The following is a 230,686-nucleotide window of genomic DNA, read 5'->3' as shown; positions in this document are numbered from 1 at the left end:
ACCAACCCCTGCACGACGCCGAATTCGTTGGACACCATCACCATGCTGCCTTTCGCCCGGCGCAACTCCTCCAGCAGCTTTAGCACATCCAGGGTTTCCGGTACCACAATTGCCGGGTTGGCGGCCGCGTAAGCTTTGACCTGCTCGCCGTTATCCACCGCCGCCATCAAGTCCTTGGCGCGCACGATGCCGATAAGCTGATCCAGCTCGCCGTTACAGACCGGAAACATATTGTGCGGCGTCTCCATTAACGTCGCGCGCAACTCCGCAACCGGCCGCTGGCAGTCCAGCCAGGTAATTCCGTTGCGGTGGGTCATGACGCTGCGCAAGGTCCGCGAGGCCAGCGACAGCACGCCGGTAATCATGTGGCGCTCTTCTTCGGCGAAATGCGCCTGTTTAAAGGCTCTAGCCGAATCGTCCTCGCCGGTTTCACGCTGCGCCCTGCCCCCCATCAGCCGCATAATCGCTTCCGCGGTGCGCTCGCGCATCGGTTTGGCGGACTGATTTTTGATAAAATTGCGCAGCGCTATTTGGTTAAACATTTCAATAAGGATCGAGAAACCAATGGCGGCGTATAGGTAGCCTTTCGGGATATGAAAGCCAAACCCTTCAGCAATCAGGCTGAGGCCTATCATCAGCAAGAAGCTGAGACACAGTACCACCACGGTTTGATGACGGTTAACGAAACGGGTCAATGGACGGGACGCCAGCAGCATAATCGCCATGGCGATGATAACCGCGGTCATCATTACCGGCAGATTGTTGACCATCCCTACCGCCGTAATCACCGCATCTAGGGAGAACACTGCGTCGAGGATGACAATTTGCACCACCACCGCCCAAAAGCTGGCATAACCACGGCCGGCACTGCTGTCGTGTTCTTTATTTTCCAGGCGTTCATGCAGTTCCGTAGTGGCTTTGAACAACAGGAAAATACCGCCAAGCAGTAAGATAAGGCCGCGGCCGGAAAAGGAAAAGTCTCCCAGGGTAAACAGCGGCCGCGTCAGCGTGACTATCCACGATATCAGCGACAAAAGGCCCAGACGCATGATAAGCGCCAGCGAAAGACCCACTACCCGCGCACGATCGCGCTTTTTGGGCGGCAGTTTGTCCGCCAGGATCGCAATAAAGACCACGTTGTCTATGCCGAGAACGATCTCCAATACGACTAAGGTCAGCAATCCCACCCAAATTGAGGGGTCCATTAAGAATTCCATCACAGGCTCCGTAAGGTATTCAGGCTGTAGTTATAACAGGGTTAAACCGCATCTTTGCCGGCAAACGCGCAGGGGCAAGCCGCCAAGAGGCAAACGTTCTTGGGAGCGGGATCAAACATGACGAAAGAAGATCCAGCGCGAGGCGCCAGTGAGAGAAGACGAATGGCCGCGCAGGCGGACAAAAGTTGATGAAACAGCTTCGGTGACAGTCCATCGGAGGGCTGTTTGCTCCTTTTATAATTTAAACGCTTTACTGTATCAGGGATTCCCCGTCCGGCACAAAGCTTTTTCACTTCATGCCGTGGCCGTTTGTTCATTTCCAGCTACACTCTTTTGTGCGCTTCTACCGATTCTGGTAGCCAAATAACTGAGCGCCGTCACAATTTTTATTTTTTTACACACTAAAATAAATCGCGATTTACTTATGATCGTCCGAACCAATAACTGAAGCAGATCAATCTGTAGAACGAACATCCGTCAGGGCAGGCATCGTTCCTGACGTTGCAGTTATACCACCAAAGAGTTAGGGCCTTAGACACACCTTTCGTGCGGGGCGCATAACCCATTTTGTCAATAGAGGAGGTATCCAGTGAGTATTGCTATTGTTATTGGCACTCACGGGTCAGCGGCCGAGCAATTACTGAAAACGGCTGAAATGATTTTAGGCGCACAAGACAACGTCGCCTGGATCGATTTCGTCCCAGGCGAAAACGCTGAAACATTGATTGAAAAATATACCGCCCGTCTGGCGGAACTTGATACCACAGCAGGCGTGTTATTTCTGGTCGATACCTGGGGAGGCAGCCCGTTTAATGCCGCCAGCCGGATTGTCATCGATAAAGAAAATTACGAAGTGGTCACCGGCGTCAATATCCCCATGCTGGCCGAAACCTTCATGGCGCGTGACGACAATCCCGCTTTCCAGGAGCTGGTCTGGATCGCGGTGGAAACCGGACGTATCGGCGTGAAGGCGCTGAAAACCCCGGAACCGGCCGCGCCTGCTGCCGTGGCCGCACCCGCCGCCGCGCCGGTCGCGAAAGCCGCACCGGTGGCTGACGGTCAGGGCGGTCATATGACTATCGGTTTGGCTAGGATCGACGACCGTTTGATCCATGGCCAGGTGGCTACTCGCTGGACCAAAGAAACCGACGTTAAACGCATCATCGTGGTCAGCGACGAAGTGGCCGCGGATACGGTGCGTAAAACCCTGCTCACCCAGGTGGCACCTCCTGGCGTTACGGCTCACGTGGTTGATGTGGCAAAAGCTATCCGCGTTTACGACAAACCGAAATATGCCAACGATCGCGTCATGTTGTTATTTACCAACCACACCGATGTGGTGCGTCTGGTCGAGGGCGGCGTTGCCATTACCACGGTCAATATTGGTGGGATGGCCTTCCGCCAGGGCAAAACCCAGGTCAATAATGCCGTATCGGTGGACGAAAAAGACATCGAGGCATTCAACAAACTCAACGATCGCGGGATTGAACTGGAAGTGCTAAAGTGTCCAGCGATTCCCTGTTGAAGATGATGGATTTAATTAAAAAACTCGGCAATTAAGCCCTACGACGCATTATCACACTTAAGAGCGTAAGTTTGCCTGGAAACGGATTCATCGCTCTATTACGCAAGGTAAGAGGAGAAGTACAATGGAGATCACCACGCTTCAAATTGTACTGATATTTGTCGTCGCCTGTATCGCAGGCATGGGATCGATTCTCGACGAATTTCAGTTCCACCGCCCGCTGGTGGCCTGTACCTTAATTGGTCTGGTCCTGGGCGACATGAAAACCGGTATCATCATCGGCGGGACGTTGGAAATGATCGCACTGGGCTGGATGAATATCGGCGCCGCGGTGGCGCCCGATGCCGCGCTGGCGTCCATCATCTCCACCATTTCTGGTCATTGCCGGTAACCAAAGCGTCGGCGCCGGTATCGCGCTGGCAATTCCGCTGGCCGCCGCCGGACAGGTGCTGACTATCATCGTACGTACCATTACCGTCGCCTTCCAGCATGCCGCAGACAGCGCCGCCGAACGTGGCAACCTGACGGCGCTAAGTTGGATCCATGTCTAGGCGCTAGTGCTGCAGGCCATGCGTATCGCCATTCCGGTGGTCATCGTCGGCGTGTCGGTCGGTACCGACGCGGTGCACACCATGCTCAGCTCGATCCCGGAAGTCGTCACCAACGGTTTGAACATCGCCGGCGGCATGATTGTGGTGGTCGGTTATGCGATGGTCATCAACATGATGCGCGCAGGCTATCTGATGCCGTTCTTCTATCTCGGCTTCGTCACCGCGGCTTTCACCAGCTTCAACCTGGTGGCGCTGGGGGTCATCGGCGTGGTTATGGCCATACTCTACATCCAACTCAGCCCGCGCTATAACCGGGTCGCAGGACAGGCCGCACCGGCGCAAGGTGCTAACGATCTCGATAATGAACTGGATTAATAGGTGAGAGAAATGGTCGATACTACAGCTACAGGTCAAAAGAAACTGACGCCCGGCGATGTACGCGGCGTATTTATCCGCTCCAACCTTTTCCAGGGATCTTGGAACTTTGAACGTATGCAGGCGCTCGGTTTTTGTTTCTCCATGGTACCGGTGATTCGTCGCCTCTACCCGGAAAACAACGACGATCGCAAGCAAGCGATCAAACGCCATCTGGAGTTTTTTAATACCCATCCCTATGTGGCCGCGCCGGTATTGGGCGTGACCATGGCCATGGAAGAACAGCGTTCCAACGGTGCCCCCATCGACGATGCCGCTGTCAACGGCCTGAAAGTCGGCCTGATGGGACCGCTGGCCGGCGTCGGCGACCCGATATTCTGGGGTACGGTGCGGCCGGTATTTGCCGCTCTCGGCGCCGGTATCGCCATGAGCGGCAGTTTACTGGGTCCGCTGCTGTTTTTCATTTTGTTCAACCTGGTGCGTCTGGTCACCCGCTATTACGGCGTGGCGTACGGCTACCGGAAAGGGGTCAATATCGTTAACGATATGGGCGGCGGCTTCCTGCAAAAAATGACGGAAGGGGCGTCCATTCTTGGCCTGTTTGTCATGGGCGCGCTGGTCAATAAATGGACCCACGTCAATATTCCCTTTGTGGTGTCACGTATTACCAACACTGAGGGGCAAACCACCGTCACCACCGTCCAGACGATTCTGGATCAGTTGATGCCGGGGCTGGCGCCGCTGTTGCTCACCTTTGGCTGTATGTGGCTGTTGCGCCGCAAGGTGAACGCGCTTTGGATTATTATGGGCTTTTTCGTTATCGGTATTTTCGGTTACTGGGTCGGTCTGCTGGGCCTGTAAGCGTATTGTTGCCAAACCGGGGGACGTTACCCCGGTTTTTTTTGCTTGCTGGGAGGAAGCATGACCCTTACCGATATCGGCCTGGCGCTTATGACAGCCGCCGCGCTGCTGTTTGCCCTCTTCGATGAATTCATTGTGGATTATGTCCTACGCGGTAAAACGCGGCTACGGGTGCCGCTGCGCCGTCAGGGCCGCCTGGACGGGCTGATTTTTATCGTCTTGCTGCTTATCCTGCTGTACAAAAACATTACCACCGGCGGCACGGTGCTCACCTCCACGCTGATTTTAATGCTGGGGATGATGGTGGTGTATCTGGCTTATATTCGCCGTCCTCTCATGCTGTTTAAAACGGAATTTTTACGGTAATATCTTTATTCGTTATTCCCGCATCAAAAATATGAATTTATCTGAAGATGGTTATCTGGTCATTGATCTAGAAAAACGACGTTTGCTGATCCAGGTCAACAAATTAGATGATCTGCAGGCAATCTACCATTTACTTATTGAAATACAATGATTTATAATTATTTATAGCCTTAGCTAAATAAATTAGTCATCGCCATAAAAAATACCCTTATCGTTAATTACGCCGTTGCTGACTGACATTATCCTGACAAATCCCTCTCGCCGTGTTCATTTAATCAACAGCAAGCCTGAGGGTATTTATCCCTGTTATTTTTGTAATTGTTATTGTGGGAATTAATATGTTAAGGTTGCGCCGTCATTAGGGAGTAGCCTGTTTTCGACGCCTTGCGGAAATGCACGTGTAAACATACTCGTTTCTTTGGTAAACGTGGTGCGGGCGGCCTTCATCGGCTGGCGAGACTATAGACATGCGGACCTGTCGATAAGGTTGGGGGGACGTGAAAGCGTGGATATGGGCGCCCAGCCGAGGCACAGTAATGAACCTTTCCGCCACACTGATTCTTGCCTTTGGTATGTCAATGGACGCCTTCGCGTCCTCCATCGGCAAAGGCGCCACGCTGCACAAACCCGCGCTGCGTGAAGCGCTGCGCACCGGGCTTATTTTCAGCATCATAGAAGCCATTACCCCGCTTATCGGCTGGGGGTTGGGTCTGCTGGCCAGCCAGTATATTATGCGTTGGGATCACTGGGTGGCGTTTGCTCTGCTGGCGTTTCTTGGCGGCCTGATGGTGCTGGCGGGCTGGAAACAACACCCGGCCGAGACACCGCTGGTCGGCAAGCATAGCCTGGGCGTGTTGATCACCACCGCCATCGCCACCAGCCTTGATGCGCTGGCCATCGGCGTCGGTCTGGCGATGCTGCAGGTCAATATCCTTCATACCGCGCTGCTTATCGGTCTTGCGACCTTGATTATGTCCACCACCGGCATGCTGCTGGGACGTTTTGTCGGCCCCTGTCTGGGCAATAAAGCGGAAATCATCGGCGGCGTGATCCTCAGCGGCATCGGCTGCAACATCCTCTATAGCCATATCGGCGAGGCTATGCTCGCTTATCTGCCCGGTTAATCCCCCTCACCTCGCTGCACCGCTCAGGCATCAGGCACGCCGCCACAGCCGCACGGTAAAATCCGTTTCACAGTCAAACTGCGCCATGGCCGACAACCGCTCCAGTACCAGAGGGGTGGCGCGCCAGGCGAAGGGCGTCATGCGCAGTAGCGCCACCCCCTCCTCGCCGGTCAATTGCAGCGGATAGCCAAGCGATAGGTCCTGCAACAAGGTAAAGCCGGCAACGTTTTCTTCCTTAGGCGCGTGCAGTTGCACATCGCGGTAAATCAGCGCTTTAAGCTGATAGAGATGGCGCGGGCCGGGGGTCACCGTCAGCAGCACGCCGCCCGGACGCAACGTGCGACTCAGCTCGGCGGGGTTGCTTGGCGCATAAATGCGCATGATACCGTCCAGTGAGGCATCGACAAACGGCAACCGCTGGCTGGAAGCCACGCAGAACCTGACCTGCCTGTAGCGCTTAGCGGCACTACGCACCGCATTCTTGGCAATATCCATACCGTAGATAACCGCCTGGGATTGGTGACACCTGAGCTGGTCCGCCAACGCGGCGGTGTAATACCCTTCGCCGCAGCCGATATCCAGCCAGCGAAGGCCGGGTTCAGGGGTAAGTGCTGCGATAGATGCCATAATGCTGTCACGCAGCAGCTGATAATGGCCGGCATCCAGAAAGGCGCGCCGCGCCGCCATCATCATGGGCGCATCGCCCGGATCTTTGCTGTGCTTGAACTGCACCGGCAGCAGATTAACATACCCTTCTTTGGCGAGGTCAAAGCTATGCTGCCCGGCGCAACGATAGCAGGTGCCATGCAGCGCAAGCGGCTGGTGGCAAAGCGGACATTGAAAACAAGACATGGCCATTCCGATCGGAAAACGTCGTAGGGCGCAGTGTAACGTAAAATAACCCCTCTGGCGGCAGAAAAACGCGCTACACTGGGCGCATCTTTCACATGCTTCCCACAACGACAATGAACGCTTATTCATCCCTGCTGTCCCCAATCCCCAGGGTGGTGCACGGCTTTGGCGACAAGGCGTCGCTGATGCCTGAGAGGCTTCAGTCCTGGCAGATGACGCTGCCGGACAAGAAGCAAGTGCATGGTACCGCCATCGGCTGGGTACGCCGGCCAGGCGAGGCGCCTGGCGAGCTTGACGGCGTTATTACCGATGTTCCCGGTATACTGTTGACGGTGCTGACCGCCGATTGTTTGCCGGTACTGTTCTGCCGCCGCGACGGCCGGCGTATTGGCGCCGTGCACGCGGGATGGCGCGGTTTGCTGGCGGGGATCCTCGGGCAATTTGCCGCCACGCTTGACGCGGTAGGCGACAAGCCATCGCAGTGGGTCGCAGCGATAGGCCCCGCGGCCGGGCCGTGCTGTTATGAAGTCAGTCAGGCGCTGGTGGATGAATTCAGGCAGCAATTGCCGCTATCCGCCGCGGTTATCGCGCCACGTCCGCGCCATCTGGATTTGGCGGCTATTGCCCGGCTGCAGTTACTGACGCTCGGATTCGTCGCGGTCGACACCATCGGCCATTGCACCCTCTGCTGCCCGGCACCTGGGCCGGCGGAATGCCTGCGTTATACCAGTTTTCGCCGCAATAGCCAGCAGCGCGAGCGGGATCCCGCCCATCCTTCCATCAGTGGACGCAATCAGCACAGCGGGCTTATCATGCTGCCGGACGACGCAGCGGAGTGCAACGCCGGCGTGGATGTTATGGGAAAGTAAAGTGAGGCGGAACAAACGACGCGTCAGCCAACCGCGGCAATGCCGGGACAGACCTGATAGGTTGCCGGCCAAAAGTTAAATCCCCCCGCTGACGCGAAGCCAGCAGGGGGACTTAGATGTCATCCGTCAGTCAAATGACCGACCGTTGCCGCAGCAACCTGGATTACAGGGCAGTTACGTTAACTGCTGAAGGGCCTTTCTGGCCATCCTGGATCTCGAATTCTACGTTTTGGCCTTCGGCCAGCGTTTTGAAACCGTTACCCTGAATAGCGGAGAAGTGAACAAACACGTCTTTGCTGCCATCGGCCGGAGTGATGAAACCAAAACCTTTAGACTCATTGAACCACTTCACTTGACCTTTAATCTTTGCCATCTTGCATATTTCCTTTGGAGTGTTTAAATCGCCCTTTGGCGATGTAGAGACAAACTGGAGTCGTTACTGCTTGAGGCACTAAGATAAGGATCGGCAGAGAAGCGGTATGCAACGAAATCGTCTACACGCAAAACTTCTTTACTGAAAATGCCACTCATATACAGAACTGTACCTCGTTTTACCCAATTGCGTTATCACATACTCTGTAAATAATGGCAAGCCATTTTTAATCAGGGCCGGATATGTCGCGCATTATCAAGACACTGGACTACCCACCTGGCATCAATAAGGTGCGTGAGACCCTCACTTCATGCTGGGTTATAGCACTACGGCCTGCCGTTATCGGATAAGGATAACATTAGCGCAAACCCCTGCTGGCGTCCAATGCATTATTCAGAAATAACTATTCATTCATCATAGTAAGAAATCAAGAGGCCCAGTTCACAATTTTCACTCCTGGTCTTATAACCTCTTTTTCTAACATAGTAAAAGAATGTGCTAAACCTTTATGATCGAGGCATTATGCCATGCCCGCCCCCTATGCTTTCGCACAGGATAACACCCGCTTATGACCAACCGCTACCGCCCCAGTACGGTGCCGGAGTTGCGCTATAAAGGATCACCAAAGTTGTGCAATCTTTGCGCGTGCATGAGATGCTAATATGCCAATTAATAAATTTAAAAATAACCTAAACGCCGTTAATGCACCCAAACGAACAAAAAAGACACATAATGTTCATTTATTACCTGCTGCGTTTGGGCTGGTTTGTTATTAACGCGCTATTTACGGTGAATATTAAAGCAATATGACAGTCGGAAAAGGAAACCGACCGTGAATGAAATTGAGGGTATTTGTCACACCGCTTCGTTTAATTACCCCTCTTTGCTGACCGGAGCTTAGCGACAATATTCAATTTGAGACGCTGGCGCCCATGAAACTCGGCGGCAGCGGCATGGGCGGATGGCGAATCAGGTGCCGGCGACGGGCTGTTCCGCCTTAGTCCAAAACTCGGCAACGCTCACAGCGCCAGACCGTTTAACAACACGCTCTAGCAATCCCGGGTTCACCGCTGCACCAACCACCACACCACAGGGTATGCCCCCAACCGGCACCTCGTTCAATGCCCGCGAGTCCCTCAGGCCCTGGACACCCCTGCGCGAGCCCATCCGCGTGAAGAGACTTCGCCCGCGAGTCTAGCGCTGCATACACAGCGGCCGAATACAGAAATTAGAGGCTCAGTTTACCGCCAATTTTCAGCGCGGTGAAATCAGCACTGTCTATACTCGCCGCTCGCTGGGCACGCAGTAACTCGCGCGGCGGTTCGTCCAGTGATTCATCCGCCAGCTCGAACACGCCCCAATGAATCGGGATCGTCCGGGGCTTTTGCAGCTCTTGATACAAACGCACCGCCTCGGTCGGACTCATATGACTTTCCGCCATGAACCATTCTGGTGCATAGGCGCCGATAGGCAGCGCAGCTGCATCGAACGGCCCCAATCGCTGACCTACCTCCGCCAGTCGCGGGGTGTAGCCGCTATCGCCGGCAAAAAAGAACCGCCATTGCGATGTCGACACCACCCAGCCGCACCACAAACTCTGGTTGCGGTCCCATAGCGTGCGCATACTCCAGTGACGGGCCGGCGTGCAGTGCAGCGAAAATTCCGTAAGCGTAAGCGCGTCCCACCAGTCACATTCGTCGACGTGTTTGACGCCGTGCCGGCGCGACCAGTCCCCCATGCCCAAAGGCGCAGCAACCCGTAACGCGGGAAATCGCTTTAACAGCCGCCGCAGGGTGCCGCGATCAAGGTGATCATAATGATTATGGGAATATAAAACCCAATCGATGGCGGGCAATTCAGCGAGAGTTGCCGCAAGCGGCGTTTTGCGCAATGGCCCGGCAAACGGCAGCGGGGAGGCGCGGTTGCCCAGCGCTGGATCGATAAGGATATGCCGCCCAGCTACCCCGCAGTAGCAGGCAGGCGTGGCCAATCCACCATACGGCGTCTTCCTGACCGCTGAAGTCGGCTTTTTGCCACCATTGGCGAATAAAGCCTTCATAACCCTCCCCAGGCGGCCGCGGCAATCCTTGCGCCTTGCGCTCTTCCCGCCAGCGTTTAAGCGCCCCCGGATCGCGCAAGGAGACGTCAGGGTTGGTGAAGCCGGTCGGCGTATGGTGGAGTCTGTCGGGATCATACCAGCGGTTGCGCTTGCTCATGGTTTTGCACTCTCCCTGTTAAGGACGGACAACGCAAAGGGATAGCCCACCGTCCCTATGCCGGCCAGGGGGGGTAACGTGCGTTGGGGTATTATCTCGTTCAGCGATAAAATCTTTAAACATGACGGGCTCACCGGGGACGGTAGGCACGGCCGGGTTCGGCCCTTCTCCCCGCGTGAGCTTCGCCAGCAGCGCGGTTTGCTGTTTTTGCTGCTCCAGAAGCTCGGTAAGCAAAGCTATCTGCTCGTTCGCTTTGACGCTGGCGCGGTTAAGGAAAAACCACACCGCCAGCACAATAACGAATACCGCGACGGACGCCACGGCGACGGCAATATTCAGGCTGCTATCTCCCAACTCATTCATGAACTGACCTGCCACTCATTAAACCAGTGGCTATCTTATCACTCCATGGCCGACTTAGTACCCTGCTGACAAAATTTGCCTGTTAACAGACGTTACCAAGGCATCCATTTGGTGACCAGACATAGGCCGCTGAAAAAATCCCCTCCCTGGTCACAAAAGCTATTCAGCGCCGACAGCCAAAGAGCCAGGCAGAGCAGCAGAATCGCGATTAATTTAACCGTTGTGCTTCTTTTCAAAACCCTATTCCTGAAATGCCTAATGCACTAATGTTATCTACTAAAACTTAAACCGTAGATAACAGCACCTTAATTAGTTTTCAATGAAATGATTTTTAAGTAAGAAAACGCACTGGTAAATCGAGACGGTCGCATTCATTGGCTGAAGGCGACCGGTAGACCGCGATTAATGCGGGGTGGAACGATCAAACTTCATGTCGATAATGGCGATAGCTTTCTCAATCGCGCGCCGGGTGAGGGGATCACGCGCGGCCGGATGGGTGCCAAAATCGATGTTTTTCAGTTGCGCGGACATTTTATTACGTACCTCCGCCGGCGCGATGATATCGATAACGTCCAAAATCTGTTTTATCACCAGCTGGCAGGCGACCAGATCGGACACCAGTTCCTGGTTTTCAGTAAAGGGTTGTGTCATGTCTTTTCCTTTATGCGTAAGCATCCGAACCGGGTGAGATAACCCGGTTCGGTCAACGGGGCGTTAAAACGGATAGTCGCGGTAGCCTATTTGGCGGGAGATCGTGCGCGCCGCGTCGTGCAGCATTTTGACATAATCGTTTTTGGCGTCTTCCGAGAAACGAATGGTGGGAAACGAAATGCTCAGGCCGGCAATGACGACGCCAAAACGGTCAAATATCGGCACCGCGATGCAGCGCAGCCCTTCTTCCTGTTCCTCGTTATCCTCGCCGAAGCCTTGGGCGCGTACTTGCTCCAGTTCCGGCAGTAACGCCTCACGACTGCCGGCGGTGCGCGAGGTGCTGCGGGTAAAGACCACATCGGCCAAAATATCGCGCGCCTCAGAGGGCTCGCGCCAGGCTAGCAGCACTTTGCCGATAGCGGTGCTGTAAAGCGGATTGCGGCGGCCAACGCGGGAATACATGCGTAAATTGTACAATGAGTCAATCTTGTGGATATAGACAATGCTGTCTTCATCCAGGGCGCCGAGATGAATGGTTTCACGCGTCAAGTTGGACAACACACGCATCTGGATATCGGCGATACGTATCAAATCGACGTTTTGCAGCGCTTTCGCGCCTAGCTCAAATAATTTAAGCGTTAATGAATATTTTTCCGATTCCCCCTCCTGCGCGACATAACCCAGGGATTTCATCGTTTGCAGGAAGCGGCATACCGTACTTTTGGACATCATTACCCGCTGCGATAGTTCGGTAATACCAATTTCACGCTCTTCCCCCAGCGCCTGGAGGATGCCGAACACTTTTAATACCGACGACACCGAATCAGGTTGCCGGTCGACTTCTGCTATCGCCATGTTAATAGGTATCCTGTACAGGGAGTTATTTGTTTTAAAAAATAGAACATGATTTTTAGTATAATGGCAAGGCCGTCGCCAGCGCAATGAGGGTTCGCCCGACAGGGGCCGTTGTTAGTTAGTATTTATTACATTTCCCGCGCGAAACGCAGCTCGCCGATTGCAACAAAAGTGTTACAGTAAAGGCTTTTACGGATGAACGAACCTTAATGACCCACATCGACCATGACGGCCTTCCCCTGCCGCAGCGCTACGGAGCCATTCTAACGATTGTGTTGAGCGTCTCCATTGCGGTCCTGGATGGTGCCATCGCCAACGTCTCCTTGCCCACTATCGCCCGGGAACTTCACGCCAGTCCGGCGGCTTCAATTTGGGTCGTCAATGCCTATCAATTGGCGATAATCGTTTCACTGCTGTTCCTTCGCCAGCCTCGGCAATATCTACGGCTACCGTCGCGTTTATCAGTGTGGTCTGGCGGTGTTCAGCGTGATGTCTTTACTTTGCGCATTATCAGATAGCCTATGGATGCTGATTGGCGCCCGCATGCTACAGGGGTTGGGCGCGCGGCGGTGATGAGTATCAATGGCGCATTGATCCGGATTATTTACCCGCAGCGTATTCTCGGCCGCGGCATGGCCATTAATACGCTGATGGTAGCCGTTTCCACCGCTGCCTGGCCTACGGTGGCGGCCGGTGTACTGTCGGTGGCCAGTTGGCAGTGGCTATTTGCGATCAATGTGCCTATTGGCCTGTTCGCCCTTTGGTTGGGACACCGCTACCTGCCTGTCAACCCGCAGAAAAACAGCGGCCAGCGTTTTAATGCCGCCAGAGCGCTGATGAATGCCCTGACCTTCGGCCTGCTGCTTTGTGCGCTGAGCGGCTTCGCCCAACAGGTCAACGGCCGCTGGATAGCCATTGAGCTCTGTCTGGCCCTGGCTGTGGGAACCTTGTTTGTCCGTCAGCAGTTACGCCAGCGCTGGCCGCTGCTGCCGGTGGATTTGCTGCGCATTCCCCTGTTCTCCCTGTCCATGTGTACCTCCATCTGCTCTTTTAGCGCACAAATGTTGGCAATGGTATCGCTGCCCTTCTATCTGCAAACCGTGTTGGGCCGTACAGAGGTTGCCACCGGTATGCTGCTGACGCCCTGGCCGCTGGCGACCATGGTCTTTGCCCCGCTGGCCGGCGCCCTTATCGGCCGGGTGCACGCAGGGCTATTGGGGGGCATCGGCATGTGTTTGTTTGCCCTGGGACTATTTTCGCTGGCCTGGCTGCCGGCGGCGCCGAGCGACGGCGAGATTATCTGGCGCATGATGCTGTGCGGCGCTGGTTTCGGCCTGTTTCAGTCGCCTAACAACCATACCATTATCACCTCTGCACCGCGTAATCGCAGCGGCGGCGCCAGCGGCATGTTAGGTACCGCCCGCCTGTTTGGTCAAACCAGCGGTGCCGCCCTGGTCGCGCTGATGTTTAATATGTTTGGCGACAGCGGCACCCACGCCTCGCTGGTGCTGGCGGGTATTTTCGCCGCCGGCGCCGCGCTGGTCAGTCCGCTGCGTATGACGCAAGCTAACCCGCAGCAAGCGGTGGGAAAATAAGCGCAGCGCCGATGGCACAGGGTAAGATGGCGGCGTCGGGCAAAAAAGACCCCTTTGCTACGGGTGGGGTTCTCTGGCTGCCCGCCACGCCAGGGAGTCGCTGCAGCGTTTAGCGGCCGGCGCCAGAGTTTTTGAGGCCACCACCGAGAGACGCCAGAGTATCAATGTCACTACCGCCCGGCACCAGAGTCCCAAAGTCACCACCGAGAGGCGCCAGAGTATTAAGGCCACCGCCGACAGGCGAAAGAATATTACGGGCATTACCGGCCGGCACCAAAGTCCCAAGGCCACCGCCGGCCGGCGCGAGGGCGTCGGACCGACGGCGCCCTTATTGCAGATATGCGCCGGAACGCAGCGCTTCAATCCGTTTATCCAGCGGCGGGTGCGACATGAACAATTCGCTAAAAGTCTTGTTGCGGCCGTTAATGCACAAGGCCATCATGCTGCTGGCTTCCTGGGGTTCATAGCTGGTTTTCAGCCGCTGCAGCGCCGCAATCATTTCCTCGCGCCCCACCAATCTGGCCGAGCCGGCGTCGGCGTGGAATTCGCGGTGGCGTGAGAACCACAGGGTAATAATGCTCGCCAATACGCCAAACACCAGCTCCAGCACCATGGAAGCGGCGAAATACACCAGCGGGTTGCCGTTACCGCTTTCCCCCTCGTCACGGTTCGACGACATAAAGCCCGCCGCCAGCTGCGCCAGAATACGCGAGACAAAAATGACGAAGGTGTTCACCACGCCCTGAATAAGGGTCATGGTCACCATATCGCCATTGGCGATATGGCTGATTTCGTGCGCGATAACCGCTTCGGCCTCGTCGCGGTTCATACTTTGTAGCAGACCGGTGCTGACGGCCACCAGCGACGCATCGCGCCGGGCGCCGGTGGCGAACGCGTTGATATCGGGGGCGTGATACAAGGCTACCTGCGGCATGGCGATGTTCGCCTGCTGCGCCTGCTGGCGCACGGTATTGAGCAGCCAGCGTTCGGTTTCATTGCGCGGCTGCTCAATCACTTCGCCGCCGACCGAGCGCAGCGCCATAGATTTTGACATTAACAGCGAAACGAAAGCTCCGCCGAAACCGAATAGCCCGGCCATAATCATTAATCCGGCTGCACTGGAGGACTGGATCCCGGTGAGGCTCAGTACAATACCGAACACCGCCATTACCGCCAGGTTAGTGAGCAAGAAAAGAGCGATACGCATCATAAAATGTCAGGTTCCTTAGAAATGATCACGCTTATTGCGTAACGTTAATCTAGGGTCTTACCGGCGATTTTCAAGCATTGCGCGTCGATGAGTCGCTAAAAATACATAACTTTACATTTTGTTAAACTTTTTGCTCCCTTCCCTGACACACGGCTCACCAGGGCGCCGGTGTCGGCGCCCTGGTGAGCCGTTTACCCCGCCGGGGGAGCGGCGGGTTGGCTGGCCTCGGCATGTGAGAGGTCCAGCGCAATCTGCACCGTTTCATCCAGATAGGGATCCGGTTCTTTAAAATCCTTAGGGATCGCCTCCAGATTCTCCACCGGTTTGCTACCCTGACGGATAAGCCTCTCATTAGTGCGCTGCAGACGGATAGCGTCATCCTCATGGTTCTCCCGTTGGGCGAAGTTGAGAGATACCCAGTTACGCTTATCTTTCATGGCGTGGTAACGCGCGATATCCTGCTGTATGTACTGGAATTCAGGATCCTTGGCGATGCGCGCCTGATGCGCTTTCAGCAATTGTGCGGCAAACGGCTTCAAATCGCCAGCCTTGGTATAGGTGGCCGCGTTAATACTGTCCCAAGGGAGCGCATTATCTTCAAATTTTTCGCCAGTTTCGACCGTCTCGGTGCCGGTTGGCATGATGATATCCGGCACCACGCCTTTACATTGCGTGCTGCCACCGTTGACGCGATAGAATTTCTGAATGGTGTATTGGATAGACCCCAACGCAGGCCATTCCGGGCGCAACATTTGATCGTAGATACGGTTCAGCGAGCGGTATTGCTGCACGGTACCTTTACCGAAGGTCGGCTCGCCGACCACCAGCGCCCGGCCATAATCCTGCATTGCCGCGGCGAAAATCTCCGATGCGGAGGCGCTGAACCGATCGACCAGCACCACCAGCGGGCCTTTATAATAGACAATGCCTTCGGTGTCGCTATCTTCGCGTATTTTACCGTTGTTATCGCGCACCTGCACCACCGGACCGCTGGGAATAAACAACCCCGACAGCGACACGGCCTCGGTCAAGGCGCCGCCGCCGTTGGCGCGCAAATCGATGATGATGCTCTGCACGTTCTGTTTTTCCAGCTTCTGCAGCTGTACCTTGACATCATCGGTCAGGCCCACGTAGAACCCTGGAATGTCCAGCACGCCCACTTTTTCCTTGCCGATGGTTTTCACCGACATTTTCACCGCCCGATCCTCGAGCCGGATACGCTCGCGGGTGACGGTGACGATACGGGTTTTGGTGCCTTTGCCGGCGGGCAGGATTTCCAACCGCACCTTGCTGCCCTTCGGCCCTTTTATCAGCGACACGACGTCATCCAGCCGCCAGCCGATGACATCAACCATCGGTTTGCCGGTCTGGCCAACGCCCACCACCCGGTCGCCCACGGTAATGGCTTTACTTTTCGCCGCCGGGCCACCTGGCACCAGCGAGTTTATTACCGTGTAATCATCATCCATCTGCAATACCGCGCCGATGCCTTCCAGCGACAGGCTCATTTCGGTGTTAAACTGCTCGGTGTTGCGCGGAGAAAGGTAATTGGTGTGCGGATCGATTTCATGGGCGAAGGCGTTCATGATGAGCTGGAATACGTCTTCACTGTTGCTTTGCGCCAGCCGCCGGATGGCAAACTGATAACGCTTGGTTAATATATCGCGGATCTCTTTCTCATCTTTGCCGGTGAGCTTGAGGTTCAGCGCGTCATACTTCACCTTGGCATCCCAAAGCGCGTCCAGTTCGGCCGTGGTTTTGGGCCAGGGAGCTTTGCTGCGGTCGATTTCGATGGCCCCGTTACCGTTAAAGTCCATCGGTTTGCCAAACTGCGCTAGGGCATACTGATAGCGCTCGAACCGGCGCTTTTCCGCCAGATTGTACATCGCATACGGCAGGTCCAGTTTACCGCTCTTCAGCTCATCGGCCAGCTGCGATTTTTGGGCGGCGAACTGGGCAATATCCGAGGCCAGCAACACATTGTGGCTATAGTCGAGCATGTTCAGGTAACGGTCGAAAATTTTACCGGCGAAAGACGCGTCCAGATCAAACTGACGATAATGCGAACGCGTAAACCGCGCGCTGACGCGCTGGCTTACCGTATTCTGCTGTGCTGATTCTTTTAACGCCGGTATCTGATCGGCGCGGGTGATGTCGTCTTTCGCCATCGCTCCGCCCGCCAGTAGCGCCCCCGCCATGATGGCGACTCTGACAAATGTGTTCATGCCCTGGTTGGCCTCCGTATCAGAACTGCATGTGTTCTGCGCGTACTATCAAAGCCATCCCGGAAGAGAGCTGCACACGTACCCCTTCTTTGGCGATTTCCATGACGGTTGCGTCCATGGGACTTTTACCCACTTTGACTTTAATAGCCTGGCCGATGTGTAAAGCAGAAATATCGGTGACAGGCACGGTTTTGACGACCGGCGCCGTTTGCCTGGGGGCCGGCGCGGGACGTTGTTGTTTGGGACGCGGTTTGCTGGGTATGACGTTGTCACTCTTGGCGGGCCGCTTGCCCGCAGCGGGTCGACGCGGCCCCGTGGCCTCGCCGTTTTCGCGTTTTTTCGCCTGCTGAGCGGCCCGCTGAAGCTGAACGCGGGCCTTGGCTTCCTCTAGCTGCTTAAGTGCATGTTCAACATGCTGCGCTTCCAACTCGCCGCAGGGATTGCCGTCGAGATCAACGCGCTGGGCGCCGAGCTTTATCCCGTAGAGGTAACGCCAGCTTGAGGTATAAAGGCGCAACGCGGAGCGCAGTTGCGTCTTGCTAATATTCTCTTCGCCCCGAACCCGTGCCACGAGGTCCTGAAAGATGCCGATCTTAAGCGGCCTGGCTTCGCCTTCTGCCGTGAAACAGAGCGGAAATCGCTCCGCCAGAAAGGCAATGACTTCTTTATTGCTGTTCAACTTAGGTTGATTTTCCATGAATTTTCCTGATTACAACGGGCTTGCCAACCAGCGCAGGCATGAACAGGCGTCATTATAATGACGCCATTGGCAAATGCCACGTTATCCGTATATCATTATCAAGTATTAGTGATAAATTTGCGCATATTGGTGGTTCCCAAATTCCGGCAGAGGTAATCCGCCACTGCCTTCAGTCCATCTTCATCATCCTGATCGAAGCGTTGATAAATTGTGCTATCGATGTCCAATACCCACGCCACACGACCGTCTAGCGTGATAGGCAATACGATTTCCGCATTACTGGCGGCATCACAGGCGATATGGCCCGGGAAAGCATGCACATCGCCGATACGCTGAATCCGGTTTTCCGCCGCTGCACTGCCGCACACCCCTTTACCGAGCGGGATGCGCGCGCAGGCGACTTTACCTTGAAAAGGCCCGAGAACGAGTATATCACCGTCGAGTAAATAAAAACCGGCCCAGTTCACCCCTTCCAGACGCTCATAAAGCAAAGCGCTGGCGTTGGCCAGCGCGGCGATAAAATGCGTTTCGCCTTCAAGGAGTGCCGACAGATCCTGCAATAATTCGGCGTAAAATTGTTGTTTTTTCATAATAAACCATTAAATGAGCTAATCTTTGTTGTAGCAGACGGCACACCAGTCTCTATAAAATAAGCAATAAATGCCCAAAGCCACAAGATTAATCCGTTATGACTTCACAAAGTGTTCGCGCGCGGGTATGTTTGCCCGGCCAGGCAGGCGGTTCGCCGGGGGTTAATTATAACCCGACAACGGCGGCATGGAGGGTAAAAAATTGAGGTGTGGGGGAGGCGTAAACGCCGCGCGATGAAAATAACCGCTATTCATGATGCCTTTCCGTCCGGCCAATATCAACGCTGTCCGGAATGCGATGTTTTATTTATCCTGCCGCCCCTGAGCGATAATCAGGATGCCTGCTGCCCGCGCTGCCGGGCGAAGGTGGTGCGCGGGCGGGACTGGAGAATGACCCGCCTAACGGCGACGGCGATGCTACTGCTGATGCCCTTTGCTTTTACCGAACCCTTGATAAGCATCCGGCTGCTGGGCACGCCCATTAGCGCCAGCTTGCTGCAGGGCATTTGGCAAATGGCACTGCAGGGCAATATCATCACCGCCAGCATGGTGGCGTTTTGCACCATAGGGGCGCCCGCAACACTGGTCTTTTCTCTGTTATATTTGTATTTCGGCCAGCGGCTGGGCCTGAATTTACGCCCCGTGCTGCTGATGCTGCATCGGTTAAAAGAATGGGTGATGCTCGATATTTATTTGGTCGGTATGGCCGTGGCGTCAATCAAAGTAAAGGATTACGCCGACGTCACCTCCGGCCTGGGATTAACCGCCTACGTTATTTTGACGCTGCTCAGTCTCCTGACACTCATCAAACTCAATACCGGCCAACTGTGACACACCTATTTCCCACAGGCGGTGCCGCGCCCCGGGCTGCCAATGACCGGCGCGCTGCGGGTCTGCCTTGGCTGCCGCTTCACCGGCCTGCCGGACGCCCGTGGACGCTGCCCGCGCTGCCATACGCCGCTGCGCCGCCGCCGGCGCCACAGTCTGCAAAAGGCCTGGGCGGCGCTCATCGCCGCGATTATCATGCTGATCCCGGCCAATGTGCTGACGATATCCATCATCTACCTCAACGGGAGCCGTAACGAGGATACGATTATGTCCGGCATTCTGTCCCTGGCGCAGGGCAATGTGGCGGTGGCGGCCGTGGTCTTTATCGCCAGCATTTTGGTGCCGTTTATCAAAATCATTGTGCTATTTACGCTTTTGCTGAGCATCCATTTCAATGTTCGTCACGGCATGAAGACGCGCGTGCGGCTGTTGCGATTCGTCATCTGGATTGGACGCTGGTCGATGCTCGATCTGTTTGTCATTGCCATTACCCTATCGCTGGTCGACCTGGATCAACTGCTTGCCTTTACGCTGGGACCGGCCGGCTTTTATTTTTGCTCCGCCGTGATTTTGACAATTCTCGCTGTCGAGTGGTTGGACAGCCGTTTGCTATGGGACGCACATGCCACACACGCCGACTACACCGATTAATGCCACCGTCCGCACCAAACGCCGGATATCGCCTTTCTGGTTGCTGCCGTTTATCGCTCTGCTCATTGCCGGCTGGCTGGTCTATAGCACCCTGCAAGAGCGCGGTACCACGGTGACGATTGATTTTGTCTCCGCCGATGGCATCGTCGCCGGGCGCACGCCGGTGCGTTATCAGGGCGTGGAGGTCGGCACCGTACAGAATATCAAGCTCAGCGATGACCTGCGCACTATCAAGGTCGAGGCCAGCATCAAAAGCGATATGCGCGACGCGCTGCGCGAAGGGACGCAGTTCTGGCTGGTGACGCCCAAGGCATCGCTGGCCGGCATTTCCGGCCTGGACGCCCTGGTCGGCGGGAACTATATCGGTATGATGCCGGGTAAGGGCAACGAACAGACCCACTTCACCGCCCTGGATACCCAGCCCAAATATCGCGTCAATACCGGCGAGCTGCTGGTGCATTTGCAGGCGGACAATCTAGGCTCGCTCAGTACCGGTTCGCTGGTGTATTTCCGCAAGCTGCCGGTCGGCAAAGTCTACGATTTCGACATCGCCCGCAACCGTAAAGGGGTGACCATTGACGTGCTGATCGATCGCCGCTTCACTCATCTGGTGAAAAAGGACAGCCGCTTTTGGAATGTCTCCGGTCTGAAGGTCAATGTCGATCTTCACGGCGCGCGGATAGAAATGGAAAGCGTGTCGGCGCTCGTTAACGGCGCCATCGCGTTCGACTCGCCGGCCGCTAGCGCCCAGGCCAGCACTGACGACAATTATCGGCTTTACCCCGATTTGGCCCATAGCCAGCGCGGCGTCATCATTACCCTCGATCTGCCCGACGGCAGCCATCTTAGCGCCGGCCATACGCCTTTGCTGTATCAGGGCTTGGAAGTCGGCATGCTAACGAAAATCACCCTGGGAAAAGACAAACATGTCACCGGCGAATTGACGCTTAATCCGTCGGTAGCGGATTTGATGCGCAGCGGTACCCGTATCGAAATGACCACGCCGCAGCTATCGCTCACCCAGCCCGATATCAGCGGTTTATTGGCCGGCACCACGCTGGAGCTGATTCCCGGAGACGGGGAACCGCAGCAGCGTTTCACGGTGCCCGACAGCAACCGTAGTTTACTGCAGTTGCCGGGGGTGAAAATCTTTACTCTGAGCGCGCCGCAAACCTACGGTATCGACGCCGGTCAGCCGCTGACGATGAAAGGGATACAGGTGGGCAAGATTACCGCACGCCAGCTTACGGGCGAGCAGGTCGTGTTCAGCGCCGCCGTTAAACCGGAGTACGCCGGCCTCATCCATCAAGACACCAAGTTTGTCGTCAACAGCCGGGTCGATGTCAAATTCGGTCTGGACGGGGTACGGGTATTGGGTACCAGCGCGCAGGAATGGCTGGACGGCGGCGTGGAAGTCATACCGGGCGCGCAAGGGCCGGCGCAGAGCCATTATCCCCTGTACGGCAATCGCGAGATGGCCGAACAAGGCATACAGGGGGACAGCCCCTCCGCCACCCTGACGCTGACCGCGACCGACTTGCCCGATATTCAGACCGGTTCGATAGTGCTTTACCGCAAATTCCAGGTGGGTGAGATTGTGGATGTGCGGCCTACGCCGCAGGACTTTAAAGTCGATGTTTACATCCAGCCGAAATACCGTAATTTGTTGAGCGACAGAAGCGTGTTTTGGGCCGAAGGTGGCGCGCGGGTACAAATTAACGGCAGCGGCCTGACGGTACATGCTTCACCGCTGAACCGCGCGTTGAAAGGCGCCGTCAGTTTTGACAATCTGGCGGGCGTCGCGGTGACCAAAGGCGCGCCGCGTAAGCTCTACGGCTCGGAAAACGCCGCACGGGCGGTGGGCAGCCAGATCGTGCTACGTACCTAAGACGCCAGTAAGCTTTCTCCCGGTATGCCTATCCGCTATCTGGGGATTGACGTCGGCCAGATCGAGACGATGAAGCTTTCCCCCGGCAATAATATGGTGCTGGCGCAGGCGGTATTGTATCCCGAATACGTGCAGACTTTTGCCCGCAACGGTACGCGCTTTTCGGTCGTAACGCCGGAAATTTCCGCCGCCGGGGTCAATCATCTGGAAACGCTGCTGCAGCCGTATATCAACGTCGAACCGGGCAAAGGCGGCGTCGCGCGCGAATTTGAACTGCAGCAGACCACCATCACCGATTCCCGTTATCTCAATGGGCTGAATATTGTGGTAGACACGCCGGAAGCCGGCAGCCTGCAGGTCGGCACGCCGGTACTGTATCGCGGCATCGAGGTGGGAACGGTCACCAGGCTTGCTCTTGGCACGCTGGCTGACCGGGTTTACGTGGCGCTGCGCATCAGCCGTCAATACCAGCACCTGGTGCGCACCAACTCCTTGTTCTGGCTGGCCTCGGGCTACGATATCAAATTCGGCCTAACCGGCGGCAGCGTAAAGAGCGGCACCTTCCAGCAATTCGTCCGCGGCGGCATCGCATTTGCCACCCCGCCGACGACGCCGCTGGCGCCAAAAGCCACCGACGGCAAGCATTTCCTGCTTCACGGTGAGGAACAACAGGAGTGGAAAACCTGGGGTACCGCCGTATCGCCGAACTGATGGGCGCGACGGCCTGGCAACAGCGGCTTTATCCCCCGGCAATAGGCGTGGGAGCACCGGCAACGGGCGGAAAGAACGCCAGCACCGGAGAATTTAGCTTTTCGTGCTGCTTGCGCTATACTGCAATAACTCTTTGCCACAGGAGTACGCCTTTCTCACGTCACAGCATAAGGGGCCCATTCATGACCAAGACAACAGTGCAAATCGGCAGTTTTGCCGTTGATGATGCCACCCTTTCCAGCGGCGGTGATCAACGGGTCCAGAATATCGTCAGCATCCCCTGTAAATCCGATCCTGATCTGTGCCTGCAGCTAGATGGCTGGGATGAACAGACCGGCATCCCGGCGTTTCTGAACGGAAAGGAGCACATCTTGTTCCGTCAGCATTACGACCACGATAATGATGCCTGGATCATGCGCCTCGAATAACCCCGTCTCCTCCCGTCGCCGCGGGAGGCTATCGTATTACCGTCCATTTTCCTGGCAACAACGTGGCAAGCTCAGCGCCAGCGCGGCTTTTGCCGGGTGTCGGTTGGCCCGCGCTCTCCAGCGGTCCTCTGCACTGCTACGGGATGTTCAGGTAAGATGACGGCTACTGTTGCTGATATTGGCTGCAGGCGCGGGGCAAAAAAAATCAGCCCGCAGGCTGAGAAGAGTAAGTAAATAAGTATGAATACGAATGAGGGTGCAAAGATGATAATGCCCCTGCGGCGTTGGTGCGACCTATCGCTGCAATAGGATACCTCGCGCTAGCGCCCGCCTCCGCCGCGTTGCGCCTGCTAAACTTACCCCTATGGATAAGGCCACAGGATTGCCTCAGTTTATGATAGAAACCCGTCAACAACTCGATGAAGCCCGTGAAGCGTGCCGCAAAATGGTAACCAAACGCGCCGCGCTGTCGGCGGGGTCCTCCGTCATTCCGCTGCCCGGCCTGGATATCGGTACCGATGTATCGATTCTGCTGGCGCTGCTGCCGGCTATCAATGAGCGATTCGGCCTGAGTGAGCAGCAGTTGGCGCAGCTTCATCCCAATCGCAAGAAGTATAACTTTATCGCCATTACCGGCGTCGGCAGTCGTCTTATTGGCAAAACCCTCACCCGTGAAGCCGTCACCCACGCGCTGAAACGCGTCGGTGTCCGCGTGGCGACCAAGTCGGTGGCGCGCTATATCCCTTTTTTGGGCCAGGCGCTGGCGGCAGGCTTGAGCTTCAGCGCGATGAAAATGCTGTGGAATAGCCATATCGACAATTGTTATCGCGTAGTCAGCGAGGTGCTAAGTCAAACGACCACGGCGGACACCACTGCGCCACGGCAACCGCCGATGATGTCCTAGCGCCCCGATACATCAAAATCTTTTGGGGTGGGCAATCGAAATATTTGCTATTCATCCGCCGGGCGCTGGATAAGAATAGACTTTTCACCCACACAGGATGACAGCAGGATGCCCGCCCACGTCATTCATGACCAACTGTCGACGCGACTGCGCGCGCTACAGCCCTCGGTAACGTTGGTCATCTCCCAGCTTGCCCGCAAACTGACCGCAGAAGGTCGCGATATCATCAACATGAGTTCCGGCGAGCTCGATTTTGACACGCATGAGCCTATCGTACGCTCGGCCATTGCCGCCTTGCACGATGGACAAACCCGTTATACGGATGTCGGCGGCACCCCGGCGCTTAAGGCGGCCATCATCGCTAAATTCAAGCGTGAAAATCAGCTCACGTTTACCCCACGGCAAATTATCGCCAGTACTGGCGCCAAGCAAATTATTTTCAATGCGCTGTTAGCCACGCTTGAGCCGGAAGATGAAGTGACTATCCCAGCCCCTTATTGGGTGTCTTACCCTGAAATGGTGCGGCTGACCGGCGCCGTGCCGCGTTATGTCGAGCCGGGCGACCAGGACGATTTTAAATTGACGCCCGCCCGTCTTGAGGCCGCGTTGAACGCCAACAGCCGCTGGCTGCTAATAAATTCTCCCGGCAATCCCTCCGGTGCGCTTTATAACGCGCAGGAGCTGCGTGCGCTGGGCGAGGTCCTGGCGACTTACCCGCGGGTGCTGGTGATATCTGACGATATCTATGAACACATCGTCTACGAAGGGGCGTTTGTCTCTTTCGCCACCGCCGTGCCGTCACTGGCAGCACGCACCCTGACCGTCAACGGCGTGTCGAAAGCCTATGCCATGACGGGCTGGCGTCTTGGTTACGCCGGCGGCCCGGAATGGCTGATTGACGGACTGTCGCTGCTGCAATCGCAAAGTACCTCCTGCCCCAGCGCTATCGGTCAGGCCGGCGCACTGGCCGCGCTCAATGGACCGCAAGCTCTGCTGCCCGAATGGTGCGGTCGCCTGCGCCAACGCCGTGATGTGGCGCTGTCGCTTTTGCGCCAGGCGCCGGAACTGAAGGTGGCGACGCCCCCCGCCGCGTTTTACCTGTTCGTTGATTGCCGCGACCTTATCGGTAAACGCAGCCGTCAGGCGAAACAGTGCATGATGACGTGGCGCTGGCCGCCTATCTGCTAGATCCCGCCGAGGTTGCGGTGGTACCGGGCTCCGCGTTTGGCATCGCCAACCATTTCCGCATCGCCTATAGCATCGCCGACGATCGGGTGGCGCTGGCCTGTGAGCGCATCGTCGCGGCCTGCGGGGCACTGGGGTGACGATTGCCCGCCTATTATATCGCGCTGGCGCAGCGATTATTCACGGAGCTTCATGGGTTAAGCTTTGACGGTAGCGGCATTTGCCGCGACAGCTACGGCGAAGGGGAGCAGCGGGCGCATGACCTGCTGCGCCACACCGCTGAGGCGCTCGTGCTGCGCGTCGCCACCAATGCCGCGCTCAATCTGTATATGACGCTGCCCGGCCGCCTGCCCGCGGCGCCGGCGGTTATCACCGGTTCACATCTGGATTCGGTACCCTGCGGCGGCAATTTCGACGGCGCCGCCGGCGTGCTGGCCGGCATGGCCGTGCTGGCGGGCTGGGTGGCGACAGGTTTTCAGCCGCAGCGGGATGTCACGGTCATGGCCATCCGCGCGGAGGAAAGCGCCTGGTTTCCGATTTCCTATCTCGGCAGCAAGGCGGCCTTCGGTCTGCTGCCCCCTGCGGCAATGGAGACCCCACGGGCCGATAACGGCCGCACTCTGGCGCAGCATTTCGCGGATAACGGGGCTGACGCGGCGCGGTTGCTGGCGGCGCCACCTTGGCTCAGCGCTGCGGCGGTCGCCTGTTTTATTGAACTGCACATTGAACAGGGACCGGTATTGTTGGATTGCGGCCTCCCGCTCGGCCTGGTCAGCGGAATTTGCGGCAGTCTGCGCTATCGTGCGGCACGCTGTCTCGGCCGCTATGCCCATTCGGGCGCCACGCCGCGGGGCCACCGCCAGGATGCGGGTGGCGACAGCGGAACTGATGAGCGGGCTGCATCGGCTCTAGTGCGCGCTGGAGCAGGAAGGGCATGAACTGACGGTGACCGCCGGCCAGTTCGCGACCCATCCTCAGCAGGCGGATTTTAGTAAAGTCAGCGGCGAGGTGGCCTTTTGCCTGGATTTCCGTTCGCGCAGTACGTCAACGCTGGCGCTGATGGATACCGAGCTGCGGCGGCTGATAGACGAAATAGTCCACCGGCACGGGGTAAGTTTTGACCTCGGCGAGCAGACCAGCAGCGCCCCGGCGCAGATGAGTCCTGTGCTGTTGACCGCGCTGCGCCACGCAGCCGAAACACAGCGGGTGCCAAATATGATCATGCCCAGCGGCGCCGGTCATGATGCGGCGTTGTTCGCCGCCCAGGGCGTGCCCACCGCGATGCTGTTTGTGCGCAACGCCAACGGCAGCCACAATCCTTTGGAAAGCATGACGCTTGAGGATTTCGCCACTACCACCGGCGTGCTGGCGGCGGTGCTCGCCAGCCGCAGCGGGATGGGCCCCGATGCGCGTTAAGCGGCCAGAGGCGGACGATAATTGTCCGCCCCCTTCCCTGGCGCCGCGCTGGTGCACGGTTGCCGTAAGCAAATCTGGCTTAAGCGTCTGACGATGCTGTCGCGCACGGTATCGCCATGGCTGGCGACGCGCTGGTGCGCGGTTGCCGCAATCAAATCTAACTTAAGCGTCTGACGATGCTGTCGCGCACATTATCGATATGGCTGGCGACGGCCGCACGGGCACCCTCTGCGTCCTGTGAACGCAGGGCGGCGATGATCGCCAGATGTTCCTGATGGCCATTATTGAAGCGTTCAGGCACCTGCCGCATGTTGAACATGCGCGTTTTGAGGCGCAGCTTTCATGTAGTGCATCAGTAGTGCGTTGCCGCTGTAGTGGGCCAGCGCCTGATGCAATTGGCTGTCTATCTGCCAATCCTGCTGGGGTCTGGGATCCGCCGCCGCCAGCAGTGCCCTTATGCCGTATTCGAGCGCGTCAAGCACCGCCACCGGCACCCGGCCCGCGGCCAAGCGGGCGGCTTCCGCTTCCAGCGTGCGCCGGACGTGCAGCGTCTAGATAAGCTCACGGATGGAGAACTCCTTAACCACCAGCGTTCTGCGGCCGATGAAGCCCTCATTCTCCAACTTATTTAGTGCGTCGCGTACCGGCGTGCGTGAAATCGTGAGCATATCTGCCAGCCGGCGCTCTTGCAGGACGCTATTGACCGGGAGTTCACGATTAATCAGCATATTCAGTAACACATCATAGGCTTTGGCGCTGAGATTCTGTTCCCGTTCAGCCATTATGTCACCCGTTGTTTTATGAGGATCCATAGCGTCTTTTTATACCGTCAACACCCTGATTGAAAAAGGCAGGCCGTAGGCCCGCCCAGTGGCAGACAAACCTGACGCGCGGCGCCATCACCCCGCGAGCGCAGACGCCGGTCTGGCATACCTAAGGCTGCAACAGTGAACGGACCGGCTCTTTTGGATAGGGATCGAAGCCGACGATGGGGGTGACGAGCTTAGCATAGGTCCCATCCGCCACCATCTCCGCCAGCGCCTTGTTAACCGCCGCCGCCAGATGCGGTTTGTTCTTGGTGAAAGCGAATCCTTTTTAGATCCGGCTGACATAATCCGGCGTCTGGCGCAGCGGCAAATGCATATCCTTAATCAGATAGGCATTACCGATAGAATCATTGATTACGCCGTCGATATTACCGTTAGCCAAATCCTGCACCGCCGCCGCCACATCAATATAATTTTTCAACGTCGCGCCGTGATCCACCGCAAGTTACGCATAGGTGGAAGACACCTGGGCGCCGATGCGTTTCCCTTTCAGATCCTGTGCTGAAGTAATCGATGAATCTTGCGGAATAATAATGCGGCCGCCCGATTCAATCCAGCCGTCAGAAAACAGAATCGCTTTTTGCCGAGCGGGGTTAATATCCATCGCCGCACTGCTCATGTCAAACTGGTTGGCCTGCAGTCCGACCAGCACCGAATCCCATTTTGTGATAACGGGCACATATTCCAGCTGCAACCGCTTGGCCACCTCCTTCATAACGCGAATTTCCAGTCCATCCAGCTTGCCGTCGGCGCTGCGCATGCTAAAAGGCGGATCGGTACCTTCGGTCGCCACCGACAGTTTACCGGGCTGCTTGAGTTCCAGTTTGCCCTCATCGGCAGCGCGGGCGCCAAACAGCGTAGTCATCATAGCAACAACCGTGGCAATACAGAGTAAACGCTTGATTTTCATGGGACGCTCTCATTAGGCTTAGAAAAAATTGAAGGAAGGTTTATGCCCTGCCGGCGCCCGTCGCACATCGTGGTCGGCGTCGGCAGACGGTTACCGTTTCTCGCTGGCCAACAGCGCCAGCAATTCTGCCATTACCGTGGCGCCCATCAACGACGTGATCCAGCCAGGGCCATCGTAAGGGGGACTGATTTCGGTCACGTCGCATCCCACCAGATTGATGCCGGTCAACCGGCGCAGCAGCAGCAACGCCTCGCGCGCCGTGGGTCCGCCCGTTTCGGGGGTTTACACCGCCGGCGCGGCGTCGGGATCGACAAAATCCATATCTAAGGTAATAAAGGTGGTACGGCCTGCGGTGCGGGCGGCGATGCGCTGCGCCAATTTCGCGATACCCATCTCGAACATAGCGTCAGTGGTAACCACCTCGAAGCCGAGATCGAGCGACTGGGTAATGTCCGTCGTTTGTAACAGCGATCCGCGCAGCCCGACCTGAATCGAGTGAGCGGGATCGATGATATTTTCCTCCGCGCCACCGGTCCGTGACGTTTGGCGACGGCGCGCAACTCCGCCAGCGTCACCGAATGATCGCCGCCAATGGCGCAGGGGACGACGCCGGCGTTCACCAGCGTCGAGACCGCCTGCTCCATGCGTATCAGGGTTTCCTCTTCATAACCCGGTACCACTAGCGCACCACCGGCGTCCGCCACCCTAAGAGCATCAAACACATTGATGTTATCGCGGTAGGGGTTCACCTGGCGCAGCATAATGGACATCGCGCGCACCGCATTGGGCGCAAAGCGCGCGCCGGGCCGGAAAGGCGCGCCGGCGTCGGAGGGCAGGCCGATGATTGCCGCATCCAGCACGCTCAGATCGCTTGCCATCGGTAAGCGCATAAAGGTCGGCACGCCGCAAAAACGGGGGGTTTCCAGGGAGTTAGTCGGTAAAACACTCATAGTTCAGGTCCTTAGCATTAACTTAAACGGCGTTGCCGGCGCTCAAGCCAGGCGGAAAATTCGGTCAATAACGACGTCAGCAGCAGATAAATCAAAGCCGCGGCGATATAAAACTGGAACGGTCGGAAGGTCGCGTAAATAATGGTCTGGGCGTACAGCGTGATGTCAATGACGGTAATGGTCGACAGCAACGAGGTATTCTTAAGCGTCGAAATGGCCTCATTGGTCAGCGGCGGCAGTACGATACGGAACACCTGCGGCAATATTATCCGCCGCATTACCTCCCTTTTTCTCATGCCGAGCGCATAGGCGGATTCCATTTGGCTGCGTGGAATCGCCTGCAGTCCGGCGCGCATAATCTCCGCCACGTAGGCGACGCTGTTAAGCCCCAGCGCCACGACGCCTGCGACAAACGGCGACAGGTGGATCCCTATCTGCGGGAAACCGAAATACACCACAAACACTTGGATCAGCGCCGGCGTGCCGCGAATAAACCAGATATAGAATCGCCCGATGGCGCTTAAAAATCTGACCGGCGACATTTTCGCCGACACGGCCAGGAATCCGACGACCCAGCTCAAGACGAAGCACCTGCCCCGGCGGGCCGTCCTCCGCCATGACCCTTTGATCGAAAAACAGTACCCGACTGGAAACATCGCGGGCGAAGGCGATTTCGTGGGTAGCCAGCAGCATGGTCATCCCCTCTTCCGCCAGCGACGCCATTAGCGACAGCACCTCACCAACCAATTCCGGATCCAGCGCCGACGTCACTTCATCGAACAGCATCAGTTGCGGTTTCATCGCCAGCGCACGGGCGATGGCCACCCGTTGCTGTTGACCGCCGGAAAGCCGCGCGGGATATTGCAGCCGTTTTTCGTACAAGCCGACTCGATTTAATAGCGCCTCCGCTTCGTCGATAGCCTGTTTGCGCGCTAGCTTGCGCACCCGCAGCGGCGCCTCGACCACATTTTCCAACACCGTCATATGCGGCCACAGGTTATAACTTTGGAACACCATGCCAATGCTGGCGCGCAACAGCCTTAATTGCTCCGACGTTGGCTGGGCGCGGGCGCCTTCGCGAAAATCGAAAGCGAAGTTCTCGAAGTTCATGAAACCGCTTTGCGGCATTTCCATCACGTTCAGACAGCGCAAAAAGGTACTTTTACCGGAACCGCTGGCGCCGATGATAGACACGACCTCCCCGGCGTTAACGTCCAGGGCGACATTCTTTAACACGTGTAAATCGCCATAGCTCTTGTTCAGCTCGCGGATCCGCAATAGCGGCGCGGATAGCTCGCTCATGCCGTCTCCTCCTTGCCGGCGGCGGCGCTTATCCACCGCGATCCGATGTCTGACGGCTGGCGCGCGGCGCCGTTAATGGGCGTAATATCCTGCGGGCAAGCGGAGAGCACCAGCCAGATATCACAGTCGGCGCGCAGCTGCAGGGTATCCCCGGCCACCGACCTGGGAGGCACCCTATCCAGCGCGCCATCCGCGGCAACCGGGACATTCATGAACAGATTGAGCGAGACGGGGGTAAACGGCAGCGACACCCCTCCGCCGCCAGCGCTTCATGAAAATTGTCGGTGCAGCTGCGGTGATAATCACGGCAGCCCAATTCGCGATAGATAGCGGCATTGCAAGGGCAGAGCAATGTATCGTGCCAGCCTGGCGTGCTGTCCGCGATAAGCGTAAACAATGGACGACGGTGTTGACTGACCACCGTAATACCGGGTTGGTAAAACAGATTGCTGTTTACTGAACGGGTATGGTCCATTGAAGAATATTCCAGCACATCCGCCTGCGTGACGGCCCAAGTATCGACCACCTGGTTTCCCCGGATATTTTCTATCTCGAAAATATCGCCGGCGCTGAGCGCCACCGCGACTGGCCTCCAGCCGGAAGCCGTTGACAAAACTATGCTTTTTTGAGTTCATAAGGTTCCTTACTGACATCGATTACGCAGGAATTCCTTTGGTATACACAAGGAATGCAATTAAAATGCCATGACGCCATCGTCAACCCGGCACGGTGCCCAACATGGAAAAATATTGTCTTATCCCGCAACCTATCCACACCTGCGGCATTGAAAGACTGCGCGCACACGGCATCACGCCGTTGGTCGGCGCCCAGGCCTGCCGCGACGCGCCAGCCGACCAGGTGGTGGCGGCCATTTATCGCAGCGGGCAATTTACGCGCACTGAAATGGCGCAATTGCCCTTTTTATGTGCCATCGGCGTGCACGGCGTTGACGGTATCGATGTCGATGCCGCCGACGCGTTGGGTATTGCGGTATTCAATACCCCGGAAATGAATACCCGCTCGGTGGCTGAGCATGCGCTGGCGTTGATGTTCGCGCTGACCAAACGGATCCCCGCCGCGGACAGCGCGCTGCGCGCCGGCCATTTCGCGTTTAAATATGAGGGGGGACTGCGGGAGTTACAGGGTGCCATGCTGGGGGTGGTCGGCTTTGGCGCCATTGGTCGCGCCACCGCCGCGCTGGCCCGCTGGCTTGGCATGCAGGTGCAGGTGCTGACCCGCCGGCCGGCGGCGGATATAGCCGCGTTGCGCAGGCGCTGGCGCAGATGAAAACGTCAGCCTATATAATCAATACCAGCCGCGGGGCGCTGGTGGATGAAGCGGCGCTGGCGGACGCCCTCACGCGTAGCCTCATCGCCGGCGCTGGGCTGGACGTGTTTCAACAAGAGCCGGTGTTGCCGGACAATCCGCTGCTGCGTCTGCCTAACGTGGTGCTGACGCCGCATATCGCCGCCTCTACCGAACAGGCGATGACGCGGATGGCAAACGCGGCGGTAGACGGCGTGCTGCGGGTCCTCGCCGGGGAGCTACCGGCCTCGCTGGTGAACCCTGACGTATGGCCGCGCCGGCGTCGGCGCAAGGATTAGTCGCCGTCCGCCTGCATCGGCGCAATGGTGAAGCCCTGTTCCTCAAGCCGCGTGCGCAACGCCGCGGCCATCGCCACCGTCCCCGGCGTATCGCCATGGACACAGATACTGTCGATGCGTGACGGCAATGTCCGCCCGCTGACCGTAGTGATAGCCTGCTGCTCCAGCATGCACAAAATTCGCGTCGCCGCCTGCTGCGGATCGTGCAACACCGCACCGTCCAGTTTGCGCGAGAGCAAATTGCCGTTATCGGCATAGGCGCGGTCGGCATAGATCTCGCGTACCAGCGGCAATCCCAGCGCCAGCGCCGCCTTCTCGGTTTCCACGCCTGGCATAACCACCATGATAAGGTCCCTGTCCACACTGGCTATCGCCCGCGCCAGCGCGGGGTCTTCCGCCGCCAGATTTCCCAGCGCGCCGTGGGTTTTCACGTGGCGTAAAGGGGTGCCTACGCTTTTGGCCAACGCCTGCATGGCGCCGATTTGATACACAATTTGCCGTTCTATCTGCGCCGGGCTGTCGCCGAATATCTGACGGCGACCAAACCCTTGCAAATCATAAAAGCCGGGATGGGCGCCGGCGCCGACGCCGCGGGCATGGGACAGACTCAGCGTGCTATGCATCACCTCGGGATCGCCGGCGTGAAAGCTGCAGGCGATATTCGCCGAACTGACTATCTCCAGCATGCGCGCATCGTCGCCCATCGTCCATGCGCCAAAGCTCTCGCCCATATCGCTGTTTAAATCAATCAACATGCTTTTTTGTCTCCCGGTTGGCCGTTTACGGCACACTGGCATCATTCTTGCCTAATCATTAACGGAGGGAAAATGCGGCGCAGTGGCAGCATTTTTCTGGTATTCCAAAAATACCCGCAGAGTAAAGCCCCGCGCTTTCATGCAAGGCTTAACAGGATATTCCAGTGCAACAAAGCTCAACGTCCCCTTCGTGGCGCATTTTGCCGATTGCCGATCAGGCGGTCTGCGTGGACTTCGGGGAAGTCATCGATGAACAGATTAATCAACGGGTCACCGCACTGGCGGCCCGAGTCAAAGACGCGGCGTTGACCGGCGTCGTCTCTCTTATCCCCACGTACCGGGCGCTGACCGTCGGCTACGATTCCACGCAGATAAGGCAGGCGTTGCTGGTGGCGCAATTAAAGGCGCTGCTAACGCAGCCCGACGCCCCCGGACAGCGGGCCAAATGCTGGACCATTCCGGTCAGTTACGGCGGTGATCACGGCGTCGATTTGGCAGCCCTAGCCGCACTACACCATCTTACGCCACAGCAGGTGATTAGCCTGCACTGTGCGGCCACCTACCGGGTCTACATGATAGGTTTTATGCCCGGATTCGCCTATCTCGGCGGCCTGGACCATCGCCTGCATACCCCGCGCCGGGAATCGCCGCGCCTGAAAACCCCGGCCGGCAGCATCAGCATCGGCGGCATGCAGACCGCGGTCGGCTCGGTTGAAGCCCCTAGCGGCTGGCATTTGATCGGCCGCACGCCGGTGCACAGCTTCGTCCCGGATCGCGAAACGCCGTTTTTGTTTAGCGCCGGCGACCACGTCTGTTTTACACCGGTTGCCGCAGCGGACTTTACCCGGCTGCAGGCGCAACCTGATTATCTTCCCGACTGGACATGGCAATAATGGCGAACGGTTTTGACGTGCTGACCCCCGGGGTCTATACCACCTTGCAAGACGCGGGCCGGTTCGGTTTTGAAGATCGCGGCGTGCCGCCTTCTGGCGCGATGGACGAGATGAGTTTCGCCATCGCCAATGCTCTGGTAGGTAATACAGAAGCAATGGGGGCGCTGGAATTCACGCTGACCGGCGCGACATTGCGCCTGACCGGGAACGCTTCCTGCCGGTTTGCCGTTACCGGCGATATGCACATGACGCTGGATGACGTGGCGCTGCCCCCCTATTGCCGCCATCGCATGCAGCCGGGCAGTACCCTGCGCGTCATCCGCGCCCGCAGCGGCTATCTGGCGGTGGCGGGCGGTTTCGCCATTGCGCCAGTGATGGGCAGCGTATCTACGCTGGCGCGCGCCGCGCTCGGCGGCTTTAACGGCCGGCCGCTGCAGAAGGGTGACTGGCTGACGCTGGCGGCAACCCAGCACGCCGGGCCACCGACGGACAGCCTGCCGGTGCAGCAGCTGATGCCACAACGTGAACGCCGGCCAATCCGGGTGGTCGCGGGTCCACAACAGACGCATTTTAGCCCGGCGGGTGTGGCGAGTTTTCTCGCCGGCGAATATCGCGTCAGCGGCGAAAGCGACCGGATGGGCTACCGCCTTAGCGGGCCGCCGGTGCCCCACCTGCAGGGTTTCAATATCGTATCCGACGCCATTTACCGCGGCAGTATCCAAATACCTGGCAACGGTCAGCCGATTATTGCCATGAATGATCGCCAAACCACCGGCGGCTACCCGAGAATCGCCACCGTCATTCGCGCCGACCTGGCCCGGCTGGGGCAGCAGAAACCGGGCGATAGCCTGCGCTTTGAGCTGGTCAGCGTTGAAAAAGCGGAAAGCCTGTGGATCGGCCGGCACCAGCATCTGCAGAGCTGGTTGGCGGAACTGCGCGAGGTCGCGCAGCTCGGATAGCAAAGCCCCCCTTACGCGCTGTCCAGTTGCGGGGGGGCTGGCGATATAACGCACGGGCCTGCCGCGTGGATAGTTTGGAGGATGTGCGCACGGGCATGCCGTGGGAGCGCCCCAGGCGATATACGCAGCGCCTTACCGCGCACCCAGCTTGCGCGTCAGGGTTGTACCGCGTCCTAGCGTCGGGGGCACCCTGCTCACTACGTCCTGAGATGTCTGGCCTGACCAACTGAGCGCAATGTCAGCCCGTCTAGACCTCAGTCGCGGCGTTACGCAAAAAACCGGTAATCAGCTGATGCAGCGGCGATTGCCGCCCGCTGTAACGCATGACCACTATCAGCTCACGATAAAAGGTCAGCCGATTGCCCCAGAGGTATAACGCGCACGCAATCGGCACGCTCGCGCCACTGTCCGGCCAGCGGCACCAGCGCCACGCCGAGATTATGCTGCACCATGCGCACAATCGCGTCAATCTCATCGATTTCCAGCGCGATTTTGGGTGCCAGACGCTGCTGACGCAAAAATTGGCTCACCATCCTGCCGCCGAACGAGGTGCGATCATAACGGATAAACGGCGCGTCGCGCAGCAGTGCGAGCGGGTCATCTCCCTTCATGTCCGCCGGCGTGACCAGCACAAACGGCTCACGCAGTAATGGCTCGCTGTAGAGATCCTTGGTCAGCACAAAATCGGGTTTAATCACCACCGCCAAATCAATATTGCCCGCCTCGACTTGATTAAGCAGATTGAACGACACGCCGGGCACGATTTGCGTTTCAAGATCCGGCGCCTGACGCCGCAGACGGAGCAGCACCTGGGGCACAGCAGCCCGGTTTGCGTGGTGGAAATGGCGCCAATCCTTACCGTACCGCGATATTCACTGATGGTCGCCGGCTGGCGCATCCGGCCGAACAGCATGACGATTTCCTGCGCGATAGGCAGCACCCGCTGCCCGTTGGCATTCAGCACCGCCGCCCGGCCGCTGCGATCGAACAGTAGCATACCGAGATGCTGTTCCAGCGTGCGGATTTGGGCGCCGACCGCCGATTGCGTCAGACCAATGCGCTGCCCCGCCGCCGAAAAGGTACCATAGCGGGTCACAGCGATGAAGGTATGCAATTCGCGCAACATGCAATTCACTTAACAAAATTTTTTATGAGTAGTAGCGATAATATTCGCTTTTAATAAAAATATTTCAAGGTAAGAATAGCCTGCAGCTGCCGATGCCCGGCATTAACAGGAGAAAACGCATGGCCATCAGCCCGTTTAATTTAGCCATTCCGGTTGACAATCTACCCGCCGCGCGCCGCTTTTATCGGGACGTATTCGGTCTGGCGGAAGGTCGCTCCAGTGAACACTGGGTGGACTTCGATTTTTACGGTCATCAACTGGTGATTCATGAACAGGCCAAAACCCCCGCGCAACAGGTGCCGGGCACTAATCCGGTTGACGGCCATGATGTGCACGTTCCGCATTTTGGCATCGTGCTGTCCTGGGAAGAATGGGAAACGCTGGCGGCGCGGCTGCGTGATTTCGCCACTCCCTTCGTTATTGAACCCTATGTACGGTTCAAAGGTCAGGTAGGCGAGCAAGCCACCATGTTTTTGCTCGATCCCTGCGGCAATGCGCTGGAATTTAAAGCCTTCAAGGACACAAGCCAGCTATTTGCCAAATAAGCCTGGTGCCACTTTAGCCACGACCAGCACCGTTTTATATCCGTATCGGCGGCGACCCAGCGCGACCGCTGCCGCCTTGCCGCCGGCTAAGGGGCTGCATATCGCACCCGCCACCGCGGGCCGCGAATGCCCTGTTCTGCTCCCTACTGACCGGCGTTGGCGTGCTTCGCTCCCTCGCTTCAGGATGAAAACAGCATCAGCCTGACAACCCTATTCAGCCGGGTAACCGGTTACCATGACGCCGCGTATCCTTCCACTGGTCATTTAATCTTTATTTACCCAATGCATTTAATGCGTAATTTTATTACCACTTCCTGTTTTTCCTGCCAAAAAAATTAGCTTTTATCTGCACTTTTACCGCCGGTGATTTATGCCAACATCGTTTTATCGTTCTCTGCTATTGATAACGATTTTACTCCCTGGGATGACACTTCGCGCATTTCCCATTGACTTCTTATCCAATTGATCATGTAATGAAAAAGAATTATTTTCTTTGGAATCACACGTGTATAAGTTAAGCTATTACTATAAGGAGCTCGCACGCCTTATCATTGTTGTTTTTTGTATTATTCTATTATTGTTGGGGATCTTTATTTATTTCATTCTTGGCAAGCGGGCCTATCTTACCAACTCACTCAAAGTAATAAGCGCCTCGCATAAACATTTAAGGCATGAATAGGAACCGGGATACATTCTTTTTCCATAATTATCCTGACTAACACCTATAATCGCACATCGCTAATGCTCTGACATTCACTGCTGAGGTAATGCAAGCCTGGGTCCTCCCACACCGAAGAGGAGGTTTGAAGCGCGACCGCCGCTCCCCGCGCTATTATCCCCCTTTCTTGCGCTGTTACAACCGTCTTTTTTATTACTCCAACCGCCTATTGCGCTATTGTCACCGTCCATTGCGCTATTGCCGCCGTCTCTTGGACTCTCCACCGTTCTTAGCACTATTGCCGCCAGGCACTGGCGTGACGACAATAGCGGGGCGTGGCTGCAAATGTCAATATCGCTGCTGGCTGACACCCTCGAGCATACCTCTTAACCCTTCGGCAAAACGCCCTTTGTCTCGCCAGGGCGACAGATGGATTATTTCCACGTGTGAGTGGCCTTCCAGCGGCGCGGCCGTTGCCCGTTCGCTCGACATAGATCATCGTGCCTCGCTCATTAACCGTGAAGACGTTATTCAATAAACCGAAGGCCTCTTCGGTTAATGAAACTTCTCTAATCACCATATCATCGTAACTCAGGCGCACCGCGATGCGCCCTTGGCGAAACCGTCCCAGCAGGCTGAATTGGCTCTTGAGTGCCGGCGGGCTATTATCAATCATGCGTATAAAACCCAACAAATGCCTTAGGGCTTTAATATCGGTTGCGGGCATTTTGTCCAAAATGCGTGGTCGCTTGATATTTAATAAGTTAAATAAAACTTCATAATCTTCTTGCAACGAACGACCGGTAAGAATATACTTGATAGAGACTACCGTTTTGAGCCATAAATTGAAGTGATACACACTTTGATCGCCAGCTATCATTCTTCTGGCCAGGTTGGGGGAAATAGCCATATTCACCTTCCCTGATGATGTATGTGCTGCAGTCCTCATAGACAGTTCCTTCTATCATTTTTACGAGTCTTGTACGCGCTACCGTGCGGGGGATAATCATCTGACGACGAGGTCAGGAAGATAATTCCCCTGTGACGATGCAAAAGAGGTTTAGCTTATTCTACGGCTTATCACAGCTCATGATTTTACCGTTTTTTCATCGCATTGATAGTCAATTTCCAGAACCATACGCAGCAGTGCCGCAACCGGTTCAAACAGCGTTTCGGGTATTCGCAGCCGACATGCTGGAAAAGCTCCCGAGCGAGGGGAATATTTTCCACAACCGGAACGGCGGCGCGTTGCGCCAGGTCAACAATTTGGCCTGCACGTGCCGCCGTGCCTTTGTCCAGCACCTGCGGCACCGGCATATCATGCGGATGATACCCGAAGCAAATTGCAATATGGGGCGGATTACGTATCACGACGGCCGATCGTTTAACATTGTGCGCCAGACTGCCGCTTTGGATCTCATGCTGCATTTCGTGCCGGCGTTGTTTCATGTAGGGATCGCCTTCTGCATCCTTATATTCTTGTTTGACTTCTTCCTTACTCATTCTTTGCTGTTTCAGGGTGTTATGAGCCTGAAAAGCGTAATCGAGTATGCCGAGGACAATATAAAAGCCGATTAAGCCAAACCACATCCAGCGGATGAAAGTGGTAAACAGCGGCAATGCGCAGTGGCTATTGCAATATGGCATCGCCTGAAACGTCGGCGCATAATAATAAAACAGGCCGGCAAAAATCAGCGTCAACACCACGACCTTGGCTGCGGATTTACACAATTCAACCAGGCTGTGTAGTGAAAAAATCTGTTTGAGATTACTGACCGGATTAATGCGCCGGCCTTTAACGCCCACTGCTTTGCTGGCCAGGACGAACCCTATCTGCAGCACTACGCTGCCAATGGTGGCTAGCGCTAACATACCGCCAAATAGCGCAAACAACAATCCGGCTGACGATAGCAAAACGTTCAGCAGCTGATTTAAGGCAAACTGGAAAGGTCGATTTATCAGGTTTATAGACAGGACTATCAGCGTCGATACCCGACTCAGCACCGCTTCGGTAAACAGGTGCCAGAAAAGAAATATCGCGTCCAGTTGCACGCCGGAGGTAATTTCATTGCTTTTGATCACCTGCCCTTCTTTACAGCCGTCGCGTCGGCGCTTCTCGGTCTGCTTTTCGGTTTTTTCACCCATGCCTAAGCCATACTTTGGTTAATGCCTGGTACAGCGTTTCCGTCTCCTGCAGGTAGTGGTTGAAGGCATAAGGTAATGACACTAGCAGGAGCAAAAGCGCCAGTGCGCTTTTAATCGGCATGGAAAGGAAGAACACATTTAACTGCCGTGCGGATCAGTTGATTAAGCCCAGCGCCAAATCCGCCAATATCATACTAAGCACCGCCGGCAGCGAAAAACTCAGGCACAAACGGTAGAGGAGTTGCCACTGCGTGAGAATAAAATCAAACAGCCTGCGGTCCAGTACCAGCGTGGTTCCCGGCGGAAAGGCGCGATAAGAATCGTAGAGCGCGCTGAGCAACAGATTTATGCCGCCCCCGAGAAAGAACAGTGCGCACAGAAATTGGCTGAATAACAGGCCAAACAGCGAGGTTTGCATCGCCATCGCCGGATTGTAAACGGATGCCATTGTGGCGCCGCGTAGCGTATCGATAAGAAACCCTGCCATATCGACCGCCCAAAACGGAATGGCGGCGCAAAACCCGAGGATGACCCCGATAAGAAGTTCTCCCGGCACGCGTTGCAGACAACCCCAACCGCGCAGCTGCGCCGCCTGGTCATACACCAGCGGCAGCATGGGGATAACCAGCGCCAATAATACGCCGTTTCTTATCAAGGCGCTGCCGAGGCTGCGGGTATTAAGCAGTGGGAACAGCAATGCCAAGCCAAGGGGACGAATCAGCGCGAACGCCACCGTCACCAGCCCATCCGTAAGCGCTGTCATCCGCCGCGCCCCCCTATTTGCAGCAACACCTGCCGGGTATAACCCAGCAAAATCCCTCCCAGCCAGGGGTAGCTGGCCATAAGCGTTATCGCTACCGCCAGCAGTTTTATCATGAATTGCAGCGTCTGATCTTGTATTTGCGTTAATGCCTGAAACAAGCTCACCAGGATACCCACGGCAGACGCCACCAGCACCACCGGTAAGGAGGTGATAAGCACAATCCACATCAGTTGCGTTACTAAATGGGTCAGCGCGGCGTCGTTCATGAAAAGCTCTGCACCAATTGCGACAGGATCAAATCCCATCCCCCCGCCAGCATGAAAATCAGTAGCTTAAACGGTAAAGAGATCGTCATCGGCGAAACCATCATCATCCCCATCGCCAATAACACATTGGATACCAGCAGATCGATGGCCAGAAAGGGAAGGTAAATTAAAAGACCAATACGGAAAGCCTAGCTGAGCTGACTCACGGTAAACGCCGGCAGCAGGATAAGGAGCGAGTCCGGTCTGACCCGACGGCGCGCCTCTTCCGGCAAGGTTTTGGTCACCAGTTGATGAAAATAGCGGATCTCTTTTTCATCCGCATTGCGGCGTAAAAATTTGCGGTAGGGGGTGAGCGCCTTACCGTCCCAACCGCTGGCCCAGGGTGGGTCACCGGGCGCGGCCACCGGATGCCACTGCGCTTTGACCGCCAATGCCGTCGGGGCCATGATGAACAGCGACAGTATGAGCGCCAGACCGTACAGCGCCATGTTGGGCGGTACCTGCTGGATCCACAGCGCATTGCGCAAGATTGATAACACCACCGCCAGTTTCAGAAAAGAGGTTCCCATCACGACCGCCAGCGGCAGTAGAGAGAGGACCACCAGCAGTATAATCAACTGCCAGGGCGAGTCAGGTAATGACATAGTAATATCCGGTTGGTGGGCCTGTAGCCGTTATAGCACCGACCCATTTCCATACTATCCGGTATTGGCCTGATCCGCCTGCGCCTCGGTGAGGTACCAGCGGGTGATGCGCACCAGCAGGGCGCCGTCACAGCTGACCAGTTCGCCTTGGCCAATGGTCCGGTTATTAAGCCGCAGGGTTGCGTGAGGCGTTAACTGACCGGTCACCGGCACGACGTCGCCAGCGGCGAGCCGGCGCAGGGCGCCTACCGTCAGCGTCATTTGGCCCACATCCACCCGCACCTGCAGTGGCAGTGAATTAAGCTCCAGTGTGGCCTGGCCCGCATCGGCGATCATCGCTGCCTGGCCGGCGATGCCATCGTCCGGTGCCAACGGCGCACCTTCGCGCGTTACATCCCCGGTCGCGTCATACTCCAGCTGCTCCGCGACATCCTGCATCAGTGCGTCTATTTCCATGGTTCCCTCCCCCTTCCAGGTAACGCGTAAGGCCGACCCGCCGGGCAGGATCAGAGTAAACTTGCCCGTTCGCGGACAGCCCGCGCAACGTAATCGTAGCCCCGCCCCCGGCCCGAGACGGCGCAGCTCCGCCAACGTCAAATGTTGGCTGCCAACGCTTAGCACCGCCCGCAGCGGGAAAGTCGCGTCAAGGGGCCGCGTCACCGGCGTAAGCCCGTCGGCCAACCGGCGCCAGACGGACGCCGGCAGCCCCTTCAGCACGCCCTCAAACGCCTGTTGCTCTACCCGCCAGGCGAAGGTGACGGCCAATTGGCGTCCCATGACGCTGCAGGGGCGCGGCGGCGTCCACGGCGGCAGCGTCAATCCACCGGCCGTCAACAGCGGCGAAAGCCCCCAGACGGCAATCGATTCCAGCAGCGGCTCCGCTATCTGCGCCGCGTCGGCCGTGCCCAGCACCCTTTCGCACCACTGGTGCCAAACCGGCGCCGGTAACCAGAGGTCACAGGGTGCGCCGTCGGCCTCCAGGGCGAGCAATACGCCTTCCGCGCCGGATGGCCATGGCTGCATCCGCAACGCCAGCGCGCCTAATGTACCGCCTGCCGGCATCAGCTTCTCGGCCAGCGGTTGTTCCTCAGGCGCCAGGTTCAGCACGGCTCACCTCCAAACTCACCCGGTAACCAGCTTCGCGCAGCACGGCGGACAGGCGTGGCGCCACCTCGAGCAGCCGGTGGTAAAGGTCAGTTTCCGGCACGTAAACATGCATTTGCAGACCGTCCGGGCCATCGCTGACATCGCAAATCAGACCGTCGGCGCGGCAGCCCATCAGCCGATAGCGCGCGCTAGCGTTGCGTGCCGTGAACGGCATCGCGCCTCCCCCACCCGTCGTGGGTGCGCCCTGTTCCATCAACCGCGCAAAGGCCGCAGAATGCGAGCCCGACGCGCTGTCCTCTTGCGCCTCCTCCTCCGGCTGCCAATGCCAGGCGCAACCTTCAGTTTTGATAACGCTCATCGGTTAGCACCAGTTTCAGTTTTTCCTGTTTTTTCATTAATATCACCCGCGCCTCCTGCAAATCCCGCCGTCGGGCCTGCAGCGTCGCACGCGCCTGCCGCAGGTGGCGCAGTTCCCCGCTTAACGCATAAACCCGCTGCAATACGCCCTGCATTTCCCGCGCGCTGCGTCCAAGACCGCCGACCGTCGCCACCCCCCGCCACGACAGTAAGTCATGCCGCATCCTGGCAAGCTGCGCCAGGCGCGCATCTCCTTCACCGGTGGCCGCTTCATTTTGCCGCTCATCGCGGCTGACCTTGGCCAATGCCCGCCGCAAACGCGCTTCACGCTGCGCTTTCAGGCGCAATAATGCCTTCAACAGCTGTTGCCGGTCAGTTGCATAAGCTGCTGCTGCAGACTGTCGATGTCGCATGGTGCATTCCCCCGTTGTTGTAAGAAAGTGCAGATAGCCGGATAGGCGTCGACTGCCCGATCCGCCAGCGGATCATCGCCCCGTTGGTACTCGCCGACCAGCACCAATAACTCCACGTCGCGGTAAATCGACAACAGCTGACGCAGCGCTGCCGCCAATGCAATATGCTGTTCGTCAACGATCGACGGCATAATGCGGCTGAGACTCGCCAGGACGTCGATCGCCGGGAAATGGCCGCCCTCCGCCAAACGTCGCGATAAGATGATGTGGCCGTCGAGCAGGGAGCGGACTTCATCTGCCAGCGGCTCATTGATATCGTCCCCTTCTACCAGCACAGTGTAAAAAGCGCTGATGCTGCCAACCGTCCCCATACCGGCGCGCTCTAAAAGCCGCGGCAGCGCCGCAAACACCGCCGGCGGATAACTGCTGCCCACGCAGGTTTCACCGGCCGCCAGCGCGATTTCCCGCCCGCCGCGGGCATAGCGCGTCAGAGAATCGGCCAGCAATAAGACCCGCAACCCCTTGTCGCGGAACGCTTCAGCGATGGTGGTGGCAAGCGAAAGCGCGCGGACACGTTCCAGCGCCGGTCGGTCCGAGGTCGCCACGATGGTCACGCAGCGTTGCCTGGTCTCGTCGTCCAGCGTCTGCTCAAGAAACTCGCGCACCTCCCGGCCGCGCTCGCCGATCAGCGCCAGTACCGTCACGTCGCAATCGGGGCAGGCGCTCAACATGGATAACAGCGTGCTCTTGCCGCCCCCCGCCGCGGCGAAGATACCGATGCGTTGCCCTTCGCCGCAGGTCAGCATCGCGTCGATGGCGCGAATACCGGTCAACAGCGGGCGGGCGATACGCTGGCGCGTTAGCGGCGGCGGCGGTGACGCGTCCAGTTCCCGCCACGGGCCTTGCGGATCGGGCCTGTCGTCCAGCGATCTGCGCAAGCCATCGATCACCCGCCCGAGTAACGCGCTGCCCACCGGCGCGCGCTGGCGGCGACCTAGCGGCTCTACCCGCTGGCCGTAGGTCAGGCCCTCCGTCGCCCCGTAGGTCGATAACAGCACATCATCCCCTTCGATACCCACCACTTCGGACAATCCGCCCGCCGGCAAAAGCCGGCAAACCTCCCCCATCATCACGCCGGGCAGGCGCGCGCGTAGCAACGTAGCGCCAATGTGCAACAGCGCCCCGGTCAGGCGATAGCCGTCGGGAGGATCCGCTGTGTGCGTCAGGCGTCGCACCAACGCCTCCTGATGGCGTTGAGCGTTACATGTCATCGTCGGCCAACTCCTCGGTGCTGAGATCAAGGGTGGTCAGGACCTGGATCGAACATTCCGCCCCTAGTTCCTGCCAGGACAGTACCGCAATATCGTAGCGCAGCGTTTCGATGAGCCGACGCAGGAAACGGCGTGCGTCGACCGAGGTCACTACGCAGACTTCCCCCAGCGACGCCAGCGCTTCGGCCACCAGGTTGAGAATGCGTTGGTTTTGCGCCGGGCTCAGTGCGGCATAGGTGCCGACCGCGGTTTGACGTATGGATTCGCGAATAAGGTTTTCAATGCCTTCGCCGATACGTACCACCGGCAACGGTTCCCCGAGCGGCTTCAGCCGCTGGAGCAAGTGCCGCCGCAGGGCAATACGCACATATTCCGTCAACATCAGCACGTCTTTTTCCCGCGGCGCCCATTCAATCAGCGTGCCGAAGATCAAACGTAAATCGCGGATGGAAACCCCTTCCGCCACCAGGCGCTGCAGGGTTTCGGTAATTTTGCTGATGGGCAATTGGCGCTGCAGCTCTTTGACCAGTTCGGAATATTGTGCCTCCATGGCGTCCATCAGATAACGCGCTTCCTGCACGCCGATAAATTCGGCCATATAGCGCACCAGCACCCGGCGCAGTAGCGCGGACAGACAGTTTTCCTGCGCCATCACCGTCAGGCCGCGGTCGCGCGCCAGTGCCGCCATCTCCGCCGGCAGCCAGGTTATCTGCCCCATACCGTCCGGCAAGGTCACCGTCTCCCCGCCCAGATCGTCGGCGACGCCAAACGCAAGGCAGAACCCCTTCTCCGGCAACACTTGGGTTAACACCGGTTCTTGATATAACAGCAGTGTCACCGCCGCCGCCTGCTGTGCCGGCTCCACCACGATGGTTATCTCCGGTATCGGGACGCCATAATTTTCAAACAAGGTCCAGCGCAGCGCATCGATTTCCTGCGCCAAAGACGTGGTGTTGAGTACAGGGGCAATACGCAGCATCAGCGGGCAAGCCCACGGGTGCATTACGTCGCCCGCGCTCTCCTGCTACGCGGCGGGACCGACGCCCGACGCCCGACGACGGCGGTGCCAGATAAGCCCGCAAGGCAGAGCGGACAACAGCGCCAGAATAAAGAAGTCCAAAAAGGGAAAGCCCGGTATCAACGCAAACAGCATCAGGATCACCGCGGTAAGCAACAGCGCCTGCGGCTGTTTACCCAGCTGCATGGTCACTTCGCCGGCCAGGTTCTGCCGTTTTTCGCCGGTGACGCTCGTCACAATGATGCCGGCGCTTAACGATATCAGCAGCGACGGAATCTGCCCGCACAGGCCATCACCGATCGACAGCACGCTATAGGTCTGCACTGCCTGCCCGAGAGCCATGCCTCCCTGTACGATGCCGATAATAATGCCGCCGATGATATTCACCAGCACCACGATGATGCCGGCGATAGCGTCTCCTTTGACAAACTTCATCGCGCCGTCCATCGCGCCTAGGAAACGGCTTTCCTGCTGTACCAAATGACGTAGATGGCGCGCCTGGACCGCATCAATGACCCCGGCGCGTAAATCGCCGTCGATACTCATTTGTTTGCCGGGCATGCCGTCGAGGGAAAAACGCGCACTGACTTCCGCCACACGCTCAGTGCCCTTGGTGATGACGATAAATTGCACGATGGTAATGATAAAGAAGATAACCAGCCCGACCGTTAAATTACCGCCGACCACAAAGTGGCCGAACGCATCGACAATACTGCCTGCGTTATGCTGCAGCAGGACCAATCGGGTGGTGCTAATCGACAGGGACAGGAGATAGAGCGTCGTTATCAGTAACAACGAAGTAGTGTCTCCCCTGTTCATCGCCAGAAAGACCCATGCGCTCGCAATCGCAGTTCGCTTGTTTGTATCGTTAACGCCACCGCCCCGCGCTAATTCGTGGAGTCATGCCGCAGCAAGTTTAAAAAAGAGATTTATCTTGCCCACCAACGTAAAGAATTTTCACGCGAGATCCCATTTCATCGACTCAACCGATTTTGCGGTAACCGTTGCGGCCGGCAATATTGTTCAACTGTCTACCATAAATTGCGATCAGCACGACCGTGAAAAAAAACAACTAACGCCAGTTGTTTAGACTGTGCTTGATTTCCCGTTACTCACGATGCGGTATCAAAGGTAACCTGTTGCAAATCGGCAAATTGATTTGTGCTGATAATGACAACCTGGAAAAGGTACGCCGAGGGAGGATTACAGGCAGCTGTATGGTTTTATCCATAACTTCAGCGAGTTTTGCCGGTGCGTCAGAAGGCGTTAAGGTGATCATTATTGGTCAATTCCTGGCAAGTCAGAACGGCAGCGAAATTATATCACTCGATTGACCATAGCATTAATACCCCCGCTCTTGCTTAACGATGCATCATCAGCCACATGGCTGAAAATAGTATCACTTGCCGCCTGTAACGGGGTGGCAACGTTGATGGTGAGTCACTCGCAACATCTTTAGGCCTACCCGTTTTAACAGCTATGGCATTCAGAACAGCATCCTCCCTGCGACGGAAGACGGTGTCGTTAACGCGATGCCCTACTGATAAAGGAGAAATTGACTGACGCTTTTCGTGCCTGACTTTTTTACCACGCCCGTGTCACAGCCAGAGGGTTGGCAAGATTGCGCTAAAGACACCGCCCAAAAAATGGTCCCTATGAGGGCCGTTAACGCCTGCCGTGCAGGCGACGGCACGACAGCGCCACAGCGCAACGCCGTGACAGTGTGACAGCGGGATAGCGGGATAGCGGGATAGCGGGATAGCGGGATAGCGGGATAGCGGGATAGCGGGATAGCGGGATAGCGGGATAGCGGGATAGCGGGATAGCGCAATTTTGCCGCGGCATCTGGTCGATGGCAAATCTAAGAGAATCCCTTTAAAAATAGGGACATACCTAACAACGTGTTGCTTCGCGTGGTCAAGACGACATGAATGATTTAGCCCCCTGAAACACCAGACAGTAGCTGTATCTCCAGATAAGAGATAGGCTTGAATATATGTCTAACACTAACGCCAATTTTGATATGACCGGGATCCCGTTAGGTCAAGAAGTCCGTAAACGTAAAACTCCTCAGGAAAAAATGGCCATTATTCAGCAGAGGATGGAGCCCGGCATGAATGTCTCCCATCTCGCACGACTGCACGGTATCCAGCCCAGCCTGCTGTTTAAGTGGAAAAAGCAATATCAGGAAGGCAGCCTCACTGCCGGGAAGGACGTTGTTCCTGCCTCTGAGCTTGCAGCTGCATTGAAGCAGGTCCGGGAGCTCCAGCGCCTTCTGGGTAAGAAGACGATGGAGGTTGAGATCCTAAAAGAAGCCGTGGAGTACGGCCAGTCACGAAAATGGATAGCGAACGCGCCCTTGTTGCCAAAGGCCGGGGAATAGCACAGGTCAGCCGCGCCATGAGCGGGTCGCGTGCGCCGCTGTCACTGCGGATTAAGCGTTCTGCCGACTGGCAGGACAGGCGCTGTAACCGGCGTAATGACGAAGCAGACGCTGAAATACTGTCGGACATCCTCGACATCATCAGCGATATGCCCAGCTACGGCTATCGGCGGGTGTGGGGCATCCTGCGTAAACAACATCGCGCAGAGGGACTGACGCCGGTAAATGCGAAACGACTTTACAGGATCATGTGTGAGCATAACCTGATGTTATTACATTGAAAACCATAGCGGCCGAGGCGTGAGCATAAGGGCAGGATCGCGGTGGCAGAAAGCGATATTCGCTGGTGTTCAGATGGCTTCGAGTTCGGCTGCGACAACGGTGAAAAACTGCGGGTCACGTTCGCACTGGACTGCTGCGACAGAGAGGCCATAGACTGGTCTGCGAGCACTGTAGGCTACGACAGTTCGACCGTGCAGGATGTGATGCTGAGGTCGGTAGAAAAGCGCTTCGGCGACAGGTTACCCGATACAGCGGTGCAGTGGTTGACGGACAACGGTTCAGCGTATACCGCGCATGAAACGCAGAGGTTCGCCAGAGAACTGGATCTGGAGCCCTGCACAACAGCGGTGAGCAGCCCGCAGAGCAATGGCATGGCCGAACGGTTCGTGAAGACGATGAAGGAAGACTATATCGAGTTCATGCCAAAACCGGATGCGAGAACAGCCCTGCGAAACCTTGCAGCAGCGTTCACGCATTACAATGAAAACCATCCGCACAGCGCGCTGGGATATCACTCTCCGAGAGAATACCGGCGGCAGCGGGCTTCGTTAACTTAAGATACAAAAGCTGTACGGAGATGGCGGGGCAAGATCAGTCAAGACGACATGAAGAATTAGCGCTAAGCGGTGTAACGTTTTGGTGCAAGGTCGCGAATGACTCGCAGACCCGTCATGAATCATACAGATAAAAAAAGACCGAATACGATTCCTATATTCGGTCCAGGGAAATGGCTCTTGGGAGAGAGCCGTGCGCTAAAAGTTGGCATTTTTTGTAGGCTTTTGATGTCCTACATTGCAAATGTATAGAGCGCACGATCTGTTTTTCCACCGCGGCACCGGCATTACTCGCATATTCTGTCATCAAAGTTTAACTCTGTAATAACAGACACACTTCAGTTAATTAACCTTTGCACTTGATGGATTCTTTACCTTCCCTTCACCGTTACGGTGTCGTTTTGTCAACGCAGAGCTGCTGCGCGCGCTCTATAAACGGCGCAATACTCATTTTCTGTCCCGGTCGGTCGGGATCATCAAGCAAAATCACCTCAATAGGTTGCGCGTGGACATGGCCGGCCTTGCGTTGTTGCTCCGCCTTTTCGTTCAGCGGTTGCATCAAGGTGCTCATATTCAGCGCGCATAGCGCGTGATCGGGGCGGCACATAAGTTGCATCTCCTCTTTGGTGAACGCCCAGCGTTTACCGTATTGAAACTTGCTCAAAGTGATAATCTCCATGGCGCTGGCGTACTGCGCCGCCAGCAATACCACGACAACAACAAGCGAACGTTTCTTCATCATAGACCTGCTATAAACATGTCGGCCGAGGCCGAACACTTATTGGGTTTCAAGCATGGCAAATACGCTCACCAACATCAGTGTCAGCCCGCCAAGAGCGATTTCCGTTAACGTCAACCGGGTCAGTCGTTTAATGGCACGGGCTTCATCTATGCGCATCGTGGGGACAATGCGGTAACGGTTGGTCAACGCCAGCAGTACCATTGCCCCCACGGCGAGAATTTTAATAACCAACATGCGCGAATACGGCTGTCCCAGCGCGACAGGCCAGTGGCCCAGAACCAGGAAGGTGTTGCCGACGCCGGTCAGAATCACCAGCGCTACCCACAGATGGTCGCAGCGAGAATAGGCCATCAATGCCCTCAGGACCTCCGGGCGCAAGCGTGGACGTGTTAGCCCGCGCAGTGACAACAACAAGGGCCATAAACCGCCGAGCCATCCCGCCGCGGCCAGGAGATGCAGCATGTGATTACCGCGCTGCGCGGCGCCGCGTAATCCGCCATACATCGCCGCGTGGCCGACAAACGCCAGACTGAGCAGCGCCAGCGTTGACAACACCCATAACACCATCTATAACGCCCGCGCGCGAGGGTTGCGCCCAGGGTGGCGCAGCAGGTCGCCAGCACCAACAACAGATGCCAAAACCATACCTGACCAAAGGCAGTATGCAGCACCACGCGCCAGACGTCAGGACGGACAGTATCCGGCCATCCCTGCCCCATCAGGCCAGCCTGAAGCGCCAGCAGCGCAAAGCCCGACACCAGAGCGCCCAGTGCCAACACCTTCAAGGTGCCCCGGAACGCGCATTTGAGCCGCTGCTGCAGGGACGGCGGCGCCAGACCTTCGCTGAACAGCAAAATGCCGCTCAGTTGAATCAGCGCGGCAAAATGGATAAAGCGGCAGGCCGCGAACCATGCCGGCAATGTGGCCATTTATTTGACGCTGAAGGTATAGCTACCCTGGGTTTTATGACCATCTACCGAAACCACATGCCATGCCACCTGGTATTCGCCAGCGGTCAGCGGCTGTGTAAAGGGCACGATGATCTGGGCGGCATTCGCCGGATCGGTTTTGACAGGGCCGCTGGGTACCTGCTGGTTATCATTGCGGGTCAAGGTCAAACCGCTGAAAGCGGGTTCAACCGCTTCGGTAAACGTCAGGGTAAGGGCCTGCGGCGCGTCAGTCATGGTGGCATTGGCGGCGGGATATTGCGTTTTGAGATGGGCATGGGCCTCGGCCCGCGGCGCGCACAACACCGCGCCGGCAAATAGCGCCGGCGCACACACCGGAGCGACAATACGTTGCATTGACATTAGTGGCTCTCCTTAAGGTGATAAATGTCTGAATAAACGTTACGGCGGTGGGAAACAAGACGGCAGGATCCGCTGCCCAGCCATTACCGCCACAGGCGAGAAAGGAACAAACGCCCGGTCATGGTTGGCAGGCCCGCTTACATGAACGCGGGCAAATAATAGCGGCTGTGGCGGGTGAAGTCGAGGATAACCCACCCGTCCCCCGGCGGCGGCGCGCGCGGTGGACGGGGGAAAAACATCGGGACGGGGGGCACTTACAGAGTGGTACTAACGCTGTTGTCGCCGTTCATTTTTTTCAGATCCTGATCAATAAAGAACAGGCCGCTCGCATCGATGTTCACCAGCGCCAGCTTGTCGAGGATGGATTTGAACATCTTCTCTTCCTCGTGCTGCTCGGCGACATACCATTGCAGGAAGTGAAACGTCGAATAGTCCTGCAGCGTCATCGCCACGTGGGCCAGCTCGTTAATCTTCAGCGTGATCATCTGCTCATGCTCATAGGCAAGCTTGATAAGCTCGGCCAAGGCCGGAAACCCGACCGGCGGCGCTTCGATAGCGCCCAGCACCGGCATGGTGCCGGTATCGTTCAGATAATCGAACAGGCGGCGCATGTGATCCATTTCTTCGCTGGACTGGGTCTTGAAAAACTGGCTGTCGCCCTCCAAACCTTTGTCATTACACCAGGCGCTCATTTGTAAATAGAGGTTGGCGGAAAAGAATTCGAGATTTAATTGCTCATTCAGCTTGTTGGCCATTTCTTGTTTTAACATTGACTGGCGTCCTTATGGGATGTGCAGGTGATTATTTTTGCTATTATGCCAACATCAACTACAAAAACAAACCGACTTATTCCGAAAGAAGGCATATTATTTTAATTTACTACTTTTCAATATGATAGGTTATTTAATACGTGACAGCCTAGCAAGTGATAATATTTACACCTGCGGAACTGATAGGTATTCTTGATAAGCGACAAATTCAGGAGCTTATTGTACATGCCGCCGTCAATGCCGATGGCGAAATAGAAACGATTATTATTTCTCTTCCGCCACCCCAGTGGCTTGCAAACCGCCGCCGGCTGCATTATTTTGGACACCAGATAGCCATAAATGGGGAAAAGTGACCATGGAGTATAATTTAGCGGCGCTGGATGAGCCGGCGCGCGATAAAATCAATTTCGATCTGGCGGCGTCCGCGGTCGCGTTTAAAGAACGGTATAATATGCCGGTCGTGGCGGAGCAGGTGGAACGTGAACAGCCCATTCCCTTACGTGAGTATTTTCGCACGCGGGTAGCCTTTTACCGCCAGGCGTCGCTTACGTTCTCCCGCCTGCCTTACGAACCGCGCAAATAAGCTGCCGCAGTGTAGATCATCAGCCGTTGTGAAGGGCCCGTCCCCAGCGGCTGTGGCTCCCCTCACGGCTACCGTTTCCCTGCGGAGGGAGGCGCGCGGCGCGCTAAGCTCTGCGCAAGGGATGGCGGATGATTCGTATCCGCCGCACGGCGCCTTGACTTCTAAGCCGGTCCGCGCGTAGCATTCTTTACCGCGAGCTCTGAACAACGCCTCCGTATTTTCTCGCGGCCAAGCGGGTATCATCACTCTTTCAACGGCGATAAAATAGCACGATTTGTGTTGCTAACGGCGCACGATCGGCAGTTAATGATCTCAGCATTTCCTGTCTGCCACTGAGAGGTCATTATGAGTAAGGGAATGGATCGTAAAAAAGATAGTAAGAAGAAACCGCTAAAAACGCCGGAAGAAAAGCGTGCTGAAAAGCGTAACAAAAAGGCACCTACCGATATTGTTTAAAGCCTTGCCGCTTCATTTCCTATCAACCCGCCCTCGCAGCGGGTTTTTTATTGCTCCACAACCGGTCATAATAAGGCAACTTTGCCAAGACAGGACACTGTATGACCTTTCGCGTAATCGATACTGAGACCTGCTGCCTTGACGCCGGGGTGGTGGAAATCGCCTCGCTGGATCTCAGCGAGACGGGCATCAGCAATGTGATGAGCGACCTGGTCAATCCTGGCCGTCCCATCGGGTTGGATGCGATGGCGATTCATCATATCACCGAGGAGATGGTGGCGGATAAACCCCGCATCGCGCGCGTTATCGGCCGCTACCAGGGCAGCGCCTATTATGTGGCTCACAATGCCGCCTTCGATGGGCGCATGCTGCCGGAGATGAACGGTGCGTGGATCTGCACGTTGAAACTGGCGCGCAAACTTTATCCCGGTATCAAATACGGTAACCAATATTTGCGCTATGCCCTTAATCTGCAGGTTACGCCGCCGGCGGGGCTTTACCCCCACCGGGCGCTGTATGATTTTTATGTCACCGCCGCCCTGTTGATGAAGATACAGCAGGATTCCGGCTGGAGCGCCGAGGAGATGGTGGCGATAAGCAATGAGGCGACGCTGTTATCCAGCCTGAAATTCGGGAAATATCGCGGCCAGCCACTGGCGCAGATAGCGCTTCAAGATCCCGATTATCTACACTGGCTGCTGGCTAATTTGCGCGATTTATCCGCCGACCTGCGCTATAGCCTCAACTTTTATCCTAACGGGGCGGACAGTGCAGAACAAACCCACGCCGCAAGCCCTGCGGGGGAATGACCCCCCGGGGCGAGACTGCCCCGGGCGCGGTTAGGCCGATGCCGGCCGCGGGATCCCGGCCGGTTTGGCCAGCGACAGGATGAAGGTATATTCCATCGAAACGCCTTCATAGCCTTTGAAACGGCCGGATTTGCCGCCGTGGCCGTAGTCCATATCGGTGCACAGCAATAACAGATGATCGTCGGTTTTTACCTCGCGCAACTTGGCGACCCACTTGGCCGGTTCCCAATATTGCACCTGTGAATCGTGCAGGCCGGTGGTCACCAACAGGAGGGGGTAGACCTGAGCGCGCACCTGATCGTAGGGGCTGTATTGCAGTATGTAGCGGTAGAAAGCCTCATTTTGCGGATTGCCCCACTCTTCATATTCACCGGTGGTCAGCGGAATGGTTTCATCCAACATGGTGGTCACGACATCCACAAAGGGCACTTGCGCCACTATCCCTTTGAATAGATCCGGCGCCAGATTGATTACCGCGCCCATGAGTAGCCCGCCGGCGCTGCCGCCCATGGCGAAGGTCTGTGCAGGATCGCCATAACCCTGATGCAACAGCTCACGGCTGGTATCGATGAAATCATTGAAGGTATTCATCTTGTTAACTAATTTGCCATCCTCGTACCATTCCTGCCCCAGCTCGCCGCCGCCGCGAATGTGCGTCGTGGCATAGACAAAGCCGCGGTCGAGAAAACTCAGCCGGCTGGCGCTGAAGTCTGGATCCATGCTGCTGCCGTAGGAGCCATAGCCGTAAACCAGCAGCGGGTTGTCGCCGGGTTTAAACAAGTCCTGGCGATAAACCAGCGAAACCGGTACTTATACGCCATCACGGGCGGTGATCCACAGACGTTCGCTGCGGTAGTTTTCCGCCTTAAAGTTCTTCACCTGCGCTTGCTTGAGCAGCTTACGCTCGCCGGTATCCAGATTCATCTCGAATAAGGTCGTCGGCGTGGTCATGGAGGAGTAACCGTAGCGCATGGTTACGCTTTCCGGATCGGGGTTATAGGCCAGCCAGGTCACGTAGGTAGGATCGTCGAAGGCGATACCCTTTTCTTCACCGGTCGACCAGCTTATTTGCCGCAGGCTGGTCAACCCCATGTGGCGTTCCTCCAGCACCAACCAATCGCGAAACAGCGTGAAGCTCTCAAGCACCACGTCCTTGCGCGCCGGGATCACCGCCTGCCAGAGTTTTTCATCGCCGGTTTCGCCGCGATAGAGCGCAAAATTTTTACCGTCGCGGTTGGGAGCGGATGTAGAAGTGGCCGTGATAATGATCCAGCGAATATTCGTGGTCACGACGCCGCGGTAAAAAGGGCGGCGGCGTCGCCTGCGGATCCTCGGCATCCAGCAGCAGGATTTCCCCGGAGGTGGCGCTGCCGAGAGCGATGAGGATATAGCGCTCGGAGGTGGTCTTGTGCACGCTGACATAAAAAGTGTCGTCCTGCTCTTCATAAATAAGCTCGTCCTGCGTGGTCGGCGTACCCACCACATGGCGCCACACCTGATAGTGCAGTAAGGTTTTTTATGCTTGTGCACGTAATAAAGCACCTGGGAATCGTTGGCCCATTCAAAGCTGGACGACGCGTGCTCAATCACTTCCGGGAACCAGGAATCGCGCGCCAGATCCTTAAAGCGCAGCCCGTAGAGGCGCCGGGATAAGAAATCTTCCGCCACGGCCATGATGCGATTGTCGGGGCTGATTTCCAGCGCCCCCATGGTATAAAATTCGCTCTGGGCGGCGCGCTGGTTGCCATCCAGCAGCACTTCCCAGGCGTCTTGCGGGCTCGCCGCGTCCGGCTGACGAGTGTAGACCGCGTATTCGTTGCCCTCTTCATAACGGCTTTGATAGCGATACCCGCGTCGCACATAGGGCACTGACCGATCCTGCTGAGGAATACGCTCCACCATTTCCGTGAACAATTGATGCCGCAGCGCTTCGTGCCCGGCCATCATCATCTCGCCGTAGGTATTTTCCCGCTTGAGATAATCCAGCACCGCCGGATCCTCACGCTTATCATCGCGCAGCCAATAATAGTCATCCACACGACTATCGCCGTGTAGCGTTAACGTATAGGGTCGTTTTTCTACTTTGGGTGGCAATGTCATACGGCGATTCCTTATTCTCTTAGAAATAGAGTGGCACGAATATTCTGCTATGCCAAGCGCAGCGGGAGCTTAAACTGCACCGCTGCGCTTGTCGCGGCCGAGCCGGCGCGCTGTGGGCCCGAGCACGGTCAAAGCGAGGAGTGCAACGAAAGGAAAAGAATGCCAAGTCTGCGCCAACATCGGGGATAGCACCGGCGCCCGCAAGGGGGCACCGGTGGACATTATTGATTTAATCGATAGGTGATTTCACCTTTGGTGCAATCCAAGGTCACGGCGAAATTTAAGTCTTGCGCGTTACCGCACACTTTCAGCGGCGCCTGCCAGACATCGCCAACGCCGGTAACGTCTTCCGGGTTTACCCAAGCGTTGATATTGCTGCCGCCGGCCGCTTGCTTGTTTTGTGCAGAACGCTGAAAGCGGTTTTGGGTATAGTCTTGCACTACCAGCTCCGCGACCTGAGGGGCGTTAAGATCGGTACAAGGAGACACTTTGGCGATTTCCGGCGTACCGGCGGCCGCGCCAGGTTTGGCACTCTTCGCTTTGGCCGACTTATCCGCTGCCGCTTTATCGGAGGCTGTTTTTTTCGCCGCAGCCCGCTTCTCGGCCGTAACCGGCTCTTGCGCGCCGCCCTTGGCCGCCCCGGTATTTTCTTCCTGACGCCCGACGCCGTTTCCTGCGCGGGCGTTACCGTCAGGAGCGGCAACGCCGGCGTTGCCTGATGCGGGAGCGGTAGTTGCAGCATCGGCGTTGCCATTCGGCGCGGCCGCGGTGCCCGTTGCATTAGCATTGCCTGACGTGGGGGCCACCTTTGACGTGTCGGCACTGCCGTTTGGTGTGGCCGCAGTCCCCGTCGCGTTAGCGTTGCCCTGCGCGGAGGTGGCACCTGCCGCGTTAGCATTACCGGCCGGCGCGGCAGTATTCTCGCCCTGATTTTGCGGCGCGTTGGCGGCCGGCGGCGTGACGGGTTGCGGTGTCTCGCCGGTGGCCTGCGGGGTGGACACTCCGGCGTTATCCTGCGCAGGTACGGGCGTCGGCGTCGTGTCATCAGCCCGCGCCGTCATTGACGATACTAACAGCCACGCCACCAACATTCCCGCTACCCTGTTTCCCGTTTTACCCATAGTTCCTCCACGTAAACAATGCATCTTTTTTACCCTATTAGAAGATAATAGCCGGTTTAAAAATAGCGTGCGAAACTGTTTTATTTCAAAAGCTTTAAATAATCGCTTTCCGCTGGATGACGCAAGGCGCTTCGCGTTCGCAGGTGTCGCGGCAAAAAGAAAGGCGTTAACGGCGATGCCACAGAGCACGGCGGCCACCGCCACACCTTGGCATTGCCCGCCGTGTTAACCTTGCGGGCTGACGGGCAAAAGGGCTGTGATGAAGGCCGATCGTGGCCCGACGGATGCAGAGGCAAACGTTTTCTTTTATACTGCGCGCAATTTTTATGACCTCGGGTAGACAACATGATCACCATCGGAACGGCACTTCGTCCGGGAGCAACGCGCGTGATGTTGCTCGGCGCCGGCGAACTGGGTAAAGAAGTCGCGATTGAATGTCAGCGTTTGGGGATAGAGGTGATTGCCGTCGATCTCTATGCCGACGCTCCGGCGATGCACGTCGCGCATCGCCGCCACGTGATCAATATGTTGGATGGCGCCGCGCTAAGCGCGGTGATCGAGCATGAACAGCCGGACTTTATTGTGCCGGAAATCGAAGCGATTGCCACCGACATGCTGGTCACCCTCGAACAAGAAGGCCACCGCGTGGTGCCCTGCTCTAACGCGACCCGGTTGACGATGAATCGTGAAGGTATTCGCCGCCTGGCGGCGGAAACGCTCTCTCTTCACACCTCACCCTACCGCTTTGCCGCCGATCGGGCGGCGCTTGATAAAGCGGTCGAGGCCATCGGCTATCCCTTTATCATCAAACCGGTCATGAGCTCTTCCGGCAAAGTGCAAAGCCTGGTGCGTGACGCGGCACAGTTGGATGCCGCCTGGCAATATGCCCAACGCAGCGGCCGGGCCGGCGGTGGCAAGGTTATCGTCGAAGGACTGGTGGCGTTTGATTTTGAAATCACCCTCTTGACCATCAGCGCCGTGGACGGCATCCATTTCTGCGCGCCCATCGGTCATCGGCAAGAAGACGGCGACTACCGCGAGTCCTGGCAGCCGCAAGCGATGAGCGCGCTGGCGCGCCAGCGTGCGCAGACCATCGCCGCCGAAGTGGTTGCAGCGCTGGGCGGTCACGGTTTGTTTGGCGTCGAACTGTTTATCTGCGGCGACGATGTTATCTTCAGCGAAGTCTCGCCCCGCCCGCATGACACCGGCATGGTGACGCTGATTTCCCAAGACGTGTCGGAATTTGCCCTGCATGTCCGCGCTTTTCTCGGACTGCCGATCGGCACTATTCGCCAATATGGTCCGGCGGCCTCGGCGGTGATTTTGCCGGAGCTGCAGAGCGATAACGTCAGTTTTAGCGGCCTGGAAAACGCGCTGGCAGCGGGGCAACAGATTCGTCTGTTCGGCAAACCCGAACTTAGCGGCAAACGCCGTCTCGGCGTGGCGCCGGCCGTTGCGCCGACGGTGGAAGAGGCGGTGACGGCGGCGAAAGAAGCTGCCGCCGCGGTGCGGGTCACCGGTTAAGCCGTTCGCATTCCCCGGTTTTCGGCCGGGGCATGCATCATCCAGCGCCGATTTGCCGGTCGGCGCCGCACAGAATTCCCAGCAGGCCCATCACGCCGGCGCACAGGCTACACAGTAATAGCGGACAATACCAACTCCCGGCAAGGTCATGCAGCGCGCCCATCAATATCGGGCCAAACGCCGCCAGCAAATACCCCACACATTGCGCCATACCCGATAGTGCCGCCGCCTGGTGCGATTCCGCAGCGCGTAGACTGATAAACGCCAACCCCAATATCATCGCCGCGCCGGTGGCGCAGGCAAGCAAGCGTTGGTCCTTCATCCGTGCTATCACCGGAGCCAGCAGGATCCCCGGCACAGCAGTGGCGAGCTGCATCAGACCGTGTAACGATCCCGCATAAGCGGCATCGTAACCCGCTGCGGTTATCATCGCCGGCAGCCAGCCAACGGCGATATAGTAAATAAACGAGTTCAGACCGAGAAACAGCGTGACCTGCCACGCCAGCGGCGAACGCCAGAGGCTGCCCCCGGCGCAGGCCGCCGCCCACGCCCGGCCCGCCTGAATGTCTGTGTTTTGCCACCTGCGGTAACCAGCACAGCATCGCCAGCATCGGCAACGTCGACATCACCCCCAGCGACAAACGCCAATTCCCCTGCAAGCCTTGCGTCAGCGGCACGATAAACGCCGACCCCAGCGCGGCAACCACGCCCATAATCACGACATAGGCCGCGGTCATGCCGGCAATACGCTGGGGGAAATCACGCTTTAATAAACCCGGTAGCAAAACATTGCCCACCGCTATGCCGGCACCAATCACGAAGGTGCCCAAATAGACACAGGCTAACTGATCAACGGCGCGCAGCAGCGCACCGGCAATCATTACCGCCAGCGCGGCAAATAACGCCCGCTCGATACCCTGCCAGCGCGAAGGCGAGTAGCGGTAAGGTGGTCAGCGCGCCCGCCGCCGCGGTGCTAAGGGCAAAGCTTTGGCGGATGTGGCTCACAATCGGCGCCACGCTGGTTATGGGCGTGCGCAGGCAGGCCGCTATCAATAAAATGCCGACAACCAGTAACAAACCTCCGGTCGCGCGAGGATGAAAGCCGGGCGATATATTCACCAAAACGTCACTCCTGCTATCTTGAATGCCCGGCTACTTTACCGTCTTGCGCGGCGAAAAAATTGAGATAAAATGACGGAAAATTGTGATAAACGGTCAATTTACTATGCTGCCGGCACCGCTAACCCATTACGACCCCGACCAGGATCGCAATCTGGCGACGGCGATGCGTCTGGATGCCGTGCATAGCGCAATGGAAACCCCTTTCCATCAGCATCGTAAAGGGCAATTGATCATGGCACTGCATGGCGGCATCACTTGCGAACTCACCGATGCGCTGTTGATGGTACCACCCCATTGCGCGGTGTGGATCCCGGGGGATACGCCGCACAGTAATCGCGCTACCGTCAATGCCCGCTTCTGCTTCGTGTTTGTGGAGCCCACCTTTCCGGGGTTACCGGCGCGAAGCTGTACCTTATTTATTTCACCGCTGCTGCAACAGCTGATATTGCATCTGGCCGAGCTGCCGGGGGATTATGCGCCAGATTCACCGACCGGACGCCTCGCCATCGTCATGCTGGAACAATTAGGCACGATGCCGGTGGAAAACCTTTCACTGCCCTTTTCTTCCCATCCGCGCATTCGACGCATCACCAATACACTGAACCAGTCACCCGCCGAGCGCCGCTCGCTACCCGCATGGGCTGGTCTGGTTGGCATGAGTGAGCGTTCGCTGGCCATGCTGTTTATCAAAGAAACCGGCATGACCTTCGGCCGCTGGCGACAACGATTACAGCTTATCGTCGCCATTCGGGAATTGGCCTCAGGCACCCGCGTACAACGGGTGGCGGAAAATCTGGGCTATGACTCTCCCTCGGCCTTTATCACCACGTTCAAAAAAGCGTTGGGCAAACCGCCCGGGCAGTATTTTGCCGACGATCGGCAGCAGGACGCGGTGCTTCCCGGCGGCGACGGTTAAACGCTGCACGTTTAAAGGCCCGTTTATTGACATAGGGCACAGTGAGTCGCAGCCTGAATGTCCCTCTGTGCCAGGCCACCCTTACTGGCCGCCGGGGTGACGGCGCGAAGGCGTGCCCATTCATGCGGGCAAAAAAACCGCGCCAGGATCGGCGCGGTGGTGAGTGGCCATGTTTGCCGGACAGACTCTCGCCGGCGTGATAAGCAGGGTCGTTATGCTTTAGCGCCGGCAACGGCGTCTTTGGCCAGTTGGGTGATGCGGGCATAATCGCCCTGCTCCAGCGCCTCATTCGGCACCAGCCAGGAGCCACAGATGCATAGCACGCTTTTCAGCGCCAGATAATCACGGTAGTTGGCCGGTGAGATGCCGCCGGTCGGGCAAAAACGCACCTGCGAGAACGGACCAGCAATCGCCTGCAGCGCTTTCACGCCGCCGTTGGCTTCAGCCGGGAAAAATTTGAACTCGCGCAGACCATAATCCATACCCAGCATCAGTTCCGATACGGTGCTAATGCCGGGAATTAACGGAATCGAACCGGCGGTAGCGGCTTTCAGTAACGGCTCAGTCAGGCCGGGGCTGATGGCAAACTGCGCGCCGGCGGCCGTTACCTCGGCGAGCTGTTCCGCGTTCGTCACCGTGCCGGCGCCGATAATGGCATCGGGTACTTCTTTGGCAATGGCGCGGATAGCGTCCATGGCGCAGGGCTTGCGTAGCGTCACTTCGAGGACTTTCACGCCGCCGGCGACCAGCGCTTTCGCCAGCGGGACCGCATGCTCAAGTTTCTGTATGACGATGACGGGCACGACCGGCCCGGAGGTCAGGATAGTTTCCGCGCTGGTTTTCCAGTTATTCATGTCTTGCTGACTCCTGTTTACCTTCAATAAAATCACCCTGCCGCGCGCCTGAGCGCACGGCTGAAATCGGGGCGCGGAACCTGTCCTGACGACGGTTTGATGCCGTCGGTTACTCGAACTCGTTCCACGAGCGTCCGTCGCGGGTAATCATCGCGACGGAGGCAACCGGCCCCCAGGTACCGGCCTGATAAGGTTTGGGCGCATCATTATCCGCTTCCCAGGCTTCCATGATTGAATCGACCCATTTCCAGGCTTCTTCCACTTCGTCACGGCGGACAAACAGCGCCTGAATACCGCGCATGGTTTCCAGCAGCAGCCGTTCATAGGCGTCGGCCAAATGCTCTTGATTAAAAGTTTCGGTAAAGCTCAGATCCAATTTGGTGGTCTGCAGACGATGTTTATGATCCAAACCCGGCACCTTGTTCAGGATCTGGATATCCATGCCCTCATCCGGCTGCAGGCGGATGGTCAATTTGTTCTGCGGCAGCTGCTGATAGGAATCCCGAAACAGGTTAAGCGCCGGATTTTTAAAATAGACCACCACTTCAGAACATTTGGTCGGCAAGCGTTTGCCAGTACGCAGATAAAACGGCACGCCCGCCCAGCGCCAGTTGTCGATATCAACCCGGAGGGAAACGAAGGTTTCGGTGCGGCTATTTTTATTGGCGCCCTCTTCTTCCAGATAACCGGGCACCTTTTTCCCCTGCACGAAACCGCCAGTGTATTGACCTCGCACTGTGGCATCACGCACATTGCTGTGATCAATGGGGCGTAGCGAGCGCAACACTTTGACTTTCTCGTCGCGGATTCGATCGGTGGTCAGATCCGAAGGCGGCGACATGGCTATCATGGTCAGGATCTGCAACAGGTGGCTTTGGATCATGTCGAGCATCTGACCGGCTTTGTCGAAATAACCCCAGCGGCCTTCGATGCCCACTTCCTCGGCCACGGTAATCTGCACATGATCGATGGTGCGGTTATCCCAATTGGAGGCGAACAGTGAATTGGCAAAACGCAGCGCCAGCAGGTTAAGTACCGTCTCCTTGCCGAGATAATGGTCAATGCGGTAAACCTGGCTTTCGTTGAAATATTCCGCAACTTGATCGTTTATCACCCGCGAAGACGCCAAATCGGTACCCAGAGGTTTTTCCATAACGACGCGGCTGGGTTCACTATTCAGCTTCGCCTCACCCAGGCCCTTGCAGATAGCACCAAAGGTGTTTGGCGGCATGGCAAAATAGTTCACCGTTACCCGGGCCTGCTGGTCCAGTTTTTCACCCAACCGACTGAACTGCTTGGTTTCATCCACGTCCAGATTGCAGAAGTCTAACCGTGCACTCAGGGCTTTCCATAACTTGTCGTCAATATGCTCCTTCATAAAGGTTTCCAAGGCTTCACGCACCACCTTGGTATAGGCCTTAACGTCCCAGTCCGCTCGGCCAACGCCGATGATACGGGTTTCCGGGTGAAGTGAACCTGCTTTTTCCAACTGGTACAACGAGGGCAGCAACTTACGTCGCGCCAGATCGCCTTTTGCGCCAAAAATGACCAGATCACAGGCCTGGGCTATGGATGTTACCGCCATGTTCTTCTCCTCGTGCAGGATTTGTAATTTTATTACATCGTTAGGGTATTTTTTTTGACATCGACCGCTAAAACGTCAAAAATAACGTATCAGCACCGTGTTTTTTGGCAATTATACCCGCCTTTATTTTCCAAAGTGTAATTAACAACATTGTGGTTGTCTTACCGCTTTGAAAATTAGACACAGGTCATACTCTGGCAAAAAACACGACAGACCTCCCGGTTTCGCTGCCTTTGACTACCGGCTCGTAGTATATTTCATTAAATCGGTAATGATTTCCTCTTTGTGTGAAATCGGCAAGATCCATGAGCTATTCACTTATGAACATGCTGGAAAAGATCAATACTCATCTGGAGTTACTGAGTAAATCCGAACGTAAGGTCGCGGAAATCATCCTGCTCTCCCCTCAAACCGCCATCCATTCCAGCATCGCCATCCTCGCCCGCACGGCCGACGTTAGCGAACCAACCGTCAACCGTTTTTGCCGCCGTTTAGGAAGCAAGGGCTATCCCGATTTTAAATTGCATCTCGCTCAAAGTCTGGCGAATGGCACGCCGTATGTAAACCGCAATGTGGATGAAGATGATAGCGTGGATTCCTATACCCATAAAATCTTCGAGTCCGCCATGGCCAGTCTGGAGCAGGTAAAAAACAGTCTGGATATCGCCGCGGTCGATCTGCTGACCCAGGCCAAGAAGATTTCCTTTTTTGGTCTTGGCGCCTCGGCGGCGGTAGCGCATGATGCGATGAATAAATTTTTCCGTTTCAATATCCCGGTGGTTTACTCGGAGGATATCGTACTACAGCGCATGAGCTGCATGAATTCCAGCGAAGGCGATGTCGTGGTGCTGATTTCTCATACCGGGCGCACCAAAATGCTGGTAGAACTCTCGGCGCTGGCGAGGGAGAATGATGCGACGGTTATCGCCATTACTTCGCCTCGTTCCCCGCTGGCGCTGGAGGCCTCACTGACCCTGGCACTGGATGTGCCGGAGGACACCGATATGTTTATGCCGATGACGTCGCGTCTGGCGCAATTGACCGTGATCGATGTCCTGGCAACCGGCTTTACGCTGCGGCGCGGCGCAAAATTCCGGGATAACTTGAAGGCGTGTCAAGGACGCTTTGAAAGAATCGCGCTTTGATAAAACGGAACTAGGACTTTAACGAAGGCCTCCAGGGAAACCTTCGTGCCTAATGCGGCGGCCAGGCCGTCGCACAAGGCTTTCACCAGCAGGGATTACCCGGCGCGGGGACCGGTCAAACGTCTGGCGCCCCGCCGGAGCAGTCTTTTTGTTGCAACAACACCATTGCCCAAGTCAACGGAGTTATCCATGTCCAGACGGCTAAGAAGAACCAAAATTGTTACAACCCTCGGCCCCGCCACCGATCGCGATAATAATCTCGAAAAAGTGATCGCCGCCGGCGCCAACGGTGTACGCCTCAACTTCTCACACGGCAGCGCGGAAGATCATCTCCTGCGCGCGCAGAAAGTGCGCGAAATCTCGGCCCGGCTCGGCCGGCACGTGGCGATACTCGGCGATTTGCAGGGGCCGAAGATCCGCGTTTCGACGTTTCGTGAAGGGAAAATATTCCTGAACGTCGGCGACAAATTCCTGCTTGATGCCTCACTCGGCCGCGGCGAGGGCGACCGCGAACGGGTGGGCATTGACTATAAGGGCTTGCCCGACGACGTGGTCCCTGGCGATATTCTGCTGCTTGATGACGGGCGCGTGCAGCTCAAGGTGCTCGAAGTCCAGGGTATTCTGGTTTACACCGAGGTGACGGTAGGCGGTCCGCTGTCCAACAATAAGGGCATCAACAAGCTTGGCGGCGGTTTGTCCGCCGAAGCGCTGACCGAGAAAGACAAAGCCGACATCATTACCGCCGCCCGAATCGGCGTCGATTATCTGGCGGTGTCCTTTCCGCGCACCGGTGAAGATCTGAATTATGCCCGCCGTTTGGCCCGTGACGCGGGCAGCTATGCCAAAATCGTCTCGAAAGTCGAGCGCGCCGAAGCCGTGGCGACCGAGGAAGCGATGGACGATATTATCCTCGCTTCCGATGTGGTGATGGTCGCCCGCGGCGATTTAGGGGTTGAAATCGGCGACCCGGAACTGGTGGGTATCCAAAAGAAACTGATCCGCCGCGCCCGTACGCTTAATCGCGCCGTCATCACCGCCACGCAGATGATGGAGTCGATGATAACCAATCCGATGCCGACGCGCGCCGAAGTCATGGATGTTGCCAACGCGGTGCTCGACGGCACCGACGCGGTCATGCTGTCGGCCGAAACTGCCGCGGGCCAGTATCCCGCCGAAACGGTGGCCGCCATGGCCAGCGTCTGCCTGGGTGCGGAGAAAATTCCCAGCATCAATGTGTCCAAACATCGTCTGGACGTGCAATTTGATAATATCGAAGAAGCCATCGCCATGTCGGCGATGTACGCCGCCAACCACCTGAAAGGCATTACCGCCATCATCTCAATGACGGAATCGGGCCGCACCGCGCTCATGATGTCGCGTATCAGCTCGGGTCTGCCGATTTTTGCCCTCTCGCGCCACGAACATACCCTGAATCTGACCGCACTTTATCGCGGCGTGACGCCGGTCTATTTTGACGGCGCCGGTGAAGGCGTGGCGGTGGCCACTCATGCAACCAATCTGCTGCGCGATAAAGGTTTTCTGGTATCGGGAGACCTGGTGATTATCACTCAGGGCGATGTCATGGACATGGTGGGCACCACCAACACCATCCGCATTCTGCGCGTGGAATAATCGCCGACAAGGGCATCAAGGGCCGCACCCGGCGGCCGTGATGCCCGGTGCGGTGGGTCGCGCGCAGCACTGACAGACGCCGCAAATAGTCATCATTGCGTTTGCCACGTTTCAGCGCGCGTTTTGCCATCGCCTGATAATAGACTTCCAGCACCTCTTCCAATTCCTCGGTGGCAAAGGATGGTGCGCGCGTTAGCCGCTGATGATACGCAATGACCATTTGATCAGCATCGACAAAATAGATTTGCCCGCCTTCATCCACCAAAATATTGCCTTTTACGTGGGCGTCATGCATAAATAACCCGCGCGCATTAAGCTGCTGCAGCGCCTTGGTGCGCAGCGCATCCCCATCCTCTTCATCGAACAGATCTTCCAAGGTGCTGCCGGCGATAAATCTTGTGACCAGCACATCCACACAATCGCCATGTTTGTTGGTCATTACCGCGGCGCGGGCAAAATCAGGCTCATCATTGGCCCTGTTAAGGTAATATTGGGTGCGTATAGGATGGGCGTTGGGCTGCGCCGAGAAATTGATCCAGACCTTATCTTTGTTGCGGGGAATTTTCACCACAAACGCGCCAATTTTATAGGCAGAACCATAGCATCCCCGCCCAATCTCTTTACCTCTGGCAATAACGTGTTGATTGATGGATTTCCCTCTAATCTGCGCCAAAAAACGGTCAATGGCAGCGATGTGATTGTCGCCTCCCGCTGACAGGGCTCGTGCCGCCTGCGTCGGGAAAGCAGAAGACGCCGCCGCGACGCTACCGGATGACCAGGCGGCTGGTGCAGTTTCAGGTGCCGCTTTGGTCCTCTGCTGTTTATAGTGCTTATAGTGGTATAAAAACGCGCTCGCGTAGCGTTCTTTATCAGTTTTAGTCACGGTCCGGGCAATACGCAAGATGATTTCTCCGTTATTTTCGTTAAAAAACCGCTTTTTGAGAAATTCAGTTTCCTGCTGATTAAATATCGTCCTGGCAATAGGCTTCCCGGCATACATAAGTGTTAGCGTATTAACCTCAAAACCATTATTCTGCCACGCGATACGGTAATGTTGTCTATGCTCCGCCCTGCTATGATCCATCTCCGTTCACGCGATATCCCAGCCGTATTGCCGCGGGTAGCCAGCGTGATATGCGATCCTCCCATAACACCTCCCCAGTTGCGCGACTGCGCCCATAATAACCCTCAACACGGTGGCGTAAGACCGCTAAACGTTTCAGCTATGCCGTCGGTTTAGTCAACGGCGCCCTCTTTCAGCGCTTAAAGCAACACTTATCGGCAGCTTACGCCCACCGATGAATAAACGTTCTGCTACAGTCTACGATATTGATCTCAGAGCATGGCGATAATAACGGTAAAAGAGTAAATAAATTAACTCGATAATAATCATTACCTATACCATTTGTTTTTTTAGCAAAGACATAAATGAAACAACAACAGAATTCAGGTTACTTTTGACATCGAGCGGTAATTCACTTCAACTTTGTTCTCGCTTACCGCTTTAAGGAAATCACCATGCGTCAATATCTGTTCATTCCCTTATGCCTGCTATTATCGGCATGCTCACCCAAAAAATACCCGGTGGCCATGGATGCGATTAGCGCCACTAAAGCGCAGCATATCATCAATGATATACAAACACCGGGACAGCACAGTCGCGGGGAATTAATTGAACAGGTATCACAGTCTTTTCTCGGCACGCCGTATCAAGCCAATACGTTAATTGGCTCAGCGACCGTGCCCGAGAAGTTGGTGGTGGATTTTAACGGTGTCGATTGCTTCACGCTGCTGGATTACGTGCACGCATTGAGCCAGTCGGCAAGCAAGGCGGATTTTCTCGACCGTCTGGTGAAAACCCGCTACAAAAAGGGCAAAGTGTCCTTTGTTAACCGTAAACATTTCTTCTCGGATTGGTTTGTAAGCCAACCGCGAAATGCGCTGGACGTGACCGCTCAAATCAGTCCCAAGGCCGAGGTGGTCCATAAGCAACTAAATTTAAAAGCAGATGGGGGTCGATTCATTCCCGCCATTGGCATTTTCGAGCGGGACATCACCTACATTCCTGCCAAAGCGTTGGACCAGACCGCACTTGATGCTATCCATTCAGGCGACTATATCGGCATTTATTCAAAACTTAACGGGCTTGATGTTTCCCATGTGGGCATTGCCATCCGCATAGGGGACCAGCTCTATTATCGTAATGCCTCGTCTTTACAGCGCAACCGCAAAGTGGTTGACACCCCTTTTATGGACTATATGCAAAACAAACCCGGTATCGTCATGTTGCGCGCATTGTAAACGATTCCCCCCCGGATGAGCTGATGCCGGGGGGTGCCACTGGCGCCGGTGGCCTGTGCCGACGCGGCCTCCATGGCCTTAGCGCCCATTTCTTTGGCGTACCTCCTCGTTCCAATCAGACTGAGCCAGCGGCGGCGATGCGGCTATCGCGGACGGCGACGCCTTGCTGCGACCCCGCCGCTAGCCGTTACGTAGCCAGCATGAGTGTGCTTTCACGTTGGTGCCGCAGGCAGTACGCTATCTTCGACCGGGACCTGGGGCCACAAGTGCCCTAGGTCAGAGCGGCTCAGCGCCGAGAGGAGGAAAGACGCCCGCGTTCGCCGGCGCCGCCTTGCCGGTAAATGCCCCCCGTTCGGCAGGAAGTTCAACCCATTTTAAACAGCCTGGGATAATTCCGCCGCCTTCCCCGTACACCCGTTATTATTTGCTGCCAAATACGCGATTATTGCCTACGTTCACCGACGCCGCGACAGGGATGGTCCCGAGTCGGCTCGCGCCCTGCCCGCGGCAGGGTCATTGCTTGAACGCCTAATGGTGAGGCCACCTTCGGCGCGCTACGCGCAGGATTGTGCCTGCCTGAAGTAAACCGGAACTCAATAAGCCGGTTGTTGATAATGAATCTCATTCCTACTCATAATAAAATCTTTTTTTGTCACGCTCTCGGCCAATTTGGAATAAAAGATGGAAATAGTCAGAAAAAACAGTCTGGAAGAAATAAACGGAACCATTCCCGTCCCCACGGGAAAAGGCGGGGTTTTCAGGAAACTGTTTGCTTTTTCAGGGCCCGGCGCATTGGGCGCGGTAGGTTATATGGATCCCGGTAACTGGATTACCTCTATCCAGGGGGGTGCGCTTTATAGTTATCTTCTGCTGTCGGTGATATTGATTTCCAGTCTTATTGCCATGTTGCTGCAGGTCATGTGTGCAAAACTGGGCATTGTAACGGGAATGGATTTAGCGCAGGCCACGAAAGCCCTGGTCGGCAAACGCACCGCCGTCGTGCTGTGGATCACCACCGAATTAGCCATCATCGCGACAGAAATCGCCGAGGTTATCGGTAGCGCCATCGCTCTGAATTTATTGTTCAAGATCCCGTTGCTGCTCGGGGTGATTATTACCGTGCTGGATGTTTTTCTGTTATTGGCCTTGATGAAATTCGGCATCAGGAAGATTAAGGCGCTAGTCTTTACCTTGATCGCCACTATTTTTGTTATTTTTGCCTATGAGGTAGCATTGGTCAATCCCGATCTGGGCCAAATCTTGCGCGCGTTCATCCCGCAAAGCGATATACTCACCGCGCAGGTGGGTGGCGGTCGGCGATTCCGCTTTCTTTATTGCGCTGGGTATCGTCGGCGCCACCGTCATGCCGCATAATTTGTACCTGCATTCTTCCATCGTCCAATCGCGCCAATATGACCGCAGCGATGAACGGGCGCTGAAAGAAGCGAGCCGCTATGCGACGATTGATTCCAATGTGCAGCTTGGCTTCTCATTCATTATCAATTGCCTGCTCCTCATTCTTGGTGCCGCGTTGTTTTTCGGCAAAAATCCGGATGATATCGGCCGCTTCGCCCAACTGTACGACGCCCTGCAAGATAGTACCATGGTCGGCGCCATCGCCAGCTCTACCCTGTCCACATTATTCGCCGTCGCGCTTCTGGCCTCCGGTCAGAATGCCACTATCACGGGGACCCTGACCGGGCAAATCGTTATGGAGGGGTTCATTAATTTCCGACTTCCGCTGTGGCAGCGGCGCATGATTACCCGCCTGATTGCCATTATGCCGGTGGTAGCGTGTATTTATTGGTGGGGAGATAAAGGGGATGTGGTTGAGAAGCTGCTGGTCTACACCCAGGTCTTTTTGAGTATCGCCCTGCCGATTTCGATGGTGCCGTTACTGTATTTAACGTCCTCCAAAAAACGCATGGGCAAGTTTGTCAATTGCACACCGTTTATTGTCCTCGGCTGGCTGGCGACCGCGATACTTATCGTATTGAATATTCAACTCATTGTTGAAACAGTGCGTATGCTGTTCAATTGAGCAGCAGCGCGCCGGCGGGCCATTGCCTGGCCGCCGGTTGCGCGCGGGCGTAGCCGGCGGAGGAGCGTCGGTCAGCGCGATGGTCGTTTATAGGGGTTGGGATCGCCGGGCTTGCGGGTTTTAAGGAGTTTCAGCACCCAAGTATATTGTTCTGGATTTGGGCGGACCAGCGTTTCCACCGCTTCATTCATGCGCCACGCCACGGTGGCCTCATCGGCGTCCGTGAGATCCGCCATCGGCGGCAGAAGATGGATATGCAGCAGGCTGGTGTTGCCGTCATAGACCGGGAATAAAGGAACGACGGTGGCGCGGCAGACTTTCATCAGGCGCCCGATAGCGGGCAGCGTCGCTTTATAGGTGGCAAAAAAATCGACAAATTCACTATGCTCCGCGCCGTGGTCCTGATCCGGCAGATAATAGCCCCAATACCCCTGACGCACCGAGCTGATAAAAGGTTTAATGCCATCATTGCGGGCGTGCATACGCCCGCCGAAACGCCGGCGCACGCGATTCCACATGTAGTCCACCAGCTCGTTGCGCTGATTATGGAACATGGCCGCCATTTTCTGCCCGCGCGCGGCCATCAGCATCGCCGGCACGTCCACGGCCCAACCGTGAGGAACTAAAAAGATGACATTGCGTCCCTCTTCCTGCAGCCGTTGGATCAGCTCGTCGCCATGCCAGCGTACGCGCGCCAGGACCCGCTTGGGATCGCGACAGGCCAGTTCGGCCATCAGAATGGTGGACTGCGTGACGCAGGCGAACATGTCGTCAATGATAGTTTCCCGCCGCGGCGCGTCGATTTCCGGCAGGCAGTAGGCCAGGTTGACCTGGGCGCGAAAGCGCGCCTTTTGCGCCACGCGGCCGGCCGCCAGACCCAGCGCGCCCAAAACGGGATCGCGCAGCCGCGGCGGGATCCAGGCTACTGCGGCAATAGCGCCAATTCCCAGCCATACGCCCCAGTAACGTGGCGCATAGAATGCGCTTTTAAAGGTGGGGATGAACTCGGTCTGTCCTTTATTTGTCTTTTCCATGCCTTTCTCAATGCTGTTAAACGCGCCCATACTGCGGTTGACCGCATTATAAATAAAAAAAGCAGCCGATGCAGGAACGGCTGCCGAGGGCGTCATATCAATTTAACTGCAGCTGGGGCAGCATTTGTTTGACCTGGGCAAGATACTCGGCGCGATCGCGACCGGTCAGACCTTCGGTGCGCGGCAGTTTGGCGGTCAGCGGGTTGACCGCCTGCTGGTTAATCCACACCTCATAATGCAGATGAGGGCCGGTGGAGCGGCCGGTATTGCCGGACAGGGCGATACGGTCGCCGCGCTTCACTTTCTGTCCCGGTTTCACCAGCAGTTTTTTCAGGTGCATATAGCGGGTCATATACTGACGACCGTGACGAATAGCCACATAATTTCCGGCGGTGCCGTCGCGTTTGCTGACCATCACCTCACCGTCGCCTACCGCCAGTACCGGCGTACCGACCGGCACGGCGAAATCGACGCCGCGATGCGGCGCAATGCGCCCGGTAACGGGGTTAAGCCGACGCGGGTTGAAATTGGAGGAGACGCAGAATTGTTTCACGGTGGGAAAACGCATAAAACCCCGGGCCAGACCGGCGGCATCGCGATTATAGAATTTACCGTCATCGGCACGGAAGGCGTAGTAATCTTTACCACCGCTACGCAAGCGTACGCCGAGCAATTGGCTTTGGGCGCTCTTGCCGTCCAGCATTTCCCTTGAGGCCAGAACCGAGAACTGATCACCTTTACGCAGCTTGCGAAAATCCAGCTGCCACTGCAGGGCTTTGATCACCGAATTGATATCACCGCCGGTCAGGCCAGCGGCGCGGGCGCTGGTGACAAAACTGCCGTCGAGATGGCCGGTCATGGTCGTATTGCGCCACTCACCGGTCATATTGGCGATACTTTCCTTAAAGCCGCCGTCAATGCGGTCATAGGTGCGCGTTTCGCGGCGGGAAACATCCCAGGTCAGGCGCCGCAGGTCGCCGTCGGCGGTCAGCGTCCAGGAGAGGGACTGGCCTATCTTCAAATTGCGCAACGCGGGATTTTGCCGGGCTAGCGCGGTGACATCGGCAATATCGATTCCGTACTGGGTGAGAACGTTGCTCAGAGTATCGCCGGTGGAGATAATATATTCATGCACACCGGCCTCCCCTTCCACGCGTTCGTCCAGCTCATCCTTGGGGATATCTTCGTCGCTGTCCGGGGTAGTCTGGTCGAGGGGTTCACTGGCTTCGGGCGTCAGCTCGCGCAATTGATGGTCTTCCAGCGGGATGATACGGCTGTTGGGCTGTTCCACTACCGGGGAATAAATATAAGGTCGCCAAACGGCGACGGCCAGTGTAACGATGGTTAACGACCCCAGCATGACGCGGTGGGGTCGCGGCAGATGATTAAACGCCAGGGCGAAAGAGCGGGCTATCTGCTGCACTAATGACTATCCTCATGTGTTCTTTTCCAGGCAGCTCACGTACTGGTTCGACAGTTGCAACAGGAAGCGCGCGTAGCTTTCCTTGTCCAAAGCGATACCTATTCCCAACGGGTCCAGGGTGCCTATATGCACGTTTGTCCCGCTGGCGACGGCGTTGATAACGGCTGGCCTGAATTGTGGCTCAGCAAAAATACAGGTCGCTTTTTGCGAAACCAACTGTGTTCTGATTTTATGTAAAGCCTGCGCGCCGGGCTGTATTTCGGGATTGACAGTGAAATATCCTAACGGCGTCAGGCTATAGTATGTTTCAAAATACCCATACGCATCGTGGAATACGTAATACCCTTTAGCGCGAACGGGTGCCAGCATTGTAGCGATATTTTTGTCATTTTTTGTCAAGACGACGTTGAATTTGCGCAGATTATCGTCCAAAAGTTGTTTCTTTTCGGGCATTAACTCCATTAGACGGTCATGTATCGCCTCCGCCGCGCGCTGAGCGATGGCCGGCGACAGCCACAGATGCATATTATATTCACCATGATGGTGACCGTCTCCGTGACCGTCATCAGCGTCATGTTAATGATTTTCATGCAATTCCTTGCCGCCTTTTTGCAGCAGCGGCGTGACAGCCGGCAGGCTTGCCAGGGTAATACGGCGATTGGCGGGCATTGATGAGGCGGGACCGGATAAAAATGCCTCCAGCTCCGGCCAGACCCAGACCAAGACATCCGCTTTTTTCAAGCGCATCGCATCCGTCGGCCGCAACGCATAATCATGAGGCGACGCGCCATCGGGTAAAATCACCTCCACCGGCATCACGCCATCGGCAACGGCGGCGGCGATAAACCCCAACGGACGGATAGAGTTGACGACCGCAGCCTGGGCATGCACACAAGCCATGACCCCCAATGCGACACCCCATAAGGCGAAACGACAGGAACGGTTGACAGGGCGCAACACGGCGGTGGTAAGGGAAGCGGGCATGGCAATAAACTCATCGGTAACGAAGCGGATTGTTATGTTATAATAACGCGGCAATTTAACAACCGTAATCATCATGACCGACTTGGTAACTCTTGAACACATTGCCGTCACCTTCGGCCGGAAAGCGGTACTGCACGATATCTCTTTTACCCTGCGTAACGGACACATCCTCACTCTGCTCGGCCCGAACGGCGACGGTAAGTCGACACTGGTGCGGATAGTGCTCGGCCTTATAACCCCCGACACCGGTACCCTAACGCGCCAGCCCAAACTGCGCATCGGTTATGTGCCGCAGAAAATTCATCTGGATCCCACGCTGCCGTTAACGGTCGAACGCTTTATGCGTCTGCGACCGGGGGTGAAGAAAAGCGATATTGGACCGGCGCTAGCCCGGGTGCAGGCGCAACATTTGCACGATGCGCCAATGCAGAAGCTGTCCGGCGGTGAAATGCAGCGGGTGCTGCTGGCGCGCGCCCTGATTAATTCGCCACAGCTCCTGGTGCTGGATGAGCCGACCCAGGGCGTCGATGTCAACGGTCAGGTGGCGTTGTATGATTTAATCGACAACCTTCGCCGTACGCTCGGCTGCGGGGTGTTGATGGTGTCACACGATTTACATCTGGTGATGGCGAAAACCGATGAAGTGCTGTGTCTTAATCGCCATATTTGCTGCTCCAGCACGCCGGAAGTAGTCTCGGCCCATCCGGATTTTATTGCCATGTTTGGCTATCGCGAATCGTCGCAGCTCGCCATTTACCGCCATCATCACAATCACCGCCACGATTTGCAGGGCGAGGTGATGCCGGCCGCGCAGCCGCCCGGAGAGTGCCGCCATGATTGAATTATTGCTGCCCGGCTGGTGTGCCGGCGTGCTGCTTTCGCTGGCGGCCGGTCCGCTTGGCGCCTTCGTGGTCTGGCGCAAGATGTCGTATTTTGGTGATACCCTCGCCAACGCCTCACTCTTGGGTGTCGCTTTCGGTCTGTTGCTGAATATCAATCCGTTTTATGCGGTGATTGCGGTCACGCTGGCGCTGGGACTGGTGTGGCTGGAACGCTTCCCGCAACTGGCTGTCGATACCCTGCTGGGCATCCTGGCGCACGGGTCGCTCTCGCTAGGTCTGGTAGTGGTCAGCTTGATGCAAGGGGTGCGGGTAGACCTGATGGCATATCTGTTTGGCGATCTACTGGCGGTCACACCGCAGGATATTGCGCTGGTGGCCGTGGTGGGCGCGGTGGTATTGACGCTTATCCTGTGGCAATGGCGCGCGCTGTTGTCCGTCACCATCAGTCCTGAATTGGCCCACGTCGACGTGATCCGCCTGCCCCGCATCAAGCTGTTATTGATGCTGGTCACGGCGCTGACCATCGGGCTGGCGATGAAATTTGTCGGCGCATTGATTATTACGTCGTTGCTGATTATCCCCGCCGCCGCCCGCCGCTGCGCGCGCAGCCCGGAGCAAATGGCGGTGTTTGCCACCCTGGCCGGGGCGCTGGCGGTCACCGGTGGGCTGGCGTTTTCAGCGCTCTACGATACGCCGGCCGGCCCGTCCGTGGTGCTGTGCGCCTCGGTGCTGTTTCTGTTCAGCCTGATGCTGAAAACGCGCTCATAACCCTCGTTCGCGCGCAGATCACCCCACCGCCGCGCGGGACAATCCTCGTTCGCGCGCAGGACACCCCGGCGCCGCTCGTGTCAACGGCGCGATAAATAGCAGGCCATGGCCGTGCCGTGCGGCATTATTCGGGAAAGCCGCCATGTCCCTCAAGCCCGAAATGGCGGTAAGCATGCACGGTGGCGATGCGCCCGCGCGGGGTGCGTTGTATGAACCCCTGCTGAATCAAAAACGGCTCGAGCACGTCTTCTATCGTCTCCCGATCCTCGCCAATCGCCGCCGCCAGATTGTCCAAGCCGACCGGCCCACCGACAAATTTATCGATAATGGCCAGCAGCAGCTTGCGGTCCATGAAATCGAACCCTTCGGTATCGACATTAAGCATATTCAGCGCGCTCACCGCCACGTCATCGGTGATGTGGCCCGCGGCCCGGACTTCAGCGAAGTCACGCACCCGACGCAGCAGCCGGTTGGCGATGCGCGGCGTACCGCGCGCCCGACGGGCGATTTCTTGCGCGCCGCCTTCGGTAATATTCAGAGCCAGGCAGGCGGCACTGCGGCTGACGATATGCTGCAAATCTTTCGTCTGGTAAAACTCCAGCCGCTGCACAATACCAAAACGATCGCGCAGCGGCGGCGTCAGCGAGCCGGCGCGGGTGGTGGCCCCCACCAGCGTAAACGGCGGTAGCTCGATTTTAATGGAGCGGGCGGCAGGCCCCTCGCCTATCATGATATCCAGCTGATAGTCCTCCATGGCTGGATACAGTACTTCTTCTACTACCGGCGACAGTCGGTGAATCTCATCGATGAACAACACGTCATGGGGTTCGAGGTTGGTCAGCATCGCCGCCAGATCGCCGGCTTTTTCCAGCACCGGCCCCGAGGTGGTGCGCAGATTGACCCCCATCTCATTGGCGACAATATTCGCCAGCGTGGTTTTACCCAGCCCCGGCGGCCCGGAGATCAACAGATGATCGATCGCGTCGCCGCGCATTTTCGCCGCCTGAATGAAGATCTCCATTTGCTCGCGCACGTGCGGCTGGCCGATATAGTCTTCCAGTTTTTTCGGGCGGATAGCGCGGTCGATAACCTCTTCCTGGGTCACCACGTCAGCACTCATCAGTCGATCGGCTTCTATCATCCTCTACCTCACAGCGCAGCGCGCAGCGCATCACGGATAAGCATTTCACAATCAGCGCAGGCGCTCGCCACTTTGCTCACCATTCGGCTTGCCTCCTGCGGTTTATAACCCAACGCCACCAGGGCGGCAACCGCTTCACTCTCGGGGCTGGCCGGCGGGGTCTGCACATCGATGGCGGCAGGCTTTTCACCCGCGCCCTGTGGCGCGAACAGATCGCCGGACAGGCCTTTAAACCTGTCCTTCATTTCCACCACCAACCGTTCCGCGGTCTTTTTACCGACGCCGGGCAATCTCACCAGCGCGTTGATTTCCTGGCGTTCCACGGCGCTGACAAACTGTTGCGCCGACATGCCGGACAACATCGCCAGCGCCAGCTTCGGCCCGACGCCGTTCACTTTAATCAGTTCGCGAAACAGCACCCGTTCCTGCTTATGAATAAAACCAAACAGCAACTGGGCGTCCTCACGCACCAAGAAATGGGTGAAGATGACCGCCTCCTGGCCGGTTTCCGGCAGGGCATAGAAACAGGTCATCGGCATAAAAACCTCATAACCTACTCCATGGGTTTCCAATAGCACCTGCGGTGGCTGCTTTTCCAGAATGATGCCTCTGAGACGTCCGATCACCTCGACCTTCCTTTACGCGTCAGGTTGTTGCTTATGATGGTTATGCTTATAACATAATAAAGGCTGGATGGATATCCAGCCTGAAGTTCAACACGCGGCCACCGACGCCTAACGTAGCCGGCCGCGTGCCAGATTCAGCCCGCCGCTGCCCATGCGCAAGGCTTCTGGCTGACGTGGCAGTGGGTAATGGCGATAGCCAACGCATCGGCGGCGTCCGCCTGCGGGTTAGCCGGCAGCGTCAATAGGGTACGCACCATATGCTGTACCTGACTTTTTTCCGCCGCACCACTGCCGACCACCGTTTGTTTAACCTGCCGCGCCGCATATTCAAACACCGGTAAATCCAGATTCATCGCCGCCACGATGGCGACGCCGCGCGCCTGACACAGCTTTAACGCCGAGTCGGCGTTTTTGGCCATAAAGACCTGCTCTATCGCCAGACAGTCGGGCTGAAACTGCGTGATGATTTCGGAGACGCCGGCATAAATCAGCTTCAGTCGTGTTGGCAAATCGTCCACTTTGGTTCGGATGCAACCGCTTCCCAGGTAGGTCAGTTTACGCCCTTCCTGTCGCACGATGCCATAGCCGGTAATGCGCGAACCGGGGTCAATGCCCAGAATCACCGTCATACCGCTGCCGCCCAGCGCGTGAGATAAGGCGGGGACGCGGTCATCACAGGGTCGCCGCCACCTCGTCGGAAATCTCGCCGTTGTGGTAGACTTCCTGCACGTCATCGGAGTCTTCCAGCATGTCGATAAGGCGCAGCAATTTCGGTGCAGTCTCCGCATCCAGATCGGCGCGGGTCGACGGCACCAGCGCCACTTCCGACGCTTCCGGCGTCAGCCCGGCCGCTTCCAGCGCGTCTTTTACCTCACCGAAAGCCTCAGGCGTAGTGTATACGTCAATGGCCCCATCATCATGGGTGATAACGTCATCGGCGCCGGCCTCGAGCGCCGCATCCATGATGGTATCTTCGCTCAGCCCCGGCGCAAAGGAAATGACCCCTCTTTTGGTGAACAAATACGACACAGAGCCGTTAGTACCCAGATTTCCGCCGGTTTTGGTGAACGCGTGACGCACTTCGGACACGGTACGGTTGCGGTTATCGCTCAGGCACTCCACCATGACCGCGGTACCGCCCGTGCCGTAGCCCTCGTAAATGATTGTTTCCATCTGCGAATCGTCATCACCGCCCACGCCGCGGGCGATAGCGCGGTTTAATGTGTCGCGCGTCATGTTATTGGCTAATGCTTTATCCACCGCCACGCGCAAACGGGGATTAGAACCGGCGTCGCCCCCGCCCAGACGGGCGGCGGTGACCAGTTCGCGGATGATCTTGGTAAAAATCTTCCCGCGCTTGGCGTCCTGTGCGGCTTTACGATGCTTAGTATTGGCCCACTTACTATGACCTGCCATATTTCTCTCCGAAAAAAGCCTTTTCAGGCCGGATGAATAACAAATTCTTCAATCGCCTGCCGGTTACTCCAGGATTTGGTCAACGCTGCGGCGTCCGCGGCGGCCATCCAGCGCCAGATCAAATGCTCGCTCAGCATTGGCGCCTGCTCACAGGGTAGCGTCAAACAGAACCAATATTCTGTATTGTGCGTCACTCCGGGGGCGTAACGGTGGCGAAAATGACTGAAAATTTCAAACTCAACACAGCGCTGGCAATCGGTGAGCGTCAGCCCGCCGGCGGTCACATCGAAACCGGTTTCTCCTCACGGACTTCCCGCCGCGCCGCTGCCGCTGGAAGTTCGCCGGCATCAATACCGCCGGTAACCGACTGCCAGAATGCCGGGTCGTCCAGGCGCTGTAACATCAATACCCGCCCGCTGTCGTCGGCAGAGATGACCACCAGCACCGAAACCGGGCGTTTATTGGGCATTATCAGCGACCGCTTTCCATCGCTCCCGCCCTTTGCCGACCACCGCAATCGACAGATCGGCAAGTGCATCGGCATTGCCGAAACTGGGCGCTTCGGTCATCAGATCCGCCGCTGCGGTGGTTTTCGGGAATGCGATAACATCGCGGATATTGTCGGTACCGGTCAGCAGCATCACCAGCCGGTCAAGGCCAAAGGCCAGACCCGCATGCGGTGGCGTGCCATATTTTAACGCATCGAGCAGAAAACCGAATTTCTCCTGCTGTTCCTGTTCGTTGATGCCCAAAATACCAAACACCGTTTGCTGCATGTCGCCGCGGTGGATACGCACCGAACCGCCGCCGACCTCATAACCGTTAATCACCATGTCGTAGGCGTTGGCCACGGCTGATGTCGGCGATGCGGCAAGCGTTTGGGCATCGATATCCTTCGGTGCGGTGAACGGATGATGCATGGCCGCCAGCCCGCCCTCGCCGTCTTCCTCGAACATCGGAAAGTCGACGACCCACAGCGGCGCCCAGCTGTCGGTTGCCGTGAGCTGTAAATCCAGCCCCAGTTTCAGACGCAGCGCCCCCAGCGCATCGGTTACGACGCTTTTACGGTCCGCGCCAAAGAAAATGATATCGCCATCGGCGGCGCCGGTGCGTGCCAGGATCGATTCAATCACCTGCGGCCCGAGGAATTTGGCCACCGGGCTTTGTATTCCCTCCACGCCAGCGGCGCGCTGGTTCACCTTCATCCACGCCAGCCCTTTGGCGCCGTAGATTTCAATATATTTACCATACTCGTCAATCTGTTTGCGGCTCAGTTGCGCACCACCGGGCACGCGCAAGGCCGCGACGCGGCCCTGGCTGTCGCTGGCAGGGGCCGAGAACACCTTGAACTCCACGTCCTTGACCAGATCCGCCACGTCCACCAGCTCCATCGGGTTGCGTAAATCCGGCTTGTCGGAGCCGAAACGGCGCATGGCGTCGGCATAGGTCATTTGCGGGAAGACGCCCAGGTCAACGCCGGTAATCTCACGCCACAAATCGCGAATCAGCCGCTCCATCACCTCCCGCACCTGGGTTGCGGTCATGAAAGAGGTTTCAACGTCTATCTGGGTGAACTCCGGCTGACGGTCGGCGCGCAGATCCTCATCGCGAAAACATTTCACAATCTGGTAGTAACGATCGAACCCCGACATCATCAGCAATTGTTTGAACAGCTGCGGCGACTGCGGCAAGGCGTAAAATTTGCCTTTATGCACCCGGCTGGGCACCAGATAATCGCGCGCGCCATCCGGCGTCGCCTTGGTCAGCATCGGTGTTTCGATATCGAGAAAACCTTCGGCGTCCATGAAGCGGCGGACGAAACTGGCGATGCGCGCCCGCGTTTTGAGGCGCTGCGCCATAACCGGGCGGCGCAAATCGAGGTAGCGGAATTTCAGCCGTTGCTCTTCGGTATTATTCTGGTTGCTGTCGAGGGACAGAGGCTCTGAGCGGTTAATGATGGTAAGCTCGGTGGCCATTACTTCAACAGCGCCGGTCGCCATATCACTGTTGACCTGGCTGTCCGGGCGGGCGCGCACAATACCCGTCAACTGCAGGCAGAATTCATTGCGCAGCTCGGCAGCGCGGGCAAAGGCATCCTGACGGTCGGGATCAAAAAATACCTGCACCAGGCCTTCCCGGTCACGCATGTCGATGAAAATCAGACCGCCCAGATCGCGACGGCGGTTAACCCAACCGCATAACGTCACTTCCTGGCCAACATGTGACAGGTTTAGCTGTCCACAATATACAGTACGCATTAGGATATCCTTAAAATTCAGCCCGTCAGCGGGTGCCGGAATGGGATAAAACGAGCTGTTATTCATTAATGGCTGCGCCCGGCGCGGGCGAGCCGGCGCCGGATTCTGTGCCCGGCATCACCGGCCGGCAGGTGCGCGCTGCACGGGCCGGCGTTTGAAAGGCGGTCATTATAAAGGAATTTCAGGCATAGCATAAGCCCGTCTGCGTTGCCGGTACGCCGGCCGGTGAAATTAGCCTTTCTTCTCATAAATATTAACAAAATTCACCGTGGCGACACTGTCACTCCCGCCCTGGAGTAACATACTCTTGGCTGACCGGCGCGGCCGACTTGCCGCTGCCGGGCATCATTCACTCATGGGAGACCCGCATGTTAACGCTCAATCCTTCACGTAGCGCCCTGGTACTTATCGATTTGCAAGAAGGGATTTTGCCCTTCGCCGGCGGACCGCACAGCGCTGAGGATGTCGTCAAACGCGCCGCCGACCTCGCGCAGGGTTTTCGTGACGCCAACGCGCCGGTGTTTCTGGTGCGCGTCGGTTGGTCGGCCGATTTCGCTGACGCGCTGAAGCAACCGGTGGATAGCGCCAGCGGCGGTACCCTGCCGGCGAACTGGTGGGACATTCCCGCCGATCTCAAGGCGCAGGACAGCGATATCCGCATCATTAAACGCCAGTGGGGCGCCTTTTATGGCACCGAGTTGGAAATGCAATTGCGCCGGCGCGGGATCGAAACGATTGTGCTGGGGGGGATTTCAACCAATATTGGCGTGGAATCCACCGCGCGTAATGCCTGGGAACTGGGCTTTGAACTGGTGCTGGTGGAAGATATCTGCAGCGCCCACGATAAGACCCAGCACGACGGCAGCTTCCAGCATATCTTCCCGCGCTTGGGCCGGGTGCGCCACAGCGCGCAAGTGCTCGCCGCCCTCGCCGGATAACTCCGGGCGGGCGGTCAATCCGCTTTGGGGCCGGCGAGACGGGTAACCGATACGGCGGACGGTCGCTCCGCTTTGGAGCCGGAACATCGGGTGACCCCTGCGGCTGGCGGTCGCTCCGCTTTGGAGCCGGCGCGTCGCCTACACGGCCGGCCCCGTTATTACGGAGATACTATGCTCTATATCGGCCTGCCCCAGTGGCAGCACAGCGGCTGGGGTAAATATGGCCTGCGTTCATTGGCGGATTACGCCCGCCATTTTAACTGCGTAGAGGGTAATACCACGCTGTATGCGCTGCCCGACGCCGGGCGGGTGCGCGAGTGGCGCGCCATGACGCCGGAAACCTTTCGGTTTTGCTTTAAGTTCCCCGCCACCATCAGCCATCATGGCGGCCTGCGCCATTTCCAAGCGCCGCTGGCGACGTTTTTCGCCACCCTGGCGCCGCTGGCGGATCGCATTGGTCAATACTGGCTACAGTTTCCGGCGGCATTCAGCCCGGCGGATCTGGGGAGCCTCTGGACCTTTCTTGATGCGCTGCCGACGGAGTTTCATTACGGCGTCGAGGTACGCCATCCGGCGTTTTTCGCCAAGCAGGACGAGGAACGTGCGCTGAATCAGGGCCTGCAACAGCGGGGCGTCAACCGCGTTATCCTCGACAGCCGTCCGGTCCATGCTGCCCTGCCCACCTCACCGGCATTACGCGCCGCCAAACAACAAAAACCCCGGCTGCCAGTACATGCGGTGCTGACCGCCGACCGGCCGCTGGTACGCTTTATCGGCGCCGACGATCCTGACGATAATGTCGCGCTATTCCAGCCGTGGCTGGCGCGTTTACCGGCGTGGGTTCAACGGGGTACACCATTTTTGTTTATTCATACGCCGGATGTTGCTGATGCGCCGCCGCTGGCGCAGCGGTTGTGGACAAAACTGGCAGCAGAAATCCCCGCCATTGGCCTGGCGCCGCACTGGCCACAGCAGGAAACGCTTTTTTGAGCGGGCAAAACCCTGTGAACCACCCGCTTTTTTCTGCGACACTGCCGTCGACTCAGGCTATTATTTTGCACGCGAAAAGTAGGGTATAAAAGGAGTACAGTTAGGATGGTTAGCGCGCTATATGTCGTGCTGGGCGCATTGCTGCTGATAAAATTATCGCTGGATGTGGTCAAGCTCAGGACCCAATACCGCGTGGCCACCGGTGACGGCGGTTTCTATGAATTACAGACCGCTATCCTGGTGCATGGCGACGCGGTGGAATACATTCCTATCGGCCTGATTACATTGGTGCTGCTGGAAATGAACGGTACGCCCAACTGGACCTTGCACATCTGCGGGCTGATGCTGATGTCCGGGCGACTGATGCATTATTATGGCCTGCGGACGCGGGAATATCGCTGGCGGCGCGCCGGCATGAGCGCGACCTATTGCTCGCTGGTATTGATGGTGCTGCTGAATCTCTGGTTCATGCCCTGGGATGTGGTGCTGAGCTGGCAATAACGCGACCAGCCGCTACCGCGCGTGACACATGCTTTATTGGCGCGTTCTGATAGAATAGGCGTTTTGTACAACGACGCTTATTTTGCCATGACCCATCGTGATGATTGCCATGACCCATCGTGATGACCTTTTTTCAGCGCCCATTGCCAGTCTGGGCGACTGGACTTTCGACGATCGCGTCGCCGAAGTCTTCCCTGATATGATCGAGCGTTCGGTGCCCGGCTATTCCAATATCATTTCAATGATTGGGATGTTGGCCAGCCGCTATGCCCGCCCGGGAACGCAGATTTATGATCTCGGCTGCGCCCTCGGCGCCGCTACGCTCGCGATGCGCCGCACTATCAGCCATGCCGATTGCCGCATTATTGCGGTGGATAACTCGCCGGCGATGATAGCCCGCTGCCGGCACCACATTGAAGCGTTTCGCGCCACGACGCCCACAACCATCATCGAAGGCGACATTCGCACCACTCCGATTGAAAACGCCTCGCTGGTGGTGCTGAACTTTACCTTACAGTTTCTCGAGCCGGCACAGCGGCAAAACTTGCTAAATCGCATCTTTGCCGGGCTAAACCCGGGCGGCGCATTAGTATTATCGGAAAAATTCAGTTTTCAGGATCAGCGCATCGGCGGGCTATTGTTTGATATGCATCATGATTTCAAACGGGCCAACGGCTATAGCGAGTTGGAAATCAGTCAGAAACGCAGCATGCTGGAAAATGTGATGCTCACCGACACGGTGGAAGTGCATAAACAGCGCCTGGCCGAGGCGGGCTTCGGTCATGCCGAAGTGTGGTTCCAATGCTTTAATTTCGGCTCATTGATTGCCATCAAACCGGAGAGCGGGCAGTGAGTCAATTTGCCGATTTTTATCAGCTTATCGCCAAGAATCCACTCAGCCATTGGCTTAATACGCTGACCGCGCAGCTTAACGAGTGGGAGCAAACCTCCCAGCACGGCAAATTCAGTCAATGGTTCAACGCCGTGGAGCGACTGCCAATGCTCACCCCCGCGCGCCTGGATATGTTGCACGGCGTGGCGGCGGACTGCGACCCGCCATTGTCAGCCGGCCAGCGGGCGGGGATCGAATCTCTGCTGCGTCAGCTGATGCCATGGCGCAAAGGCCCGTTTTCCTTGTATGGCGTCAATATTGATACCGAATGGCGCTCCGACTGGAAATGGGAACGTGTGCTACCGCATATTGCGCCGCTGGCCGGTCGGCTTATTATGGACGTCGGCTGCGGCAGCGGCTATCACCTGTGGCGCATGGTGGGAGCCGGCGCTCAGTTGGCGGTCGGCATTGATCCCATGCAACTGTTTTATTGCCAGTTCGCGGCGGTGCGTAAGCTGCTCGGCGGTGATTTACGGGCGCATCTGCTCCCATTTGGCATCGAGCAGTTACCGGAATTAGCCGCCTTTGACACCGTGTTTTCCATGGGGGTGTTGTATCATCGTCGCTCACCGCTCGAACATTTGCTGCAGTTGAAAAATCAATTGGTCAGCGGCGGTGAATTGGTGCTGGAAACGCTGGTCATTGAGGGCGACCGCCAACAGGTGTTGGTGCCCGGTGAACGCTACGCCCAGATGCGCAATGTCTACTTTATTCCTTCCGCCACCGCCCTGGTAGGCTGGCTGGAAAAGTGCGGTTTTGTCAACGTGCGTCAGGTGGATATGTCGGTCACCAGCACCGATGAACAGCGGCGTACCGCGTGGATGACCAGCGAATCTCTGGCGGATTTTCTCCATCCCGACGATCCGCGGCTGACCCTCGAGGGTCACCCCGCTCCGCTGCGCGCGGTCATTGTGGCGGAGAAACCCTGACGACTGAGTGCGCTTACAATTAACCTAGCGGAGCAACCTTGATACCTGGGCGCACGCACGATTAACGTGGCGTTAGCGTTGATGTCTTAGTGCGCCCTCCCCGGCGCTAGCCCTCGCGGCTGCGCTATCAATGTTACTGATGGCCTCGTCAGGGTATAGGCGCTTCACAATGACCGGGGATAAAAAAAAGCCCCAACAAGTGATTGGGGCTTGGTACTTGCAAGCATCACGTAGGTTTAAGCGTGTGCGCGGCAAAATTGCTTATCACGCCGGACGCGTCGCGACGGGCAACACGGTCAGCGCGTGTTTCATATTGGCTACCATTTCACTATCGACACGGTAGCGGCTGAATTCATCCGCTTCGCTGTCGGCGCTCATGCTAACGCCCGCTTTGCGATAGCGCATGCCGGAAGGGACAAATTGTCCGGCTGAACTATGCAGCTCCTGGATACCGCTCTGCACAAATTTGTGCAGGTTGGTTAATCGCACGCACGCCCCCGCCATAATAATTGGACCACGGCTTAGCTCGGTCAGTTCCCTTAATAAAGCTAAACCCGCTTCAGCGCTCTGCTGCTGACCGGAACTGAGAATACGCGCCACCCCTAAATCGGTTAGCTGACGCAGCGCCTGATAAGGATTAAGGCACATATCAAAAGCGCGATGAAAAGTGACTGCCATCGCGCCGGCAAGGTGCATGATGCGCCGCATACACGCCAGACTGACGTGTCCATCTGCATCGAGCAGGCCAATCACCAATCCGGGAAAGCCCATATCGCGAACCTGCGCGACGTCATTAAGCATCACCTCAAACTCGGCGTCGCTGTAGCCAAAAATCGCCGACGCGCAGACGAATGATGGGATGAACCGGCAACGCAACGCGGTCACGCACCGCCTGCAATGTTCCAAAGCTGGGCGTCAACCCCCCTTCTTTGGGAGCACAAAAGCTCAATCCGGTCCGCGCCCGCTTGCTCGGCCGCTATGGCGCACTCCGCGCTATAGCAGCAAACTTCCAGTTTTGGCATGGTATACTACTCCTTTCTTGACGGCCATGAATAACTGGCATAACACACTATGCCAGCAAACGGCGGCGTTTTTGTTTTTCAATTGTGCAGGGAAATGACTATGGCATTCAACTTCGATGAATGTATCGAACGGCGTCACAGCGATAGTTATAAATGGCAAAAGTATGCCGGGCAGGATGTCATTCCGCTCTGGGTGGCCGATACGGATTTTCGTTCGCCGCCCTGCATTATCGAGGCGTTGCGCGCCCGTGTCGATCATGGTGTGTTTGGATATGGGATGTCGCCGACAGCGCTCGGCGACATCTTTATTGAACGGATGCGCGAGCGCTACCAGTGGGACATCAAGGTGGAATGGCTGGTGTTTCTGCCGGGTCTGGTCAGCGGCCTACATCTGGCGGTCCGTGCGCTAACCGAGGCGGCGGAAGCGGTGGTTATTCCTAACCCTATATATCCACCGTTTCGCGCGGCCGCCCGTAGCGCAGGCCGTCAACAGCGTCTGGCGCCGATGCGTCTTGCTAACGGGCGCTGGTGCGTCGATTTCGCCGGCACCGATCCGGCACTCGCCGGCGACGAACGCCTGCTGATGCTCTGCAACCCCCACAATCCCGGCGGTACCGCCTATCGCCGGGAAGAGCTTATGCAGCATCTTGCCTTTACACAACAGCACGATCTGCTGGTGTGTTCCGATGAAATCCACTGTGATTTACTGCTGACCCCGGGGTTGCGCCATATCCCCTTCGCCTCCCTCTGAACGAGGAGGCGGCGCAGCGCAGCATTACCCTTATGTCGCCCTACAAAAGTTTCAACATCGCCGGCCTGGGAGCGTCGGTAGCGGTGATCCCCAACCCACGTTTACGCATGAAATTTGCCGCGCAGCGCGCAGGCATAGTGCGAGCGGTGGATGTGCTGGCGCTGTGCGCCGCCAACGCCGCCTGGCGCGGCGGTCAGGCGTGGCTTTCACAGCAGTTGGACTATTTGCGCGGCAACCGCGACCGGCTGGCGGAACGCCTGCAAGAAATGCCCGGCCTGACGCTGGCAGGCCCAGAGGCAACTTATCTGGCCTGGATTGACGCCAGCGGTCTGGACGTGGACAACCCTCACGCCTTCTTTGAACAGGCGGGGGGCGGTCTTTCCGCCGGGGCTGATTTCGGTGACGATCGCTTTGTCCGGCTCAGTTTCGGCTGTCCCAGAACGGTACTGGATACCGCCCTGGATCGCATGGCTCACGCCTGCAGACATCTCCGGCGGGTATAACGCTTAGCCGTCCCTAAGCCGTTAAGGACGCTCGGCGTTAACAATATCGCGCAGGGCGTAAGGGTGAAATTTCACGGTGACGCTCCCATCGCTGACCGCCAGTGTGGGGTTGGTTAACGTCTCCGCCTGAGCCTGCGGCTGGCTTTGCTTGATGCGCAGGCTCGGCGAGGCCAGCGCCTGATCCGACAGCAGCGCCAGCGCTCGCGCAAACAGGGTTTCCGCCTCTCCCGGTAACACTATTTCGACATGTTCCCACCCTTCATGGCGATAACGCCGCTCGCCGGGCCAGGGTAACTCGATGCAATGAATAGCCTGCACGCCTAAATTCAGCGGCGTCGCCAGTTCAAACAACGCAATGCGACGGCCGTTAATTTCCGCTTCATTTACAAGACGGCCGCATTGAGAAAAACCCTGATACCACCATTGTGCCGTGACGTCTTGATGACAGCGCACCGCAATATGATCGATAAGAAAAGCTTCTGGCAAAATACCCAATCTATTAGTTAATGCATATAGCTCCGATTCAAAACGCGGAAAATCGATTTTCAAATCCAATAATTGTGGAACTTCAGTCCAATTCATTTTTCTTTATCCTTAATTGTCTTTCCAACCCTCATACCGCATCCCCTTTGCCCGGCGTGCCGCGCCGTGAGCCGCTTCGCTCACCCGGCCGGCGGCGCAACACGGCGCAATAGAGTATTAAGATTAATCTGTTTATTTGCAAGAGGGCATTAAATGACAAATATTTATCGTAGTTCAGCGACTGCATAATGGATAGGCCATAATGGCTGACATTAAACTTACACAAAGCAGGTTTATGTCATATTTCAATGCGGTGACAAGCATAAAAGATAGGTATTTTCTGAAAGCGCGTTAGCTGGATTGTGCGCTTGCGTTATATCAGCTATTTTAGTCTCCTAAATAATCGAATGTATATAAAATGCTATTATTAACTTTATGCCTGTTGCTGGTTATTGTCGCTGTCTATTCCATTATCCAGCATTTACGCAGCAAAAATCGCAATCAGCTCGGCATATCCCGCAAAGAACGCCGGCGCTACCGATAACTTCTCATGCTTCCCGCAATGCGGCGGGCGGCCACTTCCCTTTTCTTACCCCGCCCGCTGAATCTGCCCTTCCGCTCTACTGACTCCCGCCGCCGATTATGGTATAAGCATGGTTTATTTTTCGGATCTGACCACCGTGGCCGCCCGGTTACGGTGGCGTAGTCAGGTTGCCCGGGAATGTCAGCGCTCTGCCTGCCTCCCGACCATGCAATAAAGGTATTCCGGTGAACATCCACACACTTCTCTCAGAAAAAATCCAGCAGGCGCTGGTGGCCGCAGGCGCGCCCGCCGACTGCGAAGCGCAGGTGCGTCAATCGGCGAAGGCTCAGTTCGGCGACTATCAAGCCAATGGCGTCATGGCAATTGCCAAACAGCTTGGTTTGCCACCACGCAAGCTGGCGGAAAATGTCGTCGGTTTGCTGAAGTTGGACGGTATCGCCCGAAAAGTCGACATCGCGGGTCCCGGTTTTATCAATATTTTTCTCGAGCCTAGCTGGTTGGCAAACCACCTTGCCGCGGCCCTCTCTTCTGCACGACTGGGCATTACCAGCGTTACGCCGCAAACCATCGTGGTGGATTATTCCGCGCCCAACGTCGCCAAAGAAATGCATGTCGGCCATGTGCGCTCCACCATCATTGGCGATGCCTCGGTGCGCACGCTGTCGTTTTTGGGCCATAACGTGATTCGGGCCAACCACGTTGGCGACTGGGGAACGCAATTTGGCATGCTGATTGCGTATCTGGAAATGGTACAGGATGGCGGCGAAGCGGAAATGCAACTTTTCAGTCTGGAAAGATTCTACCGCGCCGCCAAGCAGCACTATGACGAGGATCCGGCGTTTGCCGAGCGCGCCCGCGGCTATGTGGTGAAGCTGCAGGGTGGCGACGAATATTGCCGGCAGATGTGGCGCAAATTGGTGGATGTCACCATGGCGCAGAACCAGAAAACCTATGACCGACTTAATGTTACGCTAACGCGGTTGGACGTCATGGGTGAGAGTCTGTATAACGACATGCTGCCCGGCATTGTGGCGGATTTGAAAGCGAAAGGGCTGGCGGTGGAGAGTGAAGGCGCCACCGTGGTGTTTCTCGACGAATTCAAAAACAAAGAAGGCGAGCCCATGGGGGTGATCATTCAGAAAAAGGATGTCGCTTACCTGTATACCACCACCGATATCGCCTGCGCCAAATACCGCTATGAAACACTGAAGGCCGATCGGATTATTTACTATATCGACTCACGTCAGCATCAGCACCTGATGCAGGCCTGGACTATCGTGCGCAAGGCCTGCTACGTCCCTGAAACGGTACCGCTCGAGCACCACATGTTCGGTATGATGTTGGGCAAAGATGGCAAACCGTTTAAAACCCGCGCCGGCGGCACCATCAAGCTCACAGAGCTGCTGGACGAAGCGCTGGAACGCGCCCGCCGTCTGATTGCCGCCAAGAACCCCACCATGGACGCCCAGGAGTTGGAAAGGTTGGCGCAGGTGGTGGGTATCGGGGCGGTAAAATACGCCGATTTATCAAAAAGCCGTACTACTGATTACGTTTTCGACTGGGACAATATGCTGAGTTTTGAGGGCAACACCGCGCCTTATATGCAATATGCCTATACCCGTGTCGCTTCGGTATTCAAACGCAGCGGCCAGGATGAACAGCAGCTCACCGGCGACATCCGCCTGGAGGCGGAGCAGGAAGCTCAGTTGGCGGTTCGTCTGTTGCAGCTGGAAGAGGCCATTGTAACCGTGGCACGCGACGGCACGCCGCACGTGCTATGCGCCTATCTTTATGATCTGGCCGTGCTGTTCTCTGCTTTCTACGAGCACTGTCCGATCCTGAATGCCGAGAATGCGGCGCTGCGCCAAAGCCGCCTGCAATTGGCGCTGCTCACCGCGCGCACGCTTAAGCAAGGTTTGGATCTGCTGGGTATCGACACCGTGGAACGTATGTAGCTGACGCTTAATAGCGGGGACGTTAAGCCGCCTGTCGCCGCTGTCATTACCACGCCGGCCCGCCTGCTGCGGGCCGGTTTTTTTTAGCTGATGCCAGGGCTTATCGCATTCCAGTATCTGCCGGGGGTTGCGTGTTCAGGGCAGTCCCGGGCTCCATAGTGCAGCAGGTCAGAGTTCCGTGGTGCGGCAGACCCTGGTTCCATAGTGCGGCAGGCCAGGCTCCGCTTTTTGGCTATGCCTGGGTCAGTGTTTTGGCCGTGCCGGGATTTAGTGAGTCTGCACCGAGCGCGCGAAATGGCGTGGACGGAATCCCACCAGCCACAGCGTGGCAAAATAGACCATCCCGCCCACTGCAACCACCCCCATCAGCCGTAGCAACCGCCAGGGCATACTGCCCTGCGCCCAGTCGGGCATCACCATCAGCAGCCCGATTAACGCCGCCGCCATAATCATGACCGCCAGCAATAGCCGGCAGAAAAAGCCGAGCCATCCCGGCTGGGGCACAAACAGCTTTTGCCGGCGTAATTGCCAGTACAGCAGCGCAACGTTGAGGCAGGCGGACAGACCGATGGACAGCGACAGGCCGGCGTGCTTTAGCGGACCAATAAAAGCCAGGTTCATTAATTGCGTCATCAGAAGCGTGATCATCGCCACGCGTACCGGCGTTTTAATGTCCTGGCGGGAATAAAACCCGGGCGCAAGCACTTTAACCAAAATCAGACCCACCAGGCCCACAGAATAGGCTATCAGCGCCCGTTGGGTCATTGAGGCGTCAAAGGCGGAAAATTTACCGTATTGAAATAGCGCCACGGTCAACGGATGCGCCAAGATCCCCAGCGCCACGGCGCTGGGAAGTGCCAGCATAAAGCATAAGCGCAACCCCCAATCCAGCAAACGGGAGTATTCATCATGATTGCCGCGGGTGAAGCTACGCGACAGCGAGGGCAACAAAATGGTCCCCAGCGCCACGCCGAGCACGCCGGAGGGGAACTCCATCAGGCGATCGGCGTAGTACATCCACGACACCGAGCCGGAGACGAGAAAGGAGGCGAAAATGGTATTGATGATGAGGGAGATTTGGCTGACGGACACGCCGAGGATGGCCGGCCCCATTTGCCGCAGCACGCGCCAAACGCCGGCATCGCGAAACTGCAGCCTGGGCAGCACCAGCATGCCGATTTTTTTCAGGTGCGGCAGCTGATAACCCAGCTGCAGGATGCCGCCGGCGACCACGGCCCAGGCCAGCGCCATGACCGGCGGATGGAACAGCGGCGCCGCTAGCAAGGCGAAACCTATCATGCTGACGTTAAGTAAGGTCGGCGCAAACGCCGGCACCGAAAAGCGGTTCCAGGTATTAAGGACCGCCCCTACCAGCGAGGTGAGGGAAATAAGCAAAATATAGGGAAACGTGACGCGTAACAGCGCCGTGGTCAGGGCAAATTTCTCCGGCGTATCGGTGAACCCCGGCGCGGTGACCATAATCACCCAGGGCGCGGCCAGCATACCGGCCACGGTGACCAGCGCCAGCACCAGCGTGAGCAAGCCGGCGATATAGGCGACAAATACCCGCGTCGCCGCGTCGCCCTGCTGACTCTTATATTCCGCCAAAATAGGAACAAACGCCTGTGAAAAGGCCCCTTCGGCGAAGATACGCCGCAACAGATTGGGAATTTTAAAAGCGACAAAGAAGGCATCGCTTGCCATACCCGCGCCAAATACCCGCGCCACGATGGCGTCGCGGATAAACCCCAATACGCGGGAAAAAAGAGTCATGGAGCTGACCGCCGCCAGCGATTTCAATAAATTCATGGTGTAATTTTTCTGTAGCGCCCGGACGCCGTCGACCTGAAGTTAACGCGCCGCCCGGCACATCCTGAGCCTTATGGGTGCGCCTAGTCTACCTTGCCCGGAGAAAATCGCTACTGTCCGTTGTCGCCGTCGCCACCGCCATTGCGGCGGGTATGAGGCGGTCTCTTGCTCTGTGGCACTCTCTCACTGTGAGACGGCCCCTTTCTCTCAGACAGTCTCTTGCTCTAAGACGCTCTTTGAATTTGAGACACGCTCTTGCTCTGGGACGATCCCTTAGCTGAGACGGTCCCTTGGGCTGAGGCTGTCACTGTCGCTGAGGCGCAAATAGTCCTTCAGGCATTGCAGCCGCCCCTGCGATGCGGGCATCAAGCTTATGCAGCCCGACCAAGGCCGTCACGACGCAGCTCCCGCTTGCCGGCCGACAAAGGTACGGCCGCGCCATACCGGTTGCGGAAGGCGTGCGTACGTCAGCCTTCGCGTTGCGTCAGCAGTTGTTCAATCCAGCGCTGCGCGCTGATGCTTTCCTCACCGCTCAAACACGTCGCTGTCTGGTTCGCCGCACAGTCGATAAAGTGCTCTACCGCTCCGGTAAACCCGCGCTGGGTTAAAATCGTCTGCCAGTCTGGGACCGGCAACTCCCCTAGCGTGCCCGCGCGCTCCCATTGAAAATGGCGCATCTCTTCAACCCGATAAAGCGCACCACGGGTAATGGCGGTAACGGTTTACCGCTGGCTACCCGCCTGGCGGTGCATGGCGGTGGTGACCAGACAATCGCCGCAGCGAAAAGCGTGTTCAGCGTACAACAGCTGATCGGCCGCGTTGGTCTGCACCCGTCCGCCGGGCAGCGTCGGCGTGCCGCCGGCCAGCCACAACGCCGTGTCCACCACGTGCAAATAATCGTCCAACAAGGTAAAACGCGCGTCCTGCGGCCCGACACTGTCGCTGCGATGTTTGTCCATGCGCAGCGAAGCGCCGTGCTGCATATCCTGCTTCAGACGCAGGTAAAGAGGCGCAAAACGTCGGTTAAAGCCTACCATCAGTATTCGCTGATGCCGGGCGGCTAACGCCAACAGCTGTTCTGCCTGCTCAAGCGTCGCCGCCAGTGGCTTATCCACATACACATGCCGGCCACGCCGCAGCAGACTGCTCACGACCTCATAATGACTGTCGGTGCTGCTGTGGACAAACAGCGCATCACACTGCTGCACCAGTTCATCGACCCGAGCGTAATAAGGGATGCGATAACTGTCGCAAAGCGGCTGCGCCCGCTGCTGATTGGGTGAAAATGCGCCCACCAGATGCCAGCGCCCGGCGTTGCTCAACAGCGGCAAATACACTTTCTGCGCAATGCCGCCCAAGCCGATTATACCAATGCGTAATGTCATACCCCTCACCCCTCCTCTAAGGCATTAACGACCGGGCGTCCATCCGCTGTGGGTGAGCGCCATCAAGACATGATCGCGCCATTGGCCATCGATCAATAAATAATCTTTTGCGTAACCTTCACGGATAAAGCCGAGCCGGGCAAGTAAACTGCCGCTGCGATGACTGTGCGGCATATAGTTAGCCATTATTCGGTGCATATGCTGCTGCATATAACGCACCGCGGCCTGCAGCGCTTCAAACATCAGCCCCTGCCCTTGCCACATTTCCCCTAATGAATAGCCGAGAAAACACGCATGAAATGAGCCGCGCAACACATTACTGAAATTCGCCACGCCGCGGATTTCCGTTTCCAACGGGTCAAGGAGGACGAAATAATACGCGCTGCCCTGGCGATGCATTTCTTTAATCATCCCCAGACGGGCCTGCCAACCGGAAGGATAGCAATGACTCTCGTCGCGTATCGGCTCCCAGGGTTTGAGGTAATCCCGATTGCCCGCGTAGTACTCCGCCAGACGGTAATCGTCCCGTTCATTAGCCAGACGTACCACCAGCCGGTCGGTGACCAGTCGCACCTTTGGCGACGCTGCGCGATAGCCAAACATCTTTACTTCGCCCTCCCGTTTTACTGACGCTTACTGGCGCGAAGGTCGACGTTTGGGCATCAATCACCCTGCCTTCGATCTTCTTGAGCCTCATGCCGCGTTTTATGCTGACCGGGGCGCTGCGCCACTTATAAACAATAATATAACGGTGATAATAAAGTATATGCTTTGCTAATTCCGCGCTATTAAAAAATATCATCCCTAAGCACACTATCGCTAAACAAATATTCCGGTCAGAATAGGCTGTCCTCGTAGCCTTATATTGCAACTTAGGGTGGAGCATGTCGTCGGTCTCGCAAGCTCGGAGCTTGGGTAAATATTTTCTGTTAATGGATAATATGCTGGTGGTAATGGGCTTTTATGTCGTCTTTCCGCTCATTTCCATCCGTTTTGTGGATCAACTCGGCTGGGCCGCGCTGCTGGTGGGCATTGCGCTGGGCCTGCGACAATTTATCCAGCAGGGGCTGGGGATCTTTTGCGGCGCCTTCGCCGACAAACTCGGGGCAAAACCGATGATTATCGCCGGTATGCTGATGCGCGCCCTGGGGTTTGTGTTGATAGGCATCGCCGATGAACCCTGGCTGCTGTGGCTATCCTGCGCGCTGTCCGCGCTCGGGGGCACCTTATTCGATCCGCACCGAACGGCGCTGGTGATCAAATTGACGCGCCCGTGGGAGCGCGGCCGCTTCTATTCGCTGTTGATGATGCAGGATAGCGCCTGTGCCGTTATTGGTGCGCTGCTCGGCAGCTGGCTGTTGCGCTATGATTTCAAGCTGGTCTTCCTGGCCGGCGCGGTGCTGTTTGTGTTTGCCGCCATTTTCAATGCCTGGTTGCTGCCGGGCTATCGCATTTCCACCGTGCGGGCACCCATGCTGGAAGGGATGCGCCGGGTGCTGCGCGACCAGCGTTTTGTCACCTACGTACTGACCTTGACCGGTTATTACATGCTGTCGGTGCAGGTGATGTTAATGCTGCCGATTCGCGTCAATGAGGGCGCCGGACAGCCAGCGGCGGTGAAATGGATGTACGCTATCGAAGCGGCGCTGTCGCTGTCGTTGCTCTACCCCATTGCCCGCTGGAGCGAAAAGCGCTTCAGGCTGGAAACCCGGTTGATGGCGGGACTGACCATTATGCTGCTGAGCCTGTTTCCCATCGGTCTGATTGAGGATCTGCGCGCCCTGTTTATGCTCATCGGCCTGTTTTATATTGGCTCAGTCATTGCCGAGCCCGCGCGCGAAACGCTCGGCGCGTCGCTGGCAGACAACCGCGCCCGCGGCAGCTATATGGGATTTAGCCGGCTGGGCCTGGCACTCGGCGGCGCTATCGGCTATAGCGGCGGCGGCTGGCTGTATGATGTCGGCAACCGGCTGGAGATCCCGCAGCTTACCTGGTTCATGCTGGGGCTGATAGGCTTCATCACTTTACTGGGCTTGTATCGTCAATTCCAGCAGCGGCCCATCGAGCCCGCGATGCTTAACGGCCGGGGCGAAGGCTCCTGACGGCGCATCTGGCCTGAGCGGATGTTGGCCATCTGTGCCCGCGCTGCGGTTGATCCCACGCGAAATGTTACCCATACTTTATTTTTAAACTATCTTGTCGGCGCTACAAGCGCCGATACACTACGGGAGGATGCCGACATTATGAAATTATACATCTATGAGCACTGCCCTTTTTGCGTCAAAGCCCGCATGATTTTTGGCCTCAAAAATATTCCCATCGCGCTGGAAGTCTTGGCGAATGATGATGAGAGCACCCCCATTTCCATGGTAGGTCAAAAAATGGTGCCGATCCTGCAAAAAGAAGACGGTAGCTATTTGCCGGAAAGCATGGATATCGTGCATTACGTCGACCATCTTGACCGGCAGCCGCTGTTGACCGGTCCAACCCAGCCCGCCATCGGCAAATGGCTAAAAGACATCAGCGACACCGCCCAGCGTCTGTTGCTGCCGCGTTTTGTGCGCGCAAGCCTGGAAGAATTCGCCACCGAGCAGGCCCGCCAATATTTCATCAATAAAAAACAGGCCAGCACGGGGGATTTTGCGCAATTGCTGGATCACACGCCGGGTCTGGTCAAAAAAATCAGTCAGCAATTGCGCGAGTTGGATCCACTCATCAAACAGCCCAACGCCTGCAACGGCAAATTGTCTGAAGACGATATTCACTTGTTTCCCTGGCTGCGCTCGTTAACCATCGTCGCCGGTATCGACTGGCCCACCCGCGTCGCCGACTACCGCGATAATATGGCTAAACAAACTCAGGTCAACCTTCTTTCCAGCATGGCGCAATGACCTGCATCGGGTTCGCATATCAGCCTGTCGACACGAGGTATTAGCCTGCACCGGGTTGGCGAATTAGCCTGTCGGCAAGACGTACTAACCGGCAACGGATGGCGTGTTAATCTGTTGGTATGGCGTATCAGCCGGCGTAAAGCTAGCGCAATAACCTGCATCGGCAACGCCACACAGGAGCGTTGCCGATCCCTGACCTTACCGCAATTATGTTATGCTTGGCCAACCCTCGCGGTGAGGTCGTAACAACAATGGGAAAGGAATGAAACCAGGTAATCGCTTCGCGCTGGCGGTGGTGGTCTGCGGCCTGCTGCTGAGCGGCTGTAACAGGTTGACGCATTACAGTCTCAGCGAACAGAAAGTGAATGACTATCTGCAACAGCACAATGACTTTCACAAATCCATCGGTATTCCGGGCCTTATCTCGGCCGATATCGTGCTGCAGGATCTACACAGCCAAATTGGCAGGGAAGAGCCCGGCAAAGTGACCTTGGCCGGCAACGCCCGTTTCAACGTCGTTTCTCTGATTGGATCGCAGCAGGCCGATGTCGCGTTAACGTTGAAAGCACAGCCCTATTATGACGTCGAACAAGGGGCGATTTATCTCAAAGATATGCAGTTGGTTCACTATGACGTCAACCAGGAAAAACTCACCAGCACTCTGCGCACGCTGGGGCCTTATTTACAGCAATCGTTGAAAAGCTGGTTTGATAGCCAGCCGGCCTATCGTCTGGACGCCAGTCGCAACAAAAGCGAGGCGCTGGCGAAAGGGCTCGATGTCAAGCCCGGCGAGCTGGTGATTCCGTTCACCCGCTGATCCAGCGGCGGTAAGCCCGGCAGACATTACGGTTATCCTCATAGGCCAGGCTGGCCCGACGTGAGCAGCGTCAACGCGCGGTACCGGGTGCAATGCTGAGACAAACGTCGTCTGGCGTTCCTCTAAAACCGGCAGGAAATGGGGACGCCGGGCGCGCCGCTGCTCTAATTGACTCGTTAAGGCGTAAGCCAATTCAGATTATGGCGCCAGCGATTGCCTATCACCGCTTTTCACCGCGGCCCACTACCCTTGATGCTGTACGTCGGCGCCCAGTTCATCACGTAATTCAGGCAACGCTTCCCGGCAGAGGATCGCCAGCGCACGATAAAATCCAGTGTCGGCATGCGCTTCCACTTTGCTAAGAAACTGTTCGCCCCAGGTCAGAAGAAAACGGTCAAACAGCTCTCGTTGCGCTTCGGTTTCGTCCTGTTGCGCCTGATCTTCAAGCCAGGATCCCGCCAGCAACAATGCGCCAAAATGGTCGGTCGGCTTCTCGCCGCAAGGCATACCGCGAGCAAGCAGAAATTCGCGAATCTCGCTCTCATCAGCGTCAAGCCAGTCGGAGCGGTAGGGGGTAACTTTGGGAGCATCGCCGCAAAAAAGCGCCATAAAGTCCCGCTGCAGCACGTCGGGATAACACTCTTGCTGCATGGATATAAGTAACGCATCCTGTTTCAGCGGCCAGTGTTCGGCCAGCTTGTTCTGCGCGATAAACGTCAGCAACGGCCGCCAGCACCTCATCCTGCGGCTGACGGTAAAACAAGGTACCAAGTAGCCGGCACACCAGCGAAAAATCATTCATTTTAACACCTATAGCGGTTAACCGGCGCAGACAGTGTCATAGATTAAGCTAATGCGCAATGCCGGTGCCTCATCGGCGAAGCAAAAATGTTCCCGTGAAGCATACTGGGTTTCATAAGCCTAATGTCTTCACCAAAAGATAATCGCCAGGATCCCTGCCCCCGCCGGCATTAAGGAGGCTGCCGGACTGTAAGCGCGCGGCACCTTGAGATTCGACGTCGCGTGCCCACCATCAACCGCCGGGCGTACCCTTTTCCACGCGCCGAGCTGGACGAATAGATAAAAAAGGTTAAACAGTAACGTTAATCCAGTTTAACAAATAACTTCCGGTGACTATCGGGCGGAAAAATCCTAAATTACTCCAGTTTTTCTTAGCTATTTAACCCTCCTTTCACCGGTCGTTTTGCAGCACGCAAGGTCGTGAAAACGAGATATCTACTCGCGCGAAGGATATTTCACGCGGCGAAGCCCTTAGGATAAAACTCAAATATTTTATGTGAACTTGATGAAATGGACGCCTGCCAGCGGCTTGCAATCACACTACTTACACCCGACGGCGCATAATGAATATCACTAATGAAGTGAATGCCGGCAGCATAAAACACTGCATATTTTCTTACCCTGCCGATAAAATACGAACCATGAGATGAAATTTAACGTAATTTTCGTAAAAACAAAAGTAAGCGTTATCGTTACAAGGTTAATTTCATTATTAGGGTGAAAGCATTAAAAATCATTAAGTTGAATATTTTATATTTAATTTCACAAAATCAGCTAAAAACCCATTGCAAAATTATTTTTTTGAGCCAATTATCTTTGGATAAATATCATACAAAATCGTTTTGTCCATGGTATAAATCCATACCGTTCTGCCAATAGCGCCTCAAAGTAAAAAAGGATAATTTGACTATAAAATTAAGAATTATTACCCTAACAGCTTGCCAAGCCTTCTACTAACTTTGATTAGCATTCACAACCACTCATCTTCATAGGAGGATTCATGTTTCATTACGCTTAAAAGAATGAAAATCATGTCATCTAATTAATTGAGTTTTCATTTTCATGTATAGCTTATGAGAAAGCATTACGATAAGAAAAAAATATCTGAGGTACTTTTAAATGAAACTTACAGAAACTATTACCGTCGATAACCTTGATGTAAAAGTCGCCCCCGATCTACACACCCGGCTTCGTTGGAAAGAGTACCAAATATTGAGCCTATTGGTAAAAAACTCGCCTAAAGCCGTCACGCGTGGTGAGTTTGTTAATCAAATTTGGAAAGGAACCTATTGCTCTGATTCTACAATCAATCAAACAATAAAATCAATCCGTAAAAAAATAGGCGACAAAGAACACGAAATTATAAAAACTGTGCCGCGTGTTGGCTGTATAATCGAAGAGAAACATCGATTTGACATGCATTCCAGCCCACCTTATACCCTCCCCGTAAGCGGGGCGGATAGCCAAGCCGGCCGCCAACAGCCGCCTCATCGGACTGAACAGGCGTCAGCGGCGCAGCCGGTCCCCAGAGTGATCGATGAAACCTATATGGATCCCTCTGATCATGCAGAGCCGGTATGGGCGTTACCGGCTCATGCCAAAACACCTGCTGATCTATATCAAGATGCCTACACCGATAAAAGTTTACAGGGAATGGGCGTTTGGCGTTATCTGTTTTCGCTGACACAAAGACTCTATTATCAAAAACGTAAAATAGTCCTATTGAGTCGAACAATCTGTATATTGATGGCTACCGTTCTGACCTACTTGATGAACAAGCATATTCCGCTTACTGGCGTAGAAGATGAAAAAGCAGACTGGCAAGACCTTAGCACCCTATCCGCCACCTGCTCGGTGAATGATAATCCTCTCTTACTTCATTCCAACAGTTGCATTGGCGCGACCGGTGGCTTGGAAGACGCCTACTTTTATTGCAACCCCAGTTCGTCACGCTAATACTTTCAGCGCACATTCGCGAAAAACCCGCTTTGGCGGGTTTTTTATATTAAATCTGGCTGCTCATTGTTTCATCCTAATCTTAAATGAAATATGAAATAGCCACGGATGAAATTTATTTTACGTCAATTTCAGTTGTTCGCGCTGACGGCAAGATATAGTTATATTGCAATAGCGTGAAATATTCGTCATCGCAGCTTAACGGAAGCGTCGCAGCAGACAACCTTGCCCTGCGGTTTATTTTCACTCAATATGAAATGGTAACTATGACGGCGATTATTTTTAATACGTTCTGGATCATTCTTGAAAAATTGTGCTTTGCCGGGGGAGGTATCATCTCTGCCATGTTTGTCGCCCGTTATTTAGGGCCAGCTAATTTTGGCGCCTTTAGCTATTTATTGTCTATTGTTATCCTGATTATGCCTTTTGTTCAATTAGGGAACGATAACATCCTTTTTAATCGCATTGCCAAGAACAAATATTCCGGCATGCGGTTAATGACAGCATCGGTAAAGTTAAAATTTAAAATGTTTATGCTCTTTAGTGCCGCGTTAATGATATGGGCATCGCTGAATCTGAAACATAACGAGGTTGTCATTCTGGCCCTGCTATTGCTGAGTACGTTCTTCAGCATTCATGATATTTACAAACTCTTCTTCGACGCTACTCTGCGCTCAAAAATCAATTTAGTTATTAACAACTGTGCCCTTTTGCTTTTCATCATTATGAACCTGACGTTTGTTTACCTGAAAATGATCCTGGTGTGGTTTGCCGTCGCCTATGTTGTGGCCCGCAGTTTTGTGCCGTTCATGATCCGCAGGGTGCTGTTTAGTTATTCGCAAAAGACGTTGAATCGTCGAATCAAAGTGAATCTAACGTCACGTCATATTAAAAAATATCATCTATATCTTTTGCAGGTCGGCTTCCCATTGGCCATCTTCAGCTTATCCATTGTGATTTATACGCTTATTGATCAAATTATGCTGGCGAAATATTTAGGGAGTTATGCCGTCGTCTTGTACAGCGCGGCGCAATCTATTACCCAAGGCTGGGCGATTATTCCATCGGCGCTGGTGACATCCATGATGTCGACCATTGTCAGAGAAAAAAGCAGCCGTAAGGCCGATGAGCTGATCCATTTGCTGTATGTAATAGCCATCAGCATATTTATACCCGTCATCGCCGTAGTCAGCCTGCTGAGCGGGCCCATTATCGATCTGATTTACGGTAAAGCCTATCACGTCGCCGCCAGCATTTTGCTGATAGGTGCGGTGACCACCTGCTTCAGCGTCATGGGCACCGTGGCTTATCGAGTGATCATCATGAATGCCGGATTTCGTTTTGTTGCGGTCAATATGCCGCTTATCGCCGTACTCAACATCGTCCTCAACAGCTATCTCATCCCGCTATATGGAATAAAAGGAGCAGCATTCGCCACGTTACTTTCAGAATTTTCATCACTTTTCATACTCAACGCCTTCTTCAGAAAATGCCTCATTACCAGCCAAATATTATCCTCAGACAAGAGTATACCTTTGTTAATTTCTGAGGTTAAACATTATGCTAAATCCAATCGCTAAAACAGACACAAAGTTTCTGCCGGACCTGATCTATCATCAGCTAAAATATTCACAGGTTTTCAAAAAATGGCCGAACTTGATTCACCCAACCACCTTTAGCGAAAAGATTACGCTTAGGAACCTATGGCCGAAATCTATTTATACCGACTTGGCGGACAAATACAAAGTCAGAAAACATATTGCTGCCACCATCGGTGAAGAGTACCTGATTAACTTATTCTGTCGCTGCGATGAGTTGACGGAAGACATTTTCGCCTCACTGCCGGCGTCTTTTGTCATCAAGGACAACCACGGCTCAGGTTTTAATCAAGTGGTTTATGATAAATCGTCGTTAACCTTCACGGAATTGAGCGCAACTACTCGATTTTGGACTAAAAGTAGCTTTTATAAAATGTCGCGCGAGAAACATTATAAAAATATTAAACCCTGTCTGCTGGTTGAAGAATTGCTGTTGGTGGACGGGCATGTCCCCAACGATATCAAGTTTCACTGTTTTAACCGCCAGGGCGAGATGAATATCTTTATTCAGGTCGATTACGACCGTTTCGGCGCGCACCGCCGGGACGTTTTCGATGAAAACTGGCAGCGCACCGATATTCGTATGGGGTTACAAAACAGCCCGGTGCCGATGGGAAAACCGAAACATCTGGCGCTGATGACCTCGCTGGCCAAACGGATCGCCAAAGATTTTTCTTACCTGCGTATCGACTTTTATGAGGCCAACGACAAAATCTACTTTGGCGAATTGACCTTTACCCCCGGCGGCGGATTATGCCGAATCTACCCGGAGGAAATACAGCATAAGTGGGGCAGCTTCTTCATTGATTAACGGGATTGCCAAGCGTATTTTAGCATTCACCTGTGCCGGCCGCTTATCCTGGGCATGGCCATCCTGGAACCGCTTAGCCCGCTGACGGTAATATTAGCGGGCATGCGGTTTGTGGCTAACACGTCTGCGGTCCTCAATCCGCCGTTTCGCCGCCCTTCCCCGCGCCAGCGAGGATCATTTTCTCCATCGGCTCCGGTTATTTCGCCACAACGCCGGTAGGCCGTAACGCATATTATTTTGCCCAGCCTTAGCCGCGCTGTAATGGCCGGCAATGCCTCACCCGATAAACGCTCACGCCTTGAGCAATCAGTATTTGTTGCCAAAATTATGCTTGACCGTCAAGGGGCGAATCCATATAGTAGCGCCCCGTTGACCTCATGGTTAACACGTGGTGAGGTGTCCGAGTGGCTGAAGGAGCACGCCTGGAAAGTGCGTATACGCGAAAGTGTATCGAGGGTTCGAATCCCTCCCTCACCGCCAGAATTTAATAAGAAAGCCCAGGTGATCACCCGGGTTTTTTATCGTCGAAAAGACGTTAGCCGTACGCACTCAACGTGCGCTGACATAGCGCCGATCGCACGCAGTCCTGCTGGCTGAAACGAATAATCGATATCATATCGTCATCCTCCTGGAACCGTTCCAGCGCATCCGCCAGCCCCGATTTGACCCCGCGCGGCAGATCGCATTGCGTCACGTCGCCATTAACAATGACCGTGACATTCTCCCCCAACCGCGTCAGGAACATCTTCATTTGATTGACCGTCACATTCTGCGCTTCGTCAAGAATAACGACCGCATTTTCAAACGTCAGGCCGCGCATATAGGCAAAAGGGGCGATTTCCACTTTGCCGATTTCCGGACGCAGACAGTATTGCATAAACGACGACCCTAGCCGACGAAGCAGAATGTCATGGACCGGACGGAAGTACGGGGCAAACTTCTCAGCGATATCGCCGGGCAGAAAACCCAGAGCCTCATCCGCCTGCAACACGGGACGGTTCACTATTATCCGCTCAACCTCTTTATGAATTAACGCTTCAGCCGCCTTGGCGGCGCTCAGGAAAGTTTTACCGCAACCGGCTTCACCGGTAGCGAAGATCAACTGTCTGGTTTCAATGGCCGTCAGGTACTGCTCCTGAACCTCGTTACGCGCTTCTATAGCCGATGTATCGCGACTGTCGCGCGCCATGCCGATTGATTCAATCCCGCTCATATGAACAAGAGAAGTGACCGAGTCCTCTTCACGCATTTTGTGATTGCGTGACTCGCGACGAATGACGCGTTTTGCTTCACGACGAGCTTTGATCACTGCTTTTTGTCTTCCCATAGTGGCACCTTACAGTTTGTTCACTCTCCACATGGACCAGGCCATGTGATTACGCTTCACATACAGATGAGGTTGTGGCTTCCTTCAAGCCATAGAGAGCCATCGAAGAAGGTGATGGGCCTGCGGCAACGTCAGATAATGCACGGCGCTGTGGGTCTTTCACCGGGGGGAACATGGAACAGAAAAGGTATCTTTTAGCGATGACGCAAAGAAAATCAGAGGGAAAAGAGGTCTCGAAGCGGCATCCGCCGATGCTTCGGGGGGTGATTGATAAGGAATGATGGTCAGTATTCAGCCAGTAGCAGGACACTGTCATTAGCGATCCCCATGGTAACCGTGACAACGACACGGTAGAGACGCCGCTTAATGCCTTCAGTATAATGACATTGCTACAGATTGCCGTCACATTGCAACTTTTTTTCAATTAAGTAGCCGTTAACCGTGTGTCAAGCTGCGGGTGAGCCCGATTGACCCGACCGCCGCACCGATTACATAAACTTATACATTGACTCACGGTAGGGGTTCCTGTGCAGGCTGCGCTGTGATCGCTGACACAAACGGCTATTAACGATCAATTAAACCTCTCTTTACAGGGTTGCACTAAGTTGCAACATTAGCGATAGTAAGGCCTCTTTTACAGGCGGAACGGGAACAGCATGGGTACAACCACAATGGGCGTCAAATTGGACGATGCCGCGCGTGAACGCATCAAGCAGGCGGCACGCCTCACTGGCTGATAAAGCAAGCGATATTCCATTACCTGGACGCACTGGAGCAAGGTGCAACCCCCGGTCTGCCGCTGCCGGCGGCGGAAGCAGAGGACGCGCAAAAGGTGACTGAAGAGCCGCGTCAACCGTTTATTGACTTGGCGGAACAGATCTTACCGCAGTCGATTACGCGGGATGCCGTCACTGCCGCCTGGCGCCGCCCGGAAACCGAAGCGGTACCCTGGCTACTGGAGCAAGCCCGTCATCCGGCGCCGATGGCGGAAGCCATTCAGAATCTGGCCGGTAAACTGGCTAATCAGCTGCGCCACCAAAAGCGCAGCGGTGGCCGCGCGGGTATGGTCCAGGATCTGTTACAGGAGTTTTACCCTTTCTTCCCAGGAAGGCGTCGCGCTGATGTGCCTGTCCGAAGCGCTGCTGCGGATCCCGGATAAAGCCACGCTGGATGCCCTGATTCGGGACAAGATTAGTAACGGCAACTGGCAAACGCACCTGGGCCGCAGTCAATCGCTGTTCGTCAATGCTGCCACTTGGGGACTTTTGTTCACCGGCAAGCTGGTCGCGACCCACAACGAAGCCAGCCTGTCCCGCTCCCTTAACCGCATTATCGGCAAAAGCGGCGAGCCCTTGATCCGCAAGGGTGTGGATATGGCCATGCGGTTGATGGGCGAGCAATTCGTCACCGGCGAACACGTCGGCGAGGCGCTGGCCAATGCGCATCGTCTGGAACAGCAGGGGTTCCGTTACTCCTATGACATGCTGGGCGAAGCCGCGTTAACGGAAGAGGATGCCCAGGCCTACCTGCTTTCTTACCAGCAGGCGATACATGCTATCGGCAAAGCTTCCAGCGGCCGCGGTATCTATGAAGGGCCCTGGATTTCCATCAAGCTTTCCGCGCTGCACCCGCGCTATTGCCGGGCGCAATATGAGCGCGTGATGGCGGAGCTTTATCCGCGGCTGTTGCGGCTTACTCTGCTGGCACGTCAATACGATATCGGCCTTAATATCGACGCCGAAGAAGCCGACCGGCTGGAAATTTCCCTCGATTTGCTGGCCAGACTTTGTTTCGAGCCGACGCTTGCGGGCTGGAACAGCATCGGCTTTGTCATCCAGGCCTATCAAAAGCGCTGCCCGCAGGTGATTGACGAGCTAATTGATCTCGCCAAGCGCCGCCTGATGATCCGGTTGGTGAAAGGCGCCTATTGGGATAGCGAAATCAAACGCGCGCAAATCGAAGGGCTGGAGGATTACCCGGTCTTCACGCGCAAGGTCTATACCGATCTCTCTTATCTTGCCTGCGCGCGCAAGCTACTCAGCGTGCCACATTATATTTATCCGCAATTTGCCACCCATAATGCCCATACCTTGGCGGCGATTTATCATTTCGCCGGCCAAAACTATTATCCGGGCCAATATGAGTTCCAGTGCCTGCACGGCATGGGCGAGCCGCTTTATGAGCAAGTGGTAGGTAAGGCAAGTTAAACCGGCCCTGCCGCATCTATGCCCCCGTTGGCAGCCACGAAACGCTACTGGCCTATCTGGTGCGACGATTATTGGAAAACGGCGCCAATACTTCGTTCGTCAACCGCATCGCCGATACCGCCGTGCCGCTGGAGCAGTTAATAGCCGATCCGGTGCAAGAAGTGACCCAGCTCGCGGCGCACGAAGGCCGCGCAGGCCTGCCCCATCCGAAAATACCCCTGCCGCGCGATCTGTATGGTCCGCAACGGCGCAATTCCGCCTGGCTGGACCTGGCTAACGAGCATCGCCTGGCGTCCCTGTCGGCCGCGTTGCTTAATGGTGAACATCAGACCTGGCAGGCAGCGCCGATGGTCGTCACCGAGGTGGGTAACGGACCGGTGCAGAAGGTGCATAACCCGGCGGATCATCGCGATGTGGTGGGTGAATGCCGGTATGCCTCCCCCGATGAGGTGGCGCACGCGCTGGTCGCCGTCGTACATCAGGGGGCGCTCTGGTCCGCCACCCCGCCCGCCAACCGCGCAGCGGTGTTAAAGGAAGCCGCCAACCGGCTGGAAGCGGACATGCAGCCGCTCATCGGCCTGCTGGTACGTGAGGCGGGCAAGAGTTTCAGCAATGCCGTGGCCGAAGTGCGCGAGGCGGTGGATTTTCTGCGTTACTACGCCTGCCAGATAGCGCGTGATTTCGATAACGACAGTTATCGCCCTCTTGGGCCAGTGGTTTGCATCAGTCCATGGAATTTCCCGCTGGCGATTTTTTTGGGCCAAATCGCCGCCGCGCTGGCGGCGGGCAACACGGTATTAGCCAAACCCGCGGAGCAAACGCCGCTTATCGCCGCCAGGGCGGTAGCGCTAATGCTCGAGGCCGGCGTGCCACTGGGGGTGTTGCAACTTTTGCCGGGCAAGGGGGGGAGACCGTGGGTGCGGCGCTGGTAGCTGACTCGCGCGTGCGGGGGGTCATGTTCACCGGCTCGACGGCAGTGGCCAGGCTGCTGCAAACCACCCTCGCCTCGCGGCTGGATCCTCAAGGCCGCCCGATACCGTTTATCGCCGAAACCGGGGGACTGAATGCGATGCTGGTGGACTCTTCGGCGCTGACGGAACAGGTGGTCACCGATGTGGTAGCCTCGGCCTTCGACAGCGCTGTTCGGCGCTACGCCTGCTGTGTATCCAGGAGGACGTCGCCGCGCGCACGCTGCGTATGCTGCGCGGTGCTATGGCGGAATACACCCTCGGCAACCCGGAACGCCTTGCCACCGATATCGGCCCGGTTATCGATGCTGGTGCAAAAGCGGCCATCGACAGCCACATCACCGCGATGCGCGAGCGGGGTTATACCGTCTGGCAAACGCCCGCGCCTGATGCCGCCTGCGATGCCCAGGGCACCTTTGTTCCCTTGACCCTGATTGAGCTCGACAGTATAGAGGCCCTTACTCAGGAGGTTTTCGGGCCGGGGTTGCATGTAGTGCGTTATCAGCGCCGCGCGCTGGACAGCATTATCGACTAGATCAACGCCAGCGGTTATGGCCTGACCCTCGGATTGCATACCCGCATTGATGAAACTATTCAACGTGTCACCGAGCGGGCGCATGTCGGCAATTGCTACATTAACCGCAATATCGTCGGCGCCGTTGTTGGCGTCCAGCCCTTCGGTGGCGAAGGGTTATCGGGAACGGGTCCCAAAGCCGGCGGTCCGCTGTATCTGTATCGTTTACTGTCCCAGCGCCGCGATGATGCGTTATTGCCCTCGCTGCAGGCGTTGGACGCGGTGCATGCGGCGGATTTCAGCCGGCGGGACACTTTGCAGCAGGCACACCCTGCCCTGGTCGCCTGGATGGAAGCCCATCAGCCGACGCTTGCCGCTCAATGTCGCCACTTGGGTGAGATTTCCCAGGCCGGCAGCACACGCCTGTTAATCGGTCCCACCGGTGAACAAAACAGTTACCGGCTACTGCCGCGCGAACACATCTTGTGTCTGGCAGACCAGGACACGGACCTGCTGATACAACTGGCTGCCACCACCAGCATTGGCGCCCGGGCGCTATGGATGGAGTCGCCGCAAAACCGCCGGTTGTTCGCTGTGCTGCCCGATCCGGTCAGTCAACGCATCACCCTGCTGGCTGATTGGACGCAGGCGGAGGTAATGCTGGATGCGGTATTGTTCCACGGTGACTCCGATCAATTGCGCAACTTGGCACAAACGCTTGCAGCGCGGCACGGCCCGTTGATTGCATTAAAGGGTTATGCACGGGGCGGACGGCCAGATAGCGCTGGAGCGGCTGTTAATCGAACGTGCTATCAGCGTCAATACCGCAGCCGGGGGCAATGCCACCCTGATGACTATCGGCTAAGCACGCGTCTTGCGTCTGTGCGCCGACTGTGTCGGTTAGCGCTGTCATTTCCCCCGCCCCCCAGTGCCCTCTGGCACCTGCCATACGCCCTGCAGACTTTGCAGGGCGTATTGGCACTACTGGCAGCAGATATGCTGGCCACCCCGCTCCCAGGCGCTTATCAGTAGGCTCTCACAAACCAGATGCAACTTGCGCGGCTGACCTGCGCAGGCGCGCGCCAGCCGCCACTTCAGCCGCTCCACCATCAGCAGCCCAAAAGCCGCCAGGCAACGCGAGATGAATTCATAGCCGCTCTCAAGCGTGAGAGGGGCGAGCTTGACGGGCAGCAGATGACGGCTGAAACCTTCTTCCGCGCCCACTATCTCCCCAGGATGTTCACCCCGGGCAACCAAAATCATTTTCACCCGGCATGCCCGGTCCGCCAATTGCTTAAACAGGGTAACAAAGCCCTGTCGCTGTTCGCCACTCACCATCCTATCGACGTCATCGATAATCAGCCAGACGGGGGATCGCTGACGCTCTCCCCAGGCATCCAGCGCCGTTACGACTGCCGCATTATCGTTGATGGCCGTTACGGCCGGCTGCTCTACGGTCTTCTTTTCAAATTTTATGCCGCTGCCCGCCAGCGAAAAGTGGGCGCCGAACAGCGATTCATAGCGCCGGTGATGACCGCTGTCGCCGAGCGTTACCGCATGTTTCATGACGGAAAGCAGCGTTGAACCGGGTTCACAACTGATCTTGACCGGCGGGCAACGTAGCGCATGACACGTCGCCAGCGTATGGGCCACAGAGGTTTTGCCGATGCCCGCCGCGCCATAGACCAGCGCATGACGTCCGGGGGCGCAGAGCGCCTGTTCAAGCAAATGCAATTCTCGCTGTCGGCCGCAGAGCCCGTTCGAGTGGTCTACCTGCGTGGAAGGATGCACCACCTGATACAGCGCGGTAAAAAATTCCTCTCTCGTCAGCGTGTTTAGCATGCCCGCCCCCCAAGGACCCTAAAAAACATGAATCACCGATTTCGCCAATTTAATACAGTTTAATCTGTATTAAAACCCCGCTTAACGGGGTTGTAAAATACAGTTTTGACGGTATCATATCCTGAGGAGTAGAATAATGACATTAGCTGAACGAGTCAAAAAACGCCGGCGCCGTCTGGGTCTTACGCAAGTGAAGGCCGCTGCCCTCGCCGGCATCCGCCAGCAATCCTGGGTGAGTATTGAGGAGGGCAAAACCAGCAAACCGCGTAATATCGTCGGTATCGCCAGCGCCCTGCAGTGTAGTCCCGACTGGTTAATGAATGGTGGCCCCACCCTGCTGAGCCACGCGGAAGTGGGTAGCCGTAAAATCCCGCTTATTAATGTCGTGCAGGCGGGCGCATTCGCCGAGAAAGCGCCCATTAACGGCGATGACGATGATTTCGAGTATTTACTGACCGACATGAATTGGTCGCGCGAGGCGTTTGCCCTTAAAATCGAGGGCGATTCCATGGCACCGTCTTTTCATACCGGCGATGTGGTGATAATCGACCCTGATATTGAGCCACAGCCGGGGGAATTCGTGGTGGCGAAAAACGGCGATCACGAAGCCACGTTCAAGAAATACCGACCGGTGTCGTTTGATGACCGAGGCGAGCAGGTGTTTGAACTGGTGCCGCTTAACACTGATTACCCCGTTATGCGATCGGACAACATCCCCATCCGGGTCATCGGTACCATGGTTGAGCATCGCATCTACCGCCGCAAGCGGTAATGGCGCAACGGGTTAGGAGGCCGTCTTGCCGAGCGATTTGTCCCCTGTCCCTGCAAACGCGCCTATTTGGTCTATATTTAAAGGGTTTCCACTTGCAAAGTACGAGAACTATGTACGATAAAGCCAAAGATAAAGTTGAAGAATTCGCGGGGAAAGGCCAGGAAGCGTTTGGCAAAGCAACGGACGATGATTCTCTCACCTTTGAAGGGAAAATCCGGCAAAAAGCCGCACAAGCCTCCTACACTTTTAACGACTATGTGGACAGCGTTAAAGATAAAACCAGCAAAGATCCGGTCCCGGCATTACTCATCGCCGGCGGCATTGGTTTCTTGCTTGCCAAAATTCTCGGCTCCCGCCGCTAAATTTATCTCCCGGTGAGCATAACCGGCACGCCTGCGCGCTGCCGGTTTTTTTTAAATCACCCTCAGTGACAACGTCACCTTTTCTCGACTTCAACCTTTGACCAGACGCTCTTTTCAACCAGCGTTTTGGCCGTCGCTTGCCCTAGGCGACTAGCCACGAAATCATTTCCTTTCCAGACAGGGCTGACGGCGATAACGCCGAGGCCGATAGCACAGCGGTGTTGCAGCGATTACTTAGGGGTCAATGGTGCCGTGGCGTGACAACGATAACGCAGGAACGATAGCGCCGTGGCGTGGCAGTGAACACCTAGGATCGAAAGCGCCGTGATGTAGCAGCGATAACACCAGGGTCGATAGCGCAGTGACCGCCCCAGTGGCCCCTCCCCCCGAGAAGCCTCATCCTGACCTAAACCAGGATGAGGTTGATGATTATCGCGTGGCGTTGGAGATGGTCTTGCCGGCAACCTCAGCTTTAGAAGGGATTTTTTAAATCGGTCAGGAATGACTGACGCCAATGCAAGATATCGTTTTTCTTGATGACCGCGATCATTTCCTGGTAACGCACTTTACGCTCGCTGAGCGGCATACTGAGCGCCTTATCCAGCGCAGCGGCAACCCCGTCGCGATCGTAAGGATTGACCAGCAGCGCCGAGGTCAGTTCATTGGCCGCGCCGGCAAAACGCGATAAGATCAGCACGCCGGGATCATTGGGGTTTTGAGAAGCGACATACTCCTTGGCGACCAAATTCATACCGTCGCGCAGCGGCGTCACCAGCCCCACCTCACAATGGCGGAAGATTTTCATCAGCAGACTGCGTTCATGATGTTGATTGAGGTAAAACAGCGGCGTCCATTCCAAGGTAGAAAAGTGGCCATTAATACGTCCGGCTTCGGTCTCCAGCTCGTGGCGGATATCCTGATACGCCTGCACATCGCCGCGCGACGTCGGTGCAATCTGGAAATAACGGATTTTACCCCGGTGCTGTGGGTAGTTCTCCAGTAGCGTCTCGTAGGCCTGAAAGCGCTCCGTTAACCCCTTGGAATAATCAAGCCTGTCAACGCTGATAATCAGCTGACCGTTCATCTTATCGCGCAAATGGGCCAGTTTGGGGGGTAACGGGCCTTCCGCCAGTTCGCGGATACTTTCCGGCTCGACGCCGATGGGGTAGACCCGCGCCGTTACCGGCTTGTTGTAGGCCTTAATACGATCATCATCCAGATCTTCGACTGTTGTGACCAACGCCAGGTTTTCAATGAACGCCTGACGATCGCTTTCCGCCTGAAAGCCCAATAGATCATATTCGCACAGCTTTTCTAACAGCTCTTTACGCGGGGGCAACGCATTGAAGATCTCGGAGGTGGGAAAGGGAATATGCAGGAAGAAACCGATACGGTTTTTCATGCCCAATTTGCGGCAATCGGCGGCAAAGGGCAATAAATGATAATAATGTATCCAGAGAATATCATCGTCATTTACCAGCGGCTTGAGACGCTCCGCCAGCATTTCATTGACCCGGCAATAGCCATCATAATCTTCACGCTGATATTGCACTAAATCCAGGCGGTAATGAAAAGCGGGCCAGATAACGGTGTTAGAAAAATTGAGATAATATTGATCATACTCGCTTTGCTTCAAACTAAATGCGGCAAAGGTAATGTTATCTTGCTGGTTTTTTTCAAGTGGCTCATCTTCTTAGCTTATTTTGCCATTCCAGACAAACCATAACCCGCCCTGATCTTTAAGAGAATCCATAATGCCGACGGCCAAACCACCGGCGCTTTCCTTCTTACCTTCAATAGCCGCTATTCGATTTGATACTACCACTAGGCGACTCATAAACCCTCCCCAACCGAGTTTTTGGTTTTAATAAATTGATTTTTTGTTGTTTTGCCAATGTCAGGAGCCATTGGTGTACCTGGTTCACATCGTCCAGATGATAACGGGCAACCGTACTACCGGGTCCGACTTTAATTGTAATTCCCTGTAACGCATTAACTTGCTCAAAGCCGGCTTCATCGGTGAGATCGTCACCAATGAACAACGGCGTGCGTCCGGCAAAGGGCGTTTCCAGCATAAATGCCGCTATCGCCGCGCCTTTATCCACGCCGACGGGCTTAAGCTCCACCACACATTTACCGGTCTGTAACACCAGTTCGGGATATCGTTTTACTACATCCTGCGCCAGCGCCAGTAATCTCTCCTGGTGTTGTTGCCCCTGGCGATAGTGCAGCGCGAACGCCAACCCTTTCTCTTCGAGGTGGCATCCGTCAAACGCGGCGACAGCCTGTTTAAGCTCCTGCGCTAATGCGGTTGCGAGTGGCGCTGGCAATGTCACGCGATGTAAATCGCCGCGGGCGTCGCGCCGCACCATGAACCCCAGCAGCAGGCCCGTGCAGCGGCGCGCTCAGGGTATCCAGCTCCGCGACCGGCCTGCCTGACAACAGCGCCAGGGCACCGTCAGCAGCGGTGGAAAGTTCACATAACGCCTGTTTGATATCTGCAGGTATAGTGACCCATTCAGGCCGTGTTTCAATGCCGGCGAGCGTTCCATCCACGTCAAAAAACCAGGCGGTATCCGCTAACATTATCGGGGGTATTGAATCACTTGGTGTCATACCTTTTTATCCTCATTATGTCCCGCTCACGCGCGCTCTTGGTGGCGCATCGTCCAAAATTTCATTGCTATGCCTACGTCGGGCTGCCCTGACATACCATCGTGAAAGCGGATTTCTTAGGAGTGCAAGAATATGAAGTGGATCCTGGTTTTGGTCATGCTCCTTAAGATGTGCTTTGCCGGCACCCGGCTTTCATTGTTCCGGTACCTTCGACACGCGAAACAATAGGTCGTCTGTCGCTTGGTTCTGGAACCGCCTGAGTCAGGGCTGCGGCGGTGATAGCATAATGAGTATAGTCAGGAAAACCCACTCTGTCATAACCGCGCCAGGGACCTTATCCAGCGTACACCCGTTTATTCTTAACATAAAAACAACTGACGGATCACAATTTTATCCTGCAGTCGCCGAAATTTAGCCTGAAAGCGAAAGGCGCTAAAACAGCCCCCCAGGCCGACAGCAGCCCTTATGGCCAATCAGGGCAGCATGCCTGCAGCCAAGGCTACCGTTTTTCATACGCTCTAACACGGTAATGCGACGCATTCGTGCTCCAGGTCAAGTCAATTAATCTTAAGCCACAAATCTGCCGTGGCCGGCAGAGGATTTACAATTCTCTACGGGCGAAGGTACCGCTAGCACAAAAAATCGGCAAAAGCGGAGTGCAACGGGTAATCTTTTAACCTGTTTCAACATAATTAGCTGATAAATATCTAAAAAACTTTACTGCAAAAACGTTACAAATCATTTCCATGCTTACAGTGAGGTCAAAAAACGCCTGCAAAAATTAATGAATTTTTCTTATGTATAATTAGCAAAATATGATTTATAATTAAAATAATCAACAGGCTAATAACTGGTTACCTCAAAGGTTGGGCGAGTTTCTTCCCCGTGCCGGCGCAGCAAAATCCGGGCGTTCCCCTCGCTGCTGGCGGCATTGGCGCTTTGCCGATTTGTTAAGAAATGGTATTTGATAAGACACCTTAAGAGTTGTCTGAAAAAAATATCGTTGATTAAGATCACACATTGTGGTTAAAACATTTGCTATGGCTACAAAAAAATAATCAAAAGTACAGAAGTGTTGTGAGGCTTTTGAGCATTTTATTGTTGAGTAAAACGGATAAACGAATCAGGTGGGTGAGGGTACGCTATGGCAACGATTATTATGGACTCATGCAGTTATACCCGACTAGGGTTGACTGGTTTTTTGACCGACACAGGGGTAAAGCGTCGAAATATCAATACGGTAAATGACATTGCACAACTTCAGGCGCGATGCGATAAACTTAAGCCGGCAGTCGTGTTTATCAATGAAGAATGCTTTATAAATGAACCTGATGCTACAGGTAGAATTAAGCGCGTTATTACGGCTCATCCTGAAACGCTTTTTTTCATTTTTATGGCGATGACCAATATCCATTTTGAAGACTACCTGTTTGTGCGCAAAAATCTCATCATAACTTCAAAATCGATTAAGCCCGCCACGCTCAATTCACTCATCGCGGGATGCTGTAAAAACCGCGTGACTGAGCACGCGCATTTAACGGGCCTGGACATCAACCCTGTCCGCCTGAGCCAGACCGAATCGCATATGTTGCGGATGTGGATGTCAGGTCAAGATACGATCCAGATATCTGACAGTATGCAGATTAAAGCCAAGACGGTTTCATCGCATAAATGCAACATCAAACGCAAAATTAAGACCCATAATAAGCAGGTGATTTATCATGTCGTCCGTTTGACCGAAACCGTCACCTCTGGCATTTTTGTCAACGCGCGCTAAAAAGGCAGCTTAGGTTACTTTCGCCGGCACGGCACCGCGACAATAATGGCGGTGTTCCTGCCAGCGGCGCTGTTTTATCCTGGCAGGCACATATAATGTCGGTGTTCCTGCCGGCGGCGCTGTTTTATCCTGGCAGGCACATATAATGTCGGTGTTCCTGCCGGCGGCGCTGTTTTATCCTGGCAGGCACAGAGGACTATTTTGTTTGCGTTTCGCCCGCATGTGGTTCGACAAAAATCCCATCGGGTGAACTTACCTCATTGAAAAACCGAATGCCGGTAGGATAATCATCAAGCGAAACCAGATACATGACCCTCTCGCTAAACTCTTCCACCGCCAGAATAGTGCCTTCCCGACGTGGCCCACCGTCCGTTTTGACTGTTACCCGATCATGCAATTTCATGTTTATCCTCATTACGACACACTTAGGGGTAGTATAAATGCACTCTTCCCTCAGCCGCCAGCAAGATTGTGATAAAGGATGCACACAGTGTCGGCCGGCATTGCGTTCACGATCTGAGTGCCCCGAAAGGCTGCTCCTCCTGCTTTCTTTCTGCCGTCGGTAGCTGCTCGTCGCATACGGTGCGGACGCGCCGTTGCGCGGGCCGCGGTAATCTCCGCTATACTGATAGGGTCTTTTTCGTACTCTCTATGGGGGGACTGCTATGGCTTCCGCCAAAGAATATAACAAACACATGAAACGTGAGATAAGCATCGACGTAGCGTCGTTGCTAAATGCCGTCGCCGACATTACCGGCGAGACGGTGCAAGAGCACGCGGATAATAAAGAGGCGCACATGGTGACCGTGCAGTGGCGGCAATACACCACATTCGGCGAGCTGGCGGAGGCATTTGCACTGGATATTCGCGATTTTACCGTCAATGAAGTCAATAATTGATCGCAGGGTGTGAATATAAAAAAATCCCCGGTCAAACAGACCGGGGAAGCATACATACCGCCTTGGCGGGATGAATTTCAAAGTTCGTTACACTAGGAAATCATATTACCTTCCTCATATTATACAGTTCCTAATAATTGGCAAGTAACGTTACGTTTGTTTTTGTATCTGCTTAACTTCCAGGCCGGTTACCCTGAGCAAAAACGCGGCCGGAGCGAACCATCAAAACGTCACAATTCGTTGTATATTATCAATATTTTAATAAACCTTCAGCGTTGTTCGCCTCACCTGCAGATGATTCCATCTGGCCTGCAATTAGGAGCATTCCGATAAACCATAAACACGATTTTAGTTTCTGGTTAACATTTGTCCGCTCAACAACCGTTCAAATGACCATTTATTCCCATAGATTAATAAGCCATCGTATATACTGATTGGCTGAAGAGGCGACCGCGTGGACGCCAAGATCTGTAACAGGCGGAGAACAGCATGCCGAGCTTAACTGACCCCTTATTGGTGATTACCGATTTAGACGGTTCTTTACTGGATCACCATACCTATAGCTGGCAGCCTGCCGCGCCCTGGCTGGCGAAATTGAAAGCCAAAGAAATACCAATTGTTATTTGTTCGAGTAAAACGACGGTTGAAATCGTTGCGCTGCAGGCGCAACTGGGACTGATTGGCTCACCGTTCATTGCTGAAAATGGCGCGGCTCTACAGCTGGACGCACGCTGGCCAAACGCACAGGCATCAGCCGGTAACTTTACCGGTAAAGATTACATCAGCCTGCGTGCGGTAATGACCCGCCTGCGCGAGGCACACGGCTATAAATTCTTTGGTTTTGGTGACGTGACCGCAAACGAAGTTGCGGAATGGACCGGTCTTAGCTTGAAAGAAGCGCAGTTGGCCAAAACCCGCGAAGCCTCGGAAGCTCTCATCTGGCGCGATACCGATGACAGACTCGCCGCTTTCGCCGCCGAGCTGGCGGCCGAGGATTTGGCCATCACCGAGGGCGGCAGATTTTACCACGTCATGTCGCGCGGCAGCGGCAAAGGCGCGGCGGTACGCTGGCTTGTCAGTCAATACCACCAGCACGACGGCAGGGCATGGCAAACCCTGGGCCTGGGAGACGGTCCAAATGATAGTTCTATGCTTGAGGAGGTGGATTTTGCCGTGATTATCCGCGGTTACAGTAAAACGCCGGTTGCATTGTCCACAACGCACCCGGCAATTTATCGCACCCACGCCTTTGGACCGGAGGGTTGGCGGGAAGGTCTGGACCACTTCATTACCGAGGCGTGATTAAGGTCATACCCATAACAATTTAATAAAAACCACAGCCATTGGGGGTTTTTTATGAGCGATTTTCACCAAAACGGAATTATTGCCAATTTCCATAATCTATCCGGGCGGAAAGTGGAAGAATTGGAGGCCGAACTCATAGGCTTTTCCCGTAAACGAAAGATGGGACTGATCCTTCCTTCGCTCTTCTCCGAACTGGAAGGACCGTCGCTGACCCACATTATCGATGAATTGGCGCGCGTGCCTTATCTGGAAGAGATAGTGATCGGTCTTGATCGCGCCGACCGTGATCAATTCCTCCACGCCCGCGAGTTTTTTTCCCGCCTGCCGCAACACCATCGTATCCTGTGGAACGATGGACCACGGCTAAAAGCTATCGATGCGGAACTGGAAAAGGAAGGGCTTTCTCCCAACGAGCCGGGCAAAGGCCGTAATGTCTGGTTTTGTACGGGTTATACGCTGGCATCGGATCGTACCATGGCGGTTGCGCTGCACGACTGCGATATTGTTACCTATGAGCTCGGCATGCTTGCGCGTTTACTTTACCCGGTAGTACACCCCAGCTTTAGCTACGAATTTTGTAAAGGGTTTTACGCCCGAGTCGCCAATGGCAAAATGAACGGCCTCGTAGTGCGTTTGTTGGTGGGGCCGTTGTTGCGCTCGTTGGAAAATGTATATGGTCATTATGAATATCTGGAATACCTCAACAGTTTCCGTTATCCCTTATCTGGCGAATTCGCGATGCGCACCCTGGTAATGCACGATATGAAAATCCCCGGTGATTGGGGTCTAGAGATCGGCCTGCTGTCGGAAATCTACCGCAATTACTCGCCCAATCACATTTGTCAGGTTGAGATCGCCGATAATTACGATCATAAACATCAGCCGCTGGCGGAAGAGGATGGTTCAGGGGGGCTGAAACGGATGAGCAACGATATTATCCAATCCCTCTATCGTAAATTGGCGACCATGGGCGTCAATCTTACCAGTGATTCTTTCCGGGTACTAAAAGCGACCTATTATCGTAACGCATTGGATATATTGGAATTTTACCATCATGATGCTATCATGAACGGCTTGAGCTTTGACCAGCACAGTGAAGAAGCGGCGGTGGAATTGTTTATGCAATGTATTCTTGACGCCGGCCATGCGTTTATTGAACGGCCGAACGATAAGCCTTTCATCCCAAGCTGGAGCCGCGTGCAATCCGCCTTTCCAGATATCATGCAGCGTATCTATGATGCGGTCGAAAAAGACAATAAAGGGAATGTCTGACGCTTGCCGCTGTAACGTCGGCCGGGTAACCGGCCATTGTTGTTCATTCTGCACACCCGGCCGCGGCTGATGACTTTGGGGCGAGATTCGCTTCAGGTTCACCTCACGGCGTAGCAGGCAGTAAACCGGACCAAACCCGCTATGCGCGAATTAAAACCTAATGAACCGCTGGTGGCCGCCATTGCAGACTGGATTGAGGATCATTTGGACCGCGATATCGCTTTACCGGAAATCGCCACGCGTTCAGGTTATTCCGTCTGGCATATGCAAGGAATTTTTCGCGCCACCACCGGCATGGCTATCGGCCGCTACATCCGCGAATGGAAATTAACCGAAGCCGTCCACCGGCTACGCCATTCAGACGAGCACATACTGGATATTGCGGTGTCTTATGGTTTTAATTCCCAATCGCAATTTACCACGCTATTTAAAAAATATTTTGGCATCACCCCGCAGACATGCCGTAACGAACTCGCACTGCCTCTGACGCCGTCGTTACGTTATCGGTTTCCCAGCGAGCCTCCTCGTTAGCGCGACGTTGTAGCAGGCAGTCTTCCTGAGTTTGTTCGGGGTGCGTTGCGCGAAGGTATATCAATACATTACCCTTTCCTTGACGACCCCGTTTCGCCCGCGGCCGCCGTTGAGTGATGTTCCATAGCTTCGATGTTGGCCATCCGGTGCCAACGACAGCGGCTGCGCCGTTAACTACCCTGAGCCTGCAGCAGCGGCTGCGCCACAAACCATCCAGTGCCTGCAGCAGCGGCAGCGCTCAGGTCCATGCCGCTGTCAAACGGTGAAATTTGCCCCCGCTGAATCAATAAAACAAATTGATATAATTGAATAAAAAAAGAACTTTTATGAATAGCATTTGATGGCGATTAGCGTACTATAATCCAGTAGTAGAAAATTTCCCTGGTGTAACTTGAGGTCGTTTAGCCCGCCTAAGGCGGGCTTTTTTTACGATAGCATTTTGCCATATTTATTGATTTAATAATTATCTATCATGATCTTAATTTCATATTTGACACCTACCCTCTCAGCGCATGCGACGCCTGGCCGCCCCTTCTCGACCCCCTTTAGCTCATTTCATACCGCGTTGAACATGATTACATACTCTTCATCCCTTCCCGAGGCAAGAAAACCCCCGGAAAAAAAATGAAGCAAAAGTTTAATAAAAATAAACAGAACACCGCCCGAATACGATGATGATCACCTGCCAGATTGGCGTGCTGCCCGCTGCCGTGGCTCAAGACGTTGTCTCTTTTCCTGCTCGCGCGCAGAGGTTCAACGTAGGGGATGGCGGTCGCTCCACCTCCGGCGATGCGGTCGGCCAGACAAGCCGCCGGGACCACAAGCCTGCGAAGGCGTCACAAAACGGCTATAGCAGCCGTGTTAAGGAAGATAAGGCAACACGGCTGTCGATCTGGGAGCACGGATGAAAATGGCTACGACAACCGCCATGGGATCGGTTGCAATGAGGTGAAATAGGGTTGGGAGGACAGGTATGCCTGCGGCTGAAGGGCCATAAGCCCCGCAGGTCGGGTCAAACTGTGGCTCAAGAGGACCATCAAGGCGCGGGCTAGCGCTGACAGGCACAAAATCAGCATCACAACAGCGCCGATAGGCCACCGTTCACCCTTAGCCAGTAAGCCCGTTAACCGTTAGTCTTTGCCTTGGCGTTAGCCTTGGCGTTAGCCTTGGCGTTAGCCTTAGCCTTAGCCTTAGCCTTAGCCTTGGCGTTAGCCTTAGCCTTAGCCTTAGCCTTAGCCTTAGCCTTAGCCTTAGCCTTAGCCTTAGCCTTAGCCTTAGCCTTAGCCTTAGCCTTAGCCTTAGCCTTAGCCTTAGCCTTAGCCTTAGCCTTAGCCTTAGCCTTAGCCTTAGCCTTAGCCTTAGCCTTAGCCTTAGCCTTAGCCTTAGCCTTAGCCTTAGCCTTAGCCTTAGCCTTTAAGACAAACTCGTCGACCGACAGGTGTCAAGGGGCTATTTTTTCTGGCCGTGCTCCGCCAACCACTGCTGCATGGTCGCGATTTCGGCTTTCTGCGCGCTGATGACATTTTCCGCCATCTTGCGCATGGCCGGATCTTTACCGTATTTAAGTTCGACTTCCGCCATATTGATTGCCCCCTGATGATGGGGGATCATCCCTTGGGCGAAAGCCACGTCCGGATCGGCGGCTTTCACGCCGGCACTCATATCGCCGTGCATGTTTTTCATCGAATCCAAGTAAGCTTTACTGGCAGCGGAAAGCGTTCCTTGATCATTTTCTGCATTCATGCCGGCCATCTCATGGTGCGCATCAGCGGCGCTGGCCACTAATGGCGCTATCAACAGTAACAGCGGAAAGAAAGGATATTTACCCATCGTTTTCTCCTTAAGTGTCGTTTCCTGAAGGTCAAGCCTGTTGAGGATTACCGAGCGCAGGGCCATTGTCAAGGCAGGGTTATCGTCCCAGGCCCGCGATGTTAAGCGCCCTTATCACTCTGCGAAATGATGAAGGAGGAAAACTGCGGTGACATCCAGGTAGTAAACCCTTGCTCGGTTTTGGTAATCAAAAACACCGCCAAGCCTTCTTGCAGCGCCAATTGCTTGGCTTTTTCGGTGCCAAGCACCATTAAACAGGTATCCCAACCGTCTGCTTCCAGCGCCGTTGTAGCAATAACTGTTGCCGAAACCAGTTTGTGATCTATCGGCCGACCGGTGACAGGATCAATGACATGGCTTATGCGCTTACCCTCAAGCTCATAGTAGTTCCTATAGCTGCCGGAGGTGCTGATACCGTGTCCCTGTAGATCCACGACAGCCTCCGCCGCCACGGATTCATCCGTCGCGTGCTGGATAGCCACTCGCCAAGGCTGCTGGCTGGAAGACACACCACGGGTCAACACCGCGCCGCCTACCGATACCAGATAGCGGGTAATGCCTCGCTGCTCCAACAAGGCAGCCAGGTGGTCGGTGGCATACCCCTCACCGACGGTGGAAAGGTCGACATACATATCGGGCACCGATTTTTGCAGCCACTGCCCATTACTGGTTTCAATAAGCCGCAGATGCCCCAGCCCAACGCGTGCGCGTGCGCTTTCGATTTGCTGAGCGTCCGGTGTCTTTGTCGGTTGTTTTTCCGGGCCAAATCCCCACAGGTTCACCAGTGGTCCAATGGTAATGTCCATCGCGCCGCCTGTTTTCGCGCCAATACGCAATGCGGTAGAGACAATATCCGCAATGCCGGTGGTAATCGGCTGTGGGTCGGTGCCGCGATAACGGTTAAATCGCGATAAAATCGTATCGTCTTGCCAAGTGGAAATCTGGTGATTATCCTCGGCCAATTGCTGCTCAATCGCGCCATTCAGGCCCGTCAAGGCTGCCGCGGGCGGGTTCGCCACCAGCACACGATAATAGGTGCCCATGGTTTTCCCTTCGGCGCGCCAAAGCGGCGCCTGATCCGATGGTGTGGCGCCGTCGCATCCCCCGAGCAACATCAATGTTGCCAGTATTACCCCTGTCAATCTGGTCATAGCATATCCTTTAACAGCCAATATCGCCGCCCAAAGTACCAAAGGCTGGGGCTTATTCCGGCGGCATAAAACGGTCCATATGCTGCCTGAGTCAACGCGTAAAATCCATGCCCGGGCCGAATAGGGAATAGGTAACGTTTACAGGCGTGGTGTCAGCGTCAAAAATGCCGCCCGTCTTTCCCTGACGGTATTCAGGCATGGTGAAGGGTCGGGGCGACCTGGAAAGAGGGGTAGCGCATCAGCCGGCAGCGGGGTGTCGGACGGTGGCCGCGCCAACACCCTCCGACAGCAATCCTCATAGCCCTGAATGCGGATTGCCCTGAGCATAGTTGAACATTCGCTGCACCACTTCATCCGCGCCTTTGATAACCTCGTAAAGATGCCGGTCGCTGCGATTTACCGCCTGGGAATAGGCGATTTCATGAGCTTCATCCACCATGGTAATGATCCGGTCGCGGGTTTGGGGATCGAGATTACCCAGGATGGTGGTCAACACCACCTGATAGGCATGAGACGTCACCGTAAGTTGACGTTCCCGCGCCTCGAGCGCTTCGATACGGTCCAACAGGACCTGATAGTGGGGATCGTTCGCCATAATGATTTCCCTTGCGTGACAAAAAAACAGCCGGACCAGGATGATTACCTTAACGGTCGACGGTCAATAAGGCCGCTTGGGCTCGCGTCAGCGATGTTTGCTGTCCGAGGCAAAACCCTTCGATCTTCGCGGCCCCGCAGTCTTCATATCATCATAGGTCCGTTCATACTGACAAATAAAGTCCCGACCGCACCACCCCGCCCTGACGCCGGCCGGCGTGGCGCGAGCGCCCCCGTTTGTCGCCTGATTATTATGAGTATAGACAATTCAGGCGTTACGCCGGACGGGGTGCCGGTCTGCGATATATTGGCGCGAGAATAACCCTGCCGAAGCAAAGCTATTACTAAAGAGTGAAGAAGGATTAACGGCGGCTGGCGATCACCCAGACGGCATGGACAATGCCCGGAATATAGCCCAGTAGCGTGAGTAAAATATTTAGCCAAAATGCGCCGCGAAAACCCACTTCCATAAAAACGCCTACCGGCGGTAAGAGAATAGCAAAAATGACTTTAACGAAATCCATATCTACTCCTGATGAACAGTCTTTCCCAGGACGAGAATCGACAAATGTGACGACCGAAAGCGCAGGGGAAGGTGGAAATAGCTTCACCGCCAGACGGTGCTGGCGGTGTTATTGCCTTGGAAAGTCGGCGTTATCTGCCGTAAAGGACGGCTTTATTTCACTTTATGCATGCCGCCTTTTTTGCCTGCCTCAGAGGCTTTTTTCGGGTCATTTTTGAAGCCGCCGCTACCGCTCTGTTGACCCCCTTTCTTACCCGCTTCAGACGCTTTTTGTTTATCTTCAGCAAAATTTCCGGAACCGCTGCGATGTTCAGCCATAATAGCCTCCATTAATGATCATGACAGAGTGTCATAAGCAACAACCCGTGTTGTGCTTTGATATTGACAACGGGATCTATCGCGTCATCAATGCTGAAAGCGTAGTCAGCCGTTCATTCTTTCGCCAGAGGGGCGATAGCGCGAGATGGCGATAAACGCAATAGGCATATGATTGGAAAAGAATTAACCTTTGGCTATTAACTTATGGCCTAAACAAAACCCCTGTCTTACCTTTGCTCTATCTATTTAATGAGTTCTGGCGTGCCAGCGCTAACCGCCGGCGCTGCACGACTTTCCTCCGGGCGTATCACGCACGGCGGGTAAACCACCAGAAAATAAGCGACCCCGCGCAGACCATTACGACCCCCTGCCAAAACGCGGGGGTTAAGTCGACGCCTAACCATAGACTGGCGAATGCAGCTGATAACACGGGCGTAAAATAAGATGCGGTGGCTAAAAGCGTCATATTGCCCTGTATAATGCCGATGTTCCATGCGGCGTAAGCCGCGCCCATGATGGCGTCGGTGACTAACAGCTGGAGGACGACCGTACTCGTGAATACCAGTGCCGCTTCATGGCTAAATCCGTATTTCAGCCACAACAGTAAGGAAGTGGTTAAAGAGAACAATGCCACGCCATTTTTGCCGCCGGCGTATTTCCGTGTCACATTACAATAGAGCGCCCAAATGATGGCCCCGCAAAACGCGAGACTATAGCTCAACGGATTTTGCCTGATATTGTGCAGCATATGTAACGGCGTCCAGGTCCCGTCGCCGCACATTAACCACCCAATGCCGAAGAGAGAAAGCAATAACCCGGCATACACCGCAAGTCCGCCGCGCTGGCCGTTCATCATGATTGCCAGCATCACGGTTAAACAAGGCCACAAATAGTTGATCATGCCCAATTCAATCGCCTGGCCACGATCGCTGGCATAGCCCAGCGACAACGCCAGGCAAATTTCATACACCGCAAACAGTAGACCGCCCCAGAAAAAATAACTGCGGGAACAGCCGCGCAGTTTTGGCCAGCCAATAAGCAGCAATAAAAACACCGTGCTTACGCTATAAAGCATCGCAGCACCGACAGATGCGCCTAGCGCTTCACTGATGTCGCGAATAAGTGCGACGCTGGTGCTCCAAAGTAAAATCGCCGCGCCTCCTAACAAAGTGGCGCTATTACGCGAAATAACGAGTGGCATGATACGACGGGTTTCCTCTTCTACCTGTTTACTGTCGCCCGTGCCTGATGCTGCGAACGGCGGGCCAATGACCGCTTATTGTTGTGTAGCGGCAAGCAGGCAAATGTGTCGGGTCAGCAAATAACGGCTAACAAAGGCGCTGACGGGTAAAAAACTCAAAGCGTAAATGAAAATTATGGGCGCCGGTAAAATAGTCAGGGATAAAAATCCCTTTAGCAGACAGCGCCGCACCGTCGGTGCCGCCGCGCATGGGAATGATTTTGGGCACAACCGCCAGTGCCGCCAACGCCTGCAATAGCAAATCAATGGCGCGTCGGTATTCGCCTGGCGCATTACTGTAGACGTCGTTTAGGGTGACCGTGACATTCCCATCAGGATAGCGCCTGCCTAATTCAGCGGCAACCGCGAGGGTCTGCTGTTGGCGATCGTGAAACGCTTGCAGGTCAAAATCGGGCACCGCCGGGGAAAACCTGGCCAGATGCGCGATGAAACCGATACAGAGCGCACCGGGCCGATTACCCGGTTTGACCCCTGTGACCGTGGCCTGCTTGTCGATGACGACGTCATCCAGACCGAGTAATGTTAACTTCCGGGTCATCATAGCAGCAAGTTGCTGTTGTCCGTGGGGACGGGTCAACTTACTGGCCGCCGTATCGCCTTGCGACGTCACCGCCAAATAGCGGCAAAAACGGCGGATCAACTGACTTTCGATCGCATCAGACATGGTGGCATCCTTGGGCATAACGGCTTAAATCAGACGTAGTGCATATTAACGCCTGCAGGCATAGTAATCGGTTTTGCCTGCGCGAACCACCCTTTGTCCGGGCAGCCCGTTATCGAGGCGGAGCCTGCCTATTTCAGTCCTGATTTCAGCTCTTTTTCCATCATCACCCATTTAATGCAACCACGTAGCACGCTGATTAGGACGTAAACAAAAAAGTGAGCAGACCTGCAAAGTTGATCACCGGCGTGTCGAATAGCCAATAAACCAGCAACAAAAACGCGACGGCGCTAGTGACGCCCCAGCCCAGTAAGCTGCGAATCAAAATATAGTGAAGAAAGCCCTTCTGACGGGTTTTCATCCAGCGCTCTCGGCGAGACTTTTTATATGTCCTCACCTGACCTCCCAGAGACCCGTCACGGTTCAAGCGCCGTGTGGCGGGAAATGCCCTTTTAATTGTTATGTAATTTTAATGCATATTCAGGGCGACGCCAGGCGGGTAACAATAAGTTTTCAGCATTTAGCGCGAGCAGAAAAAAGGCCTGCCGCCGGCAGGCCTTTCCAGGGAGATGAGAACATCACAGACCCGGTGGACGGGGAACTTCCAGATACTATCCGTCAATATTACGACGATAATAATGCCCCTGAATCACATAGAAGCGTTCGCCGTTCATGTCCACTACGGTCATGTTGCTATTATTACCGGCGACCACATAACGTGGCGGCGGCGATGGCGGTTCAACCACCACATATTGGTCATTTTGCCGCTGGTAATAAATCCCATTCAGCACGTAATAGGTCAGACCGGCGATTAACACGGTTTCCGCCGCGCCGGGCAGGAAGGGGAAGCGTGCTCCGCGACCGGGTCCAGGACCATGCCAGCCCGGGCCGCCAAAACCGGGGCCGCCGTGGTAACCACCAGGACCGGCAATCACCGCCGCCGGCGCCATCAGGCTGGCGGATAACAGCAGTACCAGTAATTTTCTCATATTGCACCTATCAACCCTGTCATTACATTTATAAAAGCGCCAATCTCCCCATTAAGCAAGGCGTTTTACGCATCTTTAGTCGATGATTACGCATTCCTAACTCTCTGGTCATATTTTATTGCAATTAGGCCGTTCGAGAGGTTCACCGCCTCGCGAAAGTTTGGACCAAACTAATAAACACCCACCGCCGCCCGGTATTATTACCAAAAAAACCCCGCTGGCAGCGGGGATGATTACGACGAGCAGGGGTCTGCCCGAGATTATTTGATTTCTACCATTTCTTTCACATCTGTTCTGGCTATTTGCTGTTTCGTACCATTGGCATCTTCATAACTGATCATCCCGGTCTGATCGTCAACCTTGGGCTTGCCATCACTGACGATAGTCCTGCCATCATTAGTGTGCATGGCGTAGTTGCTTGAGCAGCCGGCGATAAAGGCTGAAAGAATCACCGCTGAACACACAGAAAAGACTTTCTTCATAACCAACTCCTTTTTGTTAGACATAACACTATTTTAGCGCAAACTCGTGGTATCGCTAACTTTTTGCCTAAGGAGTGACCGATTATTTTAAAACAATGCCTTAAATCGAGATATTTTCCGGCGTTTCATGAAAGTGAAACGACAGTCCTATCCCTTTAGTTTGCAGCGCCAGACAATAAGCGACGAGGGCGAACCAACGCCCCGTCTGCTACTGTGGCTAAGGCTATAATATTGATTAATATTTGAAAATAAATAATTAGCCTTTCTCATTTGTTCGCACTGCCGTTAGATGTTAGCTTCATTAGGTCATCCCGCTCCGGTGATGACGAAAGTGATGTTGGGCACCCACGGTTTTTTCAGTGGGTGTTTTTTTTACCCATAAAAACGTAAACCCGGGGCGTTGGTTACGCCTAAGGCACTATTTAATCAGATCGTCAAGACGTTCATCGGCGATCCCGGCCGGCTCCAGGTGAGCGGAAACCTCAGCCGCAGAGAATAATGCCTTCACCGCCGCTTCAGCTTGATCACAAATAGCGTGCCCTGCGTCGACGGTCAACTGCCCGTCCACTTCCACATGCAGCTCCACGAAAACCCGATCGCCCCCGTTGCGGGTGCGCAGGTCATGCCCCCATTCCACTCCGGGACAACTCAGCGCCGCAACGGTAATACGCCGGCGATCGGCGCCATCCAATTCACGATCGAGCAATTGCAGCATTGCTGACTGGATCATGCCGCGCGCATTCCATACCATATAGCAGGAAATCGCCAGCGCGCCGCTGGCGTCTGCCCGGACCCAGCCAAACTGGTTTTCAAGGACCAGCGCGCACAGCACCGCAAGATTAAGCGCGATATCGGTAATGTAATGCGCACGATCGGCGGCAATCGCCGTCGAGTGGGTATATTTCACCACTAAAGTCTGCATGGTCACCAGTAGGCTGGCGCACAGGGTGCTGGCAACGATCACGACGATACCAAGCTGCTGCGCGGCAAGCGCCTGGGGTGTCAAAAGACGGCTAATGGACTCTATACCCAGCGCAACCCCCGCCGCCGCCAGCAGCAGTGCCTGCACGAATGCGGCAATGGCTTCCGCTTTACCATGACCGAAACGATGGCCGCGATCCGCCGGTCGCTGAGCATAATAGACTCCCACCAGCGTAACTATCGACGCCAATACATCCACCAAACCGTCCGCCGCCGAAGTCAGTAATGCAATGGAGCCGGTTTCCAGCCACGCCCAAATTTTGATGCAGACCAGTGTCAACGCGACGCCAAGCGATACCAGGGACGCAAGGCGCGTCAGGCTTTTTTTAGACAGCTTAGCAATCATGATGCTTAATCCAGATGATAATCATTTACCTTAAACGTTCAAAAATATTAAAATCTATATGTTTATTATGTGAGTTTGAGATTTTAAAAAACAGCTTTTTTTCGCTAATAAGAAATTGAAAGGTCGAAATAACCACCTCGGCGGTTCTGCATCACTCTGGAAAATATTAAAACAACCCCATAATGACTATTATCCTCCTTTATACCAACGGCACCACGGATAGGGCCAACAGAACGCTGCATGCAGATTTTCAGCACGGCCGCTTACCACTTTTAGACGAATAATTGTGACACATCATCAGCATCTATCACTGGCGTGATAAAAAACGCCTGCTTATATTTATGCTATTTTCTAGTTTTGACCGCGCCCGGAGGGTTCATTAGCTAAAAAAGAATTGTTCTCATCCGTTTATCTCATGCTTTCGTCATGGCAGTGACCTCGCATATTACTCTGTCCAACTTTTCCTGAACCCAGGACCACCTCGCGAATACCCTGAGTCACTAATCAGTCGGGCTTGTGACGACATTTAAGTTCAACTCGAATTATTCTCAATACGACGTTTTTGGCAGATTACCTGCGATTAAGTTCATCGTAGACTACCCATTACGATTTATTGTTCGTATTCAGCGCTGCGTCACTTTTTTGCGCCGCCGAGGACGCGTGACATATTTCCCCCAACCGTTAACTCTGGTAAAGTTAGACTAAATTTATTATGCATACATTTATCTTTTACCTTGAAAAGGATCGCCGATGAAATCGACACTCTCTTATCTTACGCTTATTGGTTTTATGCTGGCTTCTCCTAGCCAAAATGCACTGGCGGCAAGCGGCTGCGCGGCCAAACAACAGTCAGTACAAAGGCAACTTTCTCAAGCCCGCGCCCAGGGCAATACAGCGCGTGCAGAAGGTCTGGAGAAAGCGATGTCTGAAATAACCGCCCATTGTCGCGATGATAAGCTGCAGGCAGACCGTCAACGCCACGTCGCCGATAAAAAAGTAAACTGGCGCAACGACAACGCGAACTAGCGCAGGACCAACAAACGGGAAATAGCGATAAAATTAGCAAAAAACAAAAAAAGTTGCACGCGCTGAGCAAGAACTGACGGAAGCACAATCTGCCTTAACGCAGTAAGCTCGCACCCAGGCAAGGGAACGACAATCAGTCAACGACCGTGGCGCGATGGCGAAAGCCGGCAAAAGCATATTCTTTTTACCGGCACCGGGAATATAACGTATTGTCCGACCCTTTTACCACACCGCCGTTCACGCCATTTTTGTCGCTTCTTACATCCGGTATCTAAAACGAATACCGCAGGGGAGATCGCGCTGCGATAAAGCCACGCCGGCCCCCGGGTAACCTCTAGACGAATGTTTTACCTATTGTTGTAATGGGCGTTTGATTTGTGGCAGACGAATTGCTTTTACTCCCCTGACCGTCGCAGCAATCTGCTCAGTGCGGCATATAGCGCTTATTCATTATCATCCTCTACGGTGACTCCCGTATTTTTGACAATAGCGGACAACTCGCGATTTATTGCATCCATCCATTCTTGACTATTCATTTCAGGGGCGACGTTCCCTTTCTGGGCATTATCGCCCACCAACGCACTCAGTTTTTTCATGGCGATATCCTGGCTTGGGCGCTGACGTTTTCGTCCGCACCGTTTATTCCCGCCGTAATGCTTACGCGAAACAGTGTCGCTAATCATTACGATGTCAAATACGTCAAACTACTAAAGATAATTCTGAATATTCCCCCGTCCATCCTTGTTCTGCGGCAGTTTTAGCTACTTCAGGCGCGATTGAATAACCCTCGTCGATAGGGCAACATTACGCATTGTCGAAGACCATCTATTCTAACGATTAATACTTTTGATTCTTTTATAAGGTAAAGCTGATGGCTCATAGGTTAAAAGTACTCACTTTACCGACCTTATGCGGTAGCACCCATTAAAAGTGACACTGAGACCGTATCATTTTTATTAATTAATTGAAGCAAATAATTTTAGATCATCGTTCGATTCTATCGGAAACCCCAGCCTATTCATAGCGGAGAGAAGCGATCTGGCAGCATTTTTTCGATCGTCAGAGGATAACTATTAAACGGAATGTGGCCATTGTCAATACATTTCCCCCAACCCTGAAGATTTATTGCTTAAGGAAATGTCTTCGTGGCCGTTGGGCCAATATTATCCACAAGAAATCACGGATCGCTATCAGAAAAATCCTTTATTCTCGCAAATTTTAATTTGTTCGAATTGTCCTGGCGCTGATATTGCATAAGGGTCAGTAACCCACCCACATGAATATAACAATAAAATAATTAATTTCAAAATAAATTTTCACATCTTATATTTTGCGATGTAGCGTCATGTCAGCGTCGCCCGTTAGGCTGCTATGTTAACGCTTTCACCCCTCGACGTGATAAAAAAAGGAACCCGCACAATATCGCTTTAATGGACGTGTGGCCGTTAGACTGCCGGGAATTGCTCATTTATTAGTACATTAATAATGTTCAGTTTCAGGAGAGCGGGTGCAATGACGCTTCAGTGCATTCGCAAAGATCGTCCAAGCGGGAAACCCCTTTCAATGCAGAGAATAGCTGGCTTCAGGTCATGCTAAGAACCCATCACTGCGCACGGCTCAGTCGACTGCGGGTCCCGGCTGTATCCTGAATCTCATCGTCGCAGAAAAATATCATATTTATTTTGATTACAAGCAATTATATAGTGATCTTGCCCCGCCATCTCCGTACAGCTTTTGTATCTTAAGTTAACGAAGCCCGCTGCCGCCGGTATTCTCTCGGAGAGTGATATCCCAGCGCGCTGTGCGGATGGTTTTCATTGTAATGCGTGAACGCTGCTGCAAGGTTTCGCAGGGCTGTTCTCGCATCCGGTTTTGGCATGAACTCGATATAGTCTTCCTTCATCGTCTTCACGAACCGTTCGGCCATGCCATTGCTCTGCGGGCTGCTCACCGCTGTTGTGCAGGGCTCCAGATCCAGTTCTCTGGCGAACCTCTGCGTTTCATGCGCGGTATACGCTGAACCGTTGTCCGTCAACCACTGCACCGCTGTATCGGGTAACCTGTCGCCGAAGCGCTTTTCTACCGACATCAGCATCACATCCTGCACGGTCGAACTGTCGTAGCCTCCAGTGCTCGCAGCCCAGTCTATGGCCTCTCTGTCGCAGCAGTCCAGTGCGAAGGTGACCCGCAGTTTTTCACCGTTGTCGCAGCCGAACTCGAAGCCATCTGAACACCAGCGCATATCGCTTTCTGCCACCGCGATCCTGCCCTTATGCTCACGCCTCGGCCGCTCTGGTTTTCAATGTAATAACAGCAGGTTATGCTCACACATGATCCTGTAAAGTCGTTTCGCATTTACCGGCGGCAGTCCCTCTGCGCGACGTTGTTTACGCAGGATGCCCCACACCCGCCGATAGCCGTAGCTGGGCATATCGCTGATGATGTCGAGGATGTCCGACAGTATTTCAGCGTCTGCTTCGTCATTACGCCGGTTACAGCGCCTGTCCTGCCAGTCGGCAGAACGCTTAATCCGCAGTGACAGCGGCGCACGCGACACGCTCATGGCGCGGCTGACCTGTGCTATTCCCCGGCCTTTGGCAACAAGGGCGCGTGCGCTATCCATTTTCGTGACTGGCCGTACTCCACGGCTTCTTTTAGGATCTCAACCTCCATCGTCTTCTTACCCAGAAGGCGCTGGAGCTCCCGGACCTGCTTCAATGCAGCTGCAAGCTCAGAGGCAGGAACAACGTCCTCCCCGGCAGCCACGGCGGTGAGGCTGCCTTCCTGATATTGCTTTTTCCACTTAAACAGCAGGCTGGGCTGGATACCGTGCAGTCGTGCGAGATGGGAGACATTCATGCCGGGCTCCATCCTCTGCTGAATAATGGCCATTTTTTCCTGAGGAGTTTTACGTTTACGGACTTCTTGACCTAACAGGATCCCGGTCATATCAAAATTGGCGTTAGTGTTAGACATATATTCAAGCCTATCTCTTATCTGGAGATACAGCTACTGTCTGGTGTTTCAGGGGGATAAATCAATATTGCCGATACATACGTGAATTTCTCGCCAGCGCACAAGATTTGCTGGTATTATTTACAACGAGTTTAGCATCAAAAAAATCATGTGAACAGGATCATGCGATTCAATTGCTTCGCAAGAAAAATATAAAACAAATAATTGATTTACACAACACCTTAGTTTTTATAGCAAGATAGCGCTGCGCACCATTTATAATTCACATCATGGAAAAGGCGTGAAAGTTTTTATCATCAATCTGAAAGAATCGGTAAAGCGCCGTCAATGTATTGAATATCAATGTCGACGTTACTCTCTGGATTATGAGTTTATCGACGCCGTGAATGGTCACCTTCTCAGCGGCGAGGACACTGTAAAGCATACACGTGAAATCAACTACGCCACCCGTCCGGGTGAAATAGGCTGTGCTCTTAGCCATATTCATATCTATCGCCTCATTGATGAGCGAGGCCTGGAACAAGCACTGATCCTGGAGGATGATGCCAAACTTACACCGGAAGCCATGCCGATTATTCGCCATATCGCTTTGCACAATGATCCCAATCGCCCGTTGCTGACGCTACTCACGACCTGCCATCAATACTTGAAGAAGCCCAAACATGTACTGAATACCACGCATAGCCTGCACAAAGTCATCGATGACGCACGGTTATGTCATTAATCGCGCAGCTGCGCGCAACATGGCGGCGGCGCTGTATCCGGTATGGATGGTGGCCGACAAATCTTCACTTTTCCAGGACTACTCGTTATGTCAGGTTCGCGCCGTGGTACCACCGGTCATTTTGCATAGTATTCATGCCGGTCAGTCAGACATTAGTACCAGTCCAAAACCTATTGCAACTCGCCTTGCCATCTGGCAAACCCTAATAGATCAAATGCCCTGGCGGGTGAAATACAAACATTTGCTTTGGCGCATCCTGGTTAGGCCATTTTTATCCATCGTCAAACAGCAATAAACCGCCTCGTTCCTTAATATATCGTCGCCGTCAAGACATCAGCGCAGCGAAAGTAGCGCTTGAGCGTGGGTATTCGGCAGCTAAGGAAAGTTAAGACTGCGGCCGCAGCCAAACAAGGCCTTTAACAAGACGCCATGACTTGTGCATCGCGCACTATCAGCCACTTTTGGGCGTCATGGCCAACGCATTCCCTATCATTAGGTCATCTGTTTTAGGTCAATGTGCTTGACTGTAAGTGCAGACAATAAGAGAAGAATGACATTACGCACTTTGGAACTATTTGAGAATAGCGGTGTAGAGCCTGCAGAAAACATGCCCCCCGTATCGGTTTAGTAACCGAGCAATTGTTTTGCATGCAAAAACTGAGTAAGCATGTTGAGGAAAACACATGGTTTCCCTTTTTTGCTATGACAGTGGGTAACATAATCAGGTTCAGTACCTTTTTTGTTTCGGAGGTCTATACATCCATTCGATTGGAAAAGATTGGCAAAACCAGGCATTGCCGCGCCAGTGTCATGACTGGGGTCAAGTGGGATTAAGCCGCAGATGATTACGGCGAAGCTGCCTTATGAGATGTCCAATGCGTCATTGGCGTGGACCAACATCAGCGTGTTAAGCACTTTTGTTGCAGTCTCTCAACACGCGCGCTTTCAATAACGCCACGTTCACACCTCAAGGCTATTCCATTGCACGCAAAATAGGGCGCCGGTAAACACCAGAATGATCCCTGGATGGGCGCCAGACGGGTTGATCCTCACCACCGCACCGATAGTGTTACCGTTGACGTTTGTGCGCCACCCTTTGATAATGGGTTATAAGTATCGAGTATCACTTTTACCGGGTTTGCCACAGACCTTCAGGATGCATTATCAGCCTGCAACGAGTTGATATCAGTTGGCATTTTCTGGGCGGAGGTTGTCAGAAATTCTCAGCGGGGTAAAATTGGAGTAATGTTAGTTTATAATCTATGGAAGAATGACGGAGAGACAGGGATTTGAACCCTGGGAAGGATCGCTTCTTCAACGGTTTTCGAGACCGTCCCGTTCAGCCGCTCCGGCACCTCTCCTTTTTTGCGTCTGCTATCATGCCCTGTTTTGCGGCATTTTAACAGTATTAATCCGTCCCCAGGATTCAAGTGACGACTTATCGAGCAACATGATGATCAAATGGCCATGTCAAACGACGCATTCCGCCAGCTCAGATGAAACGGACTGGGATCGGGCGGCGTTGATTCCGTTATTGACGCCGCTCTCGACCGATGAGCGGCAAAAATTAGTCATTCTGGCAAAGAAATTTTTGCGACAGAAAAAACTGGTCCCCTTACAGGAACTGGTATTGGATGCACAGCAGCAGGCACGGATCGCGTTATTATTTTCTTTGCCGGTGCTTGAGCTCGGGCTGGAATGGCTCGATGGCTTTCATGAGGTGCTGATCTACCCGGCGCCGTTCGTGGTCGCGGATAGCTGGCAGGATGATTTTGGCCTGGTGCATCAAGGTGAGGTCGTGCATTCCGGGCAAAGCTGGGATCAAGGACCGGTGGTATTGAACTGGCTCGAAATTCAGGACTCGTTCGATTTGTCAGGTTTCAATCTGATCATTCATGAAACCGCTCACAAACTCGATTTACGTAACGCAGGCGTCGTGAACGGCATTCCCCTCATTCCGCTGCGCGAGGTCGCCCGCTGGGAGCAACTGTTGCATGGCGCCATGGTGGACCTGCAGGATGAAGTGGAGCAAGTCGGCGAAGACGCGGCCAGCATGGATACCTATGCCGCCAGCGATCCTGCGGAGTGTTTTGCCGTTTTGTCGGAGTACTTCTTTATCTCTCCCGAACTGCTGGCGGAGCGGTTTGCCGAACTTTACCGCTGTTTTGTCCATTTTTACCGCCAGGATCCGCTGGCGCGGCTCACGGCCCTGCACGCCGTCCGAGCACAGGATGCGCGCGGCATGACTTAGACGCCTGATCGTGACAACCCACATCCCTGAAACGGGCGCATCCGCGGGGCCGCAGCGGCGCGTAACGTCGGTATCAGGCGCTGAAAATCACTCATTCGGCTAAGCCTTGCGCAATCGCGCCGTTTCATACGGTTATCCGTTGACACCCCATCGGTGTCCCGCTATGATTCGCTCCGCCCTCGCGATTCCTCTGTAGTTCAGTCGGTAGAACGGCGGACTGTTAATCCGTATGTCACTGGTTCGAGTCCAGTCAGAGGAGCCAAATTTAGAAAAGCCCGCTCAGGGAAACCTGAGCGGGCTTTTTGTTTTGGCGTCACGCGACCTGACGCAGCGCTTATCCATCAAATAACAAGGCGCTTTTCATGCCGCACTGGCGGCCTTGTAAACACAGCGTTTGTGGTTTTTCCGTGCCTCAGCCAGAGGAGCAATACAGCTTTCGTGTTGGACCTCTGCGACAATTCCCAGCTCCGCCATCAGGAACGCGCTTCCCAGCTCGGCGATGAACTCTTCAAAAGCATAATCCTCACTGCAATTTGCCTTTCATCTCGCGATTGAGACGGCTTTTACCACCACTCCAGTGCACTAGCTCATGCACCCTAGTGGCGTATAAATTGGCGGCATCAGAAAAGGTAACGCTCCGACAGCCCGACTTCATCGGTTGAGGGCCGGGAAAAGGCGTTTTGTCCTTTCTCAATGATGTTTGCGCCGCTCTTCCAGAACAGATTTTCAGCCTCCAGCAACGGGTCAAAGGTTGCTTCCGGGCTGACTGTTTCAGTTGTCAGTGGAACGTCATCAATTTGTTCAACATTAAACACATTGAAGGTTTTCAGCATCGGTATCTGGTCGATTTCACCGTCTTCGTTTTCCTTCCCTTAGGTTGTATAGAAAATGGCCGCCGTGCCGTGCTCGCCTTTGCGAACCTGCCCACCGACTGCCTGTGCTTGTTTATAGGTCATTCAGCGTGTATCACCAAAGCCCTGTTTTGACGCGTTGCACCACAACAGTATGATATTCATTCCGCTATACGCGATACCGGTTGCGAAGTTGGAAGGCAAAACAGACATGCCGGATACACGCTGCCATGGGCAGGACCACGGTTTTACACCGGCTTAAAGCGCTGCAATGATGTTGTCGGTGACGGTCTGATAAATATCTCTTCTGGTTTTAGACAATTTCGTTTTTGAGGAGCCTGACTACTCCAGCGGGGATACGCTGGTCGCCGCTGCGGTGTTAGGGGCGCTTGTCCGGGGGTGATCTTGCCCCGCCATCTCCGTACAGCTTTTGTATCTTAAGTTAACGAAGCCCGCTGCCGCCGGTATTCTCTCGGAGAGTGATATCCCAGCGCGCTGTGCGGATGGTTTTCATTGTAATGCGTGAACGCTGCTGCAAGGTTTCGCAGGGCTGCTCACCGCTGTTGTGCAGGGCTCAAGATCCAGTTCTCTGGCGAACCTCTGCGTTTCATGCGCGGTATACGCTGAACCGTTGTCCGTCAACCACTGCACCGCTGTATCGGGTAACCTGTCGCCGAAGCGCTTTTCTACCGACATCAGCATCACATCCTGCACGGTCGAACTGTCGTAGCCTACAGTGCTCGCAGACCAGTCTATGGCCTCTCTGTCGCAGCAGTCCAGTGCGAACGTGACCCGCAGTTTTTCACCGTTGTCGCAGCCGAACTCGAAGCCATCTGAACACCAGCGCATATCGCTTTCTGCCACCGCGATCCTGCCCTTATGCTCACGCCTCGGCCGCTCTGGTTTTCAATGTAATAACATCAGGTTATGCTCACACATGATCCTGTAAAGTCGTTTCGCATTTACCGGCGGCAGTCCCTCTGCGCGACGTTGTTTACACAGGATGCCCCCACACCCGCCGATAGCCGTAGCTGGGCATATCGCTGATGATGTCGAGGATGTCCGACAGTATTTCAGCGTCTGCTTCGTCATTACGCCGGTTACAGCGCCTGTCCTGCCAGTCGGCAGAACGCTTAATCCGCAGTGACAGCGGCGCACGCGACCCGCTCATGGCGCGGCTGACCTGTGCTATTCCCCGGCCTTTGGCAACAAGGGCGCGTGCGCTATCCATTTCGTGACTGGCCGTACTCCACGGCTTCTTTTAGGATCCCAGAAGGCGCTGGAGCTCCCGGACCTGCTTCAATGCAGCTGCAAGCTCAGAGGCAGGAACAACGTCCTCCCCGGCGGTGAGGCTGCCTTCCTGATATTGCTTTTTCCACTTAAACAGCAGGCTTGGCTGGATACCGTGCAGTCGTGCGAGATGGGAGACATTCATGCCGGGCTCCATCGTCTGCTGAATAATGGCCATTTTTTCCTGAGGAGTTTTACGTTTACGGACTTCTTGACCTAACAGGATCCCGGTCATATCAAAATTGGCGTTAGTGTTAGACATATATTCAAGCCTATCTCTTATCTGGAGATACAGCTACTGTCTGGTGTTTCAGGGGGATAAATCATATCGGTTTCGGCAGCAAACACCGCCGCAGGAGAGGACAGCCCGATACGTGAATGGATCTGACCACGGGCGTGACGATCGTCGATTTCCGCCGTGAACACCAGCGTGCGCATGCCGCGTTCTTGATAATTATAGGAGGACTGCAGCAGCGAGGTTGTCTTGCCGGCATTCATTGCAGAATAATAAAAATAGAGTTGCGCCATCCGTACGGCACTCCGTCTCAATGATAGGACCAAATAAATAGGATGAGAGTGTATCATATTCGCCAGTGGGATGAAGGTGGCCCGGCGCCCGCAATCCCTAGCCAGCGGCAGCGATCAGCGCAGGTGACAATAACTTGCTTCCACAAAACAATAAAAAACGCGCATCACCGGCCAACGGCGGCCGGGTTATAGTTTCAAGCCGGCTAAAGCGGCCCGCGCAATCGGTAATAGCGCGCCGTCGGGCAACATTTATCGCGCTGGCAAGCCAGACCGCCGGGGAGTGTTCCACCGCAGATGATATAAAAATCGCAGGAGATTATGCTGCAAAGCTTTTATTTTCAGCCTCTGAACAGGGCCGCAGCGGTTATAACCCCCCGCTGGCACGGTGATATAAACCTTCCTTATAATGAAATCAGCAGTGCATTATGCACTCATAAGGCGTCCTGAAGGAAAAACGTAACCTGATGAATCAATTTTGCCTCGCCCGGCGAACACAGTATATTTACAGTTGCTGGGTCACAGGCATTTATAAAGAATATTTTTAATTAATCACAATCTGGGTATTGCGGAAAATAAACTAGCGCTCTATTATTGGTGAAACGCCCCCTTTATAATATTCGAGATTAAGTCAATGAGCGAAGCACTAAAGATTCTTAACAACATCCGTACTCTGCGCGCACAGGCCAGAGAATGCACTCTGGAAACTCTTGAAGAAATGCTGGAGAAACTAGAGGTCGTTGTCAATGAACGCCGTGAGGAAGATAGTCAAGCCCAGGCTGAAATTGAGGAGCGTACGCGCAAATTACAGCAATACCGCGAAATGTTGATTGCCGATGGCATCGACCCGAACGAATTGCTGCAGTCGATGAGTTCCTCCAAATCCGCGGGTAAAACCAAGCGTGCCGCTCGTCCGGCGAAATATCAGTATACCGACGAGAACGGCGACGTTAAAACCTGGACCGGCCAAGGCCGCACCCCGGCGGTAATCAAAAAAGCGATTGATGAAGAAGGCAAAGCACTGGAAGATTTCCTGCTGTAATCGCCTGTTCGATCCAAGTTGCAAAAAACCCGCTGCCCGCAGCGGGTCTTTTTATGTACGCCAAGCGCCGGACGCGGCTGACAAAGGGCCAGTCCGTTGCCCTATTCCCCTTCACCTTGCAACAGGTTTCCCTTCTGCAAAAGTCTATTCCGCGACGATCTGTGCCACAATGTCTTTTAAATAATCAGCAAACAAACCTTGTTATGAGTAAATTATGAACAGAATAATTAACTGGTGGCCGGCGGTAAGCGTGGGATACCCACGGCGTTTCACGCTAGCACCGCCATTGCGCCGTTATAATCCAACATTATCTTCACAATCGCATACTCATAGACGCGGGGCCACTATTCCATTGTGACAAATCGACGCACTTCTGTCCGCTAATTTACCAATGAGTAAAAAGGCCGTTACCCCGAACCCGGTTTGATTAGAGGACATTTTGATGTTCAAGAAATATTTCACCTGCAGTGATTTCTATCGCTGACGGTTAGCGTATGCTTTTTTCTCTTGCAGTATAATGCACAAGGCAGTAAAGAAGGTGGCAAATCTCCAGGCCAAATTAGGGCTACACTGCTGGCAAAATGTGCGTTATGCCGCATTATTGATAGCTTTCTTATCCGGTGAATATGTTCGTTAACCTGCGTGTATATTAGCGAGTGAATCTTCCCCTTATAGCCGTTGATTGCGCAAACAAGAGGTGCCTTGGGCCGTCGATATTTCCTTCTTCGCCCGGCGGCCATCCATTTGGTCAATCGCCAAAAGAATAAGGGAAAACGTCGTTTATGCCGTACAAGATCCAGCAAGCGTCTTTCGGTTCATATCCTCCCGCATTATTATCGCCAGGCGGGCGCCGGGCTGAAATATCCGCGACGAAGCGGGCGCTACTGTCTGCGTGGACAGCCCGCCTCACGCTAGCGCCGGCGCGCCATTGCTTTCGCTAGCCGGCCACGATGCCTATCCGGCGTTCTAACCGCCCAGAAGCGAATGTCGGTGGCTTGTCTTAAGCCTTGGGCGCCAATGCTTACCGGGCTTCTGCCGCTTTGTCACCGGCCGCTACGGCGTTTGAACGGGACATAGCCCAAACTTCTCATATCATAAAATGGCAAGTCTGAAACCCCCGCCGGGTAGCAAACCGCCGCCCGCGCCGTCTATCACCCTGACGGCAGGACGGTTTATCGGTTGACGGTTGACGGTTTGACTGCTGATGGCTCAACGGGCAGGTAGTTTGACGGTATGCGGCTGGCGGTTTAACGGCAAGATTGCGCCACTATCCCACACCCCGGGTCGTCTGACCTGCCGGCAGGCCTGATCAACGCGCCTCCCGGCTCGACGCGCATTGTCGGAGCCCTGCCGACACGCCGCGCGTGATAAACTTTGACAGCGCCGCAATCGCCTGTGCAGGTCATGTTTATACCCTGAGCAAAAAAAACGGCCTACTATAGCGCGGCAAATCATTTGATACCGAAAGGCAAATATTTGATACGATCAAAAATCACACAAATAAAAATTATTTGATACCAATTGCTGTACTGATGTAACGCTTTTATTGTCCCTAAAACATCATGAATGATTTATCCCCCTGAAACACCAGACAGTAGCTGTATCTCCAGATAAGAGATAGGCTTGAATATATGTCTAACACTAACGCCAATTTTGATATGACCGGGATCCTGTTAGGTCAAGAAGTCCGTAAACGTAAAACTCCTCAGGAAAAAATGGCCATTATTCAGCAGAGGATGGAGCCCGGCATGAATGTCTCCCATCTCGCACGACTGCACGGTATCCAGCCAAGCCTGCTGTTTAAGTGGAAAAAGCAATATCAGGAAGGAAGCCTCACTGCCGGGGAGGACGTTGTTCCTGCCTCTGAGCTTGCAGCTGCATTGAAGCAGGTCCGGGAGCTCCAGCGCCTTCTGGGCAAGAAGACGATGGAGGTTGAGATCCTAAAAGAAGCCGTGGAGTACGGCCAGTCACGAAAATGGATAGCGCACGCGCCCTTGTTGCCAAAGGCCGGGGAATAGCACAGGTCAGCCGCGCCATGAGCGGGTCGCGTGCGCCGCTGTCACTGCGGATTAAGCGTTCTGCCGACTGGCAGGACAGGCGCTGTAACCGGCGTAATGACGAAGCAGACGCTGAAATACTGTCGGACATCCTCGACATCATCAGCGATATGCCCAGCTACGGCTATCGGCGGGTGTGGGGCATCCTGCGTAAACAACGTCGCGCAGAGGGACTGACGCCGGTAAATGCGAAACGACTTTACAGGATCATGTGTGAGCATAACCTGCTGTTATTACATTGAAAACCAGAGCGGCCGAGGCGTGAGCATAAGGGCAGGATCGCGGTGGCAGAAAGCGATATGCGCTGGTGTTCAGATGGCTTCGAGTTCGGCTGCGACAACGGTGAAAAACTGCGGGTCACCTTCGCACTGGACTGCTGCGACAGAGATGCCATAGACTGGGCTGCGAGCACTGTAGGCTACGACAGTTCGACCGTGCAGGATGTGATGCTGAGGTCGGTAGAAAAGCGCTTCGGCGACAGGTTACCCGATACAGCGGTGCAGTGGTTGACGGACAACGGTTCAGCGTATACCGCGCATGAAACGCAGAGGTTCGCCAGAGAACTGGATCTGGAGCCCTGCACAACAGCGGTGAGCAGCCCGCAGAGCAATGGCATGGCCGAACGGTTCGTGAAGACGATGAAGGAAGACTATATCGCGTTCATGCCAAAACCGGATGCGAGAACAGCCCTGCGAAACCTTGCAGCAGCGTTCACGCATTACAATGAAAACCATCCGCACAGCGCGCTGGGATATCACTCTCCGAGAGAATACCGGCGGCAGCGGGCTTCGTTAACTTAAGATACAAAAGCTGTACGGAGATGGCGGGGCAAGATCAGTTTCATGTTAGCCGACGCAAGGTCGGTAGCGCGATTTGCCCGTTCATACCCCCCTTAAAACCTGCTCAAAATTCAATCAAACCCTCGATTTTTGCTGTAAATCGGCATTTTGGCTATTATTTAAGCGACAAATGCTGCTTGTTTTGCCATGCATTCGCCTTACCAAGGCATGATTAGCCCTTACTCTGGCGGGAAACTGGCAAAAACCTTAATTTTGAAAAACCTTGGTTTGTTGGAAACAGTAAATCTGGCTAAAAATGCAACACCCAATCAGCGTAAAATTAACGGTAAAACACTGACTCAGGATGTGCAGCTAACCGCCACTGACGTTCATGCTGTGACACCTGAAGTATTACGCGCTGAAATCCCCGTAGGCGTTCCCCTGCCTTGGCCAACGGAAAGTGCGCCAACGGGTTGGTTTATCTGCAACGGTGAGCCATTCGACAAGAAAAAATAACCGCTCTTAGCACTCGCCTATCCATCAGGAAAACTCCCTGATTTACGCGGCGAATTTATCCGGGGATGGGATGCTGGACGAAAAGTGGATAACGGACGTAAGATATTAAGTACGCAAGCGGATGCCATGCAGAAAATATGGGCACAGTGGACGATGGACGACCAGGCAATTTTATCGAATTTTCCTCCCAAAGGCGCATTATATTGTGATGGTGGCGGTTCAGTGAACTATGATGCAACCTCAAGGAGTGACCGGTGGACTGCATCCAAATGGCATTTCGATTCATCTCGCGTGACAAGAACGGCTGAAGAAACCAGCCCGCGAAATGTCGCGTTTAACTACATTGTCAGGGCAGCCTGATATTCAACTTTGCTTTCTGTGGCTATTCCGGCCACGCAATATCCGGCGCTTTGCTGATATCAGCACGGTTTAGCAGCACTCGGTATTTTTTCCATGCTATCAGTGATGCTTTTTCGGCTTATGAAGCCATCTCCAGCTCTACCGCATCCTGCCACGGCGCTATAATTTTTGCTGCCTGCTCAAGTAGATAGTCTCGTTTATGGATGGCTTGCTTTCTCTGCTCATCTGCCGTATAGATGCGTAGAACAACCTCACCATCGATAAAACACCATTTCCGGTTAAGGGCTGCCTCTTTAGGCCATTCGGATACTTCGGCTATGCTGCATCCATCGGGACAGAAACCGCTGATATCATAGCCCATCGAGCGTATAACTCCGTCGGCTTCATACTCGACTTTCATCGTATCGGGCTGAAAGCTTTTCTGGCACGCATACCAGTCCTGACCATCTTCCGAGATAAGAAAAATCGCCCCAACAGCATGTTCTAACCATTTTTTATCAACAGCATCAGAGTGATAGCGCTTAAAGTTTTTAATATTTTCATCACATAAACCACACATTTATCCAATTACCGTTAACGTTTTTTGTAAGATACGGCGCTGAACATAATCCACATAGGCATCAACATTCCCGTTGTATACGCCAGTGATCACATAGGAGGCTTCATCGCGAATGCCTGGTCCTTTCCATACCTGAACCTCCTGCATGTGGCCCAATCGAATATCACGTACAAAAGTATTATTTAGCCATCCGCTAAGATGGCCGCCCCATAATGACCCGTGGATATTGCCATCTTCTTGATAGGTAGCGCCTGCGGCATGGAGTGCTTGGGGAGAGTAAAAATGCCCGTTTTTATTGAATACCCAATCACCACCACCGTCTAACGAGAGTTGCCGCAACGTGAATCCCTTCACATGTACTGCCGCAACAATGTACTCCCTGCGCCAGTCGCGGTTTATTTCTTCATTTCTAAGCATCATTCGATTACCCTGAACAGTTAGCGTACCGATAACACGCTGGTGTTATCTGTAGATACGACAATAATCCTAACTTAAATCAAAGTAAATCAAATTAGCATCTTTCTTTTCAGTTAAAGCCCTTTGGTTAACCAAGTTAAGTTAATCTTATTTTTTCAATTAGTTATAGGAAAAGAAAATGACAAGCACCAAAAGCAAGCCTCTTTCCTTGCAATTTGATGGAAAAGAAAGTTTTAAAGATCGCCTACGAATGCTTATAGGTAACAGAAGTGTCCGTGCGGCAGCAAAAGACTGGGGGATTCCAACATCAACTTTGAATAACCACTTAAGCAAGAATACGCAACCATTGCTAAGTATGGTTCAGATTATTGCTCATAAAGAGAGTGTCGGTATTGACTGGCTGGTAAATGGTCAGCAGGCACAGCAGGATGTATCATTACCTGATGATCAAGACCTGCAAGACCTTAATGCTATTTAAGATCGCTGGAGCCTGTAGAGCGAAAAAAGCTAGCTAGATTGCTAGGGCGTAAAGGCGCTGAAGTACTGGCATTGCTGCTGGAACAAGGAGGCTTGGATTTACTTAAGCTTTCAGGAGAACAACGGACGGCTGCTTTAAGTTTGCAGGAACTACCGGCTGATCGAGTCAGAGAGATTTTACATGCTATCAAGCAATGTAGTACCCTTACGAAGGAAGTAAATTATAAGTATTAGGCCAGTGCTTGATGCACTGGCTAAACCCAAAAGAGTTGGGTTTTTTAAGTATTAAAGCGGTTTTAAGGCCGTAGTGGTGAGTATCAAATGTTTTGCCTATAGGCTCTTTTTTGTTCATCGGTATCAAATACATAAATCATCCTAAGCCTAAGAAATCTCACGAATTCCCGCCAGATCCCGCCAATTCCCGTAAGTATCAAATAAATTACTTCTCTATAGTCTGGCTCTAGTGCTGATGCGCCCTATCAACCGGCTGGCACGCCTCAAGGTACCGCGGGGATTGGCGATTATCGCCGTTAGCGTCAGTATTCTCCTGGCGCTGCTGGTCACGCTGGGCATCATCATGGCGGCGCTGCCGGAACTTCGGCAAATGAGCGCCTACATTCCGCTGCTGTTGACCGACAGACTGCAGGCGGTGCCCGCTTTCCTGCAAAGCGCCGGGATGACGTTAACGGTCGAGTCGTTGTGGGCCATGATTGACCCCGCTCAGCTGCTTACGATTGCGACCCGCGCCGTCGGCCGGATCTCGGGGATGCTGACGGCCATCGCGATGGTGTTTATGCTGGTGGTGTTTATGTTGCTGGATGCGCCGACGTTAGCGGTCAAATGCCGACGCCTGTTGCAGGATCCATCACCACAGTGGTCGGCGTTACAACAGGGACTGGATAGCGTAACAAGCTATTTGGCACTGAAAACGGTCATCAGTCTGTTTATCGGTCTGGAGGTATGGGGCGCGCTGCTGTTGTTAAAAGTGAAATTCGCCTTTATCTGGGGGGTGTTGGCCTTCGTATTAAACTTTATTCCGCTGGTGGGATCTCTCGTTGCCGCCATCCCACCCCTGCTCTTGGCCTTTCTCTTCAACGGCCCCGCCACCGGACTGTGATTATTGGCGGCTTTGTTGTTGATTAACCTGGTATTCAGCTTCCTGTGGGAGCCTGTTTTAATGGGCCGTCGTCTGGATTTGTCGCTCTGCACCGTTTTTTTGTCGCTGCTGATCTGGCAAAGCCTATTGGGCCTTACCGGTGCGCTGCTGGCGGTGCCGCTCACGTTGGCGGTCAAACTGGCGCTGGAATTGACGCCGCGCTGGCGCGGATTGGCGCTATTGATGAGCGCCAGAAGTTAAAAGTCAATCCGCTATGCGCCCGCCGGCGCCGTTAGACAGTCGCCGTGGCGGCCAACAAAGGTATGACTGATTGAATCGATAACATCTACATATTGGATCGGCAGAGCATGATTTGTTAATTTTGGCCCATCAATCAAACGGGGGTAAAAAATGTCTTTAATTAACACCAAGATCAAGACTTTTAGCAGCCAAGCGTTCAAAAACGGTGAATTTGTACAGGTCACCGACAAAGATGTTGAAGGGAAATGGAGCGTATTCTTCTTTTATCCGGCCGATTTCACTTTTGTTTGCCCGACGTAACTGGGTGATGTGGCGGATCACTACGACGCATTCCAAAAACTGGGCGTCGACATTTATTCCGTCTCGACCGACACCCATTTTACCCATAAAGCCTGGCACAGCAGCTCCGAAACCATTGCAAAAATCAAATATACCATGATCGGCGACCCGACCGGGACGTTGACGCGCAATTTCGACAACCTGCGTGAAGACGAAGGTCTGGCCGATCGCGGCACATTTATTGTCGATCCGCAGGGCATCATTCAGGCCATTGAAGTGACGGCGGAAGGTATCGGCCGCGACGCCAGCGAGCTGCTGCGTAAAGTGAAAGCCGCGCAATACGTTGCCAGCCATCCCGGCGAAGTCTGCCCGGCAAAATGGCAAGAAGGCGACGCTACGCTTGCTCCTTCGCTGGACTTGGTTGGCAAAATTTAACCTCGCCATTGGTTTGACTTTTTGACGTTATTTGCCTTAGCGGGTGCGCTGCGCCCGTTTTAGACTGCCCGGGAGAGACCATGCTTGACACGACGATGAAAACCCAACTCAAGGCCTATCTTGAGAAACTGACCAAGCCGGTTGAGTTGGTTGCCGCGCTGGACGACGGCGCCAAATCCTCTGAAATCCGCGGGCTGCTAACGGATATCGCCGAATTGTCGGACAAGGTGACCTGGCGCGAAGACAATCACCTGCCGGTGCGTAAGCCGTCTTTCCGGGTCGCCAATCCCGGTGCGGATCACGGACCGCGCTTCGCCGGTTCGCCACTGGGCCATGAATTTACCTCGCTGGTGCTGGCGCTGCTGCAAACCGGCGGGCACCCTTCGCGGGGAAGCGCAGTCGCTGCTGGATCAAATCCGCCAGCTCGACGGCGAATTTCATTTTGAAACCTATTACTCGCTGACCTGCCACAATTGCCCGGACGTGGTACAGGCCCTGAACCTGATGGCGATTCTCAATCCGCGCATCCACCACACCGCAATTGATGGCGGCGCTTTCCAAAACGAGATACAGGAACGTAACATTATGGGCGTTCCGGCCGTTTTCATGAACGGCGCAGCCTTTGGCCAGGGGCGGATGACGCTGAGCGAAATCGTTAATAAGATCGATACCGGCGCGGAACAGCGCGCGGCGCAGGCGCTTAACCAACGCGAGCTGTATGATGTATTGATCATCGGCAGCGGCCCGGCGGGCGCGGCGGCGGCGGTTTACTCGGCCCGTAAGGGGATTCGCACCGGTCTGTTGGGCGAGCGCTTTGGCGGTCAAGTACTGGATACCGTCGACATCGAAAACTATATCTCGGTGCCGAAAACCGAAGGCGCCATACTGGCCACGTCGCTGAAAGCCCACGTGGACGAGTATGATGTCGATGTTATTGATGTGCAAAGCGCCAGCAGGCTTATCCCCGCTACCGCTCCGGGCGAGCCGCACCAAATTGAGACCGCCTTCGGGGCCAGACTGAAAGCGCGTAGTCTTATTATCGCCACCGGCGCGCGCTGGCGGAATATGAATGTCCCGGGCGAGGAGCTGTATCGCACCCGCGGCGTCACTTACTGTCCACACTGTGACGGACCGCTGTTTAAAGGCAAGCGGGTGGCCGTTATCGGCGGCGGCAATTCCGGCGTGGAAGCGGCCATTGATTTGGCCGGGCTGGTTGAGCATGTCACCCTGCTGGAGTTTGCGCCGGCAATGCGCGCCGACGCCGTGTTGCAGGCTAAATTGCGCAGCCTGCCCAACGTAACTATTTGTCTCAATGCTCAAACCCTGGAAGTTGAGGGTGATGGCAGCAAGCTCACCGGCTTACGTTATAAAGATCGCGTCAGCGACGCTGAGCACCGGCTGTCGGTCGCGGGTATTTTTGTGCAAATCGGCCTGCTACCCAACACGCAGTGGCTGGAAGGGACGGTGGAGCGCAATCAGACCGGCGAAATCCTCATTGACGCCAGATGTGAAACCAGCGTGAAGGGGATCTACGCCGCCGGCGACTGCACCTGCGTGCCTTACAAGCAGATCATCATCGCGGCGGGCGAAGGCGCCAAAGCCTCACTCAGCGCCTTCGATTACCTGATTCGCAACACGCCAGTGGTGTAACCCGGCCCGGCTGAAGAAAAGGCGACCTTCCGGGTCGCCTTTTTTATTCACGCTTCCCCTTTCGCTCCCCCCTAGCGCTTCTAGGGCCCCTCTCCTCCGCGGGAGGGGATCCGTTGATGAGCCGCGCCGCGGCGAAATGGAGGGGATCCTTTACCTGGCCGCGCTGTCGGCGAACAGACCCTCTTCGCACTCTTACCTTTAATGAACCGACCGGTTTTGTTAATCTACCCTTGTTGACACAGGGAGATAAGATATGCGCACGCTAACAGAACAGAAACGAACAGACATTCTTAACGCCTAGGCCGCCGTTTTTCTCGAGCACGGCTACGAGCGGGCGTCAATGAATGAGGTGGCAAAGCGGGCGGGAGGCTCAAAGGCCACGTTGTATAACTATTATACCTCGAAAGAAAGCCTGTTCGACGCCGTCGTGCGTACCTACGCTACTTTGTTTCTTATCCGCGCCGCGCAGGAGTTGAGCAGCGCCGAACAGGAAAAGCTGACCTTCGCAGACAAGCTGCAGCGGTTTGGCGAGGGTATGCTGGGGGCCATGACGTCCGATTGGAAGGCCATGCAGCTTTACCGTATGGTCGTGGGCGAAGCCGCTTATTCCGATATCGGTGAGCTGTTCTACGACTCCGGCGTGCGCGAGAGCATGCATGCGCTTGAGGGGTTAATGCAACGGCATATGGAAAGCGGCGATCTGTCACCCGGCTGTCCGGTATTAAGGGCGAAACAGTTCTCCGCGCTGGTCAAGGCGGAAGCCGATGAGCTGTTCCTGAAACGCGAATTGCCGGTTTATTCCGCAAAGCAGGTGGCTTTAATGGTTGCAAGCGCCGTCGCCGTGTTTTTGCAGGGGGCTCGCTAGGCCCCTCCTTGTGCCACCCCCATGATGCTTTGCACCATTAATTTTCATGACCCCATTGACAGTGCCCAGACAATAAATGTACTAAACCGTACAGTTAATTATTAAGATGGAGAGGGTTATGCTGTACCGGTCTTTGTTACTAACAGGGGTTGTGCTGGGTTCGCTATCAATAAGCGGATGCGTATCATTGTTTTGAGGAGGGATAATGCGTTTAGTGTTTAGCCTATGTACAGGCGCAACGGTTGTTTTGCTGGCCGGCTACCTTTCAATTGGTAGCCATATCTGACAGATTCCCGCCCGCTTTCGGGCGGGCCTTTTCGCTAAGCGGCACCCTTGGGTGCTTTTGCAGAGTCGGCAGCGTCGTCCGCCCCGCACCACGGCGGTGTTGAAGATCAACAGCCCCTGCTCTACCGCCATGGCGATGGGTAAGTGAAACAATAACAGGTGCCCCCCTTCGGCGCTGATGTCGCCGGCACCACGGCCATTATCTAAAAAGCGCGGTGATGTGAAACCCCCGCCCTCTGGCCACAAGCGCAAATAAAGGGTGACGTTAACGGATTGCCCAGCGCGCGGGCGCTTACGGTGACCTTAAGCGCCAGTAAAGGGTCTTGCGGCACTGCTTATCGCGCTTTTGCTGAGTAGCGCCTGGATGGGATGTTCCCGCTGTGCTTATCGCGCTTTTGCTAACCAGCGCCTGCATAGAATATTCCTGCTGTGCTTGTCGCGCTTTTGCTGCCTAGCGCCTGCATAGAATGTTCCTGCTGTGCTTATCGCGCTTTTGCTGCCTAGCGCCTGGATAGGATGTTTCTGCTGTGTTTTTCTCGGGTTTAAGCTGTGTGCAACGTCTTGGGAAGAGGCCGCCCTTAACCGCCATGCTCTTTTCTCTGTACCCTCGCACGTCAAACGCCACCGCCGTTTCACCCTGAAACCTCTGCTTGACATCGCCGGGGTAATTAATATTAATTATACCGTACAGTTTGTTTATATTTCATCAAAAATCAACCGGAGAAGAAGGAAATGAACCATTCATTCCGTGCTTTAGGCCTTACCTGCCTGTTTGTCCTTGTCGCCGCCGCGGCGGGCTGCTCCTCGACCGCGCCGTTAAAATATGCCGGCATTGAATCCTCGCCACGCCTGACGCCTAATACCGCCGAGGACAGCGACCGTATTCCCTTCAAATACGCCGCCCCCGTCAACTGGAGTAAGTACCGCAGCATTCAGGTGGAGCCGGTGGAGATATACAGCGGCAGCGACGCGCAATTCAATGATTTGACACCGGATGAGCGCCGTAAGCTGGCGGATTACATGCAAAAAAAATTCAGCGCCGCGCTGGCTGAACGCTTTGCTATCACCGCCACCGCCGGCGCCACGCACGCGCTAAGGCTGAAACTGACCTTGACCGGCGCAGACACCACGCCACAGGTCATTGGCACCTTTACCAAATTTGACCTGGCGGGCGGCCCTTACAATATTGTTCAGTCGGTACGGGGCGGACGTAGCCTGATGAGCGGCTACGTTAACTATGTCGTTGAGGTAAAAGATACCGCCAGCCAAGAGCTGCTGCTCGCCTACGTCGCGGAACAGTATCCCAACGCTATGAACGTCGGCGCCACCTTCGGCGCTTTGAGCGCGGCGCAAACCGGCATCGACAAGAGCGCAGCTTCGTTGAACGTGCGAGGCGCTGGTAACGCTTCGCTTATTTGGCCGCAAACGCACTTACCGCCATGCTTTAACCCGCGCCGCTGCCCGTCAGTGCGGATGCACAAGGCAAAGCGTGTGGTGATACCGCCGCCGCGGCGCTGCCAGATGCTGCCCTGGTGCTGAGGAATGATGAGCGACCGGGTCGGCAAGGCAGTTGTTGTGTCCGATGCCCTGTGGCCGGCCGCGTCATGAGCCACCGGGACCGCTTTCGCCCCGCTCAGGGGCCTTTCACTCAGTCTGCGCATCATCTCGCCTTTGGTTCCTTGCCTACTTTCGCAGACCGTATCCTCACGCGTTAGCACCGCTTTGCCAACCGGTACCTGCCTTGAGCGCCGCCTTTTTGGCCTGGTTAGTTTCCCTTTTTAAGGGCAATATCATATTTTCACATGACGATGTGAAGATGCTCATTTTTTAAAATATATATAAATCAATTATTAATAGCCAACTCTCCGCTTTAGGACAGGTGATTTTTCGTGAATGGCATCATGGTAATGTGAAAGTATATCTCACATAATTTAACGTATTCTCACATTAGCAAGGAAACGGCTACCATGCCTATCAGGCTTGGCGTTATCGCCGACGATTTTACCGGGGCGACGGATATCGCCAGTTTCATCGCCGCCGCCTGGCGGGTTGTTCAGTTGAACGGCGTGCCGACACAGCCATTGTCGACCCCGGCCGATGCGGTGGTCATCTCGCTGAAAACCCGCTCCTGCCCGGCGACTGAGGCGGTGGCACTGTCGCTGCAAGGCGCGCGCTGGCTGCGTGAGCAGGGCTGTGACCAGCTCTATTTTAAATATTGTTCCACTTTTGATTCCACGGCGCACGGCAACATTGGTCCGGTGACGGATGCCCTGTTGGCGGAAACCGGCCAACCGTTGGCCGTCCTGTGCCCTGCGCTGCCGGTCAATGGCCGGACGGTGGTGCACGGTTACCTCTTTGTTTTCGACCAGTTGCTGAGTGAATCCAGCCTGCGCCATCATCCCGTGACGCCGATGACCGACGCCAATCTGCTGCGTCTGATGGATGCCCAGTCTGCGTGGCAGACCGGCCTGCTGCCTCTCGCCTGCATCCGTCATGGGCAAGCGGCCATACGCCAGCATCTGGAAACACTGCAACAGCAAGGGTGCCGCTATGTGGTGGCCGACACGCTCGACAGTCAGGATTTAGCGGCGCTCGCTGCCGCGCTGCCCGCGTCGGTGCTGCTGACCGGCGGCTCAGGGTTGGGCGGCGCCATTGCCGCTCACGCCACCGGCCAGCGCGCCGCGACGCAACCGCAGGAGACGCCGCCCCGCGCGGGTCGCGGCGTTGTCCTGTCCGGCAGTTGCTCGCAAATGACCAATCAGCAGGTGGCACGCTACCGGCAACAGGCACCGGCGCTGGATATCGACCGCTGTCGTCACGACCCCGACGCTTATGCCCGCGCGCTGGCCGAGTGGGTACGCGACCAGCCCGACGCCACCGCGCCGCTGCTGTATGCCACCGACGCGCCCGACGAGGTACAGCGCCTGCGCCAGCGCTATCCCGGCGAGGATATCGGCGCCATGATCGAAGCCTGCTTCGCCCGTATCGCCACGCTGCTGTGCCAGCAGGGCTTTTGCAAATTTATCGTCGCCGGCGTCGAAACCTCCAGTTTGATCGCTCAACAGCTTGGCGTGACGGGCTTCGACCTCGGACAAACCATCGCGCCGGGCGTCCCCTTGGTGCGAGATTTGCAGCGACCGCTGTGGCTGGCGCTGAAATCAGGCAATTTTGGCGATCCCGATTTTTTCAGTAAAGCACAGGAACTTTATCATGACTGAAGCCGAATTACGCGAGCAGATGGTCTCCCTGGCCCATTCGCTGTTTATGCGCGGTTATAGCAGCTGCGGTGCCGGGAATATCAGTTGTCGTCTGCCCGACGGGGGCTTTCTGGTTACACCGACCAACTCCAGTTTCGGCGCGCTCGACGCACAACGTCTGAGTAAATTGGATGAACAGGGAGAGTGGGTCGCGGGCGATAAACCGTCAAAGGAAGCGGTTATGCACCGGGCGTTCTATCAACAGCGCCCGCAAACCGGCGGAGTGGTGCATCTGCATTCGCCGTCGTTGACCGAGCTGTCATGCTTGCCGGGGCTGGACGCCGCTAACTGTCTGCCGCCGATCACGCCCTATTACGTGATGCGCGTCGGGTCATTGCCGCTGGTGCCCTACTTCCGCCAGGGAGATCCGGGGCTGGCTGAGGAGATAGGCGCGCTGGCGCCACGCCATAATGCCATGCTGCTGGCCAATCACGGGCCGGTGGTCGGCGGCGGGCAGCCTGCGGGAAGCGGTGTTCAACGCCGAGGAGCTGGAAGATACCGCGCGGTTATATTTCACCCTGCTGCCCCACGGCATGGTGACGCTGACCCCGGAACAGATCCACGAGTTGGACATCACGTTTAAACGCCATGCATAACGGAAATCGACATGCTGCCAGAAGAGCGACAGAGTTTTATTTACAGCTATCTTTACCAGCACGCCTACGTGACTTTTTCGGCGCTGGCACAGTTATTGAATGTCTCGCATATGACCATTCGCCACGATATTCAGATGCTGGAAAAAGACGGCAAAGTCACCATTATCAGCGGTGGCGCAAAATTAAACGAGGCGCTCAAGCAAGAATTACCCTGGCAGGAAAAAGCGCAATTACATCATCTGAGCAAGCGTAATATCGCGCGGATGGCGGAAAAACTGGTGGAATTCGGGCAGGTTATTTATTTTGATGCCGGCACCACCACCTATGAAATCGCGCGCAGTATCGCGGACCAATTAAAAAAGTGACGATAGTAACCAACGATTTCACGATTGGTGACTATCTGATGGAGCGTCAGCATATCACGTTCTTTCATACCGGCGGGCAGGTGGATCGCCGCAACCGATCTTGTATCGGTAACAGCGCGGCCGCCTTTATTCGCGGGCTGAATCTGGATATCGCGTTTATTAGCACCAGTTCATGGGATATCGAACACGGTCTGTCTACCCCCGATGAGGGGAAGGCGCTGGTGAAACAGGCGGCGTTGGCCAGTTCACGCCGCAGCGTGCTGGTGTCAGACAGCAGCAAATACGGCATGTTTAATATTTGTCCGCTGCAGGTATTTGACGACATTATTCACGATGATTTATTGCCGGAGGAAATACAGGAAAAAATTAAACAACTTGCTATTAACCTGCATGTGGTAAAGAGCTGAATCACCACACAGTGGAATCCTAATAACAAGCGCACGCGACGGCGCCGAATAAATTCATTCATTATCATGGCCTGTACCCTGCGGGTCAGGAGGACATATGCATTTTGATTATACACAATTTCTGTGGTTAATATGCTCTATAGCGGTATTAATCATCCTGATAACCCGGTTTAAATTTCACCCGTTTTTGGCGTTGATTATCGCGGCGGGATTTCTGGGCATTGCCGCCGGTCTATCGCAGGTGACCACGATTAAAAGCTTTGAAAAAGGGTTTGGCGGCGTGCTGGCCTCCACGGGTCTGGTGGTCGGTTTGGGCACCATGCTCGGCGGCGTGCTGCTGGAAACCGGCGGTGCTGATAAAATAGCCAATACGTTTATCCGCCTGGGGCCGACCCGGACGATCCCTGCCACCATTTGCGTGGCGGCACTGATAATCGGCCTGCCCCATCTGTTCGATGTGAGTTTCGTGATGTTGGTTCCGCTGGTGTATGCCATCGCCCAACGCACCAAAACCCCGTTGATGCGCGTCGGTATCCCGATGGCGGCCGGGCTGTATGTCGCCCACGGTCTGCTGCTGCCACACCCGGCACCGACGCTGGCGATGACCACCTATCATACCGATGCGGGCATGGCGATGTTTTACGGCCTGTTTGTCGCGGTACCGATGGCCATTCTTTCCGTGCCGGTCTTTACCCATCTGGCGATGAAATATTTCCCTGAGCTCAGCCACACGGGCACCGACGAACAACCTGTCGCGCCGCCGACTGCCCATACCGAAGGCAAACGCGAGCCGTCGTTCGCCCTGTCGATGTTTACCATCCTGCTGCCGCCGCTGCTGATGATGACCCGCACGCTGCTGGGCCACGCTGTCGCGCCGGAAAATCCGTTGGCGCAGCTGATTAATGCCGTCGGCGATCCGATTGTCTCTTTACTGGTGGCGGTGCTGTTTTCCCTGTACGCCCTCGGCGTGCGCTCCGGCTACAGTATGCAGCAATTGCAGAAAATCCTTGGTAAAAGCCTGGGGCCGGCCGCGGCGGTGATCCTGATTCTGGGCGCCGGCGGCGGTTTTAAAGAAATGCTGTTAGCCACCCACGTCAGCACGCTTATCGCTGACTGGGCGGTGCACTGGAATATCTCGCCACTGGTCCTGGCCTGGCTGGTCGCGGCCCTTATCCGTATCGCCATCGTCTCCGCCACGGTTGCGGTGGTCACCACCGCCGGTATCGTCGCGCCGCTGGCTGCGAATAGCGGCGTTAATCTGGAATTACTGGTGTTAGCCACCAGCACCGGCGGCTTGATGCTGTCGCACGTCAACGATTCCGGCTTCTGGCTGTTCAAAGAATATTTCCGCCTCACCGTAAGCCAGACGCTGAAAAGCTGGACGTTGCTGGTGTCCTTCCAGTCGCTGCTGGGTCTGCTGCTGGTGTTGCTACTGAATTTACCGATTGCCTAATAACGAGGTATTACCATGAATTACCATTTATTGTTTGACGCGCTGGGTAAGCGCCGAGTCCGCATCGCCGTGACCGGCGCCAGCGGCGGCTTCGCCCGCTCACTGCTGGCGCAATGCCGCGCTATTCCGGCGATAGATATTGTCGCGCTGTGCGACCTGAATACCGACGGTACCCGCGCGTTATTAAGCGCCCTGCGCTACCGCGACCAGGATAACCGCGTTTGTACGTCGGAGCAGGACGTGCGCCGCCGCCAACAGGACGGTGAACTGGCGATCATCAGCGATTACCAGCTTTTATCGGCGCTGGAGTTCGATACGGTGGTCGAGGCCACCGGCAAGCCCGAGGTAAGCATCGACATCGCCGTGACGGCGCTTAAGCGCGGTATCCATGTCGGCATGGTCAGCAAAGAAACCGACTCGGTGGCCGGCCCCTGGCTGAATCGTCTGGCGGCACAGCATAATGCCGTTTACACCACGGTAGACGGCGATCAACCCAGCAATTTGATTGGTCTTTATACCTGGGCGAAAGTGTTGGGCCTGGAGGTCATTGCCGCCGGTAAATCCAGCGAATATGACTACATTTATCATCAGGACAGCGGCCGTCTGGACTATACCGATAAAACCGTCGAGGTACCGCAGCTGTCCGCGCGGTGGTCTCTGCCAGAACAGAATGTGGCAGATACGCGCTGCGTCTGCGCAGCGAAGCGCTGGCGATGCTGCCGCAGAGCGCCACCCCAGATTATTGTGAAATGAACGTGGTGGCCAACTCTCTCGGCTTTGTTCCGGCCACCCCGACGCTGAATTACCCGCTTTGCCATATCCATGAGCTGGCGGACATCTTTATCCCGCGCGAGGACGGCGGCATTCTGACCCAAACCGGCGTGGTGGATGTGTTTAACTGTCTGCGTCGCCACGACGAAGCCAGCTTCGGCGGCGGCGTATTTATCGTGGTGCGTTGCGACGACGAAGAAACCTGGAAGATGCTGGCGGAAAAAGGCCATGTGGTCATCCGCAATCGGCGCTATGCCGCGCTGTATCTGCCCTACCACATCATGGGGCTGGAATCGCCCATCAGTCTCTTCTCGGCCGTGCTGCACCATCGTCCCTCCGGCGCCCACGATCAGCAAGTGCATGCGGTCATGGCCGGTTACGCGGAGCGCCCGCTGGCCAAAGGGGAAACGCTGACGATGGGCGGGCACCACCATACCATCGACCACGTAAGCGCACGGCCGCTGGCGAAATCCGACGCCCAGGGCGTGGCGCCCTTTTACCTGCTGGCCAAAAAAACCCTGACGCAGGATGTCCCGGCGGGAGAACTCATCCCGCTGTCGGCCCTGGCGCTTGAGGATTCGCTACTGTATACCGCCTGGCGCGAAACGGCGCTGTAACCCTCACCCCGAAGGCGCCCCGCCCGGGGCGTCTTCGGCTGTCCCTCTCCCCCGCGCGTCAAACCAGATAACGCCGGAACCAGTCCAGCGTTCGCTGCCAGGCGAGCTCCGCCGCCGGCTTATCATAGAGCGGCGTCGAGTCGTTATGAAAACCGTGATTAACGCCGGGATAGATAAAGGCCTGGTAGGTCTTTCCCGTGGCTTTCAGGGCCGCCTCATAGGCCGGCCATCCGTCGGTAATGGCGCTGTCCCGTTCGGCATAATGCAAAAGCAAAGGCGCCTGGATGCGCGGCACGTCCTCCGCCCTCGGCTGACGGCCGTAGAAGGGCACCGCCGCAGCCAGTTCGGAATAGGCCACGGCGGCCGCATTCGCCACGCCGCCGCCATAGCAAAACCCGGTGATACCCACCTTGCCGCTGCCGGCCGGATGCGCCTTTAAAAAGTCTATCGCGGCGAAAAAATCATTCATCAGCTTCACCGGATCCACCTGGGCCTGCAATTCCCGTCCTTTCTCATCATTGCCGGGATAACCGCCCACCGAACTCAGCCCGTCGGGGGCCAACGCGATAAACCCCGCTTTGGCCAGACGGCGCGCGACGTCCTCAATATAAGGGTTAAGCCCGCGGTTCTCGTGAACCACGACCACTGCGGCGGTCGGGCCGGCCGCCTTTGTTGGGCGGACAAAATAGCCGCGCACCTGGCCGTGGCCCTGCGGCGAAGGATAGTTGAGATAATCCGCTACAATGGCCGGGTCGGTAAATTCCACCTGCTCGGCGATGGCGTAATTGGGACTCATCAGCGATAGAATAGATGCCGCCGTCAGGCCACCCACGGCGTATTTTGCCGCCTTGGCCAGAAATTCGCGTTTGGTTATCTTACCGTGGGCGTAATAGTCATACAGCTCAAGCAGGTCGGGATGAAAATCTTTCGCCGTCAAACTGGCCATGATTACTCTCCTCTACGCGGTGGTGGTCGGCTATGACGTTAGCAAATTTTCGCCGCTGGCGCAGCAGATGCGCTGCCCCCTTATTAACCACGCTGGCAGATTGCCGGCGCGTGTTCCGATGTGGGTCGCGGCGAGGGGCATAGGCAGCTTTGCCCCCCTCTGCTCGGCACAGCCGCGATAACGCTCCCCTCAGCCAGCATTCGTTACTTATTGACGCGCGCAGGCTCAGGCGTCATCGTTTAGCTGCGTTAAAAGCAAAACTGACGTCAGGCCAGCGCAACACATTGCGCCTGAGATTTCGCTCGCCGCCTTCCTATTTTCAACGGTAGGCCTTGCGGCGAGAATAATAAAATCATTTTCACATCCAGCATTATTTACCAGTTATCACCGTTATTTTAGGCAGCCAATTACATGAAACAGGACAACCACTTTATTCATATTAGCGACGTGGCCGACGACGCGGAAGAAAAGTTTATTCAACAGCAATTGTGGTCGCATAGTGCCCAATTCGAGGCCGTGGATATGCGTCCGTTACGCTTAACGTTAACCGCAGAGGCCGGCAATATTATCGCCGGGCTGCTCGCCAGCACCTGGTGGGGGTCGCTTGAAATACAATATCTATGGATTGATGAACAGTATCGCTATGGTGGACTCGGCAGACGATTAATTCAGCAGGCGGAAGCGGAGGCCATTGCGCGCGGCTGCCATCAGGCCTACCTGGACACCTTTAGTTTCCAGGCGCTGGGCTTTTACCAAAAACTGGGCTATCGCACTTACGGCCGTCTCGCGGGCTACGCCCATCAATTTACGCGGTATTATCTGGCCAAGCCGTTGTTAAGTGATTCTCCTCAAATAGAAGAACTGTAGCGTCATAGCCATTGGCTTATAGATGTCCAAACCTGGCGCAAATTATTGCGCCAGACTGTCTGTTTGATGCGCTTGCAGACAGGCCTGAGTCAAAGCTCGGCGTCATGATCGCGGTATTACCGAACGCCTTCGGCCTTTGCCATGAATCAGTGCCAGCAACGGAGATAGGCCATGGTTGAAAATGGAGCTCGGCGTTCCAAGGAAATCTTAGGACTTTCGGACACCGACCAATTCACACGGCTTCATTTTTGCTGCACATGCTAGGTCTATGCCGATGCTAAGGAAGCCGGTTTTTTGCGGTTGAAAGAACGGCTTTACGGCTCTTTTTAATCAAAAATCAACCGGTAAAAGTCTGAACAATGAACTTTGCTGTGCCTTTGTTGGTCATTTTGGCGGCCAGGCGTAGCAAGATGAATCGCTGGACAATGAAAAAGGAGATGTGGAACAACAAAGCCATCGCCCATCGCATAACAAAATTGTCTGGCGCGCTAGCGCTAGAATGGCGCATATACTCGACAATGGGAATATGAAGGAAATATAACCACATCGTGTTTGATGATATAAAAACAACCACACGGATAAAATACCTACTTGATATCTTTATATTAGGCAGGACAATCATAATACAGGATATAACAAAACATGCATAAAACAAGTAAATTGAATTTGGAGGATACTTAAAACTTTGCGGCGCCATGATTCGACCCTTAACCACCAAGCTGACAATTTCCACAATGATTATGTAAATTAGAGAAATAAATATTATTAGCCAATAATCCTTCGTTGAAAATTTTTAAAGCAATAACCAAAAACAAAGCAATCACCATAGGAAGCCGCGGGGATGATGAACTCGGAAAATATGACATTCACGCCTGCAACATTTTTAGTGAGGTAATGTAAATTTAGCGAGAAAAAACCAACAGATGTAATAAAAAGAATAATTTGAGTATTATTCATTTTTCTTGCCAGAAAAGAATAAAATGGAGCCAATAGCGCAATAATAAGGAAAATTCGTATAATTCATACATAACAAATCCCTGAATACATCAGATAAGAGTATAAAATTTTCTTTGGTGTAAGCATATTTGTCAAAGCATCAATTTTGAAAAAATACACAATCAGAAACAGCAACGTAAGAAAAAACCATAAGGGTACCACCATCCTTCTGGTTCTTGAAATTACATAGTCTTTGACATTTATATTTGTCTTACCTGATGCCAAGAACGACATACCTGACACAAAAACCATCATTGGGACATCGAAAACTCTTAAATTAAAAATTATGCCGGGTGGTGATACATGCGCTAAGACGATTAACACCAGTCCTAAATCTCTCATGATATCTATCTGAATATCACGCTCTCTATTTTTATCCATCCCACATACACCTTAATAAAGTTAATATTTCTGCAAACCACTCGAATATCTAGTCGTAAGTCTGTACTACTTTTCACCCATGCCGGCCAATAAACAGCATTCTTCTTCAATGAGGCATGAGCATGTTTTAAGCCACATTCTTTTTCCCGATTCAGAGATAATCTTATAACCACAAATCAAATACTGGTATTATATCGCATGTTCTGCATTGACATACAAGGCGAACAAATCTGAATTAGTAGTGGGCTTCAACATAAAAAAGATCTTCAGCGACTAAAAAAGGAGTGCAATCCTTCTGGAAACGAGGCTGATGAGAGATAATCTATCTTGATTGTCGCTAGGATAGTGATGGAATGTTAGCAACAAAGGTCCCGACGGCTAGGTTGGCTGACACTTGGGCAAAAAAATGGTAATAAAATGTTTCGCACATTCTTCCTTGCGCATTTTTCCTATAATGAACCCGTTCTTATTGTCGTAGCCATTTTAACGCTGCGTTACTTATCGTCCTCGCGGGTGATGGTATGTTTGCCGCGCGTCGGATGCCTTAGGAATCGGTTTGCAAAAGAGACGCCCCTACTGGAAAACCGTCAAAATATATTGTGCTTGTGGATCAATTCCCCTCGCTATGACCATGTGGTGCATAGCTAACCACCGTAGGCAGATGCTCGACAAACCTTAAGCCAATGACGTTTACTGACACTGAGTTGGCGCTAGCCAAAGGCGTGCTAAAGTTCTTTTTTTGGTCGGATAGAGTTGAAATTAGCACGCCTTCGTAACCGGACGCTAAATAGGCGCCGGCTGGTTCGTTAATTGCTGTATTAAGGCTTCTGTTAGCTTGCCGGGCAAGTCGGACGAATGCACATTTAGACATTGCGCCACGCTGACGGTTTTTTCTACCTGATATACGCGGCCGGTGCCTAAGCGCGATTCAAATTCATTAGCGAGACGGTGGGCGACGAGAAGATCACACTCAACCAACAGCAGCGCATGGGCCAGCACAACATGACGCCGTTCCCCCCGACCATCGGCATACGACGCGGCGCGCCAATACTGCGCGGTCCCGGCAATTTTGCGCGCCTGCGCCCCGCTGCCGCAGGCGAGGTTATAGCGCCCATCGCAAAAAGAGCCCGCCACCGCCTGACAGCCGGTGGTAATGCCCAGCCGCGCCAACCCATAGGACAAGATCCCGCACAAATGGAGGTACACCTCCTCGGCGGCATCGCCAAACGCGCGCGCCGTCGGGTATGCCAGGCTGAGATTAATGATGCCCGGCCCTTGCGGCACCAGCCCGCCGCCGGATTTACGCAGCAGTACTGGGCAGCCGGCGGCGGCTAAGTCATGGCAAACCCGCTCAAAGCCGGCAAAGCGGCGGTAGCTGGCCGGCGCCACTAGCGATTGCGATGTCTGCCACAGTTGCGCGACGGCCTGCCCGGCAGCGGCAATCGGATACATCCCCTCTTCCGCCCGCGTGGCGTCCGGGCAGGTGCGCAGAGCGGGGATCGGCACAAAAAATCGGCCGGGCTTGGCCTCAGTTCGGGAAATATCCTGCATCGTTGACCTTTTTGCAGCGCCTGCCCGGCGGCCTAGAGCGCTTTACGTAGCGTAATATTAATACGATGCGGCCCTACGAGGGAATGAGAGCCGGCTTTAATCGGCAAAATACCGTGGAAGCGAAGCCGCGCAGGGCCGCCCCATACCACCACGTCGCCATGGGCCAGCGGGATACGTTGCGCTGGATCGCCGCGCTGTAGACCGCCGAACTGAAACACCGCGGGCAGGCCCAAGGAGACCGACACGATTGGCGCGCCAAAGTCATGTTCGTCTTTATCCTGGTGCAAAGAAAGTTTACTGCCGACATCGTAGCGGTTCATTAAGCAGGCATCGGGCACAAAGCGGGCAAAACCCGCCTGCTGTGCTGCTTCCTCCACCAGCGCCATCAGGATGGCCGGGATCGGCGGCCAGGGATGGCCGTTGCGCGGGTTACGCTGCGTATAGCGATAACCATGATTGTCGCTGTTCCAGCCGTGGCCGCACCAGCTCATCGCCACCGACATGGTATAGCCCCCCGGCGTGGTCATATGTCGCCATGGCACCTCGGCCACGACAGACTGCACCGCCGCCAGCAGTTCAGCCCCCTGTTCGTGCACGAAACCGTGCAGCACCACCGCCCCCGGCGCGATCGTTTCCCGCCAGGGCGGTGGCGTCGCGTCTTCAAAAAGATCCAATGTCATGGCTAAGCTTTGTATGAATACACAGTGCTCAGTTTAGCCTTTTGGGCGCCATTGTCCAGTCTGCGTCGGCAACCACGTCATCCATCAGCACCGCCGTTGGCGGGCGCCAACGCGCCTGCCTTAGGATGCCGGCCGCAGTGAGAAGCAAGGCGGCGACGCTGAGAGGTCGGTGCGCGCGCCAGCACGCCTGCCTCAGGACGCCGGCGGTTGCCAGACGGACACCGCCTGCGCATCAATGCGCTTGGGCAACAACCACGCCTGCGTGAAGGCATCGGCAATACGCTGCTGCTCCGCGAGACTGTCGCGGGTCACCGGCACCACGCGGTAGCTGCGATGCGCGTTGGCCTGCTCGACTGTAGCGGCGTCAAGATTGCCCCACAGCGGGCCCAGCAGCTGCGCGGGATGGGCGGTTACCCAGGCGCCGGACTGCGTCAGTTGGCGGTAAATCAACGCCAGCACCTCGGGATGCTGTTTGGCAAAGGCGCTGGAGGACAGATAATAACGCTGGTAGCTGACGAGTCCCTGACCGCCGGCCAACACGCGGGCATTTTGCCGGCGTTCGGCGCTGGAGACAAAAGGTTCCCAGGTCACCCAGGCATCTACCTTGCCGGTCTGAAACGCCGCCAGACCATCCGCCGGGGTCAGATAGGCCGGTGTAATATCTTTAAAGGTCAACTGCGCCTTTTCCAGCGCGGCGATTAGAAGATAATGGCTGCCGGCCGCCTTGGTCACCGCGATGCGTTTCCCTTTTAGGTCCGCCAACGTCTTAAGCGGCGAATCCCGGGCGACCAAAATGGCTTGTGCGTTCGGTGAAGGTTCCTCGCGGGCGAAATAGGTCAAGTCCGCCCCCGCCGCCTGGGCGAAGACCGGCACGGTGTCGGCCACATCGGCGGAAATATCCACATGGCAAATATTCAGCGCCTCCAATAACGGGAGGCCGCTTGAAAATTCATACCAGCTGATTTTCACGCCCTGCTGCGCCAGGCGTTGTTCCAGCGTGCCTTGCAGTTTCAATAATGACATCAAGGTGGAGGATTTTTGATAGCCGATACGGAGCGTAACTTCCGCCCGCGCCGCGGCCTGCGCTCCGATTCCTAACATGAATAGCAGCGCAAGCAGCGCACCGCGGCGGCCAAAGGTAAAGTGAAACATAGTGATTCCCTAAAAGTGAGGTGATCTTAAGCTCCGGCAGTTGCTTTGCGCTGTCAAAGGACAAAAAAAGCTTAATAAAGTCATCCACCGGTAAAAAGCGCTGAACAGCGCTACACGCCACGCTGCCAGGTGCGTTTTTGGTCCGACCAAAGGCAAAAAAGTGTGACATGCATTGTGAATAAACGCTTTATGTCGCCTGAGGCGTTGCCATTTGTTAAATAAAGATTACCTTTATGTGGCATATATGGAAATTTACTAATTTGGTCCGACCAACTGCGTTCACCTTGTTGGCTTTACTTCTGGTGCGAGGCGACCGCGTCTGTTGTCGGGCCCTGCGGGTGAACGCGGTTGCCACCCTGATGGCGCGGCGTTGCGGTAAAGGCCGCGACCGCCGCCGCGGTGGTCAGACGATGCCAGGGATGTGGAGCAAGGCGCGGGCATCGCGCTTACTGCGGCGCCGCGCGTTCAGCTGTTCCGCCGTTGGCGTTGCAATGGGCCCAGGGCATCCGGCTGCCAGGGCCTGGTGCTATAAAAGGAATGTAATGGAGCTGAAAACCATGACAACTGACACCCCGCCACGTCTGGCGGACCGCATCGCGCGCCAGCTTGAGCGAATAATAGCTCAGCGGCCGTTTTAGGCGGGCGCACACTTACCCGCCGAGCGTCAGCTGGCGTCCGAGCTGGGCGTCAGCCGCTCCTCTCTGCGGGAAGCTATTCAAAAACTGATTAGCCAAGGGCTGCTGGTCAGCCGTCGCGGCGGCGGTACCTTTGTGCAAGATAATGGCCTGCTTTGGACGCAGCATCGGATTGTCCTGCCGTTACAGCGTTTAATGGCTGATGATGCTGATTATCGTTATGACGTGTTGGAGGCGCGACAGACCATCGAAGCCGGCACCGCCTGGCACGCCGCGTTACGCGCGATAGAGGAAGATAAAGCGCGGTTGCAGGCCTGTTTTGACGCCACACGGCGCGTGCGCGACCAGGATGATCCCGAGCAGGCGGCGCAGGCCGATGTCCGCTTTCATCTGGCCATAGCCGAAGCGTCGCATAACCTGGTGCTGCTGCAAACGATGCGCGGCCTTTTTGCGTTGCTGCAAACCTCGGTGCAGCAAAGCCGCCAGCGGATGTATACCCGCCCCACCCATTTCGCCCGTCTGACAGAGCAGCACCAGGTGCTATTGGACGCCATCCTCGCCGGCGATGCCACCGCGGCGCGCGCGGCGGCAGTTGCCCATTTGGACAGCGTGCATCAGACGCTCAGGTCTTTACAGGAAGAAGACGCGCGCCTGGCTCGTCTTGGCCGTTTTCCTCCTTCCTTCACTGAGACATAATGAGAGAGCTATGATCATTTCATCAGCGAACGACTATCGCACCGCGGCCGAACGTAAACTGCAGCCTTTTTTGTTCCATTATCTGGACGGCGGCGCCTATGCAGAATACACCCTGCGGCGCAATGTGGACAATCTGGCAAGCATTGCGTTGCGCCAACGGGTACTTCGCAATATGGCCGAGCTCAGTCTCGAAACGCAGTTATTCAAGCAAACGCTGGCGCCGGTAGGCCTGTGCGGTATGTATGCCCGCCGCGGTGAGGTGCAGGCGGCGCGCGCCGCAGATGACAAAGGCATTCCCTTCACGCTATCGACCGTGTCGGTCGGCACGATTGAGGAGGTCTCCTCGGCGATAAACCGTCCCATGTGGTTCCAGCTGTATGTCTTTAAGGATCGCGGGTTTATGCGCAACGTGCTGTAGCGCGCCAAGGCGGCCGGCTGTTCGACGCTGGTGTTCACCGTCGATATGCCGGTGCCCGGCGCCCGCTACCGGGATGCCCATTCCGGCATGAGCGGGCCGAATGCCGCCCTGCGCCGCTATTGGCAGGCGATGACCCACCCCGGCTGGGCCTGGGATGTCGGCGTGCGCGGCAGGCCGCACGATTTGGGCAATATTTCCGCCTATTTGGGAACGCCCACCGGGCTTGAAGATTATATCGGCTGGCTCGGCAATAATTTCGACCCGTCGATTTCCTGGCGCGATCTTGAGTGGATCCGCGATTTTTGGCAAGGTCCCATGGTTATCAAGGGGATCCTTGATGCGGATGATGCGCGGGATGCGGTACGTTTCGGCGCAGACGGTATTGTGGTATCCAACCACGGCGGCCGGCAGCTTGACGGCGTGCTTTCTACCGTCCGGGCGCTGCCCGCCATCGCCGATGCGGTGAAGGGCGATATTGCCATTCTGGCCGATGGCGGCGTGCGCAACGGGCTTGATGTGGTGCGAATGTTGGCTCTCGGCGCCGATACGCTACTGCTGGGCCGCGCCTATATTTACGCCCTGGCGACGGCGGGTCAGGCCGGCGTGGCGCACCTGCTGGCGCTGATTGAAAAAAAGATGCGGGTGGCGATGACGCTGACCGGCGCCAAAACTATCGGCGATATCTCCCGCGATTCGCTGGCGAAAGAAGGTCTGGCGCCGGCCACCAGCCCCCACGCGCTGCCCGGCTAAGCCATACCCGGTCTTGGGCGGTGCTGTTTGTCATCGCCGCCAGACCCTAAGCCACGGAACGCGCCATCGCCCCGTCGCCGCCATTACCGCCGCAGTCATGTGATACGCAATAACATTTTTCTGGTTTTGGCCACCACCACCCTCACCTGGGCCGCGACAAGCTTAATCTGGTTTTGACCGCCGCCGTCCACGGCACCGCAGCAACGGCAGGGAGAAGAAGAAGAACCCCATAGGGCGTATCGGGACAATTAGAAAGCCTGGTCATCATTACCAAGTGCATACTGGCTTTTGCCATAATAAAAAAACATTAACCCTATTGAGTATTAATACACTATCTTATGGCCGCTAATGCGGTTCGTCCCGTGCAGAGCTTGCGGCACGCATCATGTCCGATTAACCGCTGGCGCTGCGTGCTCAAGGTCGATGCCCCCCAGACACGGCATACACCGTGACCGGTGGATGGCACGGGCGGTAAGGTCCCCGTCCCGCTTGACGTCGGCACGGCACGCCCTACGCCCGGCCGGTCACCGGCGCATCCTGCGCCCTCTTGCGCTGACCGCATGTTTACAGGAATTCGGCTTAAACGCCGGCACAACATCACCGACAGGAACAGGTCACGATGGCTGTTGAAACAAATCAGGCACCCCTCCCCGCCCAAACGCCCGAAAAGCTGCGGCGCACGCTGACTAACCGACATATCCAGCTCATGGCGATTGGCGGCGCCATCGGTACCGGCCTGTTTATGGGCTCGGGTAAAACGCTCAGTCTGGCGGGACCGTCAATCGTTTTTGTTTATATGATCATCGGCTTTATGCTGTTTTTCGTCATGCGCGCGATGGGAGAGCTGATGCTTTCCAACCTGAGCTACAAATCTTTTAGCGATTTTGCCGCCAACCTGCTTGGGCCCTGGGCCGGGTATTTTACCGGCTGGACCTATTGGTTTTGCTGGGTGGTAACCGGTATCGCCGATGTGGTCGCCATCAGCGCTTATTTTCAATTCTGGTTTCCCGGATTTTCCATTTGGATGAGCGCGCTGCTCTATGTGGTGGTGTTTGTCACCTTAAACATCGCCACGGTGAAAATGTTTGGTGAAATGGAATTCTGGTTCGCAATTATCAAAATTGTCGCCATCGTGGCGCTCATTATCGCTGGCGCGACGCTTGCGGCGATGCACTATCCCAGTTCCGCCACCGATCATGCGGGGCTCGACAATATCTGGCGGCACGGCGGCGTGTTTCCCCACGGCCTTAGCGGTTTTTTTGCCGGCTTCCAAATTGCCATCTTCGCTTTTGTCGGTATCGAACTGGTCGGCACCGCGGCCGCCGAAACCGCGGATCCAGAGCAGGTACTGCCCCGGGACATCAACGCCATTCCGCTGCGGGTGATTATGTTTTATGTGCTGGCGCTGCTGGCGATTATGGTCGTGACGCCGTGGAACGCGGTGTCGGCGGACCGCAGCCCGTTTGTCGCCATGTTCACCCTGACCGGATTGCCGGCGGCGGCCGGCATCGTTAATTTCGTGGTGCTGACCTCGGCGGCATCGTCCGCCAATAGCGGTATTTTCTCCACCAGCCGGATGCTGTTCGGCCTGGCAGAGCAAGGCGTCGCCCACCGGCGATTCGCCCAGCTCTCACGGCGCGCGGTGCCGTTAAACGGCCTGCTGTTTTCGTGCCTGTGTCTGTTGGCGGGCGTGGCGTTAATCTACTTTATTCCCAACGTCATGACCGTGTTTACGCTGGTCACCACCGTCGCCGCCATCCTGTTTATGTTTGTGTGGTCGATTATTCTATGTTCTTATCTCGTTTACCGGCGCAAGTATCCGCAGCGTCACCGGCAGTCCCGGTTCAAAATGCCGCTCGGTAGAGGTATGAGCTGGATCTGTCTTGGGTTTTTTCTGTTTGTGCTGGCGCTGCTGGTGTTGCAAAACGATACCCGTGATGCGCTGTTGGTGACCCCGCTCTGGTTTGTGGCCCTGGCCGCCGGCTGGCAATGGCAGCGGCGTAAGACGCACACGCGGCTCTACGGCGCCGACAAGCTTAATAGGGAGCGTAATCGCGGCTGACCGCGGCCCGCCTCGCCATACAATCAAGGAGCGAACGATGTCAGTGTTATCTAAAGAAACCTCATCGGACACCCCCCTGACGGCAGGCGCGCGCGCCAGCCTTATTCACCGGTTGATTGCGCTGGTCGGCGCCGGCCACGTTCTCACCGGAGAGGGGGAAACACGGCGCTACCGCACCGGCTTTCGTTTCGGCAGTGGTCAGGCCCGGCTCCTTGGTGGAACAATGGCGCGTACTGCAAGCCTGCATTGACGCCGGCGCGGTGGTTATCGCTCAGGCCGCCAATACCGGCCTGACCGGCGGTTCGACCCCGGATGGCGATGCTTACGACCGCGATATTGTCATTCTCAGCACCACCCGCATGAACAAAATCAGGCTCATCAACAACGGCTTGCAGGTAATTTGCCTGCCTGGCGCGACGCTCAACCAGTTGGAGCGCCAGCTTGCCCCGCTGGGCCGCGAGCCGCATTCGGTGATAGGCTCCAGCTGTATCGGCGCCCTGGTGCAGCGCGGGCCGGCCTATACGCAATTATCGGTGTTCGCCCGCGTCGACGCCGAGGGCAAGCTGGCGCTGATAAATCATTTGGGCGTCGCCCTGGCGGGGGACGAAGAAACGCTGCTGGCCCGCCTGGATCAGGACGATTACGGCGAGCAGGATATTCGCTATGATACCGGCGATGGCTCCGACAAAGGTTATGCCGACCATGTCCGTCTGATAGATGAGCCTACCCCCGCCCGGTTCAATGCCGATCCCGGCAGGCTGTTTGAGGCGTCGGGGTCCGCCGGCAAAGTGATGGTGTTCGCCGTACGGCTGGATACTTTTCCCATGGCCCACGGCTCGCGGGTGTTTTATATCGGCACCAACCAGACCTCGGTACTGACCGCTATCCGGCGCCATATCTTAAGCCGGTTTACCCATCTGCCTCTCTCCGGAGAGTATCTGCACCGCGACGCTTATGATATTGCCGCCCGCTACGGTAAAGACACCTTTTTGCTGATCCACTGGCTGGGCACCGCGCGCCTGCCGGCGTTGTTTGCGCTGAAAAACCGCTTCGATTTACTGGCGGAACGGCTGCCTTTTTTACCGCCGCACTGCGGCGATCGGCTGTTGCAGTTCCTCAGCCGCCTGCTGCCTAATCCCCTGCCGGCGCGCATGCAGGCGTATCGGGACCGTTATGAACATCATTTGTTGCTCAAAGTCAGCGCGGAGTGGGTGGCGGAGGCGCAGGCTTTCCTCGACGACTATTTCGCCGGGCACGAAGGCGGTTTTTTCGCCTGCAGCGAGCAGGAAGGCAAAAAAGCGCTTCTTCATCGCTTTGCCGCCGCTGGCGCGGCGGTCCGTTACCGTGCCGTCCATTCCCGCGCGGTGGAAGGTATCGTGGCGTTGGACATCGCTTTGCGACGCAATGATGAAGACTGGTTTGAGCATTTACCGCCGGCGCTGGACCAGCAGATGGTTCATAAACTGTATTATGGTCATTTCCTGTGCCATGTTTTCCATCAGGATTACATCATCAAGAAAGGCCAGGATTGCCTGACGCTGGAACACAGTCTATGGCAACGGCTGGACGCGCGCGGCGCACAGTATCCCGCCGAGCACAACGTCGGTCATCTTTACCCCGCGGCGCCACCGCTGCGACGCTTCTACCGACAGCTGGATCCGTGCAATTGTTTTAATCCCGGTATCGGCCAGATGTCGAAGCGTAAATACTATGGCGAGACGGGCGGCAAAGAATAAGCTCCTGGCCGGGTTCCGCTGCTCCGCCCGCGCTCATGAAGGCTCCCGCGCGGGTGGCCGGCGGGTCGGCGACCCGCGACGCGCGCCGCCGGCAATAACGACGGCGGGCGCACAATCGGACAGCGTCAGGCCCTCCCGGACGGGCGGAAAAACGCCAGCTTGCCCCCCTAAGCGGCGGTGAATGGCCGCCTGTTGGCGATGGTTAATGTCATTTGTACTTTTCAATAATGTGGTGGCCGTATTACTATCCGTTTAAATGGATTTAACAGGTACCGGGCCTGCCGGCCAATTCACAATGACAACCCAAGTAATCAACGCCTCACCCCGTTTCTGGTTCTCTTCTACCTTGGTCTGCTTTTCCTTATCATTACCGGGCCGCAGCGCCGCCGAGCCGACGCCGCCGGAGAAGACCCACGACGCCCCAACGCAGACGCTAATCGTTTCCGCCCCACGCAGCGGGTTAGCCGAGCTGAACACGCCCGCCGCCCTCAGCGTGCTTACCGGCGAGGACTTCCGCCAGGCTAAGCCGCAAGTCAATTTATCGGAAAGCATGGGCAGCGTGCCGGGCCTGCAAATTCAGAACCGGCAGAATTATGCCCAGGACCTGCAGCTGTCGGTGCGGGGGTTTGGCGCCCGCTCGATGTATGGCGTACGCGGCGTGCGTATCTACGTCGACGGCATTCCGGCCACCATGCCAGATGGGCAGGGCCAGACGTCGAATATCGATCTTAGCAGCGTCGACAAGGTAGAGGTGCTGCGCGGCCCGTTCTCCGCGCTGTACGGTAATGCTTACGGCGGCGTTGTTAACGTGGATACCGTCACCGGCAGCCAGCCGGATAAGATAGAAGCGGTCCTGTATACCGGCAGCTACGGCAGTTGGCGCTACGGCGTGAAGGCTACCGGCGCCGATGGCTCACAGGCCGGCGATGTCAACTACGCTGTCTCCACCACCCGTTTTACCACCCACGGTTATCGCGATCATAGCGATGCGCGCAAGAATCTTGGCAATGCCAAGCTCGGAGTGCGCATTAACGATGTCAGCACTCTGACTTTGTTAATCAACGCCGTGGATATTACCGCCAACGATCCCGGCGGTTTGACCGAGGATCAGTGGCATGACAATCCCCGTCAAGCCACCCGCGCTGAACAGTTCAATACCCGCAAAACTCTGACCCAGACGCAGGCCGGCCTGCGTTATCAGCGGCAGATGAGCGACAATGACGACCTGAGCGTGATGATGTATGCCGGCGAGCGTGACACCACCCAATATCAGGCAATGCCGGTTGCCACCCAGGCCAACCCTTTACAGGCCGGCGGCGTTATTGATTTGACCCGTCATTATCAGGGCATCGATACCCGCTGGACGCACCGTGGCGCGCTCGGCGACGTGCCGCTCACGCTGACCGGCGGTCTGGATTATGAAACGATGACCGAACAGCGTAAAGGCTATGAAAATTATACCTTGAACAATGGCGTCACCGAGCTCGGTACCCAGGGTAATCTGCGCCGTAACGAACATAACCTGATGTGGAGTCTCGACCCTTATTTGCAAAGCGCCTGGTCGCTGACCTCCCGCTTAACGCTAAACGCCGGGGTGCGTTTCAGCCACGTTCAGTTCGACTCCGACGATCGCTATATCACCGCAGACAATGGCGACGATAGCGGCAACGCCCGTTATCACCGCTGGCTGCCGGTGGGGTCATTAAGTTACGCCGTCACCGATGACTGGAATGCGTATTTATCTGCCGGTAGGGGGTTTGAAACCCCCACTATCAACGAACTCTCCTATCGTCCCGACAATCAGCCGGGCCTGAATTATGCGCTGAAACCCTCCACCAGCAATACCATAGAGGTCGGCAGTAAAGCGCGCATCGGCAGCGGGCTGGCAACCGTCGCGTTATTTCAGACCGACACCGAGAATGAAATCGTGGTGGCGGACATCAGCAATGGCCGCACCAGCTATACCAATGCCGGTAAAACTCGCCGTCGTGGCCTTGAGCTGTCATTAGGTCAGCAATTCGCCGAAGATATCCAGCTGCGACTGGCGTGGACGTTGCTGAATGCGACCTACCGCACCCGCGCCTGCGGCAGCAGCGACTGCAGCGATGGCGATGCCATCGCTGCCGGTAATCGCCTGCCCGGCATCGCCCGCAACATGGGTTACGCCTCGCTGGCCTGGTCCCCTCCCGAAGGCTGGTATGCCGGCCTGGAAGTGCGCTACATGAGCGATATTGACGTCGATGATGAAAACAGCCAGCAGGCGCCAGCCTATACCGTTGCCGCGTTGGATACCGGTTACCGTTATGTGCTGGGCAATTGGCTGATGAACCTGTACGGCCGGGTGGATAACCTGTTTGACCGCCGCTATGCGGGGTCGGTCATCGTCAATGAAATCAATGGCCGCTATTTTGAACCGGCGGCGGGCAGAAACTGTGGCGGCGGGGTTTCGCTCGCCTATACATTCCAATAATACGCGCCGGCTGTGTCCCGTTCTTGGCCAAGGCCGACGGGACATGCCCGGGGGCGTCTTTTCCAGCGCCCGTTACTGTTTATCTTTGCAAGACCTGAACCGAGCGCACCGTTAACGGCACTATTGCGTTGACATCCTATTCCCTGTCGTTGGGCCTGCACCCGCCGCAGGCATCGGCATTGATAAGCAGGAACAGGCTATGACTAAGATAACGGGCAAACGGCCGGGCGCCGTCTATTTCGTACGGCCGCTGGGGGGACTGATGGCGTTAATCGGTCTTGCCATGACGGCGGGGGGCGGCTATCTGGCCACCCATGGCGGCAGTCGGTATTTTCTGTTCATGGGGCTGATGCTGACGGTGGCCGCGGGCCTGCTCATCGGCCTGCAACCCGCGGGCGCCTGGATCTATGCGCTGGCGTTCCTACTGACCCTGTGCTGGGCCATCTGGGATGCGGGGTTCAGCTTCTGGCCGCTGTTTTCGCGCCTGTTCATGTTTGGCGTGCTGGACTTACTGGTAACACTGGCTTACCCGCCGCTAAAAGCCCGTCAGGGCGACACCGGTCTTCATCGCGCCTGTTATGGCCTGGCGGCGCTGCTGGCGCTCTGTCTGGCTGCCAGTCTGGGTTACACTCTGGTGCCAACGCCGATAGTCAGAGCCCACGGCAGGCGGTACCGGTCTACCCCGTGCCACCGGGCGCAGAGCAGAAAAATTGGCTGCATTGGGGCAACACCACCGCCGGCGATCGCTTCGCCGCACTGGACCAGATAACCAAAGCCAACGTTGACCAACTGCAAGTGGCGTGGATAGCGCATACCGGCGATATCCCCCTTAGCAATGGCGCCGGTGCGGAAGACCAAAACACGCCGCTGCAGGTGGGTGATACGCTGTATGTCTGCACCGCCTACGGTAAGGTGCTGGCCCTGGCGGCCGACAGTGGCAAAACGCGTTGGCGTTTCGATCCGTTGGCCAGTGCGCCCAACTGGCAGCGCTGCCGTGGTCTTGGCTATTACGCCGACGACGCCGCTGCCACACAGGTTGCCCGCGCCGCTGCTCCTGCGAACGCTGCCTCAGCCGCAGTGACCCAGACCCCACCGACCTCTGCCAAGGGTAACAGGCAGCCACCCAGCGCCGTAACGCCCCCCTGACCCCTGACGCCGTGGCCCCGACGCTGCCGGCTGCGACGACGGCCGTCCAGCTTACCCCCGGCGCAGCGCCGACCGTCTGCGCGCGCCGTTTGTTCCTGCCGACTATCGACGCCCGTCTGATCGCGCTGGACGCCGATAGCGGCCGGCATTGCGCCGATTTCGGCGACGGCGGTACCGTGGATTTGACCATCGGCATGGGCGAAATCAAGCCCGGCTATTACCAGCAAACCTCTGCTCCGCTGGTGGCCTGCGATCGGGTGGTGGTGGGCGGCCGGGTGGCGGATAACTTTGCCACCGGTGAACCGCCGGGCATGGTGCGCGCTTTCGATGTCCATAGCGGCGCGCTGGTATGGGCCTGGGATCCGGGAAATCCGGCCATTACCCGCGCACAGCCGCCGGGCTCGACCTACACGCGCGGCACGCCCAATGTCTGGGCGGCGATGTCCTTTGATCCAAAGCTCAATCTGATTTATCTGCCCACCGGCAACGCCACGCCGGACTTCTTCGGCGGCGGACGCAGCGCGCTGGATGATAAATACAGTTCATCGGTAGTGGCGGTCGACGCGTCGACCGGACGGGTCCGCTGGCACTTTCAGACCACACACCACGATTTATGGGACTTCGACCTTCCCGCACAGCCGCTACTGTATGACTTGCCGGACGGTAGCGGTGGCACCACGCCGGTACTGGTCCAAACCAGCAAGCAGGGCATGATCTTCATGCTCAACCGCGTAACAGGTGAGCCGGTAGCGAAGGTGGAAGAGCGCGCCGTGCCGGTGTGCGACACCCCCGGCGAACGCTATTCGCCCACCCAGCCCTTTTCGGTCGGCATGGCGAATATCAGTAACCAAACGTTGACCGAAGCGGACATGTGTGGCGCCACGCCGCTCGACCAGTTGCTGTGCCGGATAGCCTTCAAACGCCTGCGCCATCAGGGCGTGTTTACCCCGCCGGGACGCGATCGCGCGTTGCAGTTCCCCGGTTCGCTGGGCGGCATGAACTGGGGCAGCGTCGCGCTGGATCCCCATAACGCGATCATCTTTGTCAACGATATGCGCCTGGGTTTGGCAAACAACCTGGTCTAACGCGCCAAAGTACCGCAGGGTGCCAGCGGGATCGAAATGGGGCTGGTACCGCAAGAGGGCACGCCCTATGGCGCGGTGCGTGAGCGCTTTCTGTCGCCGCTCGGCATTCCTTGTCAAAAACCGCCGCTCGGTATCAAAATGCATCTGCCGATGGCGGTGGGCATGCCGACGTTGGGACCCAGCATGGTCACCCAGTCCGGCCTGCTGTTCTTCGCCGGCACGCAGGATTATTACCTGCGCGCGTTTGATACCGCGACAGGCAAGGTGGTGTGGCGCGCCCGTCTGCCGGTAGGCAGCCAGGCCGGCCCGATAACCTATGTGTCGCCGACCACCGGCAGGCAATATATCGTCATTTCCGCCGGCGGCGCGCGTCAGTCGCCGGATCGCGGCGATTACGTTATCGCCTATGCATTACCTGATAACCGTTCATCGCGGCAATGACCTTGTTGCCAAGGAGCGACCCATTCATTAGCAGGGCAACGCGCCGGCGCCGGCAAAGCACCGCCCCCTTATTCCTGTACCGGCTCAGGTACGGTGCTGCGGCAAATGTTGGGGGGACATCTGACGGCGCGGGCAACGCGCCGGCGCCGGCAAAGCACCGCCCCCCTTCTTCCCGTACCGGCTCAGGTACGGTGCTGCGGCAAATGTTGGGGGACATCTGACGGCGCGGGCAACGCGCCGGGGCCGGAAAAGTCACTTGCCTGCACTTTGTGATGTGTTCACCGGGGGTGAAATGGTAAACTCAAAGCACCCTATCGCCTGCCAAACACCTATCGTAATGAATAACAAGCTGAAATTGACTGAAGTCGCCTGTCTGTCGCCCCTGCATGAAACCATGATCGCGCTGCGTCGGCATTTGCATCAACACCCCGAATTGTCCAATGAAGAGCAAGCCACCGCGGCGCTGGTGGCGGAAAAACTTCATGCCTGGGGCTATGAGGTGACCACCGGCATCGGAGGCCACAGCGTGGTGGGGACGCTGCGCGTGGGCAGCGGCCGACGGGCTATCGGTCTGCGCGCCGACATGGATGCGCTGCAGATTGAAGAAACCAGCGGCGTGCCGTACGCCAGCCAGACGCCGGGCAAAATGCACGCCTGCGGCCACGACGGTCATACCGCAATGCTGTTGGGGGCCGCCTGCCATCTGGCGCAAACGCGCAACTTCTCGGGCACCCTGAATCTTATCTTCCAGCCCGCCGAGGAAATCGGGTTCAACAGCGGCGCTGAGCGCATGATTGAGGACGGTCTGTTCGCGCGTTTTCCTTGCGATGCGGTGTTCGGCATGCACAATCATCCCGGCTATCCTGGCGGCACCCTGATGTTCCGCGACGGTCCCTTTATGGCCGCCTGCGATACGGTATATATCACCGTGCACGGTAAGGGCGGCCATGCGGCGCGCCCGCAAATGGCGGTGGATCCGATTGTGGCGGCCAGCAGTCTGGTCATGGCGCTGCAAACGCTGGTGGCGCGCAATACCGATCCCTTCGCCGCCGCCGTGGTGACCATTGGCGCCTTCAACGCCGGCCAGGCGCCGAACGTCATCCCCCATAGCGCCCGGTTGGCGCTCAGCGTACGTTCGTTTGACGCCGACGTGCGCCGCGCGCTCGAAGCGCGCATCCGCAGTCTGGTGGAACATCATGTGGCGGGATTCGGCGCGCGCGCGGAAATCGATTTCATCCCGGGATACCCGGTGCTGATTAATCAGCCTGAGCAAACCGCATTCGCCTGTCAGGTAGCGCGTGAGTTGCTGGGGGATGCGCAGGTCGTCACACCGTTAGCCGCGATTGCCGGCAGCGAAGATTTCGCCTATTTCCTGCAGCAACGTCCCGGCTGTTTTCTGCGCATCGGCAACGGCGACAGTGCAATGCTGCATCAGTCAGCCTATGATTTTAACGATGAGAATCTGGTGGTGGGCGCTGCTTACTGGTCGCGGCTGACCGAGCAGTATTTGCAGGATTAAGCCCAGCCGGACGCCGCTTTTGCGGCGTGCGCGGGCGCCGCACGCTTGGCATATGGTCCGGCACGGCTTACGGTGCTCGCCCTTTTTTGCTGCCCTAGGAGTCGTTATGTCTGTCACTCCCGGAATTCATCTCACCGCCAACCAGGCGCTGGACAAACTAGAACGCCTGTACCAGGAGGCGGTCAGCGCCCTGCGCACCGCCATCCAGGTTTTTATTGAAGACGGTACGCTGCCAGACCGTGAAGCACGCGACCGGGGGCTGTTCGCCTATCCCCATGCGCGTTCATTGGGACGGCGTGGCGCACGCGCAGGCCAAAACCCGCGCCTATGGGCGATTCACTCGCCCCGGCAGTTACGTCACCACCATCACCCGGCCGCAGTTGTTCCGCGCCTATTTGGCGGAGCAACTCGCGACGCTGGAAGGCGAATACGCCGCCACAATAGAAGTGACGGCGTCACGACAGGAAATTCCTTTCCCCTATGTCATCGACGGCGCCAATCTGGCCCTCGACCGTTCCATGAGCGCCGGCATCGCGCAATATTTTCCGACTACTGAACTGGCGCAAATCGGCGATGAAACCGCCGACGGTCTGTTTCAGACCGGCAACCGCTTCCCGCTGTCCCATTTCGATGCGCTGCGCACCGACTTTTCGCTGGCGCGGCTGCGACACTATACCGGCACGCCGGCAGAACATTTTCAGCCCTACGTCTTGTTCACCAATTACACCCGCTATGTGGACGAATTCGTCCGCTGGGCGCGCCAGCAAATAGGCGACCCGGACAGTCCGTATATCGCCCTGTCGTGCGCCGGAGGTAATCTGTTAACCGGCGACGACGGGCCGATGGAAGATGAGGTGTCGGATCTGGCCTGGAAAAACCATCAAATGCCCGCTTATCATCTGATAGACCGCCACGGTCAGGGCATTACCATGGTCAATATCGGCGTCGGCCCCTCCAACGCCAAAACGATTTGCGATCATCTGGCGGTACTGCGTCCGCATGCCTGGTTGATGATCGGGCATTGCGGCGGTCTGCGCGAAAGTCAGACCATCGGCGACTACGTGCTGGCGCACGCCTACCTGCGCGATGATCATGTGCTGGATGCCGTGCTGCCGCCGGACATCCCGATCCCCAGTATTGCCGAAGTCCAGCGCGCCCTGTTTGACGCCACCAAAACGGTCAGCGGCATGCCAGGCGAAGAGGTCAAGCTCAGGTTGCGCACCGGCACCGTAGTCACCACCGACGACCGCAATTGGGAACTGCGCTATTCCGCTTCGGCGCTACGCTTCAATCTTAGTCGCGCGGTGGCGGTCGATATGGAACGCGCTACGATTGCGGCGCAGGGATATCGTTTCCGTGTGCCCTACGGCACGCTGTTGTGCGTTTCCGATAAGCCGCTGCACGGGGAAATCAAATTACCCGGCCAGGCCAACCGGTTTTACGAAGGCGCCATTTCTGAGCATTTGCAAATCGGTATCTGCGCCATCGGTTTGCTGCGCGAGGAGGGCGACAATCTGCATTCACGCAAGTTGCGCACCTTTAACGAGCCGCCGTTCCGCTAAGAAGCCGCCCGCGAACGCAGAAAGACCAGTAACTGTTGTACCGCCGGAGTTAACAGCGAGCGATGCGCACACACCAGCTGCAGCGGCGCAGGCTCGCCATAGGCGGGAAAGATTTCGTAGAGCCGCCCGGCGAGGATATCCGGCAGCAGGTCAAGGCGAGACTTATAGACTATGCCCTGTCCCGCCACCGCCCAGCGCCGGACCAGATCGGCATCGTCGCTGGTGCGATCGCCATTGACCACCACGGTCTGGCTCCCGTGCGGTAAATGGAACTGCCAGCGTTCGTAAGTGGTATCGCCCCAAAAATAGCGCAGGCAATTATGTTGACGGAGCGCCTGCGGCGCGTCAGGGGTACCGTAGCGCGCCAGATACGCCGGCGCGGCGCACAACGCGCGACGCAGGTCCGCTACCAGCGGCAGAGCCACCAGCGACGAATCCATCAGCGCGCCATAGCGGATCGCCGCATCCAGCGGCTCACGCACCAGATCCACGGCCCGATCGCTAATGCTCAACTGCACGCTCAACCGCGGATAGCGTTGCTGGAAATCATCCAGCCAGGGCAGCAATATCCGGCGGCCAAAATCCGACGGAGCCGAAAGACGCAACGATCCTGCAATCTCATCCCGCCCCAGCGCCAGCGCATGCTGGCCCTGTGCCATGGCATCCAGCGCCGCACGCGCATGCGGCAGATAGCGCTCGCCCGCCTCCGATAGCCGCAGGTGCCGGGTGTTGCGCACAAACAGGCGCGTGCCGAGCGCCCGCTCGAGGCGCATCACGGCACCGCTGGCGTAGGCCGGGGTTAGATCCAGCTGGCGTGCCGCCAGTGAGAAACTGCCGGCATCAGCGGTTTGCACAAAAACGCGCAGATCATCAAGACGCATGATTTTCGTCATTTTGGGGAAAGTCTTTGGCAATATAGCCCCTGTTTCTTCCTAACGCTATCCGGCAGTCTAGGCTTAGTTATCGTTAACGCCGCCGCGCCGACGGGTGTGGCGGTTGAACCACAGCCTCAGGAGAAAACGCCTTATGCACGCCTTTGGATTTTATCAACCGCTACCGATTACCGCGCCCGACGCGCTGGTCGAGCTGGACCTGCCGGAGCCGACGCTCGGCGATTATGACTTGCTGGTGGAGGTGAAAGCGATTGCCGTTAACCCGGTCGATGTCAAGGTGCGCGCCGGCAGTACACCGCCTAAGGGCGAGGCGCGCGTTCCCGGTTGGGACGCGGCCGGAATTGTGCTCGGCACCGGCGCGCGCGTCAGCCGTTTCGCCGTCGGCGATCGGGTCTGGTACGCGGGCGATATACGCCGTGCCGGCAGCTATGCCGAACGTCAGGCGGTGGATGAACGGCTGGTGGGACCGATGCCGGCGTCGCTGGATTTTGCCGAGGCAGCCGCGCTGCCGTTGACCGCCATTACCGCCTGGGAGTTGTTGTTCGACCGGTTGAAGGTGCAGCAGCGGGATCCCGCCGCGCCGGGCGCCCTGTTGGTCATTGGCGCCGCCGGCGGTGTCGGCTCCATACTGTTGCAACTGGCGCGCGCCCTCACGGGACTCACCTTGGTCGCCACCGCCTCGCGGGACGAAACCCGCCGCTGGGTACGGGATCAGGGGGCGCATGCGGTCATCGATCACAGCCAACCCTGGGCGCCGCAGCTGGCACAACAAGGCATCACCGATGTTAGCAATGTCATTGGATTAAACCACACCGCAAGCTATATTCCGCAGATTATCGAGGTGCTGGCGCCGGAAGGGCAATTGGCCTTGATTGACGATCCACAGCAGTTTGATATTGTCCCGTTTAAAAGCAAATCCATCAGCGTTCACTGGGAGCTGATGTTTACCCGTTCTCTGTATCACACCGCGACGCAGGAACGCCAGCATGCCCTGCTACGTCGAGTCGCCTGGCTGGTGGATCAAGGCGTGATCCGCACCACCCTGACCCGTCGCTTTGACGGCATCACGCTGGACAACCTGCGTCAGGCGCATACGCTGCTGGAACAGGGCGCCACCCGCGGAAAAATCGTGCTGGTGCGGTGACCAGACCAACTCTGGCCGGTGCAACCGCGCCGTCTGACCCGCTCCCGCGCTAGCGAGAGCGTACGCCGTGGTGGGGGGCGGCGTGGCCGCGGTCTGCCGTCATCCCGCGCTACCGATGGCTCTCCTCCTGCCCGGCGGCGTGGTGACCGACGGCGGCCCCCGGCCCGCGCTAGCGAGTGCGCACGCCGTGGCCACGGTCTGACGGCTACAAGCGGCTTGCGGGATGACCCACGGGGGCGTCACGGCTATCTTGACCGGCGGTGGCCAATGTTTGCATTTGCTGCGGCAGGTAAGACTCCTCCCCGCGCCGCCCTGCGTGCCGCGGCAAGCTCCCTGACGCGTTGCTGCGGCAGTCACCTTGGTGTGCAGCAGACTGTCTGCCAAAGATCCCCGCACCGCCGCCAGCGTCCTTAGCCCGCATCGCATGCCATGTTGCGTCGCACCGGTCTCCGCGTGTTGTCACCTCCGCTGCGGTCGCGGCCTAATGTGTCAAGCATCATATATTTGGAAGCAAATAATGACTTCATATTGACATCCCCGCAACACGGCGGTTACATACTCAAAATTGGCATTAACAGAAACACTGTTCCAGATAGCGGGACACGAGGGGTGTTATGAAATCATTGCGCAATGCGCTGCGTATACTCGACGCCTTCAGTCTTGAGCGGCCGGTCTGGGGCGTACGCGAACTGAGCCAGTACAGCGGGCTTTCCCCCTCCGTGGTGCAGCGGGCGCTGGCGGCCTTCCGCGACGGCGGTTTTTTGCAACAGTGTCCGCAAAGCAAGCGTTATGAACCGGGAGCCCGTTTCTGGGAATACGGCCAGATTTTCCGCTCACGCCTGCGCTTGGACGATATTATTGCCCGCGAACTGCGTGCGTTGGCGGACATCAGCGGCGAAACCGCCTGGTTTACCGTACTGGATAATGAACAAGCGCTGTGCGTCCAAGTGGCCGAGAGCGCCCGCGATGTGATTATTGCCATCCGCAGCGGCGAGCGCACGCCGCTGTCGCTGGGTTCGCGTGGCAAGGTCATACTGGCTTTCCTGCCGCAGGCGCAGCGTGAGCGCTTGATCCAGCAGTCAACGGCGCCTGCTTGACGCCCTGGACACCCTTCGCCGCCAAGGCTGGTGGCTGTCGCGCGGCGAACGCCTGGAGCATGTCACCGGTTTGAGCGTCCCCCTGTTCAACGCCGGCGGCGAGGTGTTTGCCTCGTTGACGTTGGGCGGTCCGACCGACCGCCTGCCGGAAAAAGTGACAATGTCACACCTGCCCGCTCTTCTCGCCGCCCGCCGCACGATTGCCGCCGGCTGGCATACGCTCAATGGATGATATGAAGGACATTATGACCTTATAGGACGGCTATTTCCTGCGGGAAATGGGATCATTTTATCTTGGCGGGTCGCCGCAAACCGTCGCCGGCGACCCGGTCAGCGACTATGTGCTGGCGCCCGACGGCGTGCCGGTGAGTATCGACCCTAACGGCACCACCAGCGTGGGTCAGACCTGGGTGCAATATTTTCTCCCGGCCGCGGCGGCGCATAACCTGCCGCTGAGCTTTTGGCATGGCGGCTCGCTCACCGGCGCGATGTGGGAGAGCACCCCGGACGGCCGCGAAGGCTGGCTGCACTACTTTCTGCGCCACGGCTGGCCGGTGTATAACGTCGACGCCGTGTGGAGCGCGGGCGGGCCGGCTTGGCACCGCGCGATCCGCATTTCGCTTCGCCGGCAATTTTACGCACCGCCGAGGACAGTTTCTGCCAGTTCCGCATCGGTGCCCGCGTTGCGCGCGCTACACCGGACGCCCTGCAGGCCGCCGCCTATCCCCATTGCTAATTCCCGCTCAACGCATTCGAGCACTTTATGTGCCAAGTGGTACCGCGCTGGGCCACCACCGACGATCTGATCCTGGCCGCCTATTGCCGGCTACTGGACCGGGTGGGTCCGCAGATAATCATCGCCCATTCCCAGGGCGCCGTGTTCGCGCTGCGCGCCGCCGCCCGCCGGCCTAACAATGTCAAGGCCATTGTCGCCATCGAACCGGCCCAGGGCGGCGGCGAGGAGGCTCTGGCGGCGCTCGCCGATATCACGCTGCTGCTGGTGTATGGCGATAACGTGCACTGCGACGCCCGCTGGCCACAGATACGGGCACGTACCGACGCTTATTTCGACCGACTTTTCGCCCGCGGCGCGCGGGTGGATATTCTGGATCTCCCCCGGGAGGGCATGGCGAGGAATTCCCACATGCTGATGATGGAGCTTAACAACCACGCTATTGCCGCGCTGATCGCGCGCTGGCTGATGGACATTCCCGGCGTAAGCCGCCCCGCTAACGGAAACCATGACGATGGAAAATGTGACCGAGCTTGAAACCGCTACCTTGCGAAAAGTCGCGCTAAGGCTAATGCCCTCGTTGACCCTGGGTTATTTTCTGGCGTCGCTGGATCGCGTCAATGTGGGCTTCGCCGCCCTGCAAATGAACGACGATATCGGTCTGTCCGCGGCGGCTTTCGGCCTGGGTGCCGGGCTATTTTTTGTCGCCTACTGCTTTTTCTCCGTGCCTTGCAACGTGATGATGGTCAAAGTGGGCGCCCGCCGCTGGTTATCGCTGGTGATGGTGGTCTGGGGCGTGATTTCCAGCGGGATGGCGCTGGTGCAGGGGCCATGGTCGTTTTACGTCCTGCGCTTTTTATTAGGGATCGCCGAAGCGGGTTTCTTTCCCGGCGTCACTTACTTTTTTACGCTGTGGTTCCCTAAGACCGTGCGCGGGCGGATGGTGGCTATCCTGATGATGGCGCTGCCGCTGAGCAGCGTGCTCGGCTCGCCGGGTTTCCGCCGCCTTACTGTTAACCGATGGCATCCTGAACCTGCGTGGCTGGCACTGGCTGTTTATTATCGAAGGCCTACCGGCGGTGGCACTCGGCCTGCTGGCGCTGCTGATTTTGCCGCACGATGTACCATCCGCTCGCTGGCTGACGGCGGCGCAGCGCGACTGGCTGACGCGCGAATTGACCGAGCCCGACGCGGCGGCGGTGGCGGATGTCCCCCAGGTGCCGCTATGGCGTCAGCTATTTAATAAGCAGGTGTTGCTGTTGACGCTGGTGTATATGGGGGGTACCGCGGTGACCAACGGCCTGTCGCTGTGGCAGCCGCAAATGATCAAGAGTTTCCATATGTCCACCATGCAAATCGGCCTGCTCAATGCCATTCCGTTCGCCATCGCAAGCGTCGCGATGTATTAGTGGGGCGCCCATTCGGATAAACATCGTGAACGGACCTGGCATACCTGCCTGCCGCTGCTGTTGGGCGCCGCCGGGCTGGCCGGCACCATGTGGGTGTCCACTCTTGGTCCTACCATCGCGGTATTGTGCGTGGCGATCATCGCCGCCTCAATGATCAAAGGGCCGTTTTGGGCCATGGCCACCGAGCAGTTGCCGGCCCATAGCGCGGCCGTGGCGATAGGCCAAATCAACGCATTAAATAACCTGGGGGTCTTTGCCGGTACCTGGCTAATTGGCACGATTCGCACCGCGACCGGCAGCTTTACTTACGCGCTGGTGGCGCTGTCGCTGGCGGCCAGTCTGGCGGCCTGGCATCTGGGTCGGCACCGTCCCGTCACGCTACCGGTCAATGCCAAATAGCGTCGGCCGACCGCCTCCCAGGACGGCATCGCCTTTACACGTCCTGGGCGCGACGCGGCGCCCCCGCATATTTACCATCGCGTTAACCCTCACTTCAAGACGCCCAGGGCGTAACGCGGCGCTCCCGCATATTCACCATCTCGTTAACCCTTACCTTTACACACTCTGGGCGTAACGCACCGCGGGCGGCTGGCCGGCGGGGTGCAGAATCGGCTCGAGGACTTCCGCCTCCAGCTCCGCCAACCGGACGTTGCCGCGCCGCCGCGGACGCGGGGCGTCGACCCCTACATACAGCGCAATGCGCCCTTCTTCGATTAACACCACGCGATCCGCCAACGCCACCGCCTCGCTGACGTCATGGGTCACTAACAGGACGGTAAACCCGTGCTGGCGCCAGAGCGATTCAATTAACGCCTGCATCTCGATACGCGTAAGCGCATCCAGCGCGCCTAAGGGCTCATCAAGCAACAGCAGCGACGGCCGGTGAATTAATGCCCGTGCCAGCGCCACCCGCTGTTTTTAGCCCCCGGACAGCGCGGCCGGCCACTCGGATGCGCGGTGCTCCAACCCGACCGCCGCCAGCGTCTCGTCAGCTTCCCGGAGCCAGTCGCCCTTAAGCCCGAGCCCTACGTTATCGCGCACCGTTTTCCAGGGCAGCAGCCGCGCATCCTGAAACATCAACCTGGTCGAATCCCGCACCGCACCGAGGCTGGCATTGCCAGCCTTTAGCATGCCGCCATCGGGCTGTTCCAATCCTGCCAGCAGGCGCAGCAGCGTGCTTTTGCCGCAGCCGCTGCGGCCCACGACCGACACAAATTGACCGGCGGGAATGGCGAGACTTATCTGCTCAAGCACCTGGCGCGGGCCGTAATGCTTTTCCAGCTGGTTAATTTGCAAGGGGGTAGCGTCGGTCACTCTTGTCGCGAAGGTCATACCGCTGTCTCCTTATGCTGATAGGCCGGGTGCCAGCGCAGCCAGACGCGCTCCAGTAACAGGGTGCAGACATCCGCCAGCTTACCCAGCATGGCATACAAAATGATCGCCACCACCACCACATCGGTCTGCAAAAATTCCCGGGCGTTCATCGCCAGATAGCCAATACCTGAACTGGCGGAAATCGTTTCCGCCACGATAAGCGTCAGCCACATCAGCCCCAGGGAAAAGCGTATCCCCACCATAATCGACGGCAGCGCACCGGGCAAAATGACCTGACGGAACAAAGAGAAGCCGGACAGCCCATAGCTGCGTGCCATTTCCAGCAGACCGCGGTCAATATTGCGGATACCGTGGTAAGTATTAAGGGACAAGGGAAACAGCGTACCGAGCGCCACCAGGAATATTTTGGCGGTTTCATCGATGCCAAACCACAAGATGACCAGCGGGATCAGCGCCAGATGGGGGACGTTGCGCAGCATCTGTACCGAGGTATCCAATAACCGCTCGCCGGTGCGCGACAGACCGGTAATGAACCCCAGCACCAGCCCGATACCGCCGCCGATGGCGAATCCGGTAAAGGCGCGGGCGCTGCTGATGGCCAGGTTAGCCGCCAACTCACCGCTTGCGGTCAACCGCCAAAAGGTTTTGGCGATAGCCACCGGAGCCGGCAAGATTCGGCTGGACAACCAGCCGGCCTGTGCCGCTGCCTGCAGATAAGAATTAACAACACCGGCAGCGCCCAAAGCGCCAGGGCGTAAACGAGGCGTCCGGGTTCGATGCGACGCGGTCGACCAGCGGTTTTTTTGGGGTGTCGAGTGGAATAATCGCCATGGTGCTCCTTATGTACAACGGTGTCCTAGCGCGCGCCTGAGCGCGGGCACGCATGTCATAACCGGCGTCTTTGACAGCGCCGCCTGGCCCGGATCGCAGCCCTGCCGGGGCCGGGATCATCCTGCCGCCGACGCCGGCTGCAAGCCGCGGCGACAGGGATTCACTGGTACCTTAGTTCGGGTGTTTAGGGGTGTGAAATTAAATTTTTCGCTAAACAAAGCTAAAAATACGCTTAGCGTCAGCTTTGAACAGACTCGTGCGTTAACGACGCTTAACCTCAGCGCTGACCAGACGAGTGCGCTAACGACACTTAACCTCAGCGCTGACCAGACGAGTGCGCTAACGACGCTTAACCTCAGCGCTGGCGAGGCGGGTACGTCGCCCCCTGTCACACCGTGCGGTCGTCGGCCATCAGTGCGCGGGCTTTCGTGCTGAATGAAATCGAGAATTATTCCTATTATCTTTAAGTGATGATACAGTTGCGCGCAATCGACAGGAGTACATGTCAGGCGAATGTGAGGAGCGACTGTGTCATCAGGGCCATCCAGATATAAGATTTTTGACGTGACGCTAAAAGAAAGCGTTGCCATCACCCCGTCACTGCAATGCTGTGTGTTTTACGGCGCAGACGTCGCAAACATGACCCGCCACGCACCCGATCAGCGCATCAAAGTGGTATTGACGCTGGCCAGCGGCGAGCCGCCCTGTTTGGTGGATAACGGCGAATGGTATCCCGCCTGGCTGGCGCTGCCCGCCGCTACGTACCTACACCCTGCGTAATGTGCGGCCCGCTCAGGGTGAGCTGGATATCGACTTTGTGCGGCACGGCGATAACGGCCCGGCTTCGCGTTGGTTCAACCACGCTCGCGCCGGCGATCGTTTGCAACTTATTGCGCCCAATGCCGCCTTCGGCGGCCATGGCGGCGGGTTTGAATGGTTGCCCCCGGACGGAGTACGGCAGGTGTTGCTGGTGGCGGATGAAACCGCGACGCCGGCGGCGCTGGGCATTCTTGAGTCTTTGTCTTCGCTGGCAACGCCGCCGCAGGTGCAGGCTTTTTTTGAAGTGCCGCTCCGCGCCGATGTACAGCATCTCGATAGTTATACCTTCGCCAAAATCCATTGGCTAGCGCGTGAGAGTCTACCCCAGCAGCCCTATGGCCAGGCGTTGTTGACGGCGCTGCAATCCCGGCTGGTGATCTCCGATGATGCGCCACGCAGCCAGGATGAAGCGGCTCAGTCCGTTCTGCGACCGGAGCTTGAGCAAATGTGGGAAAGCGCCGCGCCGGCGCACTCCGCATTCTACGGTTGTATTGCCTGCGAATCCTCCGGGGTGAAAGCGATTCGCCGCTACTTGATTCACACCTGCGGCCTGCAGCGGGAAACCCTTAGCCTGATGGCCTATTGGTGCCACGGCCGCTGATCCCGCCGGCGGCGCTCAGCGCCACCGCCTCCCGGTTACGGCTGGAGCACGCGTGGGACCGGCCGTGTGCTAACTGCATAAATGGCGCCTCAATGTTAACGAACGTCAGGGCGCTAACGATGAAAACCGCTACCCAGGCCGCAATCAACGCGACAAAAGGCCCCCAATGGGGATAAAGCCAGCGGAAGCTGATGGTTAACATCAGTCCGTGCAGCAAATAGCTGCTGTAGCTTATGACCCCGGCGAAACGCAGCGACGGGCTGCGTAATAGGCCAAACAGGTCATTGCCACTGGCGGTGATGAGGAAAAACACCGCAATCAGCAATACCGACAGGCCCGTGTAGGCAAAGTCAAACAGATAGAAACTCAGGCCGACGCTCGCCAGCGCCACCGCCGAGAGCCCCTGTTTCAAGACCGGCTTTTTAAGCAGCGCCGCCGTCTCGGCGTGAAAACCCGGGCAGGTGTGTAATGTGGCGGTCAACATGCCGCCCACGAAGGCGAACAGAATACTGTACTGCACCGCCGAGATTGCCTGCGCCCAATGCAGCAATAGCAACAGGATGACAATCGCCCCGAGCGCGACCAGTCCGCACAGGCGTTGCCGGGCGAACATCGCCAACAGCGGAAACAGCAGATAAAACTTCATCTCAATGGCCAGCGTCCAGAAAACGCCGCACAAGATAAGCCAGCCGGGTTTGCCATCGGTGAGCGTCATGCCGCTGATAAAGCCAAACGACAGCCAGAACGCCAGCGAGCGCAGCAGGTAGCCCGCGTTCATGTTTGCGGTAAAACCGATAGCGGAGGAGAGAAAATACACCCCCGTCACCGCGATAAGGTACATCGGTAACAAGCGGAAGACGCGCCGACGGTAAAATACCACCGCCTCTCCCACACCGTGCGCCAGCGCCTTACGCCAGAACAGATAGCCGGTAATCATAAAAAACCGTGACGCCAAACGACCACAACTGCGTGAGAATACGCGGCACCAGCTCGTTGAAACTGGCGATGTAGCCGGCGTTGCGCAGGCCATCGATGATGACGAATTTGCCCTCATCGGCCATTTCGGCGGCGAAGGGTTTACGCACCAGCGGATAGAGCAACATACAGGTGACAAACGGGATGGCGCACAGGGAGAGGTAAACGAAATCGGGCATAACAATCCCTATCGGAAGCGAAACCATTAAGCTTAGAACATGCGCGGCGCGCAGGGCAAGGCGTTCACCGGCGCGGGACGGGACATTGACGCAAGTCGCGCCGCCGGCTTCGGCTGCCTAGGCCAGCAATGGCTTGTTTTAGCGTTATAAAATGAGATTTTTCAATTTCTGTAAACCCGTAATTTTCGGGTGTTAACGCACCCTCGCCTGTCAAAAAGCCAAGTCGATGACCACGCTATCGGTATACACCCCCGGCGGCGGGGTATTTTGTGTTTTGACGATTTTCGCCACGTAATTGAACACCCGTGTCAACCCATCGCTGGTCACGCTGATGGCGGCGGCGCTGGCCACGCGCTCAACGCCGCTGCTGCCCCAGCGCAGGCTGCCGTTGGCCTGGTAGATTTCATAACTCAGCCGTAGGCTGCCATTGGCCATGTTGCGCACATTGCCTATGGCATGAGCGCCGTTGCTAAAGCCTACCGAGTAGCTGCTGCCTTTGGTACAGGTGGCGCTGATGCTTTGAGTGACATCGTTAAAACTGGCGACCAGTGGCGCGCTGCCAAAATTGAGGTTCGGCGCGGTGATGGCGATACAGTCGTTGGTGACGACCAGCGTTACGCTCATCGGCACCACCACCGCGCCGGACTTCATGCCGGCGGGCAAACACATGCCGCCGACGCCGATGCTGGTGCAGATATTATATTGCGTCAGCACGTTCAAGGTTCCGCTGTAGGTGCCCGCCCTGACCGTGACGCCCGGCAACGTGCGCAGATACAGCCGCAGGGTGAAGTTAAGATTGCCCATGATGCCCACCAGATTAATCAACTCACGTGAGCCATAAGTGACGCCACTGCCGCCCACGCTCAGTTCGGTTGCGCAATTCGCCGAGGTACAAAGCTGTACCGGCACGCCGTCGCTGCCGTTTTGCAGCACCGTCCGGCCCCCGGACACCTGTCTGGCGCCGGTCAGTTGCAGTCGGATGTAGTTGGAAGAAAGCAGCGACGCGACGCTGCCGGCACCGCAGTTGACATGGACTTCGCCGCTAGCGGTGCTGGGCTGATTGTTAAGCACAAACGACGTCACGCTGCCGAGGTTGGCGCTGCTGGCGGGCAGCGAACAGGCGGCGCGGGCAGCGCCCCAGATGAATAACGGCAGCAGAAGCCAACGTCGCAGGCGGGGTCTAGTCATGGGGCGCTCCTGACGCAGGTTCATTCAACGGGCATCGCACCGGCCCGTAGGTTTTCAGCGCATACACCACACCGCCGGGCAGCGTCAGTCGCGCCTGGCAGCGACGTCCATCCGGCGTTTGTGCCGTGATGAGGTTTTCGTCGCCAAGATTATCCAGCCAGGCCTGGCCGTCCCAGCAGACAACCTCGGTCGGTTGGCACGGCCGGGTCAATTGCGTGGCGACGGGCAGCGGCTGGCCCTGGTCGTCGTGCAGGATAACCAGGGCTGCGCGAAGCTTCTGCACGCCAAAATTGACGGTATAGCCGCTCTGCCGGCGGATGGTCAGCCGCTGTTCTACCCGGGCGGCGGTGATTTCCGGCGGCAAATCGAGGGGGTTGATCGCGTACTTCGCCGGATAATAGGCGCTAACGCCTGGAATCAACAGATAGCCTTGGGCGTTGGTGACGCCCGCCAACTGATTTTCATAACTGACTTCCACATTGGGATAACCGGTTTTCACCAGCGCGAAGCTATTATTTAATTGATTAGCGGCCAACCATTGCCCATCCATCAGTACCAGCGCGCCGCTAAGATCGTTCCAGACGTTGTTTTCTCAGCCGTAACCGTAAATGCCGCCATCAATTTCCATCAGCGGATTGCGCCAGCCGATCATGCCTTGACGATAATCCGCGGCGCGCCGTTGGTGGGCATAGGCGAGATCCCAACTGATGCCACCATCGGACGGCATGGCGCTGGATAGGGTGAGCCGCTGCGCCATGCCGCCACCAGGGGACCGCTCCACCCCAGCGCTGGCGTTTGACAGCGCGCCAAACGGCACGATGAGGGCGACTGCCCCGCTCCACCCCGCCTGCAGTGGCGTGTAGCTGCCGGCAACAAACAGGCTGGCATCACCCCATAACGATTTGCTCCACGACAGGTTCCACAACTGCGTCCGCTCGCCCTGGGCGCTGTGAATCGCTACATAGGCCGCGCCCAGCCTGCCGTAGCGCGCCAGCGACAGGGTGGCATTATATTGTTCACTGCGGCGACTCAGACTCCAGCGCGTATCGCGCAACAGGGGGTTATCGCCGTTATCGTAAATCGCCAGATTGCCAAACCGGGCGCTACGCAGGATATGCTGCGTACCGATGCTGAACATGCGATTGTTATAGCGATAGCCGAAGCCGTACTGATCCCCCTGCTGCCCCTGCCACAGGCTATGGCTCCAGGAGTATTCACCACCCACAACGCGCCAAGACGCAGCTGGCTGCCGACACCCCCCAGCGCCAGGCTGTCCGAGCCTTCCGCCTGGGTTTCCAGCGTGAGCCAATCGGTTATCCCCCGACGATAGCTGCCGCTGGCGACCACCTCGCCGTAATCGGCGCTTGATGTGCCGTAGCCTTTGCGCAGCGCGCCGGCGGAAACGGAGAAATCCGCTAGCCCCGCGTCCATCATGGTGCTGGACACATAAAACGGCAGCGTGGTCACCACCTGTCGTCCGAGCGCGTCGGTGGTGACAATGACCGCATCGCCGGCACCGTTGACGAAGGGCAGATTGTTTAGCGACCAAGGACCGGGTTGCACCGACTCGCTATTGGTTTTAAAGCCGTTAACGAACATATCGACGGTAGTCGGCACCACCGCCGAGCCGCTAAATGACGGTAGCGGGTAGGTCACCAGGTACGGTTGCAGGGCAAAATCCCGAGCTATTTTCACTCCGCCGACCCGGACGCTGCTGCTCCAGGAGACCGAGCCGGTAATCAGATCCCCAATGGTCCAGCTTAAGGCGTCATCTTCTTTCTCATTGGACCAGGCGGTGTCGTAGCGGATATACCCGTTACGGGTACTGTTGGTGCCGCTCAGGCTGCGTTGCAGCACGCCGTCATGGCTGAAATAACCGTAATCGCCGAACATGCGCCATTCATTCCAGGCGGAGGTGCGCAGCGCACCATTGTAAAAACGGGCGGTGTAGACATCGTAATTAAGCACGGTACCGGTGCTGGTTCTGGCGGGATAGCGCGGCGCCGGGTGCTGGTGGGAAAACGCCTGTGCCGGCAGCCACGCATCTTCACTGCGCTTGCTGCGCGCCGCTACGCCAAAGGCGATCGCGATTATCCAGCCGGAACTCCAACTGCTGGCCGCGGGCCAGGGTCCCCTCGAGCGGCCAGCGGTAGCTGGCGTGGGGCAGCACATAGCCCAAGAGTCCCTCGCTTAAACGATGATGGTCAAACTGGGCCTGGATGAGCCGTGCGTGCACCGAGCCGTGGTTACTGAACTCGAGAAACACCCCGCCGCCTTCTTCGACCACCCGCCAGCTGAGCAACGGTTCGCCGGCGTCGGGCGCGGCCCGTTCACCGTAAACGAACAGCGGCAGCGAATAGCGCATTTGGAAGTTGACGCTGTGGGTTTTATCCTGTGAGTCTAGATGCGGCGTCGGAATTTCATCGAGCAATATCCGGTAAGCTAGCTCTTCGCCGGCGGCCGGCGGCGGCTGCTTAAGCAGACGCACTACCTGTTTTTGCCCCGGTTCGAGACGCAGCATGGGGGGACTGGCGATAACCCGCTGTTGGTTTTGATAGCCGTCGGTGCCATTGCGCTGTTGCCAGCCGAACACCCTGACCTGAATGAGCGTTGTGCTGGTACCGCGGTTCTCCACCCATAATTCCGAGGCTTTCTGTGCGGCGGTAATCACCGGATCCACCGGCCAGATAAGGACCGCGTTTCCCGCCCGCGCCGCGCCGCCGACCTGCAGGCTGGCAACCGCCAGCCACAATCCCAGACGCCTCAAAGCGCGAGTTCTACCTGCTCCTGTCATTATTCACTGCTCCTTAACTGCCACCGACTCCCTCGCCGCCGCCCAGTCGGCGCACGGCGCACATTACCATGACAGCGTCACCGTCAGCGTATCGGTATAGGTCCCCGACGCCGACATACCCGACAATTGCAGCGCGCCATAGACAGGCAGCACAATATGATTGGCGTCGCTGTAGGAGAGCGACACATCCTGCCCCACCGGTATGGCGTTGGCGGGGGTCAAACCGGCATCGGTGTAAAGCCGGTAACCAATAAGCTCCGTGCCGCCGACACGCTGTAAGTTACGCTGGCGGGTATAATGGCTACCGCCATCGATACGCATACTCAGCGTGGTACCTGGCGAACAGGCCAGTGAAAACGCCGTATTCTGCACCATGCTCGCGGTAAATAGCCGTCTGTCACTGCCGGCCTGGCTGCCGAAATCCAGTTTGCCAATGGTGGGGCCGCCGTTTATCAGGCAACCGGCGACTACCGTCGCCGCGACCTGAAAGCTCTGGTTAGGCAATTCCGCTGCCCGCAACGTCACTATGCCTACCAGCAGCGGCCACAAACCCCATCGGAATGTCAATACCCTGTTAATGCGCTCTCGCCACTTACTCTGGCGCAAAATTTAGTAGGTGACCTGCACATTGATAACATCTGCATAGGTCCCGGCTGGAATGCTGGTACTGTTGCCTCCCCCGGTGATGCGGCCATAAATCGGATAGATTTCGCCGTTAACCGGATCAGAGGTAGACGCGGCGGTCAGGTTAGTACCGTTGGCGATAGCGGAGGTAAACCCGGCGTCATCGTACAAGGTATAGGCCACCGCCTGCGTCGGGTCGGTGGTCAACGTCATGTAATGGGCGTTGGCGGTCACGGTACCATACGGGGTATTGGAGGGGAGGGCGCAGGATTGCTGCTGCCGGTGATCTGCACAATATAGGATGCGGCGCCATCCGAGCAACGCACGCGGATACCGTCGCCGATGTCAACGCTCATGGTGGCCTCAAGGGTATCGAAGGTTGCGGCATGCGTGCCGAAATCCAGATTGCCGAAATTGGCATTGGTGGTGGCAGGGTCGCCATTGATTAAGCAACCGTTGGTCAGGGTGAGCGTTGCGTTAATCGTACCAGTAGCTTCGGCAGCGCGCGCCGAATAACAGCAGAAAACGCCGGCCAGGCAGCCGACTGCCAAAAGCGTCTTACTCATAATCATCCTCTGACATGATGAAGTGAACGATGCTTTTCGCCTGGTGAAAACAAAGAATACGCCAAAGGGGTTGCAACGCGCCGGGAGGCGGGCGTAACCGGATGTGACTCGTAATTATTGATTGCTGCGTCATTGCCGCCAACACAGCTTTATTTAAGCAGAGTTTGTCCATTGAGCAAGAAATGGAGCGCTTTTTTTCTCGCTTGATGCCGTCGAAGCGCATGCTGCGGTCGAAGGCAAACCAGACGACGCGGCGCCGTAAAGCGTTACCGCGCCGGGCATTGATGAATCAAAAACCCTGTTCGGCAATATCCAGGCCGAAATAGCTGAGAATAATATCTGCGCCGGCGCGCTTGATAGCGCCCAGGGTTTCGCGCACGATTTGGCGTTCGTCAATGGCGCCGGCGGCGGCGGCAAATTTGATCATCGCGTATTCGCCGCTCACCTGATATGCCGCCAGCGGTAAATGGGTCGCCTCGCGGATATCGCGGATGGTGTCCAAAAAGGCGCCGGCCGGTTTCACCATCAACACATCGGCTCCTTCCTGCTCATCCAACAGCGACTCGCGTATCGCTTCGCGGCGGTTCATCGGGTTCATTTGATAGGTATTGCGGTTGCCTTTCAGGACAGTGCCCCCCGCTTCGCGAAACGGACCATAAAAGGCCGAGGCAAACTTGGTGGAATACGCCATGACGGCGGTGTCGATGAAGCCGGCACCGTCCAACGCGGCGCGTATCGCCTGCACCTGCCCGTCCATCGCCGCCGACGGGGCGATAAAATCCGCGCCGCCGCGCGCCGCCGCCACCGCCTGACGCCCCAAGTTCACAAGCGTAGCGTCATTGTCGACCCCGTTATCGTGCACCACGCCACAATGACCGTGGGTGGTATATTCGCAAAAGCAGGTGTCGGACATGACAATCATTTCCGGTGCCGTATCTTTACAAATGCGCGCCATCCGTGCGACTAAACCGTTCTCTTGCCAGGTATCGCTGCCGATATCATCCAAATGATGGGAAATGCCGAAGGTCATGACGGATTGAATGCCGGCTTTGGCATAGCGCTCAATTTCAAAAGCCAGGCGCGCTTCAGGTATCCTGACCACGCCAGGCATCGCGGACACCGGCACATAATCGCTGACCCCCTCCTCGACGAAGATAGGCAGCACCAAATCGCTGAGTTGCACCTCGGTTTCCTGGAACAGAGCGCGCAAAGCAGGGGTACGGCGCAAACGGCGTGGGCGTGAAACGGGATAAACACTGGACATTTTTTCTCCTGCGGGTGCTGAGGCAACGATTGCGACGAAATGGCCGGACCAAGGAAAATGCGCGTGACATTTGGCTCGGCCAGGACAAAACAGGCAATCACCTTAAAGATGACTTCGGCATTGGGTGAAACGATTACTGATTATACCGCGCGGGCAGCCGGCACGGCACCTCTCATTGTGCGGCCCCTTGCGGGGTTAACCTCTGGCGACGTGCCTGGTTCTGTTAGAATGGCAATCCGATGACAAATACGGCGCCGGATGAACGCCAACGGCCCGCTATACCAGGCAATAGCAAAGGAAACGAGCTGCGCTATTATGAGTTAACGTAGCGCGAGTGCAATGGCCGCCCCGGGCAGCCTACGCCTCTCTTAAGCCGCTAATGCATCGGGCAAGCGAGACGAATGGCGGAGCTATGCCAGTAACAAAATTGACGTTATGCTACTTATTTGCCGCCGGCGCGGTAACCTGTGGTACGGGGCGCGACGGCCACCGCCGCGCCAAAATGTATCCGGCGCCGGGCTGCTATTGCCGGCGCTTCACTAAAAGAGGCTGTTGATGTCCGCCGTGAAATTAGCCTTACGCCAGATTAGTCGCCGTTTCGGCACGCTAACCGCCCTGGCACCAACGGACCTGGAAGTGCAGCAAGGTGAATTTATTTGTCTCGTCGGCCCCTCCGGCTGCGGTAAAAGTACGCTGTTTAATGTCATTTCGGGCATATTGGCCCCCGACATCGGCCAGGTTCTCATTGACGGTCGCGACGTGACCGGCAACAGCGGTCACGTTGGCTATATGCTGCAAAAGGATCTGCTACTGCCTTGGAAGACGGTCATCGACAACATTGTGCCGAGTGCCACGGTCAACGGCGGCGCCAGTCGGGCACAGCGCGCGCAGGGTGTCGCGCTGGCCAGGCGTTACGGCCTGGGGGAGTTTATCAACCACTACCCCGCCGCGCTGTCTGGCGGCATGCGCCAGCTGGTGGCGTTGATGCGTACGCTGGCGATGGAGCACGATATCATGCTGCTGGATGAACCGTTTGGCGCGCTGGATGCACAAACCCGCCTCGCTATGCAGCAGTGGTTTTTGCAGGTGTGATCAGAGCAACGCCGAACGGTGGTGTTTATCCACCCATGATATCGACGAAGCCATCATGCTGGCGGATCGGGTGGTGGTCATGACGCCGCGGCCGTGCCGTATTGGCGCCCAATTGCCGGTGCCCGTGCCGCGACCGCGTTCCGTCGTCACGCTGACCGACCCGCGCTTTATCGCGCTGAAGGGGCAAATACTCTCCATGATTTATCACGACGCGACCACGGAGTCCGCAACGCATGAAAATCCTGCCTAAGGGGTTATTAGCGGTAGGCGGCCCGCTCATTGCCCTGCTGCTGGTCATCGCTTTCTGGGCCGCGGCGGTTCGTTGGTGGGACATCCCGCCGTATGTTCTCCCCTCGCCGGCGCTAACCTGGGCGCATATTCTGGCGGATCTGCCGGTGTTGCTGGAAGGGTTCCGGCAAACCTTCCTCACTTTTCTATTAGGTTTCGCACTGGGCGCCGGCGCTGGTTTTAGCTTTGCGGTCGTCATGGACGCCGTGCCGTGGGTACGCAGCGTGTTATATCCGATGCTGATTGCCAGCCAGGCCGTGCCCATCATCGCCATCTCGGCGTCGCTGACGATTTGGCTGGGTTTCGGCCTGGCGCCCAAGCTGGTTATCGTCGCGCTGGTGGTGTTTTTCCCGGTCGTGGTCAATGTGCTGGACGGGCTCGGTTCCGTCGACAGAGATAGTCTGAATCTGGTGCGCGCCATGGGCGGCAGCCGGCTCGGTGTTTTTCGCCATGTCAAACTGCCGGCCACTTATACGCCGCTGTTTTCCGCCCAGAAGCTGTCCGCCACCTTCAGCGTTACCGGCGCTATCGGCGAATGGACGGCCTCTACCAGCGGCGGACTGGGGGCCTATTTGCTTCAGGCCAACACGCGGTTGAACACCGCCGGTACTTTTGCCGCTATTGCCTTTCTGGCGCTGCTGGGGGTAGTGATCTTCCTGATGGTGCTGGCGTTGGAGTATCTGGTGATTCCCTGGCGCCACAGCGCCCAGGCGCGGCGTTGGTCGCGACGCTACTGGCGCGATTAACGCCCGACCCGCCGCCGCGGCAACGCGCTGCGTCAGAATAGCCGCAGGCGAACAAAACTGGCTTAAACGGTTAGCCTCTTCTAGCCTAAGGGGTGTGATATTACCAAGACCCGCAGCCGCTGCAGCGCGACAGGAAACATTGACAGTTGAATAATCGTATGGCTTTACCCGAGGGATTTCGCCGCACTTACTACAAAAATGTTTCATTCCATTTACTGCTGGTGTTGCTCCTGACGCTGAGCGCCGCGGCGGCGAGCATCAGCTGCACGAACTGGCGGTGCAACAATACAGCATCGCCGCCTGGCCACCGGTTTACGCACAACTCACCCGGCCTGCCCCCGACCGCCACTGGCTGGACGAAAATATCGGCGGTTGGCTGTTTACGGTATTCCATCATCAGAAGGTGTATCTGCTTAACGCCCACCGGCAGGGTATTTACGCCGCAGTGAACGGCCAGGGGTTTGCGCCACAGGCGGTGCTGCCGTTGTTGCCGCTGGCGGCACCGCTTATTACTGCCGCGTCCCGCCTGCCGCAAAATGCCCCGCTGGCGGCGCGCGCGAATAGCGCACATCTGACGCCGGCGCTGCATCTGGTGCCGCGCGGTCTGGCCGCCTTTGCCCGTGTTGCTGATCAACCGGTGGTGATCGCCGTAAGCCCGGTGAGTGCGCCGGCCGGTGCCACCGGCCCGGTGTTCTATTTGCTTAGCGTGGTGCCGCTGGACGCCACCTTCATCGACGCGTTAAGCCATCGCCACCTGCTTAATCCTTTACGCTTCAGCGCTACTCCTCAGAACCGTCGCGAGACCGCCCTGACGCTTATCGACCCGCAGGGACAGCCGGTCAGCGCTATCCGCTGGCGGCCACAGCATCCCGGCGCCGAAGTACTGCGCGCTACCTGGCCCGTGATACTGCCGGTCGCGGTGCTGCTGCTTGCCGTGATAGCCTGGATGATGCGCGCCATCTGGCAATCGGCGCTGCGTCTGCGCCAAACTGTGATTGCGCTGCAGGCGAGCGAGGCACAGGCGCTGCACGTCGCCTATCACGATGTGCTCACCGGCTTGCCCAACCGGGCGATGCTCGACGATGGCTTGGCGCAAGCGCTGGCCTACCCCGCACGCCAATCAGACTGCACGGCACTGCTGGCGTTGGATTTGGATCGGTTCAAGCAGGTTAACGACAGCCTGGGGGCCATCACGGCGGCGACGCGCTTATTAAAGCGGTGGCGACGCGGCTGTCCACGCTGGTACGCGAAGGCTGTCTGGTGGCACGTACCGGTGGCGATGAATTCATGATTTTGCAACGCGACGTCAAGGCGCGGCAAGATGTGCGGGCGCTCGGTCTACACATTATTGATGCCGTCAAGCAGCCGTTTCATCTCGGCGGGCACGATATTTTTATCGGTGTCAGTATCGGGGTGGCGCTGGCGCCGACGGATGCTATCGAAAAAGAGGATTTGAAACGCAAAGCCGGCATCGCCCTGTACGCCGCCAAGTCCCGCTGCCGCGACGGATTCCAGTGGTTCGAGCAATCCCAGGACGAGTCGCTGCGCGCGCGCGAAGCGATCGCGCGCGATCTCCGTGCTGAGCTACGCCTGCCAGAGGCGTTGTCGCTGCATTTCCTGCCACAAGTGGATATCACCGGGGAGCGGATTGTCGGCTTCGAGGCGCAATTACGCTGGCAGCACCCGCAGCACCGCTATTTGTCATCGTCGCAGTTACTATTGACGGCCGAAGAGAGCGGCTTAAGCATCGCTCTGGGGGAGTGGATGCTGACCCAATCCTGCCGCATTGCCCAGCAATGGCCGGACCGATTTATCGCGGTGAGCATCACGCCGGTGCATTTTTACAGCCCGGATTTCGTCGAGCGCGTCTTAGCGATTCTCCAGGTGCAGCAATGCGACCCGTCGCGCATCTAACTGGGCGTTAACGAAAGCGTTTTATTTAACCAGGACAATTACGCCCTCGGCATCCTGCAATCGCTGCGGGCCAACGGCTTTAAAATTACCGTGGAAAATTTTGGCGTCCGCTACTCCAGCATTCGGCACCTCAACCAATTCCCGGTGGATAAAATCAAAATCGACCCCTCGTTTATCCAGCATATGGGTCAGGACGACAATGCGGCGGCCATCATCGAATCGGTCATCCGTCTGGGGCATGCCATGGGCGTGTCGGTCACCGCCCGTGGCGTGGACAGTGAAGAAAAACGGGCCGCGCTGGCGCAGGTCGGCTGTAACGAACTTCAGGGCCCATTGTTCTCGAATGCGTTATCGGAACAGCGCGTCACAACGCTTTTGGCCAGCGCATCGCCGCCCGACGGCGTCCACAGTTGAGACGGGTATGCGCCGGCGCTCAGAGCGGCGACGCCGCGTCTGTTTCCCTGCGCCACGGCTGCCCTACCGTTGCCATATACTGACCCAATGCCGCCAGCGGCAGCGGACGGGAAATATAAAAACCCTGCGCACCGTCAAACCCCAACGCAGAGACTTCGTCAAATGTCTCCTGGTCTTCGACCCCCTCGGCGATCACCTGATAATGCAGATCATGCAGCATTTTTATAAGATAGGTTAATATCACCCGATTACGCGCATCGACCGCCATATTGCTTATCAGCGAGCGGTCGATCTTGATAACGTCCGCCGGAATAGTAATCAAATAGCCAAGATTGCTGTAACCGGCGCCGAAATCATCAATGGCGATGCGGTAACCTTCGCGTTTAAGTGTGTCAAGGTGGGTCAATGCCCGTTCGTTATGCAATATTTCCTGCGTTTCCAGACATTCCAGCTGCGCCGCCGCCTGCGGATACGCTTTTCTCAGTTCACGCATCAGCCGCAGGAAACGAGCGCTGGCCAGATCCTGAACCGAGACGTTGACCGATACCGCCAGCGGGCAGCCCTGCTCACGCCACAGCGCCATATGTTTCAGCACTTCGCGCAGCACCCAGCGGGTGATGGCGGAAATCGCCCCGGACTTTTCCGCCACCGGGATAAACTCCGCCGGCGAGATGTCGCCGAACTGCGGATGCCGCCAGCGAATCAGCGCCTCGGCGCTTTCAATCATGCCGGTGCGCAGGTTCAGTTTCGGCTGATAATGGATGGCAAACCCCGCAGTCGACGAGATACGTTTGGTCAAGTCCTGCACAATGGTAGTCAGCCGCTGTTGCGTCAGGTCGTTATCGGGATGATAGCGCATGACGCCCTGCTTACTGCTCACGGCGTCATGCAGCGCGCTCATGCATTCGCGCAGAATTTGCTGCGGCTGGGGACGGGTCGCCGTATCAAAGCGGGTTAAACCGGTGTTCAGTTCAAACGTCAGGGTATAAAACCGCTCATAGCCGGCGTTTAACGCGGTGCGCAAACGGCGAAGGTTGTCCAAAAGATCGGCGGTGTCCTTCTCATCATACAGTATGGAAAACCGGCCGAACGCCACGCTGTAAAGACGATAGCGTGCTCCCAGCGCCTCCCTCATGCGCTGCGCCACCGCTAGGATGTGTGCCTCTACCATCGCGATACCGAACGCTTTGGCGGTATCATACAGGCGGACGATCTCGGTAGTTTCCACCAGCGCCAGTCCGTAGCGCGGCACGCGCTCATCTAGCTCAGCCAGTTCATCATAAAGCCGCTGCCGGTTGGGTAACAGCGTCACAGGATCGATAAGGCCCAGCCGATGGGTTTCTTGCATGAACGCTGTGACCATGGCGCCGAGAGCTTCCAGCCGCTCCCGTTCGTGATGGTTCAGGGTGCGCGGCTGATAATCGATGATACACAGGCTACCGATGGCGATATTATTTTTGGTGACCAGTGGCGTGCCGGCGTAAAACCGGATATTGGGAAAGCCCTGCACCAGCGGGTTCTGGCTGAAACGCGCATCCTGGCGGGCGTCATTGACCACCTGCGTTTGTTGCGCGTCTACCACGAAACGGCAGAATGAATCCTCACGCGGGGTTTCATCCAGCGGAAAATTATGTTTGGCATAAATTACCTGTTTTTCTTGCCCGACGAACGTTATCAAGCTGGTCGGCGCCGCCAGGATTTTACACGTTAGCGCGGTTATCAGGTTAAAGATACCGGCCTGCTCTCCGCGCGCCAGCGCATCAATCATGTTGCGCCGTTCGCTCTCGCTTTCCTTCCCGCCAAAATGATCCAGCATCCCGCCTCCCGAGAAAGATAATGACGTTTGGCGCTACGTTTTTCAGCCCAACGTATTTATTATATCTCGTCAGCGATAATGCGCGTAATGAAGCGTCAAAGCGCCCGCCCAGACAGGCGCTACGCGCGTGGCAAAAGCCGCCATAGCGCGACGTTCGCACACGCCGCGCGGACAAAAAAGCTCTCCCGCATGCGCCCGGCGCCAGCTTTCCTTATACCCATTCTGGCCCCGGCGCGCTACTTGCCTTGACCGATCCCGCCCCCCACGCGATATACCCTGATACGCCAGGTACCCAGCTCATTGCGCTACCGATACCCGGGGCGGTCGCGCTAACGTTCTAACGTCATTCCTTAACCGATCCCGGCCCCGCGCGATAGGCCCTGATACGCCAAGTGCCCCGCTCATTGCGCTACCGATACCCGGGACGGTCGCGCTAACGCCCTAACGTCATTCCTTAACCGATCCCGGCCCCGCGCGATAGGCCCTGATACGCCAAGTGCCCCACTCATTGCGCTACCGATACCCGGAGCGGTCGCGCTAACGCCCTAACGTCAGCTTTAAGCGCCACGGCGTGTTCAAGCCCCGGCGTTACTCCTTAGCGCGACAGCGCGTGCACCTCCGGCTCTGCGACCGCCTGCGGCCGGCAGCCATAGGCGTAATCCCGCAGCACATCCTGGATTTTGTCCATGATAAGACTGTGCGGATCCGCACGGCATTCCCCCGCCACCACCCGCCGGTATTGTAACGGGAAATATTGACTTAACATGCCAAGGGGCAAACGGCAGGCGCTCAGTTGGCCAATCAACTGGCGCAGCGCCGCCGCGATGCGATCCTGCGGCCAATAGTAGCGGATGCGATCGGACAGACTGTAGTGTAAATCCACCATCGCCTGGGAGTGGCGCGGATGGTAATACTGTTCCCAATATTTTGGCTCATCCAGCATGACGCTGTCGATCACCGCCAGAATATGGCTTTGCCGTTCTGTCGGCACCAACGCTTTTTCCATTAGCGCCAAACTGAAAATCGCCTCGCGTAAAGCGAATGTCAGCGCCGGTCCGACTTTCAGGATGGCAAAGTGGTCCTGCACCAGCTGTGCTAACGCCTGCGGGGTCTGATAATCGGTAGAGTGGGCCTCAAACACCCATAGCGTGGTGGCGATAAAGCGCGACAGCGCCTGGGCGGCGGCCGGGCGATAGTGAATGATATTGCTGTGATCGAACTCCACCCCAGGCTGAACCACCAGGGCGATGATACGGCCAAACGCCTGCGCCTGCCCCAGCCGGCGGAAGGCCGTTTCATGCAGGCTTAGCGTTTCCTGCGCGGAGGTGGTCGTGGTCACATGCACCTTGCCTATTGTGTCCGCCTCGCCGCCGGAGACCGGCACTTCGGTACCAATGACATAGCACAACGCCTGCCGTTGGGCGTCGCTGGCGCTGGCCTCGGCCGCAGCGCAAAGCTGCGCCGCCCGCAGCGCGACCGTTTCCGGCGGCAACGGCACCGGATCGTCCAGGCAGGGCATTGATGCATCAAGGTGAATTTTGCAAAACCCCGCCCGCACATAGTCGGCCACCAGCTGCGCAGCTTTCGCCATCGCGACCTCAGCGGGTTCATAGCGCCAGCAGTTAGGGCCGAGATGATCCCCGCCCAGGATCAAACGGAAAAGCGGAAAGCCGACCCGGGCGGCAATGGCCTGAACAAAATCGCGAAAGCCCGCCGGCGTCATGCCGGTATAACCGCCAAATTGATTAACCTGATTGGAGGTGGCTTCAATCAAGACCTGGCGCTCGCTATGCAGATCAAAGCGCAGCGCCGCCTCTACCACCAGCGGATGGGCAGAACACACGGAACAAATGCCCAGGTGTTCACCCTGTTTGTGTCGAGCTATTAAGGTTTTCATTGACGTTCCTGAATTCTGTGATTATCGGAAACCGGCGTCTGCCGCTGCAAAAACGCCTCGATTTGCGTAAGATTGGAGGTGCCCTCCATGGGGCCTTGGCGGGTGACAGCCAGAGCGCCGCAGACGTTGGCGTAAGACAGCGCCTGGCTTACGCTGAAACCGCGCTGGCGACAGGCGATGAATGCACCGCCAAAACAGTCGCCGGCGCCGGTAGGATCCACTTCAATAACCGGGTGGCCGGGCACATGGAGCGTTTGTTCGGCGCTGTAGTAGCTGGCGCCATCACGGCCTCGCTTCACGACCACTTCCCGGATGCCGTTTTGTAAAAACCAGTCTATGGCCCCCTGCACGTCGTTGGCCGGCGACAGCAACAAAACCTCACTGGCGCTGGGAAGGTAACAATCGGTCAACTCAAGCATGAAATGCAGCGTATCGCGCATTTCGGGTATGGCCAGCATTTCCTTGCGGATATTCGGGGCGAAAGAGAGCGTGCCGCCGGCCGCTTTTACCTGCTCAGCGGCCTCTTTCACCGCATCCACCATCTGGAAGGAAAACAGCGAAGAGCCCATGACATGCAGGTGACGACACTCTGCCGGCAGCGTTTCCGCCACCTGCTGGGGCGAAATGCGGCCGCAGGCGGAATGCTTGATATTGAAAATGAAATCCCGTTCGCCGCCGGATTGATAGGCGACAAAGGCGCTGCCGGTGCTTTCCTGGGCCAGCATGCGAATGCCGCGGGTGTCGATGCCATCACGCGGCCAGCCTGTCGACATTGAGCCGGCCGAAACCGTCATCGCCGACACAGCTGATAATGCCGCCGGACACCCCGAGCTTGCTGACCTGATCGATAAAAATCGCCGGTGCGCCGCTGGGATAGGGACCGTGCCAAACGCCAGGATGGGTAAATCCCTGGCCGATGTTAGCCGCCATCATTTCCACCAGTACTTCACCAATGGTATAGATACTGTTCATCACCCTATTTCCTTCTTTTTTGCTGTAAGCCGCCCCGGTCAACCGCGTTTCTTTTTATTTCTGACGTCGACATAGACCGCCACCAGGATTACCATCCCCTTCACTACCATTTGGTAAAAATAGGGAACATTCATCAAATTCATCCCGTTGTTGATGACGCCGATAATCAGCGCGCCAATCATGGTGCCGATCACCGTGCCATAGCCACCGGCAAGACTGGTACCGCCCAAAACGGCCGCGGCTATGGCGTCCAGCTCATAGCTGAGCGCCGCGTTGGGCTGGCCGGAGTACAAGCGCGACGCAAGAATCAGCCCGCTGATGCCCGCCATCAGCGCGGTTATCATGAACACCTTGATGCGCAAAGCGGTCACGTTGATGCCGGAATATAGCGCCGCTTCCCGGTTGCCGCCGGTCAGATAGATTTTGCGCCCGAAGGTCGTGCGGCCGAGCACCGCATGGTTAACCACCAACAGCAGAGCCAGGATCCAGATGGGTACCGGAATCAGCAGCCATTCGCCGTTGCCCAGCGCCAGGAAACCCGGGCTGCTTATCATGACCGGCATCCCATCGGTGACGATGTAGGCCACGCCGCGGAAAATCCCCATGGTGGCGACGGTGACGATAAAAGAAGGAATACCGGCCAACGCGGTCAGGGCACCGTTAATGCAACCCAACAGTAGTGCGGCGACGATCGCCATCGGCAGCACCAGCAGCAAAGGAACGTCAAACGACAGGCCCAGCGCGGCGAAGGTCCCCACCAGGGCGATGGTGGCGCCCACCGACAAATCGATATCGCCCAGCAATAGCACATAGGTCATGCCGTAGGCGGTAATGGCAATAATCGACACCTGCAACACGATGTTAGTCAGATTATTGGCGGTAAAAAAGCTGCCGTTTAGCAAGCTGAACAACAGCACCAGGGCCACCAGGCCGCCGACGATGCCGCCATACTGCTTCGCGGCGCGGATAAAGCCGGCACCGGCACCATCACGCTGGTGTCCGGGAGAAAGGAGAGCTTTGTCACTAATTTATGCGACTCCTGTAGCGGCGGAAATGAACTGGGCCGGGGTTAACTGTGCACAGGGATAAATGTCCACGATGCGTTTGGCGCGCATCACCACCAGGCGATCGCTTAGCGCCATCACCTCAGGCAGTTCGGAGGAAATGAATACAATCGCCGTCCCCTGGGCCGCCAATTGGCTTACCGCCTGATAGATTTCATACTTCGCGCCCACGTCGACGCCCCGCGTCGGTTCATCAAGAATCAATACCCGTGGGGTTTTTTGCAGCCATTTGGCCAGTACGATTTTTTGCTGATTGCCTCCGCTTAGCGTACCGGCACGTTGATAAGGGGAACTGACGCGAATTTTCATCCGCCTAATCGCCTCCCGGGTGGTCTGCCGCTCCCGGCGCCGGTTAATCAGCGGGCCGGCATGCTGAAATGCAATATGTTGCAGGTTGAGATTGACATCGTGACTGAGCACCAGCCCCTCTTCTTTTCGATTCTCGGTGACGAACGCAATCCCTTGAGCGATGGCCTGGCCGGGAGAGCGGATAGTCGCCGGTTTACCCGCCAAGAGAATGTCGCCCTCGCATCGGGTCAGTCCGAAAATGCCCTTCATCACATCGCTGCGCCCGCTGCCGACCAGGCCAAAAAATCCCAGCACCTCCCCCGGCCGGACGCTGAAGCTGATATCGGCAAACTGCCCCGGTCGGTTGAGATGCCTGACCTCCAGCAGCGGCACAGCGCCGGGGTCAGGACTACCCCCTAACCGCGGCGGGAAGACATGTTTCATTTCACGACCGACCATTTGCGCGATGAGTTGCGCGATAGTGGTATTGGCACGCTGATGGGTGGCAATACAGCTACCGTCGCGTAAGACCGTAATATCGTCGGACACACCCATGATTTCATCCATGCGATGGGAGATATACACCAGCGCGCAGCCACGCGCTTTCAAGCGGTCAATAATGCCGAATAAAATAGCGGCCTCGCCGTCGCTTAACGAGGACGTTGGTTCATCCATAATCACCACCGAGGCTGGAAAGCTGAGCGCCTTAGCAATTTCCACCAATTGCCGGTGCGCCAGTGACAGCGCCCCACCCGCTGATGCGGGTCAGCCTCAATGCCTAATTCCGCCAGCAGCCGCCGGCAGTCGACCACCATTTGGCTATTACGGATAAAACCGCACCGTGCCGGCTCATGGTTGGCGTAGATATTCTCCGCTACCGTCATATTGTTGCTGAGGCTCAATTCCTGAAACACGGTGGCGATGCCTAACGCGCGGGCATGAGCGGGATTGCGTATCGTCACGGCATGGCCGTCAACAACGATAGCCCCCCGATCGGGGGAGTACAGACCGGCAAGAATCTTAATCAGCGTCGATTTGCCGGCGCCATTTTCCCCCAGCAACGTATGCACCCTGCCGCGGCGTAACGTCAGACTGACGCTTTGCAGTGCCACTACGGCACCGAATGTTTTCGCGATATCGCGTACTTCCAGCTGAATGTCCGACATCATGCTCTCCGGTTACTGAGGCCTGCGGCCAGGCGCCGGCCGGGCCTTGTCTGCCCGGTCGACGCCGGTCAGTGCGTTTTCCGTTAAGGTTTTTGATAGACGCCAGGGGCCACGGCAATGGTTTTCGGCACCGTTTTGCCGTTGAGATAATCGACGGTCGCCGCTACGGCTTTGCTGCCCATTTGGTCCGGGTATTGCTGGATAACGGCGACAAAAATCGGGTCGTTATCCACCGCTTTGCGCGCCTCCGGCATACCGTCTAAGCCAATGATTTTGATGTGATCATTGCGCGCCGACTTCGCCGCGATCACCGCGGCCAGCGCCGCGTCATCGCCGAAACCGAACAGACCGTCCAGTTTAGGGTGTCCCTGCAGGATATTTTGCGCGGTGGTCAGCGCTTCGGCGCGGGTGATACCCGGCTGAATCGCGACAATCTTCACTGCGGGTGTCGCGGCCAAACCCTTTTTAAAACCATCTACCCGCGCAACCACCGACTGCAGCGCCGGATAATCAATGATAGCCACATCGCCTTTGCCGTTGAGCAGTTTCCCCATCAACCGGCCGGCCTCTACGCCACCCGCATAATTGTCGGTCGCTACATGGCTTATCACGGGTACCCCTTCCGCGGCCACATCAACGCTGACTACCGGTATGCCGGCTTTCTCCGCTTTGATAATGGCCGCCTGGACGTCGCGTGAATCGACCGGTGAAATAATGATGGCGTCGACCTTTTTGGTTATAAAGTCCTCAACATCCGATAATTGTTTATTCAGATCTTGATTGGCTATTGAAATATTAAGCGTCACATCCTCTCGTTGCGCTTCGGCTTTCATGGCATTCGCCAGTTCAATATAAAACGGATGCTGCTGAGTCAGCAGCGAGGCGCCTATTAGGTAGTGTTTCGCCTGTGCATTCTGCATTAACAGTGATAAAGACGCCGCCAATAGGGCGCCGATAAGAGTGGCATGCTTCATGTTTTATAGACCTCAATGTCGTTAGCGCCGCAACATACGCGACGATTCAGCCACAGCTTGACGCCGTGACTAAAGAAGTTAGGCCGGACGGACAGGCCGACGGCCCTGAGACAAAACCTTACTCAGCGCACCACCTTACCCGGGGCACCGCCACGCTGGCCGGTTACCGAAAGCGCTTGACGCAACGCGCAAGAATGATAGGCCTCGGCCGCACCGGTGCTCGGTTGCCAATCATCGAAAACGGATAATCGATAGCCGATAGTTAATAGCCATAGACATCATTCATTAAATTATTTTTTTATAATTATATTATTTCTTTATTTTCAGCGCCGGCCATAATTGCTCAAATGACTTAACGCAGAGTGAGGGTTTAAAAAAAGCATTCGCAGCCCTGTGCGTTGTGCCAACCTATGCTCGGCCCGATTAACCTCGCCATTGTTAGCAACGATAAATACCTTCGCGCTCCCGCCGCCACCGTTTTATTATCGGCCATTGCGCTGAGATATTGAGTTGCCAACCTGCGGCCGTCAGCAATAAGGTGCAACTCACCTAATTTATCCTTTGCCTGCGCTGCCACACAGGGTAATCAGTTTGTCGACACTCACCTGATTTATCCTTTACCTGCGCTGCCGCACAGGGTAATCAGTTTGTCTACACTCACCTGATTTATCCTTTGCCTTCGCTGCCACACAGGGTAATCACTTTGTCGACAACGGCTTGCATCGCCCGTTTCGCCGGTGGCATATAATGGCGCGGGTCGGTGGCGTCGGGATGTTCAAGCAAGTAGTATTTTAACGCACCGGAAAAGGCGATTTTTAGCTCGGGCGCCACATTGACCTTGCAAATGCCCAGACCGATGGCACGGCGGATATCCTCATCGGCCAGGCCGGACGCGCCGTGCAGCACCAACGGCACGCTGACCCGTTGGCGGATCTTCTCAAGCCTGGCGAAATCCAGCTGCGGCGCGGCTTTATACAGCCCATGGGCGGTGCCGATCGCCACGGCGAGCGAGTCAATACCGGTACGACTAACGAATGCCGCGGCCGCCTCCGGGGAGGTGAACAATTCGTCACGGTCCGCCACCACTTTATCGTCCTCCTCGCCGCCGAGCAGACCCAATTCTGCCTCGACACTGGCATCAAAGCGGTGACTGAATGCCACGACCGATTGAACCAGCGCGATATTGCGCTCAAAGGAAAGCGCGGAACCGTCAATCATCACCGAGCGAACTCCGGCATGAACCTTCGCGCTGATATCCGCCAGCGTTTCATGATGGTCAAGGTGCATCACCAGCGGCTGGCGATATTCAGCGGCAAGCGCGCGCTATCATCACCAAATTATTGGTGCCGCCATGAGTGAATGTCCCGGGCGTGCCGGCGAAAATGACCGGCGAACGCCGCGCCGCCGCGGTTTCCACAATCACCTGCAAAGTTTCAAGATTGTGGATATTGAATGCCGGCACGGCATAACCTTCACGTTGTGCTTTCAGCAGCGGGTATTTGCTGGAGATAACTGACATGTCGCTTTCTCCTTAACGATTAGCGGCGCAACAAGAGACACCCATCCGCACTTTTGCCGCATGCGGCGCCTGTGAATTGCTTATAAGCCGCAAGAAAATCATAATAACCTTTAAATTGAAACTTAATATAAGGGTTATGTCGCGGCGATGGCGTGACAGCGATCAAATTTAAGCATAATGCTTACAAAACGTAAATAATGATTATTGTAAAACGAAAGAGTTACTCTTTTTTGCGATTCGACCTCGCTTCTCCACCCCCGGTACCCACGCCTAAAGGGGCAAAAAGACTGTTGTCCAGGCGGCGATGGTACAATTATCAAGATTTAAGACAATGATTATTAATGGTTATTATTAATTTCATTTTCTAATAATCAATACCTGCCCGGCGCACCGTGCGGGAAGCCATCGCCAACGGCAGCGCAACACGGTTGGGTGGCCCCCTGCGCCCCTCCGGGCATCGGCTCGGGTCGCCTGAAACTTTCAATTGGAAAGTTTGCGGACTATAGTGAGGCTATTTACCGCTTATCCAGGATGGCACCGTGCCGAGAAAATCATCCAACTTATTGAAGCGGCGACTTAAAATCGCTGAGATTTTACGAAAACAGGGAGAGATACGGGTGGAAAGCCTGTGTGAACAGCTGGGCGTCTCCGGCGTCACTATTCGCGGCGATTTGGCCTACCTTGAACAACAAGGTTATTTGAAACGCTCGTTTGGCGGGGCCATTTCCGCCGCCATCGCGCCACAGCGTGTATCACCGCCGGCCGGCGAGGTGCCCAACCGCGCCGCGGAACTGGAAATGGCGCTGCATTGCGCCCGCCTGGTGGCCGATCGGGACACGCTGTTTGTGGGGCATGGCGCCATTACCCGCAAGATTATCCCCTTGCTGAGCGGTCGGAAAAAGCTGCGGCTTATCGTTAACGATCTTCACCATGCCCTGCTGGCGGATGAGTTTATCGATGGCGAGATAATCCTGGCGGGCAGTGAGTTGATCCGCAACCGCCATGTTCTAGTCGGCAAAACGCTGGACAGCGTCGTGCAACATTACACGCTTTCACACTGTATTTTACAGGCCACATCGTTGGATGCCACCGGCGCCCTCAGCGGCGAGCTGCCACAGTTGGCACCGCATTACCAGCGGGTGCTCGACAATACACAGATGAAAACACTGCTGGTCACCGGTTATCCGCCGCCCGAGGGTAATCACGCGCCGGCTGGGCAATTGACCCAGTTGGACAATTTAGTGACCTGCGGCGCGGTGAACGGATTTTATCAACAACAGTTGTTCGAGTCGGATTTCATCATCCGCTACAGCAATAATGAGTGTTTTACCTGGACTAATCGGGATTCTACTTGGTGATTAAGGGGACGCTATGTCTGTGAGCATCTGCACTATAGGTGAGTTACTGGTAGAATTTCTCTGTAAAAACTATAACCAGGGCTTCACCCGGCCCGGCGAGTTCCTCGGCCCCTATCCCAGCGGCGCGCCCGACATCTTCGCCGCGCAAGTCGCCCGGCTGGGCTTCAGCTCGCTGTTGTTCGGCTGCGTCGGCAACGACGATTTCGGCGAACTTAATATCGAGCGGCTGCGCCAGGAGGGGGTGGCAACCGAAGGCATCACCCGGGTGGATAAAGCCCCCACCGGCACCGCGTTTGTCAGTTATCGGCCCCCCCTCGAGCGGGATTTTATCTTTAATATTCCCAGTAGCGCCTGCGGTTTCCTCTCTCCCCAGACCATATTCAACCCGCCTTGCTTGAGCGCTGCCAGCACTTTCATATTATGGGGTCGTCGCTATTTTCGTTTCGTATCATTGACGCCATGCGTAAGGTGATACAGATAGTCAAGGCCAATCAGGTAACCGTTTCCTTCGATCCCAATATCCGCAAGGAGATGATGAATATCCCCGAGATGCGCCAGGCGTTCGACTACATTTTGGAATACACCGATATTTTTTTGCCAAGCGAAGGGGAAATGACGTATTTCGACCACGGCCGCAATCAGTCGGAGGCGGCTATCGTGGCCGACCTGCTGGCGGGAGGCGTGCAGCATGTTACCATCAAGCGCGGTGGCAACGGCGCCAGCCACTATCAGTGGCTGCAAGGTGAGCTGCAGGAGCAACATGTCGCTGGCTACCAGACGCCGCTGGTGGATCCCACTGGCGCCGGCGACTGTTTCGGCGCAACGTTTGTCAGCCTGCTGCTGGCCGGTCATCCGGTGAGCGAGGCGCTAACCTATGCCAACGCCAGCGGCGAATTGGCGGTTTCGCGCAAGTGGCCAATGGAGGGAATTTCCACGCTGCAGGAGATTAAACGACTGGTGCTGGCTTAAGCACGGCGCCACCGTCTCGACCCTGGTCTGCCACTAAAGGCGCTACGGGTCGCCCAGCAGCGAATCCACGTACCTTGCACAGAATACAAAGCGCCTTTCACAGAGCTCAAAGTACAAACTACAAAGACTGATTTATCCCCCTGAAACACCAGACAGTAGCTGTATCTCCAGATAAGAGATAGGCTTGAATATATGTCTAACACTAACGCCAATTTTGATATGACCGGATCCTGTTAGGTCAAGAAGTCCGTAAACGTAAAACTCCTCAGGAAAAAATGGCCATTATTCAGCAGAGGATGGAGCCCGGCATGAATGTCTTCCATGTCGCACGACTGCACGGTATCCAGCCCAGCCTGCTGTTTAAGTGGAAAAAGCAATATCAGGAAGGAAGCCTCACCGCCGTGGCTGCCGGGGAGGACGTTGTTCCTGCCTCTGAGCTTGCAGCTGCATTGAAGCAGGTCCGGGAGCTCCAGCGCCTTCTGGGTAAGAAGACGATGGAGGTTGAGATCCTAAAAGAAGCCGTGGAGTACGGCCAGTCACGAAAATGGATAGCGCACGCGCCCTTGTTGCCAAAGGCCGGGGATCGCAAAGTTTCTGTAATAGCACAGGTCAGCCGCGCCATGAGCGTGTCGCGTGCGCCGCTGTCACTGCGGATTAAGCGTTCTGCCGACTGGCAGGACAGACGCTGAAATACTGTCGGACATCCTCGACATCATCAGCGATATGCCCAGCTACGGCTATCGGCGGGTGTGGGGAATCCTGCGTAAACAACGTCGCGCAGAGGGACTGCCGCCGGTAAATGCGAAACGACTTTACAGGATCATGTGTGAGCATAACCTGATGTTATTACATTGAAAACCAGAGCGGCCGAAGCGTGAGCATAAGGGCAGGATCGCGGTGGCAGAAAGCGATATGCGCTGGTGTTCAGATGGCTTCGAGTTCGGCTGCGACAACGGTGAAAAACTACGGGTCACCTTCGCACTGGACTGCTGCGACAGAGAGGCCATAGACTGGGCTGCGAGCACTGGAGGCTACGACAGTTCGACCGTGCAGGATGTGATGCTGAGGTCGGTAGAAAAGCGCTTCGGCGACAGGTTACCCGATACAGCGGTGTAGTGGTTGACGGACAACGGTTCAGCGTATACCGCGCATGAAACGCAGAGGTTCGCCAGAGAACTGGATCTGGAGCCCTGCACAACAGCGGTGAGCAGCCCGCAGAGCAATGGCATGGCCGAACGGTTCGTGAAGACGATGAAGGAAGACTATATCGAGTTCATGCCAAAACCGGATGCGAGAACAGCCCTGCGAAACCTTGCAGCAGCTTTCACGCATTACAATGAAAACCATCCGCACAGCGCGCTGGGATATCACTCTCCGAGAGAATACCGGCGGCAGCGGGCTTCGTTAACTTAAGATACAAAAGCTGTACGGAGATGGCGGGGCAAGATCAAGCGTTTCGCCTGAGGATGTTTCCCAGTGCAGCAAATCCTGACTTCTGGCATAAGACAAGTTATTGTTAGTTTCGCAATCTGGCGTTTCCCGCCACATCCAGATCATGTGCCAATAACCATCCGGCCCGGGGACGGGGGGTCGGGCATACCCATTTCTTTCCCCTTCGCCATTGAGCAGCGGCGTATCCAACAGTCGGCGCCAGGTCTGCGTTTTGCTATCCCAACAATTATAAATATCATCCCCGTTGCCGCTGCAGCCGTCGCGGTAGCGGTAGCGGAACAATAACAATCCCTTCTCATATTTAAAAAACAGCGGATAGGTGGTGCGTTCTTCCCGCTCACCCACCATTGACCGCACCGGGCGCAGGGAGGCGATATCCAGCGGTTTAGCCGAGCGATAATAGATTAACGGATCGGCATGCATATTCCCGGACAGATGAATAAGACCTTCGTCGTCAATCGCCATCGTCAGATAGTTATGTGAGTCATAGTCGGTTATGTTGGCATTGCGATTACGTTTAGCAATCCAAAACCCCTCTGGCTGTAAAGTTGTCCACGCTTCGCTGGACGGGGGCCGACACCAGACGGTGATCCGATGCCGTGGATCATACCAAGCGGCAAACAAATATTCCTCATGTGTGACAAGACAGAAAAGCACGGTAAAATCTGCGCACGCCTCACCCACCAGTGAGTGAATAACCTCATGTTTCATAAACTCTGCTCCTGATGTGCTAATTTATTTTTTCTTGATAAAAAGTAACCGGCCAGGATGATGGCACCTAGGGGGTGGAGTAAAGCCCCTGCATAAATCGGCACCGAATAACCGAAGTGATCGATAATCGTACCGACAAAACCGTTAAAAATAATCGAACTGATGCCCCCCAATGCACTCATAATGCCGATAGCGGTCGCAATAGCGATTCTCGGCGCGAGGCCGCCCATCATGATCATCGCCACACTCAGCCAGGCCGTACACATAAAATTGATAACGGCCATGATCCCCATAGCCGCTATATCATTGGTGACCGACGGCAGTAAAAAGACCAGCGGCGCCAGGCAAGTTACCGACCAGATAATAATCAGTCTTGCGCGCGTCGGCTCGACGCCACGGGCGACCAGGCGGTCGGAAATCTTACACGCCAGCAACACGCCGAACACGGCGGCGAGGGGGGAAACCACATCAATTCACCCACGCGGGTGAGTGACAACCCCAGTTTTTCCTGCATAAAACCGACCTGCCAATATTGGTAGAAAAACCAGAACGGATCGGTAAGCAGGCGGGCAAAAATAAGCACCCAGATGGGTTTCGAGGTCAAGACCAATTTATACCGCGCAAAAAACGTGATATCCGCGCGTTCCGGTTGAGGTTGGTCTCCAGCAACCGCGACCGGCGGACGACGGCTGGCCACAAACCACAGCAAACCCACCACTACACCCGCCAGGGCGGGAATGAAGAACGCCCAACGCCAGCCGCTGGAAAGGGTGACCCAAGCGACAAACGTGGGCCGACAATCAGCCCCAGCGACTGGATAATATTCGTTAACTGAAAAGCAAAAGCGCGCTGCTCCGCTTTAAACCAGGTGAACACCGCAAGCGTCAATGCCGGTACAATCCCGGATTCCGCCATCCCTAATAGCACCCGTCACGCTATCAAGCCATGCAAAGAGGTTGTAAGACCGGTCACCAGCGTGGCGATGGCCATTAACACCATCAGCCCGGTGATAATAAGGCGACTGCCATACCGATCTACCAGTGCCCCGGAGAAAAAACACATGATAGTGTACGGCAGCATAAATGCCGTTATTAGTAAGGAATAATCGGTATTGCCGACCCCCATTTCATGCATCAGGGTGGTTTTGAGAATAGAGACAATATGTCGATCAAAAGAAAAGAAGAAAAGGACGCAGCCAAGCAAAACAAGCAGTATTGCTACAGGGAGATCAAACTGTTTGATTTTATGGAGTGAAACAGTGCTGCTGTTCATAGTTACCTCGAATCAGGTTCAACGCCAGGTGAAAACGCCAGCGAGTATAAGCACTGTTCAGTCTTTATGATGCAATGCGTGTGAAGACCATCAACGCTATTTGTATTATCATGCCAGCAACGCGTTGTTGCTGGCATTTCCGTAACCGCAAAGTAACTGCACCAGCAAAAATAGCGCGGCGCTGTGTTACGACTCTGCGCCCCTGGGCAAGCCACAACCGGGGTGAGCATAAGAGGTGACTGTGATGAACCAGATAGGCCATTATGCTGAGCGCGCGTGCTAAACGGCCGGCTACCGTCAAAGCAAAGCGCTTACGGTAAGCGTCCCCAGAGGTAGAAAAACCTGCTGGCGGCAGGTTTTTGGTTATCGGCAGGTGATGCTGGCAGCCATTACTTTTCGCTTGCGACAACAAAGAGGCGCCCTTTTAGGCTACTAGCCCGACGAAGAGGTTGCTGGCAACCGCGCCATCGTCAACATGATTCAGGGGGTACTCACCACGCCAACGGTAAGCAGAATATTGGCAAATCGCCGGGTTTCGCCGGACGCAATCACTAATAACGTTTCCGATGATTTCGCCTGATGGTAGAAATCATCCCGCTCCAACCAGCAATATTCTGTCTCAAAGGGCAACAGGCGTTGATATTCTTTTTCGATGGTATTTTCAAAATCATCGGGAGAGGCCATCAATGTCGCTTTTTCCACGTTAATATAGGTCAACAATTTCTCAAGGATGACAGGACTGCCAATCATATCCGGCGCAAAATTCAGATAAACAATGGTGGCGCCGGTGGATGAATTGGTGACGACAGAATAATTACTGTCGGCAATCAGTATCATCGTTTTATGGCCGCATTGCGCAAGCGTGCCCAACAACTGCGGATGAAGTATTTCAGATTTAAGCATGTTCCATCCCGTAACTCATCGCATAATCAACCGATATCGTTCATTATGCTGTCTCTGCCCTGCATTACATACGATAAATGCCGCCATTGATATCGATGGTCGCACCTGAAATAAAGCCATCATATTCCGACGCCAGAAAGCAAATGACGCGCGCAACGTCATCCGCATTGCCAGCCCGGCCCAGCGGAATTGCCCGAACGGTTTCATCGGCCGACGCCTGGGTGGTATGCACATTGTGAAAACGCGTGCCCAGAATAAGACCCGGCGCCACCGCGTTGACGCGAATGCCATGCTCGCCGAGCTCTGCGGCCAGCGAACGGGTCCAGGTAAGAATGGCGCCCTTGGTCGTCGAGTAAACCAGCGAACCGGAGTGCCCGCCGGAGCGCCCCGCCAGCGAGGCCAGGTTGATAATGCTGGCGCCGTCTGGGTCCTGTTTCAGGTACGGTAACGCGCTTTGCGTTACGTTGAACATTGTCGTCACATTCACGTCAATCACCGTCTGCCAGAATTGCGGATCGATTTCCCCCAGCCATTTTCTGCCGATAAGTCCACCGGCATTGTTGACCAGAATATCCATCCCCCCCAGAAATTCTGCGGCGGCAGCGGTACATTTTGCAGCGTCTTCGTTGTCGGTCAGATCCGCTTGTCCATAGGCCGCTCTTTGCCCCAGCGAAGTAGCCAGTGCGACCAGTTCTTTTGGCCCATCATCGTCACTGAAATAATGCAGGTAAATATCACACCCTGCTTCTATCAGTGCTTTTGCCGTCGCTTTACCGATGCCCTGCCCTGCGCCGGTAATAAACGCGATTTTCCCGGAAAGATTACCCATTTGACATCTCCTGAACTCGTTTTATGAAAATAATGACGTTGTTGTCTGGTACCGGATAGGGTCTGCGCCAATAGGGTCCTCGCCCGGTCTGGCCTATCCCTGTTCTTGGGCATAACTGCGTCACGCGCGCTGTCGGTATTGCCAACAACAAAATAGGTCGTTAGTCCCCGCCAACGACAGATTGTCGACAGATCAATTGCGGGGCGAAGAGGAACTCCTCGGGCGCCAGATCGGGATTTTCGATACGGGTGAGCAATCGATTTATCATCATCTTGACCATCTCAGCCAACGGCGGGATCACCGAACTCAGCGGCGGCTGCACTAGATCCGCAAGCGGGATATTATCGATACCAATAACCGATATATCCTGCGGTATACGCACCCCGGCCTGCCGTAAACCCGCCATCAAACCTATTCCTAGCGCATCGTTAATAGCCACCACGCCATCCGGCATCGGCGAGGCATGCAGAATTTTCGCCGCCAGCGCCCCCGCCCCAGTTCGGTCATCTCCGCATCGCCGTAGGCAACCTCAGCCGTCCCCTCAATGACGAGCGCATGATCTAGTAGACCGTGGTCCTTCGCCGCGACGAAAAAACCTTCAATTTTCTGCGAGCGGCTTATTGTCAGCGAACTTTCCGTGGCGAAAGCCAACTGGCGGCAGCCGCGGGTAATCAAATGTTCCGTGGCAAGACGCCCGGCTTCGACGTTATCCATCGAGACACTGTCAAACGGCGGTTGCCCTTGCAGCGAATCGCAGGACATCAAGCTGTCGTAGTTGACCATGACTAATCCTTGCCGGGCGGCGTTGGCAAAGTGCGGCCGGTCCATCGCGGTGGCCACCACGATCACCCCCTTTACGCCATGGGCAAACATATCCTCTAAAAAGGCCTGCTCTTCATCCGCTTGCCGATAGGTATTGCCTAACAACACGCGATATTGATGGGCCTTGGCTACACGATCGATTTCCCTGGTCAACATGGCAAAGCTCGGGTTGACGATAGAGGGCACCAGTAGCCCTATCATTCGCGTTTGCCCGGTTTTCAGCTGCTGCGCGATGCGATTAGGCTGATAGTTCATGTCGAGCATAGATTGGCGGATACGTGCGAGTGTCTCAGGACGCATTTGGTTGGTTCGATTATTCAGCACATTGGAAACGCTGCTGACAGAGACCGCCGCGCGGTTGGCGACATCCCGTATATTAGCCATAGGCTCCTTATTCCTTATGTCGTCTCTGTGTGTTGAAAGCGTCACCGCTGGGTCCGTTATGCCGTTCGATAAGTCGGCATTAATAGCCTGCCAAACAGGGCAACCAAGTGGATATCGTCGGGATCAATGCGATCAGGATGATACCGCCTAGGGAGACCAGCAAATATTTTATCATCGGGCGAATCACATTTTTCATTTCGACCCCGCTGATGGCGCAGGTGGTATACAAGCCAAGCCCAATCGGCGGCGAAAACAGACCAAAGCCCATCGCCAGAATCATGACAATACCGAAATGCAACGGATTGAAGCCCAACTGTATGGCAATAGGCACCAGAATAGGGGAAAAAATGATTAATGCGGGCGCCCCCCAACACGGCGCCGAAAACAATCAAAATCAAGATGGTCAGCAGTAGAAACACCCAGCCGCCTTGCGACTGACCGATGCCTACCAGCAGTTCGGCAATTTGCTGCGGGATCATTGGATGGTCAGTACATAAGAGAGACTGGTGGCGCAGGCGACGATGAATAACAGCACGCCGGACATCGCCGCGATGTCGATGAACATCTTCACCGTTGCCCGCAACGTCAATTCTCTAAACGCCAGCCGGCCGATAACGATGGCATACACCACGGCGAAGGCGGAGATTTCGGTGGAGGTGGCTATCCCCATCATCACGCCGCGGCCAATCATGAAAATCATCGCCAAACCGACGATTGCGCCTAACCACAGTTGCAGCCGCGGGCGCATTTGCGGATAGGCTGCCTTAATGTCTATCTTACCGCCGAAGCGATTGGCCGCAATCAGCATCAGCACCAACAGACAGGCGGCAGGCATTAATCCGGCGATAAACAGGGCGCCGATGGAAATATTGGCCACGAACCCGAGCACAATCAAATTGACGCAGGGTGGGATGGTTTCCGCCACCACTGCCGAGGCGGCGAACACCCCGGCGGCCTCTTCGCTGTCTTCGTTGGCGCGACGCACGGCAGGCATCAAAACACCGCCCACGGCGGCGACATCCGCCAGCTTCGAGCCGGAAATCCCCGAGAAGAACGCCATCGACAGCACCGTGGTCATATTCAGTCCGCCGCGAAAACGCCCCATCCCACGTACGACCAGTTCCACCAGGCGCGTGGACATGCCGTTATTTTCCATGGCGGCCCCCGCCAGCAGAAAAAACGGGATAGCCAGCAAAACGAAATGATCCGCGCCGGCCACCACCTGCTGCGAGAAAAACACAAACGGCAAAGAAGGATCGCAGATAAAAAACACCATGGCGGACAAGCCAAGCGTAAACGCAATGGGCACGCCGGCGAGAATGCCGAGTAAAAAGCAAATCAGCATGAGTCCGGCGGCGGCGGCGGCCGGGTCGGCCATGAGCGAAACCTTTAACCAGCCGGGGAGCACCAGCAGCACAATGCCGCCAGCGCTTATCAACACCACTTTCATGCGCTCATTCAGGGCATGCTCCAGCGCCCCCAGCATCATGACCACTGCGCCAATCATAACCGGGGTGATCGAAATAACCTGGGGCAGGCCGGTTTCCGTGGTCTGAAAACGCGATACCTGCAACAGGCTATAGCTGGAAATGACCAAGCCAACGGCAACCAGAAACAGAACCCAGCGACTGGCATGCACAATATACGGGCGGATACGCTCAGGAATAAAACGCAAGAACAGATCGACGCCGATATGTCCCCCCCCGTCCGGTGGAAGTAGCCACGCCGAAGAAAACCAGCGCAATCATCATCGCACGCGCCATTTCTTCAGCCCATTCAATCGGGGAATGCAGTGCATACCGCCAGATAACCGAAGTGGAGACGACCAGGACATTAATCAGTAATACCACGCGGCACGCCCAGGCGGTCATGGTTGTCAGGAATTTATTAAGCCGGGAAAGATAAACCAGAAATCCGGCACGATTTTTTATTTCCATAGATCTTTCTGCCATATGGAGCCTCGTTATTACGTTCCCGTCAATGCATCCCTAACCTATCACTGCAGATAGAGGAAAGGTCGGTGATTCACTCTGCCGCGGCCACATCATCAACCACCGGTTTCATCTGGGGATACTTCGTTAGAAACGCATCCCAAACCGGCTTGACTTCAGCACGCAGCGTGTCGCGATCGATATCGTGGAATACCATCCCGAGCGACTTCAACTGCTTCACGGCATTTTGTTCCACTACCGAGGACTGTTGACGTTCATACTCTGTCGCTTTTCTTGCTGCGGCAATGAACGCCGGGCGCAGGTTCTCCGGTATTTGCTGGAAGCTTCTGTTATTTATTGCGATCATAATCGGGTTGTAAATGTGCTGTGTAAGAACGGCGTTTTTGGCAATTTCATAAAATTTATTGGCGAGGACGGTGGCCGAGTCATGTTCCAGACCATCAATCACCCCCATTTGCAGGCTGGAATACACTTCGCCTCCCGGCATGGGGATAGCGACCGCGCCCATATGGTTTATGGTGGCGATAAAGTTCGGAACCGGCAACACCCGGATTTTTAGATTTTTTAAATCCTCCGGCTTCTCAATCACCTTCTTGGTGTAGATATTCCGCGCGCCGAGGTTATAGGCATAGCCTAAAACAACGATATTGGCTTTCTTAAGCATCAGATCTGACAGCGCATCGCCCGCTTTACCATCCAGGGCTTTACCCACCTGCTGCCTGTCTTTAAATAAATACCCCAAATACAGTACGCCTATTTCCGGCGCAATCGTTGCCCAAATTGACGTGCCCGAAATCATCATATTGATGGCGCCAATACGCACCTGTTGCGTCGCGTCCGCTTCCTTGCCCAGCATGGCATTGGGGAAGTAGTTAAGCTTAATTTTATTTTTCAGCCGGGGGTCTTTTTCGACATTGGACTGAAAACGTTTAAACCAAATGTAATGCGCTGAATTGTCATCTGCCGTGAGAGAGGAATAAACGCGAAAATTGACGGCAGCCTGCGCAATATTAGCAAGACTCCCCGCCGCTAGTAGCGCTGAAGTCATTAAAGTACCTATGACGAGTCGGCGTAAACCGGATGGCTGAAGTTTCATTGTAGGGTTCCTTATAATCGGTTGATCTGTATATTTTTTTGTAAATTATGAAACGCATGGCAGGGAAACACCGTCAATTTCCGCCCTTTTGTAACGTTACACTAAAACGTCACAGAAGACGTTATAGCGGAAAAGGGAATTGCACAATACTGAAGGTGAAGTAAATGTAAAATGTGTGAGCGGTGCTAAAAAATGAGCCGCGCTCACCCGTCTTGAGAGGGAAAAAAGCACCTACCTGGGGGCATGCTTTGCCCCAGAGGCTTCCCGGGGATAAGCAACCTGGTCGTTTATCGGCGGTGAAAATCGTTGCCTAATGCAGACGAAGCGGTGCCTGCCCAGGCAGACGCCGCTTCGCTGGCTTCGTCTTATAAAGGTTTAGAACGCGTCAGGGGCATTGGCAGCAGATCATTATACCAGGCGCTCGGAATCCGCTTTGCTAAAAGCATTCGGCTCTGCTGACGTCTTTTCCCCGTCACGGCTGACGGTGTTAATCAAATCCAGATTATGGGTTTCAGGCGCGCACCAGACCGCAATCAGGGTGATAACACTCATCGCAACCGCAAGCCACGCCACCGGCCATAACGCCCCACCCGCCATGCCGGAAAGAAGCACCGCAGCCAGCGGCGCGATACCGCATGACGCGGCGGCGCTGATCTCACGTCCCAGTGCTAAACCGCTGAAGCGGACTTTGGACGGGAACACTTCGGAGAAAAAGGCGCCCTGCGTTCCCAGCATGGCAGCGACACCCAAGGTCATGGCCACAATGACGCCCCATGTTGTTCCGGTGTTCACCAACCAGAAGAAAGGGAACGCAAACAGGGCGGAGAACACCGCACCAAACATATAAATCGCTTTACGACCAAATTTATCAGACAGCGCACCAAACAGCGGAGTGGTGAACATGGCAAACGCCGCGGCAATGGCGACCGCCACCGGACCGACGGACGGCGCCATATGTAATGTGCCCACCACATGGGCAATCACAAACGTCTGGTAAACGTAGCTGACGCCGCTTTGCGCCACTTGAGAGCCTGCGACCACAAACAGGCTTTTTTTCTCGGTTTTTACCAGCTAACGTAGCGGGCTTTTACTGACCTTGCCGGATTTTGCCAATTTCTCAAACGCGGCAGTCTCAGAGAGTTTGATACGGATAATCAGGGCCACCACCACCAGCAGCGCACTAAAGAGAAAGGGAATGCGCCAAGCCCAGCCAAGGAAAATCTCTTTGGGCAATTGGGTGAGGATGGCGAAGGTCCCGGCTGATAACAACAAGCCGATATAGACCCCGACGCCGGGAAAAGATGAGTAAAAACCACGTTTATTCGCCGGTGCACTCTCCGCGGTCAGAATAGCCGCCCCGCCAAACTCGGCGCCGGCACCAAACCCTTGTATAAGTCGTAAGCAGACCAACATGATAGGCGCCAATACCCCGACGTACTCATAAGTGGAGACAAAACCGATTAAGGTAGTTGCCGACCCCATAAGCAATAAGGTAATGACCAGCACTTTTTTACGCCCAATCTTGTCGCCCAGCTGGCCAAAGTAAATGGCGCCAAACGGACGCACCACAAACCCGAGGGCCAGGGTTGAGAAGGCCAGGATGGTAGAGACAAAATGATCCCCTTTGGGAAACATGATTTCGTTAAACACCAGTGCCGCAGCGGTGCCGTAAAGAAAGTAGTCAAACCATTCCAGAGCCGAGCCAACCAAAGACGCGGCCGCTACCCCTTTCATTGATCTTTTCTGCGTAGTCATCGGGTTTCCCCTTAATTAATCTGTAGGAGTTCTCTTATTACATAGCGTAATTGAGATGCGCAATTGAAAAAAACATTAATTATTTACCCGTTATGAACGGGTTTCATTGGCTTTTATTCCCCGAGAAAATACGGATCGCGTTTTTCTTTGAAAGCGGCTTTTCCTCCACGGGCGTCGTCGGTATAAAAACAAATAGTACGAAGATCTCGTTCATGGCGTACAGCTTGGTCCAAAGGCATATTAACGGCGGCACGCATATTTAATTTCGCCGTTTGCGCAGCGATAGGCGGTCGCGTGCTAATGGTGGTTGCCAATGTTTTAACGGCCAACAACATCTCTTCTTGCGTTGCGAACAACTCGTCGACGATTCCCCAGGCGCAGGCGGTATCAGCGTCGATGGGATCGCCGGTATATAACATTCTTGCAGCGCGGGATGCCCCGATAGTTTTATTCAGATAAACAGCCATCCCGCCGCCGCCTACCCAACCCAATTTAATTTCCGGCGCACTAAACAAGGCATTACGGGTACTGACCCGAATATCGCAGCATAATGACAGTTCCAGGCCGCCACCCAGCGCATAACCGTTAATTGCACACAGGGTTGGTTTATTAATTTCTGCTATTGCATCACAATGATCGTGCTTCATACGATGCGCCCAGGGCGATTGATAAGTATCCAGAGCTTTGATATCGCTGCCGCAGCAAAAAGCCTTGGGCCCATTAGCCTTCAAAATCACCACGCGTACATCATGGCAGGTATTACAAAACGCCGCGAGTTGCGTCAGGGTAAGCGACATCGACGGCGTGATCGCATTCAATTTTTCCGGGCGGTTGAGCGTAATTATCGCGACGTTGCCATCCAGCGCAAACTGGACGTTGTGGTCAATGGCAAAACCGGGTTCAGCCATGGCGTATTTCTCCTTGGGTATGGGTTACGGTGCCGGTTTCTTTTAGTGCGGCAATTTTCTGCTCGCTAAACCCGAGCTCGGTGAGAATTTCGTCTGTATGCTGGCCCACAAACGGCGTCGGACGCTGTAACGAACAGGGCGTTTTGCTAAATTTAATGGCAAAGCCGGGCGTTTTGACTTTCCCTTCGCTCGGATGATCGTATTCAATGAAGGTGACGTTATGGATAACTTGCGGATCGGCAACCACCTCCTCATAACCATAAACTTCACTGCTCCAGAGTCCTTCTGCATCAAACAGGTCACGCCATGCCTGTGTGGTGCGCTCGCGCAGTTTTTCCCGGGTTACGCGGAAAATGAAATCGCGCTGGTGTAAGGTGTGGCCATCAATCTCATCATCCATGGCGGCCAACTCAGGTACATCCAGAATTTTACCCAGCGTGGGCAAATGCGGCGTCACCAGCGTGATAAAACTGTCTTTGGTACGAAAAACGCCATAAGGCGCGAGAATGTAGCAATGCCCGTGCGGCTCTTCGCTGCGGCGCTGTGGTTTGCGTCCTTGGGTAAAGACGGTCATTTCCTGCATCTGATTGGCGATAATCACATCCAGCATATTGATTTGTACCAGCTGGCCTTCCCCGGTGCTATCACGATGCAACAACGCGGCCAGTGCGCCTTCAAAAGCGGTGTAGGCCGTAATGGCGTCAACCACATATTGGCCCGAGGGTTGCGGCGGCGTCCCGTCTACCCCGGTGCTTAACATCGCGCCGCTCAACGATTGCAACAGCAAATCCTGGCCCGGGCGTTTCGCGTACGGCCCCGTTTCGCCATAGCCTGACATAGACACATACACCAGGTCAGGCTTAATCTTTTTAAGCGTGTCGTAATCCACGCCAAGGCGAGCGGCAACGCCCGGGCGATAATTTTGTATAAATACATCCGACGTGGCGACCAATCGATAAAGCAGGGCCCGGCCCTCCTCCTGTTTCAGGTTGACCGCCAGACTGCGTTTATTGCGGTTAAGCGACAGAAATGAGGTATTGATAATATTCCCATAAGCGCCACCGGCTGACGTGTGTCGCTGCCATTCTCCCGTCGTCGGTTCCACTTTAATCACGTCAGCGCCCATATCCCCCATCCGCAACGCCGCGAATGGCCCCGCCATGGCGATGGAACAATCCAATACCCGATACCCTGCAAGAATTGACATACCCATACCTCGTTTCTACGTCGTCACTGCCGCCCAAAGGCAGATTAAATGGATGGCTTTACGTTAGGCTAAATATTTTAGATATTATATATAATATTTAAAAAATGTGATAATGATCGTCAATTAGCTCATCGCCAGCCGATATGATGCCGTCTGTCGATAAATATGACACTGTTCAATCAATGGATTAATATGAATTTATTCAAAGGGTTAACCTGTGATCATCCCCGAGGCTATCGTCCCCTGCAAGCGTGGGCGAGTGCCGATGACGCGTTACACGTCCAGTGGGATATTCAGACACTGGAGGGATTTGAATCCCATGCCATCGCTGCCCTGGCCGAAAACTATGATCTGCTGATCGTGGATAATCCGGGGATTGGCGAGGCCGTGGAGCAGCGCTGCCTGCGGCCGCTGGAAGCGTTTTTGACGCAGGAAGCGATAGCGTATTTACGGCAAACGAGTACCGGCGGATCCTTTGCCAGCTATCGCTATGGCGACCAACACTGGGCCATTCCGGTGGATGCGGCGGCGCAAGTGTGCGCGCTGGCGGGAAATACAACAGACGCGCCCCCGGAAACCTGGCTTGACGTGGTGCGCCTGAGCCAGCAGCTGCCCGGGCGGACTGCCTTGTCGCCGGGCGGCCCCCATGCCCTGCTGACATGGTATTCCCTCTGCCAGTCACTCGGCGGCAAGCTGTTTGCGGGTGACGATTTTATTCTCGATAGCGGGACAGCCATTGAGGCGCTGCGCATGATGCAAGCAATTTATCGGCACCAAGATAAACACTTGACCGCGCTTAACCCTATCGGCTTATTAGATGCAATGGCGAAAGGCACCTGTGATGTATGCCCGGCCATTTTCGGCTATGTCAATTACAGTTCGCCAAACACCGGCAGAGCGGTGAAATTCTTTGATATCCCCCACTGCGGCGATCCGGCATTACGTGGCTCGGTTCTGGGAGGCACCGGGCTGGCCGTTTCAGTGCGCTGCCAACCGACGCCGGCACTGGTCAGGCACCTCATGACATATGTTTCCGAGCAGGTGCAGAAAACACACGTTGTGGAGCATGGCGGTCAACCCGCCAACCGTTACGCCTGGCAGGATGAGCGTGCGAATGCACTGACCAACGGCTTTTTCGCCGACACCTTGGCGACGGTATCACAGGCCTACCTGCGCCCCCATTATCATGGCTATATCGCGTTCCAGGATTCGTCTTCGGCAATCCTTCGTCATGGCCTGATGCAGCAGACGTCTGCCGAGGCCATTTATTTGGCGATTAAAGATAATCACACAAAACATCGATAGCCTGGCCAATGATTTCAGGCTCGCCGCTATTAGCGCGGCGCATTCAGTGGTTGGCGCTGTAGGTGATTTGGCGATCAAAGCCTAAAATAATATGGTCCCGGGAGCGTTGGCGATACATTTGCACGTCACCGCTCTCGAGGGTATTGATAATTTCATCATGTTCATCACAAAGCTGATTAATGTCGGAAACCCCTCTGGATTCATGGAACCGACCCACCTGAGGGCCATAATTCAAGGTGCGATACATTTCAATGATCAGATCATTACGGGTTGCCAGGATTATATGGTTATGAAACTCGGCATTCAAATTGATGAAATAACTGTATTGTTCGTAACGCGGGCCATAGTGATGCGAGCGCATGGTGGTATTTAATTGGCGCAGATGATCAATTTCTTGCCGGGAGATATTCGCCAGAACCATCTCCGCTATCTTCAGGTTCAATCAGCAAACGGGCCTGCTGCCACTGGAAAATGTCTTTTGCGTCCGGCTTGCGCGCCACACGAAAACCTTTGTTGTGTTCGAGCACGATAAGCTTTTCTGCCGCCAAACGAAAGAGCGCCTCCCGCACGGTAATACCGCTGACCCCAAAACGCTTGCTGAGCGTATTGACAATCAACCTGTCCCCGGATGCCAGCTGATTGGAGATGATCTCCTGCTTTAGCAGCTCATACACTTTATGACTGATACTTTCATGCTGGAGCATAGGTCGCCCTTGCGAAAATTCAACAAAATATATTATATCCTTTTCACCCCGACAGGACAATTTTACCGCCGCGCCCGGCAAAACCGCCCGGGCACCGATAAAGAGATTAACGCAAGAATTTAGCGTGTTACTTACCACCGCCACGATAAGCACTGCGCCCCCTGCATAAGATTGCTGGGCAGCCAAAAGGCGGTTTGCCGATCTGCCGGTTGCTAAATTGGCCGGTTGCCAAATGCCGGTTGCCAAATTGGCCAGTTGCCAAATGCCGATCTGCCGGTTGCCGTTTCGCCAATTCTGCCGATTTCGCCGGGCTAAGGGACATCGCCGCCGGTGGCGACCACCCGCATAGCGATGACAAGCGGGCAGTGATAGCCCACCCTGCCACCGAGGGAGGAACCCTTGCAGTTTTACCTGCGCCCTGCTGCGCCGGTATTGCAGGCGTGCCCGGCATTTATTGCGACCCCGGCCGCTTAAAAGCAGTCGATGATGGTAGAGACAAATTCTTGCCATGTCCGGCATTCGCTCGCTTTTTTCAAATGGGGCGGTTCTAGCAGCAAGACGATCAAATTATCAAAAATATCGTAAAACAGCGCGCGTTCGGCCTGATTGATGGAAAAAAGCAGTACCACGTTGACTCTGCTGTTACCCCAAGGGAAGGTTTTTTCGCTTATCACCACGCACAGACCGGTTTTCGCGGCGTTCATTTTCATCGAATGCGGCACGGCGATGTTACCGAACGTGGTGGAGTAACCGCGCTCACGCTGGAAAACATCCGCTACGAAAGAGGCATCCACGTAGCCGTGGCGGTGCAGCGCATCGGCCATAAAAGGAATCGCCTCGTTTTCATCCGCCAGCGTCGGATTGTGGAAAAACAGCGCTTCATTGGAAATTAGCTGCAAGTTTTCCAGCAGCCGTGTCCGTTTCTTTTTTTGCCTTACCCGCTCGACTTTGTACTGTAACGCAGAGATGTCCCTGTCGGTTAAAAACGGACTGATATACACCCATTCCATCATGGTTTGCGGGATCCGCAGCGTGGAGATAAGAAAATCGGGCGCAGGCAGCTTCTCGAATTCTTCGTAGGTGGTCACGATAGCCCGTATAATAAGATGCTGGCCAAACAGATTATCGATTTGCGCTACCAGTCGGTTGGTATGATTGTGATACTGCGACACCAGCAAAACGCAACTGACTTTATTCTGCCCGGCAATTTGGTTACCCAGAATACTGCCGATATGCAGCGCTATATAGGCAATTTCGTGTTCATCCACGGTGAAGCCGGTCGCCTAGCGTATTTTTTCTGAAATCGCCACCGCGCATTCAAATATCAGCGGACAGGAGGTTCTGATATGTTCCGTTAGCGGATTGCGGGTGACATGTCCGTGCTGCAGCCGTACCAGCAGGTTGCGAATGTGAATGGTGAAACGGACCAGAAACTGTTCTCCATCGTCATCAATAAAATCATAGCGTTGCAACTCCTTGCGCAGTATCGCCACCAGCGACATACATTTTTTTCCGGCCAGCGCATCGATGTTGCCGGCATGGATTTCGTCCATGTCGATTCTGATAAGACTACTGAGCAAGACCACGGTCAGTGCTTCCGCTTCTAGCTCGTTATAGATAACATCGAAATGCTGTTCGATATCGTTGATTACCTTGCGGGCCAGTGTGGTTTCGCGCTCGTCGTATTTTTTCTCGCCGGCCGGGAGCTGCGCGTTGGCGCTATAGTTAAAGGTATGGTCATTGCGGATGCGGTCGATACTGATGACCACGTCCAGCACCAGACTCAGCAAGGCATATTCATTGATAAAGTAATGATAGGATTTGCATGATTCCACCAAAAGGGAGACCAGCAAATCGATATCGTATTGCGGAAACACGCGCCCAATCTCCGCCAGACTGAGAATGTTGGCGCTGAATTCAGCATAAAGCAGGCTGGAAAACATCCGGCGCTTGTCCCGCTCCAGCCCTTCAATCAACAAATTGTCGTTGGCGACGGTCAGATAAAGATTAAAATCCTTGAGCTTTTTCCTCACCAGTAACCGATCTTTTTTCACGGTTTCGTAGCTGACGCACAGATCGTCGCTCAGGCCGTACAGATCCGGCATTTGCGTTGCCGGCTGACGACTGTTTAATAATTGGGTCAACAAATAGTTGACCCGTTCTTCCGGCGTCTGTGGCATCTTGTGACTGTGGCTGGATAACACGCGCATCGCCCGCGCTTTGTCCACCGAATAGCCACGATGTGAGAATTGGATAAGCCCGGGTTCGCCGGCGTTGATCTCCGTGATGTAATTTTTGACGCTGCGATCGCTGACTGCCATCGTCATCGCCAGCCGCTGCGCGGTGAGCGCGTCGGCGTTGTCCAGAAACACACGCAGCAATTTTAGATGTTTATTTTGCATTTCCTCTCCTTTGGGCTATCGCGCCTGCGCTTATCCAGTGCTGGACGGCAGCGCGGTTTGCCGCAGGGTCGGGCGATGCATCACCACCAAGCCAAAGATGACCAACACCGTGCCCAAACAGGACCACAGCCCCTGTGTTTCATGGAAATACCATCATGCCCAGGAGCGTCGCCACCACGGGTTCCACAGAGGCCATCATGGCCGCCAGGCTCGCTTCTCCCTGACTGACCGCCTGGGTGTAAAGCCAATAAGGCAGTGCGGTATTCACCACCCCTATCACCGCAATCCAAATAAGCGACGCGGGTGCGGCTTGTATAAGGCGCAGACCATGGGGGATATCCAGCCACCAGCAGCGCGGCCGCGGCGCCAAAGATGAGGCTCCAGGCGGTGACCGTTAACGCCTTGGAGCGTCGGGTCTGTATTTTCGCCATTATTCCATATAGGGCATACAGTAGCGCGGCAAGCAGGGCAAAACCGATCCCGCGCCATGAGTAATATACTGCGGCAGGAAAAATCCCCGCCGCCAGACTGCAGCCGCTGAACGTAAGAGTCAGCGCCACCCACTTGCGCCGCGTTAATGCTTCATGGAAAACCCAAACCGACAGCAGCATAACGATCATTGGCGAGGTATAAATGAGTACGGCGGTCAACGAGAGCGAGACCTCACGCACCGACAGGACATAGCACAGCGAGAACAGAAAAAGGCCGCCCGCCCCCATGACCACCAGCCACGGCACCTGCCGCAGGCGGATGCGCATACCGGCCTTACCGTGCAGCGCGGCGGCGCTCACCGCCGCCGCGGCGACCAGCAGCCGTAGGGCGCCGATTTCAACCGCATCGAACCCATAGGTCACCAGATAACGCATCACCATGCCCGAGGTGCCCCAGCAAGTCCCGGCGGCCATCGCCAGCAATGCGGGTTTGCCTGCGAGACTCAAAGCGATTCGCCGTGGCTGGCGATGACCCGCTGGTACCAGCGATAGCTCTTCTTGCGGCTGCGCGCGCCGCTGCCCTGCCCGTAATCGTCCAGATCGACATAAATAAATCCGTAACGCTTGCTCATCTCCGATGAAGAACAGCTGACGATATCGATGGGCCCCCAGGGGAAATACCCGATAATCTCGACGCCGTCACGGACCGCCTCTTTCACCTGCGCCAGGTGGGTGCGCATATACTCGATGCGGTAGTCGTCCTGCACCTCGCCGTTTTCATCCCGCTTATCAATCGCGCCAATGCCATTTTCGGCGATCATAACTGGCATCTGATAGCGATCCCAATACAAATTGAGCTTGGTGCGCAAGCCTATCGGGTCGATACCCCATCCCCAATCGCTGGCCTGAATATGCGGGTTGGCGTAAGACGTTTTATGTTTCTGGACGCTTTGCGCATCGCTGATACGGGTGTAGTAATAAGACATCGCCATAAAATGGTGTGGCGCGATGCCTCCTCGTCGCCCGGGTAGAATTGCAGGGTAATGCCTTGCTCCTCAAAATAGCGGAAAGCGTATCCCGGATAACGGCCGCGCAGCAGCACGTCGCCATAAAAATATTCCATCTGGTTGCGGCGCACGGTCGCCAGCACATCTTACGGCTTGCAGGTGGCGGGATAACTGATACCGTCGGCAAACATCATGCCGATGCGAAAGGCCGGGTTGATGCGGCGCGCAATCGCCGTGGCCTTGGCACAAGCGACCATTTCGTTATGGACGCCTTGATATTTTGCTTCGGCAAGGTGGCTCACTTTATCTTCCGCAATCCCCAGATGATTAAAGGATTCATGAACGATCAAATTGATTTGGTTGACGATTATCCAATATTTCACCTTATGCTGATAGCGGGTAAACACCGTTTCGCAGTAGCGCACGAAGAAGTCAACCAGCTCGCGCGAATACCAACCGCTATAAGCGGTCGTCAAATGCAACGGTATCTCGTAGTGCGATAGCGTTATCACCGGCTCCATGCCGTTGGCGATGATTTCATCGATAAGGGCATCGTAAAAACGCAGTCCGGCCTCATTCGGCGTTAATTCGTCGCCATTAGGGTAAATGCGCGACCAATTGATCGAAGTGCGAAACGCGTTCATTCCGGTTTCGGCTAATAACTTTAAGTCTTGTTTATAGGTATGATAAAAGTCGATGGCGTGGCGTTTATGATAAACGCCTTGGGTGTCCTGCATGGCGGACAAAATCGCCTGAGCGGTAATTTCCTCGTTGTATTTCTTGTCAAATGCGACATCGTTGCGGTAAAGGTTAATATCCGCCACGCACCAGCCTTTACCATATTCCTGCCAGGCGCCTTCACATTGATTGGCGGCGACCGCGCCGCCCCACAAAAATTTATCGGGAAAACCATCGGCACTTCGTTTGCTGGTCAAAATAGTCTACTCCTGTAATCAAGCGGCCCGCGGGACGCGTATCGGGGACAGAGGATGCATCCGTTTTTCTTCACACCGCGGCCTGTTCCGAGGCCAGTTGCTGTTTCTCATAAATCTTGAAGAAGGGGTACCAAATCAAGCTGCTCAGGATGGCGAGCACCGCCAATAAGATAAGGCCGTTCAGATCCTGCGACACAATCCAGGTCGAGATCGGGAATGGGCAGTACCACATATCGAATACCGCGGCGGGGATATTCACCGCGCCCATACGCAAAACGACATAGGTAATCAGCGGTAAAATAATGCCCTGCAGCCACAGCGGTACCATCAATATCGGGTTCCAGGCCACGGCGCCAAAAATAACCGGCTCGTTAATATTGAAGATGCCGGGTACCAGCGACGCTGATCCCAGCGCTTTAAGTCGACGGGATTTCGATCGGGCCAGCATAATGACCAGCGGCAATGTTGCGCCAATCCCGCCAATCGCCACCCAGCCGGAATACAACACCTCCGCCGTGACAATATTCGTTGCCACGCCACCGGCGGCGACCGCCGCCATATTGGCGGTAATTCCCGCCAGGAATATAGGTTTGGTGATGGGAAAAAGCACCCATCCGCTGATCCCCATGGAATAGAGGAACACACCGAGAAAGGTAATCAGCAGGAATACGGGTAACGTTTGCGCGAAGCTGGTGATGGGCGTGAAAATATTGAGCAATATCTGATAGAGGTCCAGGTGCAGAATATACACCGCCAGCCAGCCGGTGGCTGTTACCACCAGAATGGGAATAATGGCGTCAAACCAGACGCGTACAAAATCCGGGATAGCACTGTCTTGCTTGAAGAAAGAATACTTGCCGGCGATGCCCATGATAAAAGCAACGTATATCCCGGCAATGATAGCGACAAACATGCCGCCGGCGCCGAAATATTTGAATTGCAGGGCTGAGGTCTCCTGCAATTTAACGATAATCATGAATAACGCGATGCCACTCATACCGGCAATCAAACGCATTTTGCTGATTTTCTTTTTTCCATGTAGTTAAATGGAATCAAAAACGAAATAAATACTGAAATCAGCCCCATCGTGTAACTGGATAAGGTCGTCAGGTTGGGGAACCAGGGTAAGAAATTTTTTATGATCGACAATACGGTCACCAGCGAACCGACCAAAATCATCGGCAATACCTGCATAATGGAGTCTTTTAAGGTCAAAACCAAGACGTTGCGGTTGATCTTGTTCATTGGCGGCGCGAAATGCACCTCCATCCAGTCGATAAATTTATGCATTTTGGTCATGCCTCACTTAATCGTTTTGTATTGTGGTGAAAAGGTAATCCAGTGCCTTGGCGACATCCAATAGCGAATAATAGGATTTTTCCATCAAAATGACTTTAATATTCATCGTCGCAACTTTGTCTTCCAATTCTGGAATCAAATATTTCAGATGCGGCCCAACCATCAGGCAGTCTATTTCCTGTAAATAACTTTCAAC

179 protein-coding genes, 3 tRNA genes and 59 pseudogenes (2 of these 241 only partly in view) are annotated in these 230,686 nt (G+C 55.8%); 104 read left to right on the top strand and 137 right to left on the bottom strand.

Going from position 1 to position 230,686, the window contains the following annotated elements:
* Positions 1–1,217, bottom strand: the 5' portion of a protein-coding gene (locus JZM24_RS14565; RefSeq protein ID WP_215670551.1) for a TerC family protein. The gene continues 340 nt to the left of window position 1, outside the view; 1,217 of the gene's 1,557 nt are visible here — the first part of the coding sequence; its start codon is at positions 1,215–1,217; its stop codon lies beyond the left edge, outside the window.
* Between the two features lie 589 nt (positions 1,218–1,806).
* Here JZM24_RS14565 and manX point away from each other — a divergent pair.
* The 5 genes and pseudogenes from manX (at position 1,807) to mntP (ending at position 6,019) form a co-directional block, all read left to right on the top strand.
* Positions 1,807–2,777: pseudogene (gene manX, locus JZM24_RS14560) on the top strand (PTS mannose transporter subunit IIAB).
* An 89-nt stretch (positions 2,778–2,866) separates the two neighbouring features.
* Positions 2,867–3,668 (top strand): annotated as a pseudogene (locus tag JZM24_RS14555) (PTS mannose/fructose/sorbose transporter subunit IIC).
* 12 nt (positions 3,669–3,680) lie between these two features.
* A complete protein-coding gene (locus JZM24_RS14550) occupies positions 3,681–4,529 on the top strand; it encodes a PTS mannose transporter subunit IID (protein WP_215670549.1) in 849 nt (282 codons plus the stop codon).
* 60 nt (positions 4,530–4,589) lie between these two features.
* Positions 4,590–5,046 (top strand): annotated as a pseudogene (locus JZM24_RS14545) (DUF986 family protein).
* A gap of 385 nt (positions 5,047–5,431) precedes the next feature.
* Positions 5,432–6,019 carry a manganese efflux pump MntP gene (gene mntP / locus JZM24_RS14540; protein ID WP_215670547.1) on the top strand — a complete coding sequence of 196 codons (588 nt, stop codon included), beginning with the start codon at positions 5,432–5,434 and terminating at the stop codon, positions 6,017–6,019.
* A gap of 30 nt (positions 6,020–6,049) precedes the next feature.
* On the opposite strand, the gene rlmA is transcribed toward mntP, so the two are convergent.
* Positions 6,050–6,871 carry a 23S rRNA (guanine(745)-N(1))-methyltransferase gene (gene rlmA, locus JZM24_RS14535; protein WP_215670545.1) on the bottom strand — a complete coding sequence of 274 codons (822 nt, stop codon included), beginning with the start codon at positions 6,869–6,871 and terminating at the stop codon, positions 6,050–6,052.
* 113 nt (positions 6,872–6,984) lie between these two features.
* On the opposite strand from rlmA, the gene pgeF reads away from it, so the two are divergent.
* Complete coding sequence (pgeF, locus tag JZM24_RS14530) at positions 6,985–7,740, top strand: peptidoglycan editing factor PgeF (RefSeq protein ID WP_215670542.1); 756 nt, start codon at positions 6,985–6,987, stop codon at positions 7,738–7,740.
* 163 nt (positions 7,741–7,903) lie between these two features.
* Here pgeF and cspE read toward each other — a convergent pair whose 3' ends face one another.
* The 7 genes and pseudogenes from cspE to kdgR all read right to left on the bottom strand — a co-directional run bounded on the left by cspE (position 7,904) and on the right by kdgR (position 12,198).
* Positions 7,904–8,113 (bottom strand): transcription antiterminator/RNA stability regulator CspE, encoded by a 210-nt coding sequence (gene cspE / locus JZM24_RS14525; RefSeq protein ID WP_005968829.1) that lies wholly within the window; start codon positions 8,111–8,113, stop codon positions 7,904–7,906.
* Positions 8,114–8,136: 23 nt separating this feature from the next.
* Entirely contained in the window at positions 8,137–8,271 is a 135-nt protein-coding gene (locus JZM24_RS14520) for a DUF2627 domain-containing protein (protein WP_074013602.1), read from the bottom strand.
* A 1,070-nt stretch (positions 8,272–9,341) separates the two neighbouring features.
* Positions 9,342–10,329: pseudogene (locus JZM24_RS14515) on the bottom strand (MBL fold metallo-hydrolase).
* A gap of 18 nt (positions 10,330–10,347) precedes the next feature.
* Complete coding sequence (locus JZM24_RS14510; protein WP_215670540.1) at positions 10,348–10,692, bottom strand: YebO family protein; 345 nt, start codon at positions 10,690–10,692, stop codon at positions 10,348–10,350.
* 92 nt (positions 10,693–10,784) lie between these two features.
* On the bottom strand, positions 10,785–10,928 hold the full coding sequence (gene mgrB, locus JZM24_RS14505; protein ID WP_215670538.1) for a PhoP/PhoQ regulatory lipoprotein MgrB: 144 nt from the start codon (positions 10,926–10,928) through the stop codon (positions 10,785–10,787).
* A 166-nt stretch (positions 10,929–11,094) separates the two neighbouring features.
* Entirely contained in the window at positions 11,095–11,343 is a 249-nt protein-coding gene (locus JZM24_RS14500) for a DUF2766 family protein (RefSeq protein WP_215670536.1), read from the bottom strand.
* A gap of 63 nt (positions 11,344–11,406) precedes the next feature.
* A complete protein-coding gene (gene kdgR, locus JZM24_RS14495; RefSeq protein ID WP_215670534.1) occupies positions 11,407–12,198 on the bottom strand; it encodes a DNA-binding transcriptional regulator KdgR in 792 nt (263 codons plus the stop codon).
* A gap of 209 nt (positions 12,199–12,407) precedes the next feature.
* Between kdgR and JZM24_RS19275 the strand changes: the two genes are divergently transcribed.
* Both JZM24_RS19275 and JZM24_RS14490 read left to right on the top strand, forming a co-directional pair.
* On the top strand, positions 12,408–12,716 hold the full coding sequence (locus JZM24_RS19275; protein WP_281418238.1) for a hypothetical protein: 309 nt from the start codon (positions 12,408–12,410) through the stop codon (positions 12,714–12,716).
* A gap of 3 nt (positions 12,717–12,719) precedes the next feature.
* Entirely contained in the window at positions 12,720–13,793 is a 1,074-nt protein-coding gene (locus JZM24_RS14490; protein WP_512699073.1) for an MFS transporter, read from the top strand.
* Between the two features lie 328 nt (positions 13,794–14,121).
* On the opposite strand, the gene htpX is transcribed toward JZM24_RS14490, so the two are convergent.
* The 4 genes from htpX to msrC all read right to left on the bottom strand — a co-directional run bounded on the left by htpX (position 14,122) and on the right by msrC (position 18,518).
* Positions 14,122–15,003 carry a protease HtpX gene (gene htpX / locus JZM24_RS14485; RefSeq protein ID WP_215670532.1) on the bottom strand — a complete coding sequence of 294 codons (882 nt, stop codon included), beginning with the start codon at positions 15,001–15,003 and terminating at the stop codon, positions 14,122–14,124.
* A gap of 191 nt (positions 15,004–15,194) precedes the next feature.
* On the bottom strand, positions 15,195–17,228 hold the full coding sequence (prc, locus tag JZM24_RS14480) for a carboxy terminal-processing peptidase (protein WP_215670530.1): 2,034 nt from the start codon (positions 17,226–17,228) through the stop codon (positions 15,195–15,197).
* A 19-nt stretch (positions 17,229–17,247) separates the two neighbouring features.
* Positions 17,248–17,925 carry an RNA chaperone ProQ gene (gene proQ / locus JZM24_RS14475; protein ID WP_215670528.1) on the bottom strand — a complete coding sequence of 226 codons (678 nt, stop codon included), beginning with the start codon at positions 17,923–17,925 and terminating at the stop codon, positions 17,248–17,250.
* A 101-nt stretch (positions 17,926–18,026) separates the two neighbouring features.
* Positions 18,027–18,518, bottom strand: coding sequence for a free L-methionine (R)-S-oxide reductase MsrC (gene msrC / locus JZM24_RS14470; protein ID WP_215670526.1), 492 nt, complete (start codon positions 18,516–18,518; stop codon positions 18,027–18,029).
* 234 nt (positions 18,519–18,752) lie between these two features.
* On the opposite strand from msrC, the pseudogene yebS reads away from it, so the two are divergent.
* The 8 genes and pseudogenes from yebS (at position 18,753) to JZM24_RS18850 (ending at position 26,529) form a co-directional block, all read left to right on the top strand.
* Positions 18,753–19,997, top strand: a pseudogene (gene yebS / locus JZM24_RS14465) (membrane integrity lipid transport subunit YebS).
* Positions 19,969–22,596 (top strand): annotated as a pseudogene (locus JZM24_RS14460) (MlaD family protein). The pseudogenes yebS and JZM24_RS14460 overlap by 29 nt, the downstream one beginning before the upstream one ends.
* 182 nt (positions 22,597–22,778) lie before the next feature.
* Positions 22,779–23,024 (top strand): DUF1480 family protein, encoded by a 246-nt coding sequence (locus tag JZM24_RS14455; RefSeq protein ID WP_215670524.1) that lies wholly within the window; start codon positions 22,779–22,781, stop codon positions 23,022–23,024.
* A gap of 394 nt (positions 23,025–23,418) precedes the next feature.
* Positions 23,419–23,928, top strand: a complete 510-nt coding sequence (locus JZM24_RS14450; RefSeq protein ID WP_215670522.1) for a hypothetical protein — start codon at positions 23,419–23,421, stop codon at positions 23,926–23,928.
* Between the two features lie 108 nt (positions 23,929–24,036).
* The gene (locus JZM24_RS14445; RefSeq protein WP_312885030.1) at positions 24,037–25,116 is read left to right on the top strand and encodes a pyridoxal phosphate-dependent aminotransferase; all 1,080 of its coding nucleotides are present in this window, start codon (positions 24,037–24,039) and stop codon (positions 25,114–25,116) included.
* Entirely contained in the window at positions 25,080–25,253 is a 174-nt protein-coding gene (locus JZM24_RS19500) for an aminotransferase class I/II-fold pyridoxal phosphate-dependent enzyme (RefSeq protein WP_312885029.1), read from the top strand. The genes JZM24_RS14445 and JZM24_RS19500 overlap by 37 nt, the downstream gene beginning before the upstream one ends.
* A gap of 3 nt (positions 25,254–25,256) precedes the next feature.
* Positions 25,257–26,051 carry a M20/M25/M40 family metallo-hydrolase gene (locus tag JZM24_RS18855; RefSeq protein ID WP_246580073.1) on the top strand — a complete coding sequence of 265 codons (795 nt, stop codon included), beginning with the start codon at positions 25,257–25,259 and terminating at the stop codon, positions 26,049–26,051.
* Positions 26,052–26,058: 7 nt separating this feature from the next.
* Complete coding sequence (locus JZM24_RS18850) at positions 26,059–26,529, top strand: M20/M25/M40 family metallo-hydrolase (protein ID WP_312885028.1); 471 nt, start codon at positions 26,059–26,061, stop codon at positions 26,527–26,529.
* Between the two features lie 157 nt (positions 26,530–26,686).
* On the opposite strand, the gene JZM24_RS19265 is transcribed toward JZM24_RS18850, so the two are convergent.
* From JZM24_RS19265 to JZM24_RS19800, 9 genes and pseudogenes are all read right to left on the bottom strand, one after another.
* Positions 26,687–26,839: an FCD domain-containing protein gene (locus JZM24_RS19265; RefSeq protein ID WP_281418237.1), complete on the bottom strand. Its 153-nt coding sequence runs from the start codon at positions 26,837–26,839 to the stop codon at positions 26,687–26,689.
* The gene (locus tag JZM24_RS19260; protein WP_281418236.1) at positions 26,823–27,038 is read right to left on the bottom strand and encodes an FCD domain-containing protein; all 216 of its coding nucleotides are present in this window, start codon (positions 27,036–27,038) and stop codon (positions 26,823–26,825) included. Before JZM24_RS19260 ends, JZM24_RS19265 begins: the two co-directional genes overlap by 17 nt.
* Positions 27,039–27,080: 42 nt before the next feature.
* Positions 27,081–27,311, bottom strand: a complete 231-nt coding sequence (locus JZM24_RS18840; RefSeq protein ID WP_246580072.1) for a GntR family transcriptional regulator — start codon at positions 27,309–27,311, stop codon at positions 27,081–27,083.
* Between the two features lie 313 nt (positions 27,312–27,624).
* Positions 27,625–27,777 carry a type 2 periplasmic-binding domain-containing protein gene (locus tag JZM24_RS18835; RefSeq protein ID WP_246580071.1) on the bottom strand — a complete coding sequence of 51 codons (153 nt, stop codon included), beginning with the start codon at positions 27,775–27,777 and terminating at the stop codon, positions 27,625–27,627.
* 24 nt (positions 27,778–27,801) lie between these two features.
* Positions 27,802–28,266 carry a transporter substrate-binding domain-containing protein gene (locus tag JZM24_RS18830; RefSeq protein WP_246580070.1) on the bottom strand — a complete coding sequence of 155 codons (465 nt, stop codon included), beginning with the start codon at positions 28,264–28,266 and terminating at the stop codon, positions 27,802–27,804.
* Positions 28,267–28,356: 90 nt separating this feature from the next.
* A pseudogene (locus tag JZM24_RS14425) lies at positions 28,357–29,144 on the bottom strand (arginase family protein).
* An 89-nt stretch (positions 29,145–29,233) separates the two neighbouring features.
* The gene (locus tag JZM24_RS14420) at positions 29,234–29,758 is read right to left on the bottom strand and encodes an amino acid ABC transporter permease (protein WP_246580069.1); all 525 of its coding nucleotides are present in this window, start codon (positions 29,756–29,758) and stop codon (positions 29,234–29,236) included.
* A gap of 232 nt (positions 29,759–29,990) precedes the next feature.
* Positions 29,991–30,518, bottom strand: a pseudogene (locus tag JZM24_RS14415) (amino acid ABC transporter ATP-binding protein); the annotation flags it as partial.
* A pseudogene (locus JZM24_RS19800) lies at positions 30,515–31,098 on the bottom strand (DUF1989 domain-containing protein). The pseudogenes JZM24_RS14415 and JZM24_RS19800, both read right to left, overlap by 4 nt.
* Positions 31,099–31,256: 158 nt before the next feature.
* On the opposite strand from JZM24_RS19800, the gene JZM24_RS19250 reads away from it, so the two are divergent.
* Positions 31,257–31,805, top strand: a complete 549-nt coding sequence (locus JZM24_RS19250; RefSeq protein WP_281418234.1) for an NAD(P)-dependent oxidoreductase — start codon at positions 31,257–31,259, stop codon at positions 31,803–31,805.
* Positions 31,802–32,122, top strand: coding sequence for a 2-hydroxyacid dehydrogenase (locus tag JZM24_RS19245; RefSeq protein WP_281418233.1), 321 nt, complete (start codon positions 31,802–31,804; stop codon positions 32,120–32,122). The genes JZM24_RS19250 and JZM24_RS19245 overlap by 4 nt, the downstream gene beginning before the upstream one ends.
* Here JZM24_RS19245 and JZM24_RS14400 read toward each other — a convergent pair.
* Positions 32,119–32,877 (bottom strand): LamB/YcsF family protein, encoded by a 759-nt coding sequence (locus JZM24_RS14400; protein ID WP_215670519.1) that lies wholly within the window; start codon positions 32,875–32,877, stop codon positions 32,119–32,121. The two genes, JZM24_RS19245 and JZM24_RS14400, sit on opposite strands and share 4 nt — an antisense overlap.
* Before the next feature lie 164 nt (positions 32,878–33,041).
* Here JZM24_RS14400 and pxpB point away from each other — a divergent pair, with 164 nt between their 5' ends.
* Both pxpB and JZM24_RS14390 read left to right on the top strand, forming a co-directional pair.
* Complete coding sequence (pxpB, locus tag JZM24_RS14395) at positions 33,042–33,770, top strand: 5-oxoprolinase subunit PxpB (RefSeq protein ID WP_215670518.1); 729 nt, start codon at positions 33,042–33,044, stop codon at positions 33,768–33,770.
* The gene (locus tag JZM24_RS14390) at positions 33,770–34,729 is read left to right on the top strand and encodes a 5-oxoprolinase subunit C family protein (RefSeq protein WP_215670516.1); all 960 of its coding nucleotides are present in this window, start codon (positions 33,770–33,772) and stop codon (positions 34,727–34,729) included. Before pxpB ends, JZM24_RS14390 begins: the two co-directional genes overlap by 1 nt.
* Before the next feature lie 338 nt (positions 34,730–35,067).
* On the opposite strand, the gene JZM24_RS18825 is transcribed toward JZM24_RS14390, so the two are convergent.
* A complete protein-coding gene (locus tag JZM24_RS18825) occupies positions 35,068–35,538 on the bottom strand; it encodes a LysR substrate-binding domain-containing protein (protein ID WP_312885025.1) in 471 nt (156 codons plus the stop codon).
* The gene (locus JZM24_RS18820) at positions 35,424–35,855 is read right to left on the bottom strand and encodes a LysR family transcriptional regulator (RefSeq protein ID WP_246580068.1); all 432 of its coding nucleotides are present in this window, start codon (positions 35,853–35,855) and stop codon (positions 35,424–35,426) included. Before JZM24_RS18820 ends, JZM24_RS18825 begins: the two co-directional genes overlap by 115 nt.
* A 119-nt stretch (positions 35,856–35,974) precedes the next feature.
* Here JZM24_RS18820 and JZM24_RS14380 point away from each other — a divergent pair, with 119 nt between their 5' ends.
* On the top strand, positions 35,975–36,400 hold the full coding sequence (locus JZM24_RS14380; protein WP_215670514.1) for a VOC family protein: 426 nt from the start codon (positions 35,975–35,977) through the stop codon (positions 36,398–36,400).
* Between the two features lie 953 nt (positions 36,401–37,353).
* Here the strand turns inward: JZM24_RS14380 and JZM24_RS14375 are convergent.
* The 10 genes and pseudogenes from JZM24_RS14375 to sctV form a co-directional block, all read right to left on the bottom strand.
* The gene (locus JZM24_RS14375; RefSeq protein ID WP_215670512.1) at positions 37,354–37,968 is read right to left on the bottom strand and encodes a hypothetical protein; all 615 of its coding nucleotides are present in this window, start codon (positions 37,966–37,968) and stop codon (positions 37,354–37,356) included.
* Positions 37,969–38,153: 185 nt separating this feature from the next.
* A complete protein-coding gene (locus JZM24_RS14370) occupies positions 38,154–39,203 on the bottom strand; it encodes an EscU/YscU/HrcU family type III secretion system export apparatus switch protein (protein WP_312885024.1) in 1,050 nt (349 codons plus the stop codon).
* Positions 39,196–39,966 (bottom strand): annotated as a pseudogene (locus JZM24_RS14365) (EscT/YscT/HrcT family type III secretion system export apparatus protein). The gene JZM24_RS14370 and the pseudogene JZM24_RS14365 overlap by 8 nt, the downstream one beginning before the upstream one ends.
* Positions 39,963–40,232: an EscS/YscS/HrcS family type III secretion system export apparatus protein gene (locus tag JZM24_RS14360; protein WP_215670510.1), complete on the bottom strand. Its 270-nt coding sequence runs from the start codon at positions 40,230–40,232 to the stop codon at positions 39,963–39,965. The pseudogene JZM24_RS14365 and the gene JZM24_RS14360 overlap by 4 nt, the downstream one beginning before the upstream one ends.
* Positions 40,229–40,876: pseudogene (gene sctR / locus JZM24_RS14355) on the bottom strand (type III secretion system export apparatus subunit SctR). The gene JZM24_RS14360 and the pseudogene sctR overlap by 4 nt, the downstream one beginning before the upstream one ends.
* Positions 40,877–40,930: 54 nt before the next feature.
* Positions 40,931–41,983, bottom strand: coding sequence for a YscQ/HrcQ family type III secretion apparatus protein (locus tag JZM24_RS14350; RefSeq protein ID WP_215670508.1), 1,053 nt, complete (start codon positions 41,981–41,983; stop codon positions 40,931–40,933).
* On the bottom strand, positions 41,964–42,341 hold the full coding sequence (locus JZM24_RS14345; RefSeq protein WP_215670506.1) for a hypothetical protein: 378 nt from the start codon (positions 42,339–42,341) through the stop codon (positions 41,964–41,966). Before JZM24_RS14345 ends, JZM24_RS14350 begins: the two co-directional genes overlap by 20 nt.
* The gene (locus JZM24_RS14340; RefSeq protein WP_215670504.1) at positions 42,322–42,699 is read right to left on the bottom strand and encodes a hypothetical protein; all 378 of its coding nucleotides are present in this window, start codon (positions 42,697–42,699) and stop codon (positions 42,322–42,324) included. The genes JZM24_RS14345 and JZM24_RS14340 overlap by 20 nt, the downstream gene beginning before the upstream one ends.
* Positions 42,696–44,024 (bottom strand): EscN/YscN/HrcN family type III secretion system ATPase, encoded by a 1,329-nt coding sequence (locus JZM24_RS14335; protein ID WP_215670502.1) that lies wholly within the window; start codon positions 44,022–44,024, stop codon positions 42,696–42,698. Before JZM24_RS14335 ends, JZM24_RS14340 begins: the two co-directional genes overlap by 4 nt.
* Positions 44,014–45,840 (bottom strand): annotated as a pseudogene (gene sctV, locus JZM24_RS14330) (type III secretion system export apparatus subunit SctV); the annotation flags it as partial. The pseudogene sctV and the gene JZM24_RS14335, both read right to left, overlap by 11 nt.
* A gap of 341 nt (positions 45,841–46,181) precedes the next feature.
* Here sctV and JZM24_RS14325 point away from each other — a divergent pair.
* Positions 46,182–46,376 carry a hypothetical protein gene (locus JZM24_RS14325; protein WP_215670500.1) on the top strand — a complete coding sequence of 65 codons (195 nt, stop codon included), beginning with the start codon at positions 46,182–46,184 and terminating at the stop codon, positions 46,374–46,376.
* 264 nt (positions 46,377–46,640) lie between these two features.
* Here JZM24_RS14325 and JZM24_RS14320 read toward each other — a convergent pair whose 3' ends face one another.
* A complete protein-coding gene (locus JZM24_RS14320) occupies positions 46,641–46,901 on the bottom strand; it encodes a hypothetical protein (RefSeq protein WP_215670499.1) in 261 nt (86 codons plus the stop codon).
* Positions 46,902–47,065: 164 nt separating this feature from the next.
* Between JZM24_RS14320 and JZM24_RS14315 the strand changes: the two are divergent.
* A pseudogene (locus JZM24_RS14315) lies at positions 47,066–48,264 on the top strand (IS3 family transposase).
* A 385-nt stretch (positions 48,265–48,649) separates the two neighbouring features.
* Here JZM24_RS14315 and JZM24_RS14310 read toward each other — a convergent pair.
* The 5 genes and pseudogenes from JZM24_RS14310 to ftnA all read right to left on the bottom strand — a co-directional run bounded on the left by JZM24_RS14310 (position 48,650) and on the right by ftnA (position 51,083).
* The gene (locus JZM24_RS14310; RefSeq protein WP_215670497.1) at positions 48,650–49,003 is read right to left on the bottom strand and encodes a YebY family protein; all 354 of its coding nucleotides are present in this window, start codon (positions 49,001–49,003) and stop codon (positions 48,650–48,652) included.
* A 36-nt stretch (positions 49,004–49,039) separates the two neighbouring features.
* A complete protein-coding gene (locus JZM24_RS14305) occupies positions 49,040–49,570 on the bottom strand; it encodes a CopD family protein (RefSeq protein WP_215670495.1) in 531 nt (176 codons plus the stop codon).
* A gap of 35 nt (positions 49,571–49,605) precedes the next feature.
* Positions 49,606–49,932 (bottom strand): annotated as a pseudogene (locus tag JZM24_RS20085) (CopD family protein); the annotation flags it as partial.
* Positions 49,933–50,313, bottom strand: a complete 381-nt coding sequence (gene yobA, locus JZM24_RS14300; protein WP_215670493.1) for a CopC domain-containing protein YobA — start codon at positions 50,311–50,313, stop codon at positions 49,933–49,935.
* Between the two features lie 254 nt (positions 50,314–50,567).
* The gene (ftnA, locus tag JZM24_RS14295) at positions 50,568–51,083 is read right to left on the bottom strand and encodes a non-heme ferritin (RefSeq protein ID WP_215670491.1); all 516 of its coding nucleotides are present in this window, start codon (positions 51,081–51,083) and stop codon (positions 50,568–50,570) included.
* Positions 51,084–51,438: 355 nt separating this feature from the next.
* Between ftnA and JZM24_RS14290 the strand changes: the two genes are divergently transcribed.
* The gene (locus JZM24_RS14290; RefSeq protein ID WP_215670489.1) at positions 51,439–51,666 is read left to right on the top strand and encodes a DNA polymerase III subunit theta; all 228 of its coding nucleotides are present in this window, start codon (positions 51,439–51,441) and stop codon (positions 51,664–51,666) included.
* A 557-nt stretch (positions 51,667–52,223) separates the two neighbouring features.
* Positions 52,224–52,931, top strand: a complete 708-nt coding sequence (exoX, locus tag JZM24_RS14285; protein ID WP_215670488.1) for an exodeoxyribonuclease X — start codon at positions 52,224–52,226, stop codon at positions 52,929–52,931.
* A gap of 30 nt (positions 52,932–52,961) precedes the next feature.
* Here the strand turns inward: exoX and JZM24_RS14280 are convergent.
* Both JZM24_RS14280 and JZM24_RS14275 read right to left on the bottom strand, forming a co-directional pair.
* A pseudogene (locus JZM24_RS14280) lies at positions 52,962–55,031 on the bottom strand (S9 family peptidase).
* 221 nt (positions 55,032–55,252) lie between these two features.
* Positions 55,253–56,152: a YebF family protein gene (locus JZM24_RS14275; protein ID WP_215670487.1), complete on the bottom strand. Its 900-nt coding sequence runs from the start codon at positions 56,150–56,152 to the stop codon at positions 55,253–55,255.
* A gap of 345 nt (positions 56,153–56,497) precedes the next feature.
* Here JZM24_RS14275 and purT point away from each other — a divergent pair, with 345 nt between their 5' ends.
* A complete protein-coding gene (gene purT, locus JZM24_RS14270; protein WP_215670486.1) occupies positions 56,498–57,676 on the top strand; it encodes a formate-dependent phosphoribosylglycinamide formyltransferase in 1,179 nt (392 codons plus the stop codon).
* Between the two features lie 37 nt (positions 57,677–57,713).
* On the opposite strand, the pseudogene JZM24_RS14265 reads toward purT, so the two are convergent.
* Positions 57,714–58,789 (bottom strand): annotated as a pseudogene (locus JZM24_RS14265) (MFS transporter).
* A gap of 91 nt (positions 58,790–58,880) precedes the next feature.
* Here JZM24_RS14265 and JZM24_RS14260 point away from each other — a divergent pair.
* Positions 58,881–59,714: an AraC family transcriptional regulator gene (locus tag JZM24_RS14260; protein WP_312885023.1), complete on the top strand. Its 834-nt coding sequence runs from the start codon at positions 58,881–58,883 to the stop codon at positions 59,712–59,714.
* Between the two features lie 212 nt (positions 59,715–59,926).
* Here JZM24_RS14260 and JZM24_RS14255 read toward each other — a convergent pair whose 3' ends face one another.
* Positions 59,927–60,568, bottom strand: a complete 642-nt coding sequence (locus tag JZM24_RS14255; RefSeq protein WP_215670485.1) for a bifunctional 4-hydroxy-2-oxoglutarate aldolase/2-dehydro-3-deoxy-phosphogluconate aldolase — start codon at positions 60,566–60,568, stop codon at positions 59,927–59,929.
* Positions 60,569–60,677: 109 nt separating this feature from the next.
* Positions 60,678–62,153, bottom strand: coding sequence for a glucose-6-phosphate dehydrogenase (gene zwf, locus JZM24_RS14250; RefSeq protein ID WP_215670484.1), 1,476 nt, complete (start codon positions 62,151–62,153; stop codon positions 60,678–60,680).
* 320 nt (positions 62,154–62,473) lie between these two features.
* Between zwf and JZM24_RS14245 the strand changes: the two are divergent.
* Together JZM24_RS14245 and pyk are read left to right on the top strand one after the other, a co-directional pair.
* Positions 62,474–63,320 (top strand): annotated as a pseudogene (locus JZM24_RS14245) (MurR/RpiR family transcriptional regulator).
* A gap of 167 nt (positions 63,321–63,487) precedes the next feature.
* Positions 63,488–64,930, top strand: coding sequence for a pyruvate kinase (gene pyk, locus JZM24_RS14240; RefSeq protein ID WP_215670483.1), 1,443 nt, complete (start codon positions 63,488–63,490; stop codon positions 64,928–64,930).
* On the opposite strand, the gene JZM24_RS14235 is transcribed toward pyk, so the two are convergent.
* Positions 64,878–65,831, bottom strand: coding sequence for a protein kinase family protein (locus JZM24_RS14235; RefSeq protein ID WP_215670481.1), 954 nt, complete (start codon positions 65,829–65,831; stop codon positions 64,878–64,880). The genes pyk and JZM24_RS14235 overlap by 53 nt on opposite strands.
* A 617-nt stretch (positions 65,832–66,448) precedes the next feature.
* Here JZM24_RS14235 and JZM24_RS14230 point away from each other — a divergent pair.
* The 3 genes from JZM24_RS14230 (at position 66,449) to JZM24_RS19235 (ending at position 69,272) form a co-directional block, all read left to right on the top strand.
* Positions 66,449–67,231 carry a DUF1460 domain-containing protein gene (locus tag JZM24_RS14230; RefSeq protein WP_215670479.1) on the top strand — a complete coding sequence of 261 codons (783 nt, stop codon included), beginning with the start codon at positions 66,449–66,451 and terminating at the stop codon, positions 67,229–67,231.
* An 810-nt stretch (positions 67,232–68,041) separates the two neighbouring features.
* Positions 68,042–68,605, top strand: a complete 564-nt coding sequence (locus tag JZM24_RS19240; protein ID WP_281418232.1) for an Nramp family divalent metal transporter — start codon at positions 68,042–68,044, stop codon at positions 68,603–68,605.
* A complete protein-coding gene (locus tag JZM24_RS19235) occupies positions 68,538–69,272 on the top strand; it encodes a divalent metal cation transporter (RefSeq protein WP_312885022.1) in 735 nt (244 codons plus the stop codon). The genes JZM24_RS19240 and JZM24_RS19235 overlap by 68 nt, the downstream gene beginning before the upstream one ends.
* A gap of 71 nt (positions 69,273–69,343) precedes the next feature.
* Here the strand turns inward: JZM24_RS19235 and lpxM are convergent, their stop codons facing one another.
* From lpxM to znuA, 3 genes and pseudogenes are all read right to left on the bottom strand, one after another.
* A complete protein-coding gene (gene lpxM / locus JZM24_RS14220) occupies positions 69,344–70,306 on the bottom strand; it encodes a lauroyl-Kdo(2)-lipid IV(A) myristoyltransferase (protein ID WP_215670477.1) in 963 nt (320 codons plus the stop codon).
* Between the two features lie 97 nt (positions 70,307–70,403).
* Positions 70,404–71,729 (bottom strand): murein DD-endopeptidase MepM, encoded by a 1,326-nt coding sequence (gene mepM / locus JZM24_RS14215; RefSeq protein WP_215670475.1) that lies wholly within the window; start codon positions 71,727–71,729, stop codon positions 70,404–70,406.
* A 12-nt stretch (positions 71,730–71,741) separates the two neighbouring features.
* Positions 71,742–72,629, bottom strand: a pseudogene (gene znuA / locus JZM24_RS14210) (zinc ABC transporter substrate-binding protein ZnuA).
* A 157-nt stretch (positions 72,630–72,786) separates the two neighbouring features.
* On the opposite strand from znuA, the gene znuC reads away from it, so the two are divergent.
* Both znuC and znuB read left to right on the top strand, forming a co-directional pair.
* Complete coding sequence (gene znuC / locus JZM24_RS14205) at positions 72,787–73,554, top strand: zinc ABC transporter ATP-binding protein ZnuC (protein WP_215670472.1); 768 nt, start codon at positions 72,787–72,789, stop codon at positions 73,552–73,554.
* On the top strand, positions 73,547–74,323 hold the full coding sequence (gene znuB / locus JZM24_RS14200; protein WP_215670470.1) for a zinc ABC transporter permease subunit ZnuB: 777 nt from the start codon (positions 73,547–73,549) through the stop codon (positions 74,321–74,323). Before znuC ends, znuB begins: the two co-directional genes overlap by 8 nt.
* 124 nt (positions 74,324–74,447) lie before the next feature.
* Here znuB and ruvB read toward each other — a convergent pair whose 3' ends face one another.
* The 6 genes and pseudogenes from ruvB to aspS form a co-directional block, all read right to left on the bottom strand.
* Positions 74,448–75,464 carry a Holliday junction branch migration DNA helicase RuvB gene (ruvB, locus tag JZM24_RS14195; RefSeq protein WP_215670467.1) on the bottom strand — a complete coding sequence of 339 codons (1,017 nt, stop codon included), beginning with the start codon at positions 75,462–75,464 and terminating at the stop codon, positions 74,448–74,450.
* An 8-nt stretch (positions 75,465–75,472) separates the two neighbouring features.
* Positions 75,473–76,090 (bottom strand): Holliday junction branch migration protein RuvA, encoded by a 618-nt coding sequence (gene ruvA / locus JZM24_RS14190; protein WP_215670465.1) that lies wholly within the window; start codon positions 76,088–76,090, stop codon positions 75,473–75,475.
* Between the two features lie 108 nt (positions 76,091–76,198).
* A pseudogene (gene ruvC / locus JZM24_RS14185) lies at positions 76,199–76,719 on the bottom strand (crossover junction endodeoxyribonuclease RuvC).
* 43 nt (positions 76,720–76,762) lie between these two features.
* On the bottom strand, positions 76,763–77,506 hold the full coding sequence (locus JZM24_RS14180) for a YebC/PmpR family DNA-binding transcriptional regulator (protein ID WP_215670463.1): 744 nt from the start codon (positions 77,504–77,506) through the stop codon (positions 76,763–76,765).
* Positions 77,507–77,529: 23 nt separating this feature from the next.
* Positions 77,530–77,975, bottom strand: a pseudogene (gene nudB / locus JZM24_RS14175) (dihydroneopterin triphosphate diphosphatase).
* Positions 77,965–79,764 (bottom strand): aspartate--tRNA ligase, encoded by a 1,800-nt coding sequence (aspS, locus tag JZM24_RS14170; protein ID WP_215670461.1) that lies wholly within the window; start codon positions 79,762–79,764, stop codon positions 77,965–77,967. The pseudogene nudB and the gene aspS overlap by 11 nt, the downstream one beginning before the upstream one ends.
* A gap of 368 nt (positions 79,765–80,132) precedes the next feature.
* Here aspS and JZM24_RS14165 point away from each other — a divergent pair, with 368 nt between their 5' ends.
* The 5 genes from JZM24_RS14165 to cmoB all read left to right on the top strand — a co-directional run bounded on the left by JZM24_RS14165 (position 80,133) and on the right by cmoB (position 84,014).
* Positions 80,133–80,702, top strand: coding sequence for a hydrolase (locus JZM24_RS14165; RefSeq protein WP_215670459.1), 570 nt, complete (start codon positions 80,133–80,135; stop codon positions 80,700–80,702).
* 171 nt (positions 80,703–80,873) lie between these two features.
* Positions 80,874–81,692 carry a DUF72 domain-containing protein gene (locus tag JZM24_RS14160; RefSeq protein ID WP_215670457.1) on the top strand — a complete coding sequence of 273 codons (819 nt, stop codon included), beginning with the start codon at positions 80,874–80,876 and terminating at the stop codon, positions 81,690–81,692.
* A gap of 105 nt (positions 81,693–81,797) precedes the next feature.
* A complete protein-coding gene (locus tag JZM24_RS14155) occupies positions 81,798–82,193 on the top strand; it encodes an MAPEG family protein (RefSeq protein WP_215670455.1) in 396 nt (131 codons plus the stop codon).
* Positions 82,194–82,302: 109 nt separating this feature from the next.
* Entirely contained in the window at positions 82,303–83,046 is a 744-nt protein-coding gene (gene cmoA / locus JZM24_RS14150; RefSeq protein ID WP_215670454.1) for a carboxy-S-adenosyl-L-methionine synthase CmoA, read from the top strand.
* Positions 83,043–84,014 carry a tRNA 5-methoxyuridine(34)/uridine 5-oxyacetic acid(34) synthase CmoB gene (gene cmoB / locus JZM24_RS14145; protein WP_215670452.1) on the top strand — a complete coding sequence of 324 codons (972 nt, stop codon included), beginning with the start codon at positions 83,043–83,045 and terminating at the stop codon, positions 84,012–84,014. Before cmoA ends, cmoB begins: the two co-directional genes overlap by 4 nt.
* A gap of 264 nt (positions 84,015–84,278) precedes the next feature.
* Here the strand turns inward: cmoB and cutC are convergent.
* Positions 84,279–85,036, bottom strand: a pseudogene (gene cutC, locus JZM24_RS14140) (copper homeostasis protein CutC).
* A gap of 100 nt (positions 85,037–85,136) precedes the next feature.
* Between cutC and JZM24_RS14135 the strand changes: the two are divergent.
* A pseudogene (locus tag JZM24_RS14135) lies at positions 85,137–86,290 on the top strand (MalY/PatB family protein).
* A gap of 21 nt (positions 86,291–86,311) precedes the next feature.
* Here JZM24_RS14135 and JZM24_RS14130 read toward each other — a convergent pair.
* Positions 86,312–86,872, bottom strand: coding sequence for a VOC family protein (locus JZM24_RS14130; protein WP_215670450.1), 561 nt, complete (start codon positions 86,870–86,872; stop codon positions 86,312–86,314).
* A 708-nt stretch (positions 86,873–87,580) separates the two neighbouring features.
* On the opposite strand from JZM24_RS14130, the gene argS reads away from it, so the two are divergent.
* Positions 87,581–89,311, top strand: coding sequence for an arginine--tRNA ligase (argS, locus tag JZM24_RS14125; protein WP_215670447.1), 1,731 nt, complete (start codon positions 87,581–87,583; stop codon positions 89,309–89,311).
* Positions 89,312–89,578: 267 nt separating this feature from the next.
* On the opposite strand, the gene murJ is transcribed toward argS, so the two are convergent.
* From murJ to rimJ, 3 genes and pseudogenes are all read right to left on the bottom strand, one after another.
* Positions 89,579–91,120 carry a murein biosynthesis integral membrane protein MurJ gene (gene murJ, locus JZM24_RS14120; protein ID WP_215670445.1) on the bottom strand — a complete coding sequence of 514 codons (1,542 nt, stop codon included), beginning with the start codon at positions 91,118–91,120 and terminating at the stop codon, positions 89,579–89,581.
* 467 nt (positions 91,121–91,587) lie between these two features.
* Positions 91,588–92,505 (bottom strand): annotated as a pseudogene (locus JZM24_RS14115) (Gfo/Idh/MocA family protein).
* Between the two features lie 24 nt (positions 92,506–92,529).
* Positions 92,530–93,108, bottom strand: coding sequence for a ribosomal protein S5-alanine N-acetyltransferase (gene rimJ, locus JZM24_RS14110; RefSeq protein WP_215670443.1), 579 nt, complete (start codon positions 93,106–93,108; stop codon positions 92,530–92,532).
* A gap of 281 nt (positions 93,109–93,389) precedes the next feature.
* Here rimJ and mdtH point away from each other — a divergent pair, with 281 nt between their 5' ends.
* The 3 genes from mdtH to JZM24_RS14095 all read left to right on the top strand — a co-directional run bounded on the left by mdtH (position 93,390) and on the right by JZM24_RS14095 (position 96,213).
* Entirely contained in the window at positions 93,390–94,607 is a 1,218-nt protein-coding gene (gene mdtH, locus JZM24_RS14105; RefSeq protein ID WP_215670441.1) for a multidrug efflux MFS transporter MdtH, read from the top strand.
* Positions 94,608–94,748: 141 nt separating this feature from the next.
* Complete coding sequence (gene grxB / locus JZM24_RS14100) at positions 94,749–95,396, top strand: glutaredoxin 2 (protein ID WP_215670439.1); 648 nt, start codon at positions 94,749–94,751, stop codon at positions 95,394–95,396.
* A 262-nt stretch (positions 95,397–95,658) separates the two neighbouring features.
* On the top strand, positions 95,659–96,213 hold the full coding sequence (locus JZM24_RS14095) for a lipoprotein (RefSeq protein WP_215670437.1): 555 nt from the start codon (positions 95,659–95,661) through the stop codon (positions 96,211–96,213).
* A gap of 243 nt (positions 96,214–96,456) precedes the next feature.
* Here JZM24_RS14095 and JZM24_RS14090 read toward each other — a convergent pair.
* Positions 96,457–97,015 (bottom strand): annotated as a pseudogene (locus JZM24_RS14090) (TorD/DmsD family molecular chaperone).
* Between the two features lie 1,118 nt (positions 97,016–98,133).
* Between JZM24_RS14090 and JZM24_RS14085 the strand changes: the two are divergent.
* The 4 genes from JZM24_RS14085 (at position 98,134) to JZM24_RS14070 (ending at position 101,859) form a co-directional block, all read left to right on the top strand.
* Positions 98,134–98,970, top strand: coding sequence for a winged helix-turn-helix domain-containing protein (locus JZM24_RS14085; protein WP_215670435.1), 837 nt, complete (start codon positions 98,134–98,136; stop codon positions 98,968–98,970).
* Between the two features lie 176 nt (positions 98,971–99,146).
* Positions 99,147–100,550 (top strand): flippase, encoded by a 1,404-nt coding sequence (locus tag JZM24_RS14080; protein WP_215670433.1) that lies wholly within the window; start codon positions 99,147–99,149, stop codon positions 100,548–100,550.
* Positions 100,531–101,379, top strand: coding sequence for an ATP-grasp fold amidoligase family protein (locus JZM24_RS14075; protein WP_215670431.1), 849 nt, complete (start codon positions 100,531–100,533; stop codon positions 101,377–101,379). Before JZM24_RS14080 ends, JZM24_RS14075 begins: the two co-directional genes overlap by 20 nt.
* Positions 101,380–101,769: 390 nt before the next feature.
* Positions 101,770–101,859 (top strand) — tRNA-Ser (locus tag JZM24_RS14070).
* Positions 101,860–101,914: 55 nt separating this feature from the next.
* Here JZM24_RS14070 and phoH read toward each other — a convergent pair.
* Positions 101,915–102,706, bottom strand: coding sequence for a phosphate starvation-inducible protein PhoH (gene phoH / locus JZM24_RS14065; protein ID WP_215670429.1), 792 nt, complete (start codon positions 102,704–102,706; stop codon positions 101,915–101,917).
* Positions 102,707–103,362: 656 nt separating this feature from the next.
* Here phoH and putA point away from each other — a divergent pair.
* Positions 103,363–107,260: pseudogene (putA, locus tag JZM24_RS14060) on the top strand (trifunctional transcriptional regulator/proline dehydrogenase/L-glutamate gamma-semialdehyde dehydrogenase).
* 116 nt (positions 107,261–107,376) lie between these two features.
* On the opposite strand, the gene JZM24_RS14055 reads toward putA, so the two are convergent.
* Complete coding sequence (locus tag JZM24_RS14055; RefSeq protein ID WP_215670427.1) at positions 107,377–108,237, bottom strand: ATP-binding protein; 861 nt, start codon at positions 108,235–108,237, stop codon at positions 107,377–107,379.
* Between the two features lie 136 nt (positions 108,238–108,373).
* On the opposite strand from JZM24_RS14055, the gene JZM24_RS14050 reads away from it, so the two are divergent.
* On the top strand, positions 108,374–109,009 hold the full coding sequence (locus tag JZM24_RS14050) for a helix-turn-helix domain-containing protein (RefSeq protein ID WP_215670425.1): 636 nt from the start codon (positions 108,374–108,376) through the stop codon (positions 109,007–109,009).
* Positions 109,010–109,119: 110 nt separating this feature from the next.
* On the top strand, positions 109,120–109,371 hold the full coding sequence (locus tag JZM24_RS14045; protein WP_215670423.1) for a CsbD family protein: 252 nt from the start codon (positions 109,120–109,122) through the stop codon (positions 109,369–109,371).
* Positions 109,372–109,843: 472 nt separating this feature from the next.
* Here JZM24_RS14045 and JZM24_RS14040 read toward each other — a convergent pair whose 3' ends face one another.
* Both JZM24_RS14040 and otsB read right to left on the bottom strand, forming a co-directional pair.
* Positions 109,844–111,007, bottom strand: coding sequence for a trehalose-6-phosphate synthase (locus tag JZM24_RS14040; protein WP_446680069.1), 1,164 nt, complete (start codon positions 111,005–111,007; stop codon positions 109,844–109,846).
* Between the two features lie 157 nt (positions 111,008–111,164).
* Positions 111,165–111,987 (bottom strand): annotated as a pseudogene (gene otsB / locus JZM24_RS14035) (trehalose-phosphatase).
* Between the two features lie 1,144 nt (positions 111,988–113,131).
* Here otsB and rcsA point away from each other — a divergent pair.
* Positions 113,132–113,764, top strand: coding sequence for a transcriptional regulator RcsA (gene rcsA, locus JZM24_RS14030; RefSeq protein ID WP_215670421.1), 633 nt, complete (start codon positions 113,132–113,134; stop codon positions 113,762–113,764).
* 196 nt (positions 113,765–113,960) lie between these two features.
* Here rcsA and dsrB read toward each other — a convergent pair whose 3' ends face one another.
* The gene (gene dsrB, locus JZM24_RS14025) at positions 113,961–114,167 is read right to left on the bottom strand and encodes a protein DsrB (protein ID WP_215670420.1); all 207 of its coding nucleotides are present in this window, start codon (positions 114,165–114,167) and stop codon (positions 113,961–113,963) included.
* A gap of 262 nt (positions 114,168–114,429) precedes the next feature.
* On the opposite strand from dsrB, the gene JZM24_RS14020 reads away from it, so the two are divergent.
* The 4 genes from JZM24_RS14020 (at position 114,430) to JZM24_RS14005 (ending at position 117,771) form a co-directional block, all read left to right on the top strand.
* On the top strand, positions 114,430–114,663 hold the full coding sequence (locus JZM24_RS14020) for a DUF2525 domain-containing protein (protein ID WP_215670418.1): 234 nt from the start codon (positions 114,430–114,432) through the stop codon (positions 114,661–114,663).
* Positions 114,664–115,152: 489 nt separating this feature from the next.
* Positions 115,153–115,965, top strand: a complete 813-nt coding sequence (locus JZM24_RS14015; RefSeq protein ID WP_215670416.1) for a mannosyl-3-phosphoglycerate phosphatase-related protein — start codon at positions 115,153–115,155, stop codon at positions 115,963–115,965.
* Between the two features lie 54 nt (positions 115,966–116,019).
* A complete protein-coding gene (locus JZM24_RS14010; protein ID WP_215670414.1) occupies positions 116,020–117,240 on the top strand; it encodes a glycosyltransferase family protein in 1,221 nt (406 codons plus the stop codon).
* Positions 117,241–117,381: 141 nt separating this feature from the next.
* On the top strand, positions 117,382–117,771 hold the full coding sequence (locus JZM24_RS14005; RefSeq protein WP_215670412.1) for a helix-turn-helix domain-containing protein: 390 nt from the start codon (positions 117,382–117,384) through the stop codon (positions 117,769–117,771).
* 1,449 nt (positions 117,772–119,220) lie between these two features.
* On the opposite strand, the gene copM is transcribed toward JZM24_RS14005, so the two are convergent.
* The 11 genes and pseudogenes from copM to JZM24_RS13950 all read right to left on the bottom strand — a co-directional run bounded on the left by copM (position 119,221) and on the right by JZM24_RS13950 (position 126,907).
* Positions 119,221–119,601, bottom strand: a complete 381-nt coding sequence (gene copM / locus JZM24_RS14000; protein ID WP_215670409.1) for a CopM family metallochaperone — start codon at positions 119,599–119,601, stop codon at positions 119,221–119,223.
* Between the two features lie 101 nt (positions 119,602–119,702).
* Positions 119,703–120,752 (bottom strand): FAD:protein FMN transferase ApbE, encoded by a 1,050-nt coding sequence (apbE, locus tag JZM24_RS13995; RefSeq protein WP_215670407.1) that lies wholly within the window; start codon positions 120,750–120,752, stop codon positions 119,703–119,705.
* A 295-nt stretch (positions 120,753–121,047) separates the two neighbouring features.
* Positions 121,048–121,347 (bottom strand): hypothetical protein, encoded by a 300-nt coding sequence (locus JZM24_RS13990; RefSeq protein ID WP_215670405.1) that lies wholly within the window; start codon positions 121,345–121,347, stop codon positions 121,048–121,050.
* 361 nt (positions 121,348–121,708) lie between these two features.
* Entirely contained in the window at positions 121,709–121,870 is a 162-nt protein-coding gene (locus JZM24_RS13985) for a YqaE/Pmp3 family membrane protein (RefSeq protein WP_011410983.1), read from the bottom strand.
* A 152-nt stretch (positions 121,871–122,022) separates the two neighbouring features.
* Positions 122,023–122,187 (bottom strand): con-10 family general stress protein, encoded by a 165-nt coding sequence (locus tag JZM24_RS13980; protein WP_215670402.1) that lies wholly within the window; start codon positions 122,185–122,187, stop codon positions 122,023–122,025.
* 307 nt (positions 122,188–122,494) lie between these two features.
* The gene (yddG, locus tag JZM24_RS13975) at positions 122,495–123,388 is read right to left on the bottom strand and encodes an aromatic amino acid DMT transporter YddG (protein ID WP_220098921.1); all 894 of its coding nucleotides are present in this window, start codon (positions 123,386–123,388) and stop codon (positions 122,495–122,497) included.
* Positions 123,389–123,463: 75 nt separating this feature from the next.
* Positions 123,464–124,112 (bottom strand): annotated as a pseudogene (locus tag JZM24_RS13970) (zinc-binding metallopeptidase family protein).
* 196 nt (positions 124,113–124,308) lie between these two features.
* Positions 124,309–124,470, bottom strand: coding sequence for a hypothetical protein (locus JZM24_RS13965; RefSeq protein WP_215670400.1), 162 nt, complete (start codon positions 124,468–124,470; stop codon positions 124,309–124,311).
* A gap of 250 nt (positions 124,471–124,720) precedes the next feature.
* Entirely contained in the window at positions 124,721–125,098 is a 378-nt protein-coding gene (locus JZM24_RS13960; protein ID WP_215670398.1) for a DUF6515 family protein, read from the bottom strand.
* 260 nt (positions 125,099–125,358) lie between these two features.
* On the bottom strand, positions 125,359–125,580 hold the full coding sequence (locus tag JZM24_RS13955; RefSeq protein ID WP_215670396.1) for a YgdI/YgdR family lipoprotein: 222 nt from the start codon (positions 125,578–125,580) through the stop codon (positions 125,359–125,361).
* 418 nt (positions 125,581–125,998) lie between these two features.
* Positions 125,999–126,907 carry a cation diffusion facilitator family transporter gene (locus JZM24_RS13950; RefSeq protein ID WP_215670394.1) on the bottom strand — a complete coding sequence of 303 codons (909 nt, stop codon included), beginning with the start codon at positions 126,905–126,907 and terminating at the stop codon, positions 125,999–126,001.
* A 750-nt stretch (positions 126,908–127,657) separates the two neighbouring features.
* Here JZM24_RS13950 and JZM24_RS13945 point away from each other — a divergent pair.
* Positions 127,658–128,010, top strand: a pseudogene (locus tag JZM24_RS13945) (DUF1090 domain-containing protein).
* A 366-nt stretch (positions 128,011–128,376) separates the two neighbouring features.
* On the opposite strand, the gene JZM24_RS13935 reads toward JZM24_RS13945, so the two are convergent.
* Together JZM24_RS13935 and JZM24_RS13930 are read right to left on the bottom strand one after the other, a co-directional pair.
* Entirely contained in the window at positions 128,377–128,616 is a 240-nt protein-coding gene (locus JZM24_RS13935; RefSeq protein WP_215670390.1) for a hypothetical protein, read from the bottom strand.
* Positions 128,617–129,674: 1,058 nt separating this feature from the next.
* Positions 129,675–130,882, bottom strand: a pseudogene (locus JZM24_RS13930) (IS3 family transposase).
* 307 nt (positions 130,883–131,189) lie between these two features.
* On the opposite strand from JZM24_RS13930, the gene JZM24_RS13925 reads away from it, so the two are divergent.
* Positions 131,190–131,633, top strand: coding sequence for a glycosyltransferase family 25 protein (locus JZM24_RS13925; RefSeq protein WP_215670388.1), 444 nt, complete (start codon positions 131,190–131,192; stop codon positions 131,631–131,633).
* A complete protein-coding gene (locus tag JZM24_RS13920) occupies positions 131,611–131,928 on the top strand; it encodes a glycosyltransferase family protein (RefSeq protein WP_215670386.1) in 318 nt (105 codons plus the stop codon). The genes JZM24_RS13925 and JZM24_RS13920 overlap by 23 nt, the downstream gene beginning before the upstream one ends.
* A gap of 979 nt (positions 131,929–132,907) precedes the next feature.
* Here JZM24_RS13920 and JZM24_RS13915 read toward each other — a convergent pair.
* Positions 132,908–132,994, bottom strand: a tRNA-Ser gene (locus JZM24_RS13915).
* A 92-nt stretch (positions 132,995–133,086) separates the two neighbouring features.
* Between JZM24_RS13915 and mtfA the strand changes: the two genes are divergently transcribed.
* Both mtfA and JZM24_RS13905 read left to right on the top strand, forming a co-directional pair.
* Complete coding sequence (gene mtfA, locus JZM24_RS13910; RefSeq protein ID WP_215671201.1) at positions 133,087–133,884, top strand: DgsA anti-repressor MtfA; 798 nt, start codon at positions 133,087–133,089, stop codon at positions 133,882–133,884.
* A 186-nt stretch (positions 133,885–134,070) separates the two neighbouring features.
* Positions 134,071–134,146, top strand: a tRNA-Asn gene (locus JZM24_RS13905).
* A 98-nt stretch (positions 134,147–134,244) separates the two neighbouring features.
* Here JZM24_RS13905 and JZM24_RS13900 read toward each other — a convergent pair.
* The 3 pseudogenes from JZM24_RS13900 to JZM24_RS13890 all read right to left on the bottom strand — a co-directional run.
* A pseudogene (locus JZM24_RS13900) lies at positions 134,245–135,152 on the bottom strand (ArdC family protein).
* Between the two features lie 20 nt (positions 135,153–135,172).
* Positions 135,173–136,260: pseudogene (locus JZM24_RS13895) on the bottom strand (IS3 family transposase).
* 89 nt (positions 136,261–136,349) lie between these two features.
* A pseudogene (locus JZM24_RS13890) lies at positions 136,350–136,553 on the bottom strand (thymidine kinase); the annotation flags it as partial.
* Between the two features lie 631 nt (positions 136,554–137,184).
* Here JZM24_RS13890 and hns point away from each other — a divergent pair.
* From hns to JZM24_RS18815, 3 genes and pseudogenes are all read left to right on the top strand, one after another.
* Positions 137,185–137,592 (top strand): histone-like nucleoid-structuring protein H-NS, encoded by a 408-nt coding sequence (gene hns, locus JZM24_RS13885; protein WP_025244906.1) that lies wholly within the window; start codon positions 137,185–137,187, stop codon positions 137,590–137,592.
* A gap of 1,658 nt (positions 137,593–139,250) precedes the next feature.
* Positions 139,251–140,449: pseudogene (locus tag JZM24_RS13880) on the top strand (IS3 family transposase).
* A gap of 207 nt (positions 140,450–140,656) precedes the next feature.
* Complete coding sequence (locus JZM24_RS18815) at positions 140,657–140,944, top strand: tail fiber protein (protein WP_246580067.1); 288 nt, start codon at positions 140,657–140,659, stop codon at positions 140,942–140,944.
* 382 nt (positions 140,945–141,326) lie between these two features.
* Here JZM24_RS18815 and JZM24_RS13870 read toward each other — a convergent pair.
* Both JZM24_RS13870 and JZM24_RS13865 read right to left on the bottom strand, forming a co-directional pair.
* Positions 141,327–141,863: pseudogene (locus tag JZM24_RS13870) on the bottom strand (tail fiber assembly protein).
* Positions 141,864–142,283 (bottom strand): hypothetical protein, encoded by a 420-nt coding sequence (locus JZM24_RS13865; protein WP_215670384.1) that lies wholly within the window; start codon positions 142,281–142,283, stop codon positions 141,864–141,866.
* 175 nt (positions 142,284–142,458) lie between these two features.
* Between JZM24_RS13865 and JZM24_RS13860 the strand changes: the two genes are divergently transcribed.
* The 13 genes and pseudogenes from JZM24_RS13860 (at position 142,459) to JZM24_RS13800 (ending at position 155,094) form a co-directional block, all read left to right on the top strand.
* A complete protein-coding gene (locus JZM24_RS13860) occupies positions 142,459–142,758 on the top strand; it encodes a hypothetical protein (RefSeq protein WP_215670382.1) in 300 nt (99 codons plus the stop codon).
* Positions 142,759–143,220: 462 nt separating this feature from the next.
* A pseudogene (locus JZM24_RS13855) lies at positions 143,221–144,114 on the top strand (AI-2E family transporter).
* Between the two features lie 150 nt (positions 144,115–144,264).
* Positions 144,265–144,828: pseudogene (gene ahpC / locus JZM24_RS13845) on the top strand (alkyl hydroperoxide reductase subunit C).
* An 80-nt stretch (positions 144,829–144,908) separates the two neighbouring features.
* A pseudogene (ahpF, locus tag JZM24_RS13840) lies at positions 144,909–146,478 on the top strand (alkyl hydroperoxide reductase subunit F).
* 316 nt (positions 146,479–146,794) lie between these two features.
* Positions 146,795–146,893, top strand: a pseudogene (locus JZM24_RS19490) (TetR/AcrR family transcriptional regulator); the annotation flags it as partial.
* A gap of 12 nt (positions 146,894–146,905) precedes the next feature.
* A complete protein-coding gene (locus JZM24_RS13835; RefSeq protein ID WP_312885049.1) occupies positions 146,906–147,343 on the top strand; it encodes a TetR/AcrR family transcriptional regulator C-terminal domain-containing protein in 438 nt (145 codons plus the stop codon).
* A 1,017-nt stretch (positions 147,344–148,360) separates the two neighbouring features.
* Positions 148,361–149,011 (top strand): annotated as a pseudogene (locus JZM24_RS13830) (DUF3313 domain-containing protein); the annotation flags it as partial.
* A 590-nt stretch (positions 149,012–149,601) separates the two neighbouring features.
* Positions 149,602–150,846: a 3-oxo-tetronate kinase gene (gene otnK, locus JZM24_RS13825; protein ID WP_312885048.1), complete on the top strand. Its 1,245-nt coding sequence runs from the start codon at positions 149,602–149,604 to the stop codon at positions 150,844–150,846.
* Positions 150,839–151,481 (top strand): annotated as a pseudogene (gene otnC, locus JZM24_RS13820) (3-oxo-tetronate 4-phosphate decarboxylase). The gene otnK and the pseudogene otnC overlap by 8 nt, the downstream one beginning before the upstream one ends.
* An 11-nt stretch (positions 151,482–151,492) precedes the next feature.
* Positions 151,493–152,253: pseudogene (locus JZM24_RS13815) on the top strand (DeoR/GlpR family DNA-binding transcription regulator).
* A gap of 97 nt (positions 152,254–152,350) precedes the next feature.
* Positions 152,351–153,706: a GntT/GntP/DsdX family permease gene (locus tag JZM24_RS13810; protein WP_215670373.1), complete on the top strand. Its 1,356-nt coding sequence runs from the start codon at positions 152,351–152,353 to the stop codon at positions 153,704–153,706.
* Positions 153,707–153,721: 15 nt separating this feature from the next.
* Positions 153,722–154,459, top strand: a complete 738-nt coding sequence (locus tag JZM24_RS13805) for a hypothetical protein (RefSeq protein WP_215670371.1) — start codon at positions 153,722–153,724, stop codon at positions 154,457–154,459.
* Positions 154,420–155,094: a hypothetical protein gene (locus tag JZM24_RS13800; protein WP_215670369.1), complete on the top strand. Its 675-nt coding sequence runs from the start codon at positions 154,420–154,422 to the stop codon at positions 155,092–155,094. The genes JZM24_RS13805 and JZM24_RS13800 overlap by 40 nt, the downstream gene beginning before the upstream one ends.
* 58 nt (positions 155,095–155,152) lie before the next feature.
* Here JZM24_RS13800 and yghX read toward each other — a convergent pair whose 3' ends face one another.
* On the bottom strand, positions 155,153–156,040 hold the full coding sequence (gene yghX / locus JZM24_RS13795) for a YghX family hydrolase (protein ID WP_215670367.1): 888 nt from the start codon (positions 156,038–156,040) through the stop codon (positions 155,153–155,155).
* Between the two features lie 411 nt (positions 156,041–156,451).
* Between yghX and JZM24_RS13790 the strand changes: the two genes are divergently transcribed.
* A complete protein-coding gene (locus JZM24_RS13790; RefSeq protein ID WP_215670365.1) occupies positions 156,452–156,907 on the top strand; it encodes a GNAT family N-acetyltransferase in 456 nt (151 codons plus the stop codon).
* A 1,020-nt stretch (positions 156,908–157,927) separates the two neighbouring features.
* Here JZM24_RS13790 and JZM24_RS13785 read toward each other — a convergent pair.
* The 4 genes from JZM24_RS13785 to JZM24_RS13770 all read right to left on the bottom strand — a co-directional run bounded on the left by JZM24_RS13785 (position 157,928) and on the right by JZM24_RS13770 (position 161,667).
* A complete protein-coding gene (locus JZM24_RS13785; protein ID WP_215670363.1) occupies positions 157,928–158,284 on the bottom strand; it encodes an acyltransferase family protein in 357 nt (118 codons plus the stop codon).
* Positions 158,285–159,067: 783 nt separating this feature from the next.
* Positions 159,068–159,835, bottom strand: a complete 768-nt coding sequence (locus JZM24_RS13780; RefSeq protein WP_215670361.1) for a lipoyl protein ligase domain-containing protein — start codon at positions 159,833–159,835, stop codon at positions 159,068–159,070.
* Between the two features lie 32 nt (positions 159,836–159,867).
* Positions 159,868–160,515, bottom strand: coding sequence for a DNA oxidative demethylase AlkB (gene alkB / locus JZM24_RS13775; protein ID WP_215670359.1), 648 nt, complete (start codon positions 160,513–160,515; stop codon positions 159,868–159,870).
* A 192-nt stretch (positions 160,516–160,707) separates the two neighbouring features.
* Positions 160,708–161,667, bottom strand: coding sequence for an aliphatic sulfonate ABC transporter substrate-binding protein (locus tag JZM24_RS13770; protein ID WP_246580066.1), 960 nt, complete (start codon positions 161,665–161,667; stop codon positions 160,708–160,710).
* 557 nt (positions 161,668–162,224) lie between these two features.
* Here JZM24_RS13770 and lldR point away from each other — a divergent pair.
* From lldR to JZM24_RS13720, 8 genes and pseudogenes are all read left to right on the top strand, one after another.
* A pseudogene (gene lldR, locus JZM24_RS13765) lies at positions 162,225–162,998 on the top strand (transcriptional regulator LldR).
* Between the two features lie 10 nt (positions 162,999–163,008).
* A pseudogene (gene lldD / locus JZM24_RS13760) lies at positions 163,009–164,166 on the top strand (FMN-dependent L-lactate dehydrogenase LldD).
* 619 nt (positions 164,167–164,785) lie between these two features.
* On the top strand, positions 164,786–166,228 hold the full coding sequence (gene cycA / locus JZM24_RS13755) for a D-serine/D-alanine/glycine transporter (protein WP_215670357.1): 1,443 nt from the start codon (positions 164,786–164,788) through the stop codon (positions 166,226–166,228).
* Between the two features lie 37 nt (positions 166,229–166,265).
* Positions 166,266–167,964: pseudogene (gene dld, locus JZM24_RS13750) on the top strand (D-lactate dehydrogenase).
* A gap of 346 nt (positions 167,965–168,310) precedes the next feature.
* A complete protein-coding gene (gene pqqU / locus JZM24_RS13745; protein WP_376775569.1) occupies positions 168,311–170,434 on the top strand; it encodes a TonB-dependent receptor PqqU in 2,124 nt (707 codons plus the stop codon).
* Between the two features lie 199 nt (positions 170,435–170,633).
* Positions 170,634–173,106, top strand: a pseudogene (locus tag JZM24_RS19795) (PQQ-binding-like beta-propeller repeat protein).
* A 337-nt stretch (positions 173,107–173,443) separates the two neighbouring features.
* Complete coding sequence (locus JZM24_RS13725; protein ID WP_215670349.1) at positions 173,444–174,625, top strand: M20 aminoacylase family protein; 1,182 nt, start codon at positions 173,444–173,446, stop codon at positions 174,623–174,625.
* A gap of 106 nt (positions 174,626–174,731) precedes the next feature.
* Positions 174,732–176,187 (top strand): annotated as a pseudogene (locus tag JZM24_RS13720) (AMP nucleosidase).
* On the opposite strand, the gene JZM24_RS13715 reads toward JZM24_RS13720, so the two are convergent.
* Positions 176,184–177,080 carry a LysR family transcriptional regulator gene (locus tag JZM24_RS13715; protein ID WP_215670348.1) on the bottom strand — a complete coding sequence of 299 codons (897 nt, stop codon included), beginning with the start codon at positions 177,078–177,080 and terminating at the stop codon, positions 176,184–176,186. The pseudogene JZM24_RS13720 and the gene JZM24_RS13715 overlap by 4 nt on opposite strands.
* A gap of 133 nt (positions 177,081–177,213) precedes the next feature.
* Here JZM24_RS13715 and JZM24_RS13710 point away from each other — a divergent pair, with 133 nt between their 5' ends.
* From JZM24_RS13710 to JZM24_RS18800, 7 genes and pseudogenes are all read left to right on the top strand, one after another.
* Positions 177,214–178,224 carry a zinc-binding alcohol dehydrogenase family protein gene (locus tag JZM24_RS13710; RefSeq protein ID WP_215670347.1) on the top strand — a complete coding sequence of 337 codons (1,011 nt, stop codon included), beginning with the start codon at positions 177,214–177,216 and terminating at the stop codon, positions 178,222–178,224.
* A 614-nt stretch (positions 178,225–178,838) separates the two neighbouring features.
* A pseudogene (locus tag JZM24_RS13705) lies at positions 178,839–179,553 on the top strand (IclR family transcriptional regulator).
* Between the two features lie 46 nt (positions 179,554–179,599).
* Positions 179,600–180,127 carry an alpha/beta hydrolase family protein gene (locus JZM24_RS13695; protein WP_215670345.1) on the top strand — a complete coding sequence of 176 codons (528 nt, stop codon included), beginning with the start codon at positions 179,600–179,602 and terminating at the stop codon, positions 180,125–180,127.
* The gene (locus JZM24_RS13690; RefSeq protein WP_215670344.1) at positions 180,085–180,591 is read left to right on the top strand and encodes an alpha/beta hydrolase family protein; all 507 of its coding nucleotides are present in this window, start codon (positions 180,085–180,087) and stop codon (positions 180,589–180,591) included. Before JZM24_RS13695 ends, JZM24_RS13690 begins: the two co-directional genes overlap by 43 nt.
* Positions 180,563–181,048: pseudogene (locus tag JZM24_RS18810) on the top strand (MFS transporter); the annotation flags it as partial. The gene JZM24_RS13690 and the pseudogene JZM24_RS18810, both read left to right, overlap by 29 nt.
* Before the next feature lie 85 nt (positions 181,049–181,133).
* On the top strand, positions 181,134–181,463 hold the full coding sequence (locus JZM24_RS18805; RefSeq protein ID WP_312885021.1) for a hypothetical protein: 330 nt from the start codon (positions 181,134–181,136) through the stop codon (positions 181,461–181,463).
* Positions 181,464–181,523: 60 nt separating this feature from the next.
* Complete coding sequence (locus JZM24_RS18800) at positions 181,524–181,862, top strand: MFS transporter (protein ID WP_246580065.1); 339 nt, start codon at positions 181,524–181,526, stop codon at positions 181,860–181,862.
* 156 nt (positions 181,863–182,018) lie between these two features.
* Here the strand turns inward: JZM24_RS18800 and ssuB are convergent.
* Together ssuB and ssuC are read right to left on the bottom strand one after the other, a co-directional pair.
* A pseudogene (gene ssuB / locus JZM24_RS13680) lies at positions 182,019–182,795 on the bottom strand (aliphatic sulfonates ABC transporter ATP-binding protein).
* Positions 182,792–183,576: pseudogene (gene ssuC / locus JZM24_RS13675) on the bottom strand (aliphatic sulfonate ABC transporter permease SsuC). The pseudogenes ssuB and ssuC overlap by 4 nt, the downstream one beginning before the upstream one ends.
* Before the next feature lie 581 nt (positions 183,577–184,157).
* On the opposite strand from ssuC, the pseudogene JZM24_RS18795 reads away from it, so the two are divergent.
* Both JZM24_RS18795 and JZM24_RS19485 read left to right on the top strand, forming a co-directional pair.
* Positions 184,158–184,476, top strand: a pseudogene (locus tag JZM24_RS18795) (siderophore-interacting protein); the annotation flags it as partial.
* Between the two features lie 114 nt (positions 184,477–184,590).
* Positions 184,591–185,049, top strand: coding sequence for a siderophore-interacting protein (locus JZM24_RS19485; RefSeq protein ID WP_376775568.1), 459 nt, complete (start codon positions 184,591–184,593; stop codon positions 185,047–185,049).
* Here the strand turns inward: JZM24_RS19485 and JZM24_RS13665 are convergent.
* The 10 genes and pseudogenes from JZM24_RS13665 to hemB all read right to left on the bottom strand — a co-directional run bounded on the left by JZM24_RS13665 (position 185,015) and on the right by hemB (position 192,639).
* Positions 185,015–185,986, bottom strand: coding sequence for an acyltransferase family protein (locus tag JZM24_RS13665; protein ID WP_215670340.1), 972 nt, complete (start codon positions 185,984–185,986; stop codon positions 185,015–185,017). The two genes, JZM24_RS19485 and JZM24_RS13665, sit on opposite strands and share 35 nt — an antisense overlap.
* Positions 185,958–186,203, bottom strand: coding sequence for a hypothetical protein (locus tag JZM24_RS13660; RefSeq protein ID WP_215670338.1), 246 nt, complete (start codon positions 186,201–186,203; stop codon positions 185,958–185,960). The genes JZM24_RS13665 and JZM24_RS13660 overlap by 29 nt, the downstream gene beginning before the upstream one ends.
* Before the next feature lie 210 nt (positions 186,204–186,413).
* Entirely contained in the window at positions 186,414–187,391 is a 978-nt protein-coding gene (locus tag JZM24_RS13655) for a Csu type fimbrial protein (protein WP_215670336.1), read from the bottom strand.
* Positions 187,384–187,941 carry a FimD/PapC C-terminal domain-containing protein gene (locus tag JZM24_RS13650; protein ID WP_215670334.1) on the bottom strand — a complete coding sequence of 186 codons (558 nt, stop codon included), beginning with the start codon at positions 187,939–187,941 and terminating at the stop codon, positions 187,384–187,386. The genes JZM24_RS13655 and JZM24_RS13650 overlap by 8 nt, the downstream gene beginning before the upstream one ends.
* A 42-nt stretch (positions 187,942–187,983) precedes the next feature.
* Positions 187,984–188,445 (bottom strand): hypothetical protein, encoded by a 462-nt coding sequence (locus tag JZM24_RS13645; protein ID WP_215670332.1) that lies wholly within the window; start codon positions 188,443–188,445, stop codon positions 187,984–187,986.
* Positions 188,421–189,284, bottom strand: coding sequence for a fimbria/pilus outer membrane usher protein (locus tag JZM24_RS18780; RefSeq protein ID WP_246580094.1), 864 nt, complete (start codon positions 189,282–189,284; stop codon positions 188,421–188,423). The genes JZM24_RS13645 and JZM24_RS18780 overlap by 25 nt, the downstream gene beginning before the upstream one ends.
* Before the next feature lie 154 nt (positions 189,285–189,438).
* On the bottom strand, positions 189,439–190,158 hold the full coding sequence (locus JZM24_RS13640) for a fimbrial biogenesis chaperone (protein WP_376775554.1): 720 nt from the start codon (positions 190,156–190,158) through the stop codon (positions 189,439–189,441).
* A gap of 90 nt (positions 190,159–190,248) precedes the next feature.
* Positions 190,249–190,752 carry a Csu type fimbrial protein gene (locus JZM24_RS13635; RefSeq protein ID WP_246580063.1) on the bottom strand — a complete coding sequence of 168 codons (504 nt, stop codon included), beginning with the start codon at positions 190,750–190,752 and terminating at the stop codon, positions 190,249–190,251.
* Positions 190,753–190,794: 42 nt separating this feature from the next.
* Positions 190,795–191,375: pseudogene (locus tag JZM24_RS19790) on the bottom strand (Csu type fimbrial protein).
* A 289-nt stretch (positions 191,376–191,664) separates the two neighbouring features.
* Positions 191,665–192,639, bottom strand: coding sequence for a porphobilinogen synthase (gene hemB, locus JZM24_RS13625; RefSeq protein ID WP_215670328.1), 975 nt, complete (start codon positions 192,637–192,639; stop codon positions 191,665–191,667).
* A gap of 555 nt (positions 192,640–193,194) precedes the next feature.
* On the opposite strand from hemB, the gene JZM24_RS13620 reads away from it, so the two are divergent.
* The 5 genes and pseudogenes from JZM24_RS13620 (at position 193,195) to JZM24_RS18775 (ending at position 197,093) form a co-directional block, all read left to right on the top strand.
* Positions 193,195–193,731 carry an ABC transporter ATP-binding protein gene (locus JZM24_RS13620; protein WP_215670326.1) on the top strand — a complete coding sequence of 179 codons (537 nt, stop codon included), beginning with the start codon at positions 193,195–193,197 and terminating at the stop codon, positions 193,729–193,731.
* Entirely contained in the window at positions 193,685–193,981 is a 297-nt protein-coding gene (locus JZM24_RS13615) for a hypothetical protein (RefSeq protein WP_215670324.1), read from the top strand. Before JZM24_RS13620 ends, JZM24_RS13615 begins: the two co-directional genes overlap by 47 nt.
* Positions 193,965–194,765 carry an ABC transporter permease gene (locus JZM24_RS13610; protein ID WP_215670322.1) on the top strand — a complete coding sequence of 267 codons (801 nt, stop codon included), beginning with the start codon at positions 193,965–193,967 and terminating at the stop codon, positions 194,763–194,765. Before JZM24_RS13615 ends, JZM24_RS13610 begins: the two co-directional genes overlap by 17 nt.
* Before the next feature lie 175 nt (positions 194,766–194,940).
* Positions 194,941–196,056, top strand: coding sequence for a CHASE4 domain-containing protein (locus JZM24_RS13605; protein ID WP_312885046.1), 1,116 nt, complete (start codon positions 194,941–194,943; stop codon positions 196,054–196,056).
* Positions 195,984–197,093 (top strand): annotated as a pseudogene (locus JZM24_RS18775) (putative bifunctional diguanylate cyclase/phosphodiesterase). The gene JZM24_RS13605 and the pseudogene JZM24_RS18775 overlap by 73 nt, the downstream one beginning before the upstream one ends.
* Positions 197,094–197,112: 19 nt before the next feature.
* On the opposite strand, the gene JZM24_RS13590 reads toward JZM24_RS18775, so the two are convergent.
* From JZM24_RS13590 to JZM24_RS13560, 8 genes and pseudogenes are all read right to left on the bottom strand, one after another.
* The gene (locus tag JZM24_RS13590) at positions 197,113–198,909 is read right to left on the bottom strand and encodes a bifunctional diguanylate cyclase/phosphodiesterase (protein WP_215670316.1); all 1,797 of its coding nucleotides are present in this window, start codon (positions 198,907–198,909) and stop codon (positions 197,113–197,115) included.
* A gap of 595 nt (positions 198,910–199,504) precedes the next feature.
* The gene (gatZ, locus tag JZM24_RS13585; protein WP_215670314.1) at positions 199,505–200,806 is read right to left on the bottom strand and encodes a tagatose-bisphosphate aldolase subunit GatZ; all 1,302 of its coding nucleotides are present in this window, start codon (positions 200,804–200,806) and stop codon (positions 199,505–199,507) included.
* A pseudogene (locus JZM24_RS13580) lies at positions 200,803–201,778 on the bottom strand (sugar kinase). The gene gatZ and the pseudogene JZM24_RS13580 overlap by 4 nt, the downstream one beginning before the upstream one ends.
* Before the next feature lie 38 nt (positions 201,779–201,816).
* Positions 201,817–202,746 (bottom strand): ABC transporter permease, encoded by a 930-nt coding sequence (locus tag JZM24_RS13575; protein WP_312885045.1) that lies wholly within the window; start codon positions 202,744–202,746, stop codon positions 201,817–201,819.
* A gap of 60 nt (positions 202,747–202,806) precedes the next feature.
* The gene (locus JZM24_RS13570) at positions 202,807–203,805 is read right to left on the bottom strand and encodes a sugar ABC transporter ATP-binding protein (protein WP_246580062.1); all 999 of its coding nucleotides are present in this window, start codon (positions 203,803–203,805) and stop codon (positions 202,807–202,809) included.
* A gap of 2 nt (positions 203,806–203,807) precedes the next feature.
* Positions 203,808–204,296 (bottom strand): ATP-binding cassette domain-containing protein, encoded by a 489-nt coding sequence (locus JZM24_RS18770; RefSeq protein WP_246580061.1) that lies wholly within the window; start codon positions 204,294–204,296, stop codon positions 203,808–203,810.
* Between the two features lie 83 nt (positions 204,297–204,379).
* Positions 204,380–205,270, bottom strand: a complete 891-nt coding sequence (locus JZM24_RS13565; protein ID WP_215670312.1) for a substrate-binding domain-containing protein — start codon at positions 205,268–205,270, stop codon at positions 204,380–204,382.
* Positions 205,271–205,936: 666 nt separating this feature from the next.
* Positions 205,937–206,789, bottom strand: a pseudogene (locus tag JZM24_RS13560) (tagatose bisphosphate family class II aldolase).
* A gap of 539 nt (positions 206,790–207,328) precedes the next feature.
* Between JZM24_RS13560 and JZM24_RS13555 the strand changes: the two are divergent.
* From JZM24_RS13555 to JZM24_RS13545, 3 genes and pseudogenes are all read left to right on the top strand, one after another.
* The gene (locus JZM24_RS13555) at positions 207,329–208,147 is read left to right on the top strand and encodes a DeoR/GlpR family DNA-binding transcription regulator (RefSeq protein WP_312885018.1); all 819 of its coding nucleotides are present in this window, start codon (positions 207,329–207,331) and stop codon (positions 208,145–208,147) included.
* A 13-nt stretch (positions 208,148–208,160) separates the two neighbouring features.
* Positions 208,161–209,116: pseudogene (locus tag JZM24_RS13550) on the top strand (sugar kinase).
* A gap of 275 nt (positions 209,117–209,391) precedes the next feature.
* Positions 209,392–210,529, top strand: a pseudogene (locus JZM24_RS13545) (IS3 family transposase).
* On the opposite strand, the gene JZM24_RS13540 reads toward JZM24_RS13545, so the two are convergent.
* From JZM24_RS13540 to JZM24_RS13480, 16 genes and pseudogenes are all read right to left on the bottom strand, one after another.
* Positions 210,521–211,279: a BNR repeat-containing protein gene (locus tag JZM24_RS13540; RefSeq protein ID WP_215670310.1), complete on the bottom strand. Its 759-nt coding sequence runs from the start codon at positions 211,277–211,279 to the stop codon at positions 210,521–210,523. The pseudogene JZM24_RS13545 and the gene JZM24_RS13540 overlap by 9 nt on opposite strands.
* A complete protein-coding gene (locus JZM24_RS13535) occupies positions 211,276–211,746 on the bottom strand; it encodes an MFS transporter (RefSeq protein WP_215670309.1) in 471 nt (156 codons plus the stop codon). Before JZM24_RS13535 ends, JZM24_RS13540 begins: the two co-directional genes overlap by 4 nt.
* Positions 211,647–212,060, bottom strand: a pseudogene (locus JZM24_RS19785) (hypothetical protein); the annotation flags it as partial. The gene JZM24_RS13535 and the pseudogene JZM24_RS19785, both read right to left, overlap by 100 nt.
* Before the next feature lie 149 nt (positions 212,061–212,209).
* Complete coding sequence (locus JZM24_RS13525; RefSeq protein ID WP_215670307.1) at positions 212,210–212,551, bottom strand: MFS transporter; 342 nt, start codon at positions 212,549–212,551, stop codon at positions 212,210–212,212.
* 480 nt (positions 212,552–213,031) lie between these two features.
* A complete protein-coding gene (locus JZM24_RS13520; RefSeq protein WP_215670305.1) occupies positions 213,032–213,454 on the bottom strand; it encodes an RbsD/FucU family protein in 423 nt (140 codons plus the stop codon).
* Between the two features lie 64 nt (positions 213,455–213,518).
* Complete coding sequence (locus tag JZM24_RS13515; protein ID WP_215670303.1) at positions 213,519–214,283, bottom strand: SDR family NAD(P)-dependent oxidoreductase; 765 nt, start codon at positions 214,281–214,283, stop codon at positions 213,519–213,521.
* 160 nt (positions 214,284–214,443) lie between these two features.
* The gene (locus JZM24_RS19480; protein WP_312885017.1) at positions 214,444–214,737 is read right to left on the bottom strand and encodes a substrate-binding domain-containing protein; all 294 of its coding nucleotides are present in this window, start codon (positions 214,735–214,737) and stop codon (positions 214,444–214,446) included.
* Complete coding sequence (locus JZM24_RS13510) at positions 214,701–215,489, bottom strand: LacI family DNA-binding transcriptional regulator (protein ID WP_312885016.1); 789 nt, start codon at positions 215,487–215,489, stop codon at positions 214,701–214,703. Before JZM24_RS13510 ends, JZM24_RS19480 begins: the two co-directional genes overlap by 37 nt.
* Positions 215,490–215,545: 56 nt before the next feature.
* On the bottom strand, positions 215,546–215,968 hold the full coding sequence (locus JZM24_RS20005; protein WP_446680068.1) for a hypothetical protein: 423 nt from the start codon (positions 215,966–215,968) through the stop codon (positions 215,546–215,548).
* Positions 215,965–217,233, bottom strand: a complete 1,269-nt coding sequence (locus JZM24_RS13505) for a TRAP transporter large permease subunit (RefSeq protein ID WP_446680067.1) — start codon at positions 217,231–217,233, stop codon at positions 215,965–215,967. Before JZM24_RS13505 ends, JZM24_RS20005 begins: the two co-directional genes overlap by 4 nt.
* Positions 217,148–217,360, bottom strand: a complete 213-nt coding sequence (locus tag JZM24_RS19220) for a TRAP transporter small permease subunit (protein WP_281418245.1) — start codon at positions 217,358–217,360, stop codon at positions 217,148–217,150. Before JZM24_RS19220 ends, JZM24_RS13505 begins: the two co-directional genes overlap by 86 nt.
* A 154-nt stretch (positions 217,361–217,514) precedes the next feature.
* Positions 217,515–218,537 carry a TRAP transporter substrate-binding protein gene (locus JZM24_RS13500; protein WP_215670301.1) on the bottom strand — a complete coding sequence of 341 codons (1,023 nt, stop codon included), beginning with the start codon at positions 218,535–218,537 and terminating at the stop codon, positions 217,515–217,517.
* A 408-nt stretch (positions 218,538–218,945) separates the two neighbouring features.
* Positions 218,946–219,584 carry an MFS transporter gene (locus tag JZM24_RS13495; protein WP_246580091.1) on the bottom strand — a complete coding sequence of 213 codons (639 nt, stop codon included), beginning with the start codon at positions 219,582–219,584 and terminating at the stop codon, positions 218,946–218,948.
* Positions 219,585–219,608: 24 nt separating this feature from the next.
* Entirely contained in the window at positions 219,609–220,292 is a 684-nt protein-coding gene (locus tag JZM24_RS13490) for an MFS transporter (protein ID WP_215670297.1), read from the bottom strand.
* Positions 220,293–220,405: 113 nt separating this feature from the next.
* Complete coding sequence (locus JZM24_RS13485) at positions 220,406–221,200, bottom strand: enoyl-CoA hydratase/isomerase family protein (protein WP_281418230.1); 795 nt, start codon at positions 221,198–221,200, stop codon at positions 220,406–220,408.
* Entirely contained in the window at positions 221,193–222,407 is a 1,215-nt protein-coding gene (locus JZM24_RS13480) for a CaiB/BaiF CoA transferase family protein (protein ID WP_215670293.1), read from the bottom strand. Before JZM24_RS13480 ends, JZM24_RS13485 begins: the two co-directional genes overlap by 8 nt.
* Before the next feature lie 192 nt (positions 222,408–222,599).
* Here JZM24_RS13480 and JZM24_RS13475 point away from each other — a divergent pair, with 192 nt between their 5' ends.
* Complete coding sequence (locus JZM24_RS13475) at positions 222,600–223,712, top strand: type 2 periplasmic-binding domain-containing protein (RefSeq protein ID WP_215670291.1); 1,113 nt, start codon at positions 222,600–222,602, stop codon at positions 223,710–223,712.
* 43 nt (positions 223,713–223,755) lie between these two features.
* Here JZM24_RS13475 and JZM24_RS13470 read toward each other — a convergent pair whose 3' ends face one another.
* The 9 genes and pseudogenes from JZM24_RS13470 to JZM24_RS13430 all read right to left on the bottom strand — a co-directional run.
* Positions 223,756–224,133: an FCD domain-containing protein gene (locus tag JZM24_RS13470; RefSeq protein WP_215670289.1), complete on the bottom strand. Its 378-nt coding sequence runs from the start codon at positions 224,131–224,133 to the stop codon at positions 223,756–223,758.
* Positions 224,099–224,416: a GntR family transcriptional regulator gene (locus tag JZM24_RS13465; RefSeq protein WP_215670287.1), complete on the bottom strand. Its 318-nt coding sequence runs from the start codon at positions 224,414–224,416 to the stop codon at positions 224,099–224,101. The genes JZM24_RS13470 and JZM24_RS13465 overlap by 35 nt, the downstream gene beginning before the upstream one ends.
* A gap of 470 nt (positions 224,417–224,886) precedes the next feature.
* Positions 224,887–225,684, bottom strand: coding sequence for a PTS sugar transporter subunit IIA (locus JZM24_RS13460; RefSeq protein ID WP_215670285.1), 798 nt, complete (start codon positions 225,682–225,684; stop codon positions 224,887–224,889).
* 15 nt (positions 225,685–225,699) lie between these two features.
* Positions 225,700–226,818, bottom strand: a complete 1,119-nt coding sequence (locus tag JZM24_RS13455; protein ID WP_215670283.1) for a BglG family transcription antiterminator — start codon at positions 226,816–226,818, stop codon at positions 225,700–225,702.
* Between the two features lie 80 nt (positions 226,819–226,898).
* Positions 226,899–227,756, bottom strand: a complete 858-nt coding sequence (locus JZM24_RS13450) for a DMT family transporter (protein ID WP_215670281.1) — start codon at positions 227,754–227,756, stop codon at positions 226,899–226,901.
* Positions 227,753–229,191 (bottom strand): annotated as a pseudogene (locus JZM24_RS13445) (glycoside hydrolase family 1 protein). The gene JZM24_RS13450 and the pseudogene JZM24_RS13445 overlap by 4 nt, the downstream one beginning before the upstream one ends.
* Positions 229,192–229,261: 70 nt before the next feature.
* Complete coding sequence (locus JZM24_RS13440; RefSeq protein ID WP_215670279.1) at positions 229,262–230,206, bottom strand: PTS transporter subunit EIIC; 945 nt, start codon at positions 230,204–230,206, stop codon at positions 229,262–229,264.
* On the bottom strand, positions 230,197–230,481 hold the full coding sequence (locus JZM24_RS13435; protein WP_215670277.1) for a hypothetical protein: 285 nt from the start codon (positions 230,479–230,481) through the stop codon (positions 230,197–230,199). Before JZM24_RS13435 ends, JZM24_RS13440 begins: the two co-directional genes overlap by 10 nt.
* A gap of 16 nt (positions 230,482–230,497) precedes the next feature.
* Positions 230,498–230,686: the 3' portion of a PTS sugar transporter subunit IIB gene (locus tag JZM24_RS13430; protein ID WP_215670275.1), read on the bottom strand. It continues 129 nt past the right edge of the window; only the last 189 of its 318 coding nucleotides appear in the window; the start codon falls outside the window, past its right edge; it ends in the stop codon at positions 230,498–230,500.

Source organism: Candidatus Sodalis endolongispinus (genome assembly GCF_018777395.1).
Taxonomy (GTDB): Bacteria; Pseudomonadota; Gammaproteobacteria; order Enterobacterales; family Enterobacteriaceae; genus Sodalis_B; species Sodalis_B endolongispinus.
This window is presented reverse-complemented; position numbering and strand designations above follow the sequence as displayed.

Bases quoted from the DNA above. Each gene is read 5' to 3' on its own strand.
- JZM24_RS18830 (WP_246580070.1), bottom strand. From the start codon at position 28,266: ATGAAAATCAAGCGTTTACTCTGTATTGCCACGGTTGTTGCTATGATG.
- hemB (WP_215670328.1), bottom strand. From the start codon at position 192,639: ATGTCCAGTGTTTATCCCGTTTCACGCCCACGCCGTTTGCGCCGTACC.
- pgeF (WP_215670542.1), top strand. From the start codon at position 6,985: ATGAACGCTTATTCATCCCTGCTGTCCCCAATCCCCAGGGTGGTGCAC.
- JZM24_RS13465 (WP_215670287.1), bottom strand. From the start codon at position 224,416: ATGCTCCAGCATGAAAGTATCAGTCATAAAGTGTATGAGCTGCTAAAG.
- kdgR (WP_215670534.1), bottom strand. From the start codon at position 12,198: ATGGCGATAGCAGAAGTCGACCGGCAACCTGATTCGGTGTCGTCGGTA.
- JZM24_RS13615 (WP_215670324.1), top strand. From the start codon at position 193,685: ATGCACAAACCCGCCTCGCTATGCAGCAGTGGTTTTTGCAGGTGTGAT.
- JZM24_RS14455 (WP_215670524.1), top strand. From the start codon at position 22,779: ATGACCAAGACAACAGTGCAAATCGGCAGTTTTGCCGTTGATGATGCC.
- JZM24_RS13440 (WP_215670279.1), bottom strand. From the start codon at position 230,206: ATGCGTTTGATTGCCGGTATGAGTGGCATCGCGTTATTCATGATTATC.
- JZM24_RS14305 (WP_215670495.1), bottom strand. From the start codon at position 49,570: ATGGTGTTATGGGTGTTGTCAACGCTGGCGCTGCTCAGTCTGGCGTTT.
- ftnA (WP_215670491.1), bottom strand. From the start codon at position 51,083: ATGTTAAAACAAGAAATGGCCAACAAGCTGAATGAGCAATTAAATCTC.
- pyk (WP_215670483.1), top strand. From the start codon at position 63,488: ATGTCCAGACGGCTAAGAAGAACCAAAATTGTTACAACCCTCGGCCCC.
- JZM24_RS13435 (WP_215670277.1), bottom strand. From the start codon at position 230,481: ATGCATAAATTTATCGACTGGATGGAGGTGCATTTCGCGCCGCCAATG.
- cmoA (WP_215670454.1), top strand. From the start codon at position 82,303: ATGACCCATCGTGATGACCTTTTTTCAGCGCCCATTGCCAGTCTGGGC.
- purT (WP_215670486.1), top strand. From the start codon at position 56,498: ATGATCACCATCGGAACGGCACTTCGTCCGGGAGCAACGCGCGTGATG.
- aspS (WP_215670461.1), bottom strand. From the start codon at position 79,764: ATGCGTACTGTATATTGTGGACAGCTAAACCTGTCACATGTTGGCCAG.
- JZM24_RS13650 (WP_215670334.1), bottom strand. From the start codon at position 187,941: ATGGATGGGCAATGGTTGGCCGCTAATCAATTAAATAATAGCTTCGCG.
- JZM24_RS13565 (WP_215670312.1), bottom strand. From the start codon at position 205,270: ATGAAGCATGCCACTCTTATCGGCGCCCTATTGGCGGCGTCTTTATCA.
- yobA (WP_215670493.1), bottom strand. From the start codon at position 50,313: ATGTCAATGCAACGTATTGTCGCTCCGGTGTGTGCGCCGGCGCTATTT.
- JZM24_RS14095 (WP_215670437.1), top strand. From the start codon at position 95,659: ATGAAACCAGGTAATCGCTTCGCGCTGGCGGTGGTGGTCTGCGGCCTG.
- znuB (WP_215670470.1), top strand. From the start codon at position 73,547: ATGATTGAATTATTGCTGCCCGGCTGGTGTGCCGGCGTGCTGCTTTCG.
- JZM24_RS13785 (WP_215670363.1), bottom strand. From the start codon at position 158,284: ATGGATAAAAATAGAGAGCGTGATATTCAGATAGATATCATGAGAGAT.
- JZM24_RS13935 (WP_215670390.1), bottom strand. From the start codon at position 128,616: ATGATTAGCGACACTGTTTCGCGTAAGCATTACGGCGGGAATAAACGG.
- JZM24_RS19220 (WP_281418245.1), bottom strand. From the start codon at position 217,360: ATGACCGCCTGGGCGTGCCGCGTGGTATTACTGATTAATGTCCTGGTC.
- JZM24_RS14500 (WP_215670536.1), bottom strand. From the start codon at position 11,343: ATGACACAACCCTTTACTGAAAACCAGGAACTGGTGTCCGATCTGGTC.
- znuC (WP_215670472.1), top strand. From the start codon at position 72,787: ATGACCGACTTGGTAACTCTTGAACACATTGCCGTCACCTTCGGCCGG.
- JZM24_RS13695 (WP_215670345.1), top strand. From the start codon at position 179,600: ATGGGATCATTTTATCTTGGCGGGTCGCCGCAAACCGTCGCCGGCGAC.
- apbE (WP_215670407.1), bottom strand. From the start codon at position 120,752: ATGACCAGATTGACAGGGGTAATACTGGCAACATTGATGTTGCTCGGG.
- JZM24_RS13480 (WP_215670293.1), bottom strand. From the start codon at position 222,407: ATGTCAATTCTTGCAGGGTATCGGGTATTGGATTGTTCCATCGCCATG.
- copM (WP_215670409.1), bottom strand. From the start codon at position 119,601: ATGGGTAAATATCCTTTCTTTCCGCTGTTACTGTTGATAGCGCCATTA.
- JZM24_RS13455 (WP_215670283.1), bottom strand. From the start codon at position 226,818: ATGCAAAATAAACATCTAAAATTGCTGCGTGTGTTTCTGGACAACGCC.
- JZM24_RS14290 (WP_215670489.1), top strand. From the start codon at position 51,439: ATGGAGTATAATTTAGCGGCGCTGGATGAGCCGGCGCGCGATAAAATC.
- JZM24_RS13660 (WP_215670338.1), bottom strand. From the start codon at position 186,203: ATGCCCGATTTCGTTTACCTCTCCCTGTGCGCCATCCCGTTTGTCACC.
- JZM24_RS13500 (WP_215670301.1), bottom strand. From the start codon at position 218,537: ATGAAACTTCAGCCATCCGGTTTACGCCGACTCGTCATAGGTACTTTA.
- yddG (WP_220098921.1), bottom strand. From the start codon at position 123,388: ATGCCACTCGTTATTTCGCGTAATAGCGCCACTTTGTTAGGAGGCGCG.
- zwf (WP_215670484.1), bottom strand. From the start codon at position 62,153: ATGGCGGTAACATCCATAGCCCAGGCCTGTGATCTGGTCATTTTTGGC.
- JZM24_RS13770 (WP_246580066.1), bottom strand. From the start codon at position 161,667: ATGTTTCACTTTACCTTTGGCCGCCGCGGTGCGCTGCTTGCGCTGCTA.
- JZM24_RS14445 (WP_312885030.1), top strand. From the start codon at position 24,037: ATGCCCGCCCACGTCATTCATGACCAACTGTCGACGCGACTGCGCGCG.
- JZM24_RS18820 (WP_246580068.1), bottom strand. From the start codon at position 35,855: ATGTTGCGCGAATTGCATACCTTCATCGCTGTGACCCGCTATGGTACC.
- mdtH (WP_215670441.1), top strand. From the start codon at position 93,390: ATGTCGTCGGTCTCGCAAGCTCGGAGCTTGGGTAAATATTTTCTGTTA.
- rlmA (WP_215670545.1), bottom strand. From the start codon at position 6,871: ATGTCTTGTTTTCAATGTCCGCTTTGCCACCAGCCGCTTGCGCTGCAT.
- JZM24_RS13965 (WP_215670400.1), bottom strand. From the start codon at position 124,470: ATGAAAACCCGTCAGAAGGGCTTTCTTCACTATATTTTGATTCGCAGC.
- prc (WP_215670530.1), bottom strand. From the start codon at position 17,228: ATGAACACATTTGTCAGAGTCGCCATCATGGCGGGGGCGCTACTGGCG.
- JZM24_RS13470 (WP_215670289.1), bottom strand. From the start codon at position 224,133: ATGGTTCTGGCGAATATCTCCCGGCAAGAAATTGATCATCTGCGCCAA.
- JZM24_RS14020 (WP_215670418.1), top strand. From the start codon at position 114,430: ATGGCTTCCGCCAAAGAATATAACAAACACATGAAACGTGAGATAAGC.
- hns (WP_025244906.1), top strand. From the start codon at position 137,185: ATGAGCGAAGCACTAAAGATTCTTAACAACATCCGTACTCTGCGCGCA.
- JZM24_RS14550 (WP_215670549.1), top strand. From the start codon at position 3,681: ATGGTCGATACTACAGCTACAGGTCAAAAGAAACTGACGCCCGGCGAT.
- JZM24_RS14420 (WP_246580069.1), bottom strand. From the start codon at position 29,758: ATGTCGCCGGTCAGATTTTTAAGCGCCATCGGGCGATTCTATATCTGG.
- JZM24_RS14335 (WP_215670502.1), bottom strand. From the start codon at position 44,024: ATGACATGTAACGCTCAACGCCATCAGGAGGCGTTGGTGCGACGCCTG.
- JZM24_RS14005 (WP_215670412.1), top strand. From the start codon at position 117,382: ATGCGCGAATTAAAACCTAATGAACCGCTGGTGGCCGCCATTGCAGAC.
- JZM24_RS13950 (WP_215670394.1), bottom strand. From the start codon at position 126,907: ATGATTGCTAAGCTGTCTAAAAAAAGCCTGACGCGCCTTGCGTCCCTG.
- JZM24_RS14155 (WP_215670455.1), top strand. From the start codon at position 81,798: ATGGTTAGCGCGCTATATGTCGTGCTGGGCGCATTGCTGCTGATAAAA.
- ruvB (WP_215670467.1), bottom strand. From the start codon at position 75,464: ATGATAGAAGCCGATCGACTGATGAGTGCTGACGTGGTGACCCAGGAA.
- JZM24_RS13985 (WP_011410983.1), bottom strand. From the start codon at position 121,870: ATGGATTTCGTTAAAGTCATTTTTGCTATTCTCTTACCGCCGGTAGGC.
- JZM24_RS13780 (WP_215670361.1), bottom strand. From the start codon at position 159,835: ATGCAGGATATTTCCCGAACTGAGGCCAAGCCCGGCCGATTTTTTGTG.
- JZM24_RS13920 (WP_215670386.1), top strand. From the start codon at position 131,611: ATGACGCACGGTTATGTCATTAATCGCGCAGCTGCGCGCAACATGGCG.
- JZM24_RS18840 (WP_246580072.1), bottom strand. From the start codon at position 27,311: ATGGCTGAACGGGAACAGAATCTCAGCGCCAAAGCCTATGATGTGTTA.
- JZM24_RS13800 (WP_215670369.1), top strand. From the start codon at position 154,420: ATGCTGCCGCAGAGCGCCACCCCAGATTATTGTGAAATGAACGTGGTG.
- htpX (WP_215670532.1), bottom strand. From the start codon at position 15,003: ATGATGCGTATCGCTCTTTTCTTGCTCACTAACCTGGCGGTAATGGCG.
- JZM24_RS13655 (WP_215670336.1), bottom strand. From the start codon at position 187,391: ATGACTAGACCCCGCCTGCGACGTTGGCTTCTGCTGCCGTTATTCATC.
- yghX (WP_215670367.1), bottom strand. From the start codon at position 156,040: ATGGCCAGTTTGACGGCGAAAGATTTTCATCCCGACCTGCTTGAGCTG.
- JZM24_RS14380 (WP_215670514.1), top strand. From the start codon at position 35,975: ATGGCCATCAGCCCGTTTAATTTAGCCATTCCGGTTGACAATCTACCC.
- JZM24_RS14165 (WP_215670459.1), top strand. From the start codon at position 80,133: ATGTTAACGCTCAATCCTTCACGTAGCGCCCTGGTACTTATCGATTTG.
- JZM24_RS14345 (WP_215670506.1), bottom strand. From the start codon at position 42,341: ATGAGCGTTATCAAAACTGAAGGTTGCGCCTGGCATTGGCAGCCGGAG.
- cycA (WP_215670357.1), top strand. From the start codon at position 164,786: ATGGCTGTTGAAACAAATCAGGCACCCCTCCCCGCCCAAACGCCCGAA.
- JZM24_RS14390 (WP_215670516.1), top strand. From the start codon at position 33,770: ATGGCGAACGGTTTTGACGTGCTGACCCCCGGGGTCTATACCACCTTG.
- JZM24_RS13710 (WP_215670347.1), top strand. From the start codon at position 177,214: ATGCACGCCTTTGGATTTTATCAACCGCTACCGATTACCGCGCCCGAC.
- JZM24_RS13690 (WP_215670344.1), top strand. From the start codon at position 180,085: ATGTGCCAAGTGGTACCGCGCTGGGCCACCACCGACGATCTGATCCTG.
- JZM24_RS18780 (WP_246580094.1), bottom strand. From the start codon at position 189,284: ATGTTCGGCGATTACGGTTATTTCAGCCATGACGGCGTGCTGCAACGC.
- JZM24_RS13525 (WP_215670307.1), bottom strand. From the start codon at position 212,551: ATGAACAGCAGCACTGTTTCACTCCATAAAATCAAACAGTTTGATCTC.
- JZM24_RS13510 (WP_312885016.1), bottom strand. From the start codon at position 215,489: ATGGCTAATATACGGGATGTCGCCAACCGCGCGGCGGTCTCTGTCAGC.
- JZM24_RS19480 (WP_312885017.1), bottom strand. From the start codon at position 214,737: ATGCCGGATGGCGTGGTGGCTATTAACGATGCGCTAGGAATAGGTTTG.
- mtfA (WP_215671201.1), top strand. From the start codon at position 133,087: ATGATCAAATGGCCATGTCAAACGACGCATTCCGCCAGCTCAGATGAA.
- JZM24_RS13805 (WP_215670371.1), top strand. From the start codon at position 153,722: ATGAATTACCATTTATTGTTTGACGCGCTGGGTAAGCGCCGAGTCCGC.
- JZM24_RS13610 (WP_215670322.1), top strand. From the start codon at position 193,965: ATGAAAATCCTGCCTAAGGGGTTATTAGCGGTAGGCGGCCCGCTCATT.
- JZM24_RS14520 (WP_074013602.1), bottom strand. From the start codon at position 8,271: ATGAGTGGCATTTTCAGTAAAGAAGTTTTGCGTGTAGACGATTTCGTT.
- JZM24_RS13515 (WP_215670303.1), bottom strand. From the start codon at position 214,283: ATGGGTAATCTTTCCGGGAAAATCGCGTTTATTACCGGCGCAGGGCAG.
- JZM24_RS13485 (WP_281418230.1), bottom strand. From the start codon at position 221,200: ATGGCTGAACCCGGTTTTGCCATTGACCACAACGTCCAGTTTGCGCTG.
- JZM24_RS19265 (WP_281418237.1), bottom strand. From the start codon at position 26,839: ATGCGGCAGGTGCCTGAACGCTTCAATAATGGCCATCAGGAACATCTG.
- JZM24_RS14055 (WP_215670427.1), bottom strand. From the start codon at position 108,237: ATGCTAAACACGCTGACGAGAGAGGAATTTTTTACCGCGCTGTATCAG.
- exoX (WP_215670488.1), top strand. From the start codon at position 52,224: ATGACCTTTCGCGTAATCGATACTGAGACCTGCTGCCTTGACGCCGGG.
- JZM24_RS13990 (WP_215670405.1), bottom strand. From the start codon at position 121,347: ATGGCGAACGATCCCCACTATCAGGTCCTGTTGGACCGTATCGAAGCG.
- JZM24_RS13715 (WP_215670348.1), bottom strand. From the start codon at position 177,080: ATGACGAAAATCATGCGTCTTGATGATCTGCGCGTTTTTGTGCAAACC.
- JZM24_RS13520 (WP_215670305.1), bottom strand. From the start codon at position 213,454: ATGCTTAAATCTGAAATACTTCATCCGCAGTTGTTGGGCACGCTTGCG.
- JZM24_RS13540 (WP_215670310.1), bottom strand. From the start codon at position 211,279: ATGAAACATGAGGTTATTCACTCACTGGTGGGTGAGGCGTGCGCAGAT.
- JZM24_RS14130 (WP_215670450.1), bottom strand. From the start codon at position 86,872: ATGAATTGGACTGAAGTTCCACAATTATTGGATTTGAAAATCGATTTT.
- JZM24_RS14255 (WP_215670485.1), bottom strand. From the start codon at position 60,568: ATGAATAACTGGAAAACCAGCGCGGAAACTATCCTGACCTCCGGGCCG.
- JZM24_RS14230 (WP_215670479.1), top strand. From the start codon at position 66,449: ATGCGTCAATATCTGTTCATTCCCTTATGCCTGCTATTATCGGCATGC.
- JZM24_RS13590 (WP_215670316.1), bottom strand. From the start codon at position 198,909: ATGCTGGATCATTTTGGCGGGAAGGAAAGCGAGAGCGAACGGCGCAAC.
- JZM24_RS14370 (WP_312885024.1), bottom strand. From the start codon at position 39,203: ATGGGTGAAAAAACCGAAAAGCAGACCGAGAAGCGCCGACGCGACGGC.
- JZM24_RS14085 (WP_215670435.1), top strand. From the start codon at position 98,134: ATGAAACTTACAGAAACTATTACCGTCGATAACCTTGATGTAAAAGTC.
- JZM24_RS13955 (WP_215670396.1), bottom strand. From the start codon at position 125,580: ATGAAGAAAGTCTTTTCTGTGTGTTCAGCGGTGATTCTTTCAGCCTTT.
- JZM24_RS14275 (WP_215670487.1), bottom strand. From the start codon at position 56,152: ATGGGTAAAACGGGAAACAGGGTAGCGGGAATGTTGGTGGCGTGGCTG.
- JZM24_RS14360 (WP_215670510.1), bottom strand. From the start codon at position 40,232: ATGAACGACGCCGCGCTGACCCATTTAGTAACGCAACTGATGTGGATT.
- JZM24_RS13725 (WP_215670349.1), top strand. From the start codon at position 173,444: ATGAATAACAAGCTGAAATTGACTGAAGTCGCCTGTCTGTCGCCCCTG.
- JZM24_RS13490 (WP_215670297.1), bottom strand. From the start codon at position 220,292: ATGACTACGCAGAAAAGATCAATGAAAGGGGTAGCGGCCGCGTCTTTG.
- alkB (WP_215670359.1), bottom strand. From the start codon at position 160,515: ATGACATTGGATCTTTTTGAAGACGCGACGCCACCGCCCTGGCGGGAA.
- JZM24_RS14160 (WP_215670457.1), top strand. From the start codon at position 80,874: ATGCTCTATATCGGCCTGCCCCAGTGGCAGCACAGCGGCTGGGGTAAA.
- JZM24_RS13810 (WP_215670373.1), top strand. From the start codon at position 152,351: ATGCATTTTGATTATACACAATTTCTGTGGTTAATATGCTCTATAGCG.
- JZM24_RS13570 (WP_246580062.1), bottom strand. From the start codon at position 203,805: ATGGATGAACCAACGTCCTCGTTAAGCGACGGCGAGGCCGCTATTTTA.
- phoH (WP_215670429.1), bottom strand. From the start codon at position 102,706: ATGGGAAGACAAAAAGCAGTGATCAAAGCTCGTCGTGAAGCAAAACGC.
- JZM24_RS13790 (WP_215670365.1), top strand. From the start codon at position 156,452: ATGAAACAGGACAACCACTTTATTCATATTAGCGACGTGGCCGACGAC.
- msrC (WP_215670526.1), bottom strand. From the start codon at position 18,518: ATGAAAAAACAACAATTTTACGCCGAATTATTGCAGGATCTGTCGGCA.
- JZM24_RS14015 (WP_215670416.1), top strand. From the start codon at position 115,153: ATGCCGAGCTTAACTGACCCCTTATTGGTGATTACCGATTTAGACGGT.
- JZM24_RS13860 (WP_215670382.1), top strand. From the start codon at position 142,459: ATGACAAGCACCAAAAGCAAGCCTCTTTCCTTGCAATTTGATGGAAAA.
- JZM24_RS14450 (WP_215670522.1), top strand. From the start codon at position 23,419: ATGATAGAAACCCGTCAACAACTCGATGAAGCCCGTGAAGCGTGCCGC.
- JZM24_RS18815 (WP_246580067.1), top strand. From the start codon at position 140,657: ATGATTAGCCCTTACTCTGGCGGGAAACTGGCAAAAACCTTAATTTTG.
- JZM24_RS13620 (WP_215670326.1), top strand. From the start codon at position 193,195: ATGTCCGCCGTGAAATTAGCCTTACGCCAGATTAGTCGCCGTTTCGGC.
- JZM24_RS14075 (WP_215670431.1), top strand. From the start codon at position 100,531: ATGCTAAATCCAATCGCTAAAACAGACACAAAGTTTCTGCCGGACCTG.
- rimJ (WP_215670443.1), bottom strand. From the start codon at position 93,108: ATGTTTGGCTATCGCGCAGCGTCGCCAAAGGTGCGACTGGTCACCGAC.
- JZM24_RS14010 (WP_215670414.1), top strand. From the start codon at position 116,020: ATGAGCGATTTTCACCAAAACGGAATTATTGCCAATTTCCATAATCTA.
- grxB (WP_215670439.1), top strand. From the start codon at position 94,749: ATGAAATTATACATCTATGAGCACTGCCCTTTTTGCGTCAAAGCCCGC.
- JZM24_RS19275 (WP_281418238.1), top strand. From the start codon at position 12,408: ATGACCCACATCGACCATGACGGCCTTCCCCTGCCGCAGCGCTACGGA.
- JZM24_RS14510 (WP_215670540.1), bottom strand. From the start codon at position 10,692: ATGAATGAGTTGGGAGATAGCAGCCTGAATATTGCCGTCGCCGTGGCG.
- proQ (WP_215670528.1), bottom strand. From the start codon at position 17,925: ATGGAAAATCAACCTAAGTTGAACAGCAATAAAGAAGTCATTGCCTTT.
- JZM24_RS20005 (WP_446680068.1), bottom strand. From the start codon at position 215,968: ATGATCCCGCAGCAAATTGCCGAACTGCTGGTAGGCATCGGTCAGTCG.
- JZM24_RS13960 (WP_215670398.1), bottom strand. From the start codon at position 125,098: ATGAGAAAATTACTGGTACTGCTGTTATCCGCCAGCCTGATGGCGCCG.
- cspE (WP_005968829.1), bottom strand. From the start codon at position 8,113: ATGGCAAAGATTAAAGGTCAAGTGAAGTGGTTCAATGAGTCTAAAGGT.
- dsrB (WP_215670420.1), bottom strand. From the start codon at position 114,167: ATGAAATTGCATGATCGGGTAACAGTCAAAACGGACGGTGGGCCACGT.
- JZM24_RS14050 (WP_215670425.1), top strand. From the start codon at position 108,374: ATGACATTAGCTGAACGAGTCAAAAAACGCCGGCGCCGTCTGGGTCTT.
- JZM24_RS14310 (WP_215670497.1), bottom strand. From the start codon at position 49,003: ATGATGAAGAAACGTTCGCTTGTTGTTGTCGTGGTATTGCTGGCGGCG.
- JZM24_RS13865 (WP_215670384.1), bottom strand. From the start codon at position 142,283: ATGATGCTTAGAAATGAAGAAATAAACCGCGACTGGCGCAGGGAGTAC.
- JZM24_RS14180 (WP_215670463.1), bottom strand. From the start codon at position 77,506: ATGGCAGGTCATAGTAAGTGGGCCAATACTAAGCATCGTAAAGCCGCA.
- JZM24_RS13665 (WP_215670340.1), bottom strand. From the start codon at position 185,986: ATGATTACCGGCTATCTGTTCTGGCGTAAGGCGCTGGCGCACGGTGTG.
- lpxM (WP_215670477.1), bottom strand. From the start codon at position 70,306: ATGGAAAAGACAAATAAAGGACAGACCGAGTTCATCCCCACCTTTAAA.
- gatZ (WP_215670314.1), bottom strand. From the start codon at position 200,806: ATGAAAACCTTAATAGCTCGACACAAACAGGGTGAACACCTGGGCATT.
- JZM24_RS14375 (WP_215670512.1), bottom strand. From the start codon at position 37,968: ATGGCTATTTCCCCCAACCTGGCCAGAAGAATGATAGCTGGCGATCAA.
- rcsA (WP_215670421.1), top strand. From the start codon at position 113,132: ATGGCAACGATTATTATGGACTCATGCAGTTATACCCGACTAGGGTTG.
- JZM24_RS19240 (WP_281418232.1), top strand. From the start codon at position 68,042: ATGGATCCCGGTAACTGGATTACCTCTATCCAGGGGGGTGCGCTTTAT.
- JZM24_RS13980 (WP_215670402.1), bottom strand. From the start codon at position 122,187: ATGGCTGAACATCGCAGCGGTTCCGGAAATTTTGCTGAAGATAAACAA.
- murJ (WP_215670445.1), bottom strand. From the start codon at position 91,120: ATGAATTTATTGAAATCGCTGGCGGCGGTCAGCTCCATGACTCTTTTT.
- JZM24_RS19250 (WP_281418234.1), top strand. From the start codon at position 31,257: ATGGAAAAATATTGTCTTATCCCGCAACCTATCCACACCTGCGGCATT.
- JZM24_RS14400 (WP_215670519.1), bottom strand. From the start codon at position 32,877: ATGTTGATTGATTTAAACAGCGATATGGGCGAGAGCTTTGGCGCATGG.
- JZM24_RS18770 (WP_246580061.1), bottom strand. From the start codon at position 204,296: ATGTCGGACATTCAGCTGGAAGTACGCGATATCGCGAAAACATTCGGT.
- JZM24_RS14490 (WP_512699073.1), top strand. From the start codon at position 12,720: ATGGATGCTGATTGGCGCCCGCATGCTACAGGGGTTGGGCGCGCGGCG.
- mntP (WP_215670547.1), top strand. From the start codon at position 5,432: ATGAACCTTTCCGCCACACTGATTCTTGCCTTTGGTATGTCAATGGAC.
- JZM24_RS19245 (WP_281418233.1), top strand. From the start codon at position 31,802: ATGAAAACGTCAGCCTATATAATCAATACCAGCCGCGGGGCGCTGGTG.
- JZM24_RS13475 (WP_215670291.1), top strand. From the start codon at position 222,600: ATGAATTTATTCAAAGGGTTAACCTGTGATCATCCCCGAGGCTATCGT.
- JZM24_RS14045 (WP_215670423.1), top strand. From the start codon at position 109,120: ATGTACGATAAAGCCAAAGATAAAGTTGAAGAATTCGCGGGGAAAGGC.